Origin of the sequence: Pseudoclavibacter helvolus, from assembly GCF_049707175.1 — a bacterium.
GTDB lineage: Bacteria > Actinomycetota > Actinomycetes > Actinomycetales > Microbacteriaceae > Pseudoclavibacter > Pseudoclavibacter helvolus_A.
The window spans coordinates 1-177,856 of record NZ_JBNAFM010000007.1; the positions used below are offsets into that span (position 1 = coordinate 1).

Consider the following 177,856-nt stretch of genomic DNA (forward strand, 5'->3'; position numbering starts at 1 on the left):
TGGCAGATGCTGATCTTTCGTTCGGATGCCTGGCCCGTGCGACCCGCTCTCGCGTTTCGCTCCGTCGGCCTGACGAGTGATTACTTTACGCACGGCCGGGTCGGCGCACAACTCGTAGCGCATCCCGGGCGTGTCAACACACGCCCGCTCCCCCGTTAGGCCCGGAAAATCAGCCCTGCGAGGGTCTTTTTGCCTCGGCGGAGCACCGCCACGCCGCCGGCGAGCGACGCCGACTCGGACAAGACCGCGGCCTCATCGGCAACTCGCTCGTTGTTGAGCGAGACGCCGCCCTGCGAGATTCCGCGACGTGCATCGCCAAGGCTCTTGGCGAGCCCGGTGTCAACCAGTGCCTGCGCAACCGAGGTTCCCTCTGCGACTTCCGCGTTCGGGAGCTCGATGATCGCCGAGCGCAGGGTCTCCCCGTCGAGTGCGGTGAGCTCGCCCTGGCCGAAGAGCGCGGCCGAAGCGGCGATCACGGCTTCTGTAGCGGCTTCACCGTGGACCAGAGATGTCACCTTCGAGGCGAGTGTTTTCTGCGCGACGCGCTTGAACGGCTCAGCCTCGACCAGCTCCTCGAGATCCGCGATCTCTGCACGGGTCAGGAACGTGAAGATCTTGAGCCGCGCAATGACATCGGCGTCATCGGTGTTGAGCCAGAACTGGTAGAACGCGTACGGACTCGTCAGCGCAGCGTCGATCCAGATCGCGTTGCCTTCGCTTTTGCCGAACTTCGTGCCATCCGAGTTCGTGATGAGCGGCGTGCCGAGCGCATGCACGCTGGTCCCCTCGGTGCGACGAATCAGGTCGACCCCCGAGGTCAGGTTGCCCCACTGGTCGCTGCCGCCGGTCTGGAGTACACAGCCGTAGTTGCGATGCAGCTCGAGGAAGTCGATCGCCTGCAGGATCTGGTAGCTGAACTCCGTGTACGAGATGCCCGCCTCGGAGTTGAGCCGCGCCGAGACGGCGTCCTTCTTGAGCATCGAGCCCACCCGGAAGTGCTTGCCGATCTCACGAAGGAAGTCGATGGCCGAGAGTGGCGCCGTCCAGTCGAGGTTGTTCACCATGCGGGCCGCGTTGTCCCCCTCGAACGAGAGGTAGCCGTCGATTTGCCCGCGCAGCCCTTCGACCCACTCGGCCACGGTCTCTCGGGAATTGAGCGTGCGCTCGGCGGTCGGCCGCGGGTCACCGATGAGCCCCGTCGAACCGCCGACAAGCCCCAGGGGCTTGTGACCCGCGAGCTGCAGCCGACGAAGCAGAATCAGCTGCACGAGATGCCCGAGGTGCAGGCTCGGTGCGGTCGGGTCGAACCCGCAGTAGTACGTGATCGGCCCTTCGTTCATCCGCTCCTTGAGCTCGGCCAGATCGGTCGAGACGTGGATGAACCCGCGCCACTCGAGCTCGTCGATGACGTGCTCGAACGTCGCGTCGTTGTGCTGGGTCGTCAGATCACGCGTAGTCACCGGCCAACCGTATCAAGCAGTTCACGCGTCCGCGTTGGCCTCCACGTCGGCGAGGCGAACCGACACGACGCCTTCCGGCGAAGAACGAGCAAGGACCGCCCCCAGCAGCACATGAGCTGCCGGGGGCGGTCCCTCTCGGGGAACTTCGAAGAGCCCCTCGCGCGTAGCGCCTAGGACGTCAGCGACGCCAGCCGCTCGCGGAGCTCGACGATCTGCTCAGCGACACGAATCGGAGCTGTGCCGCCACGACCATCGCGTGTTGCGACCGAGCCATCGACCACGAGCACCTCGCGAACCTCAGGTGAGAGGTGCTCGGACACCGCCGAGATCTCCTCGTCCGTGAGCCCGTCGAGGTCGACGCCCTTGGATTCCGCGGCCTGCACCATGGAACCGGACACCTCGTGAGCGATCCGGAACGGCACCTGACGCTTCACGAGCCACTCCGCCACGTCGGTCGCCAGCGAGAAGCCCTGCGGCGCGAGCTCGCGCATCCGCTCACCATGGAAGGTGAGCGTCGCCACCATGCCCGTGAACGCGGGGAGGACCAGCTCGAGCGTCTCCACGGAGTCGAAGATCGGCTCTTTGTCTTCCTGCAGATCGCGGTTGTACGCAAGCGGGAGCGCCTTGAGCGTCGCCAGGAGTCCCGTCAGGTTGCCAATGAGGCGCCCTGCCTTGCCGCGAGCGAGCTCGGCGATGTCAGGGTTCTTCTTCTGCGGCATGATGCTCGACCCGGTCGAGTAGGCATCGTGCAGCGTGACGAACCCGAACTCCTTCGTGTTCCAGAGGATGATCTCCTCAGACAGCCGCGAGAGGTCGATGCCGATCTGTGCCGCGATGAAGGCGAACTCCGCCACGAGGTCGCGACTGGCCGTCGCGTCGATCGAGTTCGGTGACGAGGATGCGAAGCCCAGCTCGCGCGCGACGCGGACCGCATCGAGGCCGAGCGTCGAGCCCGCGAGTGCGCCGGCACCATACGGCGACTCGTCGAGTCGGCGATCGAAGTCGCGCAGCCGATCCAGGTCACGCACCAGCGGCCACGCATGCGCCAGCAGGTGATGCGAGAGCAGCACCGGCTGCGCGTGCTGCAGGTGCGTGCGGCCAGGCATGATGACCTGGAGGTTCTGTTCCGCTTGCTGCGCGAGTACCTCCACGAGCGTGCGCACCTGCTCTGCGATTGTCGCACTGTGGTCGCGCAGGTACATGCGCACGAAGGTCGCGATCTGGTCGTTGCGGCTTCGCCCGGCGCGCAGCTTGCCGCCGAGCTCTGGGCCGGCGATCTCGATCAGCCCACGCTCGAGCGCTCCGTGCACGTCTTCGTCGTCCTCGGCAGCCACGAACTCCGCCGCGCCCACTCGCCGCTCGAGCTCGCCGAGCGCATCCAGCATGCCGGCGAGCTCAGCCTCGTCAAGATAGCCCGCGGCCGCGAGCGCATCAGCGTGCGCCCGCGAGCCGGCGATGTCGTACGTCGCGAGCTGCCAGTCGAAGTGCGTCGACTTCGACAGGCGCGCAAGCTCCGGTGACGGCCCGTCGCTGAAGCGACCACCCCAGAGCGCGCCGGGTGTGGTCACTCCCCCGGACTTCGCGTCGCCCTCGGCTGCGACCATGCTCAGAGCTCCGGCTTGTCGCGGCGGGCCGAGATCTTCGACGGCAGACTCCACAGCTCGATGAAGCCCTTCGCGTGCGACTGGTCGAAGGTGTCGCCGGTGTCGTAGGTCGCAAGGCTGTAGTCGTAGAGCGACTCTTCCGAGCGACGACCCGTCACGACTGCACGCCCGCCGTGCAGCGTCATGCGCACCTCTCCGGAAACGTGCTCCTGCGTGTGGTTGATGAACGCGTCGAGCGAGCGCTTGAGGCCGGAGAACCAGAGGCCGTCGTAGACCAGGTTCGACCACTCGGCCTCGATGCCGCGCTTGTACCGAGCCACATCGCGCTCAAGCGTCAGATCTTCCAGGTGCTCGTGTGCCTCGATGAGCGCGAGACCTGCCGGGGACTCGTAGATCTCACGGCTCTTGATACCGACCAGGCGGTCCTCGACGACGTCGATACGGCCCACACCCTGGTCGCCGGCGAGCTTGTTCATGAGCTCGACGACCTGGATGGGCGACAGCGCCTCGCCGTTGACCTTGACGGGAACTCCCTGATCGAAGGTGACCGTGACCTCGGTGGGCTCGCGGGTCACATCGGGGTCCTGTGTGTACGTGTAGAGGTCCTCGATCGGCGGGTTCCACGGGTCCTCGAGAAACCCGGTCTCCACAGCGCGGCCCCAGACGTTCTGGTCAATCGAGTAGGGGCTCTTCTTCGACTGCTCGATCGGGAGGTTGTGCTCCTGCGCGTAGACGATGGCCTTGTCGCGCGTGAGCGCGAGGTCGCGCACCGGTGCGATCGAGGTCAGCTCAGGCGCCACCGCGGCGACAGCCGCCTCGAAGCGGACCTGGTCGTTGCCCTTCCCGGTGCAGCCGTGCGCGATCGAGTCCGCTCCGAGCTCGCGAGCGGTCTTCGCAAGGTGCTTCGCAATCAGCGGACGGGAGAGCGCGGACACGAGCGGGTAGCGCTTCTGGTAGAGCGCGTTCGCCTTGAGCGCGGGCACGATGTAGTCACTCGCGAACTCCTCGCGCGCATCCACGACCACCGACTCGACTGCGCCGCAGTCGAGGGCTCGCTGTCGCACCTTCTCCATGTCCTCACCGGCCTGGCCGACGTCGATCGCGAGTGCGACCACGTCCTTGCCGGTGGCGTCCTTCAGCCAACCGATGCCGACGGAGGTGTCGAGACCTCCGGAGTATGCGAGAACGACGCGTTCCGTCATCAATGCTCCTAGCGTTTGAGTCTTGGGTTCAGTCTATGTGCGGTGGATGCGCGGATCAGGCCGCGGCTTTGGCGAGCAGCCAGACGAGCAACGCCTTCTGCGCGTGCAGGCGGTTTTCGGCTTCGTCCCAGATGACCGACTGCGGACCGTCGATGACGGCTGCATCGACCTCGTAGCCTCGGTCTGCGGGGAGGCAGTGCAGGAAAATGGCTCCGTCTGCAGCCTTCGCCATCGTCGCCTCCGTGACCCGGTAGGCGCTGAGCGCGTCGATGCGACGCTGCTTCTCGTCTTCGCGCCCCATGGAGACCCAGGTGTCGGTGACCACGACGTCCGCTCCCGCGACCAGCGCATCGATGTCGGAGCCCACGAGCACGGAGCCACCGGTCTGGGCGGCGATGCGCTCGGCGTCTGCGACGACGTCAGCTCGCGGCTGGTACCCCTCGGGGGCCGCGATGCGGACATGCATCCCCGCCGTCGCGCAGGCGAGCAGGTAGGAGTGGCCCATGTTGCTCTCGCCGTCGCCCAGGAACACCAGCGTGCGACCAGCAGGATCCCCGAGGTGCTCCGTGACGGTCAGCAGGTCGGCCAGGAGCTGGCACGGGTGGAAGTCGTCGCTCAACGCGTTCACGACCGGGACCAGTGCGCCGTTCGCCATCTCCTCGAGCCCGCTCTGCGCGTAGGTGCGCCACACAATCGCGGCGACCTGGCGCTCGAGCACTCGAGCGGTGTCGGAGGCGGTCTCCTTCCCGCCGAGCTGGCTGGACGCCGTCGAGATGATGAGCGGCGAGCCCCCGAGTTCAGAGATTCCCACGTGGAACGAGACCCGGGTACGGGTCGAAGTCTTGTCGAAGATCACGGCCACACTGCGCGGTCCCTCGAGCGGCCGTGCCGAGAAGCGATCGCGCTTGAGCCTCGCAGCGAGCTCAAGGACTTCGCGCTGCTCTGCTGGAGTGAGGTCGTCGTCGCGGAGGAAATGGCGGATCACAGGGTGGCCTTTCGGTGGGTGGTGGAACGAGGGCGGAGGTTGAGGCGGCGTCGCCGCTCCTGGCCGCACATCACACGGAGACCTTGGTGCCGAAGCCCTCGGTCGTGAAGATCTCGAGGAGCATCGAGTGCGGCACTCGGCCGTCGATGATCGCGGCCTGGTCGACGCCGCCTTCGACGGCTTCGATGCACGCCTGCACCTTGGGGATCATGCCGGCAGAGAGCGTCGGGAGCAGGGTCTTGAGCTCGTCGAGACGGATCTCCGAGATGAGCGAGTCGATGTCGGGCCAGTCACGATAGAGGCCCGCGACATCGGTCAGCATGATCAGCTTCGCCGCGCCGAGCGCCTGCGCGAGCGCTGACGCGGCTCGGTCCGCGTTGATGTTGAGCGCCTTGCGAGGCGAGTCGATGTCACTCGCGATCGACGAGACGACCGGGATGCGTCCGGCCGCGATGTCGGCCTTGACGACGGTCGGGTCGACCGTCTCGATCTCGCCGACCAGACCGAGGTCGACGCTCTCGCCGTCGATGGTGAGCTTCTTGCGCCTGGCCTGAAACAGACCGGCGTCTTCGCCGCTCGTTGCCACCGCGATCGGCGCCCGTTCGTTGATGGCCGCCACCAGCTCCCGCGCGACCTGACCGCCGAGAACCATGCGGACGACCTCCATGGCCTCCTCGCTGGTCACCCGGTAGCCGTCCTTGAACTCGCTCTCGATACGCAGCTTTCCGAGCATCCGCGAGATGTGCGGTCCGCCTCCATGCACAATGACCGGCTTGATCCCGGCGTAGCGGAGGAAAGCGATGTCAGACGCAAACGCCTCGAACAGCTCAGCGTCGACCATGGCGTTGCCGCCGAATTTGATGACGAGGACTCTGCCCGCGAACTCCTGCATCCACGGCAGTGCCTCGATGAGCGTCTCGACCTTGGAGGTCGCCTTCTCGTACAGGTCGGGAGTGGTCATGCTGCCCCTTTCGGGCCGGTCAGAAACCGTCTGGCTCTTCAGGCATCCGCGTCGCAGACGCGCTGCTCGTCGGCACGTGCACCGCTCGTCAGGACGAGTACGCGCTGTTCTCGTGCACGTAGTCGTGCGTCAGGTCGTTGGTGAGGATGGTGGCCTCGCTCACGCCCGCGTGCAGGTCGATGAGGACGGTCGTGTCGCGCGGGGTGAGGTCGACGAGGTCGACCGGCTCGTGTGGTGTGCCTGCACGGCACACCATGACGCCGTTGATCGTGACGTCGAGCGCCTGCGGGTCGAACTCCGCGTCGGTCGTGCCGACTGCCGCGAGCACTCGCCCCCAGTTGGGGTCGTTTCCGAAAATAGCCGCTTTGAAGAGGTTCGAGCGAGCGACGGCGCGTGAGGCGTCCAGCGCATCCTGTTCGGTCGCCGCCCCGATCGTCGTGATGGTCACGTCGTGGCTGGCGCCCTCAGCATCCTGTTGCAGCTGGCGGGCCAGATCCGCGCACACCTCGGTGAGCACCGTCGTGAACGCAGCCTCGTCGGGCGTCACGCCGCTGGCGCCCGAGGCCATGAGCGTGACCTGGTCGTTGGTCGACATGCAGCCGTCCGAGTCGACGCGGTCGAACGTCACCCGTGTCGCAGCGCGGAGCGCACGATCGAGTGCAGCGGACTCGAGGTCCGCGTCGGTCGTGATCACGACGAGCATCGTCGCGAGACCTGGCGCGAGCATGCCGGCGCCCTTCGCCATGGCGCCGACCACGTAGCCTTCGCCTTCGCGCACGGAGCGCTTCGGCTTCGAATCGGTGGTCATAATGGCGAGCGAGGCCTCGTCGCCCGCCTCGGGGGTGTCTGCGAGCGAGTCCGATGTGAGTTCGACCCCGCGCAGCACGCCGTCACGGAAGGTCTGGTCGCCGACCCCGATGAGTCCGGTCGAGCACACGAGCACGTCCCCTGCACCGATGCCCAGCCTCGCCGCGACGGCCTCCGCCGTCTGGTGCGTCGTCTGGAAGCCGAATGAGCCCGTGTAGCAGTTCGCTCCACCGGAGTTCAGCACGATCGCCGAGATCGATCCGCCCTTGATCGCCTCCTGCGACCAGAGGATCGGATTCGCCTTGCAGCGGTTGCTCGTGAACACGGCCGCGCAGGCAGCGCTGGGTCCGTCGTTCACCACCAGCGCGACGTCGCGACGCCCTTCGGACTTGATGCCGGCTGCGACGCCGGACGCTCGGAAGCCTGCTGCTGCGGTCACGCTCACGGTGCCACTCCGTCCAGGGGAAGGCCGAGGGACTCCTCGAGTCCCAGGGCGATGTTCGCTGACTGCACCGCCGCTCCCGCGGTGCCCTTACCGAGATTGTCGATCGCCGCGACCGCGACGAGGCGGCCGGCGCGCTCGTCGACGCCGATACCGATGGAGGCGCGGTTCGACCCGGTCACATCGCCCGTGCGCGGCCACTCGTCTTCTGGGAGGAGCTGCACGAAGCGCTCACCGCCGTAGGACTCCTCGTACGCGGCACGCAGCGCAGCAGAGTCAACGCCGTCCGCGAGGCGGGCGGTCGCGGTTGCGAGGATGCCGCGTGCCATGGGAACGAGCACCGGGGTAAACGCCAGCGAGACCTCGGTTCCACCCGCGCGCCTCAGGTTCTGCCGAACTTCTGGGTTGTGTCGGTGGCCTCCGGTGACCGCGTAGGGGTTCGCCGAGCCGATGAGCTCAGACCCGAGGAGCGAGACGGCCGCTTTCTTCCCCGCGCCAGATGGGCCGACGGCGAGCACCGCGGTGAGGTCCGTCGCATGCACCAGTCCGCGGTGGATCGCCGGCGCGAGTGCCAGGGTGATGGCCGTCACGTTGCAACCAGGCACGGCGACGCGCTTCGCGTCCGCGAGCTTCGCGCGCTGCTTGTCGTCACCGCCCGCCAGCTCGAGCTCTGGGAGACCGTAGGCCCAGGTGCCGAAGAAGTCGCCTCCGTAGTACTCGGCCCAGTCCTCTTCGCGCTCGAGGCGGTGGTCAGCTCCGCAGTCGATGACCAGCGTGTCGTCGCCGAGCTCGGCCGAAATCGCTCCGGATGCACCGTGCGGCAGGGCCAGAAAGACGACGTCGTGTCCGCGCAGCACCTCGGCGGTGGTCGGTTGCAGCACCAGGTCGGCATAGCTCGCGAGATGAGGATGCACGCGGAGCAGCCGCTCACCCGCGTTGGCGTGCGCGGTGACGGTGCGGACCTCGAGCTCGGGGTGCGAGGCGAGAATGCGCAGGAGCTCGCCGCCTGCGTACCCGCTCGCCCCTGCTACTGCAACGGAGAAAGCCATGCCGTTCATCCTAGGCGGTGCCACCCCCACGCTCGTTCGGCGGTGCTCGCGAGGCGCCATGAGGTCCGCACAGGGAATGTCGGAGACACTCTCGTCGTTGCACTCGTAGGCTTGACGGGTTGAGGCCGCGACGCTGACGCGTGCACGGCGCTCGGCCAACGAGAGGACGACGTGACACTGAACACCGAAGACGCAGCATCCCCCGCGCGCGAGACCGGGTCCCGGTCGATGCCGAGCCCGCTGAGTGACAGCCGAGTGCTTGAGCTGCGGAAGGACTTCCCGATCCTCGACCAGGAGGTGAACGGGGAGCCTCTCGTATATCTCGACTCCGGCGCGACGTCACAGCGACCCAGGCAGGTTCTTGACGTGGAACGTCGTTTCCTGGAGCGGGAGAACGCTGCGGTCCATCGCGGCGCCCACACGCTTGCTGCGCTGTCGACGGTGGCGTTCGAGGATGCGCGCGAGACCGTCGCCCGCTTCGTGGGTGCCGCAGCAGAGCAGGTCTCGTGGACGCTCAACGCAACCGACGCCATCAACCTCGTCACCGGAGGTATCCGCATCGCGAGCGCCGGGCGCGGCGGCCCGCGCGCATCCCGCCTTGCGATCGGCGAAGGCGACGAGATTCTCATCACGGAGGCCGAGCACCACGCGAACCTCGTCCCGTGGCAGCAGCTTGCCCTCGACACGGGGGCGACGCTCGTGTACGTGCCCGTCAACGACCGCGGCACCTGGACCGTCGAGGACGCGGCGGCTCGCATCTCCACGCGCACCAAGATCTTCGCCTTTGCACACGTCTCGAACGTGACGGGGCTGATCGCGGACGCCGCGCGCCTCACCGAGCTCGCCCATGAGGCTGGCGCGATCGTCGTCCTCGACGCCTGTCAGTCGGTGCCGCACCTCTCGGTCGACTTCCCAGCGATCGGTGTTGACTTCGCGGCGTTCTCCGGCCACAAGATGCTCGCGCCCAACGGCGTCGGCGTGCTCTATGGTCGGGCCGAAATGCTGGATGCGCTCCCGCCAGCGCGCACCGGTGGCTCGATGATCACGACCGTCACCATGGAGGAGAGCGACTTCATGGCTCCCCCGACGCGCTTCGAGGCGGGAACGCAGCCGGTCTCGCAGGTCGTCGCGCTCGCCGAGGCCGTGCGCTACCTCGAGGCAGTCGGCATGGATGCCGTAGCGGCACACGAGGCCGAAATGGGTCAGGTGCTGCTCGACGGTTTGTCTGCGATCCCGGGCGTGCGCGTCATCGGTGAGCCCGCCGGCGTCCCTCGCGCAGGCCTTGTGAGCTTCGAGGTCGAGGGCGTCCATTCCCATGACGTCACGCAGTTCCTGGACTCCAAGGGGATCGCGGTTCGCGGTGGACACCACTGCGCACAGCCGCTGCACCGACGACTCGGGCTCACCGCGTCCACCCGCGCGAGCAGCTACCTCTACACCACCAAAGACGACATCGACCGGCTTCTCTTCGCGGTCGGGCAGATCCGCGCCTGGTTCGGAGTCGACGCGTGAGCGCCCTCGACGGCCTGTACCAGCAGCTCATCCTGGAGCACTCGAAGAAGCGGGCCGGCGACGGCCCCCTCCCAGACGCCGACGCGGAGCACTTCGAACGCAACCCCAGCTGCGGCGACGAGATCACCGTGCGCGTGAAGCTCGACGAGGACGGCACCGGCCTTGCACAGCTCGCGTGGCAAGGCGACGGCTGCAGCATCTCCATGGCATCGGCCTCCGTGCTGAGCGAGCTCGCCGTCGGGAAGTCGACGGCCGAGATCGAGGAACTCGTCGCCGCCTTCCGACTCATGCTGCGGACTCGTGACGGTTCGGAACCCGACGAGGACCTGCTCGAGGACGCGGTCGCGTTCCAAGGCGTCGCCAAGTTCGTCATGCGGGTCAAGTGCGCCATGCTCTCGTGGGTGGCCCTCGAAGCGAGCCTCAAGGAGGCAGCGGTCTCGCGCGAACGCTGAGGCCCACGTCGACGCAGGTGCAGCGCGCCCCTACCACGCACCATCGCCCGGCCCCTCAAGGGGACCGGGCGATGGCGTTCAGACGCTCGTCCGTCAGGCTCGCATGGTCGCGCCGAAGCGCTCCGCGGCCAGGGCCGCGCCCGCTTCCTTCGCCTCGCTCGCCTCCGCCGCCGTCAGCGTGCGATCGGTCGCACGGAACCGCAGCGCGAACGTGAGACTCTTCTGTCCGTCCTCGAGTCCCGACCCTCGGTAGTCGTCGACGATCGTGAGCTGCTCGAGCAGCGGGCCAGCGCCCTCGCTCACGGCGTTCGACACCTCGACGGCCGGCACAGCCGCATCCACCACAAGGCTCAAGTCCTGCGTGGCGGCAGGGAACGTCGAGATCGGCTCCGGAAGCACCTCTCGGCGGGCGAGCTCAATGACCGCGTCCAGGTTGACCTCGAAGGCCGCGACGACGCGCGGGAGGTCGGAGGCCTCGGCGATCTCGGGGTGCACCTCACCCGCGAAGCCGACCACAACCTCGTCGAGGCCCTGGCTGACGAAGAGCTCCGCGCACCGTCCGGGGTGGAAGGCACGATGCGTGCCCTGTCGAACCAGGATCTCGGCGCCGGTCGCGAGTCCCAGCTGCGCGACAAGCTCGAGCGCATCCTCCCAAGAGGCCGCGACCGGTACATGACCTGGCCGCTTCGGCTCACGCTGACCGAGCACGACACCGGCGGCATGCCGGGGTTGCGGCGGGAGACCGGCTTCGAGCTCCGCGAGGCGCTCCGGAGTGGGGCGCTGGGCCACAGCGGGGACCTCGTCGACGCCGTAGACGACGCCAGACTCCGGCTTGAAGACGGTGCCCGTCTCGAAGATCGCAAGGTCGGTGAGGCCTCGTGACACATTGCGGTGCGCGATCGTCAGGAGCCCAGGCAGCAGGCTCGTGCGGAGCCAGGCGGCGCGCGGGTCGAGCGGGTTCGCGAGCTTGACGGCGGCGACCTCGCCCTCGTCGGGTCGACCGAAGGTCACCGTGTCCGCCTCGGCCACAAACGGGTAGCTCTGCACCTCGACGGCACCGGATGCGGCAAGCACGTCGGCCGCGGCTCGACGCAGGCGCTGCTCGCGAGTGAGGCCGCGTCCCGGAGGCGCGACCGGGAGGCGCGACGGGATGCGCTCGAAGTCGCACAGACGCCCGATCTCCTCGACGAGCGTGACCGGCTCGGTGAGGTCGCCTCGCCAACTTGGCACCGTCACCCCCAGCAGGCCCTCCGCCTCTTCCCAGACCTCGCACCCGACCGCACGCAGGGCGCCGATCGTCTCGTCGAGCGTGTAGTCGACCCCCATGATGCGTGATGCCGCATCAACGGGCAGGGTCAGAGACTCCGGGGCAGGGATCTGCTCGTGCACGCTTCCGGCGCGCACAACGCGGCCGCCTGCGTGCTCGACGAGCAACTCCGCGACGCGGGCCGCTGCCGGCTGCGCGACGCGCGGATCGACGCGACGCTCGAAGCGGCGCGACGCCTCACTCGGCAGCTTATGCCTGCGTGCGGTGCGCGCGATCGAGATGGGCGAGAACGAGGCCGCCTCGATGAAGACGTTGCGCGTCTCGGCGCTGAGCTCGGTCTCCTCGCCACCCATGACACCTGCGAGACCGATCGGTCCACGGTCGTCGGTGATGAGAATATCCTCGGCGCTGAGCGTGCGCTCCTTGCCATCGAGCGTCGTCAGCTGCTCGCCCTCGGTCGCACGCCGCACGCGGATGCCGCCGCGGAGCTTGTCGAGGTCGTAGCCGTGGATGGGCTGTCCAAGCTCGAGCATGACGTAGTTGGTGATGTCGATCGCGACCCCAAGCGGACGGATGCCCGCGAGGCGCAGGCGCTGCGCCATCCATGTTGGCGTCGGACGCGTCGCGTCGATGCCCTCGACCACGAGTCCCACGAAGACCGGAGCCATGGGCTGGTCACGAACTGATGCGTCGTCATCGATCGACACGGGCACGCGCACATCTCGAGCATCCGAAGCGATGGCGTCGGCCAGGATCGACTCGAGCTGCGGACGCAGCGCCGGGTCGCTGAAGGCCGCACCGGTCGCGTTCGAGTACTCGCGGACGAGACCCCGGATCGACATGGCGTAGCCGCGGTCGGGCGTGACGTTGACTTCGACCGCCTGCTCGGTGAGACCAAGCAGCTCGATCGCATCTGTTCCCGGAGCCGCGCTGACGCCGAGGCGCGAGAGCACGATGATGCCCTCGTGGTCATCGCCCATGCCGAGCTCACGCTGCGACGCGATCATCCCGTCGGAAACGTGCCCGTAGGTCTTGCGAGCCGCGATGGCGAAGTCACCGGGAAGCACAGCTCCTGGGAGCGTGACGACAACCGAGTCACCGACGCCGAAGTTGTGCGCGCCGCAGACGATGCCGCGAACGTCAGCTCCGCCGTCTGCGGCGAGCTGACCTTCCGGCGCGACACGCACCTGGCACCAGTTGATGGTCTTGCCGTTCGACTGCGGCTCCGGCTCCGCCGAGAGCACCTCGCCGACAACGATCGGCCCCTGCAGCTGGGTGCCGTGGACGGCTTCATCCTCGAGCCCGACGCGAACGAACGCGTCGAGCACCGAAGCCGGCGAGACAGAGACCGGGATCTCCGCGTACTCGCGGAGCCAGGAGAGCGGGGCGCGCATCAGATGAGACCTTCGTTCTGGGAGTTTGCAGCGGCACGCATGACTAGATCACCGTTCCGAACTGGGTGCTGAAGCGGACGTCGCCCTCGACCATGTCTCGCATGTCGGTGAGCGCATTGCGGAACATCAGGGTGCGCTCGACGCCCATGCCGAACGCGAATCCCTGGTACTCCTCTGGGTCGACGCCGGCCGCGAGCAGCACGTTGGGGTGGACCATGCCGCATCCGCCCCACTCGATCCAGCGCGGGCCACCCTTCGCACCCGGGTGCCAGATGTCCATCTCAGCGCTGGGCTCCGTGAACGGGAAGTAGTTGTTGCGGAGGCGGATGCGCGCCTCGTCGCCGAACATCGACGTCGCGAAGTGCTCGAGCGTGCCTCGCAGGTGCGCCATGGTGAGCCCCTTGTCGATGGCAATGCCCTCGAACTGGGTGAAGACGGGGGTGTGCGTCGCGTCGAGTTCGTCGGTGCGGTACGTCCGACCGGGAGCGAGCACGTACAGGGGAACGCCCCGCTGGATGAGCGAGCGCATCTGGACCGGCGAGGTGTGCGTGCGCAGTACCAGGTGGCGATCGGCGGGCTCCACGAAGAAGGTGTCCTGCATGGCACGAGCCGGGTGGTCGGCGTCGAAGTTGAGCGAGTCGAAGTTGAACCACTCGCTTTCCAGCTCAGGCCCTTCCGCGATCTCCCACCCCATGCCGACGAAGATGTCGCTCACGCGGTCCTGCAGCACGGTGAGCGGATGCCGCGCACCAGTGGCGCGAGCCGGGCGCGCGAGGGTCACATCGACCGTCTCGGCCGCGAGGCGAGCGGCGGCCTCGGCCTGCGCGAGCTCGCCTTCACGCGCTGCAAAGGCGTCATTGACCCGGGCGCGGGCCTGCCCGATGAGCTGGCCGGCCTCCTTCTTGCTCTCTTTCGGCACGGAGCGCATGGCGGCGTTCAGCGATGCGAGCGCCGAGCCTTCCGCCAGGTGGTCCGCGCGGACGCGCTTGAGCGCTGTGAGGTCGGGCGCCGCGGCGATGGCGGCGAGCGCCGCGTCGACCGCGGAGCCGACGGCTTCCGGCGTGATGGGGTTCGATGAGGCGTCAGACACAAGGGTCGAGTTTAGCGAACCGCGGAGACAACGGCTCCAGCCCCCAGAATCATGCATTCTCACTCCGCGGGAGGCACCGTGTCGTCGTATCGGTGAGAATCCTGCTTCGCGCTCTCACGCGGTCAAGATCCGCGAAAATCCGGTGATCTTCCAGGGTCGAGGTGTACGCATGAGCACCGAAACTGCGCCCGTCTGGCGCCGATCAGGTAACCATCTCGTTTCGAAAACGAGAAATGAGCGCCGACCGGCTCTGCCGCTGTGGTGGAATCACACCATGCAAAATCAGAGCGAGCCCCTCGTCGTCGTTGACCACGTCGAGAAGCACTACGGTGAATTCCACGCCCTGAAGGACATCAACCTCAGCGTCGAGCGCGGTCAGGTCGTCGTCGTCATCGGACCCTCCGGTTCGGGCAAATCGACGCTCTGCCGAACGATCAATCGACTCGAGACGATCACCTCGGGGGAAATCCGCATCGACGGGAAGGTGCTACCCAAGGAAGGGAAGGCACTCGCCGCGCTGCGGGCTGACGTCGGAATGGTGTTCCAGTCCTTCAACCTCTTCGCCCACAAGACCATCCTCGAGAACGTGGCGCTCGGACCGATCAAGGTCCGCAAGCTGTCGAGGGCAGACGCCGAGAAGGAAGCAAAGGTGCTTCTCGACCGCGTCGGCATCGGCCATCAGGCTGCCAAGTACCCGGCCCAGCTGTCCGGCGGTCAGCAGCAGCGCGTCGCTATCGCACGCGCCCTGGCAATGAAGCCGAAGGTGATGCTCTTCGATGAGCCCACCAGCGCCCTCGACCCCGAGATGATCAACGAGGTCCTCGACGTCATGGTTGACCTTGCAAAGGAGGGCATGACGATGATCGTTGTGACCCACGAGATGGGCTTCGCCCGCAAGGCGGCCGACCGCGTCGTCTTCATGGCCGACGGCCAGGTGCTCGAGGACCAGGCCCCAGAAGACTTCTTCACGCACCCGAAGACGGACCGCGCGAAGGACTTCCTCTCCAAGCTCATCACCCACTGACCGTCGGCGCTGTCGCGCCTCGACCGTCCCGCAGGACACAACAGACTTCCAACAGAAGGAGAAGAAATGCGAAAGACCAAGCTCGGCGCCATTCTCGGCGCAGGCATCCTGGCCTCGCTCGTGCTGACCGGCTGCGCCGAAGGCGCTCCGCCGTCGGCTGGTGGTGGCACCGAAGGCACCACAACCGGTGACGCACCCGTCTTCGACGTCGCGACCGACGTCGCGCTCGAGGGATCGCCCACGTTCGACAAGATCACCGCAGCCGGTGGCAAGGTCGTCGTCGGCGTCAAGGAAGACCAGCCGAACCTCGGCTACCTCGACGCAGTGACCGGTGAGCGCACCGGCTTCGACGTCGACGTCGCGCGCTGGATGGCAGCATCGCTTGGCGTCTCGGAAGAGAACATCGAGTTCAAGGCGATCCCGTCCGCGAACCGCGAGCAGGCGATCATCAACGGCGACATCGACTACTACGTCGGCACGTACTCGATCACCGACAAGCGCAAGGACCAGATCGACTTCGCCGGACCGTACTTCGAGACGGGCCAGGGCCTCCTCGTCGGCGCGGACTCGGAGATCACGGGCGTCGACGACCTGAGCGCCGAGACCAACGTCTGCTCGGCAACCGGCTCTACGCCCATCCAGAACATCCGCGAGAAGTACCCAGAGGTCAAGACCACCGAGTTCGAGAAGTACTCGGAGTGCGTCGAGGCGCTCGTGAACGGCCAGGTCGACGCGGTCACGACCGACGAGGCCATCCTCATCGGCTACGCAGCTCAGAACCCTGAGCAGCTCAAGGTCGTCGGTGAGCCGTTCAGCACCGAGCTCTACGGCATCGGCCTCGCGAAGGGCGACGACGCTCTGCGCGACCACTTCAACACCACCCTCGAAGAGGGCGGCGACGTCTGGCAGTCGATCTTCGACTACAACCTCGGCTCGTCCGGCACCACGGTCACGCAGCCAGCGCCCGACCGCTACTAATCCCACAGGCGAGCGGCGGCGAGACACGACATCTCGCCGCCGCTCGTTCGCACCTAGGGCGCTCCGCGCCCGGTCTCAGAAAGGAAGGCGAGCGTGTTCGACCTCATCACGAACCACCTCGACCTCTGGGGAGCCTCCCTCGTGGGGACACTGATCCTCTTCTTCGGCGGCGCCTTGCTCGCGTTGGTCCTCGGCTTTGTCGTCGGCGCCATGCGAGTCTCGCCGGTCCCTATCGCGCAGATGGTCGGGGCCGCATACGTCAACATCATCCGCAACACACCGCTCACGCTCGTCTTCTTCATCTTCGCGTTCGCGGTGCCCGTCCTCTTCCCGATCGGACAGGCGGACTACCTCACGCTCGGCATCCTCGCCCTGGGCATCTACACCGCCACCTACGTCGCCGAAGTGCTGCGAAGCGGCATCAACACCGTTCCGGTCGGCCAGGCTGAAGCTGCCCGAGCCATCGGGCTCCCCTTCGGACAGGTCATGTCGCTCATCGTGCTGCCGCAGGCCGCACGCGCGGTCGTTCCGCCGATGATGAGCGTGCTGATCGCACTGCTCAAGAACACGACTGTCGCCGCAGGGTTCTCGGTCGTCAACCTCGGCAGCATCCGCGCCAACATGAGCGAACGGGGCGAAGATGCCCTTGGGGTCCTGCTCGTCGTCGCCGCGGTGTTCGTCGCCTTGGTTCTCCTGCTCTCCTGGGTGCAGAACGCGCTCGAACGACACTGGAAGGTTGCACGATGAGCCAGACATCGGTGCTCTACGACGTACCAGGCCCCAGGGCACTCGTACGGAACCGAATCCTCAGTGTCGTCACCGTGGCAGTGGTGGTGGCCCTCGCTGCGCTGATCGTCTACCGCCTCGGCGTCACCGGCAACCTCAGCGCCAACAAATGGCAGATCTTCGGCTACGCGGCGATCTGGACTCAGATCGCGCAGGCGTTGTGGGCCACGCTGAGCGCCTTCCTCGTCGCGGCGGTGGGCGCGCTCGCGCTCGGCTTCATCCTCGCTATCGGACGCCTCTCCGACCACGCCTGGGTGCGCATCCCGGTGACCGTCGTCGTCGAGGTCCTGCGCGCGATCCCCGTGCTGATCCTGATGATGCTCCTCTACTACGCCCTCCCGGGCCTCGGCGTACGGATGGACCCTTACTGGGCCGTCGTCATCGCGCTGATCGCCTACAACGGGTCGGTGCTCTCGGAGGTCATCCGAAGCGGCGTCGAGGCCCTGCCTCGCGGCCAGTCCGAGGCCGGTTACGCCATCGGCCTGCGCAAGACCGGCGTCATGCAGCTCATCCTGCTGCCGCAGGCGATCCGCTCGATGCTGCCGGTCATCATCGCGCAGCTCGTCGTGACGCTGAAGGACACCGCACTCGGGTCGATCATCACGTACAACGAGCTGCTCTACCTGGCGAAGCTGATCGGCAGCCAGCTCAACTACGGCACGCCGTACATCCCGGTCACCATCGTCATCGGGACGGTGTACATCCTCACCTGCGTCCTGCTGTCGTGGCTCGCGACCGTCGCGCAGAAGCGCATCTCCGCGAACCCCAAGGTGCAGGGAACGACGGACGTCGAGGCGAAGCCCGTGGGGAACGCCGGCAACGTGACCGACACCGAGCTCATCCTCGTCCAGCAGTCCGATGTTCTGGAGCTCGAGGAAGAAGAGCGGCAGAGGGCCAAGCACGAAACGGCCGAGGCGCAGCGCCAGAGCGAGCTTCGCAAGAAGAGCGACGGCGACCGCCTCTAGGCGCGCCCCACGCAGAAGAGCTCCCCGCGGGCGGCACTGACTTGCTCAGTGCGGCTCGCGGGGAGCTCTTTGCTGTGTCGGCGCCCGGGCCCAGTCGTCTTCGGTGCGCCCGTTCGAGGTCGACTACGAACGCTGCGCGAAGGCACTCTCGTAAAGGCACACGGACGCCGCCGTCGCGAGGTTCATCGACTCGGCCTGCCCGTAGATCGGCACGCTCAGCGTCGCATCCGCGTACGCAAGCTGCTCATCGTCGAGGCCGCGGGCCTCATTGCCGAACAGCCAGGCCGTCGGCTGCGCAAGCTCGCCCGACTCGCGGGCCGCGAGCAGGTCTCCCCCATCGATGTCCGCCGCCACCACGCGAAGTCCCGCGTCGCGGGCACGTGACGCCGCGACGTCGAGGGTGACCTCCACGGCGATCGGCAGGTGGAAGATCGACCCGGTGCTCGAGCGCACGACCTTCGAGTTGTAGAGGTCAACCGTGCGGCCGGTCAGGATCACGGCGTCCGCTCCGGCGGCGTCAGCGGCACGGATGATCGTGCCCAGGTTGCCCGGGTCGCGCACCTCTTCAAGAATCGCGACGAGCTTCGGGGAGCCGCTCAGCGCATCCCGGATCGAGGCGGGGAACTGGCGGCAGACGGCGATGACCCCCTGCGGCGTGCGAGTGTCAGCCATCGCGTCGATGGCTTCCTCACTCGCGAAGTCGACCTCGAGCTGCGCCTCCTCGGCGAGGCCACGCAGCTCCGAGTGGCGCTCGAGCGCCGTTGGCGTGACGAACAGTTCCTCAATGAGCTCGGGACGCGAGACGAGCGCCTCGCGCACCGCCTGCGGCCCCTCGATGACGAAGAGGCCGGTCTCCTGGCGCTCCGACTTCTGCGCGAGCTTCCTGACTTCCTTGACACGCGCGTTGCGCGGGCTCTCGATCATGGTGTCGACTTCTTCCTGCGCACGAGGCGCGCTGCATGGCTTGAGGGGAGGCGGTTCGGGCCCCCGGGGCTCCGCGTCCGGTTCGGCGGACGGCGGGCAGCTCCCAGGGCAAAAGAAAATGCGGCCGAGAGCTGGACTCTCGGCCGCATGTTCATACGGCCAGTATGACCGTGGAGACGACTACGCCGCTGCGCGCGGGGCCGACGTGTCGGCCGGGAGCGCCTGCTTGGCTGCCTCGACGAGACCCGCGAACGTGGCGGGCTCGTTCACGGCGAGCTCGGCCAGGATGCGGCGGTCGACCTCGATGCCGGCAAGGCCGAGGCCCTGGATGAAGCGGTTGTACGTGAGGCCGTTGGCGCGCGCCCCAGCGTTGATGCGCTGGATCCAGAGGCGACGGAACTCGCCCTTCTTGGCACGACGGTCACGGTACGAGTAGACCATCGAGTGGATGACCTGCTCCTTGGCCTTGCGGTACAGGCGCGAGCGCTGTCCACGGTAGCCGGATGCGCGTTCAAGAATGACGCGACGCTTCTTCTGGGCGTTGACCGCCCGCTTTACACGTGCCATGTGTGTTGATTCTCCTCAGTAAGTGTGTGTGCGGTGCGGCTTAGTGGCCGAGCAGCTTCTTGGCGACCTTGGCGTCAGCCGGGGACAGGACCTGGTCCTGGTTGAGGCGAGCCTTGCGGCCAGGTGCCTTCACCTCGAGGTTGTGGCGCATGCCAGCCTGCTGCTTCATGATCTTGCCGCTTCCGGTGACCTTGAAGCGCTTCTTGGCGCCCGAGTGGGTCTTCTGCTTCGGCATTACTTCTCCTCTGTTGTTGCAGCCTGTGCTGCAGACTCTGTCGCAGCTTCGTGTGCAGCTGGTTGTGCAGCTTCGCCTTGTGACGGCTGCCCGTGCTTGGCCGCCCGCGACGCTTCTCTGGCGGCGTTCCGCTTTGCGGAAGCGTCGGCCTTCACGTCGGACTTGTTGCGGAACGGGCCGATGATCATGACCATGTTGCGGCCATCGATCGTTGGATTGGACTCGACGGTGCCGTACTCCGAAACCTCTTCAGCGAAGCGCTGGAGCAGGCGCACACCCATCTCGGGGCGCGACTGCTCGCGACCACGGAACTGGATCATGGCCTTCACCTTGTCGCCGTCTTCGAGGAAGCCGATGGCGCGCTTGCGCTTGGTCTCGTAGTCGTGGGCGTCAATCTTCAGACGGAAGCGGACCTCCTTGAGGACCGTGTTCGCCTGGTTGCGGCGCGCTTCCTTCGCCTTTTGGGCGGCCTCGTACTTGAACTTCCCGTAATCCATGATCTTGGCGACGGGAGGCTTCGAGTTGGGGGCGACCTCGACGAGGTCGAGCTCAGACTCCTGCGCGAGGCGCAGGGCCATCTCGAGCTTGACTACTCCGACCTGCTCACCGCCCGGGCCGACAAGGCGGACTTCACTGGCACGGATGCGGTCATTGGTACGTGGTTCGCTGATGGAAGGCTCCTGACTTCACTGAATGTGGAAAGGAGGCGTCACACCAACAGCACTGCGCTCGCAGCGTGTTTCCACCCAACACCACCTGGCCCGCCTGCGCCGCACTGCGTGCGACTCCTGCGGATCCTGTGGCCGCTCCCCGTGTAGCCCAAGGGCCGTTCGGGAAGGGAGTGGAGCAACCCGGTAACCTACGTAGAGCGGTTTGCGCGGGTGGGACGAATCCTCTTTCGTGGCCTCTGCACAGCAGAAACCGCTCGCCACATTACCAGAACTCCGCACAAAGGACCAGCGTGACCGACGCCTCTCTCGAAACCCCCTCCGCTTCCGATCCCGAATACGGTGATCTGCGTCGCGACATCGGCGAAGTGCCCGCGGTGGAGCTGATCACGACGACCGCCGTCCACCTCATGAGCGCCGCCGCCGTGGCATGCGGCCTCGACGAGGAGAGCGGCGAGGACGAGCTCGACCTCGATGAGGCACGCAAGCTCATCTCGGCCCTCGCCGGGTTGCTCACCGCCAGCCTTCCGTACCTCGGCGACCATCACGCACGCCCCCTGCGCGACGGGCTCCGCTCGCTGCAGCTCGCGTTCCGCGAAGCCTCCGACCACCCCGACGCCGTCGGCAAGGGACCGGGCGAGGACCTCACCGGCCCCGTCTACGGCTGAGCGACCTCGCTCCCCGAGGCGCGGCCGTCGCCGCTCGGGGAGCGAGCTCCGCACCGCCGGTCACGCGCCAGCTGGTCCGATCAGCTCTGCCACGATCGCGGCAGACAGGGTCACCAGCGGGAGTCCCCCACCGGGGTGCGCGGATCCCCCGACGAGATAGAGCCCCTCGACCGGCTGACGATTCGCTGGCCTCAGGAATGAGGCCCTCGCGCCGTTGGATGCGGTGCCGTAGATCGAACCACCTGGCGACCGCGTGTCGCGCTCGATGTCCGCCGGCGTGCGGATGCGCATCCATCGCACGTGCTCACGCACGTCCACGCCACGCTCGGCCATGAGGTCGAGCAGCGATGCGGCGTAGCGCTCCGCGAGTCCAGGAGCGTCCCAGTCGACCCCGCGCTCCGGGTCGTGGCGCGGCGCATTGACCAGCACAAACCACGCCCCGCTCCCCTCGCCGGGAACCGTCTCCGGGTCGTCCGGGGCTGCAATGTAGATCGTCGGCCGCTCGACCGGCTGCGGCCCTGCCCCCGCCCGCGACCCGACGCCAAAGACGGCGTCGAACTCGGCGTCGTAGTCTTCCGCGAAGAGCACCCGGTGGTGCGTCGCCTCGCCGTGCTCGAACGGCGCGGCGTCGAGCCCGTCGAGCGCGAGCAGCAGCACGAACCCGGAGAGCGACGGGTCCAGCTTCGCGTGCTGGTGGGCCGCGCGCCGGGCCCCCTCGCTCTGCAGCAACTCCCCGTACACGGTCTCCGCGTCGGCGTTCGCGACAACGATGTCGGCGAGGATCCGCTCCCCGTCTGAGGTCTCGACGCCCGACACCCGCGTTCCCTCCTGCAGGATGCGCGTCACCTCCACCCCGGTGCGGATGCGGGCACCCCGTTCGGTCGCCCGGTCGGCAATGGCAGCCCCGAGACGCCACAGGCCTCCCGGCACGTACCAGGACCCGTACGCCTGCTCGGCGTACGGGACCGTCGCCAGGGCCGACGGGGCCCGCCTCGGGTCGGAGCCGGTGTACGTCGCGTATCGGTCGAGCAGGGCACGCAGGCGCGGGTCTGTGAGGTCCTGCGCTCCGAAGCCGCGCAGGCTTCGCCACGGGGCGACGCGCAGGAGCGACAGCGGATTCGCCGCGAGCGCCGCGACGCCCGCCGCGTCGATGGGAGACTCCAGGAAAGGACCCCGCGCGATGTCCCAGACCCGCTCGGAACGTCCCAGGAACTTCGACCACTGCTCCCCGGCACCCTGGCCAAGCGCCGCATCCAGCGCCGCCGGGATCTCCTCGATGCGGCCGGGCATGTCGAGTTGCGTGCCATCTGCGAAGCGGTACCTGCAGGCGACATCGAGCCTGCGGAGCTCGAGGACCGTCTCGAGCGGGGCCCCAGTCTGCTCGAACAGCTCCTCGAAGACGTAGGGCATGGTCACCAGCGAGGGTCCGGTGTCGAAGAGGAACCCGTCGAGTTCGAGCGTGCCGAGCTTGCCGCCGATCGAGGCGGCCTGCTCGAGCACCGTGACCTCGTGCCCGAGTGCCGACAGGCGCGCCGCGGAGGCGAGCCCGCCCACCCCTGCGCCGATAACAATGACCCTGGTCATCGCGTCGCGCCCCCGCGACTCGCCTCCGAGTCGAGCGACGCACCAGATGCTCGCCGTGCACGCCGATCCCGCAGGAGCACCACGGCCAGGGGCACTGCAATCGCACCCATGATGAGGCCGCCCACGAGCGCGACGCTCGGCCGCTCGAAGAAGGTGAGGTTCCCGACGACGCACGTGGCATACGTCCAGAGGTAGACGGTGAACGGCACCGCGTCGCTCGGTGCGCCCTCCACCTTCCGCGAGCGCGCGGCCACCGCGTCGATCAGCCCGCAGATGACGAGCGACACGAGATACCAGCCCAGGAAGTTCGTGAGGGGGATGCCGTCGACACCAGGAATACCCGGGTCAGGGTGCTTCCAGCCCCAGTGCCCCGAGTCGACCATCTGCGGATCGAGGAAGACGTCCCAGGCAGTGAGCGCCCAGGCCGCCACCGCGACACGCACCGCACGGCGAAGCATGCCCGGTGCCGTGCCGACCAGACGACGCGCGATGATGACCGCAGGATAGGCGATCGTGACCCACGCGAGCGGAACGATCAGCGGAACCTCGAAGAGGGAGAAGCCGAGCGACGGCGTGTAGATGTACTGGCCGAACGGGAAGCTCGTCGCGACCCCAATGACCTCGGCGAAAAACCCGATCGCTGCCGCGCCGAGGAGCACGGAGGCGAACTTCGGGCCCCGAGTCGCCCAGGCGTGCAGCGCTGCCGTCGCGGCCAGCAAGGAGACGCTCGCGATCGTCAGCGGCACCGTCCCACCGCCGGTGAAGGCGAAGAGACTCTGCACGAACATGCCCGCGGCAAGGGTCACCCACATGAGTCGTCGTGTGATGGCGTTCATCTTGAGTCCGTTCCTCTCGGTCGTGGCTCTGGATCTTCGTCGTCTGAGGTTCTGGCGCTTACATTCCGGGTGGTGGGCCACGCGGCAGTTCGATACAGGACGAGCCGCATCACGAGCGGGTCAGCCGCGAGGGCCAGCCCATCCTTCGACGGCATCGACAGCGAAGCGGGCGAACAGCTCCTCCGCGAACCACTCGCCGGCCCGACTATCGCGCATCGCGGCGCGGTGCGCCTGCGCGCCCTGCAGAAACTCGCGCAGGGCTGGCTCCGATTCCCACAGCGAGAAGGTGCCGAGCAGTCCGATCGGCAGCTCCCCCATGCCGAACGAAAGCTGCAGGCCGCGAGACCGCGCCGACAGCAGTTCCGCGGCGATCGGCGGCACAGCGCCGGTGAACCGGGCGACCTTGGACGATCGGATGCGGGCGCGCGTGATGACGGCCACCCGCTGCCCCTCCGACGCCACAGCATCGGTCGGCCCGAACGGCGTCTTACCGCCCCACAGCCCGACGGACCGGATGACGCGCATCCGTACCCGAACCCGCTCGCGGGAGCGCGCATCCCATGCCCCGACGAGCGCCCCTCGATCGAAGGCGTCCGCGTCCGCTCGCGAGTCCCACGAGGACACGAGCGCCCAGTGCCCGAGGTCAGCGTCGCGCGACGAGAAGCTCGTCGCCTTCGCCGTGCCGAGAACGCGAGCGAACCGCAACCCGCGCGGACGTCGCGCGCCCAGCAGCTGCAACGTCGTCGCTGCCGTCAGCCCGAGCCCAACGCGTGCGCTGCTGGTGCCCCAGAGGTGGACGGTCGCGACCGTCACTGGCGCTCGACCTCAAGGGGACCCGGACTGCGGTCGCCGCGCACATGCTTGAGCACGAGCTCGGCGCTGATCAGGCACATCGGCACACCGACACCAGGGTTGACCGTCGCCCCCGCGTAGTACAGCCCCTTGACCTTGGGCGAAGCGTTGCCCGCGCGCAGCATGGCCGATTGCGCGAGCTCGTGCGAGGGCCCGAGGATGCCGCCCCGCCACGAGTTGTAGTCGGCCACGAAATCGGCAGGTCCGAGGGTCGAACGCACCACGATCCGGCTCTCGAGATCGTGCGCACCCGTCCACTCGGCAAGCTGAGCGATCGCGAGATCCGCGATGCGTTCCACCTCGGCGTCACCTGCACCATCGGCTCCACCGCGGCCAAGCTCAGGATCGCCCTTGACCGGCACAAGCAGGAACAGGTTCTCGTGCCCCTCAGGCGCCACCGATGGATCGGTCTCGCTCGGCTTGCACACGTAGATCGAAACCGGGTCAGGCAGGGCCACCCCGGTTCCGAAGATTGCGTCGAAGTTCTCACCCCAGTCCTTGGTGAGCAACAGCGAGTGGTGAGGGAGCGCTGGCAGCTCGCCCTCAACGCCGAGCATGACCAGCACGGCTCCAGGGCCGGACGACGTCCGCTGCCACACCCGTTCCGGGTAGCTGCGATACCGCTCCGGGAGAAGCTTGGTCTCCGTGTGGTGCAGATCAGCGGCCGAGACGACAACTTCGACGTCCTCGAAGTGCTGCCCACCATCCGCGTCTCGCCAATGCACCCCTCGGCTCCACCCGTGCGAGACGGCGATGCCCGTCACCTCGGCCTCCAGGCGGAACTCCACGCCCGCCTCGACCGCCAGACCGTGCAGCGCATCCACGACCGCCGTGAACCCACCCATGGGGTACTGCACTCCCTCCACGAGGTCCATCCGGCTCATGAGGTGGTAGATGGCCGGAGCCCGACGCGGATCCGTGCCCAGGAAGACGGCCTGGTACGCGAGGATCTGTCGAAGCAGCGGATGCGTGAACGAGGCCTCCACGAACTTCTCGAGCGGCGTGGTGAGCCACGTCAGCAGGTCAGGCAGCTCCCGCCGAACGCGCTCACCAACCAGGGAGGCGGGGTTCGCGAACGTGTTGTAAAGAAAGACGTCCTCGGCCATGTCCATCGCTCGTCTGGCGGTCTCGAGGTAGTCATCGAACGCGCCAAGCGCATCAGGCTCGAGTTCGGCGACCAGCGCGCGCACGGCGTCCTGGCCGTATGGGATCGAGATCGGCTGGCTCAGCGTCTCACCGCCCGACGGTTCCGGGAACACTCGGTACCCCGGGTCAAGCATCCGGAGATCGAGCTGCTCCTGGGTGCTGGTGCCGGCCAGCGCGAAGTAGTGGTCGAAGACGCTCGGCATCAGATACCAGCTCGGACCCGTGTCGAAGCGGAAGCCGTCGACCTCGAGCAGACCAGCGCGCCCGCCGACCCTGTCGTTCTTCTCCAGCACCGTAACGCTGAAGCCGTCTCGGGCGAGGAGAACCGCCGTGGCGAGCCCTGCCATTCCGGCTCCGATGACAATCGCTCGCGTGCTCATGATCGTGTCTCCAAAAGGACTCGTGCTGCGATGCGCGCCTTCTCTGCGCCGGGAACCCTCACTCGCGTCGTGCGCAGACGCTCAGCCGGCGTCGCCGCAATGCGGTCGGCCAGCGCGGCAAAGAGGGCGCTCGCGAGCGCGACGCCCCTTCTGCAGTCTCGGGGCAGCAACGGGATGCCCGCGTCGGCCGTCGCAATGTCTGCGCGAATGCGGTCGAGCCAGATGTGCTTCCTGCGCTCGTCGAGCGGTGCCGACGGCAACCCCTCGACCGGGAGGTAGTCCCGGCCGAGCCGGTCCGCGTCGTCGCCGACGTCGCGCAGGAAGTTGACGTTCTGGAACGCCGCGCCCAACGCGCACGCCGCCGCGTCGATGCGTTCACGCTCCTCGGAAGTACGCGAGACGCCCGTAAGGAACACACGGACGCACATGAGGCCGACCACTTCCGCCGAGCCGTACACGTACCTCCGCTGCTCCGCTACATCGAGCGAGCGCGGCTCGAGGTCCATGCGCATCGACGCGAAGAACGGCACGACGAGCTCGGCACCGAAGCCGCATCGGCGCGCCGTCGCGGCGAAGGCGTGCACCACCAAATTGGTGCTGAAGCCCGAGGCGATCGCGTCGAGGGTCTGCGCCTCGAGCCCGTCGAGCGCGGCATGCTGCTGCTCGAGCGACAACCCCGCGAGCGCGCCGACCCCGTCGACGATCTCGTCGGCAACGCGAACAAGTGCGTAGATGCTCCGCACCGGCTTCATGGTGCGGCGACCAAGGAGACGGGTGGCCGCGCCGAAGGAGCTCGAGTAGGCGAAGATCACCTCTGCTGCGGACTTCTCCGCGGTGCGCGTGTACAGCTCGAGCGGTGTCGTCACGACGTCCGCCTCTCGAGGAGCATGAGCAGCCGCTCCAGCATCTCGGCGAGCTTTCGGTCGCCGTCCGCCCCGGATGCGCCGACCGCCACCGCCGCTGATCTGGCGCGCGCAAACTGCGCAGCAAGCTCTTGCTCGACCGCTGCTCGCGAACCCGAGGCCTCGATGAGATCGCGAGCCTTCGCCCCGTCTGTCTCACTCAGGAGGGGATCGCCGAGCAACGACTCGAGTTCCGCCCAGACAGACGTTCCGCACGCCAGGGCGATGAGCGCCGTGAACTTGCCCTCCCGGATGTCCGAGTACGGCGCCTTGCCGAGCTTGTGCTGGTCGCCGAAGACGCCGAACAGATCATCCTGGAGCTGGAAGGCGAGGCCGGCGGCATCGGAGAACTGGGCGATCAGGCGCGCATCCACCACTCCTTCGGCGCCCGCCGCGATCAGGCCGAGCTCGAGTGGGAGCAGCACCGTGTAGGCAGACGTCTTGTTCGAGCTCATCGACAGCACCTCGGAGAGGGCGGGCCGCTCTGGCCGAACCGAGAGGCTGACGTCGCTGAACTCACCGGCCACCGACACTGACAGCGCGCGTTCCATCGCGTCGAGCACCCGCAGGCGCAGCGGATGCGGAAGATCGATGCGGGCCACGCGGAGGTGGGCCTCAGACAGCAGCAGGTCACCGACCAGAATGGCGGCTGCCTGCCCCAGACGCGTGCCGCGCTCGTCGTCAAACTCGGAGGCGCCCACGATCTCCTCGACGCTGCCGAGCAAGTTCCTCACGCCCCTACGCATCGTGTCGTTGTCAATGACGTCGTCGTGCGTCAGGAACGCCAGGTGGAGCAACTCCGTGGCCGTTGCGAGCTCGATGACGGCCTCAGGAACCTCGGCGGTCCCCGTGTAGGCGGCGTAGCTCTGCATCACGAGGGCGGGGCGGAAGAGCTTGCCGCCCTCTGTGCTGCGCGCCGTGATGCGCCACAGTGTCGCGAGCCCCTCGTCGATCTCAGCGGCCGCGCGGATGCGGCCATCGAGGAACGCTTCGATTCGCCTTCGGACCTCGAGCAGCTGCTGCGCTGCGAGGTCAAAGTCCGAACCCTGGCCACGGGGGCTCGCCAGAGGCTCACGGATCACTCGGCATCACTCCCTATAGCTCGGTCGGCTAGCAATAAGACTATCTAATTACTTCGGCGCGAGCCTACAGGCTAGCCTTGCCCGAGATCCTGAACGGGGTCAATCCCCTCTGCGCCGCCACCAGGAGCGCTTAGAATCCGCGGTCTTCTCGCCACCTGCACCGTTCGGCGGGGTGGGCGCCACGCGCGCGAAGGAGATGCCGAGAGAATCCACGTTCGACCGGAAGACCTCGCTCCCCTGCAGCAGTTCGCTCGACCGCCGCGAGAGCTCGGCGAGCTCCTCACGCCCTGTACTGGCGGCGACGTGCAGCACCATCCGCAGCTCGGGGCCTGCGAGGCGGGCCTCCGGATCACCAGGAACGAGATCGATTCCGAGCACCTCGTCGAACTCAGCCATCACTCGTGAGAGTTCTTCGGCGACAACGGGGCTCACCCAAGGAGCGAGCCAAGGCTCCTCTTGCGCGACAGCCCAGACCGCCGGGCGCCGCACGACAAACTCCGAGTCGCTCGTCGGGTCGACGACGATCAGGTCGCTGCCCTCTGCCGCAGCCGAGAGCGCTGCTCGTTGCATCAGCGCGGGAACCGGACGAGCCGCGGGGTTCCAGTGCTTCATCGCCGCCGCTGAGGTGAACACCGGCAGCACCGTGCGGCCGTCCGGCCCAGCCACCGTGACGATGGAAAGATCTGCGCTCTTGTCGACCGTCAGCCCGTGCGGGCCGACCTCGGCCTCGCCGAGCTTCGCCACGAGCGGGATCAGGACCCTTGCTTGCCGGAGTGCGTCGACGACGGCGTCAGGCCCTGCTTCTCGTGCACGGAACTGCTCGATCGCCGCGGTGAACGCGGCTGGCGCTGTGCCGTCATCGTCTCGGAATGGATTGTCGCTGAAGCTTCGACCCGACCAGCTCTGACCGGCCGAGTCGGCCGTGCTCGGTTGGAAGTGCTCTGGCAGGGACGGCATCGGTCGACGGCTTTCGGCTCAGGACGCGACGTCGAGCGCTTCGACGAGGGTGAACGCACCGGAGTAGAGCGCCTTGCCGATGATCGCGCCTTCGAGGCCGAGTGGGACGAGCCCTCTCAGCGCAGCGATGTCATCGAGGCTCGACACGCCTCCCGAGGCGACGACCGGGCGATCGGTGCGATCGAGGATGTCGCTCAGCAGCTGCAGGTTCGGCCCCTGGAGCGTGCCGTCCTTGGTCACGTCGGTGACGACGTAGCGCGCGCAGCCAGCTTCCTCGAGGCGCTCGAGCACCGTCCACAGGTCCCCGGCATCACGAGTCCACCCGCGGGCCGCGAGCGTCGTGCCACGAACATCGAGGCCCACCGCAATGAGCTCGCCGTACCGCGCGATGACACTGGCAGCCCACTCCGGGTTCTCCAGCGCAGCGGTACCGAGGTTAATGCGGCTCGCGCCTGCCTCGACCGCACGCTCAAGCGATTCGTCATCCCGGATGCCACCGGACAGCTCGACGTTCACGTGCTTGGCCGCGCGGATGACGCGCTTGATGACGCCGCGATTCTCACCTCGACCGAAGGCCGCATCGAGGTCCACGAGGTGGATCCACTCGGCACCCTGTTCGATCCAATCCTCCGCCGCGTCGACGGGATCGCCGTAGTTCGTGGCAGAGTCGGCCTCGCCCTGGACCAGACGGACGGCCTTGCCGCCGGCGAGGTCGATTGCGGGGAAGAGCACGAGCTCCGGTGACGTGTTGAATTCGCTCACGAGCGTTGGTTCCTTGTCCTGGTTCTGAGGCGCCTGGGCGGCGACGCGGGAAGGGGGCCCGGCAGTCCGGGCACTAGCGTATCGCCAGGCGGGAGCACCACGAGCCACAGCTCGGTCATCACGCGCGCGTCGGCAGCGACCCAATCCAGTTACGGAGCAGACGCACGCCAGCCTCACCGGACTTCTCAGGATGAAACTGGGTCGCCGAGAGCGGCCCGTTCTCGACGGCTGCGATGAATCGCTCACCGTGCTCAGCGTAGGTGACCAGAACGGGGCGGGCCTTCGGATGCGGCTCGAGCGGCAGCTCGTGTGCGGCGTAGGAGTGCACGAAGTAGAAGCGCTCGCCCGAGATGCCGTCGAAGAGCGTCGAGCCCGCAGGTGCGTCGACGAGGTTCCACCCCATGTGCGGGAGCACGTCAGCTCGGAGCTCGGTCACCTCGCCCGGCCACTCGCCGAGTCCCTCCGTGCGCTGACCCCCCTCGATGCCGCCGTCGAAAAAGATCTGCATGCCAACGCAGATACCGAGGACTGGCCGACCACCGGCGAGACGTCGCCCGACGATCTCGCCGATTCGCTGCCGTGTGATCGACTCCATGACGTTCGCAAAGCTTCCGACCCCAGGCACGACGTATCCGTCAGCCTCGAACGCCGCGGCACGGTCAGCCGTGAGCTCAACCTCGGCCCCTGCGGCCTCAAGCGCCTTGACGGCCGAGTGCACGTTGCCGGAGCCATAGTCGGCGACCACAACGCGCGGTCGAGGAGAGGCGCCCCCCGTCACAGTGCACCCTTGGTCGACGGGATGCCATCGACCTCAGGGTCGAGCCGCTTCGCGGCCCGGAACGCACGCGCGAAGGCCTTGAACTCTGCCTCGGCGATGTGATGTGGGTCGCGTCCGCGGACGACCTCGACGTGCACGGTCAGGCCAGCGTGGAAGGTGATCGCCTCGAAGACGTGGCGGACCATCGCCCCGGTGAAATGACCGCCGATCAGGTGGTAGACGAAGGCCTCCGGCTCTCCAGTGTGCACCAGGAACGGGCGACCCGAGATGTCGACGACCGCCTCGGCCAGCGACTCGTCGAGTGGCACTCGAGCGTCGCCATACCGAGCGATGCCGGACTTGTCGCCGAGGGCCTGGCGGATCGCCTGACCGAGCACGATAGCCGTGTCCTCGACCGTGTGATGGACGTCGATGTCAGTGTCGCCGGACGCTCGGACGGTGAGGTCGGTCAGCGAGTGCTTCGCAAACGCGGTGAGCATGTGGTCGTAGAACGGAACCGTCGTCTGGATGTCGGCGACACCGGTGCCGTCGAGGTTCAGGCTCAGCTCAATCGAGGACTCGCTGGTGGCACGCGAGACGGTCGCAGTGCGTGGCGTCGTGGTCATCAGTCCAGCCTAGGCCTTCCCGGCGTCCGTGATCTCGGCGAGCGCCCTCAGGAACGCCGTCGTCTCGGCGACGGTTCCCGCCGTGACCCGGAGCGTGTGCGGGATGCCGACGTCCCTCACCAGGATGTCGCGCTCGAGAAGCTGACGGAAGGTGTCGTCCGGATCCGGCACGCCACCGAAGAGCACAAAGTTGGCCCCTGAAGGCCACGTCTCGTAGCCGAGTCCGGGCAGCTCATCGAGGAGGCGATCCCGCTGCTCGCGAATGGCGTCGACCTGCTGCAACATGACCTCGGAGCACTCGAGGGCCGCCGTCGCAGCTGCCTGCGTGATGGCAGACAAGTGGTACGGAAGCCGCACGAGACGCACCGCGTCGACGACCGCCGCATCCGCGGCGAAGTAGCCGACCCGCGCACCCGCGAAGGCGAATGCCTTGCTCATGGTTCTCGACACGACGAGCCGCTCCCGGCCCGGTAGGAGCGAGAGCGCCGTCTCCTCGCCAGAAGGCAAGAACTCCGCATAGGCCTCATCAACGATGAGGATGCCGTCCGTCGCGTCGTAGGCCGCGGCGATGACGTCGAGGTCGGTCACCGTGCCGGTCGGATTGTTGGGACTGCAGATGATGGTGATGTCCGGACGCTCTCGCTCAATCGCTTCGACAACGAGCGCCGGCGTGAGCGTGAAGTCTTCGGCACGCGGAACCGGAATCCAAGCGGACCCCACGCCCCGTGTCAGCAAGGGGTACATGGAGTAGCTCGGCGTGAAGCTGAGCACGCTCCGGCCTGGTCCACCGAAGACCTGCAGCAGCTGTTGCATGATCTCGTTCGATCCGTTTGCCGCCCACACCTGCGCGGGCGCGATGCCGTGGCCCAGGTACACACTCAGCTGCTCACGCAGCGCCGTGAACTCGCGATCGGGGTAGCGGTTGAGGCCGGGTAGCTCACGGGCGATGGCTTCGATAATGCGCCGAGCGACCACTTCTGGAACCTGATGCGGGTTCTCGTTGACGTTGATTGCCACGCGCACTGGCTGCTGCGGGGCTCCGTACGGGGTGAGTCCGCGAAGGTCATCGCGAATGGGCAGGTCTTCGAACGAGGTCACCGCACAAGCCTACGCCGCGGCGCCCGGCGCGTTTCCTCGCACGGCACCTGAGGGAGGACTCCCCCGGGCAGCCTGTTCGCCTCCCGACTGTGCCTGCGCGACAGACTCGGCTCAGTCGTTGGGCAGCGCCAAGCGCTGCCCGGCCTGCACCGAGCCGTTCTCCAGAGCATTGAGCTTGGAGATCTCGACGATGACATCTCGGACGTCGGCGTCGCCGGCAACCTCTTCGGCGATGCCCCAGAGCGTGTCGCCCGCGCGAACCGTGACGTACTCGAACTCGACGTCAGCCGCCTCGCTTGCGGCGGTGGCGGAGGTCATGTGCGTCGCGCCGAGCGCGATGGCCGCCGCGACGGGGAGCGCGGCGAGTGCGAGCAGGACACGGCGGCCTCGGACGGTGAGGCGAAGTGGTGCAGCGGCAGTGGTGTTCATGATTCCTCCTGATTCGTCCACATCTTCGAGTGGTCGAATGTATGTACTGAAGATACCTACGAACAATGTGTCACGTCAAGGCGTCTGGTTCGAATCTGACGAACTTTCATCCACAACACTCGAAGAAATGTTTCGTAGCTGCGTGCACCCTCGGTAGGGTTGGCGCTAACAGGCAGTGCATCACCTGCCACCGACATTCCGTGTCGGAGAGCGGAGGGAGACGACATGGCCAAGAAGCCAGCGAGCGATATCTACAGAAAGCTGACGGAGAAGCAGGAGCGCATCCTCACCTGCATCATGGAGTCGGTCCGCACTCGTGGCTACCCGCCGAGCATGCGTGAAATCGGCGACGCCGTCGGGCTCGTGTCGCTCTCGAGCGTGACCCACCAGCTCGGCCAGCTCGAGAAATTCGGCTACATCAAGCGCAACCCTGGAATGCCCCGCGCACTCGAGGTCCTCGTGCATTTCGACCATGCCGACGATGGCGATACCAACGAGACCACCGAGGCCGCATTCGTCCCAGTGGTGGGCCGCATCGCCGCGGGCATCCCCATCACCGCGGAGCAGCAGGTCGAAGACGTCTTCGCGCTGCCCCGGCAGATCGTCGGCAAGGGCGAGCTCTTCCTACTCCGCGTTGTCGGCGAGTCCATGATCGATGCCGCCATCTGCGACGGCGACTGGGTGGTCGTCCGTTCGCAGCGCACCGCCGAGAACGGCGACATCGTCGCTGCGATGCTCGACGGTGAGGCCACGGTCAAGACCTTCCGCAAGCGCGACGGCCACATCTGGCTCTTGCCCCGCAACAGCGACTTCGAACCCATTCTCGGCGATGAAGCCGAGGTGCTCGGCAAGGTCGTTGCGGTCCTCCGCTCCATCTGAGGTCACCGCACCCGACCTGAGCTCGCGCCGCACCCGGCTCCCGCACTACCCGCAACGAAGAGCGGCAGGCCCTCACGGGTCTGCCGCTCTTCTTCGTCGTACCTTCAGCCCGGAGCCCCGGTCCAGCCCGGAGACCGATGACGAGTCTCGGGGCGCGCGATTCAGCTTTCGACCGCGAACGCTTCGAACAATCCGAGTTGATCAGGGTGCACACGAGCCTTGAGGCGTGTGCCCGACTCCTCGTGGTTGAGCTCGAGCACCGCACCACGTTCGTGCAAGTACGAGACGAGGTCGCCTCGCTCGAACGGAAGCAGCACGTCAATCGTGACCTCAGGAGTGGGAAGGAGATCGGCGATGCGAGCAAGCAGCAGGTCGATGCCCTCGCCCGTGTGGGCCGAGACGAAGATGCCGTCGTTCGCCAGGCCCTGCAGTTCGAGCCTTCGGTCGCTGTCAACCAGGTCTGCCTTCGTGAAGACGACAATCTCGGGGACATCGCGCGCCTCGACCTCACCGATGACGTCACGGACCGTGGCAAGTTGAGCGGCGGGGTCTGGGTGCGACGCGTCCACAGCGTGCACGATGACATCGGCGGCTTGCAGCTCCTCGAGCGTGGAACGGAACGCCTCCACCAGTTGGTGCGGCAGGTTTCGCACAAAGCCGACCGTGTCGGCGATGGTGTACGGACGCCCGTCCTCGGTGGAAGCCTTGCGCACCGTTGCGTCCAGCGTTGCGAACAGCGCGTTCTCGACGAGGACCCCCGCGTGGGTGACGCGGTTGAGGAGGCTCGACTTGCCCGCGTTGGTGTACCCGACGATGGCGACCGCAGGGATCTGGTTGCGCTCACGAGTCGCACGCTTCACGTCTCGCGCGTCCTTCATGTCCGCAATCTGGTGGCGCAGCTTCGCCATCTTGGTGCGGATGCGTCGACGGTCGAGCTCGATCTTCGTCTCGCCAGGTCCTCTCGACCCCATGCCGGCACCACCACCCACCTGGCCACCGGCCTGACGGGACATCGACTCGCCCCAGCCTCGGAGTCGCGGCAGCATGTACTCCATCTGGGCCAGCTCGACCTGCGCCTTACCCTCACGGCTCTTCGCGTGCTGGGAGAAAATGTCGAGGATGACAGCAGTGCGGTCGATGACCTTCACCTTGACTTCGTCTTCAAGCGCACGACGCTGGCTGGGCGCCAGCTCGGTATCCGCGACGACCGTGTCAGCCTCGAGCGCGGCCACGATCTCCTTGAGCTCCGCAACTTTGCCGCGTCCCAGGTAGGTGGCGGGATCGGGGTTCGGGCGGCGCTGGAGCACTCCGTCCAGCACGACGGCCCCGGCGGTCTCCGCCAGAGCGGCCAACTCCTTCATGGAGTTCTCTGCTTCTTCCAGCGAGTTCCGGCGGTAGACGCCGACGAGCACGACGCGCTCGAGACGGACCTTGCGGTACTCGACCTCGGTAACGTCCTCGAGCTCTGTGCGGAGACTCTCGACGCGCCGCAGCGACTGCCGCGCCTCGCGCTCGAGCTGGTCGCCGTCAGCCTCGCCGTCGTAGCTCGTGCTCGCCGCGTCCTGCAGCGCCTGTGCGCGACCTGACGAGAACAGCGTCATCGTCGCGCCGGGTTCCTTCGCGGCTCGGAGGATTCGGTCGATCGCGTCGTTGCTCTCGCCTGGAGGAGTCTCAGAATCTCGCATATTCGGTCTATTCTACGCCGGTGCTAGCGTCAAGGGGTGACTGCGCAGCATTACTTCTCAGCAACCCCCGACGGCCCGCTCGAGCGGCGGAGCATTCACGTCACGCTTCGGGGGCACGAGGTGACGGTCGTCACCGCCGGGGGCATGTTCAGCCCCGAGCATCTCGACCGCGGCACACAGGCCCTGTTGCGCGCAGCACCAAAGCCGCCGGCAACGGGAAACGCGCTCGACCTCGGATGCGGCTGGGGGGCCATTGCGCTTGCGCTCGGCCTCGAGTCGCCGGACCTCGATGTGCACGCGGTCGACGTGAACACACGAGCCCTGCTCCTGACGTCGGAGAACGCGGAACGCCTGGCACTCAAGAGAGTCAGGCCCGCGTTGCCGACGGACGTACCGGCCGACGTTCGCTTCGACCTCATCTGGTCGAATCCGCCCATCAGGATCGGCAAGGCCGCCCTGCATGAGCTGCTCATCGAATGGCTTCCCCGCCTCAGCGATTCAGGAGAAGCCTGGCTTGTGGTCGCCAAGAAGCTCGGCAGCGACTCACTGCAGTCGTGGATCGCCGCCGAGTTCAGTCCTGACCTCGTCGTCGAGCGGCACTCGACGGACGCCGGGTTCAGAGTGCTGCGGGTACGGCGGGTTCGCTAGCGAGCGAGTCCTCGACGGAACCGGTAAAGGAGATCTCCGCCGGGCCCGCGAGGAAGGCGTGCTCGACACCGTCGACAAGCGCAACCGTGACCTCGAGCTCGCCGCCTGGCACACGCACCGACCAGACGTCCGGCGCGCCGTCGCCGGCCCAGTGCCGCACGGCCAGGGCTGAGGCGACAGCCCCGGTGCCGCAGGAGAGGGTCTCCCCGACACCGCGCTCATGGACGCGCATGCGGATGTGGCCCACGCCGTCCAGAACGAGCTGCTCGTGCGGAACCACGAACTCGACATTCGCGCCCAGCTCGGGCGCCGGCTCGAGCAGCGGCGCGTGATGCAGCTCCAGACGATCCAGCTCTTCCTCGCTTGAGAGCGCTACGACCACGTGCGGGTTCCCGACATCGATGCCGAGCCCTGGGCGGGAGACGCCGATGTGCGGCACCGTGACGAGCGGTTCTCCGCCGTCGAGGCGCCAGGGGCCCATGTCCACCCGGAAGCCATCGCCATGGCGCTCGACGACCCGCAGGCCTGCCCGCGTTCCGACCTCGAGAACCTCACCCTCTTCGAGAGACACGAGTCCGGTCTCGGTGAGGAAGCGCGCGAACGCGCGCACGCCGTTGCCGCACATCTCGGCGATCGACCCGTCGCCGTTGCGGTAGTCCATGAACCACTCGGCCCGCGGGTGGGCAGCCTGCAGCTCACGCCCCTCAGGCAGCTCAGCGGATCGAACTGCACGGATGAGCCCGTCGCCACCGACGCCGAAGTTGCGGTCGCAGAGGCGCGCGACGCGCTGCGGGCCCAGGTCGAGCTGACCGTCCGGGTCTGAGATGAGGACGAAGTCATTGCCGGTTGCCTGCGCCTTGGTGAACGCGAGTTGTGTCATGGCGTCAATGCTACGGAACTCTGAGACGTTGCGGCTGCACGTCGGGAACGGTCAGAGTCCAGCAGCCTCGAGGATGCGCTGGGCCGCGAACCCTTCGCCGCTCTGCGCGCGCACGGCGGTGTCGTAGCGGCGGAACCAAGAGACCTGGCGCCTGGCATACTTTCGCGTCAGCAGCTGCGCCTCGGCGATCGCCTCCGCGCGACTCATCTCCCCGCGGAGCTCGGCAAGCGCCTGCTGGTAGCCGATGGCTCGCTTGGCCGTGGCTCCCCGCTCGAGGCCGACCTCGGCGAGCGCTTCCGTCTCCTCGAGGAGCCCCGCGTCCCACATCCGCTCGACCCGAGCGTCGAGGCGCGGAGCCAGCACCTCGCGGTGCTCCTCAACCACCGCGAACGTCACCTCGCGCCACGTCGACTCCTGATCCGGCAGCTGGGCGCTGAAAGGTTCGCCCGTGACCTCGATCACTTCCAGGGCGCGCACGAGGCGCCGACCGTTTCGCGCATCGATCGTTGCAGCCGCCACGGGGTCCCGCTCGCGCAGGCGCGCGAACAGCGGTCCTGGGCCGCCGTCCGCCAGCTCTCCCTCGAGTCGGGCACGGACAACCGGGTCAGTACCAGGGAAGCGAAGATCAAAGCAGACGGCGGCGATGTAGAGGCCGGAGCCGCCAACAAGAATCGGCACGTCGCCCTCGGCCTCGATCTGTGCCACAAGCTCCCGTGCTCGCTCTTGGTACCACGCCACGCTCGCGTCCTCGGTCACCGCGAGCACGTCCAGCAGGTGGTGCGGCACGCCCGCACGCTCGTGTTCCGGAAGCTTCGCGGTGCCGATGTCCATGCCCCGGTAGAGCTGCATGGCATCCGCATTGACGATCTGAGCTCCGCGCCCTGAGGCACGCAATCGCGCGGCTATATCCAGCGAGAGTTGCGACTTCCCAGTCCCCGTCGCTCCCCCGATGGCGATGAACACTTCAGCCTCGTCGCAGGGTCGGGAGGCCGAGTGACACCGGGGCAGGAGCACCGGCAGGTGTCGGGACGGCGCAGCTCTCGGCAAGCGAGCGGTCCCAGGCGTCGCCCGCCCTGGTCTGACGAACGTCGAGGTGGGGTGACCGGCCGTCCGCGACGAGGTGGAACGACGCAGCGGACGTGATTTCAGCGGTCACGACGTCCCCCGGGCGAGGACGCTGCGCGCCGTCCGGGACGGAGAAGTGGACGAGCCTGTTGTCCTCGGACCTCCCGGACATGCGGTGCGTCTCGTCGTCTTTCTTGCCGTCGGAGGCGCTCACGAGGATCCGCTGCACCGTGCCGACGAGCTTCTCGTTCTCCTCACGGCTGATGCGGTCCTGCAGCTGCATGAGCCGCTCGTAGCGCTCCTGGACCACGGCCTTCGGCACCTGGTCTGGCATGGTCGCCGCTGGCGTGCCTGGCCGAATGGAGTATTGGAAGGTGAAGGCGCTCGCGAACCTCGAGGCCTCGACGACGCGGAGCGTTTCGGCGAAGTCCTCCTCGGTCTCTCCGGGGAACCCGACGATGATGTCGGTCGTGATCGCGGCGTGGGGCATTTGGGCTCTGACCCGCTCGAGGATGCCGAGGAACTTCGTGCTGCGGTACGAGCGGCGCATGGACTTCAGGATTCGGTCAGAGCCTGATTGCAGCGGCATGTGCAGCTGCGGCATGACATTTGGTGTCTCGGCCATGGCGTCGATGACGTCCTGGGTGAAGGCGGCCGGGTGCGGGCTCGTGAAGCGCACGCGCTCGAGCCCTTCAATCGAACCCGCGGCTCGGAGCAGCTTGCTGAAGGCCTGCCGGTCTCCGAACTCGACGCCGTACGAGTTGACGTTCTGGCCGAGCAGCGTGACCTCGATCGCGCCATCGTCGACAAGTGCTCGGATCTCGCCGAGCACGTCTCCGGGCCTGCGGTCCTTCTCCTTGCCGCGGAGCGACGGCACGATGCAGAACGTGCACGTGTTGTTGCAGCCCACCGAGATGGACACCCAGCCGGAGTAGGTGGAGTCGCGCTTGGTCGGCAACGTTGACGGGAAGACGTCGAGGGACTCGAGGATCTCGAGTTGCGCTTCGTCGTTGTGGCGCGCGCGTTCGAGCAGGCTGGGCAGTGCACCCATGTTGTGGGTACCGAAGACCACGTCCACCCACGGGGCCTTCTCGAGGATGGTGCCGCGATCTTTCTGGGCGAGGCATCCCCCGACGGCGATCTGCATGCCTTCGTGCTCGCGCTTGATGGCGGCGAGTTGCCCGAGGTTGCCGTACAGCCGGTTGTCGGCGTTTTCACGCACCGCGCAGGTGTTGATGACGACGATGTCCGGGTCGACGCCGTCGGCTTCCACGTACCCTGCTGCGCGGAGCGAACCCGACATGCGCTCGGAGTCGTGCACGTTCATCTGGCAGCCGAGCGTGCGGACTTCGTAGCTCCGCGGCGTTCCGTCGGGCTTGAGTGCGGCTGGGGAGGGCGCGATGGGTGTGGCTGTCTCGCTCATGATCCGCCAATTCTACGTTCGCTTCACCTCTGAGCACTCCCACCGCTACGCTGGCGTGATGCGAGCCATGACCACGGATGACGGCGTCACGCCGGCGACTTCACTTGCTTTGCAACGAGGCCTGCTGCAGACCGACGTTGGCCGTGTGGAAGCGAGCGGCGAGCGGATGGCGGCGATCGCTGCGCCGAGCGGCGCGCTCTACGTCGGGCCAGCCTCGGGAGAAAACGGCGTGGATGGCCTCGTGCTCCGCGTCGGAGGTGGCCTGCTTGCGACCACGGTCACGACCGTCACGTCGGCGGAGGGTGCGCCAGCGAGCGCCACGGTTGAGGCACTGACGATCTCCTTCAATGACGAGCCCGAACGGTGGCGCGATGCGCCTCGCGACGAGGCCTACTGGCACTCGCTTCCGAGCGAGTTGCAGGGCGAGGTGCCCGTCGTCGAGCCGCGCCACGGCCTGCTCATCGTGTGCGACGCGGGCCTGCGCGACCAGTACCGACAGAGCGACTTCGCCTGGGACCGATGGGTCGACGAGGTGGTGGCGCCTGCCGCGGCGTCGAGCGCCAGGGCTGCGGTGGAGGTGCCTTTCGCAGGGCGGAGCGAGGCCCTGCTGGCGCTTTCGGCTGGAGCGTTCCCCTCGGGTGCCGCGATCTTCGCCGGATTCGACGCGAACCTACAGATCGCTGCCCTGCATCTTGCTCCCGTCGCCGAGTATGAGCAGGAGGCGGCGATCGTCGGGGTCCGGCGTGCACGCGCGGCGCTCCGTGACGGAGACCCCTCGTCTGCGGCGTCGCAGGCGATGGCTGCGATTTCTGCGCTCGAGGCCGAGCGTGACCTGCGCGCGGCGGGACGTGTCGGCTTCGTGCTCGCCGAGGCCCACAACCGGGCGGGCGCAACGCAGGCAGCGCGGCGAGCCCTCGAGGAGGCGCTGGTCCGCCTCGAGGTTGCCCGCGACGCTGAAGGACAGCAGGTTGCTCTGGCGCTACTCGACGGGACTCGCACCGAAGAACACGCCGGCTGAACCGCCGGGCGGGCGCGACGGTCTCGAGCTCCCCTGCACAGCCTCTCGTGCTGCAGTGAACGCAACACCGGAGGAGTAACCGCGTCGGGAGAGGAAGCCCGCGATGCGCCGGATTGCCGCATCCGGTTCGACCCCCTTGACGCGTCTGGCGCGCTCGGTGGCGAGCTCCCTGGCCCGCTCAAGCTCGTCGTCGCGGTCAACCTCGTCAAGCACTTCGCGCATCGCCTCAGCCGCGATGTGACGCTCGCGGAGGGCACGTTCGACGCCCTGGATGCCGGAGCGCTTCTTGTCACGGGCTTTGTGCACGAGGAGCTCCGCGAGCCGGAAGTCGTCGAGATAGCCCAGCTCGGTGCAGCGATCGACGATGTGTTCGACCTCGTGCTCTTCGAGACGCAACGACTGCTCGTACTCGGCGGCCTCGTCAGTGCCGTCCTCCGGCGGCTGCGCACCGCGCGGGTCCTCCCCGCGCCAGTCGCGCAGCAGGCGGCGGGCTTCCTCGGTCGATCTGTCGCTGCGAGCCAGCGCGCGCACCAGCATCTCCTGCGCCTCCTCGACGAGGCGTTCCCGCGATTCCGCCTCCATCCCGGCGGGCACGACGGCCGTGAACGCCTGTGTTTCGCCTTGCCCGCCGGGGATGGACACGAGTCTGGGACCGCCGCTCTCGACGTCGCCGAGACGAGTCCGGACTTCCCGCGACGCGCCGTCGGGGGTGTTCGTCGACTCGGCTGACTCGCCGGGCACACTTGCCTGCGGGCCGTCTGTTGCGGACGGACGTTGCCGGCCCGCGGGTGACGCCCCGAAAAGCGGCGTCACCGGTGCCAGCTCGTCGGTCATGCGCCGCGCCGCTGAGCGACCTTCGCCTCGGCGACGGGCGCGACTGGCACCTCAGCCGCCTCAAGTGTGGCTTCGTTCGGCTGGCCCACACCGAGCTTCGCGAGGATCTTGCGCTCGATCTCCTCGGCGATCTCCGGGTGCTGAATGAGGAAGTTGCGTGCGTTCTCCTTGCCCTGCCCAAGCTGGTCGCCCTCGTAGGTGTACCAGGCACCGGACTTGCGGACGAGTCCGTGCTCGACACCGAAGTCGATGAGGGAGCCCTCGCGGGAGATGCCGACCCCGTAGAGGATGTCGAACTCGGCCTGCTTGAAGGGCGGCGCCATCTTGTTCTTGACCACCTTAACGCGGGTACGGTTGCCGACTGCGTCGGTGCCATCCTTGAGCGTCTCGATGCGTCGGATGTCGAGTCGCACCGAGGCGTAGAACTTGAGCGCCTTTCCGCCGGCGGTCGTCTCTGGACTGCCGAAGAAGACGCCGATCTTTTCGCGGAGCTGGTTGATGAAGATCGCGGTGGTCTTCGTCTGGCTCAGACCACCGGTCAACTTGCGGAGCGCCTGCGACATCAAGCGAGCCTGGAGGCCGACGTGGCTGTCGCCCATCTCACCCTCAATCTCGGCCTTCGGCACCAGCGCGGCGACCGAGTCGATGACCACGAGGTCGACGGAGCCAGAGCGGATCAGCATGTCGGTGATCTCAAGCGCCTGCTCGCCCGTGTCGGGCTGGGCGACAAGAAGCGCGTCGATGTCGACGCCGAGCTTCTTCGCGTACTCGGGGTCGAGCGCGTGCTCGGCGTCAATGAAGGCGGCAATGCCACCTGCACGCTGTGCGTTGGCGATGGCGTGGAGCGTCAACGTGGTCTTTCCCGAGGACTCCGGGCCGTAAATCTCGACGATGCGGCCACGAGGCAGTCCCCCGATGCCGAGGGCGACATCAAGTGCCACTGATCCGGTCGGGATGGTCTCGACGGGTGCGCGTTCGTCGCTTCCGAGACGCATGACCGAGCCCTTGCCGAACTGGCGATCGATCTGGGCGAGTGCGGCGTCAAGTGCTTTTTCGCGGTCTGCTGGGTTGGGCATGGTGATGATCCTCTCGGAATGTGGCGGTCGCCTCTCGGCTGTCGCGCGCTGATGGAGAGCGCTGACGACAAGGCGTTTCGGCTTCCTTGGCTACTCGACATTCACGGTAGAGGCGACCACCGACATTCGATGATCGGGCTTCTCCATCTGTGGACAAGTCTCCGAGGAGTCCGACGTGAACACCCTACGCGCTTAGAACACGACTTCGAACACCTGTCAGGCGTGTCGGCCCGAAGGTGTCAGGGGCGAGGCTGGATCTCAGCCGCGCGTCCGCGGGTCGATCGTGCCGACGCCGTGCCGCCGAGACTCGGGAACACCCGTGTCAGCACACAACGCGAGCCAGATCTCACGGGGCGGCAGCCCCTCGTCGAGGGCCTGTTGCCCCGTTCGGTCGCCGAGCGCGCCGAGCACGAGGTCCCGGAGCAGCGAGCGGCCATAGGCCTCGCCGAACTCATCCGCCACTGCCCGCTCGAATTCGCTCTTGCGCATCCACCCAGCGTACGCCGACGGCGCCGCAGCTGAAGCTGCGACGCCGCCGGACCTCCGCGCGAAGCCGTCTCGTTATCGAGTGACGAGAGGCTTGCGCATTCCGAGCAGGAGGTCGTCCGGAACCGTGTCCGGGATGCTCGTGTCGAACCGCTCGTGAACAGCGAGCCTGTCGCCCACTTCGCGATAGATGGTTGAGAGGGGGGTCTCGAGGGCTTCGGCAACCGAAGCGAGAATCTCGCTCGAGGCTTCCTTCTGCCCGCGCTCGACCTCACTCAGATAGCCGAGTGCAACCGAGGCGCGACCCGCGACCTGCCGGAGCGTGTGCCCCTTGCGCAGGCGCACATCGCGCAGGACTTCACCGATCTCTTGACGCGCTAGGACCATAGCGGGGTCCTCCTTACTGCCGTGTGCCAAGAACTGTAACTTACGAGACTTCGTGGAGACTTCGTCACGCTGAGAACAACCAAGCAAAGATCGATGGTATTCCTGAGAGGAAGCCGAATGTTGAGGCGATTCGACTCAACCTTCGCGTCGACCCCGATCACGATACCTGGTCAGTGTTCCACGAGCATTTCCAGCACGTTGTGCAGAGCCGCCTCGACCGTCGCGCCCCGCACGCGCTGCCTGCTTCCCGCGGGGTCGTCGAGCCGGACGAGCGACGAAAAGTCGAGTTCGACCACCTTGTCGCCGAAAAGCGACGAGATACCGATGAACACCACGCCGGGCGCGCGACCCGCCTGCGACTGCGGCCCTGCGACGCCGGTCGTCGAGAGGCCGATGTCGAGTCGCTCTCCGCGGCCAGCCGCGAGGGCCGTTCGTGCGCCGCGGGCCATCGCCGCTGCGACGTCCGGGTCGACCGGTCCGCGCTCGGCCAAGAGGTCCTCATCGACACCGAGGAGGGCGTGCTTCAGCTCAGTGCGATAGGCGACGATGCCGCCTGCGAGAGACTCGGAGATGCCGGGGATCTTGACGAGCTCTGCGACAAGCGCCCCGCCCGTGAGCGATTCCGCCACGCCGATGCTCAGCCCGGCTTCCAGGAGGACACGGCCCAGCTCCTCGGTCTGGGGCAGTGCTGGCGTGATTCCACCGGTCATCGCTGGGTGCTCCCGTCATCGGCCCGGAGTTCGGGCGCCTTCTTCTTCTGAGGCCGGTAGGCCTCCCACAAGTAGTCGATGCCAGACCACACCGTCAGGATGAACGCCGCAGACATGAGCACCACGTTGAGCCAGTGCACCCAGTCGCCGAAGACCACCCAGAGCGGCAGCAGCGCGAGGGAAATGGCGAAGGCCTGCACCAGGGTCTTGAGCTTGCCGCCGCGTCCGGCCGGGAGCACTCGGCGCTTGGCCACCGCAAGACGCCAGAAGGTGATGCCGAGCTCCCGAACGAGGATGATGATCGTCACCCACCAGGGGAGCTCCCCGAGCACGGAGAGCATCACCAGGGCCGTGCCCGTCAAGGCTTTGTCTGCGATCGGGTCGAGCAGCTTGCCGAGGTCGGTGATGAGGTTGCGGCTGCGCGCGATGTGCCCGTCGATGCTGTCGGTCGCGATCGCGACGATGAACAGCACCGCTGCCGCCCAGCGCCAGGGCCCATTGGTGCCGGCGTCGAGCAGAAGGAACCACACGAAAACTGGCACGAGCAGGATGCGCGCGATCGTGATGAGGTTCGGCACGCACCAATTGCTCACCGGACCGTCGCCCCCGCGGAGTATTCGACCGGTCATCGTGCTGCCTCTCGCTAGTCGCGCCCTGTCAGACTCCAGGCGTCTTCGTCGCCGCTCTCGCCTTCGACCTCTTCCAGCCCATCGTATTGGGCTGCGACGGCGTCGAAGGACGCGGCCATGCCGTCAGACTCGGGGACCTGAGCCGCAGCTGGTGCCTGGGCACTCGCTGCCGGCTCCTGGCCTCGGATGCGCGCGAGGACTCCAGGGAGCTCCTCGGCGGTGACCAGCACGTCGCGGGCCTTGGATCCCTCTGAAGGTCCGACGATCTCTCGAGACTCCATGAGGTCCATGAGGCGACCGGCTTTCGCGAACCCGACCCGCAGCTTGCGCTGCAGCATGGACGTCGATCCGAACTGCGAGTTCACGACGAGCTCCGCCGCAGCCAGGAGCAGTTCGAGGTCGTCTCCGATGTCGGCGTCGATCTCCTTCTTCTCCACGACCTGCGCGACGTCGGCCCGGTACTCGGGCTGCGCCTGGCGCTTGACGTGGGCCACGATCTCGGTGATCTCCTTGTCGTTGACCCAGGCGCCCTGCACGCGGGCTGCCTTGTTCGCACCGGAGGGGAGGAACAGCGCATCACCCTGCCCGATGAGCGATTCAGCACCGACCTGGTCGAGGATGACTCGCGAGTCGGTGGAACTCGTGACCGCGAAGGCGAGGCGGCTCGGCACGTTGGCCTTGATGAGGCCCGTGACGACGTCGACGCTCGGACGCTGCGTCGCGAGCACGAGGTGGATGCCCGCCGCGCGAGCCAGCTGGGTGATGCGCACGATGGAGTCTTCGACATCGCGAGGCGCGACCATCATGAGCTCCGCGAGCTCGTCGACCACGACGAGCAGGTACGGGTACGGCTTGAGCTTGCGCTTGGACCCTTCGGGAAGGATGATGCCACCCGACCTAATGGCTGCGTTGAAGTCGTCAATGTGGCGATAGCCAAAGCTCTCGAGGTCGTCGTACCGCATCTCCATCTCCTTCACGACCCACTGGAGCGCCTCGGCTGCCTTCTTCGGGTTCGTGATGATGGGCGTGATGAGGTGCGGGACACCGCTGTACGGGGTCAGCTCGACACGCTTGGGGTCGACCAGCACCATGCGGACTTCCGCCGGCGTCGCGCGCATCAAGAGCGAGACGATCATCGAGTTGACGAAGCTCGACTTGCCGGCTCCGGTCGCACCGGCGACCAGGAGGTGCGGCATCTTGGCGAGGTTCGCGAGCACAAAACCGCCCTCGACGTCCTTCCCGACGCCGATGGTCATCGGGTGGCGTGCCGCGATCGATTCCGGCGACTGCAGCACGTCGCCGAGTGAGACCACCTCACGGTCAGAGTTGGGGATCTCGACGCCGATCGCGCTCTTGCCGGGGATCGGCGAGAGGATGCGCACCTGGTTGCTCTTGACGGCGTAGGCGATGTTGTTGGAGAGCTGCGTGACTCGCTCCACCTTCACGCCGGGGGCGACCTCGACCTCGTAGCGGGTCACGGTCGGTCCGCGCGAGAAGCCTGTGACCTTCGCGTCGACCTTGAACTGGGCGAACGTCGAGTTGAGTGCTTCGACGATGAGGTCGTTCGCTTCTGTGCGGGCGAGCGCTGGTGCGCCGCGCGAGAGCATCGACTGCACTGGAAGGCTGTAGCCCTCGCCTGAGGCGTCTGCGTCGCGCGAGTCCCATTGCTGGTCCTGGTCCGCTGCACCGTCGCTGGCGGCATCCGCCGCTGGTGTCTCGGGTGCGGATGGTGCGCCCGCCGCCGTCGGTGCCGGTGCCGGTGCTCCGAAGAGATCGGCGAACTCGTCGGGATCAGTTGGGGTCGAGTCGTCCTGGATGCCGGTGGCGGAGAACAGGGCCGGTTCCTCGACATCGATGACGTCGGTGGCGTCGTCGACCTGCAGCCCGGAGAGGACCGCAGTCGGCTGCGGCCCGGTCACGATGTTGTCAGGATCCTCGGCGGTGAGCCCCCGCAGCACGGTCGTGGTCGCTTCTGGGTCGATGCGGTGATGCTCGTGCTTCTTGCTGTCGCTGACCGCGGTTTCGTACGGCTGTTCCTCGTAGTCGACGTCCTCCTCACGCCCGGACTCGTTTCGACGCCACCATGGCAGCCGCTCGGCGTCGGCTGCACGCCCCCGGTCGTCGTCGAGGAGGCTCTCGTCGTTGCCGGATGCTTTGCCCGGCTTCGCGGCGCGCGCGTGCGCTGCGGACTCCTCGTCGATCCCGAACATCCACTCCCACAGCTCACGCAGCCGCGCACCGATTCTGTGCGGCGGGGTCTTGGTGATGATGAAGACGGAGAGCACGATGAGCAGGCTGGCGACGATGGCGGCCCCGATTGGCGTGATGATGAGGCCAAGCGTGCCTCCGAGGAGCCAGCCGAACACTCCCCCGCCCTGTGCCAGCGCCGGCATGCCATCTGCGGGGTCGGGGTTGCCCGCGATGACGTGGCAGATCGCGGAGGTCGAGACGAGCCCGAGGAAGAGCCCGACGCCGATGCGGCCGTTGTCGCTCACCGACGACGGGTGGCGGAAGAGCCAGAGCGCAAAGAAGGCGAGTACGATGGGGAGCGCGTAGGACACCCGCCCAAACAGCCCGCCGAAGGTGTAGTCGTTGAGTGCCGTTGCCACCCCGTTGCCGGGGAAGAACCACACCACGACACCGCCAATGACGGCGAGCAGGAACAGCAGGAACGGGAAGCCGTCGCGGCGCTGGTCTTTCTCGAGCGTCTCGGGCCCGAGAGCCCTGGCCGTCTGGCCCGCGACATTCGCTGCGGCCATCCAGGCCCGGGTCGCCATGCCCGGCTTCTCGGTCTCCGCCGCAGCCTTCGCGGCTGCCGCGCTTGCCCGCTTCTTGGGCGCGGGGGTTCGCTTGGTGTTGGACGGAGTTGTGGCCATGGTGCCCAAGGTACCTTCGGCCACCGACAGGATCGAGGATGACGCCCCGAGAGCCGCCGAGATGGGCGGCCCTCGGGGCCGAAGGTCAGGCCTCGATGACCACCGGGATGATCATCGGATGGCGGCGGTGCTTCGTGTTGACCCAGCGCCCGATCGTGCGACGCACGACCTGCGAGAGCTGGTACGAGTTGGAGTTGCCCGCCTCGACGGCCTCCTTGAGTGCCTTCTGGATGCCGGGGATGATGTCGTCGAAGACGGCTTCGTCGGGTGCGAAGCCACGCGCGTGGATCTCCGGACCGACGAGGATGTTGCCGGTCGCGGCCTCGACAACGGTGAAGATGGAGATGAAGCCTTCCTCAGCGAGAATGCGACGGTCCTTGAGGTCGGCATCGGTGATCGTGCCGACGGTTGAGCCGTCGACGTAGATAAAGCCGATGTCGAGTTGCGCGACCTGCCGCGCGACGCCGTCGCGCATGTCGATGACGGCGCCGTTCTCGACGACCAGAACGTTCTCGTCGGCGATGCCCGACTTCTTCGCGATCTCGGCGTTGGCGACGAGGTGACGGATCTCGCCGTGCACTGGCATGACCTGGCGGGGCTGCAGAATGTTGTAGCAGTAGAGCAGCTCGCCTGCGGCCGCGTGGCCGGAGACGTGCACGTTGGCGTTCGCCTTGTGCACCACGTTCGCGCCGAGCTTGATAAGCGCGTTGATGACCCGGAACACGGAGTTCTCGTTGCCGGGGATGAGGCTCGACGCGAGAATGACGGTGTCGTCCTCGCCGACCTCGATGGCGTGGCTCTTCGAGGCGATGCGGCTCAGGACCGCCATCGGCTCGCCCTGCGAACCGGTCGACATGAAGACGATCTCGTTGTCGGGCAGCTTGAGCGCCTTCTTGTGATCGATGAGCACGCCCTGCGGCACGTTGAGGTAGCCCAGCTCCGAGGCGATGCCCATGTTGCGCACCATCGATCGGCCCATGAGGGCCACGCGGCGGCCGTTCGCCGCCGCGGCGTCGATGACCTGCTGCACGCGATGCACGTGGCTCGAGAAGCTGGCGACGACGACCTTGCCCTTGGTCCGGGAGATGACGTCTTCGATGACCGGGCCGATGTTGCGCTCGGTGGGCGTGAAGCCAGGCACCTCCGCGTTGGTTGAGTCGGCCATGAAGAGGTCGACCCCCTCCTCACCGAGGCGGGCGAAGGCCCGAAGGTCGGTGAGCCGGCCATCGAGCGGCAGCTGGTCCATCTTGAAATCGCCGGTGTGGAGCACGGTGCCGGCGTCCGTCGTGATGTGCACGGCGAGCGCATCCGGAATGGAGTGGTTGACGGCCACGAACTCGAGCGTGAACGGGCCAAGTTCTTCGACCTGCCCCTCTGCCACGGTCAGCGTGTACGGCTTGATGCGGTGCTCCTTGAGCTTCGCCTCGACGAGCGCGAGCGTCAGCGTCGAGCCGATGAGCGGGATGTCCGGCTTGAGTCGCAGGATGTAAGGCACAGCTCCGATGTGGTCCTCGTGCCCGTGGGTCAGCACGATGCCCACGACGTCGTCCAGACGAGCGCGGATCGAGTCGAAGTCGGGCAGGATCAGGTCGACGCCTGGCTGCGTCTCTTCCGGGAAGAGCACGCCGCAGTCGACGATGAGGATCTTCCCGTCGATCTCGAAGGTCGCCATGTTGCGGCCGACCTCGCCGAGGCCGCCGAGCGGGATGATCCGCATCGAGCCCTGAGCGAGTTTGGGGAGGTGTTCGGTCTTTGTCATATGCGCCTTAGAAATTCAGCGTTGCCGCTGGTGAGGTGAGGGTCGAATCAGCGGGTTGTGCCTGGGATGCGCGGGAGCGCACCACCCGCGGCCGCGTTGCGGTCAGGCCGGAAGTTCGTGAAGCTCGCGCCTTCGACGTCGCGAACCAGGTCGAGCTCGTCCTCGATGAGGGCGGCTTCCCACTCCTCCGGGCCGACGAGCGGCAGCCGGACGCGCGGGGACTGGATGCGGCCGAGGCCGTGCAGGATGTACTTGGTCGCCACGGTGCCGGGCACGTGGGTCATGGTGGCCCGGACGAGCGGCTCGAGCCGCTGGTGCGCATCCGTCGCCGTTCGGAGGTCGCCGGCGTTGACCGCGTCGACCATGGTCCGGTACGGCTGCGACGCGATGTTGGCCGTCACGCCGATCAGGCCCGTCGCGCCGATCGAGAGCAGCGGAAGGGTGTTGGCGTCATCGCCCGAGAAGTAGAGCAGCTCGGTCTGGTTGAGGACGCGCGAGACCTGCGCGAGGTCACCCTTGGCGTCCTTCACCGCGATGATGTTGGGGTGCTTCGCCAGACGAAGGATCGTCTCGTACGTGATGGGGATGCCGGTTCGGCCCGGGATGTCGTACAGGATCAGCGGCAGGTCCGTGGCGTCCGCGATCATGCGGAAGTGGGTGAGCACGCCCGCCTGCGTCGGCTTGTTGTAGTACGGCGTGACGGCCATGACCCCGTCGGCACCCGCATCCGCCGACTGCTTGGCGAGCTGGATGGCGTGCGCGGTCTCGTTCGAGGGACCACCGGTGATGATCTTCGCGCGCCCCGCCGAGACCTCCTTGCCCACGACGACGAGCTTGAGCTTCTCGGCGTCGGTGAGCGTCGACGTCTCGCCGGTCGTCCCCGTGACAACGATGCCGTCGGCACCAGCCGAGATGACGTCGTCGATGTGCTTCTCGACTCCCGCCCAATCGACTTCTCCGTCATGCGTCATCGGGGTCACGAGTGCGACGAGCACCTGGCCGAAAGGGTTGTCCTGTTCCATCACGTCTCTCAGGCTACTTCCACTAGGTAACGAGTGCTGCTACTTGCGCTACTTCTTCTTCTCGACATCGCCGCTGAGGGCAGCGATAAATGCTTCCTGCGGCACTTCCACGCGGCCGACCATCTTCATGCGCTTCTTGCCGGCCTTCTGCTTCTCGAGCAGTTTTCGCTTGCGCGAGATGTCGCCGCCGTAGCACTTCGCGAGGACGTCCTTGCGGATCGCGCGGATCGTCTCCCTCGCGATGATGCGCGCGCCGATCGCAGCCTGGATCGGCACCTCGAACTGCTGGCGAGGAATGAGCTTGCGCAGGCGCTCGGTCATGAGCAGGCCGTAGCCGTACGCCTTGTCCTTATGCACGATGGCGCTGAACGCGTCGACGCGCTCGCCCTGCAGCAGGATGTCGACCTTGACGAGGTCAGCGACCTGATCACCCATCGGCTCGTAGTCGAGCGACGCATACCCCTGCGTGCGGCTCTTCAGCTGGTCGAAGAAGTCGAAAACGATCTCTCCGAGCGGCATCGAGTAGCGCAGCTCGACGCGCTCCTCGCTGAGGTAGTCCATGTTCATCAGCGTGCCGCGCTTGCTCTCGCACAGCTCCATGATCTTGCCGACGTAGTCCTTCGGGGCGAGGATCGCGGCGCGCATCATCGGCTCGCGCACCTCCAGGATCTTGCCCTCGGGGTACTCGCTCGGGTTCGTGACCGTGTGGATCTGCTTGTCCTCGGTCTTGACCTCGTAGACGACGGAAGGAGCCGTCGTGATGAGATCGAGGTCGAACTCGCGCATGAGGCGCTCGGTGACGATCTCGAGGTGGAGCAGGCCGAGGAAGCCCACTCGGAAGCCGAAGCCAAGCGCGACGGAGGTCTCCGGCTCGTAGTTGAGCGCCGCGTCCGAGAGCTTGAGCTTGTCGAGCGCCTCGCGCAGCAACGGGTAGTCGCCGGCGTCGATCGGATACAGGCCGGAGAAGACCATCGGCTTCGGCTCGGTGTACCCCGGCAGCGGCTCCTCGGACGGGCGCAGGCTCTCGGTGACGGTGTCGCCCACCTTCGAGAGACGCACATCTTTCACGCCGGTGATGAGGTAGCCGACCTCGCCGACGCCGAGCCCCTTGGCCACGGTCGGCTCGGGCGACGAGACGCCGATCTCGAGCATCTCGTGCGTCGATCCGGTCGACATCATCTTGATCTTGTCGCGAGCCTTGAGCTCGCCGTCGACGACTCGCACATACGTGACGACACCCCGGTAAGCGTCGTAGACCGAGTCGAAGATCATCGCGCGTGCCGGCGCATCCGCAACACCGACGGGGGCCGGGATGCGCTCGACGACGCGGTCGAGCAGCGCCTCGACACCCATGCCCGTCTTGCCACTCACGCGGAGCACGTCGTCCGGGTCGCCGCCGATGAGGTTCGCGATCTCCATCGCAAAGCGCTCCGGGTCGGCGGCAGGCAAGTCGATCTTGTTGAGTACCGGGATGATCTCGAGATCGTTCTCCATCGCCAGGTACAGGTTCGCGAGTGTCTGAGCCTCGATGCCCTGCGCTGCATCCACCAGCAGGATGGCACCCTCGCAGGCGGCGAGCGAACGAGACACCTCGTACGAGAAGTCGACGTGGCCCGGCGTGTCGATCATGTTGAGCGCGAACGTGTCGCCCTCGACCTCCCACGGCATGCGAACGGCCTGGCTCTTGATCGTGATGCCGCGCTCGCGCTCGATGTCCATCCGGTCGAGGTACTGTGCACGCATGGCGCGCTCGTCGACGGAGCCCGTGAGCTGAAGCATCCGGTCGGCCAGGGTGGACTTGCCGTGGTCGATGTGAGCGATGATGCAGAAATTGCGGATCCGGGCGGGGTCGGTCTGAGCCGGCTCGAGCGGAGTGGAGGCGCGTGGTGACATGGTGTCGCCTATTCTCCCATGAGCCGCGCGCCCGGCGTTCATCGCCCAGCGCTCGAGCGCGCAGCCAGCACACGCACCGCCCGAGATCGGCCCAGGAAGGCACAACCGCATGAGTCTCATCCGCCTCAACGACGTCGAGGTCGGCTTCGGCCCCTCCCCCGTGCTCAAAGAGGTCTTCCTCACGCTCGACCGGGGCGACCGCATCGGCCTGATTGGCCAGAACGGCTCCGGGAAGTCGACGCTGCTGAAGCTCATCCTCGAGCAGGTCGCGCCAGACAGGGGCACCGTCTCCATCGACGACGGCGTGCGCATCGGCTACTTCTCGCAGTTCTCCGAACTCGACGGCTCGTCGACGATCCTCGAGACCCTCGAGACCCTCTTCTCGCACGTCCACGAGATGGAGGCGGAGCTCGCGGAGATCGACACTGCGATCGCCGCCGAGCCCGATGCCGACACGCTCGACCGACTCATCATGCGCCAGTCTGAGCTCTTCGAGGAGATGGACCGGGCGGACGGCTGGGACTACAAGCGCCACATCGACACCGCCCTCACCAAGCTCGGCTTCACCGAAGCCCATCGCACGAGCCCGATCGAGCAGCTCTCCGGCGGTTGGCGAAACCGCGCCGCCCTCGCCAAGCTCCTGCTCGAGCAGCCAGACGTCCTCCTGCTCGACGAGCCGACAAACTTCCTCGACGTCGCCGGCGTCGAATGGCTCGAGACGTGGTTCCGCACGTTCCGCGGAGCCGCGATCATCGTGTCGCACGACCGCACGTTCCTGGATGCCGTCGTCACGCGCATCCTTGAGGTCGAGAACCTCCACCTGCACGAGTACCCCGGCGACTTCGGCGAGTACGTCATCCAGAAGCAGTTCAGGCTCAAGACACTGCAAGCGCAGTTCGTGCACGAGGCCGAGCTGCTCGCCTTCGAAGCAGAGGGCATCGCGGATCGGAGAGAGGCAGCGAAAGCAGGAGGCAAGGCCCTCGGCAAGCGCCTCTCCAGCATCAAAAAGAAGCGCGCGCCCCGCCCCGTCGATGAGATCGTCACCGAGATCTACGGCTCGCTTCACGTCAAGGACGTCCTGGCCAGGGTCTCCGGGCTCGGCAAGAGCTACGGCGAGCGCACGCTCTTCGACGACGTCACCTTCGAGGTGCACCGCGGCGACCGCATCGCCGTCATCGGCCCGAACGGCAGCGGAAAGTCGACGCTCCTGCGGGTCCTGACCGGCGAAGAGTCGGCGGACATCGGCCGCGTCGACTGGCCGAACGGAGTGAAGGTGGTCTCCTACAACCAGGTCCTCGCCGAGCTCGACGAGTCGGACACCGTGTCGCACTCCGTCAACGCGATGCCAGACAGCATCGCGCTCAGAGCGACGAAGAAGTCAGTCGCTCGTTTCCTCAGCATGTTCCGCTTCAGCGAGGCCGAGCTGAAGTCGAGGATCGGCACGCTCTCCGGCGGGCAGCGAGCGCGAGTCGCGATGGCCCAGTGCCTGCTCTCCGGCGCATCCGTGCTGGTGCTCGACGAGCCGACCAACCACCTCGACCTCCCGAGCACGCAGGTCATGGAACGCGCGCTCGTGCACTTCCCGGGCGCCGTCATCGTCGTCAGCCACGACCGGTTCTTCATCGACAAGGTCGCGACCGGCACCGTCGTCTTCGGCACGAACACCGATGCGCCGGCCGAGCTCGAGATCACCATCGCCGACTCGGCGTAGAACGCTGCCGGGTTCCGACGCCGCCTGAAGCCTGGTAGAGTTTCTGTTTGGCTTACGCGTCGCCCACTCGGCGCGGATTGGCTGCACGGCCCTCTTCCGTGTGGCACCGTTCCAGTACACCTTCCTGTAAGAAAGAAGCAACGTGGCAAATATCAAGTCGCAGATCAAGCGCATCGGCACCAACCGCAAGGCGACCGAGCGCAACCGCGCCTACAAGAGCGAACTCCGCACGGCAATCCGTCGCGTGCGTTCCGCGGTCTCCGAGGGCAACAAGGAGCAGGCCGAGCTCGCGCTCACCTTCGCCGCCAAGAAGCTCGACAAGGCCGTCTCGAAGGGCGTCATCCACAAGAACCAGGCAGCGAACCGCAAGTCGGCCATCGCGAAGTCGGTCGCAGCGCTCTAAGCCTCCCGTCATGCCGTCATCGACCCCCGCGTCTTCGTTCGAGGCGCGGGGGTCGATTCGTCGTGTCGCCCTGCTGCAGAGCATCAACCTCGGACAGCACCGCAAGCTGCCGATGGCAGACCTCAAGGTCGCCCTTGCCGCTGCAGGGCACACGAATATCGCGACGGTGCTCCAGACCGGGAACGTGCTCTTCGACGCCCCCGCTGCGGTGACGAACGACGCGCTTGAGACGCGCATCCGCACTGAGATCTCCGACGCCTTCTCGATGGACGTGCCGACACTCGTGCGCGACGCCGCCGAGTGGCGTGCCGTCGTCGAGCACGACCCGTTCCGGGAGCTGGACCCGCACCTCAGCCGCTACGTCGTGGTGTTCTGCGCGGAGCCGCCCGGGGATCGCGTCGCGACAGCTCTCGAAGGCGTCGATCTCGAAGATGATCGGTGGGCCGTGCGCGGACGCGAGATCTACGTGTTCTGCCCGAACGGGCAGATCCAGTCGCCCGTGCTGCAACGACTGGGCCGCCCGAAAAGCTCAGACACGTCGAGCGGGCCTGCGACGGTCCGCACCTGGGGAACCGTACTCAGGATCGAGGCGAAGCTCTAGGCGCGGCATCACGCCCACGTCGCACGGTCAGACGTCGCGAAGGGCGATGCAGCGCAACATTCGCTCCACGGCGAACTGCGGGTCCCTGCCCGCACCCTTCACCGCATGGTCGGTCTCGGCGACCAGTGTGATGGCGCGGCCGAGCGACGCATCGTCCCAGTCCCGCAGCTCGCGTCGAGCTTGCCCCACCTGCCAGGGGGATGCGCCGGCGCGGCTCGCGATCTGCGCGTCGGAACCAGAGAGGCCCTGCACCTTCGCCATGATGCGAAGCTTCGAGGCGACGGCCGAGACGATGGGCACGGGATGCAGGCCCGTCGAGAAACCGTGCCGCACGAGCGCAAGCGCGTCGCGAACCCGGCCGGCGAGCGCCGCATCCGCGATCTTGAACCCAGTGGTCTCGACGCGACCCCCGAAGTACTTATCGACGTGCTCGTCGGTGATGGTGTCGCTCGTGACCGTAAGCAGCTGTCGTGCGGCGCCGATGAGCTCCGCGAGGTCGGTGTTGAAGGCGGCGACGAGCAACGCCGCGGCTTGAGGTTCAATGCGCCGGCCCGCCGTGCGAACTTCGGCGACGACCACGTCGATGAGTTCGCTCGGCTTGGGCTTCTGGCACTCGACCTCGATGGCGACGTCCTTGGCCGCGCGCACCGCGTCGAGCATTTTCTTGCCGCGCACTCCCCCGCCGTGCCTGAGCACCAGTGTGGCACCGTCGACGGGCATCTTGGTGTAGTCGACGACATCGGCGATGAGCGCGTCCGTGCACTGCTGCACGCCGCGGATGATGACAAGGCGCGGCTCGAAAAAGAGCGACGGGCTGACGAGTGTGGTGAGGTAGCCGCTCGAGTAGGCGGAGGCCTCGAGCTCCGTGATCTCGAGGTCCGGCGACTCGGCGCGCAGCACGTCGCGGAGTCGTGTGATGGCAGCCTCTGCGAAGTAATCCTCCGGTCCGCTCACGAGCACGATGCCGGCCGGCCGCACTTCCCGGTGTATGAGGACGGGGATCGCCCTCTTGGGGGTGCTCGCCCGTTTCGCCTGTGCCATGTGGCAATGCTAGCGATGAGCGGGGCGTCAGGCTGGCCGCCATCCCCACCTCCGATGACGATGGTGCCAAGTTCGTCGGTGCGCAGCGCCCGCGTACCCGCGCCCGCGAGCATGCCGAGGGCAGCATCCGTCGGGTGGCCGTAGCCGTTGTCGGCGCCAACCGAGACCAGCCCGATCGACGCGCCTACCTCCTGGTAGAGCTGAGCGCTCTGATCGCGCGAACCATGGTGCGCCATCTTCACGATGTTGGCGCGCGGATGAGGGTGCTCGCGCAACAGATCGCGCTGGGCCTCCTCCCCGAGGTCGCCAAGAGCCACCAGCGACAGGCACACGGAGACGCACGTCGCGGCGGGCTCGAGCACCGTCACGAGGCTCCCGTCGTTGCCGCCAACTGTCGCCGGCTCGCCGTCGGCGCCACGCTTTGGCCACAAGGCGGTCCAGGTGAGGTCGCCGAGTACCCACGAGTCGCCGCTCGCGGCGAAGTGCACCTGGGCCCCGAATGCTCGGAGATCCGCGACGAGCGGTTCCTCCCTGGCTTCGCGCGTGTCCGGCACAACGAGCGCCGCGACGCCGACACCGGACTCAACCATCGCGATCGCCGCTCCGGTGTGGTCGAGATCGAAATGCGACAGCACCAGCAGCGCCAGCTCATCGATGCCGAGCACGTCGAGGCAGGCGAGAAGTGCCTCCGGTTCGGCCCCGGTGTCGATGAGAGCAGCGGCCTCGCCCGCGCGGACGATCAGCGAATCCCCCTGCCCGATGTCGCAGGCGGCGTAGCGCCAATTGCTCGGAATGCTGCGCTTCACGTGCACGGCCTGGCCGATGAGCGTGCCAGCGTAGGCGACGAGGGCGACGCACAGCAGAACCGCCAGCCAGGCTCGCCAACGTTGCATCAACAGGACCAGCGCAAGGACTCCACCAAGGCACAGGATCGCGCCGAGAAGGCCCCCCGGCCACGGCAGCAGCGCACCTGGCCAGCCGCTCACGGATACAGCCACCAGCCCGATCCACTGCGCAGGTATCCACGCCAGCCAGAGAAGTGCATGTCCGAACCAGGGAGCAACTCCGAGGAGCAGTCCGCCGACGAGCCCGACCAGCGTGGCGACGGGCGCAGCCGGTGCGGCGAGCACGTTCGCCACGACGCCGTAGAGCGGGAGCTGGGGCGCGAGGAGGAGCAGTACCGGCTGGCAGGCGAGCTGCGCCGCGGCAGGCACCGCGAGGAAGAGGGCGAGCGGTCGCGGCATGACGCGAGCGAGGCGCTCACCGAGCGGGTTCGCGAGGGTCAGGAGTCCGAGCGTGGCCAGCACCGAGAGGGCGAATCCGTAGTCGCGACTGCGCCAGGGATCGGCGACCAGCACGGCAAGCGCCGCCAGCGAGAGCAATGCGAGGCCGCTCACCCGACGCGACGTGACCTCGAGCGCCAGCACAACCGTCGCCATGATGCTCGCTCTGATGACGCTGCCCTCCGGTGTGACGAGCGCGACGAAGCCGGCCAGCAGTACCGAAGCCAGCGCAAGACGAACCCCGCGCCGGAACCCGAAGACCCGGCCGACCACCAGCACGGCTGCAACGACAATGGCACAGTTCGCGCCGGAAACCGCCGTGAGGTGCGTGAGCGCGGAGGTCTTCATCTGCTCGTCGAGCTCGGGTGTCACAAGGCGCGTGTCTCCGACCGACAGGCCAGGGAGCAGCTGCGCGCCGGGCCCCGGAAGCGCGCGGGCCGCATCCACGAACGCGTCGCGCGCTCCGGCTGTGCCTGCGAGCAGGCCAGCGGGAGTCTCGACGACCTCCGCAGGCCCGTCGAGGAAGATCATCGCCGCGACGCCGTCCCCCGCTTCCGCTGGAGCGAGCGTGCCGTGCAGCTCAACGCGCGACCCGATCCCCGGGATGCCACCGTCAGCACCGTCCGCCATGCTCAGCTTGCCGAAGACCAGCAGCGAGGCCCCGCCGCCTCCAGACTTCCCCTGGACTTCGTACGAATCGAGGAGCACCTCAAAGTGCGGCACCTCTTCGAGGTGCGACCCGACCCACCCGCCGCGCTCCGCACCGTCGGCGAGCGCGTTCTCGCCAACGAGCGAGGTGAGCGTCCCAGTCGCTTCCGCCGGGGCACTCTCGGCCGCTGCCGCCCGCAGCCCCTCCGGGACTCTGACCGGCGACTGGGTGCCCACGCTCACCGCCACGAGTGCGGCCGCGGCTGCCGGCACCGCCAGGGTCGCGAGCAGATCCGCGGCAGGACGCAGCGTCCACCGTCGGATGCCCGTCGCCGCTCCGAGGACGCAGACGGCCAGAGCCGCCGCGGCGACCGCCATGCTCCAGGCCGTGGCAGGGAAGGTCACACAGACCCAGGCCACGCCCCAGACCGCGGTAGCGGCCGGGACGAGTCGTGCGTCTCTGGCTCCGAGGCGTTCCACGATCTGCGGCGGCATGAGCTCGGCACCGCGTGCGCCCTCTCGCGCTGTCGAGCCGTTGACGCTCATACCGTGACCAGGTCGACGAGGCCCTCATACGTCGCGTCCCCAACGCCTGCGACCTGCTTGAGATCTTCGACGGACGTGAAGCCGCCGTTCTGCTCGCGATAGTCAATGATGCGCGAGGACATCGCCGGTCCGATGCGCGGCAGCTCCTCGAGCTCGGCGGCCGTCGCCGTGTTGAGGTTCACGAGCCCGTCCGCCGCGGATGCTCCCCCGGCGCCTGTCGGGACGCCGCCCGTCGCGACGGGCGCAGCCGGCAGCTCGCCGATGCGCGGCACGCGCAGCTGCTCGCCGTCAACCAGTGTGCGGGCCATGTTGAGGAGCGAGGGATCTGCGTCGCCCGCGAGGCCCCCAGCCGCGGCGATGCCGTCAACCACGCGCGCCCCAGGGGGAACCTCGTAGACACCGGGGTTCGCGACCGCACCGACAATGTGGACAAGCAGCGTCGCACTCTTCGGGGCCGCGTCCCCAGTCGGCGCGTGCGTCGACTCGAGCTCGATGCCCACCGTCGGGGAAGCTCCTCCCATGGCGCCAAGGCTCGGCGTCGGGCGGAACGCCGCGATGGCGATCGCACCAGCGAGCACCGCCAGCACCAGCACCACGGCGGCACCGACCCCGATCCGCAGACGCGGTCGGGGCGGACGCTCGAAAAGGTCTGCCAGCTCGGATTCGGACACCCTCGCACGCTACGGCCGCAGGCGCATCCGCTCAGGAGCGACCTTGGAACCTGTGGAGAGCGGTGTCCGCACAGGGGCGCTGAAGACAGAGTGGGCTGCGGTCGTCGCTGGACAGTCCCGGGCGCAAGGCGCCAGCCGAACGCAGACGCGCCCCGCTCGTGGAGCGGGGCGCGTCAGTCAGGCCGAAGTGTCAGCCTTTGACGGCGATGTTCACGAGCTTCGGCGCGCGGACGATGATCTTGACGATCTCGCGCCCGGCGAGAGCAGCCTGCACCCGCGGCGACGAGACTGCCAGCTGCTCGAGCGACGCCTCGTCGATCGTCGGCGGCACCTCGAGACGGTGCTTGACCTTGCCGTTGATCTGCACGACGGCCGTGATCTGGTCCTGTGTGAGCAGCGAGCGGGCGGCCGCGGGCCACTTGACGTGCGAGACGCTGCCCTTGTGGCCGAGGCGCTCCCACATGTCCTCCGCCGTGTGCGGCGCGTACATGTCGAGCACGACCGCGATGGCTTCCGCTGCCTCGCGCACCGCTGGGTCCGCGGGCCCTACGCCCGAGTCGATGGCCTTACGCGTCGCGTTCGTGAGCTCCATGAGGCGCGCGATGACGACATTGAATTTGAAGCCCGACGCCAGCTGCGGGATGTCGGCGAGGAAGCGGTGCGTCTCGCGCCGCAGCCCGCGGTCGCCCTCCCCGAAGTCGACGCCGACGGGACTCGTGACCTCGCCGGAGATGCGCCAAGCCCGCGCGAGGAACTTGCCAGACCCGGCGACCGAGACGTCGGCCCAGTCGACGTCGTCCTCCGGCGGGCTCGCGAAGAGCATCGTCAGACGCACGGCGTCGACGCCGTACTGGTCGAGCTCCGCCGAGAGGCTCACGACGTTGCCCTTCGACTTCGACATCTTCTTGCCGTCCATGACCACCATGCCCTGGTTGAGTAGCGCCGAGAATGGCTCGGTGAAGTCGACGTGGCCGAGGTCGTACAGCACCTTCGTGATGAAGCGCGCGTAGAGAAGATGCAGGATGGCGTGCTCGACGCCGCCGACGTACTGGTCGACGGGCGCCCAGCTCGCGGCGGTCTTCTCATCGAAGGCCGCGAGTTCGTTGTTTGGCGAGAGGAAACGCAGGAAGTACCAGGAGCTGTCGACGAAGGTGTCCATCGTGTCGGTGTCGCGCAGCATCGGCTCGCCGGTCTCCGGGTCGACCGTGTTCACCCAGTCGGACGCGCCGCCGAGCGGTGACGCCCCCTTCGGTCGCAGGTCGAGCCCCTCGGCCTCCGGCAGTCGCACGGGCAGCTGGTCAATCGGGACAGGCACCTCCTTGCCGTTCTCGCCGTGCAGGATCGGGATGGGCGTGCCCCAGTAGCGCTGGCGGGAGATCAGCCAGTCGCGCAGGCGGTAGTTCTTGGCAGCGCGGCCGGTGCCCCGCTCGTCGAGCAGTTCGATCGCGGCCTGGATGCCGGAGCGCTTCGAGAGCCCGTCCAGCGGCCCAGAGTTCGTCAGGCGGCCGTCGCCGGACAGCGCCTCGCCGGTCTTCGCGGGGTGGAGGTCTTCGAACTCGGGCAGAGAGCCGTCCTCAGGGATGACCGGGATGACCCCCGTCACTGGCTGCGTGACGTCCACGACGACCTTGACCGGCAGGTCGAAGGCGCGCGCGAAGTCCAGGTCACGCTGGTCGTGCGCGGGCACGGCCATGATCGCGCCGGTTCCGTAGTCGGCCAGCACGTAGTCGGCTGCCCAGATCGGCAGACGCTCGCCGCTGAGCGGGTTGATCGCGAAGCGGCCCAGGTCGACGCCCGTCTTGGGGCGGTCGCTGGACTGCCGGTCGATGGAGTCGAGCGCGCGGGTGTCCGCCAGGTACTTCTCGAAGCGCTCGCGCACCTCAGCACTCGCACCCTCAGCCAGCTCGGCGGCCAGGTCGGAGTCTGGGGCCACGACCATAAACGTCGCACCGTACAGCGTGTCGGGACGTGTGGTGAAGACCGTCACCGGCTCGTCCCGCCCTTCGACGACGAAGTCGACGTCTGCGCCGAGCGAGCGCCCGATCCAGTTCCGCTGCATCGTGATGACCTTCTGCGGCCAGTGTCCCTCGAGCTGGTTGAGGTCGTCGATGAGGCGATCGGCGTAGTCGGTGATCTTGAAGTACCACTGGTTGAGCTTCTTCTTGACGACGATCGCGTCGCAGCGCTCGCAGTGGCCGTCGATGACCTGCTCGTTCGCGAGCACCGTCTGGTCGTTCGGGCACCAGTTGACGTCCGAGTACTTGCGGTAGGCGAGGCCGCGCTCGTACATCTGCAGGAACAGCCACTGGTTCCAGCGGTAGTACTCGGGGTCGGACGTGTGGATGACGCGATCCCAGTCGAAGGACGCCGCGTAGCGCTTCATGGATGCACGCTGCTGCGCGATGTTCTCGTACGTCCAGTCCTTGGGGTCGCCGCCGTTCTTGATGGCGGCGTTTTCCGCAGGCAGCCCGAAGGAGTCCCAGCCGATGGGGTGTAGGACGTTGAAGCCCTGGTGGCGCCAGTAGCGAGCGACGGCGTCGCCCAGCGCGTACTGCTCGGCGTGCCCCATGTGCAGATCACCGGAGGGGTACGGGAACATGTCGAGGACGTACTTCCGGGGGCGGTCGTCGCCCTCGAGGTTCGTCGCGAAAGGCCGAAGCTGGTCCCACTCGGCCGACCACTTCGCTTCGAGAGCCTTGAAGTCGTATTCCTGGGGCTCAGCGCCTGTCGCTTCGGTCACAGATTTCTTCTTTCATCGCGTTGCCGTTTGCTGCACGGGGGTCGCCCTCGTCGCGGGCGACGAGCTGCGGCGCGAAGCATGGGGCACTTCGCGTTGGACACCAACGCCCAAGACTACTCGTCGCCGAGGCGAAGCGCGCGTGTGACCAGGGCGGCGTCGACGGGGGTGTGCGAGATGATCAGCACGGAGCGTTCGGCTCCGGATGCGTCGAGCAGTTCGGCGACGAGCTGCTCGGCCAGAGCAGGGTCGACGTTAGCGGTCGGCTCGTCGAGCACCAGCACCGGGAATTCGGCCAAGATGCCGCGTGCGAGCGCGATGCGCTGGGCTTGTCCGCCCGAGACGAGGGCGCCGCGCTCCCCGACTCTGGCCTCGAGGCCACCACGCTCGATGAGCCAGGGCCCGAGCCCCACCCGGTTGAGGACGGCCTCGAGCTCGGCGTCGGCGGCGTCTGGTTTCGCGAACAGCAGATTCTGTCGGATGCTCTCGTCGAAGATGTGCGGCCGCTGCTCGATGAGACCGACGACTGCGCGCACCTGCTCGGGCGCGTACGCCTTGGCTTCGACCCCGTTGAGGCGATACGAGCCTTCGTAGTCGAGGAACCGCACCAGCACATTGGCGAGCGTCGTCTTGCCCGCACCGGACTCGCCCTCAACCAGCAGCCGATCGCCGGGAGCCAGCTCGAAGGAGACGCCGCGGATCGCAGCCCTTGTCGCACCGGGCCAGGACGCGGCCACGCGCTCCAGGCTCAGCGTCACGGGAAGGTTCGGGCCTGGGCGCGGCGCCGGCAGTGGCTGCGCATCCGGCAGCCCGTCGGGCGCTTCCCCTGGCGCCACATCCGCCACTCGAACCGCGCTGGCGCGGACCTGACGCCACGCGGCCACCGCCTGCGGCACCTGCGCGAAGATCTCGAAGAGGGCCATGGGAACCAGAGCGATGAGGGTGAGCATCGGCGCCAGCAGGCTGCCGTCGACCGTCGGGTTGATGCCGACCGCGAGCGCGCCCGCGGTGGCGAGGCCGGAGAAGAGCATCACGAGCCCGGCCACTGCGCCGCTGCCCCGCGCCCGGGACACGAGCGCATCGCGGAGCCGAACGTCGGCTGCCTCGACCTCAGCGAGCTTCGCGTCGAGGGCACCATAAGCCTCGAGCGTCTCGAAATTGGAGATCGTCTCGTAGATGCGATCGTTGAGCGCTGCCCTGAGCGGCGCCGCCTCTCGGTCGGCCCGACCGGAGATGGCGAGGTTCGTCGTCGTCGCCACGATGCCCGCGAGGACGAGGCAGACGAGGAGGACCACCGCGGCCGGTGCGCTGACGAGCCAGATGCCGACGACCGCGAGGGTCGAGGTGAGCCCTGCGATGAGCAGTGGCTGCGCGACGCGAAGCGGCAGGAACTGCAGCTCGTCGACGTCGCTCACGAGACGTGTCAGCAGGTCGCCCCGTCGGTGCGTGGCGAGCCCCGCGGGCGCGAGTGGGATGAGGCGCTCGAGCACGCCAACCCGAAGTTCCGCAAGCTGCCGGAAGGAAGCATCGTGGCCGAGCAGCCGCTCGACGTATCGGAACACGGCCCGACCGATCGCGAAGGCGCGGACACCGACGATCGCGATGCCGAGGAGCAAGATGTGGATGATCTCCGAGGCTCGCGTGAGGAGATAGGCGCTCGTCGCGAGCAGCGCAACGGCGCAGATCGCACTGAGTAGGCCGAAGGCGATGGCCGGCCAGAGCCTGCGCGCCGACGGCATCGCGAGGCGAAGGATGCGGCGCTCGTCCGCCGACGGTCGGTTGCGTGCGATCGTCATGCGCTGGCCACCGCTTCCACCGGCTCGATCGTGTGCACAGCGTCAGCCGACGCGACCAGCGCCCGGCGGTGGCTGACCACCAACACCGCTCTCCCTTCGACGGCAAGGGATCGGAGCGCAGCGGCGATACGCCGCTCGGTCTCGGCGTCGAGCGCGGAGCTCGGCTCGTCGAAGAGGACGACGGGGCAGTCGAGACGGCGCGCTCTGAGGAGGGTGCGCGCGAGCGCGACGCGTTGCGCCTGCCCTCCGGAGAGTCCGGCTCCCGCCACACCGAGCATCCGCCCGGGCTCGAGGGACCCGAGACCGGCCTCCTCCAGCGCTAACCTCACCTCGTGCTCGCTGGCCGAAGGCTGCCCCAGCGCGACGTTGTCGGCGACCGTGCCTTCGATGAGCGAGGCCGTTTGGCCCATCCACGCGATCGCGGACCTTCGTGCGTCTCCCGTGAGCTGCTGCCCTCCGATCAGCACCGCGCCGCCGCTCGCCACCGCGCCACGCGCAACCGCGAGCAGGGTCGACTTACCGGCGCCGGACGGGCCGACGATCGCCGTCACTGCCCCCGCAGGGACAGCCAGGCTGTAGTCGCGAAGGACTGGCCGCCCCTCATAGCCAACGGACACCTCGCGGAACTCGAGACCCACGTCGGCCTTGCCGGTCGGGACGACGCGGGGCGTCGAGCGCACCGGCCCCGCCTGGGCTTCGTCGCCGACGGCATCGGCAGCCTCGATGACCGCGAAGACGTCGTTCGATGCGGCAACCCCGTCGGCGGCCGCGTGGAACTGCGCGCCCACCTGACGCAACGGAAGGTACACCTCAGGTGCGAGGAGGAGCACGAAGAGCCCGACCTCGAGCGTCATCTCGCGGTTGATCAGCTGGATGCCGATCGTCACCGCGATGAGCGCCACCGACAGACTGGCGAGCAGCTCGAGCGCGAACCCGGACATGAACGACAGCCTCAGCACCTTCATGGTCGCGACCCGGTATTCGTCGGTGACGGTGCGGATGCGCGTCGGCTGTCGCTGCGCCCTGCCGAAGATCTTCAGCGTGGAGAGCCCCTCGACGACCTCGAGGAACCCGGTCGCGAGCGTCGAGAGCGCGTTCCACTGCCGATCCTGCACCTTTTGGGTCGCCCACCCGATGAGGATCATGAAGACCGGGATCAGCGGCAGGGTGATGATGACGGTGATCGCTGACGGGAGGTCCCACATCGCCATGACGACGATGAGGACGGGCGCCGCGATTGCCGTTAATAGCAGCTGCGGCAGGTACTTGGCGAAGTAGGTGTCCAGCGCGCCGAGCCCTGGGCCGGCGAGCGTCGTGAGCCGCGAGCTCGACGTGGTCGAGAGCCACGCCGGACCGAGCTGCGCGATCGCGGCCAGCAGCTTCTTGCGGAGCTCGCTCTTCACCTGCGCGGCCGCGCGGGCGGAGACCGCCTCCATCCCCCAGGTCGCCGCGCTGCGGACCGCGATGACGACGAGCAGCGCACCGAACCATGGGAGGAGGTCTTCGACGCGCTGGCCGGCGATTGCGGAGACGATCAGGTGGGTGACCAGCCAGGCGAAGCAGATGATGCTGACGGTCTGCACTGCGCCGAGCACCGCGCCGAGCACGAAGAAGCTTCGTGCCGACGCGGCGTGGCGCAGGAGTCTGGGGTCGAGGGGTTTCACGGGCTAGGCGGGGACTGCCGCCGGCTCCTCGTGTGCGTCGCCGGTGATCGTCTTCCGGCTGATGCGCTTCCGGAAGACCCAGAAGGTCCAGGCTTGGTAGCCGAGCACAAACGGCACGATGATGAGCGCCGCCCAGCTCATGATGCCGAGCGTGTACTCACTCGACGAGCCGTTCGCGATCGTCAGCGGGTTGGATGGGTCGAGGGTGTTCGGCAGCAGGTTGGGGAACAGCGACGCGAACAGGGTCAGCACGGCAGTGGCCACCGTGAGCGCCCCGAGGGTGAACGCGACGCCGTCGCGACGGAGCAGCGTGCTGACGTAGGAGCCGACGAACGCGACAACTGCGACGAGGGCCAGCACCATTCCCGCGGGTGAGAAGTGCGCGGCAACGGTCCACCCGAGGAACGCGATCGCGAGCACAGCCACGAGAACGCCGACCTTGAGCGCGAGCGCCCTGGCGCGGTCGCGGATGTCACCTTCGGTCTTCCGAGTGATGAACACCAGCCCATGGTAGAAGAACAGCGTGAGCGTCGTGAGCCCACCCAGCAGGGCGTACGGGTTGAGCAGGTCGAAGAAGGAGCCGACGTAGTTGAAGTTCTCGTCGAGCGCCATGCCCTGCGTGATGTTGGCGAACGCGACGCCCCACAGCAGCGCGGGCACTGCCGAGCCCACGAAGATCATCCAGTCGAACCATCTGGTCCACTCGACCCCCTTGCCCTGGTGGCGGTACTCGAACGAGACCCCGCGCACGATCAGCGCCAGCAGGATGAGCAGAAGCGGCAGATAGAAGCCTGAGAAGATCGTCGCGTACCACTCGGGAAAGGACGCGAAGAGGGCGGCACCCGCCACGATGACCCACGTCTCATTGAGGTCCCAGATCGGCCCGATGGTGTTGATGAGCACGCGACGGTCGGTGTCGTCCTTGCCGATGAAGGGCAGCGCGATGCCGACGCCGAAGTCGAAGCCGTCGAGCACGAAGTAGCCGACGAAGAAGAAGGCAACGATCCAGAACCAGAGGACTGGCAGATCCATCAGTAGACGCTCGCTTTCACCTTGACATCGGCAACGTCGTCGACGGTGCCATCGGCATTGGAATCGAAACTCGGTGGGTCTTCCTGCGCGGCCTTGAGCAGCAGCTTGACCTCGACGACGGCGAGGATCGCGTAGACCAGGGTGAAGGCGACGAGCGAGATCAGGACGCTGAGTCCGCTCACGTTCGGCGAGACGCCCGCCTCGGTCTTCAGCAGTCCGAAGACGAGCCACGGCTGGCGGCCCATCTCGGTGAAGATCCAGCCGACCGTGATGCCGAGTGTCGGGAACAGGACCGTCAGGATCGCGAGGTTCCACATCCAGGTCTTCGGCGGGTTCTTGGCCTTCTTGCGGGTGACCCAGAGGCCGGCGACCGCGACGGCGATGGACGCCATGCCGAAGCCCATCATCCAGCGGAACGACCAATAGGTCACCCAGATGATCGGCGCGTAGTCGCCTGGGCCGTAGAGCGCCGTGTACTGCGCCTGCAGGTCGTTGATTCCCTCGACGGTGCCGTCGAAGGTGTGTGTCGACAGGAAGGAGAGGAGGTACGGGATGCGGATGGAGAACAGCTCAGACGAACCGTCGGGTGTCCCCCAGGTGAAGACCGAGAACGAGGCGTTCGCGCCGGTCGCGGTGGTGTACAGCGCCTCTGCGGCCGCCATCTTCATGGGCTGCGCCTCGACCATGGCGAGGCCGAGCTGGTCGCCGCTCAGCATGGTGCCGACGCCGCCGACAAGCATGAACCACAGGCCGAACTTGAGGGCAGGCTGCATGACGTCGTGGTTCTGGTCGCGCTTGAGGTGCCAGGCCGCCGTCGCGATGATGATGGCCGCACCGACCATGAGGGACGCGAAGATCGTGTGCGGCAGGGCGGCCATGGCGACCGGGTTGGTGAGCACCGCGCCGAAGTCGACGAGTTCGGCGCGGCCGTTCGCCTCGTTCATCTCGTAGCCGACCGGGTTCTGCATGAACGCGTTCGCAGCGAGGATGAAGTAGGCGGAGGTCCACGTGCCGATCATGGTGAGCCAGATCGTCGCGAGGTGGAGCTTCGGTGGCAGCTTGTCCCAGCCGAAGATCCAGAGGCCGATGAAGGTCGCTTCGAGGAAGAACGCGACGAGTCCCTCGAAGGCGAGCGGCGCCCCGAAGACGTCGCCGACAAACCTCGAGTAGTCAGACCAGTTCATACCGAACTGGAACTCCTGCACGATGCCGGTCACGACGCCCATGGCGAAGTTGATGAGGAACATCTTGCCGAAGAGCTTGGTGAGGCGCAGGTAGGTGACCTTGCCGGTGCGCACCCAAGCGGTCTGCCAGATGGCGATCGCGAGCACGAGACCGAGGGTGACCGGCACGAAGAGGAAGTGGTACACGGTCGTGACACCGAACTGCCACCGCGCGAGAATGAGTGGATCCAGCAGGGCGTCCACAAGGCCTCCTGAGGCGTCTGAGGTCGGGCGCGAGGCCCAGGGATCGCAGCGCGATTCCTGCGGTCCATGGTACGCCGTCGACTACTACATCGTGTCGAATAGGAGACCCTAAGTGAGCGCTGTTTCGACGCGCGACCGGGCATTTCTACATAATGTAGTGGATGTAACGAAACGATAACGGAGCAGAATCCCTGGGGATGCCAAAGTTGGAGCCCTAGAGTCTGCGACATGGATGCGGGAAGCAGAGCATGAACGAGCTGATCGAGACGGGGCTCGACTACGTCGAATCCGTGCCTCCCATTTGGCGGATCATCCTGGTCGGCGTCGCGATCATGCTCGAAACGAGCGTGCTCATCGGACTCATCGTTCCGGGCGAGACCGTCCTCCTGGTCCTCAGCACCGGCATCGACGCGCCACTCCCCTGGGTGCTCACCATCGCCGCATCCATCGTTGGCGCGCTCCTTGGCGAGTCCTTTGGCTTTTGGCTCGGACGCACCTTCGGCCCGAGGATACGCACCTCTCGCGTCGGCCGATGGCTCGGCGATGAGCGATGGCAGCGTGCAGAGCTCCTCATCCAGCGACGCGGCGGCCCGGCGGTCCTTATCTCCCGCTTCCTCCCCGTGCTGCACTCGCTGGTGCCGCTGGCGGCCGGCATGGGCGGCATGCGCTACCGGCGATTCCTCGCCTGGACGATCCCCGCCTGCGTCATCTGGTCGACGGCGTACGTGAGCGCCGCGGCCGGTGCATCCGCGGGTTTCCGCGAGCTGTCCTCGTCGCTGCACTGGGCCGGCTACCTCTTCGTCGGGGTCATCGTCGTCTTTCTCTTCGTGATGTGGCTCGTGAAGCGCTCGATCGGGAAGGTCATGAACCGAGACCTCGACGAGGCGACGGCGCTCGCCGAGGCTGAGCGCGACGCCACCTCTGCACGCGGATGCGACAACTCAGACGCGGAGGCCGCAGGCGTGCGAGGATGAGCGGGTGACGCCGACCTCCGACGCCCAGTCTCCGCTCGAACGCTGGCTCCTCGGGCTGCGGCCCGTTCGGGCTGTCATCGACAACGCCTTTCGCATCGAGGACAGGGTCCGCCTCGTCCGCGTCAAGCTGGTCCGAAAGCGCGGCTACCTCACGGTGCTCGAGCCATACACCGGCTACGGAACAACGTCGTGGGTGCGCGCGCTCGCTCGGGTGCATATGGCTCCCCCCGGCAACCGTCGTCGCTTCAGCCTGTCCAGGTTGCTGCGGCGCAAGCGCCGAGAGTCAGTCGTGCGCGGGTGGCGCAGCTTCGCTCGCGTCTCTGCGGGAAATGTGCCAGCGACGGTCATCATCGACGGCGTCAGACACCCGGTCAAAGCCGATCGCGGGGGCATCGTCGACATCAACCTGCCGGCGAACCTCCCGCCGGGGTGGAACACCATCACCTTCGAGAGCTTCGACCGGCAGACCAGTACGGCCCCGGTGTTCATCGTCGCCGACGACCAGCGGGTCGGCCTGCTCTCCGACATCGACGACACCGTCATGGTGACGGCGCTCCCCCGGCCCATGCTTGCCGCCTGGAACACCTTCGTGCTCGACGTGCACGCCCGTACCCCGACGCCGGGTATGAACGTGCTCTCGGAGCGCATCCTGACCTCCTTCGGACGGAGCGAGACCCCCGTCGTTTACCTGTCGACGGGGCCATGGAACGTCGCCCCGACCCTTGCCCGCTTCCTCGGTCGGAACCTATATCCGGCTGGGCCGCTGCTCCTCACCGACTGGGGCCCGACGCCGGAGCGCATCTTCCGCTCCGGGCTCGAGCACAAGGTGTCGAACCTCGACCGGCTGGCGCGAGAGTTCCCAGACATCAAGTGGATTCTCGTCGGCGACGACGGTCAGCACGACGAACAAATCTATGGCGAGTTCACGAGCCGTCACCCCGACCGGGTGCTCGCGATCGCCATCCGCCAACTGTCAACGAGCGAGGCCGTGCTCGCCGGTGGCCGGGCCGCCAGTGCGCACTGGCGGAAGAACGCACCGGTGCCGTGGGTGTACGCCCCGGACGGCGCAGGCCTCGCGAAGCAGCTCACCGAAGCGGGCATCCTGCCCGATCTCACGCAGGCACCCGAGAAGGCGCCGGACGAGACGCGCTGACGCCGCTGCTAGGCGGGTTCCTCGCGCGGCGACTCGGCTCGGCCGAGCGCTAGCGTGAAGTTCAGCGAGTCCATCTCCGAGTAGGGGCGGTACATGCCGTTGAAGACGCTGGACCCCGCAGGGGTGAGGATCACGCGCACACCGAGCCATTCGGCGACGTCGTCGCGTACCAGGGGCGTTCCGATCTCGCAGCTGGCGAAGTCGATGCGGCTGCCATCCTCGCCCTGGACGAGCAGCCTCGCGTCCCCGCCGTCAAAGACGAGCTGCGGGTTGCGGAACGTGACGTCGAGCATCCCGCCGTGCCCCGTGAGCCGAACCGCCCCGACGAAGCTGGCGCTGCCGACGGGAGCATCGCCGTCGATCCAGGTCGCGTCCCCGACACCGCGGGGGTAGCCGAATTCCTCGTCGTCGACGAACGCGCCGCCTTCCAGGTGCACTTCACCGCCGGAGCGACGGACGTACTCCACGAACGATGACTTGATCGGCCATCGCAGATCGCCGCTCCAGAGCTCCATGCGACAACGCTAGCCCGCCTGCGTTTCGAAGCGCCAGCGGAAATCTCACCAAGTCATTTCGAGAGCAGCAGCGAGACTGCGAAGATCACCGGCACCGACAGGAAGGTGGAGGCAAGGATCGTCTCCCGCGCGACACGGGTGCCCACGCCGTAGTTGCTCGCGTAGGTGAACACGTTCTGCGCAGACGGGAGCGCCGCGGTCACGACCACGATGAGCAGGGATGCGCCGTCGAGCCCGAAGAGCCAGGCCCCGATGGCCCAGGCAAGCGCCGGATGCACGAAGACCTTCAGGATCGTCGCCACGAGCGCCGGAGCCCGACCCGGCTCGCGGAACGGAATGGCGTTGCCCCACAGCGACATGCCGAAGGCGAGGAGCATGGCCGGCACGCTCATACCGCCGAGCAACTCGAGCGGGTCAAGGAGGAACGCAGGGATACTGATCCCCGTTGCGCTCACGGCGATGCCGCCGAGCGCCCCGATGACGATGGGGTTCCGGAACGGCCGCAGGATGATCTGCCACCACCGGAGCCGAGGCGCATCGGCGTCTCTGGACGCGATGTCGAGCAGCGTCATGAACACGGGCCCCATGATGAGCTGCTGCCCGAGCATCACGGGGGCGACGAGCGTCGCGTCGCCGAGCACGTAGACGGCGATCGGGATGCCGAGATTGCCCGCGTTGACGTAGCTCGCTGCCATCGCGCCGGAGGTCGTCGTACCGAGCCCCCACCTGCGGAGCGCGCCGACGCCACTGTAGAGAAGTGCCACCGCCGTCATCGCGATCGCGGTGACGATGAACTGACTGGAGTAGAGCACCTCAAGGTGCGCCTCTGCCATGAGCGTGAACAGCAGCGCCGGCGTCGCAACGTTGAACGCGAGCTTGGAGAGGGCCGTCTGCCCCGTCTGACCGAGCACGCCGCTCCGTGCGAGGAGCACGCCCACCGTGACGATGACGGCGATGACGGCGAATCCCTGGAGAACATTCATGGCTGCCGCGATCGTATCCTGCTCGAGCCCGGCCGACTGCCGAGGTAAAGCGCTCGCTCCCGAAGACGAACGCCACGAAACGCGTTCGCAGAGCCAATCGAAATGCGTTCGACCGCGTAAACCCATCGTGTCGCGACCCAGTGTGCGGGTTAATTCAGACATGAAGTACCTGTGCAGATCGAACCTGGATTCAAATCACCGGAGAATCATCTACCATGTATTCGCTCTGCAATTAACGAAGGGGATCCCCATGGCTCGGAAAGTCATCTATCAGCTCGTCGACGACATCGACTCGAGTTCGCTTGCCGAAGGAGAAGGCGAGACGGTGCAATTCGCCCTCGACGGCACCGACTACGAGATCGATCTCTCTGACGCCAACGCAAAGAAGCTCCGCGACGCACTTGCCGAATACGTCTCGGCCGCTCGCACGGTAGCCAAGTCGCGCAAGACGAAGTCGTCGGGCTCGAGCGCCAGCCGACCGAAGCGCGATCTCGCCGCTATTCGCGCCTGGGCGCGTGCAGAAGGCCACAAGATCTCGGACCGCGGACGCATTCCCGGGTCGATCATCGAAGACTTTGAGGCAGCGAACTCCTAGACAGAAGACCGAAAGGTCTCGCAGGTCTCCCCGGTGGGGCCGACGCAGAGAAGAGGGCCAGACGGCAACAGCCGCCTGGCCCTTTTTCTGGTCTTCGCGCCGACGCGGCCGACTACTTGGCGACGATGGTCGGGGTCTCGAGATGCGCGAGGACACCGTGGCTCACGGAGCCGAGAAGGAGCCTCGCGAACGTCCCCCGGCCACGGCTGCCAACGACAACCAGCGAGGCGGAGTGCGCCGCGTCGAGAATCGCCATGTCGGGAATGCCCTCGACGACGACCGGGGTGATCTCAAGGTCCGGGTACCGCCCCCTGAGCCCTGCGAGGGCCAGCGAGAGCGTCTCCTCTGCGGCCAGGCGCAGCTCGTCGAAGAAGTCGCCGGTGACGATCACACCGCCGCCGTACACGTTGGGTGCGTGCCAGGCGTGCACGGGAACGAGAGGCTCGCCGAGGAGGCTGGCCTCCTCGGCGGCCACCGCCAGCGCGTGCTCGGAAAGATCTGATCCGTCGACACCCACCACGACGCCGCGTCGTGCGGCCAGATCCACGTCTGGCACGACGGCAACCGGTGACTCGCTGGCAGCGGCGACGCGGACGCTGTGGGTGCCGCTCGCGCGTCCTGGGCCGTCTCCGCGGTTGCTTCCGACGACCAGCAGCCCAGACGTCTTCGAGAGATCTGCGAGCGTCTCAATGACAGCCCCGGTGAGTACGACGGTCTCGACGTCGAGCGCCGGGTCGACGCCGAGAGCCGCTTCGGTGGCGTCCTGCAGGATGCGGGTGGCAGCACCCTCGGCGTCGATAAGCAGATCCGGATTGCCGGCCCCGGCGATCCTCGGGTCGATGATGTGCGCGAGTCGCAGACGTTTCCGGCCGCGCGACGCACGGGCTGCCGCCCACCGCGTCGCGGCGATTCCAGGAAGATTTCCAGCGACTCCGACGGTGATGTTCTCGCTCATACCCGAATCGTAGACCTGCGCGGCAGAGGAATTACTGCGTGACCGTGTAGTCCCGCTTGAGATCGGTGAAGCCAGCCAAACGGAAAGGACCGGTCGTCTCGTTCGGCATGGCAAATTCGCCGAGTTCGTTCGGGTCTCGCCGTTCGTGCCAAGTCAGGTATTCCGAGGCGTCCATCGGAACGCGATCAGCGAGCACTGCTCGGTTCTGCTCGGAACGCAAATGCGATCGATAACCGGGTTGCACCGTTCCTGCGAAGAATTCAGCAACACTTCCCGACCCATAGCTGAGGAAGCCGACTGTCGTGCCTTCGAGCTCCTCTTCACTGTCGAGGAGGCTGAGCAGCGCCAGATAGATCGAAGCCGTGTAGGTATTTCCTATGACTCTGTTGTACCGAAGCGTCGGCGCAATCTGCGCGTCGAGAACAGCCTGGTCGAGGTCTCCGCCTGCGGTCTTGATCAGATGACGGTGAGCTTTCGCCGCCATCTTCGTAAACGGCTGGTGATAACAGAAGCGGTCGATTTCAGAGATCGACAGTCCCCCCTGGGCCGCGTAGTCGGCCCATGCATTCTCGACGGCCTGCAGGTAGGCCCTGATCGAGTATTTCCCATCGACGAGGGCCGTGACGCGACCGTTCGGGCGCCAGAAGTCCATGATGTCGCTCGTAAAAACGCCGGAACCGGGCTCGATGACGACCAGATCCGGGTCAGCGGCGACCAGCATGGCGACCGCACCGGCTCCCTGGGTCGGCTCGCCGCTCGAACCGAGCTCGTATCGAGCGACGTCACTGGCGATGACCAGGACTCGCTGTCGAGGATCGCGGGCCACGAGCGCCGTGGCGAACTGGAGGGCGGCGGTCGCCGAGTAGCAAGCCTGCTTGAGTTCGACGACCCGGCACGTCTGAGGAAGGTCGAGCAACTGATGCACGTAGACGCCGGCGGCCTTCGACTGGTCGATACCCGTTTCCGTCGCGAAGAGCACCGTCCTGATGCCGTCCATCCCGTGCCGGTCGATGATCTGCTTGGCAGCCGACGCCCCCATCGTGACGATGTCCTCGTCGGCGGCCGTGATGCTCATCCGCTCCTGGCCGATCCCGATGGTGTACTTCTCGAGTTCGGTGCCGAGCCGCTCCGCGATCACGGAGAGGTCGAGCACGCGCGATCCCGTCGCGAATGCGAGGTCGTGTATGCCGATTGGTGTTGTCATAGTGTTCGCTCGTTTCCGCGCGTCGCTCAGTTCGCGGCGCGTTCCAGCTTGAGGTGCGATGCCATGAGCTCGCCTTGATTCGTCTGAGCGGCCATGAGCGAGAGCTCGCCGCAGAGGACGGTTGCCGCACAGAGTACGGCCAATCGCCGAGCGTTGGCCCCGGGCTCGCGCTCCTCCTTGCACCCGAGTCGCTCGAGGTTGGCCTCGATGAAGTCGAGACCCTTGCCGTTTCCGACGCTGCCGACGATGAGGTTCGGCAGCGTGCAGGAGAAGTAGAGGTCGCCGTCACGTACCTCGGCGTGCGTGATGCCCTGCGAGCCCTCGACGATGTTGGCGGCGTCTTGGCCGGTTGCGAGGAAGAACCCGAGGAGCATGTTCGCGTAGTGCGCGTTACCGGTGCGCAGGCCACCCGCGAGCATCGTTCCGATGAGGTTCTTGCGCACGTTGAGCTGTGTGATCTTCTCGGGTGTCGACCGAAGCCACCGTTCGACGGTGCGGCGCGGGAGCACGAGCTCGGTGACGACGTTCTTGCCGCGTCCGAGGATGCCGTTGACCGCCGTGGCCTTCTTGTCAGAGCAGAAGTTACCCGAGATCGATTCGTAGCGAAGGGCTGGCCAGCGGCGCAGGATGAAGTCCATGAGCCGCTCGGAGGCGAGCGTCACCATGTTGTGGCCGGACGCGTCGCCGGTGGTGAGCTCGAACCGCAGGAAGAGGAGATTGCCGGCGATCTGCGCGTGCAGGTCGATGAGGCGGGCGAACCTGCTGCTCGTCGCGACGACTTCCTGGAGCAGGTGCATGTGGGCTTCGATGTCACGCAGCGCCGTGAGCGCGGCCCCTGCGTCGTCGGCTTCGAAGAGCACGGAACGACTCATGCGCTCGTCCACGAGCGTCGCCTTGATCCCATCGGGCACCAGCATCGACATCTTGGCTCCCCGGCCAACAGATGGCCAGAGCGGCTGTTCGTAGGTCGCGAGCGGCACGAGCTGCTCACCCTCCATGACGTTTCCGGTCACGCGGAGCGGGCCAACCCATTTCAGCGGAACTGGCGCGTGGTCGAGGAGCTCGGTGCTCATCGTTGTCCTTTCGATGGGAGGGAGGCCTGTCTGCGCGAACGCGAGACGGCGGCCGGGTCGATGCCACGGGATGCGCAGAAGTCGAGGAGCGCACCGTGCAGGATGAGCTCCTGCTGGCGCAGGTCGCCTGGGGTGTGGGCTCCGAGCATGGTCTGCAGCGCGGCGAGCTGCTCTTGCCACGAGCGGATGTGCTCGATGAGAGCTTCAACGCCATCTTCGACGAGGACTTCGAGAAAGTGACCGGAGACGCCGACGGCCCGGGCACCGAGCGCGAGGGCGCGGAGGACGTCGAGCGGCGTGCGCACGCCTCCGGAGGCGAGCAGCACGGGGAGCTCCGCCGTGCTGGTCTCGGCCTCGATGAGCGCTTCCGGAGTCGACTGCCCCCAGCCGACGAGTGACGCATAGTCACCGAGGCGTCGCCTCGAGTTCTCGATCTTCGCGAAGTCGGTGCCACCGCGTCCGCTGACGTCCGCGTACTGGACGCCGAGCTCCGCGAGGCGTGCCAGCGTGCTCGTGCTGAGCCCAAAGCCGACCTCTTTGACGATGACTGGAACAGGAACACGCCGCACAATGGCCTCGATCGCCGCGGGCCACGCAGCGAAATCGCGGTCGCCTTCCGGCATGACCGTCTCCTGCACGGAGTTGATGTGGATCTGGAGTGCGTCCGCCTCGAGGAGCTCGACGGCACGGCTCGCATCGTCGGGGCTCACCGTTGCGTTCACGTTCGCCATCACGAAGCCGCCTGGGTTCTCGTCGCGAATAACTCGGAAGCTCGGGGCGGTCGAGGCGTCTTTGAGGAAGGCGGAGAGCGACCCAGCGGCCATGGCGATGCCGGTCTCACGAGCTGCGACGGCGAGGTCGCGGTTGATGATTCCGGTGCGCTCGCTGCCGCCGGTCATGCCGTTGAGGTAGAAGGGCACCGACCAGGAGGCACCGGCGACCTCGACTGAGGTTGACACCGACGCGCGGTCGACACCGCCGAGCGCGTGGTGCACGAAACGGACGTCGTCGAAGTCGTTGCGTGTGATGCCCTCCCGCTGCGCGAGGGCCAGGTCGACGTGCTCGTCCTTGCGGTTAGCCATGATCGCGAACTCCAACTCGACGGTGCGGTACTACGTGCAGATCCAGGACTTCGATGCCGGCCGCGCGCCACGCGGCGTCCAGCTCGTGGTTGCGCGCCGGGGCGAGCGCGATGCCGCAGTCGCCACCGCCGGCCCCCGACGTCTTCGCTGGCAGGCCCACCCCGCGCGCCGCAGCGATGAGCGAGCGCAGCGCGGGGGTTCGGATGCCGATGGCGCTCAGCTCATCCAGCGCTTCGAGGTTGGCTTCGGCATCTCGGATAGCGGCGAGGGCGGGTTCCGCGTGATCCGCGCGGATGGCGGCGACGAGCGCCTCCGTGATTCGATCGCTTTCCAGCAGGAACGCCGCGTACTCGTCGGTCGCTCGCCAGTCCCCCGCGTGGAGCGTGCCGACGAGCTCCGCCGTCGACGCCGGCGCGGAGGTCCACCCCACGTGCAGGACGATGGCGCTCGGTTCCGGCAGGGACTCGAGCACGAGGCCGGGCCACGGCGCAGCGAGGGTCGCGGTGATGCCTCGCGCACGGCGCAGCTCACTCACGGCGGCGCGGTCTGGGGATGCGTAGTGGACCCACCCGCCGAGCGTGCTGGTCGCGATGTCGGCGCACGACGCGGCGGGGCGAAGTTCGATCGTGGCCAGGCTCGCGAGGCGGAAGACCGCGTCATCGTCGAGATCGACCCCGAGGTGCTCGGCGACCGCGCGCACAGTGACCACTGCGACGGCGCCGCTGGAGCCGAGCCCGAACTTGCGACCGCTCACGTCGTCGAGCTGGCTCTCGATCTCGAGGTCGAAGTCCTCCACGACAAGGCCGCGCTCGAGCGCGAGGTCGAGGAGCACCTGCAGGCACTCCTGCAGGAGGTCGGCGCCGGGGGCCTGCACGGAGACGCGTCCGTCTTCGATGACGATGGGCACGGGCTGCGGGCCGAAGTGCGGTGAGGTGACGGTGCTGCCCCGGCCGGTGCTGGCCGCTCGCAGTCTCGCCCTGAGGAGTCGGGAGACGCCGACGACCACAGCGTGCCTGCCAGGCTCGACGACGGCGTACTCCCCCGTGACGAAGAGCTTGCCCGGCGCCTCGGCGACGATCACCGTGTGGCTCCGGGACCGGTGTCGCCCACAGTTGGGTTCGAGACCGACACCCCGGGCCCTGCGCCCGCGATCACGAACTCGATGTCGGGCGCTGCGGCTCCGAGCGCCGCCTGGACCGCCGGTGCCTCGGCCGCGCGGCACAGCGTCTTCACGTTCGGCCCCGCATCCATCGTCGCGTAGGCCTCGAGGCCTGACTGCCGAAGGTCCGCGACCGCGTCCAGCAGCGCCATGCTGCCGGCGGTGAGGTAGCGGACCGGTGGCACGGCCCCGAGCATCGCCGCGTGCATGCGCAGCGCGTTCCGCTCGGTGATCTCGCCGACCTCGGTGAAGTCACCTCGCCGCAGTGCGCCGCGCATGAGTGCGAGTTCCGTGGGATTGGTCTCGACCCATGGCGCGTTGTAGGGCGAGGTCTCGACGGTGCGCCGCATGGCGTCTCGGCTGGAGATGGGCTTGGCCCCGGCGTTGACGATACCGAGCACCATTGCGGCTTCGATATGAGCGTCGTCGACGGGTTCCGCATAGGAGGTAACGTCGTCGCTTCCGGCGTTCCAGACGGCGAAGTCGCCGAAGATCGACCGCGAGGCCGACCCGGAGCCACGTCGCGCCAGCCGCGAGAGGTCACGGGCTGAGAGCTCGAGCCCGTAGGAGGATGCTGCGGCGGCGGCCAGGGCGGCGAACCCGGAAGCGGAGGATGCAAGACCCGCGCCGGTCGGCCCGGCGTTGCTCGTCTCGACGCGGGCAGGATGCTGGCTGCCTGCCAGCCCGGCCACATGGTCGAGGAAGCGCGAGACCTTATGGGCAGCCTGCTGGGGCATGGGCTCGCCGTCTTGGAGCACCTGGTGCTGCGCCCCTGGCGCGAGCAGGGTGACGGTCGTCGTCGTCGGGTAGACGTCCAGCGTCAGTGAGAGGCTTGAGGTCTGAGGAATGATGAGCGCTTCGTCGCGCTTGCCCCAGTATTTGATGAGCGCGATGTTTGGGAAGGCGACGGCCGTTGCGCTCACAGCGGCGTGCCAGTGCTGGTGACGCTCCACGTCTGGATGGCGCCCGATGCCTGCAGCGCAGCGGCGACCGCCGAGGCGCGGCCGCGTTCGACGACGGCCACGATGCATCCACCCAGGCCCCCGCCCGTGAGCTTGGCGCCGAAGGCACCGGCGGAAGTGGCCGCCTCGACGAGGCTGTCGAGCGCCGGGTGGCTCACGCCGAGCCGCGAGAGCAGCTCGTGTGCCTCCGACATGCGCGCCCCGAGCGAGCGGGCCTCGTTGGTCTCGAGGTCGGAGATGGCCAGGTCGGAGAGTTCACCGAGGGCATCGATGATTCCAGTCGTCGCCTCGTGGTCGCGTTCGAGCGAGGTTCGCACGTCGTCAACTGCCTGACGTGTCGAGCCGTGCACGCCGGTGTCGGCGATGACGAAGCAGGCGTCGAGCGCCACAGGCACCGGGACTGCGCTTGCGTTCTGGAAGCGAATGGGCGACGGGATGGTCGTGGCGAGGGCGTCGAGCCCGCTCGGCTTGCCGTGGGCTACCTGCTCGGCGGCCTGCACGAGGGCGAAGTGCTCACCGCCCGAGAGCGTGACGTTGTGCAACCGCGAGACGGCGTCGACGATCGCGCCGGCGGCCGCAGCGCTCGACCCCAGGCCTCGGCCGAGTGGGATGTTGCCGCGGACCGCGACGGTCAGCCCCTCGAGCTCGCCCCCGATGGCCCGCAGCGTCTCTTCGATCGCTTTCCTCGGCGCTTCCACGATCTCGGGAGCCGCAGCGAGAGGACCCGTGTAGTGGTCGGACTCGAACCGAGGCTCCACGCCCTCCCGCCAGGCGGTCGCTCGCATGCGCATGGCACGAAGCGGCAACGCGACCGCGGGTTTGCCGTAGACGACCACGTGCTCGCCAAACAGGATGAGCTTGGCGTGCGCGCTCCCGCGCCCGACGGCTCGTCCGATTCGCGGCAACGCGGAAGTGTCGAGAGAAGCAAGCGACGTCACGTCGAAACTCGATGGCACCAGGGTCACTCACCTCGCAGTAGGTCGGCGTCAAGTGTACGGCGCAGTTCCGCCGATCGCATTTCGGCCCGCGCCCGGACGGAATACCCGCGTCAGCTTCCCAGGATGTTGACCATCCACGCGACGCCGAAGCGGTCGACGAGCATGCCGAACGTGTCACCCCAGGGCGCCTGCACCAGCGGCTGCTCGACCTCACCGCCGTCGGCGAGCTTCTCCCAGTACCCGCGCAGCTCGTCTGCAGAGTCTCCGCTGAGCGAGATCTCGATCGTGCGACCCGGGTTGGGCTCGATGAACGAGGGCGTGTCGGAGGCCATGATCGTGAAGCCGCTCGACGTCGTGAGCTGGCCGTGCATGATCTTCTCCGACTCGGAAGGGTCCATCGGCATGCCGGATCCGCCGAAGGTGCTCATCGTGAGCTCGCCCCCAAAGACCTGCTTGTAGTACTCGAGCGCCTCGCGCGCGTTGTCGATGAAGTGGATGTAGGGGTTGAGCAGCGCAGCCATGGTCCGGCCTTTCGTTCACGGCGACGAAGAGCATCGTCGCGCGGTCTGATCGTGGCACAGACAACCGACATTCCGACTTATTGAGTTGGGGAATCCCGTGGAACAATCTGTGCATGGAATTCACGACGAACATGAGCCTGTCGGGCAAGAACACAGGCATCGAAGTCCCAGCGGAGCTCATCGAACAGCTGGGCGCGGGCAAGAAGCCCCCGGTCGTCGTGACCGTCAACGGGTACACCTACCGGAGCACCGTCGGAGTGATGAGCGGGCGCTTCCTCATCCCGTTCAGCTCAGACAAGCGCAAGGAGACCGGAATCGAGGGCGGTGACCCCATCACGGTGATCCTTGAACTCGACACAGAGCCGCGCACCACGGAGGTCCCTGCCGACCTCGCCGCCGCCCTCAAGGCCGCTGGCGCGCGAGCCCGTTTCGATACGCTCTCACCGAGTGCCAGGAAGGCCCACGTCACGAAGGTCGAGTCTGCGAAGGCGGAGGCCACGCGCGAACGTCGCATCGTCGCCGTCGTGGAGTCTCTCGCCTGACTCCAGCCTCACTTCCGGGCCGCCGGCGCCGTTCAGCATCGAAGCGACTCGGTGATCGCGGGCCTGATCTGAGCCCGACTCAGATGACCCGCGATCACGAGGTGCGAGAGCCCCTGCACGGTCGCCCAGAGCGCGGTCGCACGCGCCTCGATGCTCGCCTGTCCCGCTTCAGGGTCGAGCCCAGCCACCGCATCCCCGAGCCTCGACTCGAGCTCTCCGATGAGCGGCGCCATCGCCGCGCTCGGTGCGCCCGGGATACACACCTCGGGGTCATAGATGAGCGTGAATGCGTGCGGGTTGTCGACGGCGAACTCGACGTAGGCGACCCCGAGGGCGACCGCGCGTTCGACGGGCGCGAGGGCTGGCGAGTCCGCCGCCGTGAACTGGCCGACGAGCCGCTGCATGCTGACCTCGCCGAGGCGCTTGAAAAGACCGGCCTTATCGCCGAAGTGATGGTAGGGCGCGTTGTGACTCACGTCGGCCTCGCGGGCCAGCTCGCGCAGGCTGATCGACGTGTGCGGCTTCTGCGCGAGCAGCTCGACCCCAGCAGCCTCGAGCACGGGCCCGAGGTTGCCGTGGTGGTACGACGCATCCGATCTTGACATGAGCAACATCCTAGCTAGGCTGGTGCTCGGCAGATCTTGACACTGTCCACATCAAGCCCCTGGAGCCCGCATGCACACCCTCGTCATCGACGGCCACCCCAACCGCGATTCCCTCTGCGCGGCCCTCGCAGTTCGGTACGCCGAGGCGCACGGCGACGCGCGCGTCCTTTCCGTGCGCGACCTCGCGTTCGACCAGAACCTGCGCTTCGGCTACACGAGAAGACAAGAGCTCGAGCCCGACCTCCTGGATGCGTGGACTGCCATCCAGGACGCGTCGCGTGTCGTTATCGTCACCCCGGTGTGGTGGGGCTCCGTGCCCGCACTGCTGCAGGGGTTCTTCGACAGGCTCCTGCTCCCCCGCATGGCCTACGATGCCTCAGGGATCGTGCCGAAGGGACTCCTCAAAGGGCGCGGCGCGCGCATCATCGTGACCGCGGACAGTCCCGGCTTGTACCTGCGTCTCACGGGGAACACGGCCATCCGGCAGCTCAAGACGCACGTGCTCGGCTTCGTCGGACTCGCCCCCGTCGCGGTGACGCGCTTCTCCCCCGTCAAGACCTCGACGATGAAGCGCCGTGAGCAGTGGCTCGAAGACGCCGCCAGTCTCGGTGCGAAAGACGCGAAGCGCTACTTGCCCGCGCCCAGCCCGGCCCTGATGAGCTGACCCGTCGTGGCGGTCGGCAGGTAGGCGCGCGTCAGGCCGATGCCGACCCGGGGCAGGTCGGCTTCATCTCGATACAGCAGGTACATCGGCTCGTACCTCGGATTGAACTTCGTCTTGAAGTTGTGGAGCGAGGAGAAGCCGTACAGGGGTTCGAGCAGTTCGGAGACCTGGCTCAGCACTTGGTCGAGTGGCGTCGCCTCGGCCTCGCCCGAGCCTGCGAGCGGCGCGCCGGAAAGGGAGGCGAACGCCGCCCCCTCATCCCGGAACGCCAGAGCCGACGAGATAATAAGGAACTCCATGACTGGCTTGAACCCACCGTCGCGTCTGCGCATGAGGTCGAGCGTCCAGCCGCGGACCTCACCGCCCACGCCGTAGACCGGGAGCCACGAGGTCACGCCGTGGACACTGCCGTCGTCGTCAATCGCGATGCCGAGCCGCACGGCGGGGTCGAGCGCCTCGTCGACGCCGCCGAGCGTGAAGCCCATCTCCGGAAGCCCCTTGTCGCCGACCCAGTCCTCTGAGATGGCGCGCACCTGCGCGAGCACGGCCCACGGCTCCTCGGCGAGCGTGGTCATCTTGAAGCGGATGCCCTCACGCTCGGCGCGGTTGACGGCGGACCGCACGGGCTGCCAGGCCTTGCCCTTGAGCTCGAGGCCGGGCAGATCGATGATCGTGTCTTCTGCGACCTGCACGCGTTGCCAGCTGGACGGCGCCGCATCCACGGTCGCCCGGGTGACGGAGAAGAAGGCGGGCGTGTGGCCGGCCAGCTCGGCGCGCGAGGCGAAGTCATGGATGAGCTCGCTGAGCTCGCTCTTCGGCGCAACTGGGTCTCCCAGGGCGAGTGCCACCCCCGAATACTCCTGGTAGGCGACGTAGCCGTCCTTCTTGGCGCTCAGCAGGTAGTGGTTGCGTGGCCAGAGCGTCATCCAGGAGATGGTGCTGCCGCCGACCTTCGGAAGGATCTCGCGGGCTTCTTCGACGGTACCGCGGCGCTCCCCAGAGATGGAGTTCTTCGACGGGCGCACCCGCACCGCGAACGACCGACGCGCCACGATGAGGAACACGACCACGAGCACCCAGAGCAGGGACCCCGTGAAGTTCATGGTGAGGCTTTCGTCGAGGTTCCCGTCGGTGGAGATGCCGACCACGATGAGGGCGAGTTCGAGGAGGTTGAAGACGCCGAGCGCGACGGCGACGATCCAGGCGAAGCGCTGCCCGCGCCTGATGCCGTTCGCGACGAGAAGGATGACGACGACGTCGATGGCGACGCCAACCCAGGTCTCGGTCTCGGCCGTCGACTTGCCGAGCGGACCGTCGAGCGAGAACAGTGCGGCGACGACCTGCGCTGCCCCGAGACCGATGAGTGCTGTGAAGGCGATGAGTCGGTCTTCGCGGGTGCTCGTGGCGAGCCCCGTCGCTCGATGGCGCTGCACGGCGTAGATCGTGAAGATCACGGCGACCGGAAGGAAGTGCTCGATGTCGGCGAGGTCGCCAACGTAGAGCAGCCGCAGAGTGACAAGCGCCCCGAGCGCGAGGCCGAGGCGCAGGCGCCACGGCGGTCGGAGCACCCAGACCAGCGCCGCGGTGAGGGCCGCGATGCCACCGGATGCGCCCACGTCGAGGTCGCCGGCGAGACGTGTCGCCCATTCCCATCCGGTGGGGGCCAGCGCGGCGACGATGCCGAGCGTGCCGAGCACAGCCAGCGTCTGCCCGCCGAGGAAGACGAGGGCGATGCGCTTCCAGCCGAAGCGGAACTCGAAGATGCCGCCGGCGATGAGCAGCTGCACGATGAGCAGCGCGTAGTGCCAGGCGCCGTTGCCGAGCAGCGAGCCCGTGATCGGGGTCCACCACATGCCGGCCGCGAGCGGCGGGAGTCCGAAGGCGACGTCGCCGTACCAGGATTGGGCGCGAGACAGGTGCCACATCGCTCCGGTGGCGACCCCGACGAGGATGATCACCAGCACGAGGGACGTCGTGAACGGCGCGCGACGAGCGAACGTGACGAGCGGCCTGACCGCGGCGCCGAGCGCGTCGCGGACCGCAGCGCCGCCCGGGGTCGAGTCCTGCGCATCCTGAGCGGCGGGAATCAGCAGGTCGAGCTCCTGCTCGGTCTGGCTCGTTGCTTCAGCTCCTTCCGGGCGACGGCGGGCGCGGTAGACGACGATCGCGACGATCACAATCACCAGCACCGCGACGACCGCGAGGGCGACCCAGCCGAACGCGTGGATGAGCGCGAGCGCACCCTTGCCGAGCGCGACGGTCACTGCGGTGACGCCGCCCGCCCACACGATGCCGCCGAGGGCGTTCGCGAGCAGGAAGCGCCCGTAGGGCATTGCCATGGCGCCCGCGAGGGGGCCCGCGAAAACTCTGAGCAGCGCCACGAAGCGTCCGAAGAAGACAGCGTAGGCGCCCCACTTCTGCATGAGCCCGACTGCCGCGTTGATGCGCGCCACCCCGAAGTACTTCGGGTAGCGCTGCGAGAGGTGCCGCAGGAGTCGCGCACCCCAGCGCTTCCCGATGTAGTAGCCGAGCGAGTCGCCGACGATGGCGCCGACGGCCGCGGCAGCGGCGAGGAGCCACGGGTCGACGCCGCCACCCGCGAGGCTCATGAGCACAGCGGCGATGAGCACGCTCTCGCCCGGCAGCGGCAGGCCGAGGCTCTCGAGCGTGACAATGCCCGCCACGAGGAGGACAACCAGGAGCGGGGGAAGAGCGATCAGCCAGTCGAACACGAGTTCAGGCTAGCTGTGAATGGGCCGGGAGCCTCGGCATTGTTGTCAAACCGCCGCCAGGGCGGTTCCGAACGACTCCTCGTGACCAATCAGGCACACAGCGAAACGAGGAGCAAGACATGAAGAAGAAGACGACCCGCACGATCGCCAGCCTCTCCACGGCCGCAGCCCTCTCGCTCGGCGCGGTAGCCCTGGCAGCGCCTCCCGCGAGCGCCGCCGATCTCGCCCCCGCGACATCGACCTCGACGCTCGCCAGTGGAGCGCTCATCAACGGTCCCTTGATCGACGGACCACTCATTGATCTCGGCGGTCTCCTGAACTCCCTGCAGATCGGGCAGTTCCAGTAGCTGGGCCCGTCCGCCCGGGGAGCGAAGTCGCGGCGAGCGCCGCGCGTCAACCAGCAGATCAGGTGCCGAGGGAGACCTCGGCACCGCTATGAGGAGCGCACAGTGACCGAGACCAGCCAGCCAACCGCACCCGCACAGCAGAGCCGTGATGCCGGCTCGAGTCGAGTTGCCCTCACCCCCGCGCAGTTGGGCATCTGGTACGCGCAGCAACTTGATCCCGAGAACCCGAGCTACCAGATCGGCCAGTACCTCGACCTTCGCGGTCAGCTCGACGAGCGGCTGCTGCGGATCGCCTTCACGAAGACGGTGGCCGACCTCGACGCCATGAGCCTCGTGCTCGCGGAGGACGGCGACGGGCCGTACGCGCGCATCAGCCGCCCCTCCCCGACCGCTGATCTGCTCGGCGTCGCCGACCTGCGGGAGCTCGGCGAGGAGCAGGCCCTCCGCACGGCGCGCGAGCGCATGGATGCGGAGCTCGCGACGCCGAGGTCGATGACGGGAGGCGACCTGCTCGGCACGACCCTGTACCGGGTGGCGGATGCGCGCTGGCTGCTCTTCCAGCGCGTGCACCACGTGCTGCTCGACGGCTACTCCGCGGTTGTCGGGCTCCGCTACCTCGCGGGGGCGTACACGCGGCTCGAGAAGTCGGCTCCCCGCGGCGTGCTCGGCGCGCTGCTCGCGGGCCCGATCGCGCACCTGGCAGCGCGGACGGCGTCGCCGCTTCCCGGCCTCGCCGAGTTGCAGGCTCACCTCGACGAGTACCAGACCTCGGACCAGCACGCCTCCGACGCCGAATACTGGCGCGGCCAGCTCGCTGAAGACACCGTCGTGACGGGCCTCGAAGGCACGACGGGCCGCGCAGCACGCAGCGTTGTCCGAGTCACGACGCGCATCCCGGACCCCGACGCGCAGCGCCTCCGCGCGCTGGGCCGCGACATGCCCAAGACGGCAGTCGGCCTCGTTGCGCTCTACCTCTCCAAGATGACCGGTCAGACCACGGTCTCGCTCGGCCTGCCCGTCACTGCGCGACGCGGCAAGATCGCCAAGACCACGCCGTCGATGCTCTCCAGCATCCTCCCCCTGCGTGTCGACGTGGGGCCGGGCCTGAGCCTCGCCGATGTGGTCTCGAACGCCGGCGACGCGGTGCGGGGTGCGGTCGCGCACCAGCAGTTCCGGGTCGAGGAGGTCGCGCAGACACACTCGCTCGCGGGCCCGTCGGTCAACCTCCTGCCCGTCATCGACGAGCTCGTCTTCGGCCGTGCTCGCGGCACGGTCAACATCCTCTCGACCGGCCCAGTGCACGACCTCTCCGTCGTCATCTCGGGGCTCACGAGCGAGGCGGCCGAGCCGACCCTGCAGCTTGAGGGCGATGCTGAGCTTTACTCGTCTGCCGTGCTGAACGAGCACGCCGAGCGGATGCTCGAGCTGCTCTCGCAGGTGCTCGACGAGCCGGCCACCACCACGGTCACGGACGCCAACGTCGTGCGGCCCGACGAGGTCGCTGCCCTCCTCGAGCAGGGCTCAGGCGACGACGTGCCCATCGGGCATGAGTCGGTGCTCCGGGCCTTTTCGAAGGTCGCGGCAGTGCGCGACTCCGATGCCGCGGTCGTCGCAGCAGACGGCACTCTCAGCTTCACAGAGCTCGACAGCCTCTCGACTCGTCTTGCGCACCACCTCGTGGGCGAGGGCGTGGGACCCGGGCGGACGGTCGCCGTCCGCATCGAGCGCAGCAAGCTCCTTCCCGTGCTCGTGCTCGCCGTGCTCAAGGCTGGCGGCGTCTACGTGCCCCTCGACCCCGAGTACCCCATCGACCGCGTCGGCAACATGATCGAGGACGCGGAGCCAGCGCTCCTGCTCACGAGCAAGGCGCAGGAACAGCGCGACCTCGCGGACGGCGCGACCTGGCGGGTCGCGACGCTCCCCGTTGACGCCGACACCTCCATCGCCTGGCGGAAGCGGTCGGACGACCCCAATGGGCTGCCGCCGGTCTCCCCGTCCGAGCTCGCCTACGTCGTCTTCACGTCCGGCAGCACGGGACGGCCCAAGGGCGTCGGCGTCGACCGCCTCGCCTTGCGCAACCTCTTCGAGCACCACCGCGCCGAGATCTTCGACCCCGCGGCCGAGCGCCTCGGGCGCCCGGCGAGGGTGGCCCACACCGCCGGTCTCTCGTTCGACGCCGCCTGGGATCCGCTGCTCTGGCTCTTCGCTGGCCACGAGCTGCACCTCATCGACGACGACGTGCGCCGCGACCCCCAGCAACTCGCCGCGTACCTCGCCGACCGCGGCATCGACGCCATCGAGACGACGCCGTCGTTCGCTGAGGCCCTCATCTCCGGCGGGCTGTTCGAACAGGACAGGCACCCCACCGAGATCGCCCTCGGCGGTGAGGCGGTCGGACCCGCCCTCTGGGACGCGCTCGCTGCCCAGCCTGGCGTCACTGCGCTCAACCTCTACGGACCAACGGAGACCACGGTTGACAGTCTGATCGCACCCATCGAGGCCGGCTTTGAGCCGCACATCGGCACGTCCGTGCGCAACACGCGCCACTATCTCCTCGACTCCTCGCTGACCCCGGTGCCCGACGGGGCCATCGGCGAGCTGTACCTCGCGGGCGCCAACGTCGCGGCCGGCTACGTCGGGCAGCCCGGCCTGAGCGCCGAGCGTTTCCTCGCCGACCCCTTCGCGGGGGACGGATCCCGCATGTACCGCACGGGCGACGTCGTCCGTCGCCGTCGCAGCGGCTCGCTCCGCTTCCTCGGTCGCATCGACGAGCAGGTCAAGATCCGCGGCTACCGCGTCGAGCTGGCGGAGGTCGAGGCGGCGCTGCGCAGGCAGCCCGGCGTCTCTGCCGCCGCGGCGATCGTGGTCGGCGACGGCGCATCCGCGCGCATCGTGGGCTACGTGACGGGCGACGCGCATGCCGCCGACCTCGCCGCGACGGCCAAGGCCGGGCTCGCGGCAGACCTGCCCGGCTACATGGTGCCGAGCAGCGTGCTGGCGCTGAGCGAGCTCCCCATGACCCCCAACGGGAAACTCGACCGGCGGGCGCTGCCTGCGCCCGACCAGCGCTCGAACGACCCTGTGCAGCAACCGCGCACACGGGCCGAGCGCGTCACCGCCGAGGCGTTCGCCGAAGTGCTCGGGATCGGCTCGGTCGGGGTCGACGAGGACTTCTTCGGCGCCGGCGGTCATTCCCTGCTCGCCACGAAGCTCGCCGCGCTGCTCTCTGAGCGCCTTGACCGCCAGGTCACGGTGCGCGACGTCTTCCAGACGCCGACGGTCGCCGGCCTCGCGACCCTCGAGGGCGACGAGCGAGAGTCCGCGCGCGTCCTCCCGCTCGCGCCGACGCCCCACGGCAGCGACCTCCCGGTCTCGTTGGCCCAGCGTCGCCTCTGGTTCCTGAACAGCCTCGACCCCGTCTCGAGCGCCTACAACATCCCGATCGTGCTGCACCTGGAAGGAAAGCTCGACGAGCCCGCCCTCCGCGCCGCGTTCCGTGACGTCTCCGAGCGCCACGAGCCGTTGCGCACGGTCTTCCCGTACGTCGACGGCGAGCCGATCCAGCGCATCCTCCCGATCGAGGAGGGCGCGGCCGCGTTCACGTCGGTTGACGTCCCCGCCGAGCGCGTGGCGGACATCGTCCGCCAGGAGTCGCTGCGCCCGTTCGACGTGACCCGCGAGGTGCCGCTTCGCGCGGTGCTTCTGCGCACCTCGCCGACCAGCTCGGTACTGGTCGCGACCATGCACCACATCGCGTCTGACGGATGGTCGCTCGCGCCGTTCGCCGCCGACCTCTCGGCCGCGTACACCACGCATGCGGTGTCCGGGGACGGCGCTGACGCCGCGCTCGAGCCCCAGGACCTGCCCGTCTCGTACGCCGACTACACGCTCTGGCAGCGCGAGTCTCTCGGTTCCGCCGACGACCCCGCGAGCGCCATGACCGAGCAGCTCGACTTCTGGCGGCGCACGCTCGCGGACGCGCCGGACGAGATTGCCCTCCCGCGCGACCGCGGGCGCGGCGAGCATCCCAGCGCCATCGGCTACCTCACCTTCGAGGTCGACGCCGACCGCCACCTCGCCCTCCGCGCGGTCGCAGCCGAGCACCGGACGAGCCTCTTCATCGTGCTGCACGCCGCCGTCGCCGCCGCGCTCGGCCAACACGGGGCAGGCACAGACATCGTCGTCGGCACCCCCGTCGCGGGGCGCGTCGACCCGAAACTGGAGCGCCTCGTCGGGTTCTTCGTGAACACGGTCGCGCTGCGCACATCGCTCGCGGGCAACCCGACGCTCGGCGAGCTCATCGAGCGCGTCCGAGCTGGCAACACCGACGCCTACGCCCACCAGGACGTGCCCTTCGACGCCGTCGTCGACGCTCTGCAGCCTCCCCGGGTCGCCGACCGCCACCCCGTCTTTCAGGTGCTCCTCACCCTGCAGAACACGGAGCAGGCGCGGCTCGAGCTCGGCGACGTGGCCGTCACGGTCCCAAGCCAGGTCACGACCGCCGGCGTCAAGACGGATCTGATGCTCGACTTCTCGACGCCTGCGGGCGATGGCGGCCCACTCGAGGCGGCGCTCGCCTACGACCTCGCGCTCTTCGACGAGCCGACGATCGAGCGTATGCGCGACACGGTCGACCGGATGCTCGCCGCCATGGTCGAGCAGGTGGCGCACCCGCTCTCCGACCTCCCCGCCGTCGACACGGAGACGCAGCAGCGCATCGAGGCACAGGCGAGCGGCGAGCGACTCCCGGTCGACGGAACGATCCTCGACGCGCTCGCCGCGAGCATCCGCCGCACCCCCGACCAGTCCGCCCTTGAGGACGACGCCGAGACCCTGACGTTCGCGCAGCTCGGTGCTCGCATCGACGCGGCGGCGGCAGGCCTCGCCGCGTCCGGAGTGCGCCACGGCGACCGGGTCGCGGTCGCGCTCCCCCGCTCCGGCGACGGCGTGACGATGGTGCTCGCAGCACTTCGCTGCGGCGCGCTCGCGGTGCCCGTCGACATCGACTACCCGGATGCCCGCATCCAGCAGATCCTCGACGCGAGCAGCCCCACGCTGCTGGTCGCGCACGACGAGGCCCGGCTTGCGCCCCTCGCGGCGGGCTCGGGAGCCCAGACGCTCACGCCCACCGCGCTCGTCGAGCTCGGCGCCGACGGCGGAGAGCTTCCCGCCCTGCCCGCGCCGGAGGAATCCGCCTACCTCGTGTTCACCTCCGGAACCACGGGCGCGCCCAAAGGCGTCCAGGTGCCGCACTCCGCGCTCGCCAACGTGCTCGCGCAGCACACGAGCGCCATGATCTCCCCGCTGCGCGCGCGCCTCGACGGTCGCGCGCCCCGCGTCCTGCACGTGGCCGGCCTCGGCTTCGACGCCGCCTGGGACCCGATCCTGTGGCTCACCGCCGGATCCACCGTCGTCATGGCCGGAACGAACACGCGGCGCAACGCCGAGGAGCTCGTCGCACGCATCGACGACGCCTCGATCGACGTGCTCGAAACCACCCCGTCCTACGTTCGACAGCTCGTCGGGACCGGCCTGATCGACCGCGCCGCGCGACGCGACACCCCACTCCTGATCGCCCTGGGCGGCGAGGCGGTCTCACCGGAGCTCTGGGACACCCTCCTCCACGCGAACGGGCTCGACGCCTGGAACCTCTACGGCCCGAGCGAGTTCGCCGTCGACTCGGTGGTGACACGCCTGCGCGAGGCAGACGGCGTGCGCATCGGGCGCCCCGTCGCCAACGTCACCGCACGTGTCCTGGACGGCTTCCTCCGCGACGTGCCGGACGGCGTGCCCGGCGAGCTCCACCTCTCCGGTGCCTCCGAAGCGCACGGGTACCGCGGGCGCGCCGCCGAAACCGCGAGCGCGTTCATCGCCGACCCCGCCGGAGACGGCACGCGCCTCTACCGGACCGGCGACATCGTCCGCCGACACCCGTCAGGCGAGCTCGAGTTCCTGCACCGCGACGACACCCAGGTGAAGCTGCGCGGCTACCGCATCGAGCTCGGCGACGTCGAGCGCACCCTCGAACTCGCCGCAGGAGTCGACGCCGCCGCCGCGAGCATCCACGCCCCTGCCGGGGCGGACAGCGCCCGGCTGGTCGCCTGGGTTGCCGGGAAGACCGATGCCGAGACCGTCCTTTCGCGGGCCCGCGCCGAGCTGCCCGAGTACATGGTCCCGGCGACCGTCACGGTGCTCGACCGACTCCCGCTCACGCCGAACGGCAAGGTAGACCTCGCGGCGCTGCCCGCGCCCGAGTCGGCCGCGGGCTCGCGCAAACCGCAGACCGCTGACGAGCGCAGCATGTGCGAGGCGTTCGCCGCCGTCATCGGACTCGACGACGTGGGCCTCGACGACAGCTTCTTCCGCCTCGGCGGGCACTCCCTGCTCGCGGTCGCCCTCGCCGCAGAACTGCGCACGCGCTTCGGCTCCGCGCTGCCCCTGCGGGCCGTCTTCGACGCGCCGACACCGGCAGGCCTGCTTGCCGCCCTCGGCCGCACGGGTACGCCCGACGGAGCCGCACCCGCGACGCGCGCAGCAGCGCAACCGGCACTCCGCGAATGGACCGCCTCGAACCCCAGGACCGCCGGCGAGCCGCTCCCCCTCTCCCCCGGCCAGGCGCGGCTGTGGTTCCTGAACCAGCTCTCGCCCGCGTCGGGTGACTACAACGTCGTCCTCAGCGCTCGCCTCACCGGCGAGCTCGACCTCGAGGCCCTGGCCGGCGCGGTCGACGACCTCGTCGCCCGGCACGAGGTCCTCCGCACGACGTACCCGGACATCGACGGAGCGCCGGTGCAGCGCGTCCACGAGCCGACCCCCGGCCTCCTCGAGCACACGCCGATCTCCACCTCGGCGGGCTTCGACCTCACGCGAGAGCTGCCCGTGCGCGCAGCGCTCACCCCCCTCGGCGACGACTCGTGGCTGCTCCAGCTCGTGATCCACCACATCGCGACGGACGGAGCCTCGCTCGCCCCGCTCGCGCACGACCTTGCCACCGCCTACACGGCACGGCGGAGTGGCTCAGCACCGCTCCAGCGCCCGCTGCCCGCACAGTTCGCCGACTACGCCCGCCTGCTGCACGCACATCAAGACCCCGCACGCGAGGCCGACGAGCTCCAGGCGTGGACCACGCACCTCGACGGCGCGCCCGCCGAGATCCAGCTCCCCGCCGACGGCACACGGACCGGCGAGAATGCTCAGCCAGCCGGCCAACTCACCTTCAGCGTCCCCGCGAACGTCGCCGCAGCCCTCGGCTCCGTCGCAGCAGGGAAGGCCGCCAGCGGCTTCCACGGCTGGCTCGGCGCGCTCGCGGGCTTCCTCTCGGCGTCCGGGGCGGGCGACGACCTCGTCATCGGCGCCCCATCCGCCGGTCGCCAGGACGCCGACCTCAGCGAGCTCATCGGGTTCTTCGTGAACACGCTGCCGCTCCGCCTGCAGCTCGGCACCGAAACGAGCCTCGAGGGCGCCGTCGGTGCCGCGCGCGAGGCCGCGCTCTTCGGCATCGGTCACGAAGAGGTGCCGTTCGAGCGCATCGTCGAGGCCATCGCGCCCGACCGCGTCCTCGGCCGTCACCCCCTCTTCCAGACCATGCTCGCCGTCGAGGAGCACACCGACCTGCCCCTCGCCCTCCCCGGCGTCGACGTCGCACCCGTCGCCCCCGAGAGCACGGGCGGCGCGAAGTTCGACCTGTCGTTCACGCTGCGTCCGGCGACAGACGGCACCGACGTCGCCGGCGTGCTCGAGTACAACGCCGCGCTGTTCAGCGCGGCGGCGGCCACGGGGCTCGTCACACGCCTCCTCGCCTTCCTGGAAGCGGCAACCGAAGCCCCGGACACTCCGCTCGCGGAACTCCAGATTCCCGGCACCCCAGAGCGTCTGGCCTCGTGGTCCACGCTGGAGGACGGTAACGGAACAGCAGACCTCCAGTCCGTCCTCGAGGTCCTCGCCACGTCCACGGAGCTGACTCCCGAAGCCACTGCGGTCGTCGCCCCAGACGGCGAACTCACCTTCGCCGCGCTCGCGGCGCGCGTCGACGATCTGGCCTCTGGGCTGCACCGGCGAGGCGTGACGCGAGGCGACGTCGTCGCCTACCGGCTACCGCGCTCGCTCGACACCGTCGCCACCCTCCTCGCCGTCTGGCGCGTGGGTGCCGTCGCCATGCCGATCGACCCCGAATACCCAAGCGAGCGCGTGCGCGCCATGATCGACGCCGCTGAGCCGGCGATTGTCCTCGAAGCCAGCGCCGACGAGCTCGTCGACGGCGACGTGCAGCCCATCAAGTTCGCACGCTCCTCCATCGACGACCCCGCCTACCTCATCTTCACCTCGGGAACCACCGGAGTGCCGAAGGGGGTGCAGGTTCCGCACCGGGCCCTCGCCAGTCTGCTGCGCAGCCACCGCTCAACGCTGCTCCCTGCAGCGACAACCCGGCGCATCCGGGTCGCCCACACGACGGGCGTCGGCTTCGACGCCGCCATGGACCCCATCCTGTGGCTCGCGAGCGGGCACGAACTGCACCTCGTGCCTGACGACGTGCGGCGCGACCCCGAGGCACTCGTGCAGCTCTTCGCGGACCGTGAGATCGGCGCATGGGAGACGACCCCAAGCTACGTCGAGGCGCTCACAAAGCAGACCGGCCTCGAGACCTGGCTTGACGAGCGTGAAGAGTCCGAAGGCTTCACGATTCTGCTCGGCGGCGAGGCCATCAGCACCGAGCTGTGGGCCTGGCTCCGCGAGCGAACGACAACCCGCGCGTGGAACCTCTACGGCCCGACGGAGGTCGGCGTCGACTCCATGGTCGCCGATATCGCCTCGACATCTGCGCCCTCGCTCGGCGCCACGACGAGCGGTGTCGTCGGCTACGTGCTCGACGAGCGGCTACGGCCGAGCCCCATCGGGAGCATCGGCGAGCTCTGGCTGGCTGGCGACCAGCTCGCCGACGGCTACACGGGACGCTCCGCGGCCACCGCGGAACGCTTCGTCGCCGACCCATTCGCGGGCGACGGCCACCGCATGTACCGCACTGGAGACCTCGTCGTCGTGCGCGACCCCCACGACGCTGAACCCAGCCGAGTCGCATCCCTCGGCCGCAGCGACGCGCAGCTCAAGATCCGCGGCCACCGCGTCGAGCCCGAGGAACTGGCTCGCGTGATCGGCGACCAGCCCGGTGTCGCGAACGCAGTGGTGCTCCCCGTCGAGTCGGCGGGACAGCTAGCCCTGGGCGCATGGATCGTTCCGAGCGACCCATCGAACGGAGTTGTGCCCGAGGTCAGGCGCGACGGCGCGGCCGACGCTGCCCACGAGGTGCTCGTGCGCCGAATCCTCGCGGCCGTGCGCGGCAAAGTACCCGACTACATGCATCCGGTCGGCATCCAGGTCATCCCGCGCATCCCGCTCACCGCGAACGGGAAGCTTGACCGGGATGCCCTCCCCGCGTTCCACGCAACGGGCGGGGAGGGGCGGGCACCGAGCACACGCGCCGAGCTGGCGGTCGCCGCCGCCTTCACCGAGGTGCTCGGCGTCGAGGACGTGCGCGCCACCGACTCGTTCTTCGCGCTCGGAGGCCACTCGTTCGTGGCACAGCCCACGATTCGCGCCATCAACGTTGCCCTCGCGACCCAACTCCCGGTGCAGGCCATCTTCCAGGCTCCGTCCGTCGAGGGCCTCGCAGGCCTCGCGAGCGACGGCGGTGGCGACATCGCCGAGAGCCTCCGCACGCTCCTGCCCCTGCGCCCGGTGCGAGAGCCGGCGACCGGCGAGGCGACGGCCCCGGCACCTCGGCCGCTCTTCGCAGTCCACCCCGCCAGCGGGATCTCCTGGAAGTTCGCGGGCCTTCTCGCGCACCTCCACGGTGACCGCCCCCTCTACGGCCTGCAGCTTCCGGGCATCGCGCCGGACGTCGATGAAGAGACCGAGCACACCGCGCTCGCGGAGCTCCTCGACGCCTACGTCGGGGCCATGAAATCCGTACAGCCGGAAGGGCCGTACATGATCGTCGGCTGGTCGTTCGGTGGCCGCCTCGCCCAGCACCTCGCGGCCCACCTCCAGCGCTGCGGCGACGAGGTCCAGCTACTCGCGATCCTGGACGCCTACCCGACGGAGCACTCGTCCGTCGCGGGCGTGGATGGCGGCGACCGCATGTGGCGTGCTTTTCTCGACGCCAACGAGGTGGAGGCCCCAGACGCCGAGCTCGACGCGGAGGCTGTGCGCACCCTCCTCGCTGCGGCCGGCAACCCGCTGGCCGACATCCCTGCGCGAAGCATCGAGCGCATGGTGCGCGGCTTCTTGCAGGTCGGCGCGCTCCTGGACTCGACACCCGTCCCGACGTTCGACGGCGACGTGCACGTCTTCGAGGCCAGCGTCGACGTGCCAGCGGACCGCCCGGGGCCCGGGGCCTGGGCCGCGCACACCACGGGCAGCGTCACGGCGAGTCAGGTGCCCGCGCGACACTCCGCGCTGCTCGACGACGCGTCGTTGCAGGTCATCGCGCCCGCGCTGGAACGGCTCATGTCGGATTCACACGCCCGAGTTGCCAACCGATAGGCACCTCGCTCCGAAGCACCAGGAGAACCATCCACGCAACCTCCCCCGGCAGCACCGCGTGGAGAGACAGAAGGGAACGTCATGACCAACCCGTTCGACGACACATCCGCAGAGTTCCGAGTTCTTGTCAACGACCTCCAGCAGCACTCCCTGTGGCCCGACTTCGCCGACGTTCCCGCAGGCTGGGTCGTCGTCTACGGCCCGGCCGAGAAGCAGGCGTGCCTCGACTACGTGACCGAGAACTGGCGAGACATCACGCCCGTCCGCGAGCGCGACCTGGCGGTCTCGTGATCTCTGTCCGCGGCCTGCGCAAGCGCTTCGGCGACTTCACCGCGCTCGACGGCGTCGACCTCGAGATCCCAGCGGGTTCCGTGCATGCGCTGCTCGGACCGAACGGGGCAGGCAAGACGACCACCGTACGCGTCGTCACGACGCTCCTCGACCCCGATTCCGGCGATGTGGATGTGGCGGGCCACTCGGTGCGCCATGAGGCGCAGCAGGTCCGTCGCAGCATCGGCGTCTCCGGCCAGTACGCCGCCGTCGACGAGAAGCTCACCGGCGTCGAGAACCTCACGATGGTGGGCCAGCTCTACGGCATGCGGCGGCGGGATGCGCGTGCTCGGGCGCACGAGCTGCTGCGCGACTTCAGGCTCGACGACCTGCACCCCAAGAAGCGGGCCGGTGAGTACTCGGGCGGCATGCGCCGGCGGCTCGACCTCGCTGGCGCGATTGTGGCCCGGCCGCCCGTCGTCATCCTCGACGAGCCGACCACCGGCCTCGACCCGCGCGGTCGCCGCGACACCTGGGACGCCATCCAGACGCTGGCCACGGCGGGCACCACCGTGCTCCTGACAACGCAGTACCTCGAGGAAGCCGACCAGCTCGCCGACGCCATCTCGGTCATCGACTCGGGCCGGATCGTCGCCGAGGGCACGGCCGCCGAGCTCAAGGCGCGGGCAGGAGGCGCCGCCATCGACCTCGTGCTCGAGCGCGCGTCCGACGGTGCCCGTGCGCTCGCGATCGTTGCAGGCGTCAACCACGACGCATCCATCGACGACCGAGGGATGCGCATCACGGCCAAGGCGCCTGGAGGCAGTCACGACCTTTCGGCTGTGCTCACCGCGCTCGCGGACGCCGGCATCGGCACGAGCGAGGCGGCGTTGCGCCAACCGACGCTCGATGAGGTGTTCCTCCAGATCACCTGCCAACGCCCCGAGGACTCGGCCGCTCCCACCGACGAGACGAACGCGTCCGACAACCGAGAGAAGGTCTCCGCATGAGCGCCATCACCGCGGCCTTCCGCGACGGCAGCATTGTCGCCCGCAGGAACGTGCTCAATGTGCAACGCACGCCCGGCGCGCTCGTCACGGGCATCGCCCAGCCCATCATCTTTGTGCTTATCCTCGCGTTCGTCTTCGGCGGTGCGCTCGGCGGCGCCGACTATCGCCAGTTCCTCATCGGCGGCATTCTCGCCCAGACGCTCACGTTCAACTCCTCGTTCACCGCCGTGTACCTGGCGAAGGACCTCCAGTCGGGCCTCATCGACCGGCTGCGCACGCTGCCCATGTCGCGCGTCGGGGTGATCCTCGGGAGGACCAGCTCTGACCTCGTCACGAGCGTCATCTCGATCGCCGTCATTCTCACCTGCGGGCTGGCCATCGGCTGGCGCGTGGAATCTGGCCCATTGCAGGTGCTCGTCGCGTTCTCGCTGCTGCTCTTGTTCGCCTTCGCGACGTCGTGGATCGGCGCCACGATCGCCCTCACGGCGAAGAGCGTCGAAGTGGCGCAGAGCCTCGGCCTACTGTGGCTGTTCCCCGTCTGCTTCATCTCGGGCGCGTTCGTCTCCGCCGATATGCTGCCAGGCCCGCTCCGCGCCTTCGCCGAGTGGAACCCCGTGACGGCCGTCGCGAGCGCCGTGCGCGAGCTCTTCGGTAACGCCGCGCCGAGTGGCTTCGCCGAGGCCGGGGGCTGGCCCGCCGAGAATGCCGTGCTCTACGCCTTCCTCTGCAGCGTCGCCATCATCGCGATCTTCGCCCCGATCGCCGTGTGGCAGTACCGCCGCATCAGCCGCCGATGATCGCCGTGCTCGCCGCAGGCGTCGACGAAGTGCTCGACGTCGCCTCCCTGTGCGCGAGCGCCGAGGACCGTGCCGCCGCCGAGGCCAGGAGCACCGCCGAGCTGCGACGCAGAACGCTCGCGGGGCGAGCCGCGCTTCGGCTTCTGGCGGCCTGGGGCCGGGGCGAGCCGCTTGAGCAGGCAAGCGAGTTCGAGATCTCCCGGCGGTGCCCGGATTGCGGTCGTGCACACGGGCGGCCGACCAGCGTGGACCTCGCGCTCAGCTCGTCGACCAGCTCCGGTCGAGTGCTGGCAGCGATCGCCGACCCGGCCGACGCCATCGGTGTCGATATCGAGGCTGTGCCCCGGCAACTGTGGCGCGAGTTCGACTCCTACGCCCTGCACCCCGATGAGCGAGACGACCTGATCGCGGTGGGTGATCCCGGCGGCGTCGCCGCCCGCATCGGCGTCTGGACCGCGAAGGAGGCCGCACTGAAGGTCTCGGGTCGGGGCCTGCGGACCGAGCCCTCGCTGCTCCGCATCGACGCGCGCCCAGACCTCTCGCATCCGGAGCCCGCGCATCCAGACGCCACGCAACCGGCCGCTGCGCGCCCCGCTGCCACGGACGCGAGCTGGCACCGAGTGCATGGGGCACCCGCACCCGCAGGCCCTCGCGGCGCGGTCAGCGTGCGGATGCTCGCGGTCGGAAGCAACGCACGGGCCGCCGTCGCCACCAACCGCCCCCAGGAGGTGCGGCTCTGGACCATGCCGCAGCTGCTCGCCGAACTCGGCTGCCTCCCGGATTGGACGACCGACACCGGCGAGATCGCACACCTCATCTAGGCCCTTGCGCTCGAGCGCCGCTGCGCTCGCTGCGTCGACGTGGCACCGCCTCCGCCAGCCAGGATGGCTCGTCAGGTGGGAATGCCCTGTGCCTTGCGCCCCACGCGGGCGGGCTTCTGCCCGAGCTCCCGCCGCCGGGCACACAATATGGCCATGCGCAGAGTCAACGTCATCGTCGCCGGGAACGTGCAGGGCGTCGGCTACCGGTTCAGCACCGCGCAGGAGGCGCAGCGCCTGGGGCTCAGCGGATGGGTGCGCAACCTGCACGACGGACGAGTCGAGGCCGAGATCGAGGGCAGGGAAACCGAGGTGGATGCGCTGCTCGCCTGGATGGCAGAAGGGCCGCAGTTTGCCGAGGTCGCCTCGTCCCGAGTATCAGAGCGCACCCCCAAGGGGACCGAGGGATTCCGCGTCGTCCGCTGAAGTCTCAAGCCCACAACGATCGACCGAGCTACGCCGTGAGGCCACCGAACAGCACCGAGACCATCATTGCGACGATGACCGAGTTGAACGCGAAGGCGAGCACCACGTTGCTGCGCGCGATACGCCAGCCCCGCCGCGAGGTGATCTCGGCGGAGACGGTCGCCGCCATCGTGGACATGAGGGCGGCGAGCGTCAGATAGTCGCCGAATCGCGGGGCGTCCGGAAACGGGAACACTATCTCGGCCCGTTGGGACGAGCGCGTGCCAGCGGCGGCGCGGTCACCGGAGTCAGGGGCACCAGAGTCGGGGTCAGCCGCACCGTCAGGGTGAGCCTCTGCGTCGGGGGCGGCGTCTGCACGCGCCTCGGGCGTGGCGTCGAGCCGCAGGTACTCGAGCGCGAACGAGTAGACCATGAGCGCCCACGACGCAGCGACGGTGGCGAGACCGAGCACCACGAAGATCGTCTGGTCGCGGAACGTTGCGTCCTGCGCGATCGCGATCGTGAGCGCGACAGCGACCATGGCCCCCGCCGTGGTCCAGTCCATGGCTCCCCCGTAGCCGACCAGCTTGTGCCACCAGCGCCGCCGAGTCGAATGCTCTCGGCGGGAGGCGACGCGCAGCGCGGTGGTGTCGGCGTTGCGGTAGGCGAGGTGCGTCCACACCAGGTAGACGGCGCCGAACAGGGGCCAGAACACGATGAAGATGCTCACGAGGTAGCGCCAGACGTCGCCGACCTCGACGCCGAGGCGCCTCGCCACGAGCAGGTAGAAGGCCACCGCGAACGGGATCGCGATGAGGGCGCTCAGGTTTGCGCGTGCGTTGTCGCTCGTGATGCGTCTCGCCATGCGGCCTATCCTCCCCCAAACACGCCGTTCGGGCGCGGCGCGGCGCGGCGGCCAACGGCGTCTCCGGCACGGCCACGTCTGCGCCGTGGAATCCAGAAAGCCCCGGTCAGCTACTGCTGACCGGGGCTCATTCGTGGATCTGAGGGGACTCGAACCCCTGACCCCCTGCATGCCATGCAGGTGCGCTACCAGCTGCGCCACAGACCCGCACCCGTTTCCGGGAACTCGAAAATAGTAGCTCAGAAGCCGAGGCGCACCAAATCGAGGTCGTCAGCGCGTGTCGTCAGCGCGTGTCGCTAGCGCGCACGCCGACGCGGCCAGGCGTCAACGCCCATGCGCACGGCAATCACGACGAGGAAGGCCGTGAAGAGGATGTTGGCAAGCGCTGGCGAGATCGCCGCGGCGCTCAAGCCGCCGAGGCTCGTCGTCAGACACGCCGCGCCCCCAACGACCAAACCAGCACCCAGGTCGACGTTCCCGCGCCTCAGGTTGCTGATCGTGCCGGCGAGCGCGGTGGGGATCATCATCAGCAGCGAGCTGCCCTTGGCGAGCAGATCGCTCGAGCCGAAGAGCACCACAAGCATCGGGACGACAACCACGCCCCCGCCGATGCCGAGCAGGCCGGAGAGGACGCCGGTGCAGAGCCCGAGGAACACAAGCAGCACTCCCCCGAGCACGTCGATGTGGACTGCGGCATCCCTGGACGGAACCACCAAGAAAAGCGAGACGATGACGACACCGATGAACGCGATGAACGACCACTGCAGGGTCCGCTTGGAGATCTTCTCGAGCAACCAGGAGCCAATCGGCGCTCCGACGATGGCACCGAGTGCCAGCAGAGCAGCGAGGAGCAGATCGACGTTGCCGCCGATGGCATAGGTCACGACCCCGACAATCGCCGACGGCAGGATCGCGAGCAGCGAGGTGCCCGCCGCGAGCCTCGTCTCGAGCCGAACGAGGTACACCAGCGCTGGCACGATGAGGATGCCGCCGCCGACCCCGAACAGCCCGGAGAGGAAGCCCGCCAGCAGGCCGGTGAGGACGAGCCACGCCCATCCCCCGGTCGACCTGCGCGGTGTCACCTCGGTCAGTTCTGTGCTGCCTGATCCGGCGCCGCGGAGTCCGCGTCGCCGTCGCCGAGGTCGAGCTTCACGACCGGCGCATCGTTCCACAGCCGCTCGAGGCCGTAGAACATGCGCTCTTCCTCATGGAAGACGTGCACGACGATGTCGTTGAAGTCGAGGAGGACCCAGCGTCCCTCACGACGACCCTCACGACGAAGCGTGCGCTGTCCGATGTCGCGCATCGCGTCTTCGATCTCGTCGGCGATCGACAGCACCATGCGCTCGTTGCGACCGGAGACGAGCAGGAAGATGTCCGTGAGCGGCATGTTGTTCGAGACGTCGAGAGCGACGATGTCGAAGCCGAGTCTCTTGTCGGCGGCCTGTGCCGCCACGTTGGCCAGTTCGATTGCTCGCGTGCTCGCGGTCATTCGGTCCCTTTCGTTGCGGGCCCGGAGGAGCCCATCGTGGTGTCCGAGAGGCGATGCGCTCGCCAGCTGATCAGAACCAACCCTGAACAATACCCAGGATCACTGCGACCACGCCAGCCACAGCGACGGCGATCCCGCCAACCACAGCCCAGATCGACAACCTGACCCCGTGCCCGCGACGCGGAGCGAGCGGCATCCCTGGCTCCCGCACCGCCCGACTCGCGGCGACCGGGCTGTGCTCCTCGACGATCCTCACGCGTTGCTCCTCGATGTCGTCGTCGACATCGATCTCCGGCGAGTCGAGGCCACCGGTGAGCGTGCCGAAGTTCGAGAGCTCGCGCGACACCTGCATCTTGCCGGTGATCATGAGGTCGCCGGCTTCGCTGAGCGCGCCCGTGATGTCTGGCGAGCTCATCTCGGGCATCACGATCATGCCGGTCGGCGTCTCGTCGGTCGAGTGGCTCGCCATCACGAGACGGCGGAAGTAGTCGCCGCTCGTGCCGTCCTCCTGCGCTTCCTGCTCTACGGCAGCCGGGCTCCGGTTGAACGAATCCCCTGGCAGTTCTGGCGCGTCTCCCGGAGCACGCTCCGGCACGGGGACGGTCTCGGGCGAGAGACCATCGATCTGGAGCGGTGCCTCCAGGGCGACGCCGGAGGCAGGGGGCGCGGCAACGGATGCGCGTGTCGGCTCGTCCACGTCGGCTTCCGCCGCCGCTTCGGACGCAGGGGCCTCGTCGTTCACGGAAACCGTCGGCGTGCGCGTCGGCAGCGGCGTCTCCTCGCCCTGCTCGCGGCGCCGTTCGAGTTCGCGCAGCTCGCGGCGAGTCAGTGGGGCGTCACTCATATCGCATCAATCTCTTCGGCGGTGTAGAGCCGGTGCTTCGCCATGTACTGGACAACGCCGTCAGGGACCAGGTACCAGACCGGCTTCTCCTCGTAGGCCCGCGCTCGAATGTCGGTGGACGAGATCGCCAGCGCGGGGATCTGTAGCACGGCAACCTTGTCGGCGGGGATGCCCTCGAGGCGCATCTCGTGCCCAGGGCGCGAAACAGCGACGAACCTTGCGAGTTCGAACAGCTCCAGCGAGTTCTTCCAGCCCAGGATCTGAGCGATGGCGTCGGCACCCGTGATGAAGTACAGGTCGGCATCTGGTCGCAGCCGCTGCACGTCACGAAGCGTGTCGATCGTGTAGGTCGGACCGTCGCGGTCCACGTCGACCCGGCTGACCTTGAACCTCGGATTGGACGCCGTCGCGATCACCGTCATGAGATACCGGTGCTCGACCGGCGTGACGTGCGACTTATGCGACGGCTTGCCCGTCGGCACGAAGAGCACCTCATCGAGCTCGAAGTGCGCCGCTGCCTCGCTCGCAGCCACGAGGTGCCCATGGTGGATGGGATCGAACGTGCCACCCATGACGCCGACACGGCGGCGCGCGGCAACGGGAGAACTGTCGAGGGTGTGAGGCATAGAGGTGCGCGGCGCTTCGCGCTAGTGCTTCGAGTGCTCCGAGCCGGCCTCGATGACGCCTGCGTGGTGGAAGGGCTCGTAAGGAACGACCTTCGAGTCGACGGGGTTGCTGTGCCACGTGTTGCGGAACGCGTACGTGACGATGATGAGCGCCACGAAGGCGACGAGCGTCACGACCCCGAACATGAACGGAGGCATCACGAGTTCGTTGACGACGTGGTGGCCTGACTCTTCAAGCACGGCGGGTATCAGCTCGATCATGCCGTCCATCCTACCCATGTTCGAGCGCTCACTCGTCGACCTTCCAGACCCCGCCCTCGCGCTCGCGCTCGAGCTCGGCACGCGCGGCGGCTTTCCCGTCCATGCGCTCGTAGTAGCCCTCGCGCCGCTCGCGAGTCGTCGTGCGACTGTTCTCCTCGAGTCGGCTGTCGGTGCCTCGCGGAGAGACGGTCAACTCGGCCGCGCTCGTGAGCGTCGGCTCCCAGTCGAAGACGATGCCCTGCGACCCCGGACCGATGATGACGGTGGATCCAGCGACGGCACCGGCCTTGAACAGCGCATCCTCGACCCCGATCTTGTTGAGACGGTCGGCGAGGTAGCCAATCGCTTCGTCGTTGGAGAAGTCGGTTTGGGCCACCCAGCGCTGCGGCTTCTCGCCGAGGATCCGATACGTGTTGCCGTGCGTTCCGCCCTCGACACGGATCTCGAACGCCTTCTCGTCGACGGGGCGCGGGCGCAGCACGATGCGCGGCTTGATGGCGAGCTCGGCGAGCTTCGCCTCGCGGTCGCGGTCGATGAGCTCACCCAGCGCGAACGACAGCTCCTTGAGCCCTTCGTGACTCACGGTCGAGATCTCGAACACGCGGTAGCCGCGTTCCTCGAGCTCGGGCCGAACGAAGTCAGCGAGCTCGCGCCCGTCGGGCAGATCGATCTTGTTGAGCGCGATGAGCTGCGGACGCTCGAGCAGCGGTGTCTGCCCCTCCGGCACGGGGTAGTTGCGCAGCTCCTCGAGGATGACGTCGAGGTCGCTGATCGGGTCCCTGCCCGGATCGAGGGTGCCGCAGTCGAGCACGTGCAGCAGCGCCGAGCAGCGTTCGACGTGCCTGAGGAAGTCGAGCCCGAGCCCCTTGCCCTCGCTCGCCCCCTCGATGAGGCCGGGCACGTCCGCGACGGTGTAGCGGTATTGCGCGGCCTGGACGACTCCGAGGTTGGGGTGCAGGGTCGTGAACGGGTAGTCGGCGATCTTCGGCTTCGCTGCCGACATCGCCGCAATCAAGCTCGACTTGCCAGCCGAGGGGTAGCCGACGAACGCGACGTCGGCGACGATCTTGAGTTCGAGCTGCACCTGCAGCTCTTCGCCGGGCGTGCCCAGCAGCGCGAAACCTGGGGCCTTGCGCTTCGTGTTCGCCAGCGAGGCGTTGCCGAGGCCGCCCTGGCCACCTTCTGCCGCGACGTAGCGCATGCCAGGCTCAGAGAGGTCGGCGAGCTCGACACCGTTCGTGTCACGGACGACGGTACCGACGGGAACCGGCAGATCCAGCGGCTGGCCGGTGTACCCGTTCCGCCAGTCGCCCATGCCGAAGCCGCCCTTGTCGCTCGAGCGGTGGGGCTTGTGGTGGTACGACAGCAGCGTCGTCTCCTGCGGGTCGGCGACAAACGTGATGTTGCCACCGTTGCCGCCGTCACCCCCGTCGGGGCCAGCGAGCGGCTTGAACTTCTCGCGCTTGACGGAGACACAGCCGTTGCCGCCCTCTCCCGCGCGCAGATACAGCGTCACCTGGTCGACGAAGGTGGCCATGAAGAGCTCCTGTAGAACGTTGAGTCGTGAAGATACGAATGAGGGGCGGACCGTGGCCCGCCCCTCATCCTCACACCGCCCCGAGATCAGGGCCTGTGCATGCTGTTACTCGCCAGCGACGATGTTGACCACCTTGCGGCGGCCCTTCGCACCGAACTCGACGACGCCCGCCGAGAGGGCGAAGAGCGTGTCGTCGCCACCGCGGCCCACGAGGGCGCCGGGGTGGAAGTGCGTGCCGCGCTGGCGGACGAGGATCTCGCCTGCGCTGACGGTCTGGCCAGCGAAGCGCTTCACGCCGAGGCGCTGAGCGTTCGAGTCACGGCCGTTGCGAGTCGAGCTCGCTCCCTTTTTGTGTGCCATTGAAGTCTGCTCCTCGACTTACTTGATGTCGGTGATCTTGAGGCGCGTGAGCTCCTGACGGTGGCCCTGGCGCTTCTTGTAACCGGTCTTGTTCTTGTACTTCTGGATGACGATCTTCGGGCCACGGAGGTCGTTCAGGACCTCTGCGGTCACCGTGACCTTAGCGAGCTTCTCTGCGTCACTCGTGATGGTCTCACCGTCGACGAGCAGCACAGCTGGAAGCGTGACGTTGCCCTTCTTGTCGGCAACAACACGGTTCGTGGTGAGCACAGTGCCCACCTCTACCTTCTCCTGCCGTCCACCGGCGCGCACAACTGCGAATACCACTTCAGTACCTTTTCTCCGAGCCCGACAAGGTCGGACGCTGTGTCTTCAAACTCTGGAAGCCCTGCTCGCTGCGGCGAGCTGACTCTGCCCTGCAACCGGGCGAGGGAATGCCAGCACGAATGCAAACGTGCAACAGCGAACCACTTTACCCGGCAGGGTCGGTGCGCGCAAGCGCACCCACCCCGGTCGACGCTTTCGCGTCGCCCGTCCTACGTTGCCACGCTACTCGGCCGAGAGCGGAGGCGTCGTGATGCGACGGCGACGCGGACGTCCCGATGCACCCTTGGGCGGCTCAGCCGGGTCCGGCTGGGCCACCTCGGGTGTAGCCGCCGCTGGCGCATTCTGAGTTGCCTCGGAGGCGTCTGCGGTCTTCTGCACCCTGACCTTGGCTGGTGCCTCGGTCGTTTCGCCCGCCACAGACTGCTGTTCGCCCTCAGGGGCGACCAGCGCGTCGAGCAGCGAGTCGAGCTCACGGAGCGCTGCCGGGTCGGCCTCGCGCTGAGTCTCTGCCGGTTCGGCGCTCTTGGCCGAGTCGAAATCGAACAGGTTCTCGCTCGCGCGTGCCTTGCGATCGTTGCTGTCCGCCTGCTGGACCTCGTTGCGATCAGCAGGGGCTGCATCCGCCTGCGGCACCTCGAGAGCCTGCGACTGGGCCGGGGCCTGCGCATCCGTCTTGGCACGCCGGCGACCACGTCGCGACCGCCGCGACTCGCCCTGCTGGCCCGGCTGCTCGCCGCCGCGCTCGTCGCTTGTCGACGGCTGCGACTCGGCCTGCGGCTGCGGGACCTGCGGCTGCTCGTCGACGTGCTCGCCCGACTTCTGGCCGTTGAGCGTGGAGGCGGCGATCTTCGACAGGGCGCCGCGCGCCTCGTCGGTGATGCCGTGGGTGGATGCGGCAGCCGGGGAGGCAACAGCTCGCGGGGCCTGCTGCTCGCGCTGCTGACCGCCGCGGCCCTTGCGGCCGCTCTTCCCATTGCCGTTACTGTCTGGGGCTCCCCCGCGGTGCTTGAGCACCGGGTCGTGGAAGACGATGACGCCTCGGCCGGCACAGGACTCACACGGCTCGCTGAACGTCTCGAGCAGACCGAGCCCGAGCTTCTTGCGAGTCATCTGCACGAGGCCGAGGCTCGTGACCTCGGCGACCTGGTGCTTCGTGCGGTCGCGGCTGAGGCATTCGATGAGGCGCCGCATGACGAGGTCGCGGTTCGACTCGAGCACCATGTCGATGAAGTCGACGACGATGATGCCGCCGATATCGCGGAGGCGAAGCTGGCGCACGACCTCTTCGGCGGCCTCGAGGTTGTTCTTAGTGACCGTCTCTTCGAGGTTGCCGCCGGAACCGACGAACTTCCCCGTGTTGACGTCGACGACCGTCATGGCTTCGGTGCGGTCGATGACGAGCGAGCCACCCGACGGCAGCCAGACCTTGCGGTCGAGCGCCTTCTCGATGTGCTCGGTCGCCCGATACTCGGCAAACACGTCCGCGCCCTGGAACGCCTCGACCCGGTCGACCAGGTCGGGGGCGACCTGCCGCAGGTAGTTCGTGATCGTCTCGAGCTCTTCGCTGCCCTGGATCACGATCTTGTGGAAGTCCTCGTTGAAGACGTCGCGGATGATCTTGATGAGGAGGTCGGGCTCGGAGTGCAAGAGCGCAGGCGCGGGTCCCGCTTCGATGCGCGAGGAGATGTCGGCCCACTGCGCGGTGAGTCGGTTGACGTCCCGCTCCAGCTGATCCTGCGTCGCCCCCTCCGCGGCCGTGCGCACGATGACGCCGACGCCTGCGGGCAGGGTCTCCTTGAGGATCTTCTTCAGACGCGCGCGCTCCGTGTCAGGCAGCTTGCGGGAGATGCCGTTCATCGAGTTGCCCGGCACATAGACCAGGTAGCGCCCTGGGAGCGAGACCTGACTCGTGAGACGCGCACCCTTGTGCCCGATCGGGTCCTTCGTGACCTGGACGAGCACACGATCACCCGGCTTCAGCGCGTTCTCGATCCGGCGCGACTTGCCGCCAACCTCCGCGGCGGCCCAGTCGACCTCGCCCGAGTACAACACTGCGTTGCGCCCACGGCCGATGTCGATGAAGGCGGCCTCCATGCTCGGAAGCACGTTCTGCACGCGGCCGAAGTAGACGTTGCCGATCAGCGACGACTCCTGCGAGCGAGCCACGTAGTGCTCGACAAGCACCTTGTCCTCGAGCACGCCGATCTGCACGCGGTCGTCCTTGGCGCGCACGAGCATCACGCGATCGACCGCCTCGCGGCGGGCGAGGAACTCTGACTCGGTGATGACCTGGCGACGACGGCCGCTCTCGCGACCCTCGCGACGACGCTGGCGCTTGGCCTCGAGTCGTGTGGAGCCCTTGATCTTCTGCGGTTCGGTGATGAGCACCGGCTCTTCGGCCGGCTGCTCCTCGCGCGGCTGGCGGCGACGGGAGGCCGGCTGCTCGCGCTCGGCGGGGGCCTGGCGGCGCTCGTCGCGCGACGACTCCCGCGAACGGTCTCCCCGGTCGGAGCGGTCGTTCCGGCCCTGGCGGTCGTAGCGGTCCGCTCGTTCGCCGCGCTCCTGGCGCTCGTAGGGCTCGTCGTCCTGACGGCGCGAACGGCCACGGTCGTCGCGCGGCGCGCGCTCCACCACGGGGGGAAGATCAGGCTGCAGGAAGAACAGGGTCGTCGACGAGATGACTGCGGGAATCGGGGAAACGGGCTCGTCAGCGGGGGCCGCCTCCGGCTGCTCCTGCTCCTCGGTCTTCGCCTCGGTTTCGGCGCTCACTTCGGCCGCCCCAGCGGACTCCTGGCTCTGATCTGCGTCGGGCTGCACCTGGTCATTGACGCTCTGGTCATTGAGGCTCTGGTCATAGCTGCTCTGGCCGGTGACGCTCTCGTCGTTGCTGTTCTCGTTGTGCGTGTTCTGGTCTGATTCGTTTGTGGTCACCATTTCTGGTGTGCTCCTACTCCGGCGTGGCGCAAAGCGTGCGCCCACCCCTCCGGGCGGTGAAGATGACGAGCATCCCCACCGAAAATGGTCTCCGCCCGTCCGGCGGAAAGGTTGTACGTGGTGTGCCGCGGTTGCGGCGATCTTGCCTGCGGCGCGGGCGATGGAGCGTTGCTCTGCTCGTGGCTCGCGCCTGAAAAACTTCGGGTGCCGTGGGACTCTGCCCGGTCGACCTTCCCAGTATCGCACGGCGGACGCATCCGGACCCTGATTCGACGCTGGGGCGAGCGTCAGGTGAGCGTCAGGCGAGGGCTCGGCGGTGGTGCGCGATGCCCAGGATGCGCTCGGCCGCAGCGCAGTATCCGGCGAGGAACGCGTTGGCGACGAGACCCACGGCGTCCTCCGTCGGGAGGAAGCGCGGATGGTGCAGCGTCGGCGCGTACGCTCCCTCGGGGCCAGGGAGTCCCGCCGTCTCGACCCCGGCGAAGCACATGATCGACGGCACTTCGTCGCAGTAGTAGGAGAAGTCGTCGCCGCCAAGCGAGCGCATCGGCTCCGCGCCGTCCACGCCGAGCCGGGCGAGCCAGTCGTCCGCGTCGGCTGCGAGGTGTGCGTCGTTGATGAGCACCGGCATGTTCTGGTGCATGTGGACCACGGCCTCGGTGTTGTACGCCTCCGCCGTGCGCACTGCCAGATGCTGGACCGCCGCGAACAGCAGCTCGCGGTCCTTCGGCGCCGTTGTGCGCATCGAGGCCAGGAGCCGCGCGCTTGACGGGAGCACGTTCGCGGCCCCCTCCCCCGCGCTCAGCGTGCCGACGCTGATCACTGCGGGGTTCATGGGCGAGATCGTGCGCCGCACCACCTCCGGGAGCCCGAGCGCGATGTGCGCGATCGCCGCCACCGGGTCAGCTGCCTGATGCGGGTACGCACCGTGACCGCCGCGCCCCTGCAGCGAGATCTCGATCTCGTCGGCTGCCGCGTTGATGTAGCCGCCGCCGATTGCGATGGCCCCGCGCGGAACACCCGGGTGCACGTGGGCCCCGATGACATGCTCGACCTGGAACCGCTCGAGGCCGCCCTCCTGGACGATCTGGTGTGCCCCGGACGGGTAGGTCTCCTCCCGCGGCTGGAGGATCGGCACCAGGCCGACAGGGAGATCAAGGTGGTCGGCAGCGCGGATGAATGCGACCAGAGCCGCCTGGTGCACGTCGTGTCCGCAGGCGTGCATAGCGCCGTTCGACGAGGCGAACGGCACGCCGGTGAGCTCGGTCAGGGGCAGCGCGTCGAGCTCCGCGCGGACTCCGACGGCGCCGCCGCCGCTCGGACCCAGACGCCCGATGCGACCGGAGTCGGCGATGCGGTGCATCGCCACCCGATCGCCGAGCTCGGCCTCGAGGCGCGCGGCGGTGTCGTTCTCGTCACCGGAGAGCCGGGGATCGGCGTGCAGCTGCTGGCGGAGCCGAATCGCGGACGGCAGCTCTGCCCGCAGCGCGACGCGCCATGCCGTCGCCAGCTCGTCGAGCCGCTCACCGTGCGACGTCGCCGCCGACGCCCTCCCAGCCTTCATCCCGTGCCTCGCCCCCGAACTCACTCGTCTATGACCAATTGCTCCGCTACTGCGAAGCCTACGGCTCCGCGCTTCCCCTCCTGTTCGCGAGGGTCAGGCGAACCAGATGCCCAGCTCGCGCTGCGCAGACTCGACGGAGTCGGAGCCGTGCACGATGTTCAGGAGCACGCCCGCGTCCCAGTCGCGCCCGAGGTCGCCGCGGATTGTGCCAGGGGCTGCCGTGGTCGGGTCGGTCGTGCCGGCGAGGGAGCGGAAGCCCTCGATGACCCGGTGGCCAGCGACGCGGATCGCGACGGTCGGCCCCGACTGCATGAACTCGAGCAGGCCCTCGTAGAACGGCTTGCCTTCGTGCTCGGCGTAGTGCGCGGACAGAATCGCGCGGTCGGCGTGCACGAGCCGGATGTCGACGAGCGAGTAGCCCTTCGTCTCGATGCGGCGCAGCACCTCGCCGGTGAGTCCGCGCTGGACGCCGTCCGGCTTGACGAGTACCAGTGTCTCTTCGATCGTTGCCATGATTCCTCCGTTGGTCGTGGTGTTCGGCCCGTGAGGGCCCGGTCGGTTGGTGTGTCGCGGCTCGCTGCTCAGCTGCTCGGCGAGTCGGTCTGGTCGATGGGCTGCCCGTCGATGCCGATCTCACCCGCCGCGAGGCGGCGGTTGTACTCGGCGATGATGGGGGCGCGCTGCCGGTCGATCTGGCCGCCCTTCCACATGAAGTACGTCCAGGATGCGAGGAACAGCGCCCCGACGATGAACATACCCGGATGGAGGAAACCGGCGGCCACGAGCAGTACCTGCACCGCCCAGCCGAGCCAGATGCCCCACTCGTAGCGCAGGAGCCGGATGGTGACGACGATCAGGACCGCGAACGACGCGCCAAGGGCGAACGCGGGGACCGGCTCGAGCACGCGCATCCCGAACACGAGCAGCGTGCCGAGGAAGACGACGAACAGCTCGAAGCCGAGGAAGATGGAGCCGATCACCTCGCGGATGCTGCGCTGGCGAGGAAGCCGGGTGCGGTTTCGCGGCGTCACGACTCCTGCGCCCAGCCCTCATCGCGGGACAGCGTGAGCGCGGTGCCGATGAGCGTGACGGAGCCAGTGATGAGCACCGCAGCGTTCTTGCCCTCATCTGCACCCTCGGCCAGCAGGTCGAGCGCGATCTCCCTGGCTCGCTCAATGGCGTCTTCAGCCCGCTCGAGCACCTCGGGCTCGCCGCCCGTCACCTCGCGGACGATGTCGCCGAGCTCTTCGGCGTCGATGGCGCGCACCGAGTCGGACTGCGTGACGACAAAGCGCTCGGCGATGGGCTGCAGGGCGCGGACGATGCCCGCCGCATCCTTGTCGGCCAGCACGCCGAGGACAACGACGACGCGGGAGAAGTCGAACGACTCCGTCACGGCGCGAGCGAGCGCCTCGGCACCGTGTGGATTGTGGGCCGCGTCGATGAGCATGGGTGGCGTCACGCCGATGCGCTCCAGGCGACCAGGCGACTTCACCTCGCCGAACGCGGCCTCGACGAGCTCGTCATTCAGGCTGCGGTTCGCGCCGAAGAACGCCTCGACGGCCGCGAGCGCGACCGCGGCGTTGTGCGCCTGGTACTCGCCGTCCAGCGGCAGCAGGAGGTCTTCGTACTTGCCCGCGATGCCGCGCACGGTCACGAGTCGCCCGCCGACCGCGAGCTGGTTGCCGACGACCGCAAAGTCCTTGGGCTCGGCATACACCTGGGCCTCGGAGATCTCGGCCGCCCGCGTGATCTCGGCCAGCGCGTCGGGATGCTGCTCCGCAGTGACCACGCGCGCCGCGGGCTTGATGATGCCGGCCTTCGTGCGCGCGATCTCCGGAAGCGTCCTGCCGAGCCGCTGCGTGTGGTCGAGGGCGATCGGCGTGAAGACCGCGACCTCGCCGTCGGCGACGTTCGTGGAGTCCCACTCGCCGCCCATGCCGACCTCGACAACGGCGACATCGACGGGCGCATCCGCGAAGCAGGCGTAGGCCAGCACGGTGAGCGCCTCGAAGAACGTCAGGCGCGGCTCCCCTGCAGCCTCGAGCTCCGCATCCACGATCGAGAGGAACGGCGTGATGTCCTCCCAGTTCGCGACGAGTCGCTCATCGCTGATGGGGCTGCCGTCGACCGCGATGCGCTCGTTGATGCGCTCGAGGTGCGGGCTCGTGAGGAGCCCGGTGCGCAGCCCGTGGGCGCGCAGCACGGTCTCGATGATGCGGGCCGTCGAGCTTTTCCCGTTGGTACCCGTGAGATGGATGACCGGGTAGGCGGTGTGCACGTCGCCCAGGAGCTCGACCGCGCGACGCGTGGCGTGCAGGCGCGGCTCCGGGGCCGCCTCTCCCACGCGCTCCATGAGCTCGTCGAAAACGCGCTCGCCCTCGCTCGCCCAGTCGGTTCCCTCGAGGAGCAGGCGCTCGTCTTCCTCGCGCTCCGTCAGCACCTCGTCCTCGTCGTCGGAGACCGACGGCATGAACGTCTCGGCGATGTCCTTCGGCTCGAGCTCGAAGTCGCTTGACTCGCCCTCAGCTGCTCCCGCACCTTCGACCGGGTCGTTCCAGTCGTCGGCACCGTCCTGCTCGCGTTCGCTCACGCCATCACCTCCACGTCGATCTCCAGTGCACCATACGTGTCGGTGCTCGTCTCGGCGTCCGCGGGCACCGTCAGGCCACCGGTCACCTGGAACTCGACGGCGAGCGTCTCACCCGAAATCAGCTCCCGGTGCGTCTCGATCGCCGCGACCGACGCGTCGTCGGCACGCAGGGTGAGACGGATGCGGTCGGAGACCTCGAGCCCCGCCTCCTTGCGTGCATCCTGCGCGGCACGGACCACGTCGCGGGCGAGCCCCTCGGCGGCGAGCTCGGGGCTCACGGTCGTGTCGAGCACGAGAATCCCGCCGCTCGGCAACAGGGTGATGGCGCGGTCGTCGCGCTCTCCGGCCGTCACCAGCTTGACCTCGTACTCACCGGGTTCAAGCTGCAGGCCGCCCGCCGTCACGACGCCGTCGACCTCGCTCCAGTCGCCGGACTTCGACGCCTTGATCGCCACCTGCACCTGCTTGCCGAGGCGCGGGCCAGCGGCGCGCGCGTTGACCTGGAGGACACGGTCGATGCCGTACTTGGCCTCGGACTCGTCGACGAGCTGCTCGAATTCGACGGACTTCACGTTCAGCTCGTCGCGCAGGATGCCTGCAAAGGGCTCGAGCGCGGCGGTGTTCGGCGCGACGACCGTGAGGCTCGCCAGCGGCAGTCGCACGCGGCGACCGGCCTGCTTGCGCAGCGACAGCGCGGCGCTCGTGACGCGGCGCACCGCATCCATCGAGTCGACGAGCGACTGGTCGCTCGGGAACGCCGACGCGTCCGGCCACTCGGTGAGGTGCACGCTCCGGCCGCCCGTCAGCCCGCGCCACACCGTCTCCGAGACGAGCGGCACGAGCGGAGCGGCGACGCGGGTGAGCGTCTCGAGCACCGTGTAGAGCGTGTCGAAGGCCTCGGTGCTCGTCGCATCGTCAGTGACGCCGCGCCAGAAGCGGTCGCGCGAGCGCCGCACGTACCAGTTGGTGAGCACGTCGCCGAAGTCGCGCAAGCGCGAGGCGGCGGTGGTCGAATCGAGCGCTTCGAGGTCCGCCCCCACCTCAGAGACCAGCACGCCGAGCTTCGCCAGGATGTACTGGTCGAGCACGTCGCTCGAGTCGGTGCGGAACGTCGCCTCGTAGGCCCCTGACTCCGCAGCGCCCTCAGGTGAGCTGATAGCCGTGTTGGCGTAGGTGGTGAAGAAGTAGTAGGTGGACCAGAGCGGCAAGAGGAACTGGCGCACGCCCTCGCGGATCGTCTCCTCGGTCACGATGAGGTTGCCGCCGCGCAGCACGGGGCTCGCCATGAGGAACCAGCGCATGGCGTCGGAGCCGTCGCGGTCGAACACCTCCTGCACGTCCGGGTAGTTGCGCAGGCTCTTCGACATCTTGCGTCCGTCGTTGCCAAGCACGATGCCGTGGCTGACCACGCGCTTGAACGCGGGGCGGTGGAAGAGCGCCGTCGAGAGCACGTGCATGACGTAGAACCAGCCGCGCGTCTGGCCGATGTACTCGACAATGAAGTCTGCCGGCGAGTGCGAGTCGAACCACTCGCGGTTCTCGAACGGGTAGTGCACCTGCGCGTACGGCATGGAACCGGAGTCGAACCACACGTCGAGCACGTCCGGGATGCGACGCATGATGGATGCGCCCGTCGGGTCGTCGGGGTTCGGCCGCGTCAGCTCGTCGATGAACGGGCGGTGCAGGTCGGTCGGGCGCACGCCGAAGTCGCGCTCGATCTCGTCGAGCGAGCCGTACACATCCACTCGCGGATAGTTCGGGTCGTCGCTCTTCCACACCGGGATGGGGCTGCCCCAATAGCGGTTGCGGCTGATGGACCAGTCGCGTGCACCCTCGAGCCATTTGCCGAACTGGCCGTCCTTCACGTTGTCCGGCACCCAGTCGATGTGCTGGTTGAGCTCGACCAGCTCGTCGCGGAACTGCGTGACGCGCACGAACCAGCTCGAGACGGCCTTGTAGATGAGGGGCTTGCGGCAGCGCCAGCAGTGCGGGTACGAGTGCTCGTAGCTGGCCTGCTTGAGGAGGCGGCCTTCGGCCTTGAGCAGCTGGGTGAGCGGCTTGTTGGCATCGAACACCTGCAGGCCCGCGACCGGCTCGACGGCCGCGAGGAACTTGCCGCCCTCGTCGACCGAGAGGATGGTCGGGATGCCCGCCGCGTCGCTGAGTACCTTGTCGTCTTCACCGTAGGCGGGTGCCTGGTGGACGATCCCGGTTCCGTCGCTCGTGGTGACGTAGTCGCCGAGCAGGAACTGCCACGCGTTCTGCGTGCCGTACGCCTCGACGTCGGCGTAGAAGTCCCAGAGGCGCTGGTAGCGCACGCCCGCGAGCTCGGCACCTTTGAGGGTGCGTGCGGTTGCCGCCGTCGCGTCCTCGGCGGTCTCGTAGCCGAGCTCCTTGGCGTGTGCGGCGACCCGCGCGCTGGCGAGCAGGAACGAGCCCTCGCCCTCGGCCGTGCCATCGGCCGCGCCAAGCGGGCCAGCTGGCACCACGGCGTAGTCGATCTCGGGGCCGACCGCGAGCGCGAGGTTCGTCGGGAGCGTCCACGGGGTTGTCGTCCAGGCGAGCGCCTGCACGCCGGCGAGGCCGAGCGCATCCGCCGCCTCACCCTCGAGCGGGAAGGTGACCGTGACGGTCTGGTCCTGACGCATCTGGTAGACGTCGTCGTCCATGCGCAGCTCGTGGTTCGAGAGCGGCGTCTCGTCGTTCCAGCAGTAAGGGAGCACGCGGAAGCCCTCGTAGGCGAGGCCGTCGTCGTAGAGCTTCTTGAACGCCCACAGCACCGACTCCATGTACGAGATGTCGAGCGTCTTGTAGTCGTTCTCGAAGTCGACCCAGCGCGCCTGGCGGGTGACGTACTCCTGCCATTCGCGGGTGTACTTGAGCACCGACTCGCGGGCCGCATCGTTGAAGGTATCGATGCCCATGGCCTCGATCTCGGCCTTCGACTGGATGCCGAGCTGGCGCATGGCCTCGAGCTCGGCGGGCAGGCCGTGCGTGTCCCAGCCGAAGCGGCGGTGCACCTGCCGGCCGCGCATCGTGAAGTAGCGCGGGAAGACGTCTTTGGCGTAGCCGGTCAGGAGGTGGCCGTAGTGCGGCAGGCCGTTCGCGAAGGGAGGGCCGTCGTAGAACACCCACTCCTCGGCGCCCTCGCGCTGGTCGATGGAGGCCTGGAAGGTGCCGTCCTCTCGCCAGAAGTCGAGGACCTTCTCCTCGAGGCGAGGGAACGACGGGGACGCGGCGACGATGTCCTTCGTCGAGGCGTCGGGGGCGGCGGCTGGTCCGAACGAAGCCTTCGGGTAGCTCATGCGGTGGAACTCCTGGCAGTACGTGGATGTGCTTGGTCTGCTTCAGGGACGCCGTGCGGCGCGGTACCACCCCGATTGCGCGCTCCCCCGGATGCCTTCCGGTGGAGGAAGGGCTTCCGTTGGCACACGCCACTCGTTTCGAGCTGTCACGGGCTCACCCGCCCGGTTCTACTTGGCGCTCGAACCTCGAGAGGTTCGTTCGCCGTTCTTCCGGGGACTCCCCGCTGATGGGCGGATCACAGTCATGCTCAGACCATGGTACGCGCCCGGCCGTCGCGCGCGAAACACCCAGACACCGGGCGCGGGCCAGCCCCGTTCATGGAATGGCTGTGTACTCTCGCTTCGCCGATGCTCGCTCCACGGCGAGCACCACAGAACGAACGGAACACCGCATGCCCACCACTCGCCTTCCCAAGCTCGCCGCCGTCACCGCCTTCGCGGTGCTCGCGCTCACAGGATGCTCGGCGCTCGGTGGCGGGCAGGCCGCCACGCCGTCGCCCACGGCGGTGGCCTCCGCGGAAAGCACCGCGGCTGAGGGCACGTGCGCGGATGTGCAGGCTGAGCTCGATTCGATCCGGTCCGACATCGAGAGCATCGCGAGCCAGGTCCCCGGCGACATTCCAGGCGCGGTCACGACGCTCACGACCATCGGCACGAGCCTCACGACGCTGCAGGAGAGCATCTCCGACCCGGACCTGAAGACCCACGTCGATGCCCTCGTGACCGAGGTGACCGAGCTTCAGACCACGGCCGCCGAGCTCGCGAACGGTGGCGGCGGGTTCGCGGACGCCGCGAGCATCCTCACGCAGCTCGGCGAGGTCGAGACGGCGCTGTCGTCGCTCACCGCGTACTGCGAGCTGCAGACGAGCTAAAGCTCTCGCACCCGAACTCCCGCAGACAGGCACACGGGGAATGCACCTTCGTTGCGCAACGAAGCAGCATGTTCCGTGTGCCTGTGGAGCTCGCGCGCCATCGAAGGTGGTCAGCGCGCGTACGCACCCAGGATCGGCGAGGCCGCCTCGTCGACCAACTCCGCCAAACTTCCGCGGGTAGGGCCGGCTTCGATCCAGGCGCTGCCCGCGACCACGACGGCCGCCACGATCGCTCCAGCGCACACACCCCGCTGCAGCGCATCCAATCCCGGCTCCGTGCGCGCAAGATAGCGGGCTAGCGCGGCCTGCTGCACCAGCGTGCGCTTCGTTCCGGTGGCCGCGAGGTCGTCGCCGGTGCCGGTCATTTCCCGAAGCGAGGCCGCCCAAGGGATGTGCTCGGGGCGGACCGTCCCGGCGATCTCGAGCAGCACGCGGCGCAGCGCCGCGAGTCCCCCACCCGGCTCGACCCGACCCTGCTGCGCGAGCGCTTCGGCGGCAGCATCCAACGTCGAGGGGATGCCCGCGAGCAGCGGGTCGAGGCCGACCCAGAGCACATCAGCCTTGGCCGTGAAGTAGTTGAAGAAGGAGCTGCGGGCGACGCCGGCGCGACGGGCGATGTCGCTGGCGCTTGTCTGCTCGTATCCACGCTCAAGGAACAGCTCGAGCGCCGCCTCCTCCAGGGTCTCCCGACTCGAAGCCGACGGCCGTCCCCGGCGCGCACCTCGTTCCTCGTGACCTGTCATCTTCGACTCATTTCTGCATGGCGTCCATAAATGCGGATACACTCTGCGGGTGCCACTTCCTGCCTCACTCCGCTCGGCGAAGCCCGTCGCGCTCCTCGCCCTCTCCGCAGCCCTCATCGTGCCACTTGCCGCGTGTTCGAGCGAGGCCACCTCGTCAGACGAGCCGCAAACCCTCAGGTACGCGTCCGGAGACGCCGAACCGACCTGCCTCGACCCGCACGTCGGCGGCAACTGGCCGCAGGCGATCCTGGCCAACCAGTTCCTCGAGTCCCTATTCTCGAAAGACGACTCCGGCGAGATCGTGCCGTGGCTCGCGACCGGCGCGGAGGCGTCCGACGACCAGCTGAGCTGGACCGTCTCCCTCAAGCAGGACGTGACGTTCACCGACGGCACGCCGTTCGACGCCGACGCGGTCGTCGCCAACGTCGAGCACGTCAAGAACCCCGACACCGCGTCGTCGACCGCCATCCTCGCCCTCGGCAAGGTCACAGAGGCGGTCGCCGTCGACGAGCACACCGTGCGCTTCGACCTCAGCGAGCCCGACAGTGCCCTCCTCGAGTCACTGGCGCAGACCTGGCTGGCCATCCAGTCACCCGCCGGGCTCGAACGAGGCACCGACGAGAACTGCCTCGCCCCCATCGGCACCGGCGCGTTCCAGGTCGAGTCGTGGGACAAGCAGTCGCAGGTCGTGCTGACCCGCAACGAGAACCACACCACCGCGCCGGAAGACGGCGTCACCACCAAAGGACAGCCCGGCGCGAGCGTCGACACGATCGAGTGGAAGTTCATCCCCGACGCGGCGACTCGCCTCGCGGCACTGCAGTCGGGGCAGGTCGACATCATCGATTCCGTGCAACCGGATGCGCTGGCCCAGTTCCAGTCGAACGGCACCGAGGAGACGCTCATCGGCGCCCGCCCGGGGGTGACCGCCCGCATCGAGCTCAACACGACCCGCGCCCCGTTCGACGACCCCAAGGTGCGGGAAGCCTTCGCCGCATCGGCCGACATCGACGCCGCCGTCGAGTCCCTCTACTTCGGCACCCTCGAGCGTTCGACATCGGTGCTCTCGAGCGCCACGCCCTTCGCGACCTCGCACCCCGACGCATTCGAGTTCGACGCCGCACGCGCATCCCAGCTCCTGGACGAGGCTGGCTGGACGCAGCGCGATGCCGACGGCGTCCGCACCAAGGGCGGCGAGCGACTCGAAGTCGCCTTCCCGGTCTCGACCAACCAGTCGATCCCCGCCGAGATCTCGGTGCTCGAGCAGATCAAGGCGACCAGCGCCGAGGTCGGCTTCGACGTGCAGCTCGAACTGCTCGACCTCTCCACCTGGTACGAGCGCAGCGGCACGTGGGAGTTCGACGCCATCGTCGCGCCGTACTCGAAGAACTCGGCCGACGTGCTGCGCATCGTCTACTCGACCGACAGCATCATGCCTGCCCCAAGCGGTTACCACGCGAACAACACGGGCTTGTCGCTGCCTGCGCTCGACGAGGCACTCGATGCCGCGGTGAAGACCACGGACAACGCCGAGCGCGAGCGGCTGTACGGGGCGGCGCAGCAGCTCATCATCGACAGCGGCACCGTGATCCCGCTCTACGACCAGACCGTGCAGTTCGCGTACGGCGACAACGTGCACGGCTTCCGGTTGCAGCCGAACGTCAACGTGCCGTCGCTCGTGAACGTCACCATCGAGTAGCGCGGACACCGGAGAGCGCCGCACGCGAGACAATCGACGAGTGACGACGGATGCGCGGGGTCGCGCGGCACGCCTGGTGCCGCTGGTTCCGCGCATCCTCCTCCGCCTCGGCGGGGTCGTCTTCGTGCTGTGGGCGGTCATCACCGTGACGTTCTTCGCGGTGCGCGCCGTGCCAGGCGATCCGGTGCTCGCCATCCTCGGCGGTCCCGGCTCGAACGCGAGCGCAGAGGCGGTCGCGCAGGCCCGGGCGGACAACGGCCTCGACCAGCCCCTGTTCACGCAGTACGTGTCGCAGCTCTGGCGCACCGCCACCGGCGACCTCGGGGTCAGCTACGCGCAGCGGGAGAGCGTGGCCAGTCTCATCGGCGAGCAACTGCCCGGCACGCTCGCGCTCGCAGGCCTCTCGCTGGCCCTCGCGTGGCTCATCGCCCTGGTCGTCGCCTGGTGGTCGACGGGAGGAGGCCGCGTCGCGTGGGCCATCGCCTCGACCCTCGAGGTCATCGCGGCCGCGGTGCCGCACTTCTGGCTCGCCGCCGTGCTCGTGCTCATCTTTGCCGGCACGCTCGGCCTGCCCGTTGCTGTCTCCGGCCCCGGACTCTCCGGGCTCATCCTCCCGAGCGTGACTCTCGCGCTGCCCCTCGCCGGCTACCTCGGCCAGGTCATGCGCGAGCAGATGCTTGACGCGCTGGAATCGCCGTTCGTGCTGGCCGCTCGCGCCCGGGGCGAGGGCCGGTCCGGCATCTTCTGGAGGCACGTGCTCCGCCACGCCGCCATCCCGGCCGTCGGCCTCAGCGGCTGGGCGCTCGGCTCGCTCGTCTCCGGCGCGGTCGTCGTCGAGACCATCTTCGCCCGGCCAGGTCTTGGCCGCTCGTTGCTCGACGCCGTCGGCAGCCGCGACGTGCCCTACGTCATCGGCGTGCTCATCGTCGTGGCCGCGGCCTACATGCTCGTCACCGTGCTCACCGACCTGGTTGAGCCGCTCATCGACCCTCGAGCTCGGGACCGCGCCGGGTCCGGTGACCGCGTGGGGATCAGCGCCGGAGCCGGAGCATGAGCCTGGAGGCGGCCGCGGTCAGGGATGCGCGCGCCGTCGCGCCGAGCGGGCGCGGTGGCCGTCGACGGACCGGTGGTCGTCGCCTGTGGCTCGTCGTGTGGCTCGGAGTCGCGGCGCTCTACGTGCTCGCGGCGCTGCTCCCCCAGCTCCTCGCGCCGGGCAATCCGCTGGCCGTCAGCCCCGCCGAAGCGTTCTCGCCGCCCAGCGCCGCGCATCCGTTCGGCACCGACGAGTCCGGTCGCGGCGTCTACACGAGGGTGGTGCACGGCGCCGCGTCGTCGCTCACCATCGGGGCGGTCGCGACCGCGATCGGGCTCGCGCTCGGCGCCGTCTTCGGCCTCGCCGCTGGACTCGGCCCGAGGTGGCTCGACTTCGGCACCACCCGCGTCGTCGAGGTCTTCTTCGCGTTCCCCGGCATTCTGCTGGCTCTCCTGCTCATCGTACTCGCGGGCCCCGGCGTCGTCACCACCACCATCGCCGTCGGCCTCTCGACCGCTCCCGGGTACGCGCGGCTCATCCGATCGCAGGTGCTGCGTGTGCGCGCCAGCGCCTACGTCGAGGCCGACCTCGTGCTCGGCCGATCACGCTGGCACACGTTCGTGCGCACCCTTGCACCCAACGTCGCGTGGCCATTGTTCTCGCTCGCCACGCTGGGACTCGGGCAGGCGATCGTCTGGGCTGCCGCGCTGAGCTACCTCGGCCTCGGCGAGCCGCCGCCCAGCCCGGAGTGGGGGTCGATGCTCTCCGCCGGGCGCCTCTACCTGCCGACCGGCAGCTGGTGGCTCACGATCTTCCCCGGCACGGCCATCGTGGGCGCCGCCGTGACCGCGACGATGCTCGGCCGCATCATGCAGCAGCGCACGAGGCAGGCGTCGTGAGCGGGCGCGATACGGCGTCGCAGCACGCCAACGAGCTGGGTATCCGGCCGGTCGTCGAGGCCCACGACCTCCGTGTCTCCTTCGGTGACTTCGAGGCAGTGCGCGGGGTCTCGTTCGAGCTGCGGCGCGGCGAGTGCTTGGCACTGGTCGGCGAGTCCGGCTCCGGGAAGTCGGTCACGGCTCGCGCGTTCCTCGGGCTGAGCGGAGACGGCGCGCACGTCGACGCCCGCGTGCTGCGCCTCGACGGCGCCGAGCTGCCGCGGTCGAGCGCAGACGGCGCCTGGAGCGCGGTGCGCGGCGGCCGTATCGGGCTGGTGCACCAAGACGCGCTTGTTGCGCTCGACCCGCTGCGGCCTGTGGGGCGCGAGATCGAGGACGCGCTCCGGCTGCACACCGACCTGGACCGCCCCGCCCGACACGCCCGTGTGCTCGAGCTCTTGGAGCGCGTCGGCATTGAAGCGCCGGAGGCGATCGCTCGGCGGCGCAGCGGGCAGCTCTCCGGCGGTCAGCGGCAGCGGGTGCTCATCGCTGCGGCGCTCGCTGGAGACCCCGAACTGCTCATTGCCGATGAGCCCACCAGCTCGGTCGATCAGGCCGTGCAGGCGCAACTCATCGACCTCTTTGCCTCGCTCAAGGCCGCCGGAACGACGGTGCTGTTCATCACCCACGATCTCGGCGTCGTGCAGCGGCTCGCCGATCGAGTGGCGGTTCTGAGCGAGGGGCGAATCGTCGAGGTCGCGCCGACCGCGCAGCTCTTCCGAGCCCCGGACCACGAGATCACCAGACAGCTGCTGGCGGCGCAGCCCAAAGCCGCACCTGACGCGGGCAACGAGACATCGACGACGGATGCTCCTCCCCTGCTTCTCGAGGTACGCGGCGTCTCCAAGACCTTCCGCAGCGTGGGCACAGCCCCGGTGCAGGCCGTGCGCGAGGTCTCGTTCACCCTCGCTCGCGGGGAGACGATCGGGATCGTGGGAAGCTCCGGATCGGGAAAATCGACGCTCGTGCGACTCGCGCTCGGCCTCGAGCGCCCGGAGACTGGGTCGGTGGAGTTCCTCGGCGAACCGTGGAGTCCAGCCGCCGAGCGCACTCGGCGACCCCGACGACGCAAGCTCGGGTACATCCCCCAGGACGCACTCTCGAGCTTCGACCCCCGACGCACCACGGGCCAGCTCCTCTCCGACGCGCTCACCGGCGGCCAATCAAGCTCGGTTCGCGCGAACCGTGCCGCCATCGACGCGGCACTCATCCAGGTCGGCCTCGACCCATCGGTCGCGGACCTGCGCCCGCTCCATCTCAGCGGCGGGCAGCGGCAGCGCGTCGCCATCGCCCGCGCCCTGGCGCCGCGACCCGACGTGCTCCTCTGCGATGAGCCCGTCTCGTCGCTCGACGTCACGGTGCAATCGCAGGTGCTCGCGCTCATCCAGCAGCTCGTCGACGAGCTCGGGGTCGCCTGCCTCTTCGTCACCCACGACCTCGCGGTCGTTGCCCAAGTCTCCGACCGGGTGGCCGTCATGAGTCGAGGCGAGCTCGTGGAGACCGCCTCGGTCACCGGCCTGTTCAGCGCACCGAAGCACCCGGCCAGCCGAGCGCTCCTCGAGGCCCACCGGAGCCTCGAGGTGCGCTGAACTGGCCGGGTGGCGGTACGATTCGCGACCCGTGAGCGCTTCGCAGCGCCCTACTCCACGGTGAGGAAGCCCGAGCCGACGGAGACCGAAAGCGTGCTCTTTGACGACTCCGACTGGCGGACGTTCACGTTCGCCATCCCAGACTCCTGCAGGTTCGACTCGACCAAGTAGTCGCCGTCAGGGAGCGAGACGCTGCCGAAGCCCGACTCGAGCGAGATGTCGGTGCTCGTCGGCTGCGCGCCGCCGAAGACCGCGTTGATGGCGCCGGAGTTCGCCGAGAGGACGACATCTCCGGCCACGTCGGCATCGATGTTGGTCGCACCTGAACCGGTTGCGACGGAGAGGTTCGCGGCAGACCCGTCGAAGTTGCTCGCCCCCGAGTTCGTCTCGATGACGAGGTCGCCGAAGTCGCCCTCGATGCTCGCAGCGCCCGAGCTGACGGTGATCTGCGCATCCAGCTCGTCACCCTCGAGTGTCTTCGGCAGCGTCAGCGACAGCTCTTCGTCGCCAAACGGCCCGCCGCCTCGGCCACCGCTCAGGCGCTCGACCGAGAGCTCGCCGCCCTCCGTTGTGAGCTGCCAGTCGCCCGCTTGTCGGAATCCCTTGGTCTCAACCCGCAGCTCGGCCTCGGTGACGTCCCCGAACTCGATCTCGATGCCGACTGAATCGACATCGACGCGCAGCGACGAGACGCCCGCGACCGACTGCGTGATGGTCGCGCGGTCGCTCATGACCTCGCGGAGGTTGCCGAAGAAGGCGCTGGTGACGGTGCCGGCCACCACCAGGCCGCCGACGATGGCGACGGTGATCGTGATCCAGGCGAAGCGCCTGGGCGTGCCGCCCTCAGTGGATGCGCCCCCGGCCGGGGTGGTGAGGGGTGTGCTCGGGTCGGTGGTCGGTGTGGTCATCGGAGTTCTCCGTTCGTGAATCGGGCCGCTCGGCCCTGTCCATCGAGGGGTGTCTGGGGGGTCGGGCGGGTCGCGTGGCCCTGCCCGTCGAGGTGTGCGAGCACGGCGAGGACCCTGCGGTTGCCGCCGTCACCCTGGTCGAGCTCGAGTTTTTGGAAGACCGCCGAGATGTGCTTCTCGACGCTCCCCGCGCTGACGTGCAGCGTCTCGGCAATCGCGTGGTTCGAGCGGCCCTCCGCCATGAGGCCGAGCACCTCCGCCTCGCGCGGCGTGAGCCGCTCGAAGCGCGCATCCCGTGTCTTGCGCGCGAGGAGCTGCGCGACGACCTCGGGGTCGAGCACCGTGCCTCCGGCAGCGACGCTCTCGACGCCAGCAAGGAACTGGTCGACGTCGGCCACCCGATCCTTGAGGAGGTAGCCGAGCCCGCCACGCGAGCTCGAGATGAGCTCCGAGGCGTATCGCTCTTCCACGTACTGCGACAGCACGAGCACTGCGAGGCCCGGGTCGGTGGCACGCAGCCGGAGGGCTGCCCGGATGCCCTCGTCGGTGAACCCCGGCGGGAGCCGGACGTCAAGGATCACGAGCTCCGGATCGGTCTCGGCGACGAGCCGGTCAAGACGGCCGTCGTCGGCGAGGATGCCGACCATGGTGTGCCCGGCGTCCTCGAGCAGGCGGGCGATGCCCTCCCGCAGCAGCGCGGAATCTTCGCAGATCAGGATGCGCATGGCACGCTCACCTCGATCGTCGTCGGGCCCTCGGGAGGGCTGGAGATGGCGATGGCGCCGCCCGCCGCCTCGACGCGGTCGGTGACCCCATCGAGCCCACCGCCGGGAACGAGCCTCGCGCCGCCCCGGCCATCGTCCTGGATGCGCGCCCACAGCATTGAGCCGCGCATGCGCACCTGCACCGAGATCTCCGAGGCGCCGGAATGCTTCGCCGCGTTGCCGAGCGACTCGGCGACCGCGAAGTACACGGCTGCTTCAGCATCCTGCGAGCAGCGGCCAGGCAACTGCGCATCGAGGACAACCGGGATGTGGGAGCGGCCGGCGAGGCCGGACAAGGCCGCGTCAAGGCCACGGTCCGTGAGCACGGCGGGCTGGAACCCTCTGGCCAGCTGACGGAGCTCGGTCACGGCCTCCTTCGTGGAGGCGTGCGCCTCGTCGATGAGCTCGGCCGCCCTGGCCGGATCTGCGTCGAGCTTCTGCTTGGCCATGCCGAGCGTCATGCCGATCGACACGAGTCGCGGCTGCACGCTGTCGTGCAGGTCACGCTCGATACGGTCCCGTTCCGTCGCGGCTCCGCGCACGGCGACCGTACGGCGGCGACCTGCATCCCGCACCTCCTCCTCGAGCTGCTGCTCGCGGTCGCGAGAGAGCAGGCTGATGGATGCGGCACGCTGAACGTAGGCGAACGCGACGACGAGAGCCACGGCGACCAGCAGCATCCCGAGACCGACGAGGAGCCCGATGAAGGGCGTGACGGCGAAGTCCATACCCCACACGTTCAGCGTCTCCCGGTTCTGCAGCGGCGAGAAGAGCGCGAAGGCGCCGGTAACGCCGAGCTGGAGGGCGCCCAGAGTCAGGGTGCCGAGCACCGCGACGATGACGAGGTGCAGCATGGCCTTCCAGTTGGCCCCGTCGGCGAACTGCACCAGCGGCGTGAGGACGAACCGCCAGCCGTCGCGGCGACGCGAGCGGCGCATCCCAGGATCGTCGAGTGACCGGTCGTAGAGTCCGGCGACCCGGCGGCGCTCGAAGGCGGAGACGCCTCGGAAGGCGAACGCAAGACCGGCGAGGAAGAAGACGCCGACGCCCAGCACAAAGAGGAGCCCAACACCGAGACCGAGAAGGCCGACCAGGAGGGAGAGCAGAAGCGGCGCGATGACGCCGCCGGCGGCGAGGTGCAGCGAGGTGAGGCTCAGCTGCTTGACGTTGTTCTTCATGTCCACAACGCTATGGTCGCGTGCCTCGGCGCGACACGGAGCATCCCGGACACCTCTGCGGGGGTTTTCCCCCAGGCCGAGCCGCCCGGCGCCTGCCACCATGGACGGATACCCATCGACCTCGTGCTCGTCGCCGACACCCACCTGCCGAAGCGCGCGAAGGCCCTCCCCGACTCCCTGTGGTCAGCGATCGACGACGCCGACGTGGTCTTCCACGCCGGTGACTGGGTCGATCTCGCGACGCTCGACGCGCTCGAGGCGCGGACGCGCCGCCTTGTCGGGGTCTGGGGCAACAACGACGGCCGGGAGCTGCGCGAGCGACTGCCGGAGGTGGCACGCGTCGAGCTGGGTGGCGTGCGCTTCGCGATGACGCACGAGACGGGCCAGAAGGCGGCCCGCGAGCGCCGCATGGACCAACGCTTTCCGGACACCGACGTGTTGGTCTTCGGCCACAGCCACATCCCGTGGGACACGACAACGCACAACGGGATGCGCCTGCTGAACCCCGGCTCCCCCACGGACCGCCGCCGCCAACCCCACTGCACCTTCCTGACCGCGCAGGTCGACGCCGGTCAGCTCACGCGCCTCGAGCTGCGGGAGGCACGCACCGGAGCACCGCTTCCCCGCTGACGCGGGCGCGCGGGGCTCAGGCGTCCGCGGTCGCCCGGTCGGCGTCGATGTCGTGCCGCTCGAGGAACTCGAAGACCTCGCGCTGGTCGACGCCGGGGAAATCGCCGGTCGGCAGCGGCGAGAACACGTGCGCGTGCACGCGCGCGCTCGGCCACGCCTTCGCCGACCAACGCTCGCTGAGGTCGCTGCTCGGCGTGCGGCAGCACGCGCCGTCGGGACAGGTCGAGGAGGCCCGCTGCTTGGTGTCCCGCCCACGGAACCAGCGCGCCTCATCGAACGGCACCCCGATCGAGATGGAGAACTCGCCTGAGTCAGCGTGACCGGTCTGCGTCGAGCACCAGAAGGTGCCTGCCGGGGTGTCGGTGTATTGGTACGTCTCCGTGGTGCGGTTTGTGCGGGCGAGCGCGCTCACCGCAGAGAACTTGCGACACACGAACTGCCCCTCGACGGAACCCGTCACATCCTGAGGCAGGGGCAGGCCGTCGTTCTCGTACGCCTTCGAGATCGACCCCTTGTCGTCGACGCGCAGGAAGTGGAGCTTGATGTCGAGGTGCGAGGTGAGCAGGTTCGTCATGCGCAGGGCGGCGGCCTCGTGCGTCACTCCGAACGCGTCACGGAAGTCCTCGACCGCCATGTCGCGTCGCTCCTTCGCGTCGCGCAGGAACGCCACCGAACGCGCTTCCGGCATGAGGCAGGATGCGGCGAAGTAGTTGATTTCGAGGCGCTGGCGGAGGAAGTCGGCGTAGTCCTCGGGACGTCGGTGGCCGAGCACCCGGTGCGCCATCGCTTGCAGCGCCATCGCTCGCAGCCCGTGTCCACCGGGGATGGATGCGGGCGGCAGGTAGATGCGTCCGTTCTCGAGGTCGGTGATCGATCGGGTCGATCGCGGCAGATCGTTGACGTAGATGAGCTGGAAGCCGAGGTGATCAGCCATCTTCCCCACCGAGTGGTGCATGAGCGCACCGCGCGTGTGGTCGACGCGGCTCAGCAGCTCGTCGGCGAGCTTGTCGAGGTCGGGCATGTAGTTGTCGTGGGCGCGCATCGCGAGCCGCAGCTCGGTGTTGGCGCGGCGGGCTTCCTCGGGTGTGGCGCTGGCCTCGGTCTGGCGACGCACGATCTCGCTGTGCATCCCGGCGAGCGCGCGAAGCACCTCGTCGGACAGCGACTTCGTGGAGGGGATGCGCGGCAGGCCGAGTTCCTGGTACACCGACGATGACTGGGCGCGCTCGACCTCGATCTCAAGCCGCGATCGGTCATCCGGCGGCGTGTTCGCGAGCATCTCGCTGAGCTCGACGTCGAACGCCTCGGCGAGCTGCTGCAGCACTGAGAGCTTCGGCTCGCGCTTGCCGTTCTCGATGAGCGAGAGCTGACTGGCGAGCAGCCCCGTCTTCTCGCCGAGCGCCTCGAGAGTGAGCGAGCGTTCTTTGCGGTAGTAGCGGATGCGCCGCCCGAGCAGGAGGGAGTCCACTCCGCCACCTTTCCCTGTGCTTGCTGACGATTTTTGCGCAGCGGGGAAAGGACCGAGTCCGCTCATGGGTGCCTCCGGGCTTCTGAATTGCCGATGCGTGAAATTTTGCCATTTTTCTCGGCCAATCTCCATCCGTGACCGCCGTGGGCGGCGCAACACTAGTTCTACGACGCCATGTACGCACGCGAGACGGAGAGAGCTCGCATGCAGAACCGTGAAAGCAGCATCGAAATGACTGAACACGCACACGCACACCTGGACATCCCGCAGCGGGCCGCGAACCCCGAGGTCAACGAATGGGTGCGCGAGGTCGCAGCGCTCACAAAGCCCAGCCGCATCATCTGGTGCGACGGCTCGCAGGCCGAGATCGACGCGCTCACCGCCGAGATGGTCGAAGCTGGCACGCTCATCAAGCTCAACGAAGAGCTCCGCCCCGGCTCCTACCTCGCCCGCTCCGACGCCGGCGACGTCGCCCGCGTCGAGAGCCGCACCTACATCTGCTCCGAGAACGAGGCAGACGCAGGACCCACGAACAACTGGCGAGCGCCCGCCGAGATGAAGGCCGAGCTGAGCGGCCTCTTCGACGGATCCATGCGCGGCCGGCCGATGTACGTCGTGCCGTTCGCGATGGGTCCGCTCGGCGGTGCCATCACGCAGTACGGGGTCGAGATCACCGACTCGCCCTACGTCGTGCTATCGATGGCGCTCATGACCCGCTCCGGTGACGGCGCCCTCGAGCACCTGACGCCTGGACGAGACTGGGTGAAAGCACTGCACAGCGTTGGCTTCCCGCTTGAGTTCGAAGGCGGCACGACCCGCCCTGATGTCGCCTGGCCGCACAACGAGTCGAAGTACATCACCCACTTCCCGGAGACGCGCGAGATCATCTCGTTCGGCTCGGGCTACGGCGGGAACGCGCTCCTCGGCAAGAAGTGCTTCGCGCTGCGCATCGCTTCCGCCATGGGCCACGACGAGGGCTGGATGGCCGAGCACATGCTGCTCATCCAGGTCACGAGCCCCGAGGGCAAGACCTACACGCTCACCGGCGCGTTCCCGTCGGCGACGGGCAAAACGAACTTCGCGATGATGAAGCCCAAGCTCGACGGCTGGAAGGTCGAAACGCTGGGCGACGATATCGTCTGGATGCGTAAGGCCGCCGACGGGCGACTCAACGCCATCAATCCGGAGTTCGGCTTCTTCGGCGTCGCGCCCGGCACCGGGTACGACACGAACCCCGTCGCGATGGAGACCATCAAGACGAACACGATCTTCACGAACGTCGCCCTCACCGACGACGGTGACGTGTGGTGGGAAGGCATGACCGACGAGGCGCCCGCGCACCTCATCGACTGGCAGGGCAACGACTGGACCCCGGACTCGGGGACGAAAGCCGCGCATCCGAACGCCCGCTTCACCGTGCGCGCCTCGCAATGCCCGACGCTCTCCCCCGCCTGGGAAGCGCCGGACGGCGTCCCCGTCGACGCGATCCTCTTCGGCGGTCGCCGCGCGAGCAACGTGCCGCTCGTCTTCGAGTCGAAGGACTGGAAGCACGGCTGCCTCCTCGGCGCGACGCTCGCGAGCGAGCAGACCGCGGCCGCCGAGGGACCCGTCGGCATCCTGCGCCGAGACCCGTTCGCGATGCAGCCCTTCGCCGGCTACCACATGGCCGACTACTGGGGACACTGGCTCGACATCGGCGCCGACCTGGGCGACCAGGCGCCGCGCATCTTCCAGGTCAACTGGTTCCGCAAAGACCAGGACGGCAAGTTCCTGTGGCCCGGCTTCGGCGAGAACGTGCGCGCCGTGAAGTGGATCATCGACCGCCTCGAGAACCGCGCAGACTCCATTGAGAGCCCGATCGGCCAGCTGCCCGTGACCGGCGACATCGACATCTCCGGCCTCGAGGGCTTCGACCCCGCAGCGCTCGAAGAGATCTTCACCGTCGACCCGGAATCGTGGCTCGTCGAAGTCGGCGTGACCCGCGAGTACTTCGACAGCATCGGCGAGAAGGTCCCGGCGGCCCTCTACACCGAGCTGGAGGCCGTACACGGCGCACTGGATGCGGCTGCCGCATCCCCCAAGACAAAGGCCCCCGTCGGGGCCTGACAAGCGGCGGCGAGCGGGACTCCGACCGCTCACCGCAAGATGTGCCCCTCCGCGCGCGCGTGGCGCGGAGGGGCGCACAACTCTCTGCAGTTCGAGCCCCCGAGTTCGTGGCTGCGCCCCTCGAGGATGCGCCCTCGAGGGGCTTTTTCCTTGCCATCTCGGGCGACCCGCCCGACGGCCCGTGACCCGTCGAGACCGGCTACCCTAGATGGGTTCACAACAGGCACCCCAGACTCGGTGCCGCCCACATCGACCCGGAGTGTGCATGTCCAGCTCGCCCTCTTCTCCCACTTCCTCCTCGGCTCCGGGCATCCCCGACAAGCCCGTCCTCGAGGGCCTCGAAGCCAAGTGGGGTGAACGCTGGGAGACCTCCGGCACCTACCGCTTCGATCGCGAGGGTGCGACGCGAGACAACATCTACTCGATCGACACGCCCCCGCCGACGGCGTCGGGCTCGCTGCACGTCGGACACGTGTTCTCCTACACACACACCGACGTGGTCGCGCGATTCCAGCGCATGAGCGGCAAGCGCGTCTTCTACCCCATGGGCTGGGACGACAACGGCCTCCCCACCGAGCGCCGCGTGCAGAACTACTACGGCGTCCGCTGCGACCCGTCGCTGCCGTACGTCGCCGACTTCACGCCCCCGCACGAGGGCGGCGACGGCAAGAGCATCAAGGCCGCCGACCAGCAGCCGATCTCGCGTCGCAACTTCATCGAGCTCTGCGAACGGCTCACGATCGAAGATGAGAAGGCCTTCGAGGAGCTTTGGCGTCAGCTCGGCCTCTCGGTCGACTGGACGCAGAGCTACCGCACCATCGACGACGCCTCACGCCGCAAGAGCCAGCTTGGATTCCTGCGAAACCTCGAGCGAGGCGAGGCCTACCAAGACCAGGCCCCCACACTGTGGGACATCACGTTCCGCACCGCCGTCGCCCAGGCCGAGCTCGAGGACCGCGAGCAGCCGGGCGCCTACCACCGCATCGGCTTCGCGCGTGAAGGCGGCGAGCCGATCTTCATCGAGACGACCCGCCCGGAACTGCTCCCCGCCTGCGTCGCCCTCGTCGCGCATCCCGACGACGAGCGCTACCAGCCGCTCTTCGGCACCACCGTCACGACGCCGATCTTCGGCGTCGAGGTACCCGTGCTCGCCCATCCGCTCGCCCAGAAGGACAAGGGAAGCGGCATCGCGATGATCTGCACGTTCGGCGACGTGACCGACGTGATCTGGTGGCGCGAGCTGAAGCTGCCGAACCGCACCGTGCTGGGCAAGGACGGCCGTCTCGTGGCGGATGCGCCGGACGTCATCACCAGCGAGGCGGGCAAGGCCGCCTACGCGGAGCTCGCCGGCAAGACCGTGTTCAGCGCCAAGAAGGCCGTCGTCGAACTGCTGCAGGCGTCCGGCGACCTGGTCGGCGACCCGAAGCCCATCCAGCACCCCGTCAAGTTCTTCGAGAAGGGCGACCGCCCGCTCGAGATCGTCTCGACCCGCCAGTGGTACGTGAAGAACGGCGCCACCGATGCCGCGCTCAAGGCGCGCCTCATCGAGCTCGGCCGCGAGATCGCGTTCTGGCCCGACTTCATGCGCGTGCGCTACGAGAACTGGGTCGAGGGCCTCTCCGGCGACTGGCTCATCTCACGCCAGCGATTCTTCGGCGTGCCCATCCCGGTCTGGTACCCCATCGACGCCGACGGCGAGGTGCAGTTCGAGTCGCCCATCACACCGGATGCGTCGCAGCTGCCCGTCGATCCCTCCTCGGACGTACCGAACGGCTACAACGAGGCACAACGCGGTGAAGCAGGCGGCTTCCTCGGCGAAGTCGACGTCATGGACACCTGGATGACCTCCTCCCTCACGCCGCAGCTCGCTGGCGGCTGGGAGTCCGACGACGAGCTCTTCGGCCTCGTCTTCCCCTACGACCTGCGCCCGCAGGGCCAGGACATCATCCGCACGTGGCTCTTCTCGACCGTGCTCCGCGCCCAGCTCGAGCACGGCGTCGCGCCATGGTCGAACGCGACGATCTCCGGATTCATCGTTGACCCCGACCGCAAGAAGATGTCGAAGTCGAAGGGCAACGTCGTCACGCCCGCCGACATGCTCGAGGCCCACGGCTCCGACGCCGTCCGCTACTGGGCCGCCTCCAGCCGACTCGGCACCGACGCCGCCTTCGACCCGAAGAACCCGACGCAGATCAAGATCGGCCGCCGACTCGCGATCAAGGTGCTCAACGCATCCAAGCTCGTGCTCGGCTACGGCGATCACGTTGGCGAAGTCACCGAGCCCCTCGACCGCTCGATGCTCGCGGAGCTCAGCCGCGTCGTCGATGAGGCCACCAAGGCGTTCTCGGAGTACAACCACGCCCGGGCGCTCGAGGTCACCGAGACGTTCTTCTGGACGTTCTGCGACGACTACCTCGAGCTCGTCAAGGAGCGCGCGTACGGTGCCGGCGAGGACTCGGCGGCCCAGGCCTCCGCGGTCACCGCCATGCGCTCCGCGATCGATGTGCTGCAGCGCCTCTTCGCGCCCTTCATCCCGTTCGCAACCGCGGAGTCGTGGTCGTGGTGGCACGACTCCGAGCTGCACACGGCGGCCTGGCCTGCCGCCTCCGAGCTCGCTGCCGCCGGCGACCAGGATGGTTCGCTCCTCGCGCTGACGAGCACGGCGCTCACGAGCATCCGTGGCGCGAAGACCGCTGCGAAAGCATCCCAGAAGACGCCCGTGGCGAGCGCCGTCATCGCCGCGCCCGAAGAATCGGTGGCCCTGCTTCGCCTCGCTGCCGCCGATCTCCGGCACGTGGGCCGCATCGAGCGGCTCGACTTCGACGTCGCAGAGGCCCTCGAGGTGCGCGATATCGAACTGCTCGTCGCCCCGCAGACCGAGACCTCGTCGTAGGCTGGGGGTTCCCCCGAGTCTGAGTGCAGCAGCAACGTCATTGACAGAAGAGGAGTCAGGGCCGGCATGACAGTTCCTGAAAAGGCCAAGCCCCGCAAGCGAACGCGAGACCGCGCCGCGGCGCGTCCGAGCATCGAGGTCCGGGCCATGGGGCCCACCGACTACTTCGTCTGGCAGCCGTTGTTCGCGCAGCACGTGGATGCACTCGGCGAGAGCTCCAACGATGGCCGCGCCCTCGGCGTGTGGCGCCACGTGGCGAGCAAGACCGGCAACCTCGAGGGCATGATCGCGTTCGTCGAGGGCGAGCCGCGCGGCTACGTGCTCTTCCGCGAGCGACTCGATATCCGCGGCGCGCGCACGGTGCTGAACATCGAGGCCAAGTTCTCCGGCTCTGACTCGAATCGCTCCGCCGTCAACGAGGAGCTCCTCGGTGCTGTGTTCGCCGCGGCCGCCAAGCGGGGCTTCGACGCCATCTCGTGGCTGGTCGATGCCCACGACGAGGTCGGCCTGCAGCAGTCTGCACGCATGGGCAGCCGCAGCGACGAGGTCCGGTTCGAGATCTCCGTCGATTCACGGCAGCAGAGCGAGGCCTAGGCATGCTCATCGGCGAGCGGTGGCGGGCAGGCTCCACGCCGCCCCGCTCGCTCGAGAAGTATCCGGAGTTCGTAGACGTGTGCTCCGCGCAAGAGCAGCTCGTGCCTGCTCGGTTCGGCGAGATCTCGAAGCGGTGGTGGACCCTGACCTGGCTTGAGGGCAGGCCGGTCGCCGAACTCGAGCACGGCCCGCGGGTGTCCCTCACAGCGGACGGCTCGGTGCACGTGAGCGGGGCGGAGGAACCGGTCGGCTCGGGTGTGGGCGTCGCAGACGGCACTTCGGACGAGCACGATGTGCTCGACGACGAGGACGACGATCTCTTCCCCGAGCCCGCGCCACGCACCTGAGCGCGCTTTCGCTGTCCGCGGACGACGGATGCGCGTGCCCTGTAGGTGGTCGCGCCTAGGGTTGGGTGCATGACCCAGACCGTGCAGCTCGACGCCGAGAACCCGTTCGCCACGCCCAGTGCGCTCCCCTTCCAGTTGCCGCCGTTCGGTGAGGTGCAAGAGCAGCACTTCCTGCCCGCGTTCGAGGCTGGCATGGCTGAGCAGCTCGTCGAGGTCGAGGCGATCGTCGCGAACCCGGAAGCGCCGACCTTCGAGAACACCATCGAAGCGCTCGAGCGCTCAGGGCAGCTTCTCGAGCGCACCGCCGCGGTCTTCTTCACGCTCAGTTCGGGCGACGCGACGCCCGGCATCGACAAGATCGAAGCCGAGGTCGGTCCGCGCCTCACCGCCCACGAGGATTCGATCACGCTGAACCGAGCACTTTTCGCGCGCATCCAGTCGGTGTACGACGGCCGCGAGACGGCCGGACTCACTGAGGAGCAGAAGTTCCTCGTCGAGAAGCTGCACCGCAACGCCAGCCTTGCGGGCGCCGGGCTCGACGACGCGTCGTCGGCGCGCTTGCGGGAGCTGAACGGCCGCCTCGCTGAGCTCGAGGTGCAGTTCGACCAGAAGCTGCAGGCAGACAGTAACGCCCTCGCGCTGGTCGTGGACTCGGCGGAGGAACTCGACGGGCTCGACGAGAGCGCCATCGCGGCCGCAGCATCGGCGGCCGAGACTCGCGGGCTCGCAGGCAAGTACCTCATCCCGCTCGTACTCTTCACCGGCCACCCGCTGCTCTCGACGCTCACGAACCGAGAGACGCGACGCAAGCTCTTCGAGGCATCTTCGGCGAGAGGCAGCCGCGGCGGCGACAACGACACACGCGCGACCGCATTGGAGATGGTGCGCGTCCGGGCCGAGCGGGCAAGACTGCTCGGCTTTGACAACCACGCTGAGGCAGCCGCGGCCAAGTCGACCGCGGGCAGCGCATCCGCCATCCGCGCGCGGCTCGAGCAGCTCTCGACCCCCGCGGCCGCCAACGCACGCCGCGAGCAACAGGTGCTGCAGGCCACGATCGATGCCGAGCAGGCGAGCATTGGCGAACCGAACTTCGCGCTCGAGCCGTGGGACTGGGCGTACTACACCGAGAAGGTGCGGGCCAGGGACTACGCGGTCGACACCTCCCAGATGCGCCCGTTCTTCGAAGCGAAGGCAGTGCTCGAAAACGGCGTCTTCTACGCCGCGAACTGTCTCTTCGGCGTCACGTTCACCGAGCGCCCCGAGTTGCGTGGCCACCACGCAGAGGCAGTCGTGTACGAGGTAAGCAATGAGGACGGCACCGACGTCGGCCTGTTCTCCCTCGACCTCTACACGCGCGACTCAAAGCGTGGAGGCGCCTGGATGAACTCCGTCGTCCAGCAGAACCGCCTGCTCGGGGAGCCGACGGTCGTGCTCAACACGCTCAACGTGCCGAAACCGGCCGAAGGGTCCCCGACGCTCCTCACGTTCGATGAGGTGGAGACCCTGTTCCACGAGTTCGGGCACGCCCTGCATGGGCTGTTCGCACTGGTCGGCTACCCCAGCCTCGGCGGCACGAACGTGCCACGCGACTTCGTCGAGTACCCGAGCCAGGTCAACGAGATGTGGATGCTCTGGCCCGAAGTGCTGCGCAACTACGCGAAGCACCACGAGACGGGCGAGCAGCTGTCGGAGGAGCTCGTCGAGCGTCTCCTTGACTCTGCCTCGTTCAACGAAGGCTTCGGTACGAGCGAGTATCTCGCGGCCTCGGTCATCGACCTGGAGTGGCACTCGCTCTCGCCGGAAGCAGCCGCCGAGGTCACCGATGTGGAGGCCTTCGAGCAGGAGGTGCTGCGCCGCTACGGGCTCGACCTGCCCGCCGTGCCGCCCCGCTACACGCTTCCCTACTTCCAGCACATCTTCGCCGGCGGCTACAGCGCCGGATACTACGGCTACATCTGGAGCGAAGTATTGGATGCTGCCACGGTCGATTGGTTCGCGGAGCAACCCGACCTGCGCGAAGCGGGCGAGAAGTTCCGCCGGAAGATCCTCGAACCGGGTGGGTCTCGGGATGCATTAGGCCTGGTCAGCGATCTACTCGGCGGACCAGCACCGATTGAGCCGCTGCTGAAACGGCGCGGCTTGCAGTAGGTGAAAGGCGGGGCTTCGGCCCCGCCTTTTCTGCACCTGGAGTGACACGCTACGTCGCCCAGGACACGCTACGTGACACGCTACGTGATGACAGGTGTCCCCAGCGGTCCCAGATTCGACCGACTGAGCCCGAAGTGCCGCAGCCCGGCTAGGACTCTTCGCGAGCCCGTCGAGCGATCTCCTCAGCCAGCTCGGCCAGGGTGTACTCGGACAACGATGTCCGCTCGTCGCCGCCTGCTCGACCAGGCTCCGGTGACGCCACCGCCGCAAAGAGATGCCGAGCCTCGGCCGCGCGCGCCAGTGGCAGCTCTGAGCTGATCTCCCAGTCGGACAAAGTCGCGACGGAGACCCCGAGCTGGATCGCCAGCTCCTCGCGGGACAAACTCGCGCCCTCACGCAGCCGCCTGAACTCGGCACCCGACATCGACGTGGGCACCTCGCCAGCCTCAGCGCGAGCCAACTCCTCGCCGAGCAACTCTTCGACTACCTGTCTCCACTGCGCCGCAACAGTCCCGCGTTCCCAGGCCGCTACAGACCCGCGTCCGGCACCTAGCTCCTCGGCAAGATGCTGCTGGGACCACCCCCGCAACTCGCGCGCCGCGCGGAGCAGCGCGCCGGATAGGCGCTCGGGCTTGGCGGTGGGAGGCATGTTGTCGACCCTAGCCCGCGATCTTGTCTGGGAGCTAACTGACCGTGCGGAAACTGGTGGCGCATGTGCCGTGATTTTGTCTAGTTTCCCGCACATGCGGTCCCCTTCGGTGGTAATCTTGTCGCAATACCAAACAGCATCACGGAGGATTTCAGTATGCAGGGTCACACGCAGGCGGACGGGATGGTCTCACCATCCGAGGTCGCCGAGCGGCTCCATGTCCATAAGGACACGATCCTGAACCTGATCTCCAGCGGTCGACTGCTCTCGGAGATGGGACTGCGACACCGCCGCGTCGGCGGTCAGTGGCGCATCAACGAATCCGACGTGACCGCCTTCGTGAACAGCACCGAGGAGAAGCACGCATGAGCACCACCGCAACCCCCGCTCGAATCACGAGCACACCGATCCTTCGCCTCGACCTGATCGACCGCTCTCTCATTCCCGCCGCACAGGCCGAGCTGAAGACCGCCGTGGATTGGAGGGGCTGCTTCACCGCCGACGTTCAAAATCTCCTCGTCGATCTCTACGACGACTCGGCCTCCGTCGCCCCCGGCACAACCCTCCGCCTGACCGGAACTGACCTCCGCGAACTCGACGCAATCGACCTGGACGCCAAGCCAGCGACAGCAGCAGCCCTCGCATCAATCCGGGCGGCTCTCCGTCCCGACAACCGTGGCGCACGCCCCGCCTAGCAAGGACAAGACCAATGGCAAATCCGCAGCAGCAGTACATTCGCGGCCCCGCACCCATCCGACAGAGCTGGGGCAACTTCCTCCTCTGGAAGCTCGTCATCGCGGCCGTGACTTGGCCTTTCATCCTGATCCTCAGCGCTCTCGTCGGCTACCGCCCAAGCGCCGTTGACGCACGTCGCTTCACTGGCGAGCGTGGCCGGTGGCCGGTTCTGACCTGGGTGAGCGTCGCTCTCTGGGTGTCGGGCCTCATGGCCGTTCTCTTCTCCCTGCTGCTGACCCCTGTCAGCCTGGTGGTGAGCATCCCGCTCATGCTTCTTACCGCAGCCCGAGTCGCAGCAGCGCCCTACGGTCTGCCGCTTGGCGAGCTGAACTCCGGTGTCCGCGATCTCTGGGCCGTTGGCCCTCGCTGGCGGAAGGCCGCACAGATCAGCCTCGGCGCACTCGCGCTCGCCGCCCTGCTCGGTGTCGTTCTCTACGCAGGGGCAAGCCTCTACTGGAACCTTCCGGGCTGGCTCGAACTCGTCGCCCTCGGCGCAGTCGTCCTCGCCGTTCTGGTCGGCCTCTTCTACATGCGTGAAGTCGGCGCTCGCCACCGTGACGACGTTCAGGAGGTCGTTCGCGACCAGCACCAGCTCGCCGCCGCCGTGGCTGGCCTCTTCGGCATCCAAGCTGAGCGAGTGCTGGAGCAGGGCATGATCCAGCCGCTCGGCGATGGTGGCTACGCTCTCGCTCCTGTCCCCGGACCGGTCTCTCTGCGCGGACAGGAAGACATGGAGCAGCGCGTCGCGCAGCTACTTCCAGACCTCACCGTCACTGCCTTCGAGCCCGGACGCATCGTGCTCGGCCCGGCACCGGAGGAAGTGCTCGACAGCCGCGCGATCATGGCTCAGTCCGGAGGCCTGATTGTCGGTGTGCAGGACGAGACTGACACCGAGCTGCGCCCCAAGGCGGTCCGGTGGACGCTTGCCCCCGGCACATCTCCAGCGGCAGCCCCACAAGCAGCGGCTCTCGCTCGCGGAGAGAACCTCGCCCTCGTCGAGTGGAACCCGTACGAGGGATACGCAATCGCGGCCAAACTGTCCACGCAAACTGCTCAGCTCCGCGCTCGACTCGCCGAGCTGGCCCGATGCCAGCCGTGGGAGATCGAACTGGCCGCCGAATACGCGCTCAACGGCGCACTGTCCAAGGTGACACTGCTCCGCGCACCTGTTATCGAGGACACTGCCAAGCGTGCCGAAACGTGGCAGGCACGCATCCAGCAGCTCGTACCGGCCATCTCCAAGACTCGCTGGTCAGTGGCCGACAACAGTGCACTCGACGGCACCATCGCAGTGTCCCGCGCAGTCGACCCACTTGCGGCCGTCCAGCCCTACCCCTTTGACGCGGCTTTCAGCCTGAAGGCTGTTCCACTCGGCGTGTTCGCCGACGGTCGGCAGATGTCGATGGCCCTCCTGTCGAGCAATGTGCTGCTGGGTGGAATCCCGGGTGGTGGCAAGAGCGGCGGCATGACGGCTCTGCTCGCAGGCGTCTCGCGTCTGGAGAACGTGGCAATCGTCGGCATCGACCCGAAGCGCGTCGAACTGCCGCTGTGGAGGTCGCGCTTCTCCCTCATCGTCAAGACAGAGGAGCATGCCTCCGCAGTCCTCGACACCCTCCTCACCGAGATGGAGAAGCGCTACGAGTGGCTCGAAGAGCATGAGCTGAAGAAGCTCGACGTATCGAGCTTCTCACCTGAGCGCCCTCTCATCGTCCTCGTCATCGACGAGTTGGCGGAGATCGTCGGCATCGCCCTCACCCCCGAGGAAAAGAAGGCCGAAGGCGAGCGAATCGTGGCTCTACGCCGACTGGTGTCGAAGGGCCGAGCGGCGGGCATCGTCGTCTTCGCCGCCACTCAGAAGCCGGAGTCGAAGGTAATCCCGACCGAGCTGCGCGACCTCATCGCCCAGCGCGTGGCCTACGCCACAACGACGCCCGAAATGAGCGACACGATCCTCGGCAAGGGAATGAGCAACCTTGGCGGAGATGCCCACGGCATCGCCCAAGTCGAGCGCGGCGTTTGCTACGTCGTCACCGAGGAAAGCCGGAAGCCGCAGCGCGCCCGGACCTACTGGATTCCCGACGAGGACGTGAAGGGCATCGCCGAGAGCACCGCCCATCTTCGCGTGGACCTGCCTTGGCTGGACAAGGTGTCTGCCGCCAAGCCCAAGTTCGGCCAGGTCATCGCCGAAGACACCGTCGAGTACGACGACTCCATCGTCGAAGAGGCTTCCGACCTCGACTTCTCCGACTTCAACCCCTCCGATTTCGAATGACGAACAGGACACAGACCATGACGCACCCGCAGCTCGACCACACGGTCGCGGCCGATCTCGACGGCTACCTCGCGGAGGTGAACTCGATCCCCGGCTCCACCTTCGTCGAGATCACGCCCGAGAACGCGGTGTCCAGCATCCGGCTCCTCCACCGGGCGGTCGCCGATCAGGGGGCCGACATGCCCGGGACGTATCCCCCGACTGTCGGCGTCGTCCTCGACGCTTCCGTGCTCGTCGAGCACCTCCGGAAGGGCGCTCACTCGGCGCTGAGCTGGCATTACCTGGACATGACGATCATCTGCGGCCGCAGCGCGGGCGTCACCCTCGCCGTCCGCGCGGACGACCCGGCTCTCCAAGCCCTCGACCTGTACTACGCCATGCGGTTTCAGAACCGCATCTAGCCCCCTCTATCCCCCAACCAACGCACGATCCGACGAACGGAACTCCACATGAACGCAACCCGAACCCCCGCACGCGGCACCCGCCGCCCCGTCCGCCTCGCGGCCCTCGCCTTCGCAGGCCTGGCCGTGCTTGGCACCGGATTCGGTGTCGCCGCCGCGCCCGCGCAGGCCGCTGAAGGTGACTGGTGGGAGGCCGTGGTCCTCCCCCGCGCCGACGACGGCACGATCTACACGTACCCCGAATGCAGCAAGTTCCAAAGGCCAGGCGCGACGGAAATCGTCATCGAGAAGACCGACCAGCACGGCGACCCCGTCGAGGCAACCTTCGAGGTGAAGTACACCGCCGATCCCTACTCCACGCACCGGATCAGCGAGTCGAGCTGGCAGGAAGTGCGTGACCCCGCGCTGGAAGCCACGCGCGTCGCCACCTTCGATGCGTGGATGGTCGCGCAGACCGATCTGTCGGCGGCTTCGCAGGCTTGGAATGGCGCGAGCAGTGCCGTCCGCTCGGCCGAGCGCGTGCTCAGCGAGGCCCAGTCGCGTGTCGATCTCGCGCAGGCCACGCTCGACGCTGCTGCACCGGGATCGCAGGCCTACGCGGATGCTGAGGCGAATCTGACCGTACAGACCGAGGATCGCGATGCCGCGCAGGTCGCACTCGACGAGGCCACGGTGACGCTCGCCGAGGCCAAGCCGACCTACGACGCCGCCCTTGTGGCGAACAACGAGGGTGGCGCTGCCGCGCAGACTGCGGCCGAGGCGGTCAGCGCCCACCTGATGGCTGAGGGCCAGATCGACGAGTGGCAGGTCACGACGGCGGAGGGCAACGGCCACCTCGAAACCCTGGGCTGCGGCGACGGTGCCTTCACGATCACCGAGGTGTCGACCGAGGACGGCATCGACCCGAGCGGCATCGGTGCACTTCTGGAGATCGGTGCCGATGGCAGCGTCATCTCGCAGGACGAGAGCGTCTACACCTCCGTCGAGGTCTCGCGCGACCAGAGCACGCACGGGCAGACCATCACGGTTTCCGCCGTGAACGAGCGCCTGCCGGAGCCGCCGGTCACGCCCACGCCGACGCCTGAGCAGCCGACTCCAACTCCGACGCCCGTGACTCCAACGCCGACGCCGACCACCGTCACGGTGACCCCGGCCCCGACCCCGGCACCGCAGGCACCCGCCGCCAAGCCGGTCGTCTCCGGCTAAGTCCCCGCCCCGGGCCGCTCGCGCAGCGGCCCGGGGCACCCGATCCCTCGCAGTACCAAGCAGAGAGCAGCACGACCATGAAGACCTCAAAGACTTTCGCCGCTGGAGCACTCGTGCTCGCGGCCCTCAGCCTGGCGGGATGCGCCGCCGCACCCGCAGCCCCAGCCCCGGCTGAGGCCGCCGCTTCCAGCATCCGCGACTTCGGCCCGATGGACCCGGCGTGCATCGCAGCCGGCGAGCCCGGAACCGCGCAGGCGCTCACCTCCGCAGTGATTCCAGGTGCGCACGGCACCGACGCCCTGCCCGGTCAGGCTCGAACGGCCGCCGTTCTCGGCGCTGGCGCAGACCTCTACGTGCAGACCGAGCCCGGACAGTTCGCCGCTACCGGTTTCCAGCTCCCGGCCGCGATGCCGTGGGCCGCAGAGGTCGCCGTGCCCGCCGTGGTCACGTCGACTCACAGCTGCGGTCTCGTCGAGGTGCTGGTCCCCTCACAGAGCGATGACGCTTCCGTCCGTTCGGCGTCCGCCTGGGTGCCGAGCGAGCAGGTCGCGCCCGTCTCCGAGTGGGAAGTGCCGCGCATCATCTCCGTCGACATCTCCGACGCAAGCCTCTCGGTGACTGAGGGCGACGCCGAGCTGCTCGCCATCGACGGTCTCGTCACCGGCGGCGACGTGGCCACGCCAACCGGCCTCGGCTACGTGGTCAGCGAGTACGAGGACGCCGAGCAGCAGCCGTGGACCGGTGGCGAGTCGATCACCCTCACCAGCCTCCACGCGGACACCAGTTTCAGCGGCAACTCCGGCGAAATCGGCGTGCACTGGATGGACCCGGCTGCCGACGACGGCAGCGGCTCAAACGGGTGCGTCCGCGTGGGCGACCTCGATCAGGTGCGCGCGCTCGAATCCGTCGTCTCCCCCGGCGACATCGTCATCATCACCGAGTAAACCTTCGACAGGACAGGAACCCCGATCATGAGCAGAACACTCCCCCTCGCAGTCGCTGCCTTCGCGGTGCTTGCTCTCGCTGGCTGCTCCCCCGCAGCCGCTCCCGCGCCGACCACAGCCCCGTCGGCGACGGCTTCTCCGACACCTACTTCGCCGTCGACGGTGGCAGGTGCTGCCGAGATCGGCCCGCAGGGCGAGCTAAATAGCCTCTGCACGACTCTCAGCGGCGGGGCTACCGGCACGACGGTGATCTCGCAGACGAATCAGCCGTCGAACGCCCAGCTGTGGAGCGCGGAGATCGGCTCGCCTCGACTCGGGAAGACCAGCGGCCAGCCGGACGCAGCAGTTGATCTGGCGTCGATCTGGAAGACAAACCTCACCGGCGTCGGTGACATCTACGTGGCGACGAAAGTCCCGGGTCAGTACCAGGCGACGGGGCTCGTGATGCCTGCTGACTTGCCTGTCGTGGTCCTGAAAGACGACGCGGGCTGCGGCCTGACTCAGGTACTTCTCCCGGTCGACCTCCCCGAGATCGACAGCACTGACGCGGAAACCATCGCCGCGACCGACCTGCGCGACGACCGCACTGCCGGGAACGCGGTGCTTGGTTGGGTGCCGAGCGCCCAGCTCGCGCCGGAGCGCACGCACCCGCTCAAGACGTACGTCCTCGGCCCAGACATCGTGACGGTGACGGACGCCAGCGGTGCGACCGTCGCTGATTTCGAGCTGTTCATGGGAACGAGCGAGGTCTCGGGCCACGCGGGCATCGGGATGGTCACCAGCGTCAGTCCTGACCTGGTCAGCACCACGCTCGACCGGTACGGCGACGGCAGCTCCCCCATCGCCTTCATCCCGATGGGCGAACGCGAGAGCTTCATAGGCACGCCGATTCCGGCCTTCCCGGATGCGCTCGCCGAGCTGGCCACCGTCGTCACTCCTGGAGACCTCGTGGTGATCGCCCCACGGCAATAGACCGCGCGGCGGCCCGCCCCGCACCGCTGCGACGCTCTCCGCATCGGTGCGTGCTTGGGATGGCGACGGGGCTGGTAGCCCCGCCAGGCGGGACGCCGTGTGCAGAACCGAAGAACCCCGGCACCGATTGGTGCCGGGTTCTGTGTCGTCGCCGAGCGGGCAAGCGCCTATTCGTCGAGGTAGAAGTCGGGCTCCATGTCGGCGTCTTCCAGCTCCCGTTCGACCTCAAAGCTGTCATGGAGATTGGCGGCTTCGAGCATCTCTAGGTCGGTGATGTAGAGATGACACTTGGGGCAGTCAAACGATTCCGGCGCAATCTCTAGGATCACCACGGGCTCATTCCTGCCGTTGAGATCATCGGGGTAAATCGTCTCCGCCGAGATGTCCTCCTCCCCGAACAGCACTCCCGAGGTTTCGCAGGCCGGGCACGTCGCCGTTGTCTCGTACGTGAATCCCGAGACGAGTCGGTAGCGCTTCCAAGCTTCATGGTTGGCGGGAGTCAACCCATTGGACTCGAACAGACGAAGCTGGGTTTGCGCGTGCGCGATCTTCGTCCGAAGGGCGTTGGCGACATGTTCACGGTTCCGCTGGAGGTAGTTCTCAACCTGGATGGCGCGGACACGCCCAACGAAGTCCTCGATGGTGCAATCACAGTGCTCGACCAATGGCGCAGTGACAGCCCAGAACTCTGCCCACCAAACCTCCTCGGTGCGCTTGCCGAAGAGCGCGCCTGATCCGTGTACGTACTCGTTGCGGTTCGCGGCGATCTTCTTGGCTTCTTCTGCATTGAAGCCGGGGAAAGCTGTAGAGCAACGCTGCCAGAGAACGTTCGCCAAGATCGTTGAACCTGGTCGGTCATCTGAGCGTGCGCCAGCAGCGACGAGCATCCCGGCACCAGCGTCGGACGGCGTTACGACGAGTAACGGCGAGATGTGAGCGAGCGCAGTTTTCGCCAGCAGTTCAAGTGAGCAGCTTGCCCAGAACGCGCGCTCCTCGAACTCGCGCGTGTCGTCCATAGCTCGGTTGATGAAAAGGCGCGCCTTGATCCAGAACGCGCTTGGACCGTAGATGTTCGTGTCGGTCATTTCGTGTCCCGCCGCTCCACGAAGGCGAGTCTCGTGATCGTCCGGCTTTCGTCCCCAGCTTCGACCGCGTTGCGTGCGTGCAGGCTCCATCGGTTGTCGATGAAAAGCACTTGGTTTGGCTCAGACCACTCATGCACGTAGGCCGAGCTGCGTTGCATTGCGAAGTAATCCACAACCTCAGCCGCGAGCGAGTCGCTTGGGCTCATCACGACGGGATCGAATCAAAGACGCTCTGCGCTGAGAGCGGATGCCAGAAAGCCATGGCCCGAGGCTCGGACGGTGAAGACTCCCTGTCGGAGAGCATCCCGAGGCAGCTCGCTGTGGGAAGGTTTGAAGTGCCAGACGACAGTTGACGTTGGCGACGGCACCTCGGCGCAGAGTGCGATCACATCGGGCGGTTCTCGCAGCGCTGCACCGTCTGAGTGCAGTCCTTGCTCGCCAGTTCCATAGACCGCGCTCAATGACCGCTTCGGCGCGTTGTCGGTGTCGGTGGGCGTAAGCACTGTCGTCCCCCTCGCTCGACCAGCGAACAAATCGAGCTTGCCGAGCGCGTTCGCCATCCTCACGTCCTGGGGCGTCCCAGACGCCACTGCCCAACCCTGCCTGCCGAGTTGCAACCTGATCGCGTTCATATCCACGCGGGAAGCCTACGCAAGTGCCCCTTCGTGCAATCACCCGGTGAAGCTGGCGGGGAACCGTGCCGGTAGATTCAGCAGGTGGCCAAATCACTGTCGATGAACGAAATCCGTCGCCGAGCGGCATCCTTCGCGCGAGAATGGGCCGATTCCCCGGGTGATGAGCGACAGGACGGACAGAGCTACGTCCGCGACCTTCTAGGTGTATACGGGATCACCGAGACGCGCGCAGCGTTCTACGAGAAGCGGTCGAAGCGGTCGTCGACGGCAAGCCAGGGCTACATCGACGCGCTCATTCCGGGTGTCGCCCTCATCGAGATGAAATCCGCCGGGAAAGACCTGGAGGCGGCCGAGCGTCAGGCGCTCGACTACATCGACGATCTCCCCGACCCGGAAGTACCCAAGTGGGTCATCACGTCGGACTTCCACCACATTCGCCTGCTCGACCTCGGAGCCGAAGACGACGGTGTCATCGAGATCGACCTCCCTGACTTCCCGAAGCACGCCGACCGCCTCGCGTTCTTCGCCGGATACAGCCAGCGGGCATTTGGATCGAAAGAGCAGGAGAAGGCGTCGATCACCGCCGCCAAGCTCATGGCTTCCCTCTACGAGGCGCTCGAAGGTTCCGGCTACGACGATCACGAGGCGTCGATCTTCCTCGTCCGGACGTTGTTCGCTCTCTACGCCGACGACGCTGGCGTGTGGGATCGCGACATCTTCCTGGAGTTCATCGAGACTCGAACTGCTGAGGACGGCAGCGACCTTGGCCCGCAGCTTGCGCTCCTCTTCCAGGTCATGGGTCGTGAACCCTCGCGCAGACAGAAGAACCTAGACGAGTTCGTCGCACGCTTCCCATACGTGAACGGCGGCATCTTCGAGGAAGCACTGTCGATTCCCTCGTTCGACAGCGAAATGCGCCAGCGGCTCCTTCAGGCAGCTCACTTCAACTGGTCGGCCATCTCGCCCGCGATCTTCGGCTCCCTGTTCCAGGCCGTCAAGGACAAAGTCGCTCGCCGTCAGCTCGGCGAGCACTACACAACCGAGACGAACATTCTGAAGCTCATCGGGCCGATGTTTCTCGACGACCTACGGCGACGCTTCGCTGACGGTCACAGCGACACGAAAGCTCTCAACAAGCTTCGACGCGACATGGGGCGGATGCAGTTCCTCGACCCTGCCTGCGGTTGTGGCAACTTCCTTGTTGTGGCCTACCGCGAGATGCGCGCCCTCGATCTCGATATTCTCGTGCGGCTCCAGCAGCTCGGCGATGCAGGACTCACCCTCACCTTCCTCGACGAGCACCTGCCGGTGCGACTGTCCAACTTCCACGGCATCGAGCTAGAAGAGTGGCCCGCCCGAATTGCGACCACGGCGATGCACCTGGTCGACCACCAGGCAAACCGCGCCATGGAACTGGCACTTGGGCAGGCACCCGACCCGCTACCGCTCGACAAGATCGACACGATCCACGTCGGCAACGCCCTAGAAACGGACTGGGCCAGCCTGACTCCCCCGTCCGAGAGCCTGCATATCATGGGCAACCCTCCGTTCCTGGGGCACGCCTCTCGGAGCGAAGCACAGGCCACGGAGTTACGCCGTGTCTGGCAGCGCGACGACATCGGCAGACTCGACTACGTCACGGGCTGGTACGCCAAGGCGATTCAGCTCTTCGCCCGCCCCGGGTACGCCGGAGAGTTCGCCTTCGTCTCCACGAACTCCATTGTGCAAGGTGAGCCGGTTCCAGCACTGTTCGGGCCGATCTTCGACGCGGGCTGGCGGATCAAGTTCGCCCACCGCACGTTCGCCTGGACGAGTGAAGCACCAGGGGCCGCAGCAGTCCACTGCGTCATTGTCGGCTTCGACCAACGCAAGCGAGGCGGAGCCACTCTCTTCGATTACCGAGACGGACTCCGGGGCGAACCGACGCGCGTGCCCGTCTCTGCGCAGATCAACGGCTACCTCGTTGACGGCCCCAACGTCCTCGTCGAACAACGTAAGACGGTGCTTTCACCGCTGCTGCCGCCGGTATCTATGGGGAGCATGCCTCGCGACGGCGGTCACCTCATCGTCGAAGCTGACGACTACCCCGCGTTCGCTGCCGATCCGGTCGCCTCGAAGTATCTGCGGCGGTTCATCATGGGCCGGGAGTTGATCCGCGACCTTCCTCGTTGGTGCCTCTGGCTGGCTGACCTCGACCCCGCTGATCTCAGCAAGTCTGCACTCTTGAAGGGCCGAATTGCAGCAGTACGAGCATTCCGGGAGGACAGCCGCGCGCCCTCGACGCGTCAGATGGCAGCGACACCACACCTCTTTGGTCAGCGGTCCCAACCCTCAACCGCGTACGTCGGCATCCCGAAGGTCTTTTCCGAGACACGGTTGTTCGCAACCTGCGCGCTACTCACCCCGGATGTGATCGCCGGAGACAAGGTCTACCGATGCGACGACCCCGACGGGTTCGCGTTCTCGATCTTGTCGTCATCCATGTTCATCACTTGGCAGAAGACGGTCGGTGGCCGCCTCAAGTCAGATCCAAGTTTCTCGAACACCATCGTCTGGAACACACTGCCGGTGCCGGACCTTACAGAAAAGGCGCGCGCAACCGTAGTCACCGCAGGGCAAGGAGTCATCGCTGCCCGCGAGCTTCACCCCGACCGCTCTCTCGCCGATCAGTACAACCCTCTTGCGATGGCCCCGGAGTTGCTCCGTGCGCACCGCGTTCTGGATACAGCCGTGGACAAGGCGTTCGGCCTCACGAAGAACGTCGACGAGCTGGCGCGCCAGAGGGCGTTGTTCCTGCACTACGAGCGTCTGTTATCCGCCAGCGAGCTTCTGCCTCCGAAGCCGGGCAAGCGTCAGCGAGGCTGATCGCCCGATTTCTCCTTCGCTTCCTTAGCAGCCTCGATGAGACCGTCTTTGTCCACGAGGCCCCTCGTGAGAGCGATGAGGAGGTTGGTGACCACCAAGGCCGCCCAGGCAGTATTCCGCTTGCTGTACTGGTAGCGGTGCACAGCGTGTGAGGTCGCGTTTCTGGAGAACGTGCGGGGAATGTCAGCGTCTCTACGAGCGTCGAAGTTGACGTAGGCGTGCCACGCTGGAACCCATGCGTAGGCAGCTTGTGGCCCCATCTGCTTGAAGTACCTGTGGCGATGCTCTGGCTTCTGCCCGCCGCTGATGACATCGCCCTTCGCGTGCTTCGGCACGATCTTCGTAACAGCTGTATCGAGCGTCGATGTGAGCAAAGCCTGCCCGGCTTCAAAATGTCCGGCTTGTGCCGAGGCAAGTGCACGGTCGGCGAACCGCAACAATCCGCTCCACTCCTCGGACGGCGGCACTTCGGCAATAGCCTCTCGACAGTCAGCGAGGATCGCGTCGTAGTGATGGTTGAGGAGCTGCCTTCGGGTACTGGGGTCCGGAGCCTTGGCTAGCAGTCGAGCAATGCGCGGTCGCGGCACTGACCAGATCGGGACACCCTCGGCACCTACCAGCTCGAAGACTTCACGCGCATCGAACTCGTCGGCGAATCCCCGCAGCGTCGGCGGCAACATGCCTCGGTTGATGACCCCGGGGTCCGGCGCGAGTCGGAGAGCGTCCGAGATCGTCTCGCCGATCTCGACGAGAAGCTTGTCGAGAGGCCTGCTGATCTCACGCATTGCTGCCGCGATGGCAACGGTCGCCACGTTGTTCTCGAAGTACGAGTTGACGAGGTTGATGCGAGGCAGAGCTATGCCGATCAGCGCTGGATTGATCCTGGCCGTCGCCAGACCCGCGATCTCGGCCATGTTGGCGGCCATCTTGTCGAAAGTCGGTTGCATCGCAGCCGACCACGCTGCGATGGCAGGGTTCACGGTGAAACCGGTGACCGCCGGATCAAGCTTGAACCCCGAGAAGCTTGGAGCGGAATCGTCGTCGGTCTCGGCTTCGTCGTCCAGAGAGTCTTCGGGCTCTGTCCCTTCGTCGTCCGCCATAGCTCCGACGCTACCGGTCGTCCGCGACATCTCAGCTTCGGATCACCACGCCAGCACCAGCGACCAGCGCTCGCCATCGAACTTCAAGTCGAAAAGCTGCGGCTCCTCGTCCGCCCCATCGCGCGCGGCGCTGACGCGCCAGAACTCGTCGTCGAGTCTGGTGACAGCCACCTCCCCCGCCCACCACCGGCCAGGTTTGCGGCGGTAGAACAGCATCGGCTGACCCTCGACCACGTAGGGGAATCGCTGCCACCAGAAGACGACGGGCTGCCCGTCGGCCATCTCGACCGTGATCTCGTCGTCGAGGGTGCGGGTGAGTGTGGCAGTGGTGGTCATGGCGAGAGAGTGTCATCGGCCACCGACAATGCGTTCAGTCCGCGACGACCTCGACCTTGAATCCCGCTGAGTTCTCCAGCCATCCTGCGTAGTGATCCGGCCCGCCAGCGTGCGGGTATCGGTCCGGGTAGAGCGGCGTCCAACCGTGAGCGACCGCCTCCCGCATCAGCTCGTCAACCGAGTCTGTTGACCCGCCGTGGAAAGCCATGTGGTTCACGCCGGGCGTGCGGCGGTCGTGCTCGGCACCCGAGAGGTTCGGTGATTCGGTCAGCGTCAAGTACGCGCCACCCGCTGCCCAGGACTGCCCACCAGGCCACTCCTGCGCGATCTCGAATCCCAGGCCACTTAGCAGCCAAGCCCACTCCGGACGGGCCGACTCGAAATCGGCTACCCAGACCTCGACGTGATGGAATCCGGCCATCAGCTCGCGCCCTTTGGACCCATATCGGCATCTGTCCGGATCGGCGTTCGCTGCTGCATGCCGCGAGCCTAGCCGCGACTACAGCTCGACTCCGTGCCCGGCCAGCCAGCTCGCCGGGTCACTTGCTCCCCCGCTCACGAGATCGCGCACCTCAAAGTGCAGGTGTGCTCCGGTCGACGTGCCGGTGTTCCCAACGGCGGCGATCTGCTGCCCAGCCTGCACCGGCTGGCCGACCTCGACGACGAGGCTCCCGGACAGCGCATGGCCATACACCGTTCGCACGCCCAAGGCTGAATGCTCAACGACAACATGGACTCCGAGACCGCCGTTGTCCGCAGGCTGAACAGCCGTCACAACCCCGTCAGCAACCGCCACAATCGGCGTGCCCTGACCCGGGGCCAGGTCGATGCCCTGGTGGTCCGAAGAGGCTCCAGCGGTCGGTGAGATGCGCTGCCCGAAGCCGTCGGTGACCGGCCCCGAAGTCGGAGCCACCACAGCCGGGCGCACCGTGACACTGACGCCCGCGCCGTCGCGGAGGGCGGCGGGTGCGAGGGCGGGGACGGTGTAGGCCTGGCGCTGCTCTGCGGCGATCTGGGCGACCGAAGCGGTGCCGGTGCCCGTCGGGGCATCGCGGTCGAGCGGAGCTGCGAGTGCCGCTGCTGGGGCTGCGAGGAGGAGGGTCAGGCCGAGGACGACGGACGCGAAGGTATTTCGGGTGCGCATGGGGGAAAAGCTCTCGGGATAGGTGGGTCGAGGTGGCTCAGCCGACGAGCGTCAGTGAGCGAAAGGCCATATCTGCCGCGCCGTTGTAGCACGACTGCCACATCGCGTCGTAACCGGTCGGGATGTCGAGATCGGTGTGCTCGAATGCGCTGAGACGGGCCACGATTGGGCCGAGGGTGTAGACGCTGCCGCCGATGGCGACGGTCGAACCCTCGGGTGCGTAGGTCACGGCGTCACCACCGCAGTGCGAGTGAAGTGCGAAGGTGCGTGGCGCACCGTTGGCCGTGTAGCTCCCCATCTCGGTGACTCCGCCGGTACAGGCGTCGATCATCGCCTGGCCCTGCGAGAGCGTGCTCGCATAGCCGTCGAGACTGTAGTAGTAGTCGATGCCGTCGGTCGCGGGAGCGGCCTCGACAGGCGCAGGAGCCTCAACGGCAGCCGCAGCCCCGTTGCTCTCCCCCACGTACTCGACGGTGATGCTCTCGGCGTTGCCATCCGGCACGACCTCAGCGACCGGCGCTGGTGCGACAGCCTCGAACACTGCACCATCGAACGCCGCCGACAGGTCGGGCAGGGCGGCGGGGTCGACGCCCGGGGCGGGCGCGTCGGAAGCAGGCTGGGGGTTGGTGGCCTGGTCGATGTGGACGACGGGAAGTGGCTGCGAGGCGCGGTAGGCAGCAGCGTCAGCCTCGGATGCGAGGTGCGTAAAACCGGCCAGCGCGCCAACGCCGGTCGCGATGGTCAGGCCGCCCCAGAAGAGCGTGTAGAACGTCGACCGCTTCCACATCTCCAGACGCGGGATCAGGTGCAGGGGCGCGGTCACGTAGTCGATGAGGCGGGGGCGCTCGGTGGTGGCCATGGTCGTGTCCTTCGGTCCGTCCGGGCGGTGTCCCGTTTCGATGTCCTAACTGTAACATATAGAACAGCGAAATGGTACGCACTCCGCAATTCTGCGCGCGGCTGCTGCTACCGTCGGCGCATGAACGCCACAGCCGACGCACTCCGAGCCCTCTCCGGGTCAACCTGGCCAGTCGCCGAGGCAGACGCGCACGTCCCGGCAACACCGGGCTTGTACGCCATCTATGGAGACGAACGAGCCTGGCGAGACCTCGGACTGGAGCCGGAAAGCGACCGCGCACTCTACGTCGGCAAGAGCGAGGACAGCATGCTTGGGCGCGAGGTCGGCGACCATTTCGCCGCCCTGCCGGGGCGGACCGCACGCACGGGAGGCTCAACCGTTCGCCGCAGCTTCGCCGCCCAGCTCCGCAACCAGCTCGACCTCCACGCAGTGCCGAGGAGCCCGGAGAAGCCAGAACGCCCAGCCAACTTCGGCCTCGCCGACGGTGGCGACGCGCGACTGTCAGCCTGGATGCACGCACACCTCCGCATCGCCGTGTGGCCGAAGCCGACAGCCCTGTCACTGGCGGAACAAGAAGAGGTCGAGACCGCCATCATTCAGGCCTGGACTCCACCGCTGAACCTGCGACGTAACCCACATCCGCACCCACAACTCAAAGCAGCGCGCGCAGCCATGGCCGACGAGGTGCGCGCATGGATGGCAGCACGCACAGAGCCCGCACTGGCAGCGCCAGTGCTCGAACCGAGATCGGCACCTCGGATCGGCCGCCCTACGCCGACAACTCCGGCGCAGCTCGCCGACGAGCTTGGTATCGACGAGAAGAGACTGCGCGCCCAGCTCCGGCGACACTGCGACGGACCAGGCAAGGGCGGAAGGTGGAGCCTGACACCCGAACAGGTCGACCACATGCGCAAGCTCTTCGGCTGAGCAAACGAAAAACCCCGAGATGAACTCTCGGGGCTTTTCTCACCGACCACCACAGTCATTGGAGAAGGAATGTCATCCGGGGCCAACCGGACTTCCTATAGGTAATCTATATGTAACTAGCTGTGAGCGGGCTGTGAGCCGGTGCGCAGTACATCGAGGTCGAGGAGTCTGACGGCAGCGCGGCCCACGCCACCACTGACGCGCTCGATCTTCGCCTCCAGTTCCGCCTCAGTGCCGGACTCACGCGCAGCTTTCCGCGCACGCGCAAGGCGAACGCGAGCAGCAGCGAGGGTAATACCGAGGGCATCGGCGGCTTCCGCCAGCGACCACCCGGGCAGGTCAACCTTCGGGCGGTCGGCGATTGCGTCGGACGCGATGGCCGACCGGGAAGCCGAGCGCTCGGCGGCGCGTGCGCGGTTCGCGGCAGCACCCGGGCCGAAGCGGGCAGCGGCTGCGCCTGGCGACGACAGGCCCAGCGCTTCGGCGATCTCTGTCCAGGTGAGCGGAGGGTCGAAGCCGCGAGCCTCGTCGACAGCTTCTTGGAGGCCGACCTCGCGGAGTTCGGATTCCATGCGTGCAGTAGCGACCAGGCGGGCACGAGGGTCGCCTTCGAGCAGGTCACGCTCGTGCGCGACTGCGCGAGCGAGTTCGTGCTGGGCATGCGCGATGGGGTCTGACATGGGCATCCGTTCATTATGAGGGAGAGAATTTGAAGACATTTCGGTGTTCTATATGGTACGCTATGTTCATCGCCACCGCGACCAGCGCGGAGGACACCACAGAGAAGGACGAGAACATGAGCACCTACGACGAACTCGCCGCCGAGATCGAGCACGCGGTTGGGAGCCCGGAGGCAGATCCGGCCAGGCACCACGACTTCATTCGCGCGAACACGCCGAACTACGACAGCTCCGCCTTCGACCTCGACAGTGACGGCGACGACTGGGACGGCTTCCTGGTCGACCTCACGGAGGCCGCGTACGCGATCTACCAGCGTGAGCTGACCTGGGCGCTCGACAGCCTGACAGTCACCGACGAGACCACTTTCGACGATGTCGAAGCTGCCGTCGACACGAGCCTGGAAGATGCCTTCGCCTACCTCGACGGTGGGAAGACCGATCAGGACGACGACGGCTATGGACCACTCGACCCAGCGCCGTACCGCGCCGCGCTAGAGCCCAGCGCCGAGTAGAACCCCGCCGGGGCGGGCGTCACGTTCGCCCCGGCATCCCCCGCACGACCGACAGCCCAAGGAGGGCACGATGGATAGCAAGACCGAAACCATGGCCGCGTACACCTCGCGCCTCGACCTTCAGCGACGCAAGGTCCGCGCACGCAGGGCAGCCAAGACTCTCCCGCAGGTCGTGATCGACGGGGTCGAAAGCCGCGAGCCGGGGTTCATCTGGGACGAGGCAGCCGCCGATGCAGCTCTGGTCGCGAGCACAGAGATCGTCGTCGACATCATCCGCGATCCTGACGACCACGGTGACGAGAGCATCGAGCTGCTCCGGGCCGACCTGGTCGCCGACCGGGGGCTCATGGAGAGCTTCCTGACTGAGTCGCGCGAGCAGTTCTCCGGCACGCTCTATGGCTACATCGAAGCCCTGGTCGAGGAGGCGGAAGAGACCGTCGACAAGTCGCCGGAGGCCGTACCTCTCGACCGCCAAGACGAAGAACTCGTCAGTCTCTGGCTCCTCACCCGCGTTCGCGAAATCAAGGCCGCGCAAGCCGCGCGAGACGCCGCATAGCAAGCCTTGCCGGGGCGAAGACCGTCGCCCCGGCTCCCCACTTTTCGACGCCCGAGGAGGGCAGCATGAGCACCACTTCCACCCGTCTGCACGGCGACACTCGCACCCTCGTCGTCGCCGTCACCACGCTTGTCGCCGCGCTCGGAATCGTCAGCTTCACGGCAGGCGTTCCCGGCCTCATGGCCGTCGGTGAGTGGGCACTCCTGCCCGGTTGGATGAGCGCGCTCGTGCCGGTCATCGTCGACGGCGGCATCCTCGTGTTCAGCCTCGTCGCCGTCGTTCGCCGAGCGCGCGGAGAAGGTGCGATCTTCGCGTGGTCCTGCCTCGCGATTCTGACCCTCGGAAGTGTCGCCGCGCAGGTCGCGCACGTCCTGCTCGGGTCCGGCTCCGTTGCCGCGACTGCCATCGCTGGAGCCGTTGTCGCGGGGGCTTTTCCTTCGGTTGTTTTCGCGTCGACGCACGCGATCCTGGACCTGGCTATCGCGCCAGCCCCGAAGCGCGGGAAGCGCGCCGAGCAGGGACCAACCGAAGCGCCTGAGCAGCCGTTCGAGCAGCGCGCCCTCATCCTCCGCGAGAGCCCGATCACGCGCCCGGTCGTCGACGCCGAGCGGCCTGCCCGTCGGGTCGGGCGCGACGCTGAGACGGTGGTGCTCGGGGTTCGCGAGCATGCCGCCAAGGTGACCGCGCCTGTGCCCGCCGTCGACGCTGAGCAGGTGTCCGTCGAGGTTGCCAGCGAGGTGCCCGAGGGGACCGAGCAGCGCGTGCCCGACGCTGCCGAACCCGCTGCCCGCCCGGTGCCCGCAGCCCCTGCCCGTTCGGCCCCGAGCATCCCTGCCCGGAAGCCTGTGAGCAGCCCTGCCAAGACGGCGACGAGCACGCCGCCCGCTAGCGATGACAAGGCGCGTGAGCAGGCCGTAGCGGCGGTCCTCTCGGGCATGCCGAAGGCCGCCGCCGCCAGAGAGTACGGCGTGGCTCGGGCTACGCTCCAGCGCGCGGTTGCCGCCGCCGAGGCCGAGGCAACCGCCGCGTAGGTCGCAGCTCCGCAGGAACCTAGCCCCGCCGGGAAACCGGCGGGGCTTATGCGTGCCCGTTCGAGGTCGGGCCGGGCGGCGAGCGGTGGATGCGAGCGCAACGTGGGTCGAACCCGGCGCAGGGTGCGAAACACAAAGAAAGAAGGATAGGAGTGACGAGGATGCGAAGAGAGATGAGACAGACGTGCGTCAGCACGACTGGCTCAGCGCTCTGCGCGTCCGAGTCCGACCCGCTCCGCACCGGCACGCCCGTCGCCTGGCGTAGCCCCTGCTGGGGCTACGGCTTTCCCGCACTCTGCTCTGCTGCTTTCACCGTCTGGCTTGTGAGGCCCGCCTCCCGCAGACAGCGCGGCCAGCCCCTGCGTAGCTGCTCCCCCGCCTGCGCAGCGCGCCGTTCGGCCTGGGCAAAGCCCAGCGCTCGCCGCCGCTGCCCAGCTGGCGACCCCGCTTTCAGCGGTCGCTCTGCCGTCTTCGGCCTGCGTCTCAGCAGTGCTGAAACGGCACGTAGCTGTACTCCCTGTAGAAGGTATCCGGCCTGCGTGCCTGGCCCGGAACCTTCTACATAGTTATCTCAGCCAAACAACCTAGACTCAGTCCATGAAGTCTGAGGCCGAGGAGCTGGTCGCCGCCTGGCGCGACTACGACTCTCGCTATCCAACCGACGCTCCTGCTCAGCGTGTAGCGCTCGCCGGTCTGTCCGCGCTGACTGCGTCGGCTGACCTCGACGCCATCCGTGATGCCGCACGCCGGTCCGGATCGCCCCGCCTCGCCGGGCTTGCCCGCGACCGCTCCCAGTGGGAGCAAGTCATTCGTGCGTTCCAGCTTCACCGTGGCCTCCTTCTCCCCCCGGGGGCCATGGCCGGAGCGGAAGCGCGGGATGCGGCAGCGGTCAGCGTTGCTCGGAAGTTGGTTGGCCACCTCCTCACGGGGACCGGACAAACGCAGCCCAAGCTCACCGCTCGGCAGACGGCGCAGACCAGGTTCGCGTTCGCCATCGTTGCCGGGCGAGAGCTGGACGAAGCTCGGAGCAAGGGCTGGAAAGGCATCGTCATGAGTGGCCCCTGGCTCGCTCTGGAGATGGGCGCGGGATCGCCACAGACGGGGAAGTCCACGCTCGACCGGCTGTGCGCCCTCGGGTGGCTGACCAAGGCGCACAGGGCGAAAGGTGGCCGTGCTTTCGTCTACAAAGTGCGCAACCTGCCCGTGCACCTCGCCAACCAGTACGACCGTGCCCAGACGGTGAATGCGCTGACGACGGGCACCCGAGGCGTCGACCTGCTCGCCGACCTCATTCTCGACGTTCGGGCACCGGCCTGGGCACACGGCGACGACGCTCCGGGCAGTGGCGTTTGGGCATACGCAATCGAGCAAACCGGGCAGGTCGATCTCGGCCTGAGCAGGGTGGCGCGTGGGCACGCTCGGAAGTGGCTCGATGAGCACAGTCTCGGTATCGACGACCTGCCCGTTTGGATCGCCGAGCACTCTGGTTCGGGCAGCGATGCGCAGCTCGCGAAGGAGCAGGCTGAGGCTGCCCGCGACGCGAAGGCGGCGGAGCTAGTCAGCATGACCGAGAAGCACCGAGCACGCGTGCGCATGGCAGGTGAGGTTCTCCGTGCAGCCGCTCGGGCAGCGCACGAAAAGCCCGGCAAGAGGAAGGCTGTTCAGCACCTGGTGCCATCGAATCGGGCGACCCTGGACGAGCTGATGGCGTGGACGAAGAAACTGCTCGCCGTAGTCGTCAAGCAGACACCGGATGCGCGTGTCCGAGCCGCGCTCGCACCGCAGATTGCGAAGCAACTGAGCCTCGCTCTGACCGCCGCCGACCACCCGAAGGCGCGCGCTGATTCGGTGGCCGCGCAGGTCGAGAACTTCCTCTTGAAGAGTGCTTCACGGGGACCGGACAAAGTGAAGGAGGCGGCCTGATGTGCAGGGACTCGCAACACGGCGGACGCAGGTGCCAGCGCAGGGACACCGCCGTCGAAAGTGCAGCCAGGCAGGCACGCCGACTGCGCACTCGGGAGCGTGCGTCGCAGGCCCTCGACGCCGCCGAAAAGCTCGAAGCCTGGCAGCCAATTGCAGCCACCGCTCTCGCAGCTCAGGCGCGGATGCTCAGGCTCACCGACGCCGCCGACTGCGATGCCGACGTGCTCGCGCGGGAGGCCGAAGTCGACGAGCTGGAGCGCGACCTGCTGGCCCTCGACGACCTGATCGAGCAGCAGCGGCAGACCGGCCTGCCGCAGCCGAGTTGGGCATCAGCACTCGCCTCCCACAGCGCTGACGCACTGCTCTGGTTCGCGTCAGCGGACAGCGGCAAGACACCCTCTTCCCCTCCCCCGGCGGCGCTCGGCGCACGCGGCGCAGCCGTGGCGGGGGCTGTTGTGCAGCGGCGGCAGGCGCGTGGCGTTGAGGCGGCCGTCGACCAGTCATTCGATGGGCTGGCGGACTTGCTCGGTGGGCTCTTGGCTGTGTTGACGTTGGGGCTGTTGGCAGAGGCGTAGGTGGCAGTGGCAGTGGCAAGCCTCGGTGGTTGGTAGCGTCGGAGCATGACAGACCAGCTGGACTTGCCTGCGCCGGAGAAGCTCACTCCCGCACTTGAATCACTTCGGGATCGTGCGCAGGAGGCTGATCTGCCTGTTGACATCTGCATCGACCGGCAGTTTTCCGACGGTCGGGTGATGCTCGGTGTCTACATCGACTTTCCGTGCGACCGACTCCGCCGAACAGTTCGCATACCCGAGGACCACGTTGACGACTTGCTGGAGGACGAGTTCGAGAACATTCACCTACTTGACGACCTTGCTGCGTTCTATGACCCCATGGCAGGCGCGATAACAGCGTTCATTGACAATCCCGTGCGCTCGCGTCGCCTCACCACGCTCCCCGGAGTTGAGTTCAAGACCAGCGAGCTTGACTACCACCTCTCACAGCACGAGTCCCCCAAATCGAGACAGAGTCACTGGCGCTTGGAGTTGACGGATCATCAGTCGAACCTGGTTGTCGAGTTCCTACCCGGAAGCGCACTTGCCAGCGCGGTCCTGGAGCACCCAGCCGGGCACATGGTGCGCATCACAGGCGCAAATGAACTCACGCACGACACCGCTAGAGAATTGCTGGAAGAAACGATCCACAGAATCTCTTTCGACTTCGACGTGGCCTACGGCCTGCCGCTGCGCATCCCGCGCCGATACCGCAGACGAGAACTCATGTCATCCGAGGACTCCACCAAGGTGCCAGAGTTTCCAAGGAACGAATACGCTGCCGAGGCATTGCACCTGTACCAGTACGGACGGCAGGGCGGGCAGCTCCCCACACTGGAGTTCCTCGCGTACTACCAGTCGGTCGAGTATTTCTTTAGCTACTTCGCTCGCGCTCGTGCTGTGCACGACCTGCGGTCGACGATCCTCGATCCGGCGTTCGACCCATCTACAGATCGCGACATCACCCGTCTGCTTGCGCTGGCGGGAGCGGGCGACGGCTCACAGAGCGAACGCCAGCAACTCCGCGCCACCATCCAATCGTGCGTCAGGGAAGACCAGCTCGTCGAGTTCCTGTCGGCCGACGAGGTTCGATTGAAAGCCCTCACGAAGGAAAAGAAGATCAGAGGAGCGGAGAAGCTCTCGCTGAACAACCAACAGTCGGACGTGCGGGAGCAGTTCGCGAACAGGGTCTACGCCATCCGCTGCCGCATCGTTCACTCCAAGATGGACGGCGGGGGCTACGAAGACGTACTCCTCCCAACCGGGCCGGAGGCCGCCGCCCTGGAACACGACATTGACATGCTCCGCTTCGTCGCGCAGCGCGTCTTGATCGCGCGAGCAACCCGCTACTGAGCAAGCAGTAGCGCTCGTCTCGGCGTTTCCCGGTTCGGCGTTGGATCGCAGAGAAAGAACCGTCGATAGTTGCTCGGCGACGACAGACGCGAGGTGTTGAGGCGGCTGGGGGTCTTGGATGTTGGCCGATTTCCCTGACGACCTAACCACGACCCTCCCGTCGGCTTTGCCGCGCCCAGGCATGCAGATTCGCACACGAGCACATGACCGTCGTAACGTTCGACCATGAATGCTGCGACAGCCCTCGATGGTGCAGAGCCCACAAACCCTCTCTGGGTCGTGGTGCTGGTTGGTGCCCTCTCTGGAGTCATAGGAGCAGTGCTCGGACCGATCATCCAACGAACCTTCAGTCGGAGCGACAAAGCGCTTGAGGCCCGGCAGGCTTGGGCTAAAGCGAAGCTCCAAGCGGTGTTCGGGATCGGCGATCCGCCGTATCCGACAGACGGTCCACCAAGGGTGTTCATGCGCCTCGTGCCGCCGCACACGAGAGTTGCCCACGACTACCAAATGCACTCCATCAACTGGGCCGTCGAGGAATCGCCTGACCTGATGCTGCTCCAGCCTCGGCGAAGCGCCTGGGCGCGTGAGTGGTTACTCAACTGGCACTTTCGCCTACAAGGAGAGGCAAAGGCGGCACACGATTTCTGGCATTATCACGAAGCCCGCTACATCTACGATCCCGAGCGAATGGCCGTCCACGACTTCAAGAGACGCATGGACGTAGTCACTGGGCAGAGTTTCGGCGAGGACGACAAGGTCTTGTGGAGGGTCTTCGAAAAGTCGCGCAAGCGGTTGGAACGGGCTGAGCGTCGCTACGGGAAGCGTGTTCGTCGAGTTGAGTCCTCCCTAGCGGTCTGGGCGACTGGACAGTGGCTCGCTCGTCCGAGTCTTTGGCATCGCGTGACGACATGGCCCCTCATGCGCAGGTTCCTCGACTGGCAAGCTTCTCAACGGCACCCCAAGTACGACTACACCGATCGGCTGTTTGTCTGCACTTGCAAGGACGAAGCCATCGCGGCGGAGATGGAAGCCGAGCGGTGGCGGCAGGAAGCAGAGGCGGCACACAGCGCCAGCGACGGAGCAGCGATGGAATAGGTGGCCACCGTGACGGTGTCCGGGGCCACCGGTAGTTCGAGTCGGAGCGTCGAACAGATCCGAGTCGATGTCGGTCGCCCTATTCTTGATCCGTGCGAAACCTATGGGCCGTAGACGGGCGTAGACCTTGGGTCATTGGCATCGGTATCTACCTGGCCGTCTCAGTGATAGCCATACTGTTTCTCCCGGACTTTCTCGTCGACCTCACAATCTCGTCGAGCAGCAAGGTGTCCGACTCGCAGCGACTCGTGGCCGTTGCATCAGCCAGACAGAGTGTGTTGCTTGCGGCCGGTGGAGTCCTGGCGGTCATCACCCTGTTCCTCACCATCAGCCGCGACGAAGTGACCAAAGCGCGCGCCGACCGCGAGAGCGATGAGCATGTCACGTCCATGTACGTCGAGGCTTTGCGCCAACTCAGCGACCGAGAGAGCGCCTTCGTGCGTATTGGCGGCATCCACGCCCTGGAACGAATCACGCAGGATTCTGCGCGAGATCAGCAAGCCGTGATGTCGGTCCTGGCCTCATTCCTCCGAGAGCACGGTTCTCGCCCTGTAGGCACCGAGGAGCCACCGAACGTGCCTGCTGATGTTGCAGCAGCGGCAGAGGTGCTGGGGCGGGTGACCGGAAGACAAGAGCCGGAATCACGATTGGAGCTCGACTCCGTGAACTTCTTCCGGCTCAGGCTTCGCGGTGCGAGCTTCGCAGGCGCAAACATGAATCAACTATTCGCCAAGGAGGTCATTCTGGACGGGGCAACCCTCACCAGCACGGGCTTCTACTCGGCGCAACTCCGCAGCGCCAACTTCCGAAACGCAAACTTGTCTCATGCTGGTCTCGACTACGCCGATCTGTCCGGGGCATACCTAGTGGGAGCGAATCTGACCGGCGCGAATCTGACCGGCGCGAAGCTCTACTACGCGAACCTCAAGGATGCGGTTGGGCTCACGTCCGACCAGGTTGCGTCCGCGCACGGTTGGTCGGAGCAAACGCGCTGGCCGGATTATCTCGAACCACCCGAAGCGGAGCGGAACATCGACGACTTCCAGGGCGGTCACCTCGCCTTCGTCGATCTTCTCAACGATTGAGCTGGGCTGCTGGGTGCACCAGCGCCCCGTCTCGGCGTTTCGAGACGGGGCGCTGGTGTGCGGTGCGGGCTGGTGGCTAATCGGTGACCTTGATGGAGGCGAACTCGGTGCCGGATGGCAGCAGCGTGACCTCGACATTCAGGCCCGGCGTGAGCGTCGAGGAGCTGGAGCTGTCGATGCCGAAATTCGACATCGACGAGCTGCTCTGTTTGAGGATCGTGACGGTGCCGCCGGTAGTGAGTTTCACTACCGGAAGCTGAGCGCCCCCAGCGCTCTCCTGCGCGATGTTCAGCTCGGGAACCTCACCCTCCACCGTGAAGGTCATGCTGCCCGTGCCCATAAGCGAGCTGGCGTACGAGCCCCCACACTGAGGGGTCACGCGATTCGGCTCGTAGTCGGACAAGCAGGTGGCAATCGCCTCAGCGGCAGCGGCCTGAGCCGCAGGCAGGAATGAATCTTCGTCGAGGGCAACCGGCAGCTCAACTGCGCTGCCGGACGCCTGAGTGCCAACGACGGCCTCGGAAACGTCGAGGTCCACGTACGGCGCATCCATGCTGACCGGGTACACGCCGGGCAGGAGGTTGAACGTCGGAGCAGCCTCTGCGTCACCGACGGAGAACGCAGAACGCGAGGAAGCTGCCAGAGATGCGGTGGGAGCCGAAGCCACCCAGGTTGTCTGTCCGTCCTCGCCTTGCCGTGAGACGCGGATGCTGTCCTCAAAGCGCTCGCCCCCGAGGGTGTAGGCGACTGAGACATCGACCTCGGTCAGCTCGTCGACGTTCTCGGGGTCGCTCGTCAAAATCTCGACGCCAGCGATCTTCTCCGTCGCCTGCGGCAGGAGCGCGAGCATCTCGTCGTCCGCCTCCAGCCCCGTGAGCGTCTGCACCTGTTCCACATCCCCGTCGGCGAGCGCAGTCAGCAGCGATTCGGCCGTGGCTGTGGGTGACTCACCAGCTCCCCCTCCACTCGCGCATCCGGCCAGACCCGCTCCAGCGATGCCTGCGACGGCGAGGGCCGCCCACACCTTCTTGTTCTTCATCGTGTTCTCGTTTCTGTCATGCGGAGTGCCACTCGCAGCACTGCTTGGCTTCTTTGGTTCAGTTCGTCTGGGTGCCGAGCCATCGCGCGGGCACCGGTTTCGCCGAGAACGGCAGCGACGCCAAGAGGGTCACCGCTGATCTGGTGCAGCCGCGCAGAGGCAGCTCGACGGGCCGCTCGCCTCGGCATCGCAGGGAGCTCGGCTGCGGCGAAGAGCCGATGCCACGCGCGACGGTCGGCGTCCTCGGTAGTCGGCAGATCCAGTCGTCGAGGGCGTGGGAGCAGCCAGCCGCTCGGAAGGGAGTAGACCTGCTCGTCGCCACGTTCGATAGCCGCGCGGCCGACGCCGACGAGGAGGTCAGCGCGTTCGACGAGGAGCTGCGAAGGGAGTGTCGAGACGGCTCGGCGGTCGGCGAGATCGCCGAGGTGCAGCGCGAGAGCGCGGCCGAGGTCGGAGGTGCGCGGGATCGCGAGGGTGCGAGGCTGGGACAGCTCGCGCCGAACCCAGGCCGCCGGGTGGTGCGCTGTCGCCGGAAGGCGGAGGAGCGTGCCTGCGACGGTGAGACGGAGAGTCTTCGCTGTCTGCTCGATGTCGCCGGTGCTGAGCGCGAGGGCTGCTGCGCTGCGCAGGCCAAGTTCAAGCGCGAGGCCCCAGCGGATGCGACTGCTGGTCGAGGTGGCGGCTGCCGCTTCGAGGAGCAGTTCGACCTGCTCGGCAGTGAGCTGCTGCGCGGGCGTTGCCGCCGGAGAGGCAGGTAGTCGAACACCAGCGGCCGGGCTGCGTTGGACGCCGAAGTGGGCGACGTTGGCCGCGTGGTCGCCGACCCGACGGAGAAGGCTCAGCACGGCCTCGCGCGTAGCTCTACTGGCCGGGTGGCCGTCTCGGCGAGCGAGCGTCGACACGAAGGCCTCAATCTCAGACGGTGTGGCGGCGGCGACCGGGCGTGACCAGAACGGAGCCGGGCTCAGGTGGGCTCGGGCGAGCTTGCGGTAGGAGGATGCCGTCGCCGGACTCGGTGACGTTGCCGCGAGATAAGCGTCGAGCGCTGCTCCCCAAGCGAGTTCGGCGAGGGCCTCGGCGGCAGCCTGGTCGGCGTCGAGCTGTGTGACGATCCTGAGCCCGGCGAGCTTGCGCTGCACCTCGTCGGCGGACGCGCCTCGGCGTTGGTGCCGCTGACCACCGAGGGTGATCGAGCCACGCCATGCGTCGTCGGCAGGTTGGGCGGAGCCGGACGGACTTGCGTTGCGCGCCATCGGCTCCCCTTTCGCTCTGCTATCTCCCCCGAGACATGGCTCTCTGCCGCTCGGAGTGTGCGCTCGGTGCGCGGTGGTGACCCCGAATCCGCCGTCGGAGTCGCTGAAGCTGACCCGGAATGGGTCGTTGTGGCTGGCGCGTTCGCCGTGGCCGCTGGACTGAGCGGCGATTGCCGGTTACAGGCGGCGTAACCAGCGTTCAGCCAGAGGTGCCGAGTCCACAGGCAGCGGTCAGCTCCGCAATAGCCTGCTCGGCCGTCCGCCGTCCGCCAGGGACCAGCTCCGCACGCTGCTCGGCTTCGAGGAAGGACTCGTCGGTGCCGAGCACTGCCTGAAGCATCTCGATGTCGTCCTGCGTCTGCGGATGCGGAATCGCCATCAGCAGCCGCAGGCTGCCGGACGCGTCACGCCACTGGGCTGCGATTCGCCAACCGGCGCGGAGAAGGCGGAGGGCGGTGGCGGGGCCGACAGGGCGACGGCTGGCGCTTGGCTCTCGGGCGGTGAAGGCGACGAGGCGCGGGAGAAGGGGTCGCCGCTGTGCGCCTGCGTAGGTCATCGACTCAGATGCTTCGAGGAGCAGCGGGGCCGGGGAACGGGTGGACGGTCTCGGAGTCGAAGTCGTTCGTGACGACGTAGCCTCGCTCGGTGAGTGCCTCGCGGAGTCGGGTCTCGACGTTGATCGGGTCTCGCTCGCTCTGGAAGACGAGGGTGCCGTCTGCCGAGATGATTGCATTCGCGCCGACGATGTAGGCGAGCCGGGAGGCACTGACGCGCTGGCCATCGAGGGTGCCGTAGATGATCGAGCCGCTGCGGTGGCGGACGATCTGTAGGCCGATGGCTTGCTGCCAGTCCAAGTGGAGCATGTCGCCTGCTCGTGCGAACTCGCGCACGGCTTCGACGGGGCGTGGCTGGTCGTTCATTCGGGCCTCCAGTCGGTTGGTGGCCGGAGTATGCGGTGGGCGGGTTCGCACGTCCGCACTCGGCCTCGACCGGGGTGCAACAGGTTCGAGCCGAGGGTGCAACAAGTGCCTGTTGCACCCCACTTGCCTGCAAAGACGCGGAAGTTGGGCGGTACTTCACCGAGGGTGCAACAGGCACTTGTTGCACCCCACATCCGCATCAGCAAGCGGAAGTAGGGGGATGCAGGCAAGGGTGCAACAACAATTGTGTTCTTAGAAAGCTCTCATATAGATATATGTCCTCCCGCCCTCCCTCCTCCCCGGCCCCATCACATATACCCCTCTGAAAACACACGTCTGTGCTGCCAAACCTGTTGCACCCCGCCAGATCCGCCAACATCCGCATGCTGGTGCGGATGTTGGTCCATCTGGACTTGTTGCACCCTGCCTGTTGCACCCTTGTTGCACCCTGCGGTAACGACGAAAGCCCGGCACTTGGCCAGGCTTTCATCGACTTCTCGCGCGGAGGCTACTGCGTGGAATCCCGCTCAGCTGAGCGACGCATCAGCTCGGTCAGCAACTCCTGCTCGGAGTAGCCACGCAGGAAGACGGCCCGCGTCGCTAACTGTGCGGCAGCGGTCTTCGCAGCCTCCTCTGCGCTCTCGACGAACTCTGCGCCCTCGTAATACTCGATTTGAAATCGGTTCGGATCGACCGTGTTGGGGTCGATCTCTCCAGAGGTGACCGCCTGCGCCCAGGCAAGCTCCGACTCTCCGAGGATGCTCCGCACGCGAGTCCGGTGACGAAACGGCACCCCCGTCTTCTCCCACGCGCCGATGGACTGCTGGCTCGTGCCTAGCCGAACTGCGTATTCCGCTTGGGATTGCCCCTCGTACCCGCGTAGCTCTCGGAGCGCCGGGCCAGGGATCGGCACGGAGGGCGGCGTCGGACCGGTGATCGGTCCGGGGGAGGGAGTCTCGGGCAATGTCATGCGACCACCATACCGGAAATCACCACAAATCCCAGAAACCTCCAGGTTTCACTCGTGAGCACAAGTAAAACCTGGTAGACTCTGGGTATCGATCAACTGAAAGGAGTCGCCATGAGCGCTCAAGTCACAGACCGCAAGCCGCAGCCGGTCCCATCGCTACTGACCATCCCCGAGACGGCGCGCGTCCTCCGCTGCTCCCGCCAGCACGCGATGGACCTCGCGACGAGCGGCCGACTCGCGGAGATGGGCGTAGACGTGGTTCGCGTGGGCCGCCGCCTGAAGGTCAATCTCGCCCAGCTCGAAGCAGTTGTCGGGCATCCCGTGCTCGGCGAGGCCGCCTAGCTCGACGACGCCCCCAGTTCCACCGATCAACCAAGAAGGCTCACCATGACCGCACCGGCCCCCGCCGCACCAGCGTTCGCACCGCCGACGACGCCGCCACAGGCAGTCGTCGACGCTCTGCGCGCGAACGCTGCTGGCGAATGCGATGCAGAGGTTCTGAACGCCTCTGCGCGCTACCTTGCCGAGCGCGGCATCACGCCGGACCTGATTGCATCGCGCGGCTACCGGCCAGCGACATCCACGGACAATGCGGCCCTAGCTGCGGGCTTCGGAGTCAAAGCCGAAACCCTCCACGAGGCAGCGCTCCTCTACATTCCTCGCGCGGTACTCGGCCAGGATGGCCAGGCCCACGCGCTCGACCTCCCCCAGGTTCGCCGCCGCCCTGGAGTCGCTTGCGCCTCCTGGAAGCCCGACATGAAATTCCGGTCCCCCCACGGGGACGGGTCGGTGGGCATGATCCACCCGGACAACGCCGCCGCAGTTGCGAACACGGAGGCTCCCCTCATCCTCACCGAGGGCGTTGTCAAGGCTGACGCGATCCTGGCGGCGCACGGAGATATGGCCTCACTCGGCGTGGTCGCATACCCGGGCGTAAGCATCCCTGCCGTCCGCCGAGGTGACCGCATCGGCCCCCGTCCAGGCGACTTCCTCGCGACGCTTCGCGACGTGCTGGACGGTCGCCGCGTCTTCCTCGCCTTCGACGGTGACTGGCGCACGAACGCGAACGTCGCAGTGGCGCTCGACAACACCGCTGCGCTCCTTCGCGCCGCCGGTTCCCGTGTCTCCATCCTCGACATCCCGGGCAACGCCGGGATCGACGACTACCTTGCAGGAGCTTCCGCATGACCAAGACCACCAAAGCAGCGCCAGCGGACAACCCGCCAGCCGTGCTCGCGACACCGCATGCCCGACTCGGCAGCCTGCTCGACAGCGCGCTCCGCTACGGAGATTGGCGCAAGGAGGGCAAGAAGCTCGATCTCCTCGCCCATGTCGAACCTCTTGTCGTGCCGCTGGCCGCTTGGGCACCCGCCAGCGACGCGTGGACGCCGTGGGTCACTGCGGAGTGGGCGCTTACTGATGCGGACTCTGCCGACGTGGACGGTGATCGGATCAGCACCCGCGCTGGCCGCGTCGGCACCGCAAGCTTCGACGCCGACTGCTTCCCCGCACTCGCCTCGATCCAGCTCGGCTCCGAGAAGCTGCTCCGCCCAGGAGTTCGCGCCGCGATGCGCGGGCGTGCGGTTTCGATGGTTGACGCAATCGCGCGCGCCACCAACCTCGACCACACGACCGTCCGACAGGCTATGCGCTCGCTGAAGCCGAGCGAGGAGGGCACCGACTCCGCCTGGAGCGATCTCATCCGTGCAATGGAGGGCGACGCCGACGACCTCCGCTCGCGCTTCGCAGCCGAAGCCGAGTCCAGCATCGCCTGGGCCGACGCCTGCATCCGCGACGGCAGGGACGAGGTTGTCGCTGCGCAGCTGGGCAACACGCGCTACATCGCCAGCTTCGGTCGCAACATCGGAATCTACGAAGAGGTGGACAGCGTCGACGGGCGAAGCGGCGAACGCCGCCCACCCATCCGCACGCGAATCACGAGCTACCTCGCCTACGAGTCGACGATTCGCGAATCGAAGGCGCTCACCCGCGAGGGGCTTCTCGTCGCAGCCGACGACGCGTCACCGCGCCAGGCGATGGTGCGCATTCTTACGGCAGACGGCGTCGCCGACCTGCCCGACCCCATGCCGATGCACGTCGGACTCGACCCGAAGACGATCCGTGACCCCGCCCAGTTCGTCACCGGTGGGAAGCACGTCGCCCACCTCGTCGACGCAGGCAAGTACCGGCAGCCCGTTCATGCGGCGTTCGCGGCTCTCAGCGCAGGTCGCGCACGCGAGATCGAGATTCCCCGCAACGGCGTCCTCCAGACCGACCACGGCCTCAGGTTTGTGTCCACTCACGGGACGCTCACCCGTGACGGATTCTCGTCGAGCGCTCGCTCGACAGCCAACGCGAAGCAGGCGACCGCGCTCGTTCCCGAGGACTATGCGGGAGTCGGCGAGGTTCCGTCCGGCCCGGACCCGCTCCAGGCAGACCAGGAGCTGTCCACCAGCTTCGTCCGCCTCATTCGAGAAGGCTTCCCAGGACTCCCCGTGCTCGGAGCAACACTCCTAGCCGTGATGGCAGCCGCCCCGTTCGTGGGCGACATCGCGCACCCGATGGTCGCGCTCAGCGGCACGTTCGGGCACGGCAAGTCGACGACGGCCAAGGCCACGCTGACCGCGCTGACGGGCGCAGCAGGCTCGAACTGTGCGATTTCTCTGAACGATCCAGCCCACGGTGGTGCGCGAGGCACGTTGCACCAGATCGGCAGCAGCGTGGGCGTCCTCGACGACCAGAAGAACGATGAGACGGGACGAGCATCGGGTCGCAAGGCGGCTGCTGCTGCCGCCGAGCTTATCGAGTTCCTCGCCGGAAACTCGTACGATCTTGACGACCGAATGACCGCGAAGCGCGACGGGTCACTGAGCGCCCCCAAGCCAATCATGGCCAGTCTCGTGGTGACCGGCGAGACAGAAATCGCCGACCCCGCGAAGCTCAGCCGACAGATCGTCATTGGGATCGACCCCACGCGCCCCGGACACACGCACGCCGCCAACCTGCCAGCGCTGAAGTCCATCTCGAAGGACACGCAACTCCCACACCGCTATTGGGCCTGGGTCGAGCGTGCGCTGCGACAGTTCGCGACGATGTCGCAACTGTCGGCGCACGTTCAGGCCTACCGTGACGAATACGCGCAGAGCCCCGGCGTCCCGAGCGACCGCCTGCATGAAGTTCCAGGCACGGTGTACTCCGCCTTCCGCATGCTGGGCATGCCGAACCTCTTCGCCGAGGAAGGCGGGCCGCTTGGAATGAGCCGCGACGACTGGGCAACGCTCTGGGAAGAAACCGAGCGGACACTCCTGGCCGAAGCGATCCGGGTCCAGTCCGGCGTCGCCCGAGAAGAGCGCATGCTCTCGGCGTTCCGAGGCATGCTGTCCCCAGGCGGCGGTTGGAGCCTGCGAACCGAGTACCTCGACCCGCAGATCACCGAGTGCAAGACGGAGCTTGACCGCGTAGAAGCCGGAGCCCAACGGCATGCGAAGCTCACATCCCTCGGCTGGATCACACGGGTCGACAACGACGGAAACCCACAGCTCGTCCCGGCCCGGAACGAGATCGGCTGGGTCACACCGTGCGGCACCCGTGCGATCCTGTCACTCGCCGCTGTCACGGAAGCTGCGAAGCGCGCTCAGCTCGACGGGCTGAAGCCTGCCGACGTATACAAGGCGCTCGGCAAGGTGGCTGTCGAAGGCACGACGCCCGGCGCACAGGTGCCACGTTGGGCGATCCAGGGTCCGTCCGCCCCGCGCGGCGTCGTCATCGACCTGGTGCGCCTCAGCATCTCCCCCGTCTCCGACCCGACCGATCCGACTCGCTACAAGCCACAGACCTACAAGTGGAAGGTGCAGGGCGCTCCCGGTCTCGGCGTGGAGGCGGCAGCATGAGCGCGGCCGTCAGCGTGCTTCCGAACGGCGCGGCACTTTACGCGGCCGGGGGCCAGGCGACCGTCTGCGCCCCCGAGGCCGCCGCCGCCTGGGCGATGCAGGCTCGTCAGGCTGGACACCGCGTATGGGCGCAAGAAGCGACCCAAACCGAGGGGTCACTCGGCCTGCCGGTCGGCACGCTGAGTGACACCGCCGTGCTCGTCCACTCCCTGAACCAGCAGCCGCTCGCGCCTCACGACGCTGGGCAGCTCGCCTACGCGCTCGACGGTCTGGCTAGTCGCGCCACACCGGGCCAGGCGTCGTCTGCACTGATCGACGCCGACACCGACCTCGTCTGGCGGGTGCGGTCGGCCATCGGCATCCGAGTGGCCACCGAGGACGCTGAGCAACTCCGGGCACGCCTCGACTCCGACAGGCGTTCGGCCCGCCGTCGTCTCAACGTCGACCCGAGTGGCAACCGAGCGGGCACTCAGCGGTGGGTCCAGCGCCTCGGCGTCGTGCCCCGCGAAGACGACGGCACCCCCGCACTCGACAAGCGAGGACTGCCGAAGATCGGCAAGGAGTACCGAGAGAACGCGAGCGTGCCGCCCTCCGCGCGCGAACTCTGGGAAGCCTTCGATACGGCCCGCCGGGCCGCGAGTGGCCTCGGCAAGCTCGACGAAGTCCTCGGCGCGACCTCGGCGGACGGCCGCGTGCACCCGTCATTTCACGCAGTCGGCGCAGACACCGGACGCATGTCCGTGAGCGGGCCAGCCATCCAGAACATGCCGCGCGAGGGTGGCGTTCGCGGCATCCTTCGGGCCGACGAGGGGCATCTCCTCGTCACCGCCGACCTGAAAGAGGTCGAGCCTCGACTCGCAGCGATCCTCAGTGGCGACGAGCGCATGAAGGCGATGCTGGCGAGCGGACGTAGCCCCTACATCGAGACGGCCGAGATCATTTGGCCCGGCGAAGAGGTGACGCCAGAGCGCCGAGCCATTGCCAAGACCTCGCTGCTCGCAACGATCTACTCGCAGCAGCCGACCGGCCTGGCCCCACGTCTCGGTGTCACTGTCGAACGGGCAGCCGAGATTCAACAGGCACTCCGAACCCGGTATCCGAAGCTGGCGGAGTGGTCGCTTGGAGTGCGCCACTCGCGTGGTTCTCTCACATCCCACTTCGGCCGGAGCATCCTTGCACCAGCCAAAGGTCCACACGCGCGAGTCAACTACGTCGTGCAGGGTTCGGCCGCCGACCTGTTCAAGCGGATGGCGCTCGAAGTCGCCCGGCAACTCGGGGTCGCCTCACTATGGCTCCCAGCTCACGACGAACTGGCGGCCATGGTCCCCGAGGCCGACGCGGAACAGGCAGCGGAGACCCTGCGCAAGTGCATGGCGGTAGAGATCGAGGGCGTCGCGATCTTTCCGTCAGCCCCGACGACCACCGACCGGTGGACGAAGTAACGAAGAAAGAAGAACCGCATGACCGCACCCAACCCATCCCCCGTCGGCACCCCCGACACCAACCCCATCATCACCGTCTACTCGAAGCCATCGTGCGTGCAGTGCACGGCCACCTACCGCGCGCTCGACAGAGCGGGCATCGCCTACGAGATCGTCGATGTGTCCACCGACAGCGAAGCCCTCGCCTTCGTCAAGGAGCTGGGCTACCAGCAGGCTCCGGTCGTCTACGTCGAGCACCCAGACGGCGCTGTCGACCACTGGTCAGGCTTCCAGCCCGGCCGTCTCGCCGCGCTCGAAGCGCAGCCACCTGCCCCGCTCCCCGCCGCGTAGACAGCACGGTTGGCAGTTCAACGCCTCCCACGGCACTGGCATCACCTGCCGCTGGCGTGCCCCGTCGGACGCATCCTGCGGTCACGCATAGACTGAACCCTCGACCGTAGACAGTTGAGGGGAGGTCGATGTGGCGAACGTTCACGATGTGGCGGCGTACATCCTTCGCAAGAAGGGTCGCATGACCACCATGAAACTTCAGAAGCTTTGCTACTACTCGCAGGGGTGGTCTTTGGCCTGGGACGAAGAACCACTGTTCGACGAACCCATCCAGGCTTGGGCGAATGGGCCCGTCGTTTACGCTCTGTTCGACGAGCACCGAGGCCAGTTCTCTGTTGAAGACTGGCGTCACGGCAATCCAGACGCGCTTAACGCAGACCAGCGCGAGACAGTCGATGCCGTACTGAGCGCCTACGGCGACCTGAGCGGCCAACAGCTCAGCGACAAGACGCACGAGGAACGCCCCTGGCTCGAAGCCCGCGAGGGACTATCCCCGGGCAACAGGTCTCAGAAGAACCTCGATCTCAACACGATGCAGGACTTCTTCGGCGGGCTCGACCAGCTCAACGACTAAGCGCGTGCCTAAGAAGAATCGCAAGAGCCTCCCCGTCCAAGAGGCCCCCACAGGTGTAGGCAAGTGGAACGACACACGGAAAGCGGCCGCTCAAACTGCTGCCCCCTCTTCAAAGACAGTGTCGACTCAGAATGCCGTCCCAGCTACGACGACGGAGATGCCGTTCCGCTGGACAGCTCAGCGCCTCGACTATGAATTTAGCGGTGAGTGGGACTGGCATCTTGGAGCGCCGGAGTCGCATGGCGTTCTCGATTTTCTCGAACAGATGCAAGCACTCACTTGGGGTGAGATCGAATCGCACACGTACAACGGACGCCAACAGAAGCGCTTTCGGAAGCATCACAGCATGAGTGTCGACAAACTGTGCAGCGACGCCCAAGAGCGACTGGTCGAACGCTTTCAAGGTGAAGAGCTTCCAGACGAGGTGTTCCGATTTCGCCTCAACTCGCTCACGCGCCTCTGGGGCCGCCGAAGCGGTGGACGCTTCGAGATCATCTGGTTCGACCGGAACCATAGGGTCTACCCAGTCGACGACTGACGAGCCCGACGCGGGTGGCGCTGACTAGCGGTCTAGCCCCTGCCGTGAGGCCGCATGCACCGCATACTCCTGCCATGGCTCGCACCCTCTGCATTTTGTCCGACAGCGCCACCGGCACGCCCGCGCCGACAACGCTGCTGCGGCCCAGCGACAGCGCGCCGATCCTCGAAGCACTAGAGGATCGGCGCGCTGTCACCGTCCGTTTCCCAAAGCTCTGCGGCTTGCCCGCCGACGAATTGACCGCCGTTCCGGTCGAGAACGCAGAAGCGCGGCTGACCCTCAGCGCGAGCGGCCTCCAACTCAGCGTCGGACAGTGGAAGCCCTTCCGCGCAAACTACGCGGTTCTGGGACCGCGCACGGCGGGCCGCTGGCTGGTCGGCCGTGAACTTGCGAGTCTGCTGCTGAAGAGCTATCAGACCGGCGATCTGAGCAGGCACCTCCGGCGGCTCGAACTGCACCCGGCATCGCTCGTCGGGATCACCGCCGAGGACGTGCAGTGAGGGTGCCCGAGCCGGACGAGGCTGTCGAGTGCTTTGCGGTTGAGAGCGACGGCGGTGTCTACTGGCCAGGGCAGGACCGCGAAGGTATGGGCTTCGCTCTGGACGAGCGGCACACGGTGCACGTCTGTTTCGCCGACGGCCCGAACACCGAATGGCTCGGTCAGCCTGGCAAAGACTCGCTGATCGCAAGCCCGATCAAGGCGGGCTACCGTCTGCTCTTCGAGGCGATCACGCCGACCAAGCAAGGCCGCCTGGTCGAGGCGCGATGGATCATCCGCACACCGGAGGGCGACGCCGCATGGGCTGCCGACGACGCCCGTCTGCCCGGGCTGCTGTCCCAAGCCTGCCGGACTCGGTCGCTGCCACCCGGCCTGCGCAACCTGCGGATCATCCAGGGCTCAGCCCACCAGCTCGGCCACCTCGCAGACGAGCGCCGTCCGCCGGAGCAGTACGACGACCCCCTGACAGGATTCTCCTTCTGATGACCGACGACACCTGCAACTGCAACTCACTCCCGCCGCTCGTACTCAGAGCGAGCAAGCCTCCGCTCGACGATCTCGACAGCCTGATCTCGACCACCCTCGCCGCCGGGCTCGACATCCAGCTCCTCTGGCCGAGGCAGACGCGACTTCAGCTTCTGGCCGTGCTCGACCCCGGCGCAGCGGCCTACCGACTGATCCTCCACGACGACGGCCGGACCTATGACGTACTCACTCCCGGCGGGGCACCCCGATGGCAGGCCGATGATGTTCGCCTCCGCGATGCCCTGGCCGACACCGTCCGGCGCGGCGTACCGGTGGCGGCGATCAGCCGACGGCGGGAGGTCGAGTTCTAGCGAACGGCGCACGGCACCGAAACACGACATGCCGACTGACCAGGGCTTTTCGGAGACCCCGCATACTGTGGGCAAAATCCGCCGCTCCGAAGGAAACCCACACCATGGCCCGCCCCTATCTCACCGTCGCCCAAGCCGCCCGCGAACTGCAATGCGCGCCGTCCACCGTCCGCTCCATGTTGGCCGATGGCCGTCTCTCTGGCATCGACATCGGCAGCGCCGGTCGCTCGCGCTGGCGCGTCCGAGCGGACGCACTGGCGGGCCTCGGCTCCACCTACTGGACATACGGAGACAAGCAGTTCGACCGAGCAGCAGACGGCAGCGTGAGCTACCACTACACGTACGCGGTCACGCAGGACGTGCTCGACGGCATCGACCTCGCCTCCTAGGTTCCGCGCTTCTTCCGTGCTTTCGTCGCAGGCACGCTGCGGTACACCTCGGTGGTGCCGACCGGGCGTGCCACTCCCCCGAACGTCGTGTCCAAGAAGGCGACCGTACGCTGGTCAAGTCCGTCTGCGTACCGAGCCCTGCTGAACTCCAGGCTTGCGTGGCCGAGAATATCGGCGACGGCCAGCGGGTCGACGCCCGGCTGGTCCATCAGGTGGGTGGCCGCCGTGTGGCGCGCGGCATAGCGCGTCGGCAGAGGTGAAATCTCCGCCGCAGTGCACAGCCGCTTCCACTCTGCACGGTCCGAGTCCTGCGGCCTCGGTCGGTCGACGGCATCCGGGTGCGGGAAGAGCCAGTCGGCCGGGATCGACAACGGCTTCTCCGCGTCTGTCCCGGCCAGCCCCGCTTTCACGGACTTCGCCAGCGCGACCCGCAGCTCGTGCAGGTAGTCATCGGCAGCCGTGGTGTCGCCCGCCTCGTGCTCCGCACGCTGCTGAGCCAGCTCGTGCAGGTGGGCGTTGAGCAGCACCCCCGGCACGCTTGTCAGCGGGATCGGGATGCGACGCCGACCCGCCTTCGTTTTCGTCGCCGCCTGGCGCACCCAGAGGGTCTCAGTGAACTCGTTCGCCTGCACCCTGACGAGCGTCGCCTGCACCGTGACAATCAGGTGCGTCGGTGTCCGTTCGACATCGCCGAGCACGAGACCGAGGCATTCAGCCGGGCGAAGTCCAAGGTGCAGCGCCAGCGACCAGCGCGCAGCAGCATGCGGTGACAGTTCCCGCGCTGCTTCCAGAATCGAGCGCACCTGGTCGCGCGTGAGCGAGGAGACGTGCTCGGTCACGTTGCGGCGGACGACGGCCACATCCGTGACCGGGTTGCTCGTCATTCCGAAGCGACCGGTCCGCAGGGCGTAAGCAGCGGTGTTCTTCGCAATCGACACCACCATATTCTTCGTATTCCAGGCCGCTGCTTCGCCGTGGCGATTACGCAAGCCGTCCACCCAGGCGTCGATCTCCGCCGTTGTCGTGTCGATGATCGCCTTGGCCCACCAGTCGGATTTCGCCAGGATGCCGGACGCCAGCTTTCGATGAGACTGGATCGTGGTGACAGCGAGCGACGACGACGCCATCCATCCATCGAACGCGATCTGCCAGCCCTGCTCGGCGTATGCCGCCCGCTCGACAAGCAGCTTGTCAGCGGCAGCCTTCTCGACCAGCGCCGACAGCCGCTCTTGCACTGCTCCCCTCGTCTTGCCGCGCACGTACTTTCGCGTGCCGTCGACCACGATGCTCCCTCGAAAGCCGGTCTTCTTCGTCCCGAGGATGGCTCCGTGGCGGGCGGCTTCGCGTGGCATGTAATGGTCCTTCCGACGCCCGCAGTATGCGGGGTCCGTCCATTCACTCACCGGAGCAGTCAGAATCGCATCCGTGACACGCTACCGACACGCTACGTCTCTCAGAGACGATTTTCCGAGCGACCGCACCGATGCTCGACTTCCGCGCCATTACTGGGCAGTCGGGGCAAAATTGGCAATCTGGCGCGACACCGCGCATCACTCGACACGCCGTTTCGTCTACTACGGCTACATCTGGAGTGAGGTGCTCGACGCGGCGACGGTCGACTGGTTCGCGGAGCAGGCCGAACTCGATGGTGGGTTGCGCGCCGCTGGCGAGCGGTTCCGCCGGAGCATTCTCGAGCCCGGCGGGTCGCGCGACGCGATGTCGCTGGTCAGCGAGCTGCTCGGCGGCCCCGCGCCGATCGAGCCGCTGCTGAAGCGCCGCGGGCTGCAGTAGCGCTGGGCGGAGGGGCTGCGGCTCCTCCACCCAGTTCAGTTCAGGCGACTCGCCGAGGAGTGGTGGTTCGTCCCTCGGCTCGTCATGATCCTGGCCATCACGGGCGGCATCAACCTCCTGTGGCGGGCCGCAGGCATTGCCCCGTGGCTCGCAGCCGTCATCCCCGCTGTCATTATCCTTGTCCCTGCGATCTGCGTGCTCGTCTTCCACAACCGACGCGTGCAGGCTGTCGTAGATCCTCCGCCCAGCAACGAGGAACTCGACGAGGTCCCCACCGGACTTCACCGCTAGCGCACGAAGCCTGCCTGCAGTCGTCCGCCAAGCAGAGAGAGTTCGGCTTCGACCTGGTCCGCGAAAGCGCGGAAGTCGAGGTCGAGAAACGGGACCGCGAGGCTTTCCGCCCGGTCAGAGTTCCACGCCCTCAACGCCCGGACGAGGTGCTTACTCGTCGCGAGCCAGCGCCCATTGGCGAGCAGCATGAGTTCGGCGGTCTTCTCGAAGAGCAAACCGGCAGTGACGCGTTGCTCCAGCGGATCGCGTGCATCGCGCAGGTCGTCGAGAAGGTCCGTCACCCCGTATCGCCTCGTCGACAGCTCATGCTCGGTCACCACGGGGCCCGCCTCGATAACCGGCCGCCAGCGATCGCGGAGCGACTCGAGATGAGTGCCGCCGCGCACCGGCAGTCCGTTCAAAAGCATGCTGAGCAGCACCGGCCTGTACGTGGCTAGGTCACTCGTGACCCACTTCTCGAAGCCGGCGTCGGTGTACGAGAAGAGCTCGATGACCTCGCCCCCGTAGGCGAAACTCTTCGCCAAGCTGGTGCGCCCGTCCCGATACATGGCGTCTGGCCCAATCAGCAGCAAGTCGATGTCGCTCGTCGCCGTGCGCCGTCCGGAGGCCGAGCTGCCGCCCATGACAGCAACCTCGGCGAGGTCGAACCGCTCGCCAACGAACGCGACGGCAACTTCAAGCGGCTCCATGCCCACGAGCCTAGGTCCTGCGGCACTCCCGGTGCAGCGCGGCCGAACGCAGCTCATCCGGAGGGCTTCGCGGATTGCGGGCGGCCTCCACCTCAGGCTGCGACGGTATCGACAGCTCCTGGTGCCTCCTACAGGCGCGCGGCCGCTTCGAGGTCGACGACTCGCATGACCTCGCGCTTGGGCGACAGCTGCACCAGCGCGATCGCCTCGCGGAAGGCGTCGCTGTTCCGCTCGCGAGCGACCTGAATGCGCCTCCGAAAGGTCCCCAGTTGCAGGTCGAGCTGCTCGGCGGCGTCGGCGACCGACATGCCCGGCAGATCCTCGCGCGGCGTCGCCCCGATGGCCTCGGATGCTGCCCTGTTGCGTTCCGCGGCTCGCTCACGTGATTGCTGCGCGCGCGCCTCCCGCTCCTCGGGCGTCCCGCCGAATCTCGTCGTAGCGGTGGCTCCCGTCGTTCCGAGCGCGGCACCGATCTGCGCCCACGTTGCCCCGGCCGCTCGAGCCTGCTCCACTGCCTGCACGAGCGCAACTTCCTCAAGCCAGCGCGCGGCGTCTCGGGCAGCAGAGACGCGGGCGAGCGGATCGCCGCCGGACGGGGCGAGAGCATCAAGGGCGGCTTCGAGGGGTTCAGGCATGGCATCCATTGCAGTCAGCGTACGGCTCTCCTCGACCGTCAGCTCGCCAGCTCCCGCCGCAGCGCGTCGCGCAGTACGACGGCGTGATTCGTCGTCTCATCGCGAGCGCCATACAAGAGCGTGACTTGGTCGTGCTCCCGTGCGAACTGCGCGAGCAGGGCCAGGCCATCGCGCGCAGGCGACACGGCCAGCTCCGCACGGTAGTCGTCAGCGAACGCGGCGAAGTGCGCAGGATCGTGCCCCGCCGGATCAGCGTGCCAGCGACGCCGGAGCACGTCGCTCGGCGCAGCATCCTTGACCCAGGCATCCAGCTCGGCGCGCGCCTTCGACAGGCCCCGCGGCCACAGCCGGTCCACAAGCACCCGGAACCCGTCATCCTCAGTCGGCGCCTCGTACACCCGCTTCATCGTCACAGCCATGCAGCCATTGTGCCCGGCGCGCCGAACGGAACTCTCGACCACGTCAGCGGCGGTAGGGCGCGCGGTCAGTCATCTCGACAACAGAGCTCTGGTGCAGACTGGCCTCGTGCACGATGCTGCAGAACGCCTCCTCCTCGGCCCCCGAGGTCGCCGCCTCTGCCTCGAGTACGTCCGGCTCCTCGACGAGGGTGTGGACGGCTCGCTGTCCTGGTTCGCGCAGGACATCGACCCGAACCCCGGCGTCATCCTGCGTATGGCAGGTGACGACGCACCGGCCGAGCATCCGTCGTTGACAGCTGCGGACGTCGCCACCAAGATCAGTGACGTCGACCTCGCGAACGTCGACTCCGATTTCCTCCGGACGGCGCTGCGAGCCTCACTCGACGCTGCCCGCTACTGGCAGGAGCCCGATGGCAACGACTTAGCGGCCGCGCTTCCTGAGATTCGAAGCGCGCTCATGCCCGTCGCCGCCCTGCTGGTCGCCTCGCTGCCGGACCTTGCGGCCCCACGCGCCGCGACGCAGTGGGCCGTCGACTGGAACCCTGCGGCGCAGGCCGCGCCGCTCTTCACAGCGCCCGACAACGCGCTCCGAACCTGGACGAGCGAGGTCAACGACGAAGAACGACGCTCGCAGCGGGAGCGACCCGCCGATCCGCGCGCGAACTGGTCCGGCACCTGGTGGTCTGTTCCGCTCACGGTGCTCGAGACCCGCGGTTCCGTCGAGGCCGCCCGTGAGCTCATGGAGGACTCCTTCGGCTGGACCGCCGCAACGTTCATCCCCGTACGTGGCTCCGGCACAGTGCTCGAGATCGCCTCCGCCAAAGACTGGGCAGAACTGTGCCGCGCCTACCCGGTCGAGGTGACCGCGTCGCGACGACACGACTGGTACCGCACGACTGGGCGCGATGGCCGTTGGGTGATGCCCGATTGGGAGCGGGTAGCGAGCGCCTGGGACTCCGTGCACCTCACGACGCTGGCCTACCTCTCCGCGGCGACACAGCTCATTCCTGTCGACGACGAATTCGCGACGATCATCGCGGGGTGGGCGCCCGACTCCACGCTCTGGCTCAGAGATGTCGTCCGCGAAGCGGATGCGCCCCGCCAGGAGTGGAGTCGGCCGAGCGACCAGGATCCATGGACGCGACGCCCGCGCACGTCGGACTGGGAGTTCTTCCTCGGCCAAGGCGGACCATCGACATCGGAGCTGCGCGATGCCCACCGGCGGCAGTTCGAGCGGTTGCGGGAGCTCATCGCCGCGAGCATGGGCGGCGGAGCGTTCACGGAGCACGCGGATGCACTCACGACGGGGATCAGGGACCTCGCGGCGGCCGGTGCCAGCATCGATCTCATCGCCGCGGAGCTCGGGCTGTCGAGGGCATTCGTCGAAGACGCCATCGGCCGCTAGGTGTATTGACCCGTGAGGTTGTGAACACGGTCTGAGGGGCGTTGGCCGCCGATCCCGGTGTGGGGTCTGTGGTGATTGTAGTGATGGAGCCAGGTGTCGTAGGTCGCGGCTCTGGCTTCATCGCTGGTGTAGGTGTGCGCGTAGGCCCATTCGCTGGCGAGGGTTCGGTTGAAGCGCTCGACCTTGCCGTTCGTTTGGGGTCGGTAAGCGCGAGTCCGGCGGTGTTTGATGTCTGTGGCTTGCAGAGCGTCTCGGAAAGCGTGGGATCGGTAACAAGATCCGTTG

Annotated in this window: 164 protein-coding genes and 1 tRNA gene; 67 read left to right on the forward strand and 98 right to left on the reverse strand. The window is 67.6% G+C overall.

Annotation, left to right across the window (positions count from 1 at the left end; translation table 11 throughout):
* Positions 1-155: 155 nt before the first annotated feature.
* The 7 genes from tyrS to argC all read right to left on the reverse strand — a co-directional run bounded on the left by tyrS (position 156) and on the right by argC (position 8,510).
* Positions 156-1,460 (reverse strand): tyrosine--tRNA ligase, encoded by a 1,305-nt coding sequence (gene tyrS, locus ACPYN9_RS07140; RefSeq protein WP_424465208.1) that lies wholly within the window; start codon positions 1,458-1,460, stop codon positions 156-158.
* Between the two features lie 170 nt (positions 1,461-1,630).
* A complete protein-coding gene (argH, locus tag ACPYN9_RS07145; RefSeq protein ID WP_424465209.1) occupies positions 1,631-3,064 on the reverse strand; it encodes an argininosuccinate lyase in 1,434 nt (477 codons plus the stop codon).
* A 2-nt stretch (positions 3,065-3,066) separates the two neighbouring features.
* Positions 3,067-4,266: an argininosuccinate synthase gene (locus ACPYN9_RS07150; protein ID WP_424465211.1), complete on the reverse strand. Its 1,200-nt coding sequence runs from the start codon at positions 4,264-4,266 to the stop codon at positions 3,067-3,069.
* A 55-nt stretch (positions 4,267-4,321) separates the two neighbouring features.
* Positions 4,322-5,251, reverse strand: coding sequence for an ornithine carbamoyltransferase (argF, locus tag ACPYN9_RS07155; protein WP_424465213.1), 930 nt, complete (start codon positions 5,249-5,251; stop codon positions 4,322-4,324).
* A gap of 70 nt (positions 5,252-5,321) precedes the next feature.
* Complete coding sequence (gene argB, locus ACPYN9_RS07160; RefSeq protein ID WP_424465215.1) at positions 5,322-6,212, reverse strand: acetylglutamate kinase; 891 nt, start codon at positions 6,210-6,212, stop codon at positions 5,322-5,324.
* Between the two features lie 88 nt (positions 6,213-6,300).
* On the reverse strand, positions 6,301-7,464 hold the full coding sequence (gene argJ, locus ACPYN9_RS07165; RefSeq protein WP_424465216.1) for a bifunctional glutamate N-acetyltransferase/amino-acid acetyltransferase ArgJ: 1,164 nt from the start codon (positions 7,462-7,464) through the stop codon (positions 6,301-6,303).
* On the reverse strand, positions 7,461-8,510 hold the full coding sequence (gene argC / locus ACPYN9_RS07170; protein WP_424465217.1) for an N-acetyl-gamma-glutamyl-phosphate reductase: 1,050 nt from the start codon (positions 8,508-8,510) through the stop codon (positions 7,461-7,463). The genes argJ and argC overlap by 4 nt, the downstream gene beginning before the upstream one ends.
* Positions 8,511-8,738: 228 nt before the next feature.
* Between argC and ACPYN9_RS07175 the strand changes: the two genes are divergently transcribed.
* Positions 8,739-10,022 carry a SufS family cysteine desulfurase gene (locus ACPYN9_RS07175; protein WP_424465477.1) on the forward strand — a complete coding sequence of 428 codons (1,284 nt, stop codon included), beginning with the start codon at positions 8,739-8,741 and terminating at the stop codon, positions 10,020-10,022.
* Positions 10,019-10,474, forward strand: a complete 456-nt coding sequence (gene sufU, locus ACPYN9_RS07180) for a Fe-S cluster assembly sulfur transfer protein SufU (RefSeq protein ID WP_424465219.1) — start codon at positions 10,019-10,021, stop codon at positions 10,472-10,474. The genes ACPYN9_RS07175 and sufU overlap by 4 nt, the downstream gene beginning before the upstream one ends.
* A gap of 93 nt (positions 10,475-10,567) precedes the next feature.
* Here sufU and pheT read toward each other — a convergent pair whose 3' ends face one another.
* Together pheT and pheS are read right to left on the reverse strand one after the other, a co-directional pair.
* Complete coding sequence (gene pheT / locus ACPYN9_RS07185; RefSeq protein ID WP_424465221.1) at positions 10,568-13,135, reverse strand: phenylalanine--tRNA ligase subunit beta; 2,568 nt, start codon at positions 13,133-13,135, stop codon at positions 10,568-10,570.
* 43 nt (positions 13,136-13,178) lie between these two features.
* The gene (pheS, locus tag ACPYN9_RS07190) at positions 13,179-14,225 is read right to left on the reverse strand and encodes a phenylalanine--tRNA ligase subunit alpha (RefSeq protein ID WP_424465222.1); all 1,047 of its coding nucleotides are present in this window, start codon (positions 14,223-14,225) and stop codon (positions 13,179-13,181) included.
* Positions 14,226-14,499: 274 nt separating this feature from the next.
* Between pheS and ACPYN9_RS07195 the strand changes: the two genes are divergently transcribed.
* The 4 genes from ACPYN9_RS07195 (at position 14,500) to ACPYN9_RS07210 (ending at position 17,978) form a co-directional block, all read left to right on the forward strand.
* On the forward strand, positions 14,500-15,249 hold the full coding sequence (locus tag ACPYN9_RS07195; protein WP_424465224.1) for an amino acid ABC transporter ATP-binding protein: 750 nt from the start codon (positions 14,500-14,502) through the stop codon (positions 15,247-15,249).
* A gap of 66 nt (positions 15,250-15,315) precedes the next feature.
* Entirely contained in the window at positions 15,316-16,227 is a 912-nt protein-coding gene (locus ACPYN9_RS07200; protein WP_424465225.1) for a glutamate ABC transporter substrate-binding protein, read from the forward strand.
* Between the two features lie 93 nt (positions 16,228-16,320).
* Positions 16,321-16,974, forward strand: a complete 654-nt coding sequence (locus ACPYN9_RS07205; protein ID WP_424465227.1) for an amino acid ABC transporter permease — start codon at positions 16,321-16,323, stop codon at positions 16,972-16,974.
* The gene (locus ACPYN9_RS07210) at positions 16,971-17,978 is read left to right on the forward strand and encodes an amino acid ABC transporter permease (RefSeq protein WP_424465228.1); all 1,008 of its coding nucleotides are present in this window, start codon (positions 16,971-16,973) and stop codon (positions 17,976-17,978) included. Before ACPYN9_RS07205 ends, ACPYN9_RS07210 begins: the two co-directional genes overlap by 4 nt.
* Positions 17,979-18,101: 123 nt before the next feature.
* On the opposite strand, the gene ACPYN9_RS07215 is transcribed toward ACPYN9_RS07210, so the two are convergent.
* The 4 genes from ACPYN9_RS07215 to infC all read right to left on the reverse strand — a co-directional run bounded on the left by ACPYN9_RS07215 (position 18,102) and on the right by infC (position 20,375).
* A complete protein-coding gene (locus tag ACPYN9_RS07215) occupies positions 18,102-18,902 on the reverse strand; it encodes a TrmH family RNA methyltransferase (RefSeq protein WP_424465230.1) in 801 nt (266 codons plus the stop codon).
* A gap of 180 nt (positions 18,903-19,082) precedes the next feature.
* The gene (gene rplT / locus ACPYN9_RS07220) at positions 19,083-19,469 is read right to left on the reverse strand and encodes a 50S ribosomal protein L20 (RefSeq protein ID WP_424465232.1); all 387 of its coding nucleotides are present in this window, start codon (positions 19,467-19,469) and stop codon (positions 19,083-19,085) included.
* A 40-nt stretch (positions 19,470-19,509) separates the two neighbouring features.
* Positions 19,510-19,704, reverse strand: a complete 195-nt coding sequence (gene rpmI, locus ACPYN9_RS07225; protein ID WP_158041869.1) for a 50S ribosomal protein L35 — start codon at positions 19,702-19,704, stop codon at positions 19,510-19,512.
* Positions 19,704-20,375 carry a translation initiation factor IF-3 gene (infC, locus tag ACPYN9_RS07230; protein WP_424465479.1) on the reverse strand — a complete coding sequence of 224 codons (672 nt, stop codon included), beginning with the start codon at positions 20,373-20,375 and terminating at the stop codon, positions 19,704-19,706. Before infC ends, rpmI begins: the two co-directional genes overlap by 1 nt.
* Before the next feature lie 290 nt (positions 20,376-20,665).
* Between infC and ACPYN9_RS07235 the strand changes: the two genes are divergently transcribed.
* Complete coding sequence (locus ACPYN9_RS07235; protein WP_424465234.1) at positions 20,666-21,040, forward strand: DUF1844 domain-containing protein; 375 nt, start codon at positions 20,666-20,668, stop codon at positions 21,038-21,040.
* A gap of 60 nt (positions 21,041-21,100) precedes the next feature.
* Here ACPYN9_RS07235 and ACPYN9_RS07240 read toward each other — a convergent pair whose 3' ends face one another.
* The 12 genes from ACPYN9_RS07240 to ACPYN9_RS07295 form a co-directional block, all read right to left on the reverse strand.
* Positions 21,101-22,624 carry a phytoene desaturase family protein gene (locus tag ACPYN9_RS07240; protein WP_424465235.1) on the reverse strand — a complete coding sequence of 508 codons (1,524 nt, stop codon included), beginning with the start codon at positions 22,622-22,624 and terminating at the stop codon, positions 21,101-21,103.
* Positions 22,621-23,460, reverse strand: a complete 840-nt coding sequence (locus tag ACPYN9_RS07245; protein WP_424465237.1) for a carotenoid biosynthesis protein — start codon at positions 23,458-23,460, stop codon at positions 22,621-22,623. The genes ACPYN9_RS07240 and ACPYN9_RS07245 overlap by 4 nt, the downstream gene beginning before the upstream one ends.
* A 120-nt stretch (positions 23,461-23,580) precedes the next feature.
* Positions 23,581-24,273, reverse strand: coding sequence for a hypothetical protein (locus tag ACPYN9_RS07250; RefSeq protein WP_424465239.1), 693 nt, complete (start codon positions 24,271-24,273; stop codon positions 23,581-23,583).
* Positions 24,270-25,838 carry a phytoene desaturase family protein gene (crtI, locus tag ACPYN9_RS07255; RefSeq protein WP_424465241.1) on the reverse strand — a complete coding sequence of 523 codons (1,569 nt, stop codon included), beginning with the start codon at positions 25,836-25,838 and terminating at the stop codon, positions 24,270-24,272. Before crtI ends, ACPYN9_RS07250 begins: the two co-directional genes overlap by 4 nt.
* A complete protein-coding gene (locus ACPYN9_RS07260) occupies positions 25,835-26,704 on the reverse strand; it encodes a phytoene/squalene synthase family protein (RefSeq protein WP_424465243.1) in 870 nt (289 codons plus the stop codon). Before ACPYN9_RS07260 ends, crtI begins: the two co-directional genes overlap by 4 nt.
* Positions 26,701-27,822 (reverse strand): polyprenyl synthetase family protein, encoded by a 1,122-nt coding sequence (locus ACPYN9_RS07265; RefSeq protein WP_424465244.1) that lies wholly within the window; start codon positions 27,820-27,822, stop codon positions 26,701-26,703. The genes ACPYN9_RS07260 and ACPYN9_RS07265 overlap by 4 nt, the downstream gene beginning before the upstream one ends.
* A gap of 99 nt (positions 27,823-27,921) precedes the next feature.
* A complete protein-coding gene (locus ACPYN9_RS07270) occupies positions 27,922-28,779 on the reverse strand; it encodes an SseB family protein (protein WP_424465246.1) in 858 nt (285 codons plus the stop codon).
* A gap of 18 nt (positions 28,780-28,797) precedes the next feature.
* Positions 28,798-29,541 carry a bifunctional 1-(5-phosphoribosyl)-5-((5-phosphoribosylamino)methylideneamino)imidazole-4-carboxamide isomerase/phosphoribosylanthranilate isomerase PriA gene (gene priA / locus ACPYN9_RS07275; protein WP_424465248.1) on the reverse strand — a complete coding sequence of 248 codons (744 nt, stop codon included), beginning with the start codon at positions 29,539-29,541 and terminating at the stop codon, positions 28,798-28,800.
* A 118-nt stretch (positions 29,542-29,659) separates the two neighbouring features.
* Complete coding sequence (gene hisH, locus ACPYN9_RS07280) at positions 29,660-30,319, reverse strand: imidazole glycerol phosphate synthase subunit HisH (RefSeq protein WP_424465249.1); 660 nt, start codon at positions 30,317-30,319, stop codon at positions 29,660-29,662.
* A complete protein-coding gene (gene hisB / locus ACPYN9_RS07285; RefSeq protein ID WP_424465251.1) occupies positions 30,316-30,924 on the reverse strand; it encodes an imidazoleglycerol-phosphate dehydratase HisB in 609 nt (202 codons plus the stop codon). Before hisB ends, hisH begins: the two co-directional genes overlap by 4 nt.
* A 9-nt stretch (positions 30,925-30,933) precedes the next feature.
* The gene (locus ACPYN9_RS07290) at positions 30,934-32,022 is read right to left on the reverse strand and encodes a histidinol-phosphate transaminase (RefSeq protein WP_424465253.1); all 1,089 of its coding nucleotides are present in this window, start codon (positions 32,020-32,022) and stop codon (positions 30,934-30,936) included.
* Between the two features lie 111 nt (positions 32,023-32,133).
* On the reverse strand, positions 32,134-32,451 hold the full coding sequence (locus tag ACPYN9_RS07295; protein ID WP_424465255.1) for a LysM peptidoglycan-binding domain-containing protein: 318 nt from the start codon (positions 32,449-32,451) through the stop codon (positions 32,134-32,136).
* Positions 32,452-32,676: 225 nt separating this feature from the next.
* On the opposite strand from ACPYN9_RS07295, the gene lexA reads away from it, so the two are divergent.
* A complete protein-coding gene (lexA, locus tag ACPYN9_RS07300) occupies positions 32,677-33,330 on the forward strand; it encodes a transcriptional repressor LexA (protein ID WP_424465256.1) in 654 nt (217 codons plus the stop codon).
* Positions 33,331-33,491: 161 nt separating this feature from the next.
* Here lexA and hflX read toward each other — a convergent pair whose 3' ends face one another.
* Complete coding sequence (gene hflX / locus ACPYN9_RS07305) at positions 33,492-35,015, reverse strand: GTPase HflX (RefSeq protein ID WP_424465258.1); 1,524 nt, start codon at positions 35,013-35,015, stop codon at positions 33,492-33,494.
* A gap of 36 nt (positions 35,016-35,051) precedes the next feature.
* Here hflX and ACPYN9_RS07310 point away from each other — a divergent pair, with 36 nt between their 5' ends.
* Entirely contained in the window at positions 35,052-35,663 is a 612-nt protein-coding gene (locus ACPYN9_RS07310; RefSeq protein ID WP_424465260.1) for a class I SAM-dependent methyltransferase, read from the forward strand.
* On the opposite strand, the gene dapF is transcribed toward ACPYN9_RS07310, so the two are convergent.
* The 3 genes from dapF to miaB are packed head-to-tail and all read right to left on the reverse strand — an operon-like array spanning position 35,632 to position 39,031.
* On the reverse strand, positions 35,632-36,543 hold the full coding sequence (gene dapF, locus ACPYN9_RS07315; RefSeq protein ID WP_424465262.1) for a diaminopimelate epimerase: 912 nt from the start codon (positions 36,541-36,543) through the stop codon (positions 35,632-35,634). The genes ACPYN9_RS07310 and dapF overlap by 32 nt on opposite strands.
* A 51-nt stretch (positions 36,544-36,594) precedes the next feature.
* A complete protein-coding gene (gene miaA / locus ACPYN9_RS07320) occupies positions 36,595-37,506 on the reverse strand; it encodes a tRNA (adenosine(37)-N6)-dimethylallyltransferase MiaA (RefSeq protein ID WP_424465264.1) in 912 nt (303 codons plus the stop codon).
* Position 37,507: 1 nt separating this feature from the next.
* Positions 37,508-39,031 (reverse strand): tRNA (N6-isopentenyl adenosine(37)-C2)-methylthiotransferase MiaB, encoded by a 1,524-nt coding sequence (miaB, locus tag ACPYN9_RS07325; protein ID WP_424465266.1) that lies wholly within the window; start codon positions 39,029-39,031, stop codon positions 37,508-37,510.
* A 58-nt stretch (positions 39,032-39,089) separates the two neighbouring features.
* On the opposite strand from miaB, the gene ACPYN9_RS07330 reads away from it, so the two are divergent.
* The gene (locus tag ACPYN9_RS07330) at positions 39,090-40,049 is read left to right on the forward strand and encodes a hypothetical protein (RefSeq protein WP_424465267.1); all 960 of its coding nucleotides are present in this window, start codon (positions 39,090-39,092) and stop codon (positions 40,047-40,049) included.
* Here the strand turns inward: ACPYN9_RS07330 and ACPYN9_RS07335 are convergent.
* From ACPYN9_RS07335 to lepA, 10 genes are all read right to left on the reverse strand, one after another.
* Positions 40,011-40,883 (reverse strand): regulatory protein RecX, encoded by an 873-nt coding sequence (locus ACPYN9_RS07335; protein ID WP_424465269.1) that lies wholly within the window; start codon positions 40,881-40,883, stop codon positions 40,011-40,013. The genes ACPYN9_RS07330 and ACPYN9_RS07335 overlap by 39 nt on opposite strands.
* Positions 40,880-41,959, reverse strand: a complete 1,080-nt coding sequence (gene recA, locus ACPYN9_RS07340; RefSeq protein WP_424465271.1) for a recombinase RecA — start codon at positions 41,957-41,959, stop codon at positions 40,880-40,882. The genes ACPYN9_RS07335 and recA overlap by 4 nt, the downstream gene beginning before the upstream one ends.
* 258 nt (positions 41,960-42,217) lie before the next feature.
* Positions 42,218-42,448 (reverse strand): DUF3046 domain-containing protein, encoded by a 231-nt coding sequence (locus ACPYN9_RS07345; RefSeq protein ID WP_424465273.1) that lies wholly within the window; start codon positions 42,446-42,448, stop codon positions 42,218-42,220.
* Between the two features lie 72 nt (positions 42,449-42,520).
* A complete protein-coding gene (locus tag ACPYN9_RS07350) occupies positions 42,521-42,832 on the reverse strand; it encodes a helix-turn-helix domain-containing protein (RefSeq protein WP_068493112.1) in 312 nt (103 codons plus the stop codon).
* Positions 42,833-43,002: 170 nt separating this feature from the next.
* On the reverse strand, positions 43,003-43,542 hold the full coding sequence (locus ACPYN9_RS07355) for a CinA family protein (protein WP_424465275.1): 540 nt from the start codon (positions 43,540-43,542) through the stop codon (positions 43,003-43,005).
* Complete coding sequence (pgsA, locus tag ACPYN9_RS07360; RefSeq protein WP_424465277.1) at positions 43,539-44,171, reverse strand: CDP-diacylglycerol--glycerol-3-phosphate 3-phosphatidyltransferase; 633 nt, start codon at positions 44,169-44,171, stop codon at positions 43,539-43,541. The genes ACPYN9_RS07355 and pgsA overlap by 4 nt, the downstream gene beginning before the upstream one ends.
* 14 nt (positions 44,172-44,185) lie before the next feature.
* A complete protein-coding gene (locus ACPYN9_RS07365) occupies positions 44,186-47,047 on the reverse strand; it encodes a DNA translocase FtsK 4TM domain-containing protein (RefSeq protein ID WP_424465278.1) in 2,862 nt (953 codons plus the stop codon).
* Positions 47,048-47,132: 85 nt separating this feature from the next.
* Positions 47,133-48,806 (reverse strand): ribonuclease J, encoded by a 1,674-nt coding sequence (locus ACPYN9_RS07370; protein ID WP_424465279.1) that lies wholly within the window; start codon positions 48,804-48,806, stop codon positions 47,133-47,135.
* 47 nt (positions 48,807-48,853) lie between these two features.
* A complete protein-coding gene (dapA, locus tag ACPYN9_RS07375) occupies positions 48,854-49,828 on the reverse strand; it encodes a 4-hydroxy-tetrahydrodipicolinate synthase (RefSeq protein ID WP_424465481.1) in 975 nt (324 codons plus the stop codon).
* A 48-nt stretch (positions 49,829-49,876) separates the two neighbouring features.
* Positions 49,877-51,721, reverse strand: a complete 1,845-nt coding sequence (gene lepA / locus ACPYN9_RS07380; RefSeq protein WP_424465281.1) for a translation elongation factor 4 — start codon at positions 51,719-51,721, stop codon at positions 49,877-49,879.
* A gap of 109 nt (positions 51,722-51,830) precedes the next feature.
* On the opposite strand from lepA, the gene ACPYN9_RS07385 reads away from it, so the two are divergent.
* From ACPYN9_RS07385 to ACPYN9_RS07395, 3 genes are all read left to right on the forward strand, one after another.
* Complete coding sequence (locus ACPYN9_RS07385; RefSeq protein ID WP_424465282.1) at positions 51,831-53,432, forward strand: ABC-F family ATP-binding cassette domain-containing protein; 1,602 nt, start codon at positions 51,831-51,833, stop codon at positions 53,430-53,432.
* Between the two features lie 142 nt (positions 53,433-53,574).
* On the forward strand, positions 53,575-53,835 hold the full coding sequence (gene rpsT, locus ACPYN9_RS07390; protein WP_424465284.1) for a 30S ribosomal protein S20: 261 nt from the start codon (positions 53,575-53,577) through the stop codon (positions 53,833-53,835).
* Between the two features lie 10 nt (positions 53,836-53,845).
* On the forward strand, positions 53,846-54,436 hold the full coding sequence (locus tag ACPYN9_RS07395; RefSeq protein ID WP_424465285.1) for a DUF1697 domain-containing protein: 591 nt from the start codon (positions 53,846-53,848) through the stop codon (positions 54,434-54,436).
* A 27-nt stretch (positions 54,437-54,463) separates the two neighbouring features.
* Here ACPYN9_RS07395 and holA read toward each other — a convergent pair whose 3' ends face one another.
* From holA to ACPYN9_RS07435, 8 genes are all read right to left on the reverse strand, one after another.
* The gene (gene holA, locus ACPYN9_RS07400; RefSeq protein WP_424465287.1) at positions 54,464-55,477 is read right to left on the reverse strand and encodes a DNA polymerase III subunit delta; all 1,014 of its coding nucleotides are present in this window, start codon (positions 55,475-55,477) and stop codon (positions 54,464-54,466) included.
* Positions 55,387-57,954, reverse strand: coding sequence for a ComEC/Rec2 family competence protein (locus tag ACPYN9_RS07405; RefSeq protein WP_424465289.1), 2,568 nt, complete (start codon positions 57,952-57,954; stop codon positions 55,387-55,389). The genes holA and ACPYN9_RS07405 overlap by 91 nt, the downstream gene beginning before the upstream one ends.
* Complete coding sequence (locus ACPYN9_RS07410) at positions 57,951-58,625, reverse strand: helix-hairpin-helix domain-containing protein (protein WP_424465291.1); 675 nt, start codon at positions 58,623-58,625, stop codon at positions 57,951-57,953. Before ACPYN9_RS07410 ends, ACPYN9_RS07405 begins: the two co-directional genes overlap by 4 nt.
* A 190-nt stretch (positions 58,626-58,815) precedes the next feature.
* The gene (gene leuS / locus ACPYN9_RS07415) at positions 58,816-61,365 is read right to left on the reverse strand and encodes a leucine--tRNA ligase (protein WP_424465293.1); all 2,550 of its coding nucleotides are present in this window, start codon (positions 61,363-61,365) and stop codon (positions 58,816-58,818) included.
* 113 nt (positions 61,366-61,478) lie between these two features.
* Entirely contained in the window at positions 61,479-63,158 is a 1,680-nt protein-coding gene (cydC, locus tag ACPYN9_RS07420) for a thiol reductant ABC exporter subunit CydC (RefSeq protein ID WP_424465295.1), read from the reverse strand.
* Positions 63,155-64,822 (reverse strand): thiol reductant ABC exporter subunit CydD, encoded by a 1,668-nt coding sequence (cydD, locus tag ACPYN9_RS07425; protein ID WP_424465297.1) that lies wholly within the window; start codon positions 64,820-64,822, stop codon positions 63,155-63,157. Before cydD ends, cydC begins: the two co-directional genes overlap by 4 nt.
* A gap of 3 nt (positions 64,823-64,825) precedes the next feature.
* On the reverse strand, positions 64,826-65,854 hold the full coding sequence (gene cydB, locus ACPYN9_RS07430; protein ID WP_424465298.1) for a cytochrome d ubiquinol oxidase subunit II: 1,029 nt from the start codon (positions 65,852-65,854) through the stop codon (positions 64,826-64,828).
* Positions 65,854-67,281 (reverse strand): cytochrome ubiquinol oxidase subunit I, encoded by a 1,428-nt coding sequence (locus ACPYN9_RS07435; RefSeq protein ID WP_424465300.1) that lies wholly within the window; start codon positions 67,279-67,281, stop codon positions 65,854-65,856. Before ACPYN9_RS07435 ends, cydB begins: the two co-directional genes overlap by 1 nt.
* Positions 67,282-67,529: 248 nt before the next feature.
* Here ACPYN9_RS07435 and ACPYN9_RS07440 point away from each other — a divergent pair, with 248 nt between their 5' ends.
* Positions 67,530-68,255 carry a DedA family protein gene (locus tag ACPYN9_RS07440; RefSeq protein ID WP_424465302.1) on the forward strand — a complete coding sequence of 242 codons (726 nt, stop codon included), beginning with the start codon at positions 67,530-67,532 and terminating at the stop codon, positions 68,253-68,255.
* A 4-nt stretch (positions 68,256-68,259) separates the two neighbouring features.
* Positions 68,260-69,408 carry an App1 family protein gene (locus ACPYN9_RS07445; RefSeq protein ID WP_424465304.1) on the forward strand — a complete coding sequence of 383 codons (1,149 nt, stop codon included), beginning with the start codon at positions 68,260-68,262 and terminating at the stop codon, positions 69,406-69,408.
* A gap of 8 nt (positions 69,409-69,416) precedes the next feature.
* Here the strand turns inward: ACPYN9_RS07445 and ACPYN9_RS07450 are convergent, their stop codons facing one another.
* Positions 69,417-69,923, reverse strand: coding sequence for an HtaA domain-containing protein (locus ACPYN9_RS07450; protein ID WP_424465306.1), 507 nt, complete (start codon positions 69,921-69,923; stop codon positions 69,417-69,419).
* 53 nt (positions 69,924-69,976) lie between these two features.
* Positions 69,977-70,906, reverse strand: coding sequence for an AEC family transporter (locus ACPYN9_RS07455; protein ID WP_424465307.1), 930 nt, complete (start codon positions 70,904-70,906; stop codon positions 69,977-69,979).
* A 250-nt stretch (positions 70,907-71,156) separates the two neighbouring features.
* On the opposite strand from ACPYN9_RS07455, the gene ACPYN9_RS07460 reads away from it, so the two are divergent.
* Positions 71,157-71,501 carry a histone-like nucleoid-structuring protein Lsr2 gene (locus tag ACPYN9_RS07460; RefSeq protein ID WP_424465309.1) on the forward strand — a complete coding sequence of 115 codons (345 nt, stop codon included), beginning with the start codon at positions 71,157-71,159 and terminating at the stop codon, positions 71,499-71,501.
* A gap of 112 nt (positions 71,502-71,613) precedes the next feature.
* On the opposite strand, the gene ACPYN9_RS07465 is transcribed toward ACPYN9_RS07460, so the two are convergent.
* The 8 genes from ACPYN9_RS07465 to ACPYN9_RS07500 all read right to left on the reverse strand — a co-directional run bounded on the left by ACPYN9_RS07465 (position 71,614) and on the right by ACPYN9_RS07500 (position 79,395).
* On the reverse strand, positions 71,614-72,456 hold the full coding sequence (locus ACPYN9_RS07465; RefSeq protein WP_424465311.1) for a universal stress protein: 843 nt from the start codon (positions 72,454-72,456) through the stop codon (positions 71,614-71,616).
* Positions 72,457-72,487: 31 nt separating this feature from the next.
* Complete coding sequence (locus tag ACPYN9_RS07470; RefSeq protein WP_424465313.1) at positions 72,488-73,660, reverse strand: hydroxymethylglutaryl-CoA synthase; 1,173 nt, start codon at positions 73,658-73,660, stop codon at positions 72,488-72,490.
* A 26-nt stretch (positions 73,661-73,686) separates the two neighbouring features.
* Positions 73,687-74,733, reverse strand: coding sequence for a hydroxymethylglutaryl-CoA reductase (locus ACPYN9_RS07475; RefSeq protein ID WP_424465314.1), 1,047 nt, complete (start codon positions 74,731-74,733; stop codon positions 73,687-73,689).
* Positions 74,730-75,815, reverse strand: coding sequence for a type 2 isopentenyl-diphosphate Delta-isomerase (fni, locus tag ACPYN9_RS07480; RefSeq protein WP_424465316.1), 1,086 nt, complete (start codon positions 75,813-75,815; stop codon positions 74,730-74,732). The genes ACPYN9_RS07475 and fni overlap by 4 nt, the downstream gene beginning before the upstream one ends.
* Positions 75,808-76,896, reverse strand: a complete 1,089-nt coding sequence (locus ACPYN9_RS07485; RefSeq protein WP_424465318.1) for a phosphomevalonate kinase — start codon at positions 76,894-76,896, stop codon at positions 75,808-75,810. Before ACPYN9_RS07485 ends, fni begins: the two co-directional genes overlap by 8 nt.
* Positions 76,893-77,897, reverse strand: coding sequence for a diphosphomevalonate decarboxylase (gene mvaD / locus ACPYN9_RS07490; RefSeq protein WP_424465319.1), 1,005 nt, complete (start codon positions 77,895-77,897; stop codon positions 76,893-76,895). Before mvaD ends, ACPYN9_RS07485 begins: the two co-directional genes overlap by 4 nt.
* Positions 77,894-78,841 (reverse strand): mevalonate kinase, encoded by a 948-nt coding sequence (gene mvk, locus ACPYN9_RS07495; RefSeq protein WP_424465320.1) that lies wholly within the window; start codon positions 78,839-78,841, stop codon positions 77,894-77,896. The genes mvaD and mvk overlap by 4 nt, the downstream gene beginning before the upstream one ends.
* A gap of 143 nt (positions 78,842-78,984) precedes the next feature.
* Complete coding sequence (locus ACPYN9_RS07500; protein ID WP_424465322.1) at positions 78,985-79,395, reverse strand: VOC family protein; 411 nt, start codon at positions 79,393-79,395, stop codon at positions 78,985-78,987.
* A 113-nt stretch (positions 79,396-79,508) separates the two neighbouring features.
* On the opposite strand from ACPYN9_RS07500, the gene ACPYN9_RS07505 reads away from it, so the two are divergent.
* Positions 79,509-79,937, forward strand: coding sequence for a YdeI/OmpD-associated family protein (locus ACPYN9_RS07505; RefSeq protein ID WP_424465323.1), 429 nt, complete (start codon positions 79,509-79,511; stop codon positions 79,935-79,937).
* A 32-nt stretch (positions 79,938-79,969) separates the two neighbouring features.
* Here ACPYN9_RS07505 and ACPYN9_RS07510 read toward each other — a convergent pair whose 3' ends face one another.
* Positions 79,970-80,542: a TetR/AcrR family transcriptional regulator gene (locus ACPYN9_RS07510; protein ID WP_424465324.1), complete on the reverse strand. Its 573-nt coding sequence runs from the start codon at positions 80,540-80,542 to the stop codon at positions 79,970-79,972.
* A 70-nt stretch (positions 80,543-80,612) separates the two neighbouring features.
* On the opposite strand from ACPYN9_RS07510, the gene ACPYN9_RS07515 reads away from it, so the two are divergent.
* The gene (locus ACPYN9_RS07515; protein WP_424465326.1) at positions 80,613-81,206 is read left to right on the forward strand and encodes an NAD(P)H-dependent oxidoreductase; all 594 of its coding nucleotides are present in this window, start codon (positions 80,613-80,615) and stop codon (positions 81,204-81,206) included.
* Here the strand turns inward: ACPYN9_RS07515 and ACPYN9_RS07520 are convergent.
* Positions 81,170-83,938, reverse strand: coding sequence for a phosphatidylglycerol lysyltransferase domain-containing protein (locus ACPYN9_RS07520; protein ID WP_424465328.1), 2,769 nt, complete (start codon positions 83,936-83,938; stop codon positions 81,170-81,172). The two genes, ACPYN9_RS07515 and ACPYN9_RS07520, sit on opposite strands and share 37 nt — an antisense overlap.
* A 119-nt stretch (positions 83,939-84,057) precedes the next feature.
* Between ACPYN9_RS07520 and ACPYN9_RS07525 the strand changes: the two genes are divergently transcribed.
* The 7 genes from ACPYN9_RS07525 to ACPYN9_RS07555 all read left to right on the forward strand — a co-directional run bounded on the left by ACPYN9_RS07525 (position 84,058) and on the right by ACPYN9_RS07555 (position 98,145).
* Complete coding sequence (locus tag ACPYN9_RS07525) at positions 84,058-84,285, forward strand: hypothetical protein (RefSeq protein WP_424465330.1); 228 nt, start codon at positions 84,058-84,060, stop codon at positions 84,283-84,285.
* Positions 84,286-84,387: 102 nt separating this feature from the next.
* Complete coding sequence (locus tag ACPYN9_RS07530; RefSeq protein WP_424465332.1) at positions 84,388-94,824, forward strand: amino acid adenylation domain-containing protein; 10,437 nt, start codon at positions 84,388-84,390, stop codon at positions 94,822-94,824.
* Between the two features lie 81 nt (positions 94,825-94,905).
* A complete protein-coding gene (locus ACPYN9_RS07535; RefSeq protein ID WP_424465333.1) occupies positions 94,906-95,115 on the forward strand; it encodes an MbtH family protein in 210 nt (69 codons plus the stop codon).
* The gene (locus tag ACPYN9_RS07540; protein ID WP_424465335.1) at positions 95,112-96,104 is read left to right on the forward strand and encodes an ATP-binding cassette domain-containing protein; all 993 of its coding nucleotides are present in this window, start codon (positions 95,112-95,114) and stop codon (positions 96,102-96,104) included. The genes ACPYN9_RS07535 and ACPYN9_RS07540 overlap by 4 nt, the downstream gene beginning before the upstream one ends.
* On the forward strand, positions 96,101-96,901 hold the full coding sequence (locus ACPYN9_RS07545) for an ABC transporter permease (protein WP_424465337.1): 801 nt from the start codon (positions 96,101-96,103) through the stop codon (positions 96,899-96,901). The genes ACPYN9_RS07540 and ACPYN9_RS07545 overlap by 4 nt, the downstream gene beginning before the upstream one ends.
* Positions 96,898-97,722, forward strand: coding sequence for a 4'-phosphopantetheinyl transferase family protein (locus ACPYN9_RS07550; protein WP_424465339.1), 825 nt, complete (start codon positions 96,898-96,900; stop codon positions 97,720-97,722). Before ACPYN9_RS07545 ends, ACPYN9_RS07550 begins: the two co-directional genes overlap by 4 nt.
* Positions 97,723-97,875: 153 nt before the next feature.
* Positions 97,876-98,145 (forward strand): acylphosphatase, encoded by a 270-nt coding sequence (locus ACPYN9_RS07555; protein ID WP_424465341.1) that lies wholly within the window; start codon positions 97,876-97,878, stop codon positions 98,143-98,145.
* Positions 98,146-98,173: 28 nt separating this feature from the next.
* Here ACPYN9_RS07555 and ACPYN9_RS07560 read toward each other — a convergent pair whose 3' ends face one another.
* The 16 genes from ACPYN9_RS07560 to ileS form a co-directional block, all read right to left on the reverse strand.
* Positions 98,174-98,989 (reverse strand): DUF1345 domain-containing protein, encoded by an 816-nt coding sequence (locus ACPYN9_RS07560; protein ID WP_424465343.1) that lies wholly within the window; start codon positions 98,987-98,989, stop codon positions 98,174-98,176.
* A 134-nt stretch (positions 98,990-99,123) separates the two neighbouring features.
* Positions 99,124-99,196 (reverse strand) — tRNA-Ala (locus ACPYN9_RS07565).
* Between the two features lie 89 nt (positions 99,197-99,285).
* The gene (locus tag ACPYN9_RS07570; RefSeq protein WP_424465344.1) at positions 99,286-100,071 is read right to left on the reverse strand and encodes a sulfite exporter TauE/SafE family protein; all 786 of its coding nucleotides are present in this window, start codon (positions 100,069-100,071) and stop codon (positions 99,286-99,288) included.
* Between the two features lie 5 nt (positions 100,072-100,076).
* On the reverse strand, positions 100,077-100,481 hold the full coding sequence (gene rsfS / locus ACPYN9_RS07575; RefSeq protein ID WP_424465346.1) for a ribosome silencing factor: 405 nt from the start codon (positions 100,479-100,481) through the stop codon (positions 100,077-100,079).
* Positions 100,482-100,551: 70 nt separating this feature from the next.
* Positions 100,552-101,325 (reverse strand): hypothetical protein, encoded by a 774-nt coding sequence (locus ACPYN9_RS07580; RefSeq protein ID WP_424465348.1) that lies wholly within the window; start codon positions 101,323-101,325, stop codon positions 100,552-100,554.
* Positions 101,322-101,951: a nicotinate-nucleotide adenylyltransferase gene (nadD, locus tag ACPYN9_RS07585; RefSeq protein ID WP_424465350.1), complete on the reverse strand. Its 630-nt coding sequence runs from the start codon at positions 101,949-101,951 to the stop codon at positions 101,322-101,324. Before nadD ends, ACPYN9_RS07580 begins: the two co-directional genes overlap by 4 nt.
* Positions 101,952-101,972: 21 nt before the next feature.
* Positions 101,973-102,212, reverse strand: a complete 240-nt coding sequence (locus tag ACPYN9_RS07590; protein WP_424465352.1) for a hypothetical protein — start codon at positions 102,210-102,212, stop codon at positions 101,973-101,975.
* A gap of 28 nt (positions 102,213-102,240) precedes the next feature.
* Positions 102,241-103,749 (reverse strand): GTPase ObgE, encoded by a 1,509-nt coding sequence (obgE, locus tag ACPYN9_RS07595; RefSeq protein WP_424465354.1) that lies wholly within the window; start codon positions 103,747-103,749, stop codon positions 102,241-102,243.
* Between the two features lie 105 nt (positions 103,750-103,854).
* Positions 103,855-104,109: a 50S ribosomal protein L27 gene (rpmA, locus tag ACPYN9_RS07600; protein ID WP_424465355.1), complete on the reverse strand. Its 255-nt coding sequence runs from the start codon at positions 104,107-104,109 to the stop codon at positions 103,855-103,857.
* Positions 104,110-104,127: 18 nt separating this feature from the next.
* A complete protein-coding gene (rplU, locus tag ACPYN9_RS07605; RefSeq protein WP_424465356.1) occupies positions 104,128-104,436 on the reverse strand; it encodes a 50S ribosomal protein L21 in 309 nt (102 codons plus the stop codon).
* A gap of 222 nt (positions 104,437-104,658) precedes the next feature.
* Positions 104,659-107,370: an Rne/Rng family ribonuclease gene (locus ACPYN9_RS07610; RefSeq protein ID WP_424465357.1), complete on the reverse strand. Its 2,712-nt coding sequence runs from the start codon at positions 107,368-107,370 to the stop codon at positions 104,659-104,661.
* A gap of 298 nt (positions 107,371-107,668) precedes the next feature.
* A complete protein-coding gene (locus tag ACPYN9_RS07615) occupies positions 107,669-108,934 on the reverse strand; it encodes a M20 metallopeptidase family protein (RefSeq protein ID WP_424465359.1) in 1,266 nt (421 codons plus the stop codon).
* Between the two features lie 93 nt (positions 108,935-109,027).
* A complete protein-coding gene (ndk, locus tag ACPYN9_RS07620; RefSeq protein WP_424465361.1) occupies positions 109,028-109,447 on the reverse strand; it encodes a nucleoside-diphosphate kinase in 420 nt (139 codons plus the stop codon).
* A gap of 68 nt (positions 109,448-109,515) precedes the next feature.
* Entirely contained in the window at positions 109,516-109,965 is a 450-nt protein-coding gene (locus ACPYN9_RS07625) for a DUF4233 domain-containing protein (protein WP_424465363.1), read from the reverse strand.
* Complete coding sequence (locus tag ACPYN9_RS07630) at positions 109,962-111,290, reverse strand: bifunctional folylpolyglutamate synthase/dihydrofolate synthase (RefSeq protein WP_424465483.1); 1,329 nt, start codon at positions 111,288-111,290, stop codon at positions 109,962-109,964. The genes ACPYN9_RS07625 and ACPYN9_RS07630 overlap by 4 nt, the downstream gene beginning before the upstream one ends.
* 233 nt (positions 111,291-111,523) lie before the next feature.
* Positions 111,524-114,832 (reverse strand): isoleucine--tRNA ligase, encoded by a 3,309-nt coding sequence (ileS, locus tag ACPYN9_RS07635; RefSeq protein ID WP_424465364.1) that lies wholly within the window; start codon positions 114,830-114,832, stop codon positions 111,524-111,526.
* 392 nt (positions 114,833-115,224) lie between these two features.
* Between ileS and ACPYN9_RS07640 the strand changes: the two genes are divergently transcribed.
* The gene (locus ACPYN9_RS07640) at positions 115,225-115,704 is read left to right on the forward strand and encodes a hypothetical protein (protein WP_424465366.1); all 480 of its coding nucleotides are present in this window, start codon (positions 115,225-115,227) and stop codon (positions 115,702-115,704) included.
* A gap of 110 nt (positions 115,705-115,814) precedes the next feature.
* Here ACPYN9_RS07640 and ACPYN9_RS07645 read toward each other — a convergent pair whose 3' ends face one another.
* Positions 115,815-116,447, reverse strand: coding sequence for a helix-turn-helix domain-containing protein (locus tag ACPYN9_RS07645; protein ID WP_424465367.1), 633 nt, complete (start codon positions 116,445-116,447; stop codon positions 115,815-115,817).
* A gap of 49 nt (positions 116,448-116,496) precedes the next feature.
* Here ACPYN9_RS07645 and ACPYN9_RS07650 point away from each other — a divergent pair, with 49 nt between their 5' ends.
* Genes ACPYN9_RS07650 through nikE form a run of 4 tightly spaced genes read left to right on the forward strand, consistent with a single transcriptional unit; the run spans position 116,497 to position 121,706 of the window.
* Positions 116,497-118,146: an ABC transporter substrate-binding protein gene (locus tag ACPYN9_RS07650; RefSeq protein WP_424465369.1), complete on the forward strand. Its 1,650-nt coding sequence runs from the start codon at positions 116,497-116,499 to the stop codon at positions 118,144-118,146.
* 40 nt (positions 118,147-118,186) lie between these two features.
* A complete protein-coding gene (locus tag ACPYN9_RS07655; protein WP_424465370.1) occupies positions 118,187-119,200 on the forward strand; it encodes an ABC transporter permease in 1,014 nt (337 codons plus the stop codon).
* Positions 119,197-120,078 (forward strand): ABC transporter permease, encoded by an 882-nt coding sequence (locus ACPYN9_RS07660; protein ID WP_424465371.1) that lies wholly within the window; start codon positions 119,197-119,199, stop codon positions 120,076-120,078. The genes ACPYN9_RS07655 and ACPYN9_RS07660 overlap by 4 nt, the downstream gene beginning before the upstream one ends.
* Positions 120,075-121,706, forward strand: a complete 1,632-nt coding sequence (nikE, locus tag ACPYN9_RS07665) for a nickel ABC transporter ATP-binding protein NikE (protein WP_424465373.1) — start codon at positions 120,075-120,077, stop codon at positions 121,704-121,706. Before ACPYN9_RS07660 ends, nikE begins: the two co-directional genes overlap by 4 nt.
* Before the next feature lie 50 nt (positions 121,707-121,756).
* On the opposite strand, the gene ACPYN9_RS07670 is transcribed toward nikE, so the two are convergent.
* Genes ACPYN9_RS07670 through ACPYN9_RS07680 form a run of 3 tightly spaced genes read right to left on the reverse strand, consistent with a single transcriptional unit; the run spans position 121,757 to position 124,556 of the window.
* On the reverse strand, positions 121,757-122,614 hold the full coding sequence (locus ACPYN9_RS07670) for a DUF4097 family beta strand repeat-containing protein (protein ID WP_424465375.1): 858 nt from the start codon (positions 122,612-122,614) through the stop codon (positions 121,757-121,759).
* Positions 122,611-123,339: a LuxR C-terminal-related transcriptional regulator gene (locus ACPYN9_RS07675; RefSeq protein ID WP_424465376.1), complete on the reverse strand. Its 729-nt coding sequence runs from the start codon at positions 123,337-123,339 to the stop codon at positions 122,611-122,613. Before ACPYN9_RS07675 ends, ACPYN9_RS07670 begins: the two co-directional genes overlap by 4 nt.
* Positions 123,327-124,556, reverse strand: coding sequence for a histidine kinase (locus tag ACPYN9_RS07680; protein WP_424465378.1), 1,230 nt, complete (start codon positions 124,554-124,556; stop codon positions 123,327-123,329). The genes ACPYN9_RS07675 and ACPYN9_RS07680 overlap by 13 nt, the downstream gene beginning before the upstream one ends.
* Before the next feature lie 108 nt (positions 124,557-124,664).
* Between ACPYN9_RS07680 and ACPYN9_RS07685 the strand changes: the two genes are divergently transcribed.
* Entirely contained in the window at positions 124,665-125,186 is a 522-nt protein-coding gene (locus ACPYN9_RS07685; protein ID WP_424465485.1) for a metallophosphoesterase family protein, read from the forward strand.
* Positions 125,187-125,202: 16 nt separating this feature from the next.
* On the opposite strand, the gene ACPYN9_RS07690 is transcribed toward ACPYN9_RS07685, so the two are convergent.
* Positions 125,203-126,654, reverse strand: coding sequence for a helix-turn-helix domain-containing protein (locus ACPYN9_RS07690; RefSeq protein WP_424465380.1), 1,452 nt, complete (start codon positions 126,652-126,654; stop codon positions 125,203-125,205).
* A 231-nt stretch (positions 126,655-126,885) separates the two neighbouring features.
* Between ACPYN9_RS07690 and ACPYN9_RS07695 the strand changes: the two genes are divergently transcribed.
* The 5 genes from ACPYN9_RS07695 (at position 126,886) to ACPYN9_RS07715 (ending at position 134,742) form a co-directional block, all read left to right on the forward strand.
* Positions 126,886-128,760: a phosphoenolpyruvate carboxykinase (GTP) gene (locus tag ACPYN9_RS07695; RefSeq protein WP_424465382.1), complete on the forward strand. Its 1,875-nt coding sequence runs from the start codon at positions 126,886-126,888 to the stop codon at positions 128,758-128,760.
* 265 nt (positions 128,761-129,025) lie between these two features.
* Positions 129,026-131,653, forward strand: a complete 2,628-nt coding sequence (valS, locus tag ACPYN9_RS07700; protein ID WP_424465384.1) for a valine--tRNA ligase — start codon at positions 129,026-129,028, stop codon at positions 131,651-131,653.
* A 66-nt stretch (positions 131,654-131,719) separates the two neighbouring features.
* Positions 131,720-132,247, forward strand: a complete 528-nt coding sequence (locus tag ACPYN9_RS07705; protein ID WP_424465386.1) for a hypothetical protein — start codon at positions 131,720-131,722, stop codon at positions 132,245-132,247.
* Between the two features lie 2 nt (positions 132,248-132,249).
* Positions 132,250-132,594 (forward strand): hypothetical protein, encoded by a 345-nt coding sequence (locus ACPYN9_RS07710; RefSeq protein ID WP_424465388.1) that lies wholly within the window; start codon positions 132,250-132,252, stop codon positions 132,592-132,594.
* A 69-nt stretch (positions 132,595-132,663) separates the two neighbouring features.
* A complete protein-coding gene (locus ACPYN9_RS07715) occupies positions 132,664-134,742 on the forward strand; it encodes a M3 family metallopeptidase (RefSeq protein ID WP_424465389.1) in 2,079 nt (692 codons plus the stop codon).
* A 148-nt stretch (positions 134,743-134,890) separates the two neighbouring features.
* Here the strand turns inward: ACPYN9_RS07715 and ACPYN9_RS07720 are convergent, their stop codons facing one another.
* Entirely contained in the window at positions 134,891-135,391 is a 501-nt protein-coding gene (locus tag ACPYN9_RS07720) for a helix-turn-helix domain-containing protein (RefSeq protein ID WP_424465390.1), read from the reverse strand.
* Positions 135,392-135,574: 183 nt separating this feature from the next.
* Between ACPYN9_RS07720 and ACPYN9_RS07725 the strand changes: the two genes are divergently transcribed.
* The 7 genes from ACPYN9_RS07725 to ACPYN9_RS07755 all read left to right on the forward strand — a co-directional run bounded on the left by ACPYN9_RS07725 (position 135,575) and on the right by ACPYN9_RS07755 (position 141,921).
* Positions 135,575-135,760, forward strand: a complete 186-nt coding sequence (locus tag ACPYN9_RS07725; RefSeq protein WP_424465392.1) for a helix-turn-helix domain-containing protein — start codon at positions 135,575-135,577, stop codon at positions 135,758-135,760.
* Positions 135,757-136,086 (forward strand): hypothetical protein, encoded by a 330-nt coding sequence (locus ACPYN9_RS07730; protein WP_424465394.1) that lies wholly within the window; start codon positions 135,757-135,759, stop codon positions 136,084-136,086. The genes ACPYN9_RS07725 and ACPYN9_RS07730 overlap by 4 nt, the downstream gene beginning before the upstream one ends.
* A 14-nt stretch (positions 136,087-136,100) precedes the next feature.
* Entirely contained in the window at positions 136,101-138,398 is a 2,298-nt protein-coding gene (locus ACPYN9_RS07735) for an FtsK/SpoIIIE domain-containing protein (protein WP_424465396.1), read from the forward strand.
* A gap of 17 nt (positions 138,399-138,415) precedes the next feature.
* Positions 138,416-138,799: a hypothetical protein gene (locus tag ACPYN9_RS07740; RefSeq protein WP_424465398.1), complete on the forward strand. Its 384-nt coding sequence runs from the start codon at positions 138,416-138,418 to the stop codon at positions 138,797-138,799.
* Between the two features lie 48 nt (positions 138,800-138,847).
* Positions 138,848-140,005 (forward strand): hypothetical protein, encoded by a 1,158-nt coding sequence (locus tag ACPYN9_RS07745; protein ID WP_424465400.1) that lies wholly within the window; start codon positions 138,848-138,850, stop codon positions 140,003-140,005.
* Between the two features lie 77 nt (positions 140,006-140,082).
* Positions 140,083-140,949, forward strand: a complete 867-nt coding sequence (locus ACPYN9_RS07750; RefSeq protein WP_424465401.1) for a L,D-transpeptidase — start codon at positions 140,083-140,085, stop codon at positions 140,947-140,949.
* A gap of 27 nt (positions 140,950-140,976) precedes the next feature.
* Positions 140,977-141,921 (forward strand): hypothetical protein, encoded by a 945-nt coding sequence (locus tag ACPYN9_RS07755; RefSeq protein ID WP_424465403.1) that lies wholly within the window; start codon positions 140,977-140,979, stop codon positions 141,919-141,921.
* Between the two features lie 167 nt (positions 141,922-142,088).
* Here ACPYN9_RS07755 and ACPYN9_RS07760 read toward each other — a convergent pair whose 3' ends face one another.
* Positions 142,089-143,006 carry a hypothetical protein gene (locus ACPYN9_RS07760; protein ID WP_424465404.1) on the reverse strand — a complete coding sequence of 306 codons (918 nt, stop codon included), beginning with the start codon at positions 143,004-143,006 and terminating at the stop codon, positions 142,089-142,091.
* A gap of 716 nt (positions 143,007-143,722) precedes the next feature.
* Between ACPYN9_RS07760 and ACPYN9_RS07765 the strand changes: the two genes are divergently transcribed.
* Positions 143,723-146,506: a DNA methyltransferase gene (locus tag ACPYN9_RS07765; protein ID WP_424465406.1), complete on the forward strand. Its 2,784-nt coding sequence runs from the start codon at positions 143,723-143,725 to the stop codon at positions 146,504-146,506.
* On the opposite strand, the gene ACPYN9_RS07770 is transcribed toward ACPYN9_RS07765, so the two are convergent.
* The 5 genes from ACPYN9_RS07770 to ACPYN9_RS07790 all read right to left on the reverse strand — a co-directional run bounded on the left by ACPYN9_RS07770 (position 146,494) and on the right by ACPYN9_RS07790 (position 149,945).
* Complete coding sequence (locus ACPYN9_RS07770; protein WP_424465408.1) at positions 146,494-147,606, reverse strand: hypothetical protein; 1,113 nt, start codon at positions 147,604-147,606, stop codon at positions 146,494-146,496. The two genes, ACPYN9_RS07765 and ACPYN9_RS07770, sit on opposite strands and share 13 nt — an antisense overlap.
* Before the next feature lie 42 nt (positions 147,607-147,648).
* Positions 147,649-147,942, reverse strand: a complete 294-nt coding sequence (locus ACPYN9_RS07775; protein ID WP_424465409.1) for a hypothetical protein — start codon at positions 147,940-147,942, stop codon at positions 147,649-147,651.
* Between the two features lie 34 nt (positions 147,943-147,976).
* Positions 147,977-148,363: a VOC family protein gene (locus ACPYN9_RS07780; RefSeq protein WP_424465411.1), complete on the reverse strand. Its 387-nt coding sequence runs from the start codon at positions 148,361-148,363 to the stop codon at positions 147,977-147,979.
* A 78-nt stretch (positions 148,364-148,441) separates the two neighbouring features.
* Entirely contained in the window at positions 148,442-149,086 is a 645-nt protein-coding gene (locus ACPYN9_RS07785; protein ID WP_424465412.1) for a M23 family metallopeptidase, read from the reverse strand.
* A gap of 37 nt (positions 149,087-149,123) precedes the next feature.
* The gene (locus tag ACPYN9_RS07790; RefSeq protein WP_424465414.1) at positions 149,124-149,945 is read right to left on the reverse strand and encodes a hypothetical protein; all 822 of its coding nucleotides are present in this window, start codon (positions 149,943-149,945) and stop codon (positions 149,124-149,126) included.
* Between the two features lie 120 nt (positions 149,946-150,065).
* Between ACPYN9_RS07790 and ACPYN9_RS07795 the strand changes: the two genes are divergently transcribed.
* The gene (locus tag ACPYN9_RS07795; RefSeq protein ID WP_424465416.1) at positions 150,066-150,872 is read left to right on the forward strand and encodes a GIY-YIG nuclease family protein; all 807 of its coding nucleotides are present in this window, start codon (positions 150,066-150,068) and stop codon (positions 150,870-150,872) included.
* 116 nt (positions 150,873-150,988) lie between these two features.
* Here ACPYN9_RS07795 and ACPYN9_RS07800 read toward each other — a convergent pair whose 3' ends face one another.
* A complete protein-coding gene (locus tag ACPYN9_RS07800; protein WP_424465417.1) occupies positions 150,989-151,552 on the reverse strand; it encodes a hypothetical protein in 564 nt (187 codons plus the stop codon).
* Positions 151,553-151,614: 62 nt separating this feature from the next.
* On the opposite strand from ACPYN9_RS07800, the gene ACPYN9_RS07805 reads away from it, so the two are divergent.
* The 8 genes from ACPYN9_RS07805 to ACPYN9_RS07840 all read left to right on the forward strand — a co-directional run bounded on the left by ACPYN9_RS07805 (position 151,615) and on the right by ACPYN9_RS07840 (position 159,661).
* Complete coding sequence (locus ACPYN9_RS07805; protein WP_424465418.1) at positions 151,615-152,064, forward strand: hypothetical protein; 450 nt, start codon at positions 151,615-151,617, stop codon at positions 152,062-152,064.
* Between the two features lie 70 nt (positions 152,065-152,134).
* Entirely contained in the window at positions 152,135-152,620 is a 486-nt protein-coding gene (locus ACPYN9_RS07810; protein WP_424465420.1) for a hypothetical protein, read from the forward strand.
* Between the two features lie 65 nt (positions 152,621-152,685).
* Positions 152,686-153,651, forward strand: a complete 966-nt coding sequence (locus ACPYN9_RS07815; RefSeq protein WP_424465421.1) for a DUF2637 domain-containing protein — start codon at positions 152,686-152,688, stop codon at positions 153,649-153,651.
* Positions 153,652-154,248: 597 nt separating this feature from the next.
* Entirely contained in the window at positions 154,249-155,574 is a 1,326-nt protein-coding gene (locus ACPYN9_RS07820; RefSeq protein WP_424465423.1) for a hypothetical protein, read from the forward strand.
* Entirely contained in the window at positions 155,574-156,149 is a 576-nt protein-coding gene (locus tag ACPYN9_RS07825; protein ID WP_424465424.1) for a hypothetical protein, read from the forward strand. The genes ACPYN9_RS07820 and ACPYN9_RS07825 overlap by 1 nt, the downstream gene beginning before the upstream one ends.
* 45 nt (positions 156,150-156,194) lie before the next feature.
* On the forward strand, positions 156,195-157,481 hold the full coding sequence (locus ACPYN9_RS07830) for a hypothetical protein (RefSeq protein WP_424465426.1): 1,287 nt from the start codon (positions 156,195-156,197) through the stop codon (positions 157,479-157,481).
* A 225-nt stretch (positions 157,482-157,706) separates the two neighbouring features.
* Complete coding sequence (locus tag ACPYN9_RS07835) at positions 157,707-158,576, forward strand: hypothetical protein (protein ID WP_424465428.1); 870 nt, start codon at positions 157,707-157,709, stop codon at positions 158,574-158,576.
* A 227-nt stretch (positions 158,577-158,803) separates the two neighbouring features.
* Entirely contained in the window at positions 158,804-159,661 is an 858-nt protein-coding gene (locus ACPYN9_RS07840; RefSeq protein WP_424465429.1) for a pentapeptide repeat-containing protein, read from the forward strand.
* A gap of 76 nt (positions 159,662-159,737) precedes the next feature.
* Here the strand turns inward: ACPYN9_RS07840 and ACPYN9_RS07845 are convergent, their stop codons facing one another.
* The 5 genes from ACPYN9_RS07845 to ACPYN9_RS07865 all read right to left on the reverse strand — a co-directional run bounded on the left by ACPYN9_RS07845 (position 159,738) and on the right by ACPYN9_RS07865 (position 163,843).
* Complete coding sequence (locus tag ACPYN9_RS07845; protein ID WP_424465431.1) at positions 159,738-160,700, reverse strand: hypothetical protein; 963 nt, start codon at positions 160,698-160,700, stop codon at positions 159,738-159,740.
* Positions 160,697-161,953 (reverse strand): hypothetical protein, encoded by a 1,257-nt coding sequence (locus tag ACPYN9_RS07850; protein ID WP_424465432.1) that lies wholly within the window; start codon positions 161,951-161,953, stop codon positions 160,697-160,699. Before ACPYN9_RS07850 ends, ACPYN9_RS07845 begins: the two co-directional genes overlap by 4 nt.
* A gap of 199 nt (positions 161,954-162,152) precedes the next feature.
* Positions 162,153-162,509 (reverse strand): hypothetical protein, encoded by a 357-nt coding sequence (locus ACPYN9_RS07855; protein ID WP_424465434.1) that lies wholly within the window; start codon positions 162,507-162,509, stop codon positions 162,153-162,155.
* Positions 162,510-162,513: 4 nt separating this feature from the next.
* Entirely contained in the window at positions 162,514-162,873 is a 360-nt protein-coding gene (locus tag ACPYN9_RS07860) for a hypothetical protein (protein ID WP_424465436.1), read from the reverse strand.
* Between the two features lie 508 nt (positions 162,874-163,381).
* Positions 163,382-163,843 (reverse strand): hypothetical protein, encoded by a 462-nt coding sequence (locus ACPYN9_RS07865; RefSeq protein ID WP_424465438.1) that lies wholly within the window; start codon positions 163,841-163,843, stop codon positions 163,382-163,384.
* A 111-nt stretch (positions 163,844-163,954) separates the two neighbouring features.
* Between ACPYN9_RS07865 and ACPYN9_RS07870 the strand changes: the two genes are divergently transcribed.
* From ACPYN9_RS07870 to ACPYN9_RS07920, 11 genes are all read left to right on the forward strand, one after another.
* The gene (locus ACPYN9_RS07870; protein ID WP_424465440.1) at positions 163,955-164,185 is read left to right on the forward strand and encodes a helix-turn-helix domain-containing protein; all 231 of its coding nucleotides are present in this window, start codon (positions 163,955-163,957) and stop codon (positions 164,183-164,185) included.
* 45 nt (positions 164,186-164,230) lie between these two features.
* The gene (locus tag ACPYN9_RS07875; RefSeq protein ID WP_424465442.1) at positions 164,231-165,031 is read left to right on the forward strand and encodes a DUF3854 domain-containing protein; all 801 of its coding nucleotides are present in this window, start codon (positions 164,231-164,233) and stop codon (positions 165,029-165,031) included.
* The gene (locus tag ACPYN9_RS07880; RefSeq protein WP_424465444.1) at positions 165,028-167,733 is read left to right on the forward strand and encodes a hypothetical protein; all 2,706 of its coding nucleotides are present in this window, start codon (positions 165,028-165,030) and stop codon (positions 167,731-167,733) included. Before ACPYN9_RS07875 ends, ACPYN9_RS07880 begins: the two co-directional genes overlap by 4 nt.
* Positions 167,730-169,175: a DNA polymerase gene (locus ACPYN9_RS07885; protein ID WP_424465446.1), complete on the forward strand. Its 1,446-nt coding sequence runs from the start codon at positions 167,730-167,732 to the stop codon at positions 169,173-169,175. Before ACPYN9_RS07880 ends, ACPYN9_RS07885 begins: the two co-directional genes overlap by 4 nt.
* An 18-nt stretch (positions 169,176-169,193) precedes the next feature.
* Entirely contained in the window at positions 169,194-169,505 is a 312-nt protein-coding gene (gene nrdH / locus ACPYN9_RS07890) for a glutaredoxin-like protein NrdH (RefSeq protein WP_424465448.1), read from the forward strand.
* Between the two features lie 181 nt (positions 169,506-169,686).
* Complete coding sequence (locus ACPYN9_RS07895) at positions 169,687-170,079, forward strand: Panacea domain-containing protein (protein ID WP_424465450.1); 393 nt, start codon at positions 169,687-169,689, stop codon at positions 170,077-170,079.
* Between the two features lie 4 nt (positions 170,080-170,083).
* Positions 170,084-170,617 (forward strand): hypothetical protein, encoded by a 534-nt coding sequence (locus ACPYN9_RS07900; protein WP_424465452.1) that lies wholly within the window; start codon positions 170,084-170,086, stop codon positions 170,615-170,617.
* Between the two features lie 74 nt (positions 170,618-170,691).
* Positions 170,692-171,117 carry a hypothetical protein gene (locus ACPYN9_RS07905; protein WP_424465454.1) on the forward strand — a complete coding sequence of 142 codons (426 nt, stop codon included), beginning with the start codon at positions 170,692-170,694 and terminating at the stop codon, positions 171,115-171,117.
* A complete protein-coding gene (locus ACPYN9_RS07910) occupies positions 171,114-171,599 on the forward strand; it encodes a hypothetical protein (RefSeq protein WP_424465456.1) in 486 nt (161 codons plus the stop codon). Before ACPYN9_RS07905 ends, ACPYN9_RS07910 begins: the two co-directional genes overlap by 4 nt.
* Complete coding sequence (locus ACPYN9_RS07915; RefSeq protein WP_424465458.1) at positions 171,599-171,952, forward strand: hypothetical protein; 354 nt, start codon at positions 171,599-171,601, stop codon at positions 171,950-171,952. Before ACPYN9_RS07910 ends, ACPYN9_RS07915 begins: the two co-directional genes overlap by 1 nt.
* Positions 171,953-172,056: 104 nt before the next feature.
* Positions 172,057-172,341 (forward strand): helix-turn-helix domain-containing protein, encoded by a 285-nt coding sequence (locus ACPYN9_RS07920; RefSeq protein WP_424465460.1) that lies wholly within the window; start codon positions 172,057-172,059, stop codon positions 172,339-172,341.
* Here the strand turns inward: ACPYN9_RS07920 and ACPYN9_RS07925 are convergent.
* Positions 172,338-173,693 (reverse strand): tyrosine-type recombinase/integrase, encoded by a 1,356-nt coding sequence (locus ACPYN9_RS07925; RefSeq protein ID WP_424465462.1) that lies wholly within the window; start codon positions 173,691-173,693, stop codon positions 172,338-172,340. The genes ACPYN9_RS07920 and ACPYN9_RS07925 overlap by 4 nt on opposite strands.
* A 172-nt stretch (positions 173,694-173,865) precedes the next feature.
* Here ACPYN9_RS07925 and ACPYN9_RS07930 point away from each other — a divergent pair, with 172 nt between their 5' ends.
* Both ACPYN9_RS07930 and ACPYN9_RS07935 read left to right on the forward strand, forming a co-directional pair.
* A complete protein-coding gene (locus tag ACPYN9_RS07930) occupies positions 173,866-174,132 on the forward strand; it encodes a M3 family metallopeptidase (protein ID WP_424465464.1) in 267 nt (88 codons plus the stop codon).
* Positions 174,133-174,216: 84 nt separating this feature from the next.
* A complete protein-coding gene (locus ACPYN9_RS07935) occupies positions 174,217-174,423 on the forward strand; it encodes a hypothetical protein (RefSeq protein ID WP_424465466.1) in 207 nt (68 codons plus the stop codon).
* On the opposite strand, the gene ACPYN9_RS07940 is transcribed toward ACPYN9_RS07935, so the two are convergent.
* From ACPYN9_RS07940 to ACPYN9_RS07950, 3 genes are all read right to left on the reverse strand, one after another.
* The gene (locus tag ACPYN9_RS07940; protein ID WP_424465468.1) at positions 174,420-175,112 is read right to left on the reverse strand and encodes a nucleotidyltransferase domain-containing protein; all 693 of its coding nucleotides are present in this window, start codon (positions 175,110-175,112) and stop codon (positions 174,420-174,422) included. The two genes, ACPYN9_RS07935 and ACPYN9_RS07940, sit on opposite strands and share 4 nt — an antisense overlap.
* A 128-nt stretch (positions 175,113-175,240) precedes the next feature.
* Positions 175,241-175,747, reverse strand: a complete 507-nt coding sequence (locus ACPYN9_RS07945) for a hypothetical protein (protein ID WP_424465470.1) — start codon at positions 175,745-175,747, stop codon at positions 175,241-175,243.
* Between the two features lie 38 nt (positions 175,748-175,785).
* Entirely contained in the window at positions 175,786-176,166 is a 381-nt protein-coding gene (locus tag ACPYN9_RS07950; RefSeq protein ID WP_424465472.1) for a DUF488 domain-containing protein, read from the reverse strand.
* A 106-nt stretch (positions 176,167-176,272) separates the two neighbouring features.
* Between ACPYN9_RS07950 and ACPYN9_RS07955 the strand changes: the two genes are divergently transcribed.
* Positions 176,273-177,571 (forward strand): hypothetical protein, encoded by a 1,299-nt coding sequence (locus ACPYN9_RS07955; protein WP_424465474.1) that lies wholly within the window; start codon positions 176,273-176,275, stop codon positions 177,569-177,571.
* On the opposite strand, the gene ACPYN9_RS07960 is transcribed toward ACPYN9_RS07955, so the two are convergent.
* Positions 177,568-177,856, reverse strand: a 289-nt coding sequence (locus ACPYN9_RS07960; protein WP_424465476.1) for an integrase core domain-containing protein, incomplete at its 5' end; no start/stop codon positions are given. The two genes, ACPYN9_RS07955 and ACPYN9_RS07960, sit on opposite strands and share 4 nt — an antisense overlap.

Coding starts and splice junctions, on each gene's coding strand:
- ACPYN9_RS07615 (WP_424465359.1), bottom strand. CDS start 108,934: ATGAAGGCTGGGAGGGCGTCGGCGGCGACGTCGCACGGTGAGCGGCTC.
- pheT (WP_424465221.1), bottom strand. CDS start 13,135: ATGCGCGCCCCGCTCTCCTGGCTCCGCGAGTACGCGGAGATCCCGGTC.
- ACPYN9_RS07215 (WP_424465230.1), bottom strand. CDS start 18,902: ATGATCGAGAGCCCGCGCAACGCGCGTGTCAAGGAAGTCAGGAAGCTC.
- ACPYN9_RS07270 (WP_424465246.1), bottom strand. CDS start 28,779: ATGCCGTCCCTGCCAGAGCACTTCCAACCGAGCACGGCCGACTCGGCC.
- ACPYN9_RS07355 (WP_424465275.1), bottom strand. CDS start 43,542: ATGACCGGTGGAATCACGCCAGCACTGCCCCAGACCGAGGAGCTGGGC.
- ACPYN9_RS07545 (WP_424465337.1), top strand. CDS start 96,101: ATGAGCGCCATCACCGCGGCCTTCCGCGACGGCAGCATTGTCGCCCGC.
- ACPYN9_RS07460 (WP_424465309.1), top strand. CDS start 71,157: ATGGCTCGGAAAGTCATCTATCAGCTCGTCGACGACATCGACTCGAGT.
- ACPYN9_RS07940 (WP_424465468.1), bottom strand. CDS start 175,112: ATGGAGCCGCTTGAAGTTGCCGTCGCGTTCGTTGGCGAGCGGTTCGAC.
- ACPYN9_RS07850 (WP_424465432.1), bottom strand. CDS start 161,953: ATGGCGCGCAACGCAAGTCCGTCCGGCTCCGCCCAACCTGCCGACGAC.
- crtI (WP_424465241.1), bottom strand. CDS start 25,838: ATGAGCACGCGAGCGATTGTCATCGGAGCCGGAATGGCAGGGCTCGCC.
- ACPYN9_RS07535 (WP_424465333.1), top strand. CDS start 94,906: ATGACCAACCCGTTCGACGACACATCCGCAGAGTTCCGAGTTCTTGTC.
- ACPYN9_RS07770 (WP_424465408.1), bottom strand. CDS start 147,606: ATGGCGGACGACGAAGGGACAGAGCCCGAAGACTCTCTGGACGACGAA.
- ACPYN9_RS07500 (WP_424465322.1), bottom strand. CDS start 79,395: ATGGCTGCGCTGCTCAACCCCTACATCCACTTCATCGACAACGCGCGC.
- ACPYN9_RS07345 (WP_424465273.1), bottom strand. CDS start 42,448: ATGCGCAAGAGCGAATTCGAGCGGGCAGTGGCGGATGAGTTCGGCGAG.
- ACPYN9_RS07295 (WP_424465255.1), bottom strand. CDS start 32,451: ATGAACACCACTGCCGCTGCACCACTTCGCCTCACCGTCCGAGGCCGC.
- nadD (WP_424465350.1), bottom strand. CDS start 101,951: ATGCCTCACACCCTCGACAGTTCTCCCGTTGCCGCGCGCCGCCGTGTC.
- ACPYN9_RS07640 (WP_424465366.1), top strand. CDS start 115,225: ATGCCCACCACTCGCCTTCCCAAGCTCGCCGCCGTCACCGCCTTCGCG.
- ACPYN9_RS07200 (WP_424465225.1), top strand. CDS start 15,316: ATGCGAAAGACCAAGCTCGGCGCCATTCTCGGCGCAGGCATCCTGGCC.
- fni (WP_424465316.1), bottom strand. CDS start 75,815: ATGGCTAACCGCAAGGACGAGCACGTCGACCTGGCCCTCGCGCAGCGG.
- lexA (WP_424465256.1), top strand. CDS start 32,677: ATGGCCAAGAAGCCAGCGAGCGATATCTACAGAAAGCTGACGGAGAAG.
- ACPYN9_RS07825 (WP_424465424.1), top strand. CDS start 155,574: ATGTGCAGGGACTCGCAACACGGCGGACGCAGGTGCCAGCGCAGGGAC.
- ACPYN9_RS07630 (WP_424465483.1), bottom strand. CDS start 111,290: ATGGAGCGCGTGGGAGAGGCGGCCCCGGAGCCGCGCCTGCACGCCACG.
- argC (WP_424465217.1), bottom strand. CDS start 8,510: ATGGCTTTCTCCGTTGCAGTAGCAGGGGCGAGCGGGTACGCAGGCGGC.
- ACPYN9_RS07195 (WP_424465224.1), top strand. CDS start 14,500: ATGCAAAATCAGAGCGAGCCCCTCGTCGTCGTTGACCACGTCGAGAAG.
- ACPYN9_RS07370 (WP_424465279.1), bottom strand. CDS start 48,806: ATGACAAAGACCGAACACCTCCCCAAACTCGCTCAGGGCTCGATGCGG.
- ileS (WP_424465364.1), bottom strand. CDS start 114,832: ATGAGCTACCCGAAGGCTTCGTTCGGACCAGCCGCCGCCCCCGACGCC.
- obgE (WP_424465354.1), bottom strand. CDS start 103,749: ATGGCCACCTTCGTCGACCAGGTGACGCTGTATCTGCGCGCGGGAGAG.
- ACPYN9_RS07895 (WP_424465450.1), top strand. CDS start 169,687: ATGACCACCATGAAACTTCAGAAGCTTTGCTACTACTCGCAGGGGTGG.
- pgsA (WP_424465277.1), bottom strand. CDS start 44,171: ATGACCGGTCGAATACTCCGCGGGGGCGACGGTCCGGTGAGCAATTGG.
- ACPYN9_RS07805 (WP_424465418.1), top strand. CDS start 151,615: ATGTTCATCGCCACCGCGACCAGCGCGGAGGACACCACAGAGAAGGAC.
- ACPYN9_RS07730 (WP_424465394.1), top strand. CDS start 135,757: ATGAGCACCACCGCAACCCCCGCTCGAATCACGAGCACACCGATCCTT.
- ACPYN9_RS07525 (WP_424465330.1), top strand. CDS start 84,058: ATGAAGAAGAAGACGACCCGCACGATCGCCAGCCTCTCCACGGCCGCA.
- ACPYN9_RS07245 (WP_424465237.1), bottom strand. CDS start 23,460: ATGAACGCCATCACACGACGACTCATGTGGGTGACCCTTGCCGCGGGC.
- ACPYN9_RS07645 (WP_424465367.1), bottom strand. CDS start 116,447: ATGACAGGTCACGAGGAACGAGGTGCGCGCCGGGGACGGCCGTCGGCT.
- ACPYN9_RS07555 (WP_424465341.1), top strand. CDS start 97,876: ATGCGCAGAGTCAACGTCATCGTCGCCGGGAACGTGCAGGGCGTCGGC.
- ACPYN9_RS07450 (WP_424465306.1), bottom strand. CDS start 69,923: ATGGAGCTCTGGAGCGGCGATCTGCGATGGCCGATCAAGTCATCGTTC.
- ACPYN9_RS07715 (WP_424465389.1), top strand. CDS start 132,664: ATGACCCAGACCGTGCAGCTCGACGCCGAGAACCCGTTCGCCACGCCC.
- ACPYN9_RS07865 (WP_424465438.1), bottom strand. CDS start 163,843: ATGACATTGCCCGAGACTCCCTCCCCCGGACCGATCACCGGTCCGACG.
- argB (WP_424465215.1), bottom strand. CDS start 6,212: ATGACCACTCCCGACCTGTACGAGAAGGCGACCTCCAAGGTCGAGACG.
- ACPYN9_RS07780 (WP_424465411.1), bottom strand. CDS start 148,363: ATGGCCGGATTCCATCACGTCGAGGTCTGGGTAGCCGATTTCGAGTCG.
- ACPYN9_RS07785 (WP_424465412.1), bottom strand. CDS start 149,086: ATGCGCACCCGAAATACCTTCGCGTCCGTCGTCCTCGGCCTGACCCTC.
- ACPYN9_RS07475 (WP_424465314.1), bottom strand. CDS start 74,733: ATGAGCACCGAGCTCCTCGACCACGCGCCAGTTCCGCTGAAATGGGTT.
- ACPYN9_RS07735 (WP_424465396.1), top strand. CDS start 136,101: ATGGCAAATCCGCAGCAGCAGTACATTCGCGGCCCCGCACCCATCCGA.
- ACPYN9_RS07950 (WP_424465472.1), bottom strand. CDS start 176,166: ATGGCTGTGACGATGAAGCGGGTGTACGAGGCGCCGACTGAGGATGAC.
- ACPYN9_RS07560 (WP_424465343.1), bottom strand. CDS start 98,989: ATGGCGAGACGCATCACGAGCGACAACGCACGCGCAAACCTGAGCGCC.
- ACPYN9_RS07610 (WP_424465357.1), bottom strand. CDS start 107,370: ATGGTGACCACAAACGAATCAGACCAGAACACGCACAACGAGAACAGC.
- ACPYN9_RS07240 (WP_424465235.1), bottom strand. CDS start 22,624: ATGACCAGGGTCATTGTTATCGGCGCAGGGGTGGGCGGGCTCGCCTCC.
- dapA (WP_424465481.1), bottom strand. CDS start 49,828: ATGGAACAGGACAACCCTTTCGGCCAGGTGCTCGTCGCACTCGTGACC.
- rpmA (WP_424465355.1), bottom strand. CDS start 104,109: ATGGCACACAAAAAGGGAGCGAGCTCGACTCGCAACGGCCGTGACTCG.
- ACPYN9_RS07710 (WP_424465388.1), top strand. CDS start 132,250: ATGCTCATCGGCGAGCGGTGGCGGGCAGGCTCCACGCCGCCCCGCTCG.
- cydB (WP_424465298.1), bottom strand. CDS start 65,854: ATGGATCTGCCAGTCCTCTGGTTCTGGATCGTTGCCTTCTTCTTCGTC.
- ACPYN9_RS07515 (WP_424465326.1), top strand. CDS start 80,613: ATGCACACCCTCGTCATCGACGGCCACCCCAACCGCGATTCCCTCTGC.
- ACPYN9_RS07795 (WP_424465416.1), top strand. CDS start 150,066: ATGAACGCCACAGCCGACGCACTCCGAGCCCTCTCCGGGTCAACCTGG.
- dapF (WP_424465262.1), bottom strand. CDS start 36,543: ATGACACAACTCGCGTTCACCAAGGCGCAGGCAACCGGCAATGACTTC.
- ACPYN9_RS07745 (WP_424465400.1), top strand. CDS start 138,848: ATGAACGCAACCCGAACCCCCGCACGCGGCACCCGCCGCCCCGTCCGC.
- ACPYN9_RS07405 (WP_424465289.1), bottom strand. CDS start 57,954: ATGAGCGTCAACGGCTCGACAGCGCGAGAGGGCGCACGCGGTGCCGAG.
- ACPYN9_RS07880 (WP_424465444.1), top strand. CDS start 165,028: ATGACCAAGACCACCAAAGCAGCGCCAGCGGACAACCCGCCAGCCGTG.
- ACPYN9_RS07365 (WP_424465278.1), bottom strand. CDS start 47,047: ATGGCCACAACTCCGTCCAACACCAAGCGAACCCCCGCGCCCAAGAAG.
- hisB (WP_424465251.1), bottom strand. CDS start 30,924: ATGACCACGACGCCACGCACTGCGACCGTCTCGCGTGCCACCAGCGAG.
- ACPYN9_RS07725 (WP_424465392.1), top strand. CDS start 135,575: ATGGTCTCACCATCCGAGGTCGCCGAGCGGCTCCATGTCCATAAGGAC.
- ACPYN9_RS07350 (WP_068493112.1), bottom strand. CDS start 42,832: ATGGTCCTAGCGCGTCAAGAGATCGGTGAAGTCCTGCGCGATGTGCGC.
- ACPYN9_RS07925 (WP_424465462.1), bottom strand. CDS start 173,693: ATGCCACGCGAAGCCGCCCGCCACGGAGCCATCCTCGGGACGAAGAAG.
- ACPYN9_RS07455 (WP_424465307.1), bottom strand. CDS start 70,906: ATGAATGTTCTCCAGGGATTCGCCGTCATCGCCGTCATCGTCACGGTG.
- ACPYN9_RS07175 (WP_424465477.1), top strand. CDS start 8,739: ATGCCGAGCCCGCTGAGTGACAGCCGAGTGCTTGAGCTGCGGAAGGAC.
- ACPYN9_RS07755 (WP_424465403.1), top strand. CDS start 140,977: ATGAGCAGAACACTCCCCCTCGCAGTCGCTGCCTTCGCGGTGCTTGCT.
- ACPYN9_RS07935 (WP_424465466.1), top strand. CDS start 174,217: ATGATCCTGGCCATCACGGGCGGCATCAACCTCCTGTGGCGGGCCGCA.
- ACPYN9_RS07705 (WP_424465386.1), top strand. CDS start 131,720: ATGACAGTTCCTGAAAAGGCCAAGCCCCGCAAGCGAACGCGAGACCGC.
- ACPYN9_RS07905 (WP_424465454.1), top strand. CDS start 170,692: ATGGCTCGCACCCTCTGCATTTTGTCCGACAGCGCCACCGGCACGCCC.
- ACPYN9_RS07505 (WP_424465323.1), top strand. CDS start 79,509: ATGGAATTCACGACGAACATGAGCCTGTCGGGCAAGAACACAGGCATC.
- miaB (WP_424465266.1), bottom strand. CDS start 39,031: ATGAGCGAGACAGCCACACCCATCGCGCCCTCCCCAGCCGCACTCAAG.
- ACPYN9_RS07855 (WP_424465434.1), bottom strand. CDS start 162,509: ATGACCTACGCAGGCGCACAGCGGCGACCCCTTCTCCCGCGCCTCGTC.
- ACPYN9_RS07790 (WP_424465414.1), bottom strand. CDS start 149,945: ATGGCCACCACCGAGCGCCCCCGCCTCATCGACTACGTGACCGCGCCC.
- ACPYN9_RS07870 (WP_424465440.1), top strand. CDS start 163,955: ATGAGCGCTCAAGTCACAGACCGCAAGCCGCAGCCGGTCCCATCGCTA.
- ACPYN9_RS07335 (WP_424465269.1), bottom strand. CDS start 40,883: ATGACCGACGAGCTGGCACCGGTGACGCCGCTTTTCGGGGCGTCACCC.
- ACPYN9_RS07210 (WP_424465228.1), top strand. CDS start 16,971: ATGAGCCAGACATCGGTGCTCTACGACGTACCAGGCCCCAGGGCACTC.
- ACPYN9_RS07815 (WP_424465421.1), top strand. CDS start 152,686: ATGAGCACCACTTCCACCCGTCTGCACGGCGACACTCGCACCCTCGTC.
- ACPYN9_RS07945 (WP_424465470.1), bottom strand. CDS start 175,747: ATGCCTGAACCCCTCGAAGCCGCCCTTGATGCTCTCGCCCCGTCCGGC.
- ACPYN9_RS07845 (WP_424465431.1), bottom strand. CDS start 160,700: ATGAAGAACAAGAAGGTGTGGGCGGCCCTCGCCGTCGCAGGCATCGCT.
- ACPYN9_RS07395 (WP_424465285.1), top strand. CDS start 53,846: ATGCCGTCATCGACCCCCGCGTCTTCGTTCGAGGCGCGGGGGTCGATT.
- ACPYN9_RS07440 (WP_424465302.1), top strand. CDS start 67,530: ATGAACGAGCTGATCGAGACGGGGCTCGACTACGTCGAATCCGTGCCT.
- cydC (WP_424465295.1), bottom strand. CDS start 63,158: ATGACGATCGCACGCAACCGACCGTCGGCGGACGAGCGCCGCATCCTT.
- ACPYN9_RS07820 (WP_424465423.1), top strand. CDS start 154,249: ATGAAGTCTGAGGCCGAGGAGCTGGTCGCCGCCTGGCGCGACTACGAC.
- ACPYN9_RS07470 (WP_424465313.1), bottom strand. CDS start 73,660: ATGACAACACCAATCGGCATACACGACCTCGCATTCGCGACGGGATCG.
- ACPYN9_RS07150 (WP_424465211.1), bottom strand. CDS start 4,266: ATGACGGAACGCGTCGTTCTCGCATACTCCGGAGGTCTCGACACCTCC.
- ACPYN9_RS07885 (WP_424465446.1), top strand. CDS start 167,730: ATGAGCGCGGCCGTCAGCGTGCTTCCGAACGGCGCGGCACTTTACGCG.
- ACPYN9_RS07740 (WP_424465398.1), top strand. CDS start 138,416: ATGACGCACCCGCAGCTCGACCACACGGTCGCGGCCGATCTCGACGGC.
- nrdH (WP_424465448.1), top strand. CDS start 169,194: ATGACCGCACCCAACCCATCCCCCGTCGGCACCCCCGACACCAACCCC.
- rplT (WP_424465232.1), bottom strand. CDS start 19,469: ATGGCACGTGTAAAGCGGGCGGTCAACGCCCAGAAGAAGCGTCGCGTC.
- ndk (WP_424465361.1), bottom strand. CDS start 109,447: ATGGCAACGATCGAAGAGACACTGGTACTCGTCAAGCCGGACGGCGTC.
- ACPYN9_RS07675 (WP_424465376.1), bottom strand. CDS start 123,339: ATGCGCATCCTGATCTGCGAAGATTCCGCGCTGCTGCGGGAGGGCATC.
- ACPYN9_RS07920 (WP_424465460.1), top strand. CDS start 172,057: ATGGCCCGCCCCTATCTCACCGTCGCCCAAGCCGCCCGCGAACTGCAA.
- ACPYN9_RS07875 (WP_424465442.1), top strand. CDS start 164,231: ATGACCGCACCGGCCCCCGCCGCACCAGCGTTCGCACCGCCGACGACG.
- ACPYN9_RS07750 (WP_424465401.1), top strand. CDS start 140,083: ATGAAGACCTCAAAGACTTTCGCCGCTGGAGCACTCGTGCTCGCGGCC.
- ACPYN9_RS07385 (WP_424465282.1), top strand. CDS start 51,831: ATGAGTCTCATCCGCCTCAACGACGTCGAGGTCGGCTTCGGCCCCTCC.
- valS (WP_424465384.1), top strand. CDS start 129,026: ATGTCCAGCTCGCCCTCTTCTCCCACTTCCTCCTCGGCTCCGGGCATC.
- ACPYN9_RS07720 (WP_424465390.1), bottom strand. CDS start 135,391: ATGCCTCCCACCGCCAAGCCCGAGCGCCTATCCGGCGCGCTGCTCCGC.
- ACPYN9_RS07835 (WP_424465428.1), top strand. CDS start 157,707: ATGAATGCTGCGACAGCCCTCGATGGTGCAGAGCCCACAAACCCTCTC.
- recA (WP_424465271.1), bottom strand. CDS start 41,959: ATGCCCAACCCAGCAGACCGCGAAAAAGCACTTGACGCCGCACTCGCC.
- ACPYN9_RS07550 (WP_424465339.1), top strand. CDS start 96,898: ATGATCGCCGTGCTCGCCGCAGGCGTCGACGAAGTGCTCGACGTCGCC.
- hflX (WP_424465258.1), bottom strand. CDS start 35,015: ATGCGAGATTCTGAGACTCCTCCAGGCGAGAGCAACGACGCGATCGAC.
- rpmI (WP_158041869.1), bottom strand. CDS start 19,704: ATGCCGAAGCAGAAGACCCACTCGGGCGCCAAGAAGCGCTTCAAGGTC.
- ACPYN9_RS07680 (WP_424465378.1), bottom strand. CDS start 124,556: ATGAAGAACAACGTCAAGCAGCTGAGCCTCACCTCGCTGCACCTCGCC.
- rsfS (WP_424465346.1), bottom strand. CDS start 100,481: ATGACCGCGAGCACGCGAGCAATCGAACTGGCCAACGTGGCGGCACAG.
- holA (WP_424465287.1), bottom strand. CDS start 55,477: ATGGCACAGGCGAAACGGGCGAGCACCCCCAAGAGGGCGATCCCCGTC.
- ACPYN9_RS07760 (WP_424465404.1), bottom strand. CDS start 143,006: ATGACCGACACGAACATCTACGGTCCAAGCGCGTTCTGGATCAAGGCG.
- ACPYN9_RS07330 (WP_424465267.1), top strand. CDS start 39,090: ATGCGAGCCATGACCACGGATGACGGCGTCACGCCGGCGACTTCACTT.
- ACPYN9_RS07510 (WP_424465324.1), bottom strand. CDS start 80,542: ATGTCAAGATCGGATGCGTCGTACCACCACGGCAACCTCGGGCCCGTG.
- ACPYN9_RS07915 (WP_424465458.1), top strand. CDS start 171,599: ATGACCGACGACACCTGCAACTGCAACTCACTCCCGCCGCTCGTACTC.
- ACPYN9_RS07830 (WP_424465426.1), top strand. CDS start 156,195: ATGACAGACCAGCTGGACTTGCCTGCGCCGGAGAAGCTCACTCCCGCA.
- lepA (WP_424465281.1), bottom strand. CDS start 51,721: ATGTCACCACGCGCCTCCACTCCGCTCGAGCCGGCTCAGACCGACCCC.
- argH (WP_424465209.1), bottom strand. CDS start 3,064: ATGGTCGCAGCCGAGGGCGACGCGAAGTCCGGGGGAGTGACCACACCC.
- ACPYN9_RS07465 (WP_424465311.1), bottom strand. CDS start 72,456: ATGAGCGAGAACATCACCGTCGGAGTCGCTGGAAATCTTCCTGGAATC.
- ACPYN9_RS07800 (WP_424465417.1), bottom strand. CDS start 151,552: ATGTCAGACCCCATCGCGCATGCCCAGCACGAACTCGCTCGCGCAGTC.
- ACPYN9_RS07810 (WP_424465420.1), top strand. CDS start 152,135: ATGGATAGCAAGACCGAAACCATGGCCGCGTACACCTCGCGCCTCGAC.
- ACPYN9_RS07590 (WP_424465352.1), bottom strand. CDS start 102,212: ATGATCGAGCTGATACCCGCCGTGCTTGAAGAGTCAGGCCACCACGTC.
- ACPYN9_RS07670 (WP_424465375.1), bottom strand. CDS start 122,614: ATGACCACACCGACCACCGACCCGAGCACACCCCTCACCACCCCGGCC.
- ACPYN9_RS07860 (WP_424465436.1), bottom strand. CDS start 162,873: ATGAACGACCAGCCACGCCCCGTCGAAGCCGTGCGCGAGTTCGCACGA.
- ACPYN9_RS07775 (WP_424465409.1), bottom strand. CDS start 147,942: ATGACCACCACTGCCACACTCACCCGCACCCTCGACGACGAGATCACG.
- ACPYN9_RS07695 (WP_424465382.1), top strand. CDS start 126,886: ATGACTGAACACGCACACGCACACCTGGACATCCCGCAGCGGGCCGCG.
- ACPYN9_RS07660 (WP_424465371.1), top strand. CDS start 119,197: ATGAGCCTGGAGGCGGCCGCGGTCAGGGATGCGCGCGCCGTCGCGCCG.
- ACPYN9_RS07580 (WP_424465348.1), bottom strand. CDS start 101,325: ATGAGTGACGCCCCACTGACTCGCCGCGAGCTGCGCGAACTCGAACGG.